Annotated in this window: 234 protein-coding genes, 2 tRNA genes and 8 pseudogenes (1 of these 244 running past the window's edge); 151 read left to right on the forward strand and 93 right to left on the reverse strand. The window is 60.6% G+C overall.

Annotation, left to right across the window (positions count from 1 at the left end):
• The 3 genes from IFT99_RS26085 to IFT99_RS06790 all read left to right on the forward strand — a co-directional run.
• A partial coding sequence (locus IFT99_RS26085) for a hypothetical protein (protein ID WP_206758795.1) occupies window positions 1-272 on the forward strand: 272 nt, incomplete at its 5' end.
• A 694-nt stretch (window positions 273-966) separates the two neighbouring features.
• Window positions 967-1,572: an FMN-dependent NADH-azoreductase gene (locus tag IFT99_RS06785; protein ID WP_192131047.1), complete on the forward strand. Its 606-nt coding sequence runs from the start codon at window positions 967-969 to the stop codon at window positions 1,570-1,572.
• A 413-nt stretch (window positions 1,573-1,985) separates the two neighbouring features.
• Entirely contained in the window at window positions 1,986-3,053 is a 1,068-nt protein-coding gene (locus IFT99_RS06790; protein WP_192131049.1) for an alpha/beta hydrolase family protein, read from the forward strand.
• Window positions 3,054-3,087: 34 nt separating this feature from the next.
• Here the strand turns inward: IFT99_RS06790 and IFT99_RS06795 are convergent, their stop codons facing one another.
• The 5 genes from IFT99_RS06795 to IFT99_RS06815 form a co-directional block, all read right to left on the reverse strand.
• Window positions 3,088-3,987, reverse strand: a complete 900-nt coding sequence (locus IFT99_RS06795; RefSeq protein ID WP_192131051.1) for a TIGR03915 family putative DNA repair protein — start codon at window positions 3,985-3,987, stop codon at window positions 3,088-3,090.
• Window positions 3,984-5,204, reverse strand: coding sequence for a putative DNA modification/repair radical SAM protein (locus IFT99_RS06800; RefSeq protein WP_065991445.1), 1,221 nt, complete (start codon window positions 5,202-5,204; stop codon window positions 3,984-3,986). Before IFT99_RS06800 ends, IFT99_RS06795 begins: the two co-directional genes overlap by 4 nt.
• A gap of 82 nt (window positions 5,205-5,286) precedes the next feature.
• Entirely contained in the window at window positions 5,287-5,931 is a 645-nt protein-coding gene (locus IFT99_RS06805; RefSeq protein ID WP_065991446.1) for an HAD family hydrolase, read from the reverse strand.
• A gap of 232 nt (window positions 5,932-6,163) precedes the next feature.
• Window positions 6,164-7,117, reverse strand: coding sequence for a 2-hydroxyacid dehydrogenase (locus IFT99_RS06810; protein ID WP_192131053.1), 954 nt, complete (start codon window positions 7,115-7,117; stop codon window positions 6,164-6,166).
• Between the two features lie 14 nt (window positions 7,118-7,131).
• Window positions 7,132-7,674 carry a cysteine hydrolase family protein gene (locus tag IFT99_RS06815; protein WP_065991448.1) on the reverse strand — a complete coding sequence of 181 codons (543 nt, stop codon included), beginning with the start codon at window positions 7,672-7,674 and terminating at the stop codon, window positions 7,132-7,134.
• Between the two features lie 1,510 nt (window positions 7,675-9,184).
• Between IFT99_RS06815 and IFT99_RS06820 the strand changes: the two genes are divergently transcribed.
• The 11 genes from IFT99_RS06820 (at window position 9,185) to IFT99_RS06870 (ending at window position 22,004) form a co-directional block, all read left to right on the forward strand.
• Window positions 9,185-10,306, forward strand: coding sequence for a DUF1615 domain-containing protein (locus tag IFT99_RS06820; protein WP_192131056.1), 1,122 nt, complete (start codon window positions 9,185-9,187; stop codon window positions 10,304-10,306).
• Between the two features lie 156 nt (window positions 10,307-10,462).
• The gene (locus IFT99_RS06825; RefSeq protein WP_065991732.1) at window positions 10,463-10,942 is read left to right on the forward strand and encodes a hypothetical protein; all 480 of its coding nucleotides are present in this window, start codon (window positions 10,463-10,465) and stop codon (window positions 10,940-10,942) included.
• Between the two features lie 266 nt (window positions 10,943-11,208).
• The gene (locus tag IFT99_RS06830; protein ID WP_065991450.1) at window positions 11,209-12,060 is read left to right on the forward strand and encodes an STAS domain-containing protein; all 852 of its coding nucleotides are present in this window, start codon (window positions 11,209-11,211) and stop codon (window positions 12,058-12,060) included.
• Between the two features lie 4 nt (window positions 12,061-12,064).
• A complete protein-coding gene (locus tag IFT99_RS06835) occupies window positions 12,065-12,427 on the forward strand; it encodes an STAS domain-containing protein (RefSeq protein WP_037010489.1) in 363 nt (120 codons plus the stop codon).
• Window positions 12,424-12,828, forward strand: coding sequence for an anti-sigma regulatory factor (locus tag IFT99_RS06840; RefSeq protein ID WP_065991451.1), 405 nt, complete (start codon window positions 12,424-12,426; stop codon window positions 12,826-12,828). Before IFT99_RS06835 ends, IFT99_RS06840 begins: the two co-directional genes overlap by 4 nt.
• Window positions 12,819-13,844 (forward strand): ATP-binding protein, encoded by a 1,026-nt coding sequence (locus IFT99_RS06845; RefSeq protein WP_192131058.1) that lies wholly within the window; start codon window positions 12,819-12,821, stop codon window positions 13,842-13,844. Before IFT99_RS06840 ends, IFT99_RS06845 begins: the two co-directional genes overlap by 10 nt.
• Window positions 13,837-14,736: a sensor histidine kinase gene (locus IFT99_RS06850; RefSeq protein WP_192131060.1), complete on the forward strand. Its 900-nt coding sequence runs from the start codon at window positions 13,837-13,839 to the stop codon at window positions 14,734-14,736. The genes IFT99_RS06845 and IFT99_RS06850 overlap by 8 nt, the downstream gene beginning before the upstream one ends.
• On the forward strand, window positions 14,726-16,666 hold the full coding sequence (locus IFT99_RS06855) for a response regulator (protein WP_192131062.1): 1,941 nt from the start codon (window positions 14,726-14,728) through the stop codon (window positions 16,664-16,666). Before IFT99_RS06850 ends, IFT99_RS06855 begins: the two co-directional genes overlap by 11 nt.
• Before the next feature lie 158 nt (window positions 16,667-16,824).
• Window positions 16,825-19,065 carry an ATP-binding protein gene (locus tag IFT99_RS06860; RefSeq protein WP_192131064.1) on the forward strand — a complete coding sequence of 747 codons (2,241 nt, stop codon included), beginning with the start codon at window positions 16,825-16,827 and terminating at the stop codon, window positions 19,063-19,065.
• A gap of 33 nt (window positions 19,066-19,098) precedes the next feature.
• Window positions 19,099-19,560, forward strand: coding sequence for a response regulator (locus tag IFT99_RS06865; RefSeq protein ID WP_065991454.1), 462 nt, complete (start codon window positions 19,099-19,101; stop codon window positions 19,558-19,560).
• 68 nt (window positions 19,561-19,628) lie between these two features.
• Complete coding sequence (locus IFT99_RS06870) at window positions 19,629-22,004, forward strand: hybrid sensor histidine kinase/response regulator (RefSeq protein WP_065991455.1); 2,376 nt, start codon at window positions 19,629-19,631, stop codon at window positions 22,002-22,004.
• A gap of 427 nt (window positions 22,005-22,431) precedes the next feature.
• Here IFT99_RS06870 and IFT99_RS06875 read toward each other — a convergent pair whose 3' ends face one another.
• The 5 genes from IFT99_RS06875 to pdxR all read right to left on the reverse strand — a co-directional run bounded on the left by IFT99_RS06875 (window position 22,432) and on the right by pdxR (window position 28,666).
• Window positions 22,432-22,773, reverse strand: a complete 342-nt coding sequence (locus IFT99_RS06875; RefSeq protein WP_065991456.1) for an FKBP-type peptidyl-prolyl cis-trans isomerase — start codon at window positions 22,771-22,773, stop codon at window positions 22,432-22,434.
• Window positions 22,774-22,848: 75 nt separating this feature from the next.
• A complete protein-coding gene (locus IFT99_RS06880) occupies window positions 22,849-23,427 on the reverse strand; it encodes a DUF1349 domain-containing protein (protein WP_197985909.1) in 579 nt (192 codons plus the stop codon).
• A gap of 207 nt (window positions 23,428-23,634) precedes the next feature.
• Window positions 23,635-25,218 carry an aldehyde dehydrogenase (NADP(+)) gene (locus tag IFT99_RS06885; RefSeq protein WP_192131069.1) on the reverse strand — a complete coding sequence of 528 codons (1,584 nt, stop codon included), beginning with the start codon at window positions 25,216-25,218 and terminating at the stop codon, window positions 23,635-23,637.
• A 273-nt stretch (window positions 25,219-25,491) separates the two neighbouring features.
• The gene (locus IFT99_RS06890) at window positions 25,492-26,598 is read right to left on the reverse strand and encodes a Gfo/Idh/MocA family protein (RefSeq protein WP_192131071.1); all 1,107 of its coding nucleotides are present in this window, start codon (window positions 26,596-26,598) and stop codon (window positions 25,492-25,494) included.
• 622 nt (window positions 26,599-27,220) lie between these two features.
• Window positions 27,221-28,666 (reverse strand): MocR-like pyridoxine biosynthesis transcription factor PdxR, encoded by a 1,446-nt coding sequence (gene pdxR / locus IFT99_RS06895; protein WP_192131074.1) that lies wholly within the window; start codon window positions 28,664-28,666, stop codon window positions 27,221-27,223.
• A gap of 215 nt (window positions 28,667-28,881) precedes the next feature.
• Here pdxR and treS point away from each other — a divergent pair, with 215 nt between their 5' ends.
• The 4 genes from treS (at window position 28,882) to mnmH (ending at window position 34,797) form a co-directional block, all read left to right on the forward strand.
• Window positions 28,882-30,951, forward strand: coding sequence for a maltose alpha-D-glucosyltransferase (treS, locus tag IFT99_RS06900; protein ID WP_065991461.1), 2,070 nt, complete (start codon window positions 28,882-28,884; stop codon window positions 30,949-30,951).
• Between the two features lie 316 nt (window positions 30,952-31,267).
• Entirely contained in the window at window positions 31,268-32,416 is a 1,149-nt protein-coding gene (locus tag IFT99_RS06905) for an MFS transporter (RefSeq protein WP_296312103.1), read from the forward strand.
• A gap of 234 nt (window positions 32,417-32,650) precedes the next feature.
• Window positions 32,651-33,685, forward strand: a complete 1,035-nt coding sequence (gene selD, locus IFT99_RS06910) for a selenide, water dikinase SelD (protein WP_192131078.1) — start codon at window positions 32,651-32,653, stop codon at window positions 33,683-33,685.
• On the forward strand, window positions 33,685-34,797 hold the full coding sequence (gene mnmH / locus IFT99_RS06915) for a tRNA 2-selenouridine(34) synthase MnmH (protein WP_192131081.1): 1,113 nt from the start codon (window positions 33,685-33,687) through the stop codon (window positions 34,795-34,797). Before selD ends, mnmH begins: the two co-directional genes overlap by 1 nt.
• Before the next feature lie 707 nt (window positions 34,798-35,504).
• Here the strand turns inward: mnmH and IFT99_RS06920 are convergent.
• The 9 genes from IFT99_RS06920 to IFT99_RS06960 all read right to left on the reverse strand — a co-directional run bounded on the left by IFT99_RS06920 (window position 35,505) and on the right by IFT99_RS06960 (window position 47,310).
• Window positions 35,505-36,560: a permease gene (locus tag IFT99_RS06920; RefSeq protein ID WP_192131082.1), complete on the reverse strand. Its 1,056-nt coding sequence runs from the start codon at window positions 36,558-36,560 to the stop codon at window positions 35,505-35,507.
• Window positions 36,561-36,644: 84 nt separating this feature from the next.
• Window positions 36,645-38,237, reverse strand: a complete 1,593-nt coding sequence (locus tag IFT99_RS06925) for an ABC transporter ATP-binding protein (protein WP_192131085.1) — start codon at window positions 38,235-38,237, stop codon at window positions 36,645-36,647.
• An 8-nt stretch (window positions 38,238-38,245) separates the two neighbouring features.
• Window positions 38,246-39,268: an ABC transporter permease gene (locus IFT99_RS06930; protein ID WP_192131087.1), complete on the reverse strand. Its 1,023-nt coding sequence runs from the start codon at window positions 39,266-39,268 to the stop codon at window positions 38,246-38,248.
• Window positions 39,268-40,338 carry a microcin C ABC transporter permease YejB gene (locus IFT99_RS06935; RefSeq protein WP_065991468.1) on the reverse strand — a complete coding sequence of 357 codons (1,071 nt, stop codon included), beginning with the start codon at window positions 40,336-40,338 and terminating at the stop codon, window positions 39,268-39,270. Before IFT99_RS06935 ends, IFT99_RS06930 begins: the two co-directional genes overlap by 1 nt.
• A 1-nt stretch (window position 40,339) precedes the next feature.
• On the reverse strand, window positions 40,340-42,280 hold the full coding sequence (locus IFT99_RS06940) for an extracellular solute-binding protein (RefSeq protein WP_192131090.1): 1,941 nt from the start codon (window positions 42,278-42,280) through the stop codon (window positions 40,340-40,342).
• Window positions 42,281-42,339: 59 nt separating this feature from the next.
• Window positions 42,340-45,078: a TonB-dependent receptor gene (locus IFT99_RS06945; RefSeq protein ID WP_192131092.1), complete on the reverse strand. Its 2,739-nt coding sequence runs from the start codon at window positions 45,076-45,078 to the stop codon at window positions 42,340-42,342.
• A 216-nt stretch (window positions 45,079-45,294) separates the two neighbouring features.
• Window positions 45,295-45,696, reverse strand: a complete 402-nt coding sequence (locus IFT99_RS06950; protein WP_065991471.1) for an ExbD/TolR family protein — start codon at window positions 45,694-45,696, stop codon at window positions 45,295-45,297.
• Window positions 45,696-46,403, reverse strand: coding sequence for a MotA/TolQ/ExbB proton channel family protein (locus IFT99_RS06955; RefSeq protein ID WP_141695229.1), 708 nt, complete (start codon window positions 46,401-46,403; stop codon window positions 45,696-45,698). Before IFT99_RS06955 ends, IFT99_RS06950 begins: the two co-directional genes overlap by 1 nt.
• A gap of 52 nt (window positions 46,404-46,455) precedes the next feature.
• On the reverse strand, window positions 46,456-47,310 hold the full coding sequence (locus IFT99_RS06960; RefSeq protein ID WP_192131094.1) for an energy transducer TonB: 855 nt from the start codon (window positions 47,308-47,310) through the stop codon (window positions 46,456-46,458).
• A gap of 1,197 nt (window positions 47,311-48,507) precedes the next feature.
• On the opposite strand from IFT99_RS06960, the gene IFT99_RS06965 reads away from it, so the two are divergent.
• The gene (locus IFT99_RS06965; protein ID WP_192131096.1) at window positions 48,508-49,623 is read left to right on the forward strand and encodes a DUF2817 domain-containing protein; all 1,116 of its coding nucleotides are present in this window, start codon (window positions 48,508-48,510) and stop codon (window positions 49,621-49,623) included.
• A 68-nt stretch (window positions 49,624-49,691) separates the two neighbouring features.
• On the opposite strand, the gene IFT99_RS06970 is transcribed toward IFT99_RS06965, so the two are convergent.
• Window positions 49,692-50,534 carry an NAD-dependent protein deacetylase gene (locus tag IFT99_RS06970; protein ID WP_192131098.1) on the reverse strand — a complete coding sequence of 281 codons (843 nt, stop codon included), beginning with the start codon at window positions 50,532-50,534 and terminating at the stop codon, window positions 49,692-49,694.
• Between the two features lie 260 nt (window positions 50,535-50,794).
• Window positions 50,795-51,619, reverse strand: a complete 825-nt coding sequence (locus IFT99_RS06975) for an HDOD domain-containing protein (protein ID WP_244656922.1) — start codon at window positions 51,617-51,619, stop codon at window positions 50,795-50,797.
• 280 nt (window positions 51,620-51,899) lie between these two features.
• Between IFT99_RS06975 and IFT99_RS06980 the strand changes: the two genes are divergently transcribed.
• Together IFT99_RS06980 and IFT99_RS06985 are read left to right on the forward strand one after the other, a co-directional pair.
• Window positions 51,900-52,919, forward strand: coding sequence for a branched-chain amino acid aminotransferase (locus IFT99_RS06980; RefSeq protein WP_065991476.1), 1,020 nt, complete (start codon window positions 51,900-51,902; stop codon window positions 52,917-52,919).
• A 255-nt stretch (window positions 52,920-53,174) separates the two neighbouring features.
• Window positions 53,175-54,419 (forward strand): serine hydrolase domain-containing protein, encoded by a 1,245-nt coding sequence (locus IFT99_RS06985; protein ID WP_192131103.1) that lies wholly within the window; start codon window positions 53,175-53,177, stop codon window positions 54,417-54,419.
• Window positions 54,420-54,500: 81 nt separating this feature from the next.
• Here IFT99_RS06985 and IFT99_RS06990 read toward each other — a convergent pair whose 3' ends face one another.
• The 4 genes from IFT99_RS06990 to IFT99_RS07005 all read right to left on the reverse strand — a co-directional run bounded on the left by IFT99_RS06990 (window position 54,501) and on the right by IFT99_RS07005 (window position 57,286).
• A complete protein-coding gene (locus IFT99_RS06990; RefSeq protein ID WP_192131106.1) occupies window positions 54,501-55,430 on the reverse strand; it encodes an AEC family transporter in 930 nt (309 codons plus the stop codon).
• A 167-nt stretch (window positions 55,431-55,597) separates the two neighbouring features.
• Window positions 55,598-55,918, reverse strand: coding sequence for an RcnB family protein (locus IFT99_RS06995; protein WP_065991479.1), 321 nt, complete (start codon window positions 55,916-55,918; stop codon window positions 55,598-55,600).
• A gap of 84 nt (window positions 55,919-56,002) precedes the next feature.
• Window positions 56,003-56,311, reverse strand: a complete 309-nt coding sequence (locus IFT99_RS07000) for an RcnB family protein (protein ID WP_065991480.1) — start codon at window positions 56,309-56,311, stop codon at window positions 56,003-56,005.
• Between the two features lie 117 nt (window positions 56,312-56,428).
• Window positions 56,429-57,286, reverse strand: coding sequence for an SDR family oxidoreductase (locus IFT99_RS07005; RefSeq protein WP_192131108.1), 858 nt, complete (start codon window positions 57,284-57,286; stop codon window positions 56,429-56,431).
• A gap of 83 nt (window positions 57,287-57,369) precedes the next feature.
• On the opposite strand from IFT99_RS07005, the gene IFT99_RS07010 reads away from it, so the two are divergent.
• The gene (locus tag IFT99_RS07010) at window positions 57,370-57,783 is read left to right on the forward strand and encodes a winged helix-turn-helix transcriptional regulator (protein WP_192131110.1); all 414 of its coding nucleotides are present in this window, start codon (window positions 57,370-57,372) and stop codon (window positions 57,781-57,783) included.
• A 146-nt stretch (window positions 57,784-57,929) separates the two neighbouring features.
• Here the strand turns inward: IFT99_RS07010 and IFT99_RS07015 are convergent, their stop codons facing one another.
• On the reverse strand, window positions 57,930-59,114 hold the full coding sequence (locus IFT99_RS07015; RefSeq protein ID WP_065991483.1) for an MFS transporter: 1,185 nt from the start codon (window positions 59,112-59,114) through the stop codon (window positions 57,930-57,932).
• 106 nt (window positions 59,115-59,220) lie between these two features.
• On the opposite strand from IFT99_RS07015, the gene IFT99_RS07020 reads away from it, so the two are divergent.
• Entirely contained in the window at window positions 59,221-60,162 is a 942-nt protein-coding gene (locus IFT99_RS07020) for a LysR family transcriptional regulator (RefSeq protein WP_065991736.1), read from the forward strand.
• A 22-nt stretch (window positions 60,163-60,184) separates the two neighbouring features.
• Here the strand turns inward: IFT99_RS07020 and IFT99_RS07025 are convergent, their stop codons facing one another.
• From IFT99_RS07025 to IFT99_RS07055, 8 genes are read right to left on the reverse strand one after another with little or no spacing between them, the layout of a single operon-like run.
• Window positions 60,185-60,652: a GNAT family N-acetyltransferase gene (locus IFT99_RS07025; protein WP_192131112.1), complete on the reverse strand. Its 468-nt coding sequence runs from the start codon at window positions 60,650-60,652 to the stop codon at window positions 60,185-60,187.
• Window positions 60,649-61,305 carry a response regulator gene (locus tag IFT99_RS07030; RefSeq protein ID WP_274605112.1) on the reverse strand — a complete coding sequence of 219 codons (657 nt, stop codon included), beginning with the start codon at window positions 61,303-61,305 and terminating at the stop codon, window positions 60,649-60,651. Before IFT99_RS07030 ends, IFT99_RS07025 begins: the two co-directional genes overlap by 4 nt.
• Before the next feature lie 60 nt (window positions 61,306-61,365).
• Entirely contained in the window at window positions 61,366-62,469 is a 1,104-nt protein-coding gene (locus IFT99_RS07035; protein WP_192131955.1) for a phage integrase Arm DNA-binding domain-containing protein, read from the reverse strand.
• On the reverse strand, window positions 62,450-62,692 hold the full coding sequence (locus IFT99_RS07040; RefSeq protein ID WP_192131116.1) for an excisionase: 243 nt from the start codon (window positions 62,690-62,692) through the stop codon (window positions 62,450-62,452). The genes IFT99_RS07035 and IFT99_RS07040 overlap by 20 nt, the downstream gene beginning before the upstream one ends.
• A gap of 36 nt (window positions 62,693-62,728) precedes the next feature.
• Entirely contained in the window at window positions 62,729-63,052 is a 324-nt protein-coding gene (locus IFT99_RS07045) for a hypothetical protein (protein ID WP_192131117.1), read from the reverse strand.
• 55 nt (window positions 63,053-63,107) lie between these two features.
• On the reverse strand, window positions 63,108-63,545 hold the full coding sequence (locus IFT99_RS07050) for a hypothetical protein (RefSeq protein WP_192131119.1): 438 nt from the start codon (window positions 63,543-63,545) through the stop codon (window positions 63,108-63,110).
• 18 nt (window positions 63,546-63,563) lie between these two features.
• On the reverse strand, window positions 63,564-63,686 hold the full coding sequence (locus IFT99_RS26450) for a hypothetical protein (RefSeq protein ID WP_274605113.1): 123 nt from the start codon (window positions 63,684-63,686) through the stop codon (window positions 63,564-63,566).
• Window positions 63,683-64,057 carry an HNH endonuclease gene (locus IFT99_RS07055; protein ID WP_192131121.1) on the reverse strand — a complete coding sequence of 125 codons (375 nt, stop codon included), beginning with the start codon at window positions 64,055-64,057 and terminating at the stop codon, window positions 63,683-63,685. The genes IFT99_RS26450 and IFT99_RS07055 overlap by 4 nt, the downstream gene beginning before the upstream one ends.
• A gap of 235 nt (window positions 64,058-64,292) precedes the next feature.
• Here IFT99_RS07055 and IFT99_RS07060 point away from each other — a divergent pair, with 235 nt between their 5' ends.
• Both IFT99_RS07060 and IFT99_RS07065 read left to right on the forward strand, forming a co-directional pair.
• Window positions 64,293-65,588 (forward strand): AAA family ATPase, encoded by a 1,296-nt coding sequence (locus IFT99_RS07060; RefSeq protein ID WP_192131123.1) that lies wholly within the window; start codon window positions 64,293-64,295, stop codon window positions 65,586-65,588.
• Entirely contained in the window at window positions 65,585-66,097 is a 513-nt protein-coding gene (locus IFT99_RS07065; protein ID WP_192131125.1) for a hypothetical protein, read from the forward strand. The genes IFT99_RS07060 and IFT99_RS07065 overlap by 4 nt, the downstream gene beginning before the upstream one ends.
• A gap of 21 nt (window positions 66,098-66,118) precedes the next feature.
• Here the strand turns inward: IFT99_RS07065 and IFT99_RS07070 are convergent, their stop codons facing one another.
• Window positions 66,119-67,234: a DNA-methyltransferase gene (locus tag IFT99_RS07070; protein WP_192131127.1), complete on the reverse strand. Its 1,116-nt coding sequence runs from the start codon at window positions 67,232-67,234 to the stop codon at window positions 66,119-66,121.
• A gap of 63 nt (window positions 67,235-67,297) precedes the next feature.
• On the opposite strand from IFT99_RS07070, the gene IFT99_RS07075 reads away from it, so the two are divergent.
• Complete coding sequence (locus tag IFT99_RS07075) at window positions 67,298-67,495, forward strand: hypothetical protein (protein ID WP_133772887.1); 198 nt, start codon at window positions 67,298-67,300, stop codon at window positions 67,493-67,495.
• Between the two features lie 4 nt (window positions 67,496-67,499).
• On the opposite strand, the gene IFT99_RS07080 is transcribed toward IFT99_RS07075, so the two are convergent.
• The gene (locus IFT99_RS07080; protein WP_192131129.1) at window positions 67,500-68,252 is read right to left on the reverse strand and encodes a hypothetical protein; all 753 of its coding nucleotides are present in this window, start codon (window positions 68,250-68,252) and stop codon (window positions 67,500-67,502) included.
• A 99-nt stretch (window positions 68,253-68,351) separates the two neighbouring features.
• Here IFT99_RS07080 and IFT99_RS07085 point away from each other — a divergent pair, with 99 nt between their 5' ends.
• The gene (locus IFT99_RS07085; RefSeq protein WP_192131131.1) at window positions 68,352-68,954 is read left to right on the forward strand and encodes a hypothetical protein; all 603 of its coding nucleotides are present in this window, start codon (window positions 68,352-68,354) and stop codon (window positions 68,952-68,954) included.
• On the opposite strand, the gene IFT99_RS07090 is transcribed toward IFT99_RS07085, so the two are convergent.
• The 6 genes from IFT99_RS07090 to IFT99_RS07115 form a co-directional block, all read right to left on the reverse strand.
• Window positions 68,929-69,204: a LexA family protein gene (locus IFT99_RS07090; protein WP_192131133.1), complete on the reverse strand. Its 276-nt coding sequence runs from the start codon at window positions 69,202-69,204 to the stop codon at window positions 68,929-68,931. The genes IFT99_RS07085 and IFT99_RS07090 overlap by 26 nt on opposite strands.
• Window positions 69,205-69,289: 85 nt before the next feature.
• On the reverse strand, window positions 69,290-70,102 hold the full coding sequence (locus tag IFT99_RS07095; protein ID WP_192131136.1) for a DUF2303 family protein: 813 nt from the start codon (window positions 70,100-70,102) through the stop codon (window positions 69,290-69,292).
• A gap of 29 nt (window positions 70,103-70,131) precedes the next feature.
• On the reverse strand, window positions 70,132-70,479 hold the full coding sequence (locus IFT99_RS07100; protein ID WP_192131138.1) for a hypothetical protein: 348 nt from the start codon (window positions 70,477-70,479) through the stop codon (window positions 70,132-70,134).
• Between the two features lie 78 nt (window positions 70,480-70,557).
• Complete coding sequence (locus IFT99_RS07105) at window positions 70,558-70,752, reverse strand: hypothetical protein (protein ID WP_192131140.1); 195 nt, start codon at window positions 70,750-70,752, stop codon at window positions 70,558-70,560.
• Entirely contained in the window at window positions 70,749-71,084 is a 336-nt protein-coding gene (locus IFT99_RS07110; RefSeq protein ID WP_192131142.1) for a hypothetical protein, read from the reverse strand. Before IFT99_RS07110 ends, IFT99_RS07105 begins: the two co-directional genes overlap by 4 nt.
• A 614-nt stretch (window positions 71,085-71,698) precedes the next feature.
• Window positions 71,699-72,469, reverse strand: coding sequence for a hypothetical protein (locus tag IFT99_RS07115; RefSeq protein ID WP_192131144.1), 771 nt, complete (start codon window positions 72,467-72,469; stop codon window positions 71,699-71,701).
• 304 nt (window positions 72,470-72,773) lie between these two features.
• Between IFT99_RS07115 and trbK the strand changes: the two genes are divergently transcribed.
• Complete coding sequence (gene trbK, locus IFT99_RS26675; protein ID WP_446731122.1) at window positions 72,774-72,935, forward strand: entry exclusion lipoprotein TrbK; 162 nt, start codon at window positions 72,774-72,776, stop codon at window positions 72,933-72,935.
• A gap of 145 nt (window positions 72,936-73,080) precedes the next feature.
• Here trbK and IFT99_RS07125 read toward each other — a convergent pair whose 3' ends face one another.
• The 3 genes from IFT99_RS07125 to IFT99_RS07135 are packed head-to-tail and all read right to left on the reverse strand — an operon-like array spanning window position 73,081 to window position 73,833.
• A complete protein-coding gene (locus IFT99_RS07125; protein WP_192131148.1) occupies window positions 73,081-73,263 on the reverse strand; it encodes a hypothetical protein in 183 nt (60 codons plus the stop codon).
• Window positions 73,264-73,266: 3 nt separating this feature from the next.
• Complete coding sequence (locus IFT99_RS07130; RefSeq protein ID WP_192131150.1) at window positions 73,267-73,572, reverse strand: hypothetical protein; 306 nt, start codon at window positions 73,570-73,572, stop codon at window positions 73,267-73,269.
• Window positions 73,573-73,632: 60 nt separating this feature from the next.
• Window positions 73,633-73,833, reverse strand: a complete 201-nt coding sequence (locus IFT99_RS07135) for a hypothetical protein (protein ID WP_192131152.1) — start codon at window positions 73,831-73,833, stop codon at window positions 73,633-73,635.
• Between the two features lie 477 nt (window positions 73,834-74,310).
• Between IFT99_RS07135 and IFT99_RS07140 the strand changes: the two genes are divergently transcribed.
• On the forward strand, window positions 74,311-74,631 hold the full coding sequence (locus IFT99_RS07140; RefSeq protein ID WP_192131154.1) for a DUF1654 domain-containing protein: 321 nt from the start codon (window positions 74,311-74,313) through the stop codon (window positions 74,629-74,631).
• A gap of 50 nt (window positions 74,632-74,681) precedes the next feature.
• Here the strand turns inward: IFT99_RS07140 and IFT99_RS07145 are convergent, their stop codons facing one another.
• Together IFT99_RS07145 and IFT99_RS07150 are read right to left on the reverse strand one after the other, a co-directional pair.
• Entirely contained in the window at window positions 74,682-75,620 is a 939-nt protein-coding gene (locus IFT99_RS07145) for a hypothetical protein (protein ID WP_192131155.1), read from the reverse strand.
• Between the two features lie 77 nt (window positions 75,621-75,697).
• A complete protein-coding gene (locus tag IFT99_RS07150; protein WP_192131957.1) occupies window positions 75,698-76,549 on the reverse strand; it encodes a S24 family peptidase in 852 nt (283 codons plus the stop codon).
• A 111-nt stretch (window positions 76,550-76,660) separates the two neighbouring features.
• Between IFT99_RS07150 and IFT99_RS07155 the strand changes: the two genes are divergently transcribed.
• From IFT99_RS07155 to IFT99_RS07415, 56 genes and pseudogenes are all read left to right on the forward strand, one after another.
• Complete coding sequence (locus IFT99_RS07155; protein WP_037010812.1) at window positions 76,661-76,897, forward strand: hypothetical protein; 237 nt, start codon at window positions 76,661-76,663, stop codon at window positions 76,895-76,897.
• A 71-nt stretch (window positions 76,898-76,968) separates the two neighbouring features.
• Window positions 76,969-77,391: a phage regulatory CII family protein gene (locus IFT99_RS07160; RefSeq protein ID WP_192131157.1), complete on the forward strand. Its 423-nt coding sequence runs from the start codon at window positions 76,969-76,971 to the stop codon at window positions 77,389-77,391.
• Between the two features lie 131 nt (window positions 77,392-77,522).
• On the forward strand, window positions 77,523-78,215 hold the full coding sequence (locus tag IFT99_RS07165) for a phage antirepressor KilAC domain-containing protein (protein WP_244656923.1): 693 nt from the start codon (window positions 77,523-77,525) through the stop codon (window positions 78,213-78,215).
• 1 nt (window position 78,216) lies between these two features.
• Window positions 78,217-79,179: a phage replication protein gene (locus tag IFT99_RS07170; protein ID WP_192131159.1), complete on the forward strand. Its 963-nt coding sequence runs from the start codon at window positions 78,217-78,219 to the stop codon at window positions 79,177-79,179.
• Window positions 79,166-79,960: a hypothetical protein gene (locus IFT99_RS07175; protein ID WP_192131161.1), complete on the forward strand. Its 795-nt coding sequence runs from the start codon at window positions 79,166-79,168 to the stop codon at window positions 79,958-79,960. Before IFT99_RS07170 ends, IFT99_RS07175 begins: the two co-directional genes overlap by 14 nt.
• Window positions 79,960-80,472 carry a hypothetical protein gene (locus tag IFT99_RS07180; RefSeq protein WP_192131163.1) on the forward strand — a complete coding sequence of 171 codons (513 nt, stop codon included), beginning with the start codon at window positions 79,960-79,962 and terminating at the stop codon, window positions 80,470-80,472. Before IFT99_RS07175 ends, IFT99_RS07180 begins: the two co-directional genes overlap by 1 nt.
• Window positions 80,469-80,693 (forward strand): DUF3310 domain-containing protein, encoded by a 225-nt coding sequence (locus tag IFT99_RS07185; protein ID WP_192131165.1) that lies wholly within the window; start codon window positions 80,469-80,471, stop codon window positions 80,691-80,693. Before IFT99_RS07180 ends, IFT99_RS07185 begins: the two co-directional genes overlap by 4 nt.
• 106 nt (window positions 80,694-80,799) lie before the next feature.
• On the forward strand, window positions 80,800-81,099 hold the full coding sequence (locus IFT99_RS07190; RefSeq protein WP_192131167.1) for a nuclease domain-containing protein: 300 nt from the start codon (window positions 80,800-80,802) through the stop codon (window positions 81,097-81,099).
• Window positions 81,096-81,416, forward strand: coding sequence for a hypothetical protein (locus IFT99_RS07195; RefSeq protein WP_192131169.1), 321 nt, complete (start codon window positions 81,096-81,098; stop codon window positions 81,414-81,416). The genes IFT99_RS07190 and IFT99_RS07195 overlap by 4 nt, the downstream gene beginning before the upstream one ends.
• 109 nt (window positions 81,417-81,525) lie before the next feature.
• Complete coding sequence (locus IFT99_RS07200) at window positions 81,526-81,891, forward strand: endodeoxyribonuclease RusA (RefSeq protein WP_192131171.1); 366 nt, start codon at window positions 81,526-81,528, stop codon at window positions 81,889-81,891.
• Complete coding sequence (locus tag IFT99_RS07205; protein ID WP_192131173.1) at window positions 81,888-83,189, forward strand: tyrosine-type recombinase/integrase; 1,302 nt, start codon at window positions 81,888-81,890, stop codon at window positions 83,187-83,189. The genes IFT99_RS07200 and IFT99_RS07205 overlap by 4 nt, the downstream gene beginning before the upstream one ends.
• The gene (locus IFT99_RS07210; RefSeq protein ID WP_192131175.1) at window positions 83,186-83,500 is read left to right on the forward strand and encodes a hypothetical protein; all 315 of its coding nucleotides are present in this window, start codon (window positions 83,186-83,188) and stop codon (window positions 83,498-83,500) included. Before IFT99_RS07205 ends, IFT99_RS07210 begins: the two co-directional genes overlap by 4 nt.
• Before the next feature lie 3 nt (window positions 83,501-83,503).
• Entirely contained in the window at window positions 83,504-84,067 is a 564-nt protein-coding gene (locus IFT99_RS07215; RefSeq protein WP_192131177.1) for a hypothetical protein, read from the forward strand.
• A 292-nt stretch (window positions 84,068-84,359) separates the two neighbouring features.
• Complete coding sequence (locus IFT99_RS07220; protein ID WP_103697028.1) at window positions 84,360-84,548, forward strand: Com family DNA-binding transcriptional regulator; 189 nt, start codon at window positions 84,360-84,362, stop codon at window positions 84,546-84,548.
• Window positions 84,549-84,552: 4 nt separating this feature from the next.
• Window positions 84,553-85,470, forward strand: a complete 918-nt coding sequence (locus tag IFT99_RS07225) for a lipid II-degrading bacteriocin (RefSeq protein ID WP_146052114.1) — start codon at window positions 84,553-84,555, stop codon at window positions 85,468-85,470.
• 3 nt (window positions 85,471-85,473) lie between these two features.
• Entirely contained in the window at window positions 85,474-85,770 is a 297-nt protein-coding gene (locus IFT99_RS07230) for a hypothetical protein (protein WP_192131179.1), read from the forward strand.
• Between the two features lie 75 nt (window positions 85,771-85,845).
• Window positions 85,846-86,007, forward strand: coding sequence for a hypothetical protein (locus IFT99_RS07235; RefSeq protein WP_192131181.1), 162 nt, complete (start codon window positions 85,846-85,848; stop codon window positions 86,005-86,007).
• Between the two features lie 104 nt (window positions 86,008-86,111).
• The gene (locus IFT99_RS07240) at window positions 86,112-86,438 is read left to right on the forward strand and encodes a phage holin, lambda family (RefSeq protein WP_192131183.1); all 327 of its coding nucleotides are present in this window, start codon (window positions 86,112-86,114) and stop codon (window positions 86,436-86,438) included.
• The gene (locus IFT99_RS07245) at window positions 86,435-86,821 is read left to right on the forward strand and encodes a hypothetical protein (RefSeq protein WP_192131185.1); all 387 of its coding nucleotides are present in this window, start codon (window positions 86,435-86,437) and stop codon (window positions 86,819-86,821) included. The genes IFT99_RS07240 and IFT99_RS07245 overlap by 4 nt, the downstream gene beginning before the upstream one ends.
• On the forward strand, window positions 86,781-86,969 hold the full coding sequence (locus tag IFT99_RS07250; protein WP_192132006.1) for a hypothetical protein: 189 nt from the start codon (window positions 86,781-86,783) through the stop codon (window positions 86,967-86,969). Before IFT99_RS07245 ends, IFT99_RS07250 begins: the two co-directional genes overlap by 41 nt.
• Window positions 86,970-87,384: 415 nt before the next feature.
• The gene (locus tag IFT99_RS07255) at window positions 87,385-87,564 is read left to right on the forward strand and encodes a hypothetical protein (protein WP_192131187.1); all 180 of its coding nucleotides are present in this window, start codon (window positions 87,385-87,387) and stop codon (window positions 87,562-87,564) included.
• Window positions 87,555-87,956: an HNH endonuclease gene (locus IFT99_RS07260; RefSeq protein WP_192131189.1), complete on the forward strand. Its 402-nt coding sequence runs from the start codon at window positions 87,555-87,557 to the stop codon at window positions 87,954-87,956. The genes IFT99_RS07255 and IFT99_RS07260 overlap by 10 nt, the downstream gene beginning before the upstream one ends.
• 161 nt (window positions 87,957-88,117) lie before the next feature.
• The gene (locus IFT99_RS07265; RefSeq protein WP_192131192.1) at window positions 88,118-88,603 is read left to right on the forward strand and encodes a phage terminase small subunit P27 family; all 486 of its coding nucleotides are present in this window, start codon (window positions 88,118-88,120) and stop codon (window positions 88,601-88,603) included.
• Window positions 88,603-90,330 (forward strand): terminase large subunit, encoded by a 1,728-nt coding sequence (locus IFT99_RS07270; protein WP_122537673.1) that lies wholly within the window; start codon window positions 88,603-88,605, stop codon window positions 90,328-90,330. The genes IFT99_RS07265 and IFT99_RS07270 overlap by 1 nt, the downstream gene beginning before the upstream one ends.
• Window positions 90,327-90,491, forward strand: coding sequence for a hypothetical protein (locus IFT99_RS07275; protein WP_192132008.1), 165 nt, complete (start codon window positions 90,327-90,329; stop codon window positions 90,489-90,491). The genes IFT99_RS07270 and IFT99_RS07275 overlap by 4 nt, the downstream gene beginning before the upstream one ends.
• A complete protein-coding gene (locus IFT99_RS07280; RefSeq protein ID WP_192131193.1) occupies window positions 90,484-91,785 on the forward strand; it encodes a phage portal protein in 1,302 nt (433 codons plus the stop codon). The genes IFT99_RS07275 and IFT99_RS07280 overlap by 8 nt, the downstream gene beginning before the upstream one ends.
• A 2-nt stretch (window positions 91,786-91,787) precedes the next feature.
• Window positions 91,788-92,651 carry a head maturation protease, ClpP-related gene (locus IFT99_RS07285; RefSeq protein ID WP_192131195.1) on the forward strand — a complete coding sequence of 288 codons (864 nt, stop codon included), beginning with the start codon at window positions 91,788-91,790 and terminating at the stop codon, window positions 92,649-92,651.
• Window positions 92,652-92,721: 70 nt separating this feature from the next.
• Entirely contained in the window at window positions 92,722-93,918 is a 1,197-nt protein-coding gene (locus IFT99_RS07290; RefSeq protein ID WP_192131197.1) for a phage major capsid protein, read from the forward strand.
• A gap of 214 nt (window positions 93,919-94,132) precedes the next feature.
• Window positions 94,133-94,456, forward strand: a complete 324-nt coding sequence (locus IFT99_RS07295; RefSeq protein WP_192131199.1) for a hypothetical protein — start codon at window positions 94,133-94,135, stop codon at window positions 94,454-94,456.
• Window position 94,457: 1 nt separating this feature from the next.
• The gene (locus tag IFT99_RS07300; protein ID WP_192131201.1) at window positions 94,458-94,799 is read left to right on the forward strand and encodes a head-tail connector protein; all 342 of its coding nucleotides are present in this window, start codon (window positions 94,458-94,460) and stop codon (window positions 94,797-94,799) included.
• Window positions 94,799-95,131, forward strand: a complete 333-nt coding sequence (locus IFT99_RS07305) for a phage head closure protein (protein WP_192131203.1) — start codon at window positions 94,799-94,801, stop codon at window positions 95,129-95,131. Before IFT99_RS07300 ends, IFT99_RS07305 begins: the two co-directional genes overlap by 1 nt.
• Window positions 95,124-95,609 carry an HK97-gp10 family putative phage morphogenesis protein gene (locus IFT99_RS07310; protein ID WP_192131205.1) on the forward strand — a complete coding sequence of 162 codons (486 nt, stop codon included), beginning with the start codon at window positions 95,124-95,126 and terminating at the stop codon, window positions 95,607-95,609. The genes IFT99_RS07305 and IFT99_RS07310 overlap by 8 nt, the downstream gene beginning before the upstream one ends.
• On the forward strand, window positions 95,606-95,974 hold the full coding sequence (gene gp17 / locus IFT99_RS07315; protein ID WP_192131207.1) for a tail completion protein gp17: 369 nt from the start codon (window positions 95,606-95,608) through the stop codon (window positions 95,972-95,974). Before IFT99_RS07310 ends, gp17 begins: the two co-directional genes overlap by 4 nt.
• A 63-nt stretch (window positions 95,975-96,037) precedes the next feature.
• Window positions 96,038-96,529, forward strand: coding sequence for a phage tail tube protein (locus tag IFT99_RS07320; RefSeq protein ID WP_192131208.1), 492 nt, complete (start codon window positions 96,038-96,040; stop codon window positions 96,527-96,529).
• Between the two features lie 9 nt (window positions 96,530-96,538).
• The gene (locus tag IFT99_RS07325) at window positions 96,539-96,964 is read left to right on the forward strand and encodes a phage tail assembly chaperone family protein, TAC (protein ID WP_192131210.1); all 426 of its coding nucleotides are present in this window, start codon (window positions 96,539-96,541) and stop codon (window positions 96,962-96,964) included.
• Window positions 96,961-97,173 (forward strand): phage tail assembly protein T, encoded by a 213-nt coding sequence (locus IFT99_RS26680; RefSeq protein WP_446731123.1) that lies wholly within the window; start codon window positions 96,961-96,963, stop codon window positions 97,171-97,173. The genes IFT99_RS07325 and IFT99_RS26680 overlap by 4 nt, the downstream gene beginning before the upstream one ends.
• 18 nt (window positions 97,174-97,191) lie before the next feature.
• Window positions 97,192-99,717 carry a phage tail tape measure protein gene (locus tag IFT99_RS07330; protein WP_192131212.1) on the forward strand — a complete coding sequence of 842 codons (2,526 nt, stop codon included), beginning with the start codon at window positions 97,192-97,194 and terminating at the stop codon, window positions 99,715-99,717.
• The gene (locus tag IFT99_RS07335) at window positions 99,707-100,045 is read left to right on the forward strand and encodes a phage tail protein (RefSeq protein ID WP_192131214.1); all 339 of its coding nucleotides are present in this window, start codon (window positions 99,707-99,709) and stop codon (window positions 100,043-100,045) included. The genes IFT99_RS07330 and IFT99_RS07335 overlap by 11 nt, the downstream gene beginning before the upstream one ends.
• Window positions 100,046-100,052: 7 nt before the next feature.
• Window positions 100,053-100,802, forward strand: coding sequence for a phage minor tail protein L (locus tag IFT99_RS07340; protein ID WP_192131216.1), 750 nt, complete (start codon window positions 100,053-100,055; stop codon window positions 100,800-100,802).
• A gap of 2 nt (window positions 100,803-100,804) precedes the next feature.
• Complete coding sequence (locus tag IFT99_RS07345; RefSeq protein ID WP_192131218.1) at window positions 100,805-101,560, forward strand: C40 family peptidase; 756 nt, start codon at window positions 100,805-100,807, stop codon at window positions 101,558-101,560.
• Between the two features lie 417 nt (window positions 101,561-101,977).
• Window positions 101,978-102,574, forward strand: coding sequence for a tail assembly protein (locus IFT99_RS07350; RefSeq protein ID WP_192131220.1), 597 nt, complete (start codon window positions 101,978-101,980; stop codon window positions 102,572-102,574).
• 57 nt (window positions 102,575-102,631) lie between these two features.
• A pseudogene (locus IFT99_RS26260) lies at window positions 102,632-105,181 on the forward strand (host specificity protein J); the annotation flags it as partial.
• Between the two features lie 3,315 nt (window positions 105,182-108,496).
• Window positions 108,497-109,240 (forward strand): annotated as a pseudogene (locus IFT99_RS26265) (phage tail tip fiber protein); the annotation flags it as partial.
• Complete coding sequence (locus tag IFT99_RS07360) at window positions 109,237-109,626, forward strand: hypothetical protein (RefSeq protein WP_192131224.1); 390 nt, start codon at window positions 109,237-109,239, stop codon at window positions 109,624-109,626. The pseudogene IFT99_RS26265 and the gene IFT99_RS07360, both read left to right, overlap by 4 nt.
• A complete protein-coding gene (locus tag IFT99_RS07365) occupies window positions 109,604-109,792 on the forward strand; it encodes a hypothetical protein (protein ID WP_192131226.1) in 189 nt (62 codons plus the stop codon). The genes IFT99_RS07360 and IFT99_RS07365 overlap by 23 nt, the downstream gene beginning before the upstream one ends.
• Window positions 109,793-109,809: 17 nt before the next feature.
• Entirely contained in the window at window positions 109,810-110,031 is a 222-nt protein-coding gene (locus IFT99_RS07370; protein WP_192131228.1) for a hypothetical protein, read from the forward strand.
• A gap of 62 nt (window positions 110,032-110,093) precedes the next feature.
• On the forward strand, window positions 110,094-110,519 hold the full coding sequence (locus IFT99_RS07375; RefSeq protein WP_192131229.1) for a cell wall hydrolase: 426 nt from the start codon (window positions 110,094-110,096) through the stop codon (window positions 110,517-110,519).
• Window positions 110,520-110,571: 52 nt separating this feature from the next.
• A complete protein-coding gene (locus IFT99_RS07380; RefSeq protein WP_192131231.1) occupies window positions 110,572-110,787 on the forward strand; it encodes a hypothetical protein in 216 nt (71 codons plus the stop codon).
• Window positions 110,784-112,031, forward strand: coding sequence for an SGNH/GDSL hydrolase family protein (locus IFT99_RS07385; RefSeq protein ID WP_192131233.1), 1,248 nt, complete (start codon window positions 110,784-110,786; stop codon window positions 112,029-112,031). The genes IFT99_RS07380 and IFT99_RS07385 overlap by 4 nt, the downstream gene beginning before the upstream one ends.
• Window positions 112,032-112,646: 615 nt before the next feature.
• Window positions 112,647-113,429 (forward strand): annotated as a pseudogene (locus IFT99_RS26685) (MCP four helix bundle domain-containing protein); the annotation flags it as partial.
• Complete coding sequence (locus IFT99_RS26690) at window positions 113,424-114,287, forward strand: methyl-accepting chemotaxis protein (RefSeq protein WP_446731124.1); 864 nt, start codon at window positions 113,424-113,426, stop codon at window positions 114,285-114,287. The pseudogene IFT99_RS26685 and the gene IFT99_RS26690, both read left to right, overlap by 6 nt.
• 427 nt (window positions 114,288-114,714) lie before the next feature.
• Window positions 114,715-115,041, forward strand: a complete 327-nt coding sequence (locus tag IFT99_RS07395; RefSeq protein ID WP_192131237.1) for a hypothetical protein — start codon at window positions 114,715-114,717, stop codon at window positions 115,039-115,041.
• A 287-nt stretch (window positions 115,042-115,328) separates the two neighbouring features.
• On the forward strand, window positions 115,329-115,625 hold the full coding sequence (locus IFT99_RS07400) for a hypothetical protein (RefSeq protein ID WP_192131239.1): 297 nt from the start codon (window positions 115,329-115,331) through the stop codon (window positions 115,623-115,625).
• A complete protein-coding gene (locus IFT99_RS07405) occupies window positions 115,618-115,968 on the forward strand; it encodes a LexA family protein (RefSeq protein ID WP_244656924.1) in 351 nt (116 codons plus the stop codon). Before IFT99_RS07400 ends, IFT99_RS07405 begins: the two co-directional genes overlap by 8 nt.
• Before the next feature lie 2 nt (window positions 115,969-115,970).
• Window positions 115,971-116,162, forward strand: coding sequence for a hypothetical protein (locus IFT99_RS07410; protein WP_192131241.1), 192 nt, complete (start codon window positions 115,971-115,973; stop codon window positions 116,160-116,162).
• Between the two features lie 331 nt (window positions 116,163-116,493).
• Window positions 116,494-117,891 (forward strand): DUF2971 domain-containing protein, encoded by a 1,398-nt coding sequence (locus tag IFT99_RS07415; protein WP_192131243.1) that lies wholly within the window; start codon window positions 116,494-116,496, stop codon window positions 117,889-117,891.
• Between the two features lie 269 nt (window positions 117,892-118,160).
• Here IFT99_RS07415 and IFT99_RS07420 read toward each other — a convergent pair whose 3' ends face one another.
• From IFT99_RS07420 to IFT99_RS07460, 9 genes are all read right to left on the reverse strand, one after another.
• A complete protein-coding gene (locus IFT99_RS07420; RefSeq protein ID WP_192131244.1) occupies window positions 118,161-118,571 on the reverse strand; it encodes a hypothetical protein in 411 nt (136 codons plus the stop codon).
• 952 nt (window positions 118,572-119,523) lie between these two features.
• Window positions 119,524-122,919, reverse strand: coding sequence for a transporter substrate-binding domain-containing protein (locus IFT99_RS07425; protein WP_192131246.1), 3,396 nt, complete (start codon window positions 122,917-122,919; stop codon window positions 119,524-119,526).
• A gap of 8 nt (window positions 122,920-122,927) precedes the next feature.
• Window positions 122,928-123,554 (reverse strand): response regulator transcription factor, encoded by a 627-nt coding sequence (locus IFT99_RS07430; RefSeq protein ID WP_065991486.1) that lies wholly within the window; start codon window positions 123,552-123,554, stop codon window positions 122,928-122,930.
• A 363-nt stretch (window positions 123,555-123,917) separates the two neighbouring features.
• A complete protein-coding gene (locus tag IFT99_RS07435) occupies window positions 123,918-124,307 on the reverse strand; it encodes a response regulator (protein WP_065991487.1) in 390 nt (129 codons plus the stop codon).
• Window positions 124,308-124,605: 298 nt separating this feature from the next.
• Complete coding sequence (locus IFT99_RS07440) at window positions 124,606-125,937, reverse strand: deoxyguanosinetriphosphate triphosphohydrolase (protein ID WP_192131248.1); 1,332 nt, start codon at window positions 125,935-125,937, stop codon at window positions 124,606-124,608.
• A 95-nt stretch (window positions 125,938-126,032) separates the two neighbouring features.
• Entirely contained in the window at window positions 126,033-127,196 is a 1,164-nt protein-coding gene (locus IFT99_RS07445; protein ID WP_192131250.1) for an EAL domain-containing protein, read from the reverse strand.
• Between the two features lie 142 nt (window positions 127,197-127,338).
• Window positions 127,339-127,680: a hypothetical protein gene (locus tag IFT99_RS07450; RefSeq protein WP_065991490.1), complete on the reverse strand. Its 342-nt coding sequence runs from the start codon at window positions 127,678-127,680 to the stop codon at window positions 127,339-127,341.
• Complete coding sequence (locus IFT99_RS07455; protein WP_065991491.1) at window positions 127,677-128,063, reverse strand: phage holin family protein; 387 nt, start codon at window positions 128,061-128,063, stop codon at window positions 127,677-127,679. Before IFT99_RS07455 ends, IFT99_RS07450 begins: the two co-directional genes overlap by 4 nt.
• Before the next feature lie 5 nt (window positions 128,064-128,068).
• Window positions 128,069-128,383 (reverse strand): DUF883 family protein, encoded by a 315-nt coding sequence (locus tag IFT99_RS07460; RefSeq protein WP_065991492.1) that lies wholly within the window; start codon window positions 128,381-128,383, stop codon window positions 128,069-128,071.
• Between the two features lie 262 nt (window positions 128,384-128,645).
• Here IFT99_RS07460 and IFT99_RS07465 point away from each other — a divergent pair, with 262 nt between their 5' ends.
• Complete coding sequence (locus tag IFT99_RS07465) at window positions 128,646-128,885, forward strand: glutaredoxin family protein (protein ID WP_192131252.1); 240 nt, start codon at window positions 128,646-128,648, stop codon at window positions 128,883-128,885.
• Between the two features lie 59 nt (window positions 128,886-128,944).
• Here IFT99_RS07465 and IFT99_RS07470 read toward each other — a convergent pair whose 3' ends face one another.
• The gene (locus IFT99_RS07470; RefSeq protein WP_065991494.1) at window positions 128,945-129,211 is read right to left on the reverse strand and encodes a hypothetical protein; all 267 of its coding nucleotides are present in this window, start codon (window positions 129,209-129,211) and stop codon (window positions 128,945-128,947) included.
• A gap of 419 nt (window positions 129,212-129,630) precedes the next feature.
• Here IFT99_RS07470 and IFT99_RS07475 point away from each other — a divergent pair, with 419 nt between their 5' ends.
• Window positions 129,631-130,521, forward strand: coding sequence for an RluA family pseudouridine synthase (locus tag IFT99_RS07475; protein WP_192131254.1), 891 nt, complete (start codon window positions 129,631-129,633; stop codon window positions 130,519-130,521).
• Between the two features lie 114 nt (window positions 130,522-130,635).
• Here IFT99_RS07475 and IFT99_RS07480 read toward each other — a convergent pair whose 3' ends face one another.
• Both IFT99_RS07480 and mobA read right to left on the reverse strand, forming a co-directional pair.
• Complete coding sequence (locus tag IFT99_RS07480; protein WP_065991497.1) at window positions 130,636-130,860, reverse strand: YgdI/YgdR family lipoprotein; 225 nt, start codon at window positions 130,858-130,860, stop codon at window positions 130,636-130,638.
• Window positions 130,861-130,944: 84 nt separating this feature from the next.
• Complete coding sequence (gene mobA, locus IFT99_RS07485; RefSeq protein ID WP_192131256.1) at window positions 130,945-131,538, reverse strand: molybdenum cofactor guanylyltransferase MobA; 594 nt, start codon at window positions 131,536-131,538, stop codon at window positions 130,945-130,947.
• Between the two features lie 78 nt (window positions 131,539-131,616).
• On the opposite strand from mobA, the gene moaB reads away from it, so the two are divergent.
• Together moaB and IFT99_RS07495 are read left to right on the forward strand one after the other, a co-directional pair.
• Complete coding sequence (gene moaB / locus IFT99_RS07490; protein ID WP_065991499.1) at window positions 131,617-132,156, forward strand: molybdenum cofactor biosynthesis protein B; 540 nt, start codon at window positions 131,617-131,619, stop codon at window positions 132,154-132,156.
• Between the two features lie 6 nt (window positions 132,157-132,162).
• Window positions 132,163-133,377, forward strand: a complete 1,215-nt coding sequence (locus IFT99_RS07495; protein WP_192131258.1) for a molybdopterin molybdotransferase MoeA — start codon at window positions 132,163-132,165, stop codon at window positions 133,375-133,377.
• A 36-nt stretch (window positions 133,378-133,413) separates the two neighbouring features.
• Here the strand turns inward: IFT99_RS07495 and IFT99_RS07500 are convergent, their stop codons facing one another.
• Window positions 133,414-135,249 (reverse strand): monovalent cation:proton antiporter-2 (CPA2) family protein, encoded by a 1,836-nt coding sequence (locus IFT99_RS07500; RefSeq protein ID WP_192131260.1) that lies wholly within the window; start codon window positions 135,247-135,249, stop codon window positions 133,414-133,416.
• A gap of 256 nt (window positions 135,250-135,505) precedes the next feature.
• Here IFT99_RS07500 and IFT99_RS07505 point away from each other — a divergent pair, with 256 nt between their 5' ends.
• From IFT99_RS07505 to IFT99_RS07515, 3 genes are all read left to right on the forward strand, one after another.
• A complete protein-coding gene (locus IFT99_RS07505; protein ID WP_065991502.1) occupies window positions 135,506-135,694 on the forward strand; it encodes a hypothetical protein in 189 nt (62 codons plus the stop codon).
• Window positions 135,695-135,848: 154 nt separating this feature from the next.
• Entirely contained in the window at window positions 135,849-136,115 is a 267-nt protein-coding gene (locus tag IFT99_RS07510) for a PepSY domain-containing protein (RefSeq protein ID WP_037010913.1), read from the forward strand.
• A 159-nt stretch (window positions 136,116-136,274) separates the two neighbouring features.
• Window positions 136,275-136,706, forward strand: a complete 432-nt coding sequence (locus IFT99_RS07515; protein WP_065991504.1) for a GNAT family N-acetyltransferase — start codon at window positions 136,275-136,277, stop codon at window positions 136,704-136,706.
• Between the two features lie 25 nt (window positions 136,707-136,731).
• On the opposite strand, the gene IFT99_RS07520 is transcribed toward IFT99_RS07515, so the two are convergent.
• Window positions 136,732-137,118, reverse strand: coding sequence for an NAD(P)/FAD-dependent oxidoreductase (locus IFT99_RS07520; RefSeq protein ID WP_274605114.1), 387 nt, complete (start codon window positions 137,116-137,118; stop codon window positions 136,732-136,734).
• Window positions 137,119-137,308: 190 nt separating this feature from the next.
• On the opposite strand from IFT99_RS07520, the gene IFT99_RS07525 reads away from it, so the two are divergent.
• The 5 genes from IFT99_RS07525 to map all read left to right on the forward strand — a co-directional run bounded on the left by IFT99_RS07525 (window position 137,309) and on the right by map (window position 140,670).
• Complete coding sequence (locus IFT99_RS07525; RefSeq protein WP_192131262.1) at window positions 137,309-138,340, forward strand: Ldh family oxidoreductase; 1,032 nt, start codon at window positions 137,309-137,311, stop codon at window positions 138,338-138,340.
• A 160-nt stretch (window positions 138,341-138,500) separates the two neighbouring features.
• A complete protein-coding gene (locus tag IFT99_RS07530; RefSeq protein ID WP_192132010.1) occupies window positions 138,501-138,749 on the forward strand; it encodes a hypothetical protein in 249 nt (82 codons plus the stop codon).
• Between the two features lie 387 nt (window positions 138,750-139,136).
• On the forward strand, window positions 139,137-139,481 hold the full coding sequence (locus IFT99_RS07535; RefSeq protein WP_065991508.1) for a helix-turn-helix domain-containing protein: 345 nt from the start codon (window positions 139,137-139,139) through the stop codon (window positions 139,479-139,481).
• Window positions 139,482-139,588: 107 nt separating this feature from the next.
• Window positions 139,589-139,843, forward strand: a complete 255-nt coding sequence (locus tag IFT99_RS07540) for a ParD-like family protein (protein WP_065991509.1) — start codon at window positions 139,589-139,591, stop codon at window positions 139,841-139,843.
• Window positions 139,840-140,670 (forward strand): type I methionyl aminopeptidase, encoded by an 831-nt coding sequence (map, locus tag IFT99_RS07545; RefSeq protein ID WP_192131264.1) that lies wholly within the window; start codon window positions 139,840-139,842, stop codon window positions 140,668-140,670. The genes IFT99_RS07540 and map overlap by 4 nt, the downstream gene beginning before the upstream one ends.
• A gap of 183 nt (window positions 140,671-140,853) precedes the next feature.
• On the opposite strand, the gene IFT99_RS07550 is transcribed toward map, so the two are convergent.
• Window positions 140,854-141,123 carry a hypothetical protein gene (locus IFT99_RS07550; protein WP_192131266.1) on the reverse strand — a complete coding sequence of 90 codons (270 nt, stop codon included), beginning with the start codon at window positions 141,121-141,123 and terminating at the stop codon, window positions 140,854-140,856.
• Between the two features lie 83 nt (window positions 141,124-141,206).
• Window positions 141,207-141,431: a DUF6555 family protein gene (locus IFT99_RS07555; protein WP_192131268.1), complete on the reverse strand. Its 225-nt coding sequence runs from the start codon at window positions 141,429-141,431 to the stop codon at window positions 141,207-141,209.
• Between the two features lie 482 nt (window positions 141,432-141,913).
• Between IFT99_RS07555 and IFT99_RS07560 the strand changes: the two genes are divergently transcribed.
• A complete protein-coding gene (locus IFT99_RS07560; protein WP_065991512.1) occupies window positions 141,914-142,243 on the forward strand; it encodes a hypothetical protein in 330 nt (109 codons plus the stop codon).
• A gap of 86 nt (window positions 142,244-142,329) precedes the next feature.
• Here the strand turns inward: IFT99_RS07560 and IFT99_RS07565 are convergent, their stop codons facing one another.
• Together IFT99_RS07565 and IFT99_RS07570 are read right to left on the reverse strand one after the other, a co-directional pair.
• A complete protein-coding gene (locus IFT99_RS07565; protein WP_192131270.1) occupies window positions 142,330-143,406 on the reverse strand; it encodes an endonuclease/exonuclease/phosphatase family protein in 1,077 nt (358 codons plus the stop codon).
• A gap of 44 nt (window positions 143,407-143,450) precedes the next feature.
• The gene (locus IFT99_RS07570) at window positions 143,451-143,651 is read right to left on the reverse strand and encodes a DUF1654 domain-containing protein (RefSeq protein ID WP_065991514.1); all 201 of its coding nucleotides are present in this window, start codon (window positions 143,649-143,651) and stop codon (window positions 143,451-143,453) included.
• Between the two features lie 268 nt (window positions 143,652-143,919).
• Here IFT99_RS07570 and IFT99_RS07575 point away from each other — a divergent pair, with 268 nt between their 5' ends.
• Together IFT99_RS07575 and IFT99_RS07580 are read left to right on the forward strand one after the other, a co-directional pair.
• Complete coding sequence (locus tag IFT99_RS07575) at window positions 143,920-144,144, forward strand: YgdI/YgdR family lipoprotein (RefSeq protein ID WP_037010898.1); 225 nt, start codon at window positions 143,920-143,922, stop codon at window positions 144,142-144,144.
• Window positions 144,145-144,281: 137 nt separating this feature from the next.
• Window positions 144,282-146,900 (forward strand): PAS domain-containing protein, encoded by a 2,619-nt coding sequence (locus tag IFT99_RS07580; protein ID WP_192131272.1) that lies wholly within the window; start codon window positions 144,282-144,284, stop codon window positions 146,898-146,900.
• A gap of 66 nt (window positions 146,901-146,966) precedes the next feature.
• Here IFT99_RS07580 and IFT99_RS07585 read toward each other — a convergent pair whose 3' ends face one another.
• Window positions 146,967-147,638 (reverse strand): lipopolysaccharide kinase InaA family protein, encoded by a 672-nt coding sequence (locus IFT99_RS07585; RefSeq protein WP_192131273.1) that lies wholly within the window; start codon window positions 147,636-147,638, stop codon window positions 146,967-146,969.
• A gap of 372 nt (window positions 147,639-148,010) precedes the next feature.
• Between IFT99_RS07585 and IFT99_RS07590 the strand changes: the two genes are divergently transcribed.
• The 10 genes from IFT99_RS07590 (at window position 148,011) to IFT99_RS07635 (ending at window position 156,504) form a co-directional block, all read left to right on the forward strand.
• Entirely contained in the window at window positions 148,011-148,274 is a 264-nt protein-coding gene (locus IFT99_RS07590; RefSeq protein WP_065991519.1) for a DUF1652 domain-containing protein, read from the forward strand.
• A 233-nt stretch (window positions 148,275-148,507) separates the two neighbouring features.
• The gene (locus tag IFT99_RS07595) at window positions 148,508-149,467 is read left to right on the forward strand and encodes a sugar ABC transporter substrate-binding protein (RefSeq protein ID WP_192131274.1); all 960 of its coding nucleotides are present in this window, start codon (window positions 148,508-148,510) and stop codon (window positions 149,465-149,467) included.
• 90 nt (window positions 149,468-149,557) lie between these two features.
• Window positions 149,558-151,108 (forward strand): sugar ABC transporter ATP-binding protein, encoded by a 1,551-nt coding sequence (locus IFT99_RS07600; protein ID WP_192131276.1) that lies wholly within the window; start codon window positions 149,558-149,560, stop codon window positions 151,106-151,108.
• On the forward strand, window positions 151,108-152,103 hold the full coding sequence (locus tag IFT99_RS07605) for an ABC transporter permease (protein ID WP_065991522.1): 996 nt from the start codon (window positions 151,108-151,110) through the stop codon (window positions 152,101-152,103). The genes IFT99_RS07600 and IFT99_RS07605 overlap by 1 nt, the downstream gene beginning before the upstream one ends.
• Before the next feature lies 1 nt (window position 152,104).
• The gene (locus tag IFT99_RS07610) at window positions 152,105-153,127 is read left to right on the forward strand and encodes a LacI family DNA-binding transcriptional regulator (protein ID WP_192131278.1); all 1,023 of its coding nucleotides are present in this window, start codon (window positions 152,105-152,107) and stop codon (window positions 153,125-153,127) included.
• A gap of 59 nt (window positions 153,128-153,186) precedes the next feature.
• Window positions 153,187-154,119 carry a ribokinase gene (rbsK, locus tag IFT99_RS07615; RefSeq protein ID WP_192131280.1) on the forward strand — a complete coding sequence of 311 codons (933 nt, stop codon included), beginning with the start codon at window positions 153,187-153,189 and terminating at the stop codon, window positions 154,117-154,119.
• Complete coding sequence (gene rbsD / locus IFT99_RS07620; protein ID WP_065991525.1) at window positions 154,116-154,520, forward strand: D-ribose pyranase; 405 nt, start codon at window positions 154,116-154,118, stop codon at window positions 154,518-154,520. Before rbsK ends, rbsD begins: the two co-directional genes overlap by 4 nt.
• A gap of 42 nt (window positions 154,521-154,562) precedes the next feature.
• A complete protein-coding gene (locus IFT99_RS07625; RefSeq protein ID WP_192131282.1) occupies window positions 154,563-155,591 on the forward strand; it encodes a nucleoside hydrolase in 1,029 nt (342 codons plus the stop codon).
• Between the two features lie 62 nt (window positions 155,592-155,653).
• Complete coding sequence (locus IFT99_RS07630; protein WP_065991527.1) at window positions 155,654-155,959, forward strand: hypothetical protein; 306 nt, start codon at window positions 155,654-155,656, stop codon at window positions 155,957-155,959.
• A gap of 206 nt (window positions 155,960-156,165) precedes the next feature.
• Complete coding sequence (locus IFT99_RS07635) at window positions 156,166-156,504, forward strand: I78 family peptidase inhibitor (RefSeq protein ID WP_065991528.1); 339 nt, start codon at window positions 156,166-156,168, stop codon at window positions 156,502-156,504.
• Window positions 156,505-156,575: 71 nt separating this feature from the next.
• On the opposite strand, the gene IFT99_RS07640 is transcribed toward IFT99_RS07635, so the two are convergent.
• Both IFT99_RS07640 and IFT99_RS07645 read right to left on the reverse strand, forming a co-directional pair.
• Window positions 156,576-156,788, reverse strand: coding sequence for a cold-shock protein (locus tag IFT99_RS07640; protein WP_065991529.1), 213 nt, complete (start codon window positions 156,786-156,788; stop codon window positions 156,576-156,578).
• Window positions 156,789-157,085: 297 nt separating this feature from the next.
• Entirely contained in the window at window positions 157,086-157,400 is a 315-nt protein-coding gene (locus tag IFT99_RS07645; RefSeq protein WP_065991530.1) for a hypothetical protein, read from the reverse strand.
• Window positions 157,401-157,798: 398 nt separating this feature from the next.
• On the opposite strand from IFT99_RS07645, the gene thrS reads away from it, so the two are divergent.
• The 9 genes from thrS (at window position 157,799) to IFT99_RS07690 (ending at window position 165,272) form a co-directional block, all read left to right on the forward strand.
• Window positions 157,799-159,721, forward strand: a complete 1,923-nt coding sequence (thrS, locus tag IFT99_RS07650; RefSeq protein ID WP_192131284.1) for a threonine--tRNA ligase — start codon at window positions 157,799-157,801, stop codon at window positions 159,719-159,721.
• A complete protein-coding gene (gene infC, locus IFT99_RS07655; protein WP_172613086.1) occupies window positions 159,721-160,272 on the forward strand; it encodes a translation initiation factor IF-3 in 552 nt (183 codons plus the stop codon). The genes thrS and infC overlap by 1 nt, the downstream gene beginning before the upstream one ends.
• 60 nt (window positions 160,273-160,332) lie before the next feature.
• Window positions 160,333-160,527 (forward strand): 50S ribosomal protein L35, encoded by a 195-nt coding sequence (rpmI, locus tag IFT99_RS07660; protein WP_003442181.1) that lies wholly within the window; start codon window positions 160,333-160,335, stop codon window positions 160,525-160,527.
• A 28-nt stretch (window positions 160,528-160,555) separates the two neighbouring features.
• Window positions 160,556-160,912, forward strand: coding sequence for a 50S ribosomal protein L20 (rplT, locus tag IFT99_RS07665; protein ID WP_007905879.1), 357 nt, complete (start codon window positions 160,556-160,558; stop codon window positions 160,910-160,912).
• A gap of 104 nt (window positions 160,913-161,016) precedes the next feature.
• Window positions 161,017-162,033, forward strand: a complete 1,017-nt coding sequence (pheS, locus tag IFT99_RS07670; protein ID WP_065991532.1) for a phenylalanine--tRNA ligase subunit alpha — start codon at window positions 161,017-161,019, stop codon at window positions 162,031-162,033.
• Window positions 162,034-162,065: 32 nt separating this feature from the next.
• Window positions 162,066-164,444 (forward strand): phenylalanine--tRNA ligase subunit beta, encoded by a 2,379-nt coding sequence (gene pheT / locus IFT99_RS07675; RefSeq protein WP_192131286.1) that lies wholly within the window; start codon window positions 162,066-162,068, stop codon window positions 164,442-164,444.
• A gap of 3 nt (window positions 164,445-164,447) precedes the next feature.
• The gene (ihfA, locus tag IFT99_RS07680) at window positions 164,448-164,750 is read left to right on the forward strand and encodes an integration host factor subunit alpha (protein WP_002553164.1); all 303 of its coding nucleotides are present in this window, start codon (window positions 164,448-164,450) and stop codon (window positions 164,748-164,750) included.
• Window positions 164,731-165,084 (forward strand): MerR family transcriptional regulator, encoded by a 354-nt coding sequence (locus tag IFT99_RS07685; RefSeq protein ID WP_065991534.1) that lies wholly within the window; start codon window positions 164,731-164,733, stop codon window positions 165,082-165,084. The genes ihfA and IFT99_RS07685 overlap by 20 nt, the downstream gene beginning before the upstream one ends.
• A gap of 111 nt (window positions 165,085-165,195) precedes the next feature.
• A tRNA-Pro gene (locus IFT99_RS07690) sits at window positions 165,196-165,272 on the forward strand.
• 88 nt (window positions 165,273-165,360) lie between these two features.
• On the opposite strand, the pseudogene IFT99_RS07695 reads toward IFT99_RS07690, so the two are convergent.
• Window positions 165,361-165,846 (reverse strand): annotated as a pseudogene (locus IFT99_RS07695) (tyrosine-type recombinase/integrase); the annotation flags it as partial.
• Between IFT99_RS07695 and IFT99_RS26270 the strand changes: the two are divergent.
• Window positions 165,847-166,340, forward strand: a pseudogene (locus IFT99_RS26270) (SGNH/GDSL hydrolase family protein); the annotation flags it as partial. It lies immediately after the preceding pseudogene.
• Window positions 166,341-166,464: 124 nt separating this feature from the next.
• Here IFT99_RS26270 and IFT99_RS07705 read toward each other — a convergent pair.
• The 3 genes from IFT99_RS07705 to IFT99_RS07715 all read right to left on the reverse strand — a co-directional run bounded on the left by IFT99_RS07705 (window position 166,465) and on the right by IFT99_RS07715 (window position 170,119).
• Window positions 166,465-168,537, reverse strand: coding sequence for a hypothetical protein (locus tag IFT99_RS07705; protein ID WP_192131290.1), 2,073 nt, complete (start codon window positions 168,535-168,537; stop codon window positions 166,465-166,467).
• Window positions 168,538-169,068: 531 nt separating this feature from the next.
• Complete coding sequence (locus IFT99_RS07710) at window positions 169,069-169,650, reverse strand: hypothetical protein (RefSeq protein ID WP_192132012.1); 582 nt, start codon at window positions 169,648-169,650, stop codon at window positions 169,069-169,071.
• Window positions 169,619-170,119, reverse strand: coding sequence for a hypothetical protein (locus IFT99_RS07715; RefSeq protein ID WP_192131292.1), 501 nt, complete (start codon window positions 170,117-170,119; stop codon window positions 169,619-169,621). The genes IFT99_RS07710 and IFT99_RS07715 overlap by 32 nt, the downstream gene beginning before the upstream one ends.
• A 382-nt stretch (window positions 170,120-170,501) precedes the next feature.
• On the opposite strand from IFT99_RS07715, the pseudogene IFT99_RS07720 reads away from it, so the two are divergent.
• The 11 genes and pseudogenes from IFT99_RS07720 to IFT99_RS07760 all read left to right on the forward strand — a co-directional run bounded on the left by IFT99_RS07720 (window position 170,502) and on the right by IFT99_RS07760 (window position 178,171).
• Window positions 170,502-170,920, forward strand: a pseudogene (locus IFT99_RS07720) (hypothetical protein).
• Window positions 170,921-171,681: 761 nt separating this feature from the next.
• Window positions 171,682-171,813, forward strand: a complete 132-nt coding sequence (locus tag IFT99_RS26455; protein ID WP_274605115.1) for a hypothetical protein — start codon at window positions 171,682-171,684, stop codon at window positions 171,811-171,813.
• Complete coding sequence (gene umuC, locus IFT99_RS07725) at window positions 171,800-173,080, forward strand: translesion error-prone DNA polymerase V subunit UmuC (RefSeq protein ID WP_192131294.1); 1,281 nt, start codon at window positions 171,800-171,802, stop codon at window positions 173,078-173,080. Before IFT99_RS26455 ends, umuC begins: the two co-directional genes overlap by 14 nt.
• A 93-nt stretch (window positions 173,081-173,173) precedes the next feature.
• Window positions 173,174-173,521 carry a metalloregulator ArsR/SmtB family transcription factor gene (locus tag IFT99_RS07730; RefSeq protein WP_192131296.1) on the forward strand — a complete coding sequence of 116 codons (348 nt, stop codon included), beginning with the start codon at window positions 173,174-173,176 and terminating at the stop codon, window positions 173,519-173,521.
• 75 nt (window positions 173,522-173,596) lie between these two features.
• Window positions 173,597-174,067, forward strand: coding sequence for an arsenate reductase ArsC (locus IFT99_RS07735; RefSeq protein ID WP_192131299.1), 471 nt, complete (start codon window positions 173,597-173,599; stop codon window positions 174,065-174,067).
• Between the two features lie 11 nt (window positions 174,068-174,078).
• Complete coding sequence (gene arsH, locus IFT99_RS07740; RefSeq protein WP_192131301.1) at window positions 174,079-174,780, forward strand: arsenical resistance protein ArsH; 702 nt, start codon at window positions 174,079-174,081, stop codon at window positions 174,778-174,780.
• 7 nt (window positions 174,781-174,787) lie between these two features.
• A complete protein-coding gene (locus tag IFT99_RS07745; RefSeq protein WP_192131303.1) occupies window positions 174,788-175,381 on the forward strand; it encodes an arsinothricin resistance N-acetyltransferase ArsN1 family B in 594 nt (197 codons plus the stop codon).
• A 101-nt stretch (window positions 175,382-175,482) separates the two neighbouring features.
• A pseudogene (locus IFT99_RS26695) lies at window positions 175,483-176,556 on the forward strand (methyl-accepting chemotaxis protein); the annotation flags it as partial.
• Entirely contained in the window at window positions 176,548-177,411 is an 864-nt protein-coding gene (locus tag IFT99_RS26700) for a methyl-accepting chemotaxis protein (protein ID WP_432213763.1), read from the forward strand. The pseudogene IFT99_RS26695 and the gene IFT99_RS26700, both read left to right, overlap by 9 nt.
• A gap of 173 nt (window positions 177,412-177,584) precedes the next feature.
• Window positions 177,585-177,803: a hypothetical protein gene (locus IFT99_RS07755; protein ID WP_192131307.1), complete on the forward strand. Its 219-nt coding sequence runs from the start codon at window positions 177,585-177,587 to the stop codon at window positions 177,801-177,803.
• Window positions 177,804-177,952: 149 nt separating this feature from the next.
• Complete coding sequence (locus tag IFT99_RS07760) at window positions 177,953-178,171, forward strand: hypothetical protein (protein WP_065991542.1); 219 nt, start codon at window positions 177,953-177,955, stop codon at window positions 178,169-178,171.
• Between the two features lie 80 nt (window positions 178,172-178,251).
• On the opposite strand, the gene pseH is transcribed toward IFT99_RS07760, so the two are convergent.
• Entirely contained in the window at window positions 178,252-178,806 is a 555-nt protein-coding gene (gene pseH / locus IFT99_RS07765; protein ID WP_192131309.1) for a UDP-4-amino-4,6-dideoxy-N-acetyl-beta-L-altrosamine N-acetyltransferase, read from the reverse strand.
• Between the two features lie 167 nt (window positions 178,807-178,973).
• Between pseH and IFT99_RS07770 the strand changes: the two genes are divergently transcribed.
• Window positions 178,974-179,306 (forward strand): DUF883 family protein, encoded by a 333-nt coding sequence (locus IFT99_RS07770; RefSeq protein WP_192131310.1) that lies wholly within the window; start codon window positions 178,974-178,976, stop codon window positions 179,304-179,306.
• 205 nt (window positions 179,307-179,511) lie between these two features.
• A complete protein-coding gene (locus IFT99_RS07775; RefSeq protein ID WP_065991738.1) occupies window positions 179,512-179,715 on the forward strand; it encodes a DUF2934 domain-containing protein in 204 nt (67 codons plus the stop codon).
• 73 nt (window positions 179,716-179,788) lie between these two features.
• On the opposite strand, the gene IFT99_RS07780 is transcribed toward IFT99_RS07775, so the two are convergent.
• Window positions 179,789-181,000 carry an MFS transporter gene (locus IFT99_RS07780; protein ID WP_192131312.1) on the reverse strand — a complete coding sequence of 404 codons (1,212 nt, stop codon included), beginning with the start codon at window positions 180,998-181,000 and terminating at the stop codon, window positions 179,789-179,791.
• Window positions 181,001-181,134: 134 nt separating this feature from the next.
• Entirely contained in the window at window positions 181,135-182,292 is a 1,158-nt protein-coding gene (gene mltA, locus IFT99_RS07785) for a murein transglycosylase A (RefSeq protein ID WP_192131965.1), read from the reverse strand.
• A gap of 294 nt (window positions 182,293-182,586) precedes the next feature.
• Here mltA and IFT99_RS07790 point away from each other — a divergent pair, with 294 nt between their 5' ends.
• From IFT99_RS07790 to IFT99_RS26710, 3 genes and pseudogenes are all read left to right on the forward strand, one after another.
• The gene (locus IFT99_RS07790; protein ID WP_244656947.1) at window positions 182,587-183,273 is read left to right on the forward strand and encodes a hypothetical protein; all 687 of its coding nucleotides are present in this window, start codon (window positions 182,587-182,589) and stop codon (window positions 183,271-183,273) included.
• Between the two features lie 429 nt (window positions 183,274-183,702).
• Window positions 183,703-184,512, forward strand: a pseudogene (locus IFT99_RS26705) (HAMP domain-containing protein); the annotation flags it as partial.
• A 27-nt stretch (window positions 184,513-184,539) separates the two neighbouring features.
• Window positions 184,540-185,385 carry a methyl-accepting chemotaxis protein gene (locus tag IFT99_RS26710; RefSeq protein ID WP_410933827.1) on the forward strand — a complete coding sequence of 282 codons (846 nt, stop codon included), beginning with the start codon at window positions 184,540-184,542 and terminating at the stop codon, window positions 185,383-185,385.
• Between the two features lie 83 nt (window positions 185,386-185,468).
• Here IFT99_RS26710 and IFT99_RS07800 read toward each other — a convergent pair whose 3' ends face one another.
• The 5 genes from IFT99_RS07800 to ppnN form a co-directional block, all read right to left on the reverse strand.
• Complete coding sequence (locus IFT99_RS07800; RefSeq protein ID WP_065991548.1) at window positions 185,469-185,915, reverse strand: CBS domain-containing protein; 447 nt, start codon at window positions 185,913-185,915, stop codon at window positions 185,469-185,471.
• A 160-nt stretch (window positions 185,916-186,075) separates the two neighbouring features.
• Complete coding sequence (locus tag IFT99_RS07805; protein ID WP_141695231.1) at window positions 186,076-186,531, reverse strand: type III secretion system chaperone; 456 nt, start codon at window positions 186,529-186,531, stop codon at window positions 186,076-186,078.
• Window positions 186,532-186,587: 56 nt separating this feature from the next.
• Window positions 186,588-191,522, reverse strand: coding sequence for an AvrE-family type 3 secretion system effector (locus tag IFT99_RS07810; protein ID WP_192131317.1), 4,935 nt, complete (start codon window positions 191,520-191,522; stop codon window positions 186,588-186,590).
• A gap of 81 nt (window positions 191,523-191,603) precedes the next feature.
• On the reverse strand, window positions 191,604-192,197 hold the full coding sequence (locus tag IFT99_RS07815) for a GNAT family N-acetyltransferase (RefSeq protein ID WP_192131319.1): 594 nt from the start codon (window positions 192,195-192,197) through the stop codon (window positions 191,604-191,606).
• 257 nt (window positions 192,198-192,454) lie between these two features.
• Complete coding sequence (gene ppnN / locus IFT99_RS07820) at window positions 192,455-193,828, reverse strand: nucleotide 5'-monophosphate nucleosidase PpnN (protein ID WP_065991552.1); 1,374 nt, start codon at window positions 193,826-193,828, stop codon at window positions 192,455-192,457.
• Between the two features lie 200 nt (window positions 193,829-194,028).
• Between ppnN and IFT99_RS07825 the strand changes: the two genes are divergently transcribed.
• Window positions 194,029-194,556 carry a sterol desaturase family protein gene (locus IFT99_RS07825; RefSeq protein ID WP_192131967.1) on the forward strand — a complete coding sequence of 176 codons (528 nt, stop codon included), beginning with the start codon at window positions 194,029-194,031 and terminating at the stop codon, window positions 194,554-194,556.
• A gap of 131 nt (window positions 194,557-194,687) precedes the next feature.
• Window positions 194,688-195,407, forward strand: coding sequence for a dienelactone hydrolase family protein (locus tag IFT99_RS07830; protein ID WP_192131321.1), 720 nt, complete (start codon window positions 194,688-194,690; stop codon window positions 195,405-195,407).
• A 29-nt stretch (window positions 195,408-195,436) separates the two neighbouring features.
• On the opposite strand, the gene IFT99_RS07835 is transcribed toward IFT99_RS07830, so the two are convergent.
• Window positions 195,437-196,234 (reverse strand): CAP domain-containing protein, encoded by a 798-nt coding sequence (locus IFT99_RS07835; protein ID WP_446731125.1) that lies wholly within the window; start codon window positions 196,232-196,234, stop codon window positions 195,437-195,439.
• A gap of 321 nt (window positions 196,235-196,555) precedes the next feature.
• Between IFT99_RS07835 and IFT99_RS07840 the strand changes: the two genes are divergently transcribed.
• On the forward strand, window positions 196,556-197,092 hold the full coding sequence (locus IFT99_RS07840) for a GNAT family N-acetyltransferase (protein WP_192131325.1): 537 nt from the start codon (window positions 196,556-196,558) through the stop codon (window positions 197,090-197,092).
• Window positions 197,093-198,604: 1,512 nt separating this feature from the next.
• On the opposite strand, the gene IFT99_RS07845 is transcribed toward IFT99_RS07840, so the two are convergent.
• Genes IFT99_RS07845 through IFT99_RS07875 form a run of 7 tightly spaced genes read right to left on the reverse strand, consistent with a single transcriptional unit; the run spans window position 198,605 to window position 205,264 of the window.
• Entirely contained in the window at window positions 198,605-199,657 is a 1,053-nt protein-coding gene (locus IFT99_RS07845) for an ABC transporter substrate-binding protein (protein WP_192131328.1), read from the reverse strand.
• Window positions 199,654-200,850, reverse strand: a complete 1,197-nt coding sequence (locus IFT99_RS07850; protein ID WP_192131330.1) for an NAD(P)/FAD-dependent oxidoreductase — start codon at window positions 200,848-200,850, stop codon at window positions 199,654-199,656. Before IFT99_RS07850 ends, IFT99_RS07845 begins: the two co-directional genes overlap by 4 nt.
• A complete protein-coding gene (locus tag IFT99_RS07855) occupies window positions 200,847-202,247 on the reverse strand; it encodes an FAD/NAD(P)-dependent oxidoreductase (protein WP_192131332.1) in 1,401 nt (466 codons plus the stop codon). The genes IFT99_RS07850 and IFT99_RS07855 overlap by 4 nt, the downstream gene beginning before the upstream one ends.
• Window positions 202,244-202,534, reverse strand: a complete 291-nt coding sequence (locus IFT99_RS07860; RefSeq protein WP_192131334.1) for a (2Fe-2S)-binding protein — start codon at window positions 202,532-202,534, stop codon at window positions 202,244-202,246. Before IFT99_RS07860 ends, IFT99_RS07855 begins: the two co-directional genes overlap by 4 nt.
• A gap of 43 nt (window positions 202,535-202,577) precedes the next feature.
• Window positions 202,578-203,372, reverse strand: a complete 795-nt coding sequence (locus tag IFT99_RS07865) for an ABC transporter permease (protein ID WP_192131336.1) — start codon at window positions 203,370-203,372, stop codon at window positions 202,578-202,580.
• A 3-nt stretch (window positions 203,373-203,375) separates the two neighbouring features.
• Window positions 203,376-204,239 carry an ABC transporter permease gene (locus tag IFT99_RS07870; RefSeq protein WP_192131338.1) on the reverse strand — a complete coding sequence of 288 codons (864 nt, stop codon included), beginning with the start codon at window positions 204,237-204,239 and terminating at the stop codon, window positions 203,376-203,378.
• The gene (locus tag IFT99_RS07875; RefSeq protein WP_192131339.1) at window positions 204,236-205,264 is read right to left on the reverse strand and encodes an ABC transporter ATP-binding protein; all 1,029 of its coding nucleotides are present in this window, start codon (window positions 205,262-205,264) and stop codon (window positions 204,236-204,238) included. The genes IFT99_RS07870 and IFT99_RS07875 overlap by 4 nt, the downstream gene beginning before the upstream one ends.
• Before the next feature lie 246 nt (window positions 205,265-205,510).
• On the opposite strand from IFT99_RS07875, the gene IFT99_RS07880 reads away from it, so the two are divergent.
• Together IFT99_RS07880 and IFT99_RS07885 are read left to right on the forward strand one after the other, a co-directional pair.
• Window positions 205,511-206,347 carry an IclR family transcriptional regulator gene (locus tag IFT99_RS07880; RefSeq protein ID WP_192131341.1) on the forward strand — a complete coding sequence of 279 codons (837 nt, stop codon included), beginning with the start codon at window positions 205,511-205,513 and terminating at the stop codon, window positions 206,345-206,347.
• Between the two features lie 265 nt (window positions 206,348-206,612).
• Entirely contained in the window at window positions 206,613-208,232 is a 1,620-nt protein-coding gene (locus IFT99_RS07885) for a methyl-accepting chemotaxis protein (protein ID WP_192131343.1), read from the forward strand.
• A 481-nt stretch (window positions 208,233-208,713) separates the two neighbouring features.
• On the opposite strand, the gene IFT99_RS07890 is transcribed toward IFT99_RS07885, so the two are convergent.
• The 3 genes from IFT99_RS07890 to IFT99_RS07900 all read right to left on the reverse strand — a co-directional run bounded on the left by IFT99_RS07890 (window position 208,714) and on the right by IFT99_RS07900 (window position 212,538).
• Window positions 208,714-209,709, reverse strand: coding sequence for an IS110 family transposase (locus tag IFT99_RS07890; RefSeq protein WP_192131344.1), 996 nt, complete (start codon window positions 209,707-209,709; stop codon window positions 208,714-208,716).
• 489 nt (window positions 209,710-210,198) lie between these two features.
• Entirely contained in the window at window positions 210,199-211,137 is a 939-nt protein-coding gene (locus IFT99_RS07895; protein ID WP_192131346.1) for a class I SAM-dependent methyltransferase, read from the reverse strand.
• 111 nt (window positions 211,138-211,248) lie between these two features.
• Window positions 211,249-212,538 (reverse strand): MFS transporter, encoded by a 1,290-nt coding sequence (locus IFT99_RS07900; protein WP_446731120.1) that lies wholly within the window; start codon window positions 212,536-212,538, stop codon window positions 211,249-211,251.
• Between the two features lie 202 nt (window positions 212,539-212,740).
• Here IFT99_RS07900 and hemB point away from each other — a divergent pair, with 202 nt between their 5' ends.
• The 4 genes from hemB to IFT99_RS07920 all read left to right on the forward strand — a co-directional run bounded on the left by hemB (window position 212,741) and on the right by IFT99_RS07920 (window position 216,474).
• Window positions 212,741-213,715 (forward strand): porphobilinogen synthase, encoded by a 975-nt coding sequence (hemB, locus tag IFT99_RS07905; protein WP_192131348.1) that lies wholly within the window; start codon window positions 212,741-212,743, stop codon window positions 213,713-213,715.
• A 386-nt stretch (window positions 213,716-214,101) separates the two neighbouring features.
• On the forward strand, window positions 214,102-214,587 hold the full coding sequence (locus tag IFT99_RS07910) for a Dps family protein (protein ID WP_192131350.1): 486 nt from the start codon (window positions 214,102-214,104) through the stop codon (window positions 214,585-214,587).
• A gap of 378 nt (window positions 214,588-214,965) precedes the next feature.
• Window positions 214,966-215,373 carry an SRPBCC family protein gene (locus tag IFT99_RS07915; protein ID WP_065991567.1) on the forward strand — a complete coding sequence of 136 codons (408 nt, stop codon included), beginning with the start codon at window positions 214,966-214,968 and terminating at the stop codon, window positions 215,371-215,373.
• Window positions 215,374-215,787: 414 nt separating this feature from the next.
• On the forward strand, window positions 215,788-216,474 hold the full coding sequence (locus tag IFT99_RS07920) for a RibD family protein (protein ID WP_192131352.1): 687 nt from the start codon (window positions 215,788-215,790) through the stop codon (window positions 216,472-216,474).
• Between the two features lie 114 nt (window positions 216,475-216,588).
• Here IFT99_RS07920 and IFT99_RS07925 read toward each other — a convergent pair.
• Window positions 216,589-216,664 (reverse strand) — tRNA-Asn (locus IFT99_RS07925).
• A 65-nt stretch (window positions 216,665-216,729) separates the two neighbouring features.
• Entirely contained in the window at window positions 216,730-218,787 is a 2,058-nt protein-coding gene (locus tag IFT99_RS07930; protein ID WP_192131354.1) for a TonB-dependent siderophore receptor, read from the reverse strand.
• Window positions 218,788-219,187: 400 nt separating this feature from the next.
• Between IFT99_RS07930 and IFT99_RS07935 the strand changes: the two genes are divergently transcribed.
• The 6 genes from IFT99_RS07935 to IFT99_RS07960 form a co-directional block, all read left to right on the forward strand.
• Window positions 219,188-219,592, forward strand: a complete 405-nt coding sequence (locus IFT99_RS07935) for an antitoxin Xre-like helix-turn-helix domain-containing protein (RefSeq protein ID WP_065991569.1) — start codon at window positions 219,188-219,190, stop codon at window positions 219,590-219,592.
• Entirely contained in the window at window positions 219,586-220,278 is a 693-nt protein-coding gene (locus IFT99_RS07940; RefSeq protein ID WP_192131356.1) for an RES family NAD+ phosphorylase, read from the forward strand. The genes IFT99_RS07935 and IFT99_RS07940 overlap by 7 nt, the downstream gene beginning before the upstream one ends.
• An 86-nt stretch (window positions 220,279-220,364) precedes the next feature.
• Window positions 220,365-220,796, forward strand: a complete 432-nt coding sequence (locus IFT99_RS07945; protein WP_192131358.1) for a DNA methylase — start codon at window positions 220,365-220,367, stop codon at window positions 220,794-220,796.
• Entirely contained in the window at window positions 220,793-221,560 is a 768-nt protein-coding gene (locus IFT99_RS07950; RefSeq protein WP_244656925.1) for a DUF72 domain-containing protein, read from the forward strand. Before IFT99_RS07945 ends, IFT99_RS07950 begins: the two co-directional genes overlap by 4 nt.
• Window positions 221,561-221,723: 163 nt before the next feature.
• Window positions 221,724-222,848 (forward strand): GGDEF domain-containing protein, encoded by a 1,125-nt coding sequence (locus IFT99_RS07955; protein ID WP_192131360.1) that lies wholly within the window; start codon window positions 221,724-221,726, stop codon window positions 222,846-222,848.
• A 142-nt stretch (window positions 222,849-222,990) separates the two neighbouring features.
• Window positions 222,991-223,274: the 5' portion of an NADP-dependent glyceraldehyde-3-phosphate dehydrogenase gene (locus tag IFT99_RS07960; protein ID WP_192131362.1), read on the forward strand. Its footprint extends 1,342 nt past the window's final position; the window shows 284 of its 1,626 coding nt (coding positions 1-284); it begins with the start codon at window positions 222,991-222,993; its stop codon lies beyond the right edge, outside the window.

Consider the following 223,274-nt stretch of genomic DNA (forward strand, 5'->3'; position numbering starts at 1 on the left):
CGCAGGTTTCTTTTTGGTTGGCATACATGCACCTCTTACTCATGTTATGCCCGAACACAAAATTTCTGACACCCCCCCGTAAATTAATCTGTCCCCGGGTTTTTCAAGATCAAGATCAAGATCAAGATCAAGATCAAGATCAAGATCAAGATCAAGATCAAGATCAAGATCAAGATCAAGATCAAGATCAAGGTTCTTTAAAATCAAGAGCGTCTGCCTGGGGGCAGACTGTTTCGCCTTCGGCGAGTTACTTGGAAAAGCACCCCAAGTAACCAAAGGTGCTTGCTCCTGGTTGGGCCCGACTTCGTCGGGTTCCTTCACTCCGGTCTCGCTCCGTGGGCCCGCCGCCATCCGCCATCCATGGCGGGGGGCGGCTCTCGCGGCATCCGTGCCGCTCGGCCCACTGCGCGAGACCTGCGTTCAGCCTGCACCCAAGTCGCGTTCTGCGGCGTCTGGCCTTTTTGTGTATGAAGATCAAGATCAAAAGCAGATCAACAGCTTCCCGGCTGAAGCCGGTCCTACTGACGGCTGCCGGGCTTTTGCTGGCTGACTCCATTCCTCTGTAGGAGCCGGCTTGCTGGCGAACGAGGTGGGTCATCCAAAATTGCATCGGCTAGATAGACGCGTTCGCCCGCAAGTCGGCTCCACAGTGTGAGTTATTGATCGTGCCCACGCTCTGCGCGGGTATGCATCCTGGGACGCTCTGCGTCCATTCCCGGCTAAAGCCGGATCTACTGAATGCGCGCGGTGTTTGTGGGACCGGCTTTAGCCGGGAAGGGGCCGGTGTGAACACTATGAATGTCAGGTTTTTTAGCATTCTTTAAACCAGCATCGATGCTCCATCTTTTGATTGTCCTGTATGTGAGACGATCAAATGCATTTGCACCCTCTAATCACTTATTACCTCTCAAGGTAGGATGACGCCACTTGATCGCCCGGCGGCGATTCTCACCTTGGGAGCACTTTATGAAACTCTTGCACATCGATTCCAGCATCCTCGGCGATCACTCCGCTTCGCGTCAGTTGAGCCGCAGTGTTGTGGAGGCTTTCACCGCTTCTGCCCCGGACACTCAGGTGGTATACCGCGATCTGGCGAATGAGCCACTCAGTCATTTCTCCGGCGCGACGCTGGCTGCTGCCGGGACGCCGGTGGAGGGCCGCGATGCGGCGCAGACGCTGGACGTGGAGACCAACGAAGCGACGCTGGCGGAGTTTCTGTCGGCGGACGTGGTGGTCATCGGTGCGCCGATGTACAACTTCAGCATCCCGAGCCAGTTGAAGGCGTGGATCGACCGGATCTGTGTGGCCGGCCGCACGTTCCGTTACACCGAGGCGGGCCCGGAAGGTCTGTGCAAGGGCAAGAAAGTGATCGTCGTTTCGACCACTGGCGGTCTGCATCAGGGCCTGCCGAGCGGCGTAGGCCATAATGACTTGCTCAAGGTGGTGTTCGGTTTCATCGGCGTCACCGACCTGCAATTCGTTGTGGCCGAAGGCCTGGCTTATGGTGAGGAGCCGCGTGCCGCTGCCATGGCCGCCGCGCAAAAGAACATCAGCGAAACGCTGTTCGCCTGACCCGACCAACCCGCAGGGATACACGCGACCTTCCCGGTCGGTAAACCCTCAGCAGCCGAGGGGGACAGATTGATTTACGGTGAAGCGCTGTAAATAAATCAGTCCCCCTCGGCTGTCCCCCTCGGCTTTTGCGTCCTGTCATTCAGCCCCGCGACAGGCTTTATGAGATCTTTGCGCGTAATCTCGTTGCAGCACCGTAGAATGCCGGCCCAATCGGTCTGTTCTGCGTCAAACGGCGGCCGCTTTCTTTCATTCATCGAGCTTGGCCCGCCTTGTGCACCCTTGATCCTCAAACGTTTCGGAATGTTATCGAACCCCGCGGGTCAGATAGCGACAGACGCCGTTTTTACGGGCCCTCAGGCCTTGAGCGTCTGAATCGGCAGGGATGGATTGATAAGGTGAGGGGCATTGCAATGATGCGTCTTTGTGCAGTGATGATGATCAGCCTGCTGGGCAGCCTGTTTTCGGTGCAGGCCAGCGAGCTGCAGAGCTGGAGCGTGGGCTTTCACGAGCTGACGTTTCTCGATCCGCTGGATTCCCGGCCCATGCACGCCTATGCCTTTTACCCGTCCACCGACGATGAGCACGTCACCCGCATTCAGGGGTATCCGATTGAAGCGTCGGAAGACGCCACCATTGCCATGGGTCGTTTCCCGCTGCTGATGCTGTCCCACGGCAACACCGGCACGCCGCTGGCGCAGCACGACCTCGCGACGTCATTGGCGCGCAAGGGCTTTGTCGTCGTGGCGGTGTTTCATCCGGGCGACAACTACATGGACCACAGCCGTCTTGGCAGCCTGAGCAATCTTTATGGTCGCCCGCTGCAAATCTCCGAAGCCATCAGTGCCGCGCTGATCGACCCGATGCTGTCGCCGTACATCAGCGCGCGTCGGGTGGGGGTGATCGGTTATTCGGCGGGCGGCGAAACGGCGTTAATCCTCGCCGGCGCCCAGCCTGATCTGCAGCGTCTGCGCCATTACTGCACCGAGCGCCCCCAGGACCGTGACGCCTGCAAAACCCAGGGCGAACTGGTGGCAGACCGTGACGACCTGCACGCCCAAGCCGATCCCCGCGTGGGGGCATTGATGCTGATGGCGCCGCTGGGGTTGATGTTCGGTCGGCAGACCTTGGCTGAGGTGCACGTGCCGGTGTTGCTGTACAGCGGCGACGGCGACGAATTGCTCGCCATCGACAAGAACGCTGAAGCATTGGCCCGCAAGCTCCCCGAGGTCTCGGATTTCAAGTTGTTTGCCGGCGCAGGGCACTTTGTGTTCATGGCGCCCTGTGATGACGAGCAACGGGCCACCCAACCGGGCCTGTGTACCGATGCCATCGGCGTCAACCGAGAAAGCATTCACCGCGACCTGAGCACCGAAGCCGTGCGCTTTTTCGGCACTGCGTTGGGTACGCCCCTCGGCACCGCCGGGATGCAGACCGCCGCCCATCGTGAGTTTGATCCCGTCAGCAGCCTCGATCAATAACGCTGCGCGGAAACCTCAGACCGACTCGCGCAGCTTAAGGGGCTTCTGAAGCGGGTGAGGCCCCCGCCGGTTTGCCCCGAATCACTTTGCCGCGCCGCTCGGCAATCTCCCGCGCCTGACCATCACGCTGCCCGCCGGTACGCGCCTCGCTGATCAATGCCGGGATCAACGGCCCCTCTGGCAAGTTCTTCCAGAACCGCGCCGGCAAATGACCCTGCATGACTTTCGGATTGAGCCGCGCCGGATTGAAGATGTGGCTGTAGTAGGTCAGCCACAGATTGCCGTGGGGATCATCGGCGTTGCGTGCCAGGGATTGCCACGCCTCCGGGCATTCAGGCTGATGAATCAGCTGCTTGCCGTCATAGAACACGCCGTCTTTGGGCGTCGCGATCATCCAGCGATGACGGCCCATGCGCCCGATGAAGTGCTCGCTGGCGGTGCGCAGAATGTCATGGGCGGGCTCGTGCCACGCGACGTATTCCGGCAGGCAAGACATCTCCAGCAACGCCGCCTTGGCCGCGACGTCTTCGGCATTGTCGATCACCGGCAGCGCCACGAAGCGCAGGAACGCGTGCAGGTGATGGGCTTCGCGGCTGACCTGTTTCAAGCGCCGGTGCAGTTCGCTGCCCAGTTTGTCGCCGGCCAGCATGGCCGTGCGATCACCGTGACTGACCCGCCAGAGCACTTCGTAGAGCAGCGTCCAGCGCTGGTCGCCGCAGAACTGCGCGGCGTTCTGCAGCAGTTCCAGCAATTCGAGGGGAATGCGCGCGCGAAACGGGCCGGGCTCGTCCGGGTAATCGGCGTCGCTGGCGAAGAGGTCGGCGTCCTGCTGCACGCTCCAGCTCACCTGGTCCGGGTTGATCTGGTGGCTCAGCAGCCAGCGCGCCTGCTGCCGCCAGTTTTCGAATGAGTCGGCGCAATCAAGAATGATCATCCCCACAGCGCCATCTGTTGCGGCTGCGGTTTGTCGCGCAGTTGCTCGCGTAAATCGATGCTCGAGCTCTCGGCCTGACGCGGATGGTAGTCGCTGGTAATGATGAACGGCTTGGCCTTGGCCAGCACACAGCGCAGCCGGGTCAGGTCTTCGTAACGAATGCGACGTTGGCGGCGCAGTTCGACCAGACGTTTGGTGGTGCGAATGCCGATGCCGGGGATTCGCGCGATCATCGCTGGCTCCGCGCGGTTGAGGTCCAGCGGGAAGATGTCGCGATGCTCCAGCGCCCAGGCGAGTTTCGGATCGATGTCCAGGGCCAGATGACCGGGGCCTTGCAGCAGTTCGTTCGCGCTGTAGCCATAGCTGCGCAGCAGGAAATCAGCCTGATACAAGCGGTGCTCGCGCATCAGTGGCGGCGCAGCGTGGGGCACGCTCTTCGGGCTGTTCGGAATCGGGCTGAACGCCGAGTAGTAGACGCGCTTGAGGCGGAAATCGCCGTACAGGGATTCGGCGGTGTGCAGGATGGTGCTGTCATCGGTTTCGTCAGCGCCCACAATCATCTGCGTGCTTTGCCCGGCGGGCGTGAATTTCGGCGCACGCGGCTCGTTGAGCACGGTTTGCTGACCGGTGTAAATGGTCTGCATGGCCTGCTTGATCGAGCCCATTTCCTTTTCCGGTGCCAGGGTTTGCAGGCCCAGCTGGGTGGGCAGCTCGATATTGACGCTGAGGCGATCGGCATAGCGACCGGCTTCTTCGATCAGCGCAGGGTCGGCTTCAGGGATGGTTTTGAGGTGGATATAGCCACGGAATTCATGCTCTTCACGCAGCAGCTTGGCGACGCGGATCAGCTGTTCCATGGTGTAGTCGGCCGAGCGGATGATCCCGGAGCTGAGAAACAGGCCGCTGACGCAATTGCGGCGGTAGAAGTCCATGGTCAGGGTGACCACTTCTTCCGGGCTGAAACGTGCGCGCGGCACGTCGCTGGACCGGCGATTCACGCAGTACTGGCAGTCGTACAGGCAGAAGTTGGTGAGGAGGATTTTCAGCAGCGAGACACAGCGCCCGTCGGGGGTGTAGCTGTGGCAGATGCCCATGCCGGTGCTCGATCCGAGGCCGGATTTGCCTTCGGAACTGCGCTTGGGTGCGGCGCTGCTGGCGCAGGAGGCGTCGTACTTGGCGGCGTCGGCGAGGATGCTCAGCTTGTCGATCAGCTGCATGGATTTTCTCGATACTGTTTTTATGTACAGTATCGAGTTAGCCGGGGATGAACAAGGGCCGATCGGATGGATGGCCGGTCGATCAACTGATGCGCTGTACCAATTCCTTCAATTCGCCGAAATCTTTGACGCGATGAAAGTTGGCGTTGTCCATGAACGCCGAGAAATCCGTGTCGCCATAACCCGCCACTTGGGCGCCGGCGCCGAGTCCTGCTTCAACGCCCGGAATGCTGTCTTCCACCAGCAGACACTGATTGGGCGGCAGGCCCAGCAGTTCGGCGGCGTGTTCGATCAGGATCGGGGACGGTTTCCACGATTGCACTTCATAGGCGCTGACGATCAGGCCGTGGAACACGTCCAGCAGGCCGACCGTACTCAGGCAGGTTTCGATCTTGCTGCGCGGGCCGTTGGACGCCACGCATTTGGGCAGCGAGAGGTTGCGCACGAATTCGACTGCGCCGGGCATTTCTTCGAGGCGTTCCTGCAGCAGCGGCAGGGTGCGCGCGCGGAATTCGGGTTCGATTTCGTCGCTTGGCAGCCATGGATAATCGCGGCACAGGCCTTCTAGGCACAGCGCAAACTGCACGCCACGAAAGCGTTGCAGCACTTCGTCGACGCTCAGCAACACTTGATGCTTGTTGAGAATGTCGCGCAGCAGGCCGGCGGCCAGCCGTTCGCTGTCAACCAGGGTTCCGTCGCAGTCAAAAATGACGCCGGCAATATTCAAACAGGGCTCTCCTTCTCTCTCGATCGGGCTTTCTCGACCGGAATGCGTGTTCAGGTGTCTGGAATGCGGGTAGGGGCAGTTCGACCGGCATTATCCAGAAAAGTTGGCGTCGATGTTCAGTCACTGACTTACGGTACGGCGCACCCCGTCCACGGGGAAGGTGTGCAGGAGGGCTAACCGCCATGGGAGCAGGCCGACGGTTCCATCGTCGGGCCTGCGCGTGAAGCATCGGTTACAGCTCGACCGGGGTGACCAGAGTGCCCTTGTCGAAATGACCACTGACGTTGGCGAACACCAGGTCGGCCATGGCCTGGCGGGTTTCGTAGGTCCCCGAGCCGATGTGCGGCGTGAGCACCACATTGTCCAGCTTCCACAGTTCGGCGGGCACGTTGGGCTCGTCTTCGAACACATCGAGGCCGGCCCCGGCGATTTCCGAGCCCATCAGCGAGGCGACCAGGGCCTTCTCGTCGACGACGCTGCCGCGGGCGACGTTGATCAGGAATGATTTGGGACCGAGGGCTCGAAGCACGTCGGCGTCGATCAGGTGTTGGGTGTCCGGGCCGCCGGGGACGATGACGATCAGGTAGTCCGAGTCCTGGGCCAGGTCCCGAAGGTCACCGTAGTGCCGGTAGGGCACATCGTCGTAGGCGCGGCCACGGCGGAAGTAGGCGATGTTCATTTCGAACGCGGCGGCGCGTTTGGCGATGGTCTTGCCGATCTTCCCCAGGCCGACGATGCCGCAGGTCTTGCCGCACAGGTCATTGCCGAGGGGAAACTTGCCGTTGGGCCACTGGCCGGCCCGCACGAAGCGCTCGGCTTCGCTGATGCGGCGGGACACGCAGAGCATCAGCGCCATGGCGGTTTCGGCGACAGCGTTATTGAGGACCTCGGGCGTGTTGCTCAGCTTGATGCCACGGCGCGCCAGATACTCGGTGTCCACCGCGTCGTAGCCGACGCCGAAGCTGCTGACCACTTCCAGGTTCGGCAGCCGATCGAGAACGGCATTGTCGGTGCCGAACACGCCGCTGGTGACGACGCCGCGCACCTTGGCCCCGTGTTGGCTGGCCCAGGCGTCGATGTCGTGGATGTCGGCGAGTTTGTGCACGCTGTAATCGCGCTCAAGGTGGTGCATCAGCGAGGCATGCATCGGACCCCAGACCAGAATGTCGGCTTTCTTGTCGCTCATTGTTTTCTCCTTCATCAGGCCAGATAAGCTTCGGTATTCAGCACCTCGGCATAGGCAAAGCCCAGGGCGGACATGAACGCGGCGTGGACCTGGGCGGCCGGCACTACATCGCCATTGAACTCCAGGTCACGACTGGCGCAGGCGTCATGAATCACTTTGACGGTGTAGCCGAGGTCCGCCGCCGCTCGGGTGGTGGCGTCGATGCACATGTGGCTCATGGAGCCGATGATCACCAGGTGCTCGATGCCTTTTTCTTCAAGCAGCGCCTGCAGCCCGGTGTCGCGGAACGAATTGGGGAAGTGCTTGAGCACCACCGGCTCGTGCTCAAGGTTCAGGACTTTGGGGTGCAGCCTGGCGCCCTCGGAACCAGGCGTGAAGAAGGGCGCGTCGGCACCGGACTCATGACGGATGAAGACGATCAGATCCCCGGCGTCGCGGGCCGCCTGAACCACCTTGACGGCGTTGTCCGCGGCGGCGTCGGCGCCAACCAGCGGCCATTTACCGCCAGGGAAGTAGTCGTTCTGGATATCAACTACGATGAGCGCTGTGCTGGACATTCGGGCTTCCTTCTTGAGGGGGTGGGTGGTTGAGAGTAATACCTACCCGAGAACTGAACCACTGCCGCTGCACAGACTGAACGCGATACTGGCAGTAGGACCGGCTTCAGCCGGGAACAGGTCAGTGTGCACAACTTCGATTTTGCAGTGTATCGATTGACGCCTTCCCGGCTAAAGCCAGTCCTACAGGTAGGCGGTGTGACAGTGGGACCGGCTTTAGCCGGGAAGAGGTCAGTGTGTACGACATCAATTGTGCGGCGTGACGTCCGACGCCTTCCCGGCTAAAGCCAGTCCTACTAGGTACGCGGTGTGACAGTGGGACCGGCTTCAGCCGGGAACAGGCCGGTGTGCACAACATCGATTTTGCAGTGTAATGATCGACGCCTTCCCGGCTAAAGCCAGTCCTACCAAGTGCGCGGTGGGACAGTAGGACCGGCTTCAGCCGGGAACAGGCCGGTGTGTACGACATCAATTTTGCGGCGTGACGTCCGACGCTTTCCTGGCTGAAGCCAGTCCTACCAGCTGCAAGGTACGCGGTGTGACAGTAGGACCGGCTTCAGCCGGGAAGAGGTCAGTGTGTACGACATCAATTGTGCAGTGTGATGTCTGACGCTTTCCTGGCTGAAGCCAGTCCTACCAGGTACGCGGTGTGACAGTGGGACCGGCTTCAGCCGGGAACAGGCCTGTGTGGACGACATCAATTGTGCAGTGTGATGTCTGACGCCTTCCCGGCTAAAGCCAGTCCTACAGGTAGGCGGTGTGACAGTGGGACCGGCTTCAGCCGGGAACAGGCCTGTGTGGACGACATCAATTTTGCGGCGTGATGTCAGACGCCTTCCCGGCTGAAGCCAGTCCTACCGGGTGCGCGATGTGAATGTAGGGCCGGCTTCAGCCGGGAACAGGCCGGTGTGCACAACATCGATTTTGCAGTGTAATGATTGACGCCTTCCCGGCTAAAGCCAGTCCCACCGGTTGCGCGGTGTGACAGTAGGACCGGCTTCAGCCGGGAACAGGCCTGTGTGGACGACATCAATTTTGCGGCGTGATGTCCGACGCTTTCCTGGCTGAAGCCAGTCCTACCAGGTACGCGGTGTGACAGTGGGACCGGCTTCAGCCGGGAACAGGCCGGTGTGCACGACATCGGTTTTGCAGTGTATCGATTGACGCCTTCCCGGCTGAAGCCAGTCCCACCGGGTACGCGGTGTGAGTGTAGGACCGGCTTCAGCCGGGAACAGGCCTGTGTGTACGACATCAATTTTGCGGCGTGATGTCCGACGCTTTCCTGGCTGAAGCCAGTCCTACCGGGTACGCGGTGTGACAGTGGGACCGGCTTTAGCCGGGAAGAGGCCGGTGTGTACGACATCGATTTTGCAGTGTAATGATTGACGCCTTCCCGGCTGAAGCCAGTCCTAGCGGTTGCGCGGTCCTGCTGGCACACGGCCTGTTTGAATCAGCAGCGCTTCCCGCTGTCCATACCGCGCCACCCCGTTTGAGTAACCACCGAGAAGTCATGACCGTGAATGGAATCAGCCGCCACCTCCATGCCCTAGCCAGCCTGATCCTGCTGACGCTGCTGGTCGGTTGCAGCTCGCAACGCAGCCAGGAACCCGCACCAGAACCCTCGGTGGTACGCAGCGAAATCGTGCGGTTGTTGCCCGCCAATGTGGCCGACCGCCAAGGCTGGGCCCAGGACATTCAACGGGCGTTTGACGTGCAGAAGATCAACCCCAGCGTTGAGAACCTCTGTTCCGTGCTGGCCGTGACCGAGCAGGAATCCAACTTCCAGGTCGACCCTTCCGTCCCCGGCATGGGCAAGATCGCCCAGGACGAAATCGACCGTCGCGCCGGCAAGGCGCACATCCCCAATCTGCTGGTGCGCAGCGCACTGGACATCCGCTCCTCAACCGGCAAGACCTATAACGAACGCCTCAGCGCCGCCCGCACGGAGAAAGACCTGAGCGCGATTTTCGATGACTTCATCGGCATGGTCCCCCTGGGCCGCACACTGTTCGGCAACTTCAACCCGGTCCACACCGCCGGACCCATGCAGGTCAGCATCGAATTTGCCGAGCGGCAGGCCCGGGATTATCCGTATCCGGTCGAGGGCTCCATTCGCCATGAGGTGTTCAGCCGTCGCGGCGGCATGTACTTCGGCATCGCCCATCTGCTGGGTTATCCAGTCAGCTACGATAAACCGCTGTACCGCTTCGCCGACTTCAATGCCGGCTGGTACGCCAGCCGCAATGCAGCGTTCCAGAGCGCACTGGCGCGGGTGTCCGGCAAACGTCTGGCCCTGGATGGCGACTTGATCAGCTACGGTTTCGGCCCGGCGCTGGGGCAGACCGAACTGGCCGTGCGCAGCCTTTACCCGCGGCTGGACATGCGCAACACGACCATCCGCAACCAATTGGAGAAGGGCGAAACACTGGCCTTCGAAGAGACAGAGCTGTACGGGAAGATTTTTGCCATGGCCGACGAGGCCGCCGGCAAACCGCTGCCACGGGCTATTTTGCCGGGCATCATGCTGGAAAGTCCCAAGATCACCCGCAAGCTGACCACGGCCTGGTTTGCGCAGCGGGTCGAAGAGCGGCGGGTTCGCTGCATGGCGCGGGCGTCCGGGTCTTTGAAGTGAGGCTACGATTGCTGAAAGCTTCCCGGCCAAACCCGGTCCCATATTCAATTTGCAGGAGGCATCCTCGTGAGCCGTGACATCGAAACACCGATCATCATTACCAGCAGCAACCCGGCTGCCGAGGAGCAGGCAGCGAGTGATCAGGTCGCCGACGCCATGCTGTTCGGATCACCCAAAGACCGGCTGAATTTTTACCGCAAGGAAATCCAGTACGAGACGGCCATTCTGTCCAACCGCACCAACGCCTACCTGTCCGCGCAATCGTTTCTGGTGATCGCCTTCGCCTCGTCGATGGCCAACCTCAATCCGGAGTGGGGCAAGATGTTCACCCTGGTGGTGCCGCCTTTTCTGACGTTGCTCGGGCTGATCAGCTCCATGCACGCCTGGCCGGGCATTCGCGCGGCGTACGAAATCATCGATCACTGGCATTTCAAGCAGGCTCAGCTGCTCAGCAGCCAGCCGGCCATGGGCCTGGCGTACGACGACTCGCCGCTGTTCAGCGAACACGAGTCCAGCGAGAAGGGCTATCGCAAGTCGCTGATGTTTTCCATGCGCACGCCGTGGCTGTTCACCGTGTTCTGGTTTTTGCTGGGGGCGTTTTCGATCTACGTGCAGGTCGTCGACAGCGTTTTCTAAGTCCGCAAGGACCGCGCCGATAAAGAAACATAGAAAGCGGGGTGATGTTACCTTGACACCTAGTCGCGGCAGGCGTATCTCGTCTGCCCGGTGCACGCCCGCTGCGGCGGCTGCAATCCCAGGGTCAGACAGCTTCTTGGTCCACACCTTGCAACAACCTGCCGCGCAACGTTCTGCGCCGTTTTTTTGACCCTTTCGCGTATTTCACAGGCCTGCTCACGTCGACTAATTCTAATTCTCGACCTGCACTCACTGGAGCCACCCTCATGGCAGCATTGCAACAAATCACCGTAGACGCGCTCAAGCGCTCCGAATCCCAGCTGGCCGTTCAATGGCACGCCGATCTGGAAGCCAGCGGTGCGACGCGCAATCTCAAGCCCGAGGAAATCCGCCAGCAAGTTGCCGACTTCCTGCGCCTGCTGACGTCGACGCTGGAGAAGGGTGGCTCCGCCAACATCACCACCACCGAGTGGGATGACGTTCGCCACTTTCTGGAAAAACTGTCCAGTCAGCGCGCGTTGGCCGGTCAGGATTCCCAGCAGACCGCCAGTTTCATCTTCGCCCTCAAGGGCCCGCTCTTCACCCAACTGCAAAATGCCTTCGCTGATCAGCCGTTGCTGATTGCCGAGCAAGTGCTGCAGATGTCGGAGCTGCTCGATGGTCTGGGCCTGCACACCATCCGCACCTATCAGAAGTCCCGTGAAGCGGTGATCAAGCGTCAGCAGGAAGAACTGCTCGAGCTGTCCACGCCGGTGGTCAAGCTGTGGGACGGCGTTCTGGCGCTGCCGATGATCGGCACGCTGGATTCGCAACGCACCCAGGTGGTCATGGAATCGCTGTTGCAGCGCATAGTCGACACCGGCGCTGAAATCGCCATCATCGACATCACCGGTGTGCCGACGGTCGATACCCTGGTCGCCCAGCATTTGCTCAAAACCGTGACCGCGATCCGCCTGATGGGCGCCGATTGCATCATCAGCGGCGTGCGTCCGCAGATTGCCCAGACCATCGTGCACCTGGGTCTGGACCTGCAAGGCGTCGTGACCAAAGCCAATCTGGCCGATGCCCTCGCACTGGCCCTGCGCCGTCTGGGCGTCACCCTCACCAAGGCGGTATGAGCCCATGGAGCGCATCCCGATTTTGCAGATGGGCGACTTTCTGCTCGTCACCATCCAGGTGGACATGCATGACCAACTGGCCCTGACGCTGCAGGACGACCTGTCCGAACGCATCAGCCGCACCTCGGCCCGCGGCGTGCTGATCGACATCTCCGCGCTGGACATGGTGGATTCGTTCATTGGCCGCATGATCGGCATGATCTCCGGCCTGTCGCGGATCATGGACGCCGAGACCGTGCTGGTCGGCATGCAGCCTGCGGTGGCGATCACCCTGGTCGAACTGGGCATGACCCTGCCCGGCGTCAGCACAGCGCTGAACGTCGAGCGCGGCATGAAACTGCTGCGCGAGCGAGCCTATTCCCAATGACCGTGCGCAGCAGCGGCACTCAACCCATTCGCATCGAGCAGGATGTCGTGCTGGCCCGGCAGACCGCGCGCAAGCTGGCCCAGGAATGCGGCATGCGCCTGATCGACCTGACCAAACTGGTCACAGCGGTCAGCGAGCTGGCGCGCAACACCATGGTCTATGGCGGCGGCGGTGACATGGACTGGGAGATTGTCGAGGACGGCCTGCGCGTCGGCCTGCGTCTTACCTTTCGTGACGAAGGCCCCGGCATCCCTGACCTCAAACTGGCGATGACCGACGGCTGGACCTCGGGCGGCGGCCTGGGGCTTGGCCTGACCGGTGCCAAGCGCCTGGTGGACGATTTCGAGCTGGACACCGCGCCCGGCGCCGGCACCCGCGTGACGATCTGTAAATGGACCTGAACCTGCACAGCCACCTGACCCAGGTCTTGTCCGTGGAGGACGTCAGTCAGGTCGGTCACGCCCGACGCACGACCCAGAAGCTGGCCGAACAGGCAGGCTTCGACGAGGCCGATTGCGGCCGGGTGGCGCTGGTCGTCACTGAACTGGCGAGCAACATCCTCAAGCATGCGCAGAGCGGTGAGCTGCACGTGCGCGCGCTGCCGGGCGACGTTTCGGGGGCAGCGGCAGGCGTTGAGGTGATCGCAATCGACCGGGGCAAGGGGTTCGACGTGCAGAACTGCATGGCCGATGGCTTCTCCACCCGTGGCACCCAGGGCATTGGCCTGGGTTCGGTGCTGCGTCAGGCGCAAGTCTTCGACGTGCACAGCGACCCCCGTGGCAGCGTGCTGCTGGCGCGCTTCTTCCCGCGCAAAAGCGTGGTGAAGGACCTGCGCATGGGCATCGCGCAACATTCGCTGCACGATGACCCGGCCTGCGGCGATGTCTGGGAAGTCGCGATCAAGGGCCAGCAGGTCTCGATCATGATGATCGATGGCCTGGGACACGGCCCGGAAGCCGAAAACGCCGGCATGGCGGGCGCCCGCGCGTTCATTCGCAACCCCTTTGCCGACCCCGGGGTGCTGCTGGATGACTTGCACTTCGACATGCGCGGCAGCCGTGGCGGTGCCGCTGCGCTGGCGCAGTTCGATGGCGCGACGGGCCAGCTGCGCTTCATCGGTATCGGCAATATCGGTGCGTCGCTGATCGGCCAGGACAAAACCCGCGGCATCCCCTCGCACCCCGGCATCGTCGGCCTGCAGTACCGCAAGACTGCGCCGATCGATTACACCGAGTGCACCGGGCAGTTGTTGATCATGTTCAGTGATGGCCTGCAATCGCGTTGGAATCTTCGCGACTATCCAGGTCTGATGTACCGACACCCGGCGGTGATTGCAGCGGTATTGCAGCGTGATTACAGCCGGGGCAGGGACGATGTAACGGTCTTGGTAATGGCTCTGGAGACGCTCGATGACTGACAACAATGCCCGCGAGACCCCTGAGGGCTCAGCCGGGGTCGAAATCGAGACCCGGCGCGAGCTGGAACGCTTGCGCGCTGAAACTGACTCGCTGCGTGCCGAACTCGATGAAACCAATCAGGGCGTGCTTGCGCTGTACGCCGAGCTTGAAGATCAGGCCGACCAGCTGCGCGAGGCGTCGGACCTGAAGAGCCGTTTTCTGTCGTACATGAGCCATGAGTTCCGCACGCCCCTGGGCTCGATCCTCAGCATCGCCAGCCTGCTGTCCGACGAGCTGGACGGTCCGCTGGGTGCGGAACAGCACAAGCAGGTGGCGTTCATCAGCACAGCGGCCCGCGAATTGAGCGACATGGTTGACGACCTTCTGGACCTGGCGAAGATCGAAGCGGGGCGGATCAGCATTTCGCCGGCGTGGTTCGACATGTTCGATCTGTTTTCGGCACTGCGCGGCATGTTCCGGCCCATCGTCGACACCTCCGCCGTGGACCTGATCTTCGAACAGCCGGTGGGCTTGCCACGGCTCTATACCGATGACCAGAAGCTCGCGCAGATCCTGCGCAACTTCATTTCAAATTCCCTGAAATTTACCCAGCGCGGTGAAGTGCGCGTGTCGGCGCGGCTGGAGTCCGAGGACTCGATTCGCTTTGCCGTGACTGACACCGGCATCGGCATCCCCCAGGAACTCCATGGCGCGCTGTTCGAAGACTTCATTCAGGTCGACTCGCCGCTGCAAAAACGCCTGCGCGGGACAGGGTTGGGCCTGTCCCTGTGCAAACGCTTCGCCGAATTGCTCGGTGGCCGCGTCGGTGTGGACAGCGAGCCCGGTGTGGGCTCGACATTCTATGTGGTGATTCCGCTGGCGCTGACTCAGGAGCCTGCCGATGAAGCCTGAAACCCGGCTGCTGATCGTCGATGACAACACCGCGACCCGCTATGCCCTGCGTCGCCGCCTGGAGCGTCAGGGTTTCGTGGTGTCGGAGGCGGGCACCGGCACCGAAGGACTCGCGCTGCTTGAAGAGCGCTTGCCGGACGCGTTGATTCTCGACGTCAACCTGCCCGACATGAGCGGCTTCGACATTGTCCGCCAGCTCCGCGCTGCACCACGGACGGCCCTTTTGCCGGTGGTGCATGTGTCGGCCGCATCGATCCAGACCGGCGATATCGTCACCGGACTGGAAGCGGGCGCCGACGCCTATCTGGTGCACCCGGTGGACCCCGACGTGCTGCTGGCGACACTGCGCACGCTGTTGCGGGTGCGTGACACCGAGCACGCCCTGCGCGACAGCGAAGAACGCTTTCGCGAGATTTTCGCTAACGTCTCGGCGCCGATCGCGGTCATGGACGGCAACCTGAAAGTCCACGAAGCCAACCACGCCTTTGCTCAGTTGCTCGGGCAGGACGCCGGGGACCATTCGGTGCTGCGCAGCTTCAGTGAAGATCAGGGCTCTGCGCTGGATGGGCTTCGTGAGGCGCTGGCGACCGGCGAGCGCTGGATGGGCACCCTGAGCATGCGGGTCAAGGGCGAACTGCGCGAGACCGAATGGCAGGTTTCGCCGTACCGGGTCACCGGCATGAGCCTGGTGTTCATCGAAGACGTGACCGAGCACCGCCGCCGCGAACAGTCGCATTTGCAGCAGCTGGACTCGGTCAACAGTCGGCTCGCCCACGAAGTGGCCGAGCGTGCGCGGACCGAAGAGCAATTGCTGCAGGCGCAGAAAATGGACGCCATCGGCAAGCTCACCGGCGGCATCGCCCACGACTTCAATAACCTGTTGACCGGCATCGTCACCGGCCTTGAGCTGGTCAAGAAGCGCACCGAAGACGGCCGCACGGAAAAGGTTCTGGTCTACGCCGATGCCGCACTGGCCTCGGCAAAAAGCGCGTCGGCGCTGACCCACCGTCTGCTGGCCTTCGCTCGCCAGCAGCCCCTCGACACCCGCGCGTCCGACGTCAATCAGTACGTGCGCTCCCTTGAGGACTTGCTCGGCCGCACCATCGGCAAGGGCATCTCCCTGACCCTTGAGCTGACCTCGCGCAGCGCTGTGGCCATGGTCGACGCAGGCCAGCTGGAAAGCGCCTTGCTCAATCTGGTGATCAATGCCCGTGACGCCATGCCGGCGGGCGGCAATATCTGGATCAGCACCTTCGAAACCTATTCCCAGGGCCATTCGCGCATGGCGGATGGTGCCTACATTGCCCTGACCGTGCGCGATGATGGCGTCGGCATCGAGCACCACCTGATCGACAAGGTGTTCGACCCCTTTTTCACCACCAAGCCCATCGGCCAGGGCACCGGCCTGGGCCTGTCGACGATCTACGGTTTCGCCCGGCAGTCGGGGGGCGACGTGCAGATTCGCAGCGTCGTCGGCCACGGCACCGAAGTGACCCTGATGCTGCCGGCGGCAGACGTACAGAGCGTCGAACCTCAGCAGCCCGCTGCCGTGGCGGCGCCGGGGGCAGGGGAGCATGTGCTGATCGTCGAAGACACGGCGTCGGTGCGCATGTTCGTCAATGAAGTGCTCACCGATGCCGGGTATCGCTGCACCCCGGTGGCGGATGTCACCACGGCACTGTCGTGTCTGGAAAACGACGCCACCATCGACCTGCTGCTGACCGATGTCGGAATGCCTGAGATGAACGGTCGCAAGGTCGCGCAGCGGGGGCGTGTCTGGCGTCCGGACCTGCCGGTGCTGTTCATGACCGGCTATGCGGAGAACGCTCTAAATCGGCAGGATTTCCTGGGCGAACGGATGGATATGGTCCTGAAACCTTTCCACTTGGCGGATTTTTTGTCGAAAGTGCGCGCGATGCTCGATTCCTGACGGGAATGGGTGGGTTTTTTTGGCGTAAACACCCAATTCGGAGTATTTGACCGGGCCGGTTTTTGTTACCGTGAGCGCCATTCCCACCCGTGCCACCCCCCGGGGCACATATTGCCGACGCCGTTTGCCCAAACGCTGAAGGTTGAAGGAGCCAAACCTTGACCCTCACCGACGATTTCCTCCAGAGCGCGATAGAGCAGTGCGCCCAGGAACCGATCCAGATCCCCGGAAGCATTCAGCCCCAGGGTTTTTTGCTGGTCATCAATGAAGCGGCCTCGACGGTCATTCAGGTCAGCGCCAATGTCACTGACTGGCTTGGCCTTGATCCACAGTCGTTGATTGGCGTGGCGCTTTCCAATGTGTTCGCCGAACACGAATTGCTGCTCGAGCGCTTGCGGGCGCTGCCGGATGAAGAGCAAAACCCCTTTCACCTGGGTGAAGTGCGCTTTCTGCAGGGCTCAAGAGCCGGTCAGCCGATGACCATAATGGTGCATCGTCATGATCAGGTGCTGATGGCCGAGTTCGAGCCGGCCGGCGACATGAGCACCGCCTATGGCAATGTGTACCCGCTGATTCGCGGGTTCATCAGCCAGATGAGCGTTGACGAAAGCATTGAAGCGCTGTGCCAGCGTTCGGTGGCCGAGGTCAAGCGCATCACCGGTTTCGGCCGGATTCTTGCCTACCACTTCGACGCCGACGGCAACGGCCTGGTCAACGCCGAAGTGGCTGATCAGGGCTATGAGAGCATGCTTGGCCTGAGCTTCCCGGCGTCCGACATACCGGCCCAGGCTCGAAGGATGTACCTGGCCAACCGGATCCGTGTGATCGAAGACGTCGACTACCAGGCATCGCCGCTGATACCCGCTTACAACCCGCTGACGGGCGCGCCGCTGGACATGACCTTCGCCACGTTGCGCAGCGTATCCCCCGTGCATCTGCAGTACATGCGCAACATGCAGACGATGGCCTCGATGTCGATCTCCATCGTGGTGCGCGGGCAGTTATGGGGCTTGATTTCCTGCCACCACGCCACGCCGCGGCGGGTCAGCTTCCAGACCCGCACGGCGTGTGAGTTGCTGGGCAGCGTCTTGTCCCTGCAGCTCGAGAGCAAGGAAGCCCACGCCGACAACCAGCGCATGCTCAGCCTGCGTCGGCAGATCGTGCAGATGCTCGCGGCGATGGCCGACCTCGACAGCGTGACCGGCGGCCTGCGCGCCATGCCCGACGTGTTGCTGGGTTTTGTCGGTGCGAGCGGGGCGGCGGTGATTTCCGGCGCCAGCGTCGATGTCTACGGCGACACCCCCGAGCGCGAACAGATCGTCAAGCTCGCCGGCTGGTTGAGCGGTCGCGATCCCCACGAGGTCTTCCGCTCCGACAACGTTAGTCGCGACATCCCCGAGCTGCCGGTGCTGGCCAAATCGGTCAGCGGTGTGCTGGCGACGGCGATCTCCGAGCTGCATTCCAACTTCATTATCTGGTTCCGCCCCGAGCAGACCCGTGTCGTGAACTGGGCCGGCAAACTGGAAAAAAGTGTCACCCCGAGCGGGTCGCTGAGCCCACGCCACAGCTTCGCCTTGTGGCAGCAGACGGTGCGTGGGTTTTCCCGGCCCTGGGACGACATGGATTGCGAGGCCGTGGGCGAGCTGCGTGCGGCGGTGCTGGGCATCGTCCTGCGCAAGGCTGAAGAAATGGCTGCCCTGGCCGATGAGTTGAAGAAATCCAATAAAGAGCTCGAAGCATTTTCCTACAGCGTGTCCCACGATTTGCGCGCGCCGTTGCGCCACATTGCCGGCTACGCTGAGTTGTTGAGCGACATTGAAGGCAGCAAGCTGTCCGACCGAGGCGTCCGCTTCCTCGAAAACATCAGTGATTCGGCGCGGTTCGCCGGTACGCTGGTCGACAACCTGCTGAGCTTTTCGCAGATGGGCCGGTCGGCGATGCGCTTTTCCGACGTCGACCTCAATGCCATGGTCGAGTCAATTCGCCGGGAAATGCTGCCCGATTACGAAGGCCGCGCGCTGGAGTGGAAAGTCCTAGAGTCGTTGCCCGTGGTGATCGCCGACGCCGCCTTTCTCCACCTGGCGATGCGCAACCTGCTGTCCAACGCGATCAAGTACACCCGTAAACAGGACCCGGCCGTGATCGAGGTGGGCAGTTACGAGGAAGACGACAGGATCGTGGTCTACATCCGTGACAACGGCGTGGGCTTCGACATGGCCTACGCCAGCAAGCTGTTTGGCGTGTTCCAGCGCTTGCATCGCATGGAGGAATTCGAAGGCACCGGCATTGGCCTGGCCAGTGTCCGCCGGATTATCGAACGCCATGACGGCACCGTGTGGGCCCATAGCCAGCTGGGCCATGGCGCCACTTTTTACTTTGCGCTGCCCAAGCGCGGTTGACCGTAACTCTTTGAGTGTCGAAGGAGACGCCCAGTGCTAAAGCCCATTCTTCTGGTGGAAGACAATCCCAACGACCTCGAGCTCACGCTCGTCGCCCTTGAACGCAGCCAGTTGGCCAATGAAGTGATCGTGCTGCGCGACGGTGCCGAAGCCCTTGATTACCTGCTGCGCCGCAACCACCATCATGATCGTGTGGTCGGCAATCCGGCGGTGATGCTGCTGGACCTGAAACTGCCGAAAGTCGATGGCCTTGAAGTGCTCAAGCTCATTCGCGAAACCGAGGAACTGCGCAGCATTCCCGTGGTGATGCTGACGTCTTCGCGCGAAGAACCCGACCTGGATCGCGCCTATTCGCTGGGTGTGAACGCTTACGTGGTCAAACCGGTCGAATTCAAGGAATTCGTCTCGGCGATCTCGGACCTTGGCGTGTTCTGGGCAGTATTGAACGAGCCACCACCGGGTTCCCTGCGACTCGCACGCCGCCCGGGCTCCTGAATCCGGCTTCTGCTGGCCTGCGTAAACCCGCTTCGCGCAAGCCCTTACTGGAACAATGACTTTTATCCATGTCGTTATCGCAGCTTAAATTGCTTTTGGTCGAAGACAGCTCGCTCGACGCCGAGCTGATTCTGCTCACCTTGGAAAACAGCGGGTTGAAGATCGACGCCACGTTGGTCTACAACCATCAGGACGTTGAGCGCGAGCTGGCCGCCGCGCGTTTTGACCTCATTCTCAGCGACTACCTGTTGCCCGGCTCGTCCGGCGCCGACGTGCTCAACAGCGCGCTGCGCCTGGCGCCGAAGACCCCGTTCATTTTTCTCTCCGGAATTTTCGGCGAGCAGCATGCGGTCGAGATGATGCGCATGGGCGCCATCGATTACGTCCTCAAGCAGAACATGAAAATGCTGCCCAAGGCGGTCATGCGCGCGGTGTCCGAGGTGCAGGAGCGGGAAAAGCGCCTGTACGCGGAGAAGACGCTGCAAGTCGCGGAAGTGCGCGCGCACCTGGCGATCGAAGCGGCCGACATGGGCGTCTGGACCTACGATCCGCGCACCGACACGCTGCTGTGGGACGAGCGCTGCAAAGCGCTTTATGGCGTTGGCGCCGACACCACCGTCAGCCTGGCCCTCATGTTTCTGCTCTGTCACCCGGACGACCGCGATCACTTGCACAGCAAGGTCATGGCCGCGCTGACGGTGGACACCTCATTCCAGATCGAGCACCGGCTGATCACCGACGACGGCGAGGAGCGCTGGGTGTTCTCCAACGGCCGCTCGCTTTTCGAAGATGGCCAGTGCGTGCGCTTTACCGGCGTCATCCAGGACATCACCGAACGCAAGCACGCCACCGAGGCGCTGCATCAACTCAACGACATTCTCGGCGAACGCGTCGTCCAGCGAACCCGCGAGCGTGACCGCACCTGGGAGCTGTCCCGGGAGTTGCTCGGCGTGCTGCATTTCGACATGACGCCGATCGCGCTCAACCCGGCGTGGGAGTCGACCCTCGGCTGGAGCCGCGACGAGGTCGGTCGCCAGCCGTTGAGCGAGCTGATTCACCCGGATGATCTGGCAGCCACGCTGCGCGAAACCGCCAGCATTGCCGAAGGCCATGTCTCGACCCGTTTCGTCAATCGCATGCGCCACGCCGACGGGGGATTCCGCTGGTTGTCGTGGACCATCGTGCCGGACGACGGCCTGATGTACGCCGCGGTCCGCGACATCACCGGCGAGCGCGCCGTGGTGGACGAACTGGCGGCGACCAACAAGCGTCTGCGCGATCAGATCAAAGAGCGCGAACGCGTCGAGGCCGCGTTGCAGCAGATGCAGCGGCTGGAGGTGGTCGGCCAGTTGACGGCCGGCGTCGCCCACGACTTCAACAACCTGCTGACGGTGATCCTGACCAGCGCGAATTTCCTCAGCCGAGACCTGGAAAAAGGCGTATTTACCAAGTCGCCGCAGCGCTTGCAGAACATCCGCGAAGCGGGCGAGCGGGGCGCCAAGCTCACCAGTCAGCTGCTGTCGTTCTCCCGTCGCCAGCGTCTGGAGCCCGTTGCGCTGAACCTCAATGACACCATCGACGGCATGCGCGAGCTGCTCGGTCGTGCCCTGGGCGGCAGCGTCTGGGTGGAAACCGAACTGGCCGAGGACCTGTGGAGTGCGTTGGTGGACCCGACGCAGACCGAGATGATCATCCTCAACCTGGCGATCAACGCCCGGGACGCCATGCCCCAGGGCGGGCAATTGCGCCTGAGCACCTGGAACGAGATGGTCTATCGCCTGCCTCAGCGTCCCGAAGATCCGGAGCCCGGCGCGTATGTGGTGTTGTCGGTAAGCGACTCCGGCTGCGGCATGAGCCCGGAGGTCCTGGCCAAGGCCTTCGAACCCTTCTTCACCACCAAGGCGGTGGGCAAGGGGTCGGGGTTGGGCCTGGCGCAGGTGTTCGGTTTTGCCAAGCAGTCCGGTGGCGGCGTCAGCATCGACACCGCTGAAAACGCCGGGACCACGCTGCGGGTGTATCTCCCGAGCGTTGCCCGCATGGCGGTCCCGGTGGTCAGCGCGTCCGACATGCCCGGCCGCGCCGATGCCGATGACAAGCACCGCACCATTCTCCTGGTCGACGACGACCCGGCCGTACGCTCGGTGACCTCGATGATGCTGGTGTCGCTGGGGTATTCGGTGGTCGAAGCCGACAGCGGCGACGAAGCGCTGAAGAAGCTCGACCCCGGCATCGAACTGCTGCTGACCGACTTCGCCATGCCCAACATGACGGGTGGCGAGCTGGCAGAAATCGTCCGCCGTGACCACCCGGCACTGCCGATCATGTTCATCACCGGCTTCGCCGATATCGACATCCTCGACGTCGACCCGAAACTGATCGTGCAAAAGCCCTACAAGGAAGAAGAGCTGGCCAAGAAACTGGCCCGGGTCTTGATGAAAGCGTAGGTCCGAAATGGTGGGGCCGAAGGCAGGCCCCCACTGAAAGCATTGCGTGCACCCAATCTAACTGTTGGCGACCACACACTGTGGGACCGGCTTCAGCCGGGAAGAGGCCAGTGTGATCACCCTCATTTTGCAGTGTGACGCCTGACGCTTTCCCGGCTGAAGCCGGTCCTACGGGAAGTGGTGCACACCCGCAGGGCTGGGGTGGACTCCGATTTGTGGGACCGGCTTTAGCCGGGAATGCGTCGGTTGCCACACCGTGAGATTGATGGCGTACACGTTGGCCTCTTCCCGGCTGAAGCCGGTCCTACGGGAAGTGGTGCACACCCGCAGGGCTGGGGTGGACTCCAATTTGTGGGACCGGCTTTAGCCGGGAATGCGTCGGTTGCCGTACCTCAAAGCGTCGGATGAATATCGCTCGCAAACCGCCTCAATCATCCCGCGTCAGAACTTCCAGCAATTCAATCTCAAAGATCAGATTCGAATGGGGTTTGATGTGCGCCCCCATCGAGCGCTCGCCGTACGCCAGCGCTGCCGGCACTGACAGCTTGCGTTTGCCACCGACCTTCATGCCCATCAGCCCGATGTCCCAGCCCTTGATCACCCGCCCGGTGCCGATCACGCACTGAAACGGCTTGCCGCGCGCCCAGGAGGAATCAAACACGGTGCCGTCTTCGAGGGTGCCGGTGTATTGGGTGGTGATCAGCGCGCCTTTGACGACGGCCTTGCCGGTGCCTTCCAGCAGATCGAGGATGCTCAGTTCTTCATTCATGTTCAGGTGTCCACAGAGAGAGAGGGGCGGGATGCGGGTCGGCCAGGCGCCTGACTGGCCTGGCCGGCGGATTGGCTAGGTCAAATCGTGCAGGTCTCGCCCGAGAGGTGGGCTCAGCGACCATTCGGAAAACTGTACCCTCAAGCCTTGCCGCTCCGGTGTGCAGCACATAGGGCCTACCGTATAGCGTTCCCCCTCTGGAAAGGGAGCAAGTCTGAGCAGCGGCCAAGTCAGTCCGTCTGTGGAGTATTGCAAGCGCAGCACTCCGCCGGAAACGGTCACCCGAAGCCAGAAATCGGTGGGGTCTCCAGGAAAGCGGCTGGGCGCCCAGTCCGAGGTGCCTCGTGTCAACACGCTGCTGATCATGGGCATTCCATCGTTATATTCGATTCCTGCCTTGAGCCAGGTCTCCTCATCGAGCCTGACCATGATTCCCGCCTGGTCATAGAGCTCACGAAAATCGGCATTCACTCTGACTTGAGCGGTGAAACCTCCAGTGATCTCAAACCCTAGGAAATGTCCGCTGTCTCGAATGAACCCATAATGGGTTTCACGCCAGAAATCGGTCTGGAGGTCAGTGAAAACCTCTAACCTGTGGTCAGTAGAGATTTGGCAGCGGCTCGGCCGGTTCAGCCATTTAGCAGCCTGCCACATTGACGCTTCACCGCTCTGACTGGCCATTTCAATCTGCTTTTTATCCACCAGACTAACCCCTCCATTCATAGCTAAATCCAGCCGTGCCAACGCTCCAGGCGTGTCACAGGGCAAAAAAAACGGAGCGGCCCTCACAGGGCCGCGCCGTTTTCGTGGGTCCAAGGCATCAGACCCAACGCGTCGGACCTGACGAATCAGGCCCCATCATCACGCGATGACGTCAGTGCTCCACTCGCCGTTCACCAGGCGCTTGAGGCCCAGCGGGTTGGCGTTTTGCAGAGCAGCCGGCAGCAGGCTGTCCGGGTAGTTCTGGTAGCAGACCGGGCGCAGGAAACGATCGATGGCCAGGGTGCCCACCGAGGTACCGCGCGCGTCGGAGGTCGCCGGGTAAGGACCGCCGTGAACCATGGCGTCAGACACTTCAACACCGGTCGGGTAGCCGTTGACCAAGATGCGGCCGACTTTCTCTTCCAGCACCGGCACCAGCCACTGGTACTTCTGCAGGTCAGCGGTTTCGCCGATCAGCGTAGCCGTCAATTGGCCGCGAAGGGCGAGCAGTGCGGCTTTCAGTTCAGCGTCGTCCGCCACTTCGATCAGCAGCGTGGTCGGGCCGAACACTTCTTCCTGCAGCAACTCGTCGCCGTTGAGCAACATGCTGACGTCGGCCTTGAAGAGTTGAGCCTGGGCCTGCTTGCCTTCCTGCGGCTTGCCGGCCAGGTGCGTGACGCTTTTGTGCGCCAGCAGTTTTTCCACGCCTCTGCTGTAGCTGCGCAGGCCGCCTTCGTTGAGCATGGTCTGCGGGGCCTGACCGCCCATGTGCTCGATCAGTTGCTCGGTGAAGGCGGTCAGGGCAGGGGAGCGAATGCCGATCACCACGCCCGGGTTGGTGCAGAACTGGCCTGCACCCATGACCACGGAAGCCGCGAGTTCGCCGGCGATGGCAGTGCCACGTGCCGTCAGGGCGCCGGGCAGCAGGACCACCGGGTTGATGCTCGACATCTCGGCGAACACCGGGATCGGCTGTGGACGCTCGGACGCCAGCTTGCACAGGGCGTTGCCGCCGTGCAGAGAGCCGGTGAAACCGACGGCCTGAATGGCCGGGTGCTTGACCAGGCCTTCGCCGACGCCGCTGCCGAAGATCATGTTGAACACGCCTTTTGGCATGCCGGTCTTCTCGGCGGCGCGAACGATGGCGTTACCCACCAGGTCGGCGGTCGCCATGTGGCCGCTGTGGGCTTTCACGACCACCGGGCAACCGGCGGCGAGTGCCGAAGCGGTGTCGCCGCCGGCGGTGGAGAAGGCCAGCGGGAAATTGCTGGCGCCGAACACGGCCACCGGGCCGACGCCGATGCGCTGCTGACGCAGGTCGACACGTGGCAGGGGTTTGCGATCCGGGAGCGCTTGATCGATACGCGCGCCCAGGAAGTCACCGCGGCGCAGGACTTTGGCGAACAGGCGCATCTGGCCGGACGTACGGCCACGCTCGCCCTGGATACGACCGGCCGGCAGCGCGGTTTCCTGGCAAACGAGGGCAACGAAGTCATCGCCCAGGGCGTCGAGTTCGTCAGCGATGGCATCGAGGAACTCAGCGCGCCGGGCCGGGCTCAGTTGACGAAATTCGAGGAAGGCGTCTTTGGCGGCCGAGGCAGCGGCGTCGATTTCCGCGTCGGTGGCCTGATGAAAGGTGTAAGGCAGTGCTTCGCCAGTGGTGGCGTCGAGGCTTTTATGGCTTGCTTCGCCGAGGCCGCTGCGGGCGCCGCCGATGAAGTTCTGACCGAGAACGGTAGGCATCTGCTTCTCCTGTTATTTTTGGGGCGAATCGATCAGGCGTGGCGCCTGATGGGGAATTCGAGATCGTTTGAAGCGTAGGGGCAACGAGCTGAAGTGCTCGTCGCAAAAGTCGACAGTCATCATACAACTGCATTTTTTCAGCCGCAAGGCGCGCGGCAATGAGCGGCCGAGCAAAGCCCGGCCATCAAAATAGCCGGGCTTTGGGTTGTGATCAACGTGCGGCGTGAAGCCATGCCTGATTGACGTGGGGCCACGCGTGATCAATCCGCACGATCATGCATTCGGCTCGTCGGTATTGATGTATTCCGGCACCTTGGCCAGTGGCAGGCGACGAGCTTGCTCGATGCCGATGCCCGGGCGCTCCGGCAGTGGCTCGAGCTTCTGCGGCTGGCCAGTGGTCAGCGCGCGCTCGATGGCCTCGACCACGCGCACATCGCGCCAGCCTTCGTCGCCGTCCGGTTCTGGCTCGCGGTCCTGCAGGATGCAGTCGGAGAAGTACTGGGTTTCGCCGCCGAACTGGTCGACCACCGGGTGGGTGTGCTCAGTGGTCTGGCCGTCGATGATGGCCCGGTAACCAATCGCCACGCCTTCGCCGAAACCGAAGCACGGTGACGCCTCGAACTCGCCCTTGGTGCCGATCAGTTGGAAGCGCTCGGTGGACGGCAGGCTGTAGCTGACGGTGAAGGTCGCCAGGCGTTCTTCGGCAAAGCGCAGCGTGACGTTGACCGTGTCGAATGTGTTGATTTCACGGCCCGGCGTTTTGATGCCGACGGCGTGGACTTCAATCGGCTCGGCGGCAAACAGGTTGCGCACGGCGTTGATCGGGTAGGGGCCCATGTCTGCCACGGGACCGGCGTCGAAGCCACTCTGCATGCGGTGGTTGGCCGGGTCGGTGGTCTGGGCGAAGGTCGCGGTGAACAGGCGCAGGTCGCCGAGGTCGCCGGCGCGTACGCGGTGGACCATTTCGACGGTGCCGGGCTCAAAGTGCAGGCGGTAGGCGACCATCAGTTTGGCGCCCGAGCGTTTGGCGGCTTCGGCGATGGCCAGGCAGTCTTCTTCGTTGGCGGCCATGGGCTTTTCGAGCAGCACGTGGATGCCGGCTTCCAAAGCGGGGACGGCGAATTCGCGGTGGCGAAAGTTGGGGGTTGCCAAGTAGATGGCGTCGATTTCGCCGGATTTCAGCAGGGTGTCGAATTCGTTGTAGTGGTAGCTCTTGAGGTCGTACAGTTCCGCCAGTTTGTCGGCCTTGACCGGGTCGCCGGTGACCAGGGCGGTCATGACGGAGTTGTCGGTCTGTTCGAGTCCGGGCATGAAGGCGCCTTGGGAGATCCAGCCTCCAGCGACCACTGCGTAGCGGATTTTGCCGTTTGCGTCTGGCATGTATAAGCCTCCATTTCTCAGCGGACGGTGTGTCCGGCAGCTGTGTAGTCGGCAGATGTCTGGGGCAGAAGTTCAATCCAATCGCGGCTGGAGCTGCGGTGTGGTTTATGAAGATCAAGGGCGTCGGCCTAACGGCCTCGGGTTTCGCCTTCGGCGAGTTACTTGGAAAAGCACCCCAAGTAACCAAGGGTGCTTGCTCCTGGTTGGGCCCCTCGTTCCTCGGGGTTCCCTCACTCCGGTCTCGCTCCGTGGGCCCGCCGCCATCCGCCATCCATGGCGGGGGGCGGCTCTCGCGGCATCCATGCCGCTCGGCCCACGGAGCGAGACCTGCGTTCAGCCTGCACCCAAGTCGCGATTGGCGGTGACTGAGCCTTTTGCGTAGGAAGATCAATAGCAGATCAAAAGCTTCCCGGCTGAAGCCAGTCCTACGGGGTGTGCGGGGTCTGCTTTTAGTGGGACCGGCTTTAGCCGGGAAGGGGCCGGTGGAGGCGCCATCGATTTTTGATCGACCGGTATGCATCCCGGGACGCTCCGCGTCCTTTGCTATTGAATGCACGCGCTGCTTTAGTAGGACCGGCTTCAGCCGGGAAGGGGCCGGGGTGAGCGCCCTCGACTTACCGGGTTAACCACACCCCCTCAGCAGATCCCGCAACCGGTCCAGCGCGGGGTCGATGTCGAGGAGGTCGATGGCGCCGAATCCCAGCATCAAGCCATCGCGCGGTGTCGCGTCGCTGTAGAAACCGTGGAGGGGGTGGAGGCCCAGGGCCTTGTCCCGCGCGCGTTCGACCAGCAGGTGCAGGTCGATCGCCGGATCGAGGGAGGCTTTGAGCATGACGGCCATGTGGAAGCCCGCCGTGCACGGGATGGTTTCCAGCCAGGGCGACAGGTCGCCGGCGATGCGTGACAGGATGCGCTCGCGGCGCCCGGCGTAGGTGCTGTGGCAGCGGCGGATGTGTTTGTTGAGCAGGCCTTCGCTGATGAATTTGCTCAGGGCCCATTGCGGCAGTGTCGAGGTGTGCCAGTCCGTCAGTTGCTTGGCTTTGATCACCGCTTCGAGGATCGCCGCCGGCAGCACGGCGTAACCCAGGCGCAATTCCGGCAACAGGGTTTTCGAAAAGGTGCCGACGTAGGCGACCACGCCGTGCTCGTCCATGCTCTGCAATGAGTCAGTCGGGCGCCCTTCGTAGCGGAATTCGCTGTCGTAGTCGTCCTCGATGATGATCGCGCCGATTCGCCGCGCCTTTTCCAGCAGGGCGTGGCGGCGGGCCAGGCTCATGGGCATGCCCAGCGGCATCTGGTGGGACGGGGTCACGTAGATGGCGCAGACGTTGTCGGGAATCTGCTCGACGATGATGCCTTCACTGTCGACCGGCACGCTGGCGACTTCGGCGCCTTGGGCAGCAAACAGCAGCCGCGCCGGCGTATAGCCCGGGTCCTCCATCGCCACGCGGCTGCCGGGTTCGATCAGCACGCGGGCGATCAGGTCCAGGGCCTGTTGCGCGCCATTGCACACCACCACGTCATCGGCCCCGCAGCGGACGCCGCGGGCGAAGGCAATGTGCCCGGCAATCGCGGCGCGCAGGGTGGGCAGGCCTTCGGGCTGGCTGTAAAAGCCGCGCTCGGTGGACATCTGCCGCACCGCGTGATGCACGCAGCGCCGCCATTCGTCATGGGGGAATTGGGTTTTTGCTGTCGCGCCGCCGAGAAAGTCGTAGCGCAGGGTGCCCGCGCGGGTAGGGTGGCGCAGGGGCAGGGAGATACGTTCCCATTTCGCCACGATGTGGGCGCTGGCCAGCTGCGAAGGTGCCGGCCGAGGCGCGGTAGAGGCGCTCAAGGCGCGGACGAACGTGCCGCTGCCGACCTTGCCCACCAGGTAGTTTTCGTAGGTGAGTCGGCTGTAGGTGTCGGAGATGGTTTTGCGCGACAACCCCAACTGTGCCGCCAGCAGGCGACTGGGCGGCAATTGCACGCCCGCCGCCAGCCGGCCGGACACGATACTGTCGCGCAGCTGTTCGTAGACTTGATGGGCGAGGTCCTTGCGGCCCTCGATAACGATGTGTAATTCCACGCAAACCCCTGAACAGCGCTGGCGGTGCGGACGCACGCGGGTGGATTTTAGCCAGCGCGGCAGTCCATGGCATAGCAACCGATGCAACGTTTGCGCGCCAGGGTGCTCTTAGAGTTAGGCATAAACCTGGATACCCACAGGCAGGACGGTCCGCACAGCGCTCGCAGCGCCGTTGGCCGCCGCTCCCATCCACTTGAAGATGGAACCCCGAACACATGACCACCCCGGACAAGCAGTACGTGGAATGGCTGGTTGAGCAATCGATGCTCAACGCCGCAAAACAACGCGCAAAATTGTATGGCGGCCAGGGCCGTCTCTGGCAGCGGCCGTACGCCCAGGCCCGTCCAAGGGACGCTTCGGCCATCGGCTCGGTCTGGTTCACCGCCTACCCGGCGTCGATCATTACCCGCGATGGCAGTTCGGTGCTCGAAGCGCTGGGCGATGAGCAGCTCTGGCACGCGCTGTCCGAAATCGGCATCCAGGGCATTCATAACGGTCCGCTGAAAGCTTCCGGCGGTTTGAAAGGCCGCGAGCGCACCCCGAGCATCGACGGCAACTTCGACCGCATCAGCTTCGAAGTGGATTCGGACCTCGGCACCGACGCCCAGTTTCTCAACCTCAGCCGCATCGCCGCCGCGCACAACGCGATCGTCGTGGATGACGTGATCCCGTCCCACACCGGCAAGGGCGCGGATTTCCGCCTGGCGGAGATGGCCTACGAAGAGTACCCGGGCCTCTATCACATGGTGGAGATCAAGGAGGAAGACTGGTCGCTGCTGCCGGACGTTCCGGCCGGCCGCGACGCCGTCAACCTGCTGCCCGCCACCGTCGATGCCCTGCGCGACAAGCACTACATCGTCGGCCAGTTGCAGCGGGTGATCTTCTTCGAGCCCGGTGTGAAAGAAACCGACTGGAGTGCCACCCAGGTGGTGACTGGCGTGGACGGCAAGGACCGGCGCTGGGTTTATCTGCATTACTTCAAGGAAGGCCAGCCGTCGCTGAACTGGCTGGACCCGAGTTTTGCCGCGCAGCAGATGATCATCGGCGACGCCCTGCACGCCATTGACGTTATGGGCGCGCGGGTGTTGCGTCTGGATGCCAACGGTTTCCTTGGCGTCGAGCGCAAGGCCGATGGCACCGCGTGGTCCGAGAGCCATCCGCTGTCGATCACCGGCAATCAGTTGCTCGCCGGGGCGATTCGCAAGGCGGGCGGCTTCAGCTTTCAGGAGCTGAACCTGACCATCGACGACATTGCGTCGATGTCCCACGGCGGTGCCGACTTGTCCTATGACTTCGTCACCCGCCCGGCCTATCAGCATGCGTTGCTGACCGGTCGCACCGAGTTTCTGCGGCTGATGCTGCGTCAGGTGCACGAGTTCGGGATCGACCCCGCATCGCTGATTCACGCGCTGCAGAACCACGACGAGCTGACCCTGGAACTGGTGCACTTCTGGACGCTGCACGCCCACGATCAGTACCTGTATCAGGGCCAGACGTTCCCGGGCAACATCCTGCGCGAGCACATTCGCGAGGAGATGTACGAACGTCTGGCGGGCGAGCACGCGCCGTACAACTTGAAGTTCGTCACCAACGGCGTGTCGTGCACCACGGCGAGCATCATTACCGCGGCGCTGGGCATTCGCGAGCTGGACAGCATGACCGCCGCCGACATCGACAAGATCCAGCACATTCATTTGCTGCTGGTGATGTTCAACGCCATGCAGCCGGGCGTGTTCGCGTTGTCCGGCTGGGACTTGGTGGGCGCGTTGCCGCTGCCGGCCGAGCAGGTGGAGCACTTGATGGGTGACGGCGATACCCGCTGGATCCATCGCGGGGGCTATGACCTGGTCGACATGGACCCGGACTGCGAAGTCTCCGCAGGCGGCATGCCCCGGGCTCGCGCGCTGTACGGCAGCCTCCCTGAGCAGTTGAAGCGCCCGGATTCGTTCGCCTCGCAGCTTAAAAAACTGCTGGCGGTGCGCCGTGCCTACGACATCGCCGCGAGCCGGCAGATTCTGATTCCGGACGTCGAGCACCCGGGGCTGCTGATCATGGTTCACGAACTGCCAGCCGGGAAGGGCACGCAGATCACCGCGCTGAACTTCAGTGCCGAAGCCATCGTCGAGACCCTGCACCTGCCGGGCATCGCGCCGGGCCCGGTGGTGGACATCATCAACGAGCGGGTCGAAGGCGACCTGACCGAAGAAGGTGAATTCACCATTACGCTGGACGCCTACGAAGGCCTGGCGCTGCGTGTGGTCAGCATGGCGGCACCGATGATGTAATCGCGCCTCGTGTGGGACCCGCTTCACCCGGGAAAGCGCCAGTGGTAACGCCCTGGAAATGAGGGTGTACAGACTGGCCTCTTCCCGGCTGAAGCCGGTCCTACGGGAGAGTGGGCACAACCGCAGGGCTGGGGTGGGCTCCAATTTGTGGGACCGGCTTTAGCCGGGAAGGCGACATGTGTTACACCGCAGATTTGACGGTGTACGGGCTTGCCTCTTCCCGGCCGAAGCCGGTGCTATGAAGGAATGCGTTCAGCGAGGGATCGCTTTTTATCCACCGTCTGCCGCTCGCGCAGACCTGTTCAGGTCGTTGCTTGTGTCTATCGCTCAATCCGTTCGTCCCCCTGTCTTCGTGCATCTGTGGAGTTATCGCCTGACGTTCTTGCTGTCCGGCATGTCCCTGGGGGCGTGGGCGCCGTTGGTGCCTTTCGCTCGCGACCGCGCCGGGCTTGAAGAAGCCCAGCTCGGCTTGCTGCTGTTGTGCTTCGGCCTCGGTTCCATGCTGACGATGCCGCTGGCGGGCATGCTGACCACGCGCAAGGGGTGCCGGTTTGTGTCGATGATCGGCGGGACCCTGATCTGCTGCATGTTGCCGCTGCTCGCCACGCTGTCTTCACTGCCGGCGCTGGCAGTGGCCCTCGCCGTGTTCGGCGCCGGGCTGGGCAGTATCGACGTGGCGATGAACGTGCAGGGCCTGATGGTCGAGCGCGATCACGGGCGGCCGATGATGTCGGGGTTTCACGGGTTGTTCAGCCTCGGCGGCATCAGCAGTGCGCTGTTGATGACCTTGCTGCTGTGGCTGGGCGCGTCGCCGTTGCTGGCCGTGGCCGTGGTGGTGGCGCTGATCGGCGGGATGCTGTTGTGGCACGCGCGCTACCTGGTGCCCCACGGCGCGGATGATCCCTCCGCGCCCTTCGCCTGGCCGACCCCCCACGTGGTGATTGTCGGGATCCTCTGCTTCATCGCGCTGCTGGTAGAGGGCGCCATGCTCGACTGGAGCGCGGTGTTCCTGAACCGCATGCACCAGATCGATGTGTCGGTGGCTGGCGGCGCTTACGCGGTGTTCTCCCTGACCATGGCGGCCGGGCGTTTTTCCGGAGACTGGTTAAGGAACCGCTTCGGCGCCGTGAACCTGTTGATCGGCGGCGGGCTGCTGGTGATGGTCGGGTTTGCCATGGCGATCCTGCTGGAACCGTGGCCGTTGTTCCTGCTGGGCTTTGCGCTGATCGGGCTGGGCTTGTCGAACACGTTTCCGGTGTATTGCTCGGTGGTCGGTGCACAGACTGCGATGCCGGCGGGGCTGGCGATCGCGGTGATCACCGGGATCGGCTACTGCGGGATTCTGCTGGGGCCGGCGCTGATTGGTTTCGCTGCCCATGTGGTCGGCCTGCGCGAAGCGCTGTTGTGCGTCGGCGCGCTGATGCTGGCACAGGTGCTCACGGCACGGCGTATGGCGAAGCGCTGAGGCTGGCGCCTTCCCGGCTGAAGCCGGTCCTGCTGACAGCACGCGGTGTTGACGGTAGGACTGGCTTTAGCCGGGAAGGGGCCGGTGTGGACACCCTCGGTTTTGCGGCGTGGCATCCGATGCTTTCCCGGCTGCAGCCGGTCCCACGACAATCGCGTGTCCAACCATCCAGCCACTCTTCAACCCACTGGCGCGTCTGTTAGACTTCGGCGCCTTGAAACTCAGGGGCTTCCCATGACCGACCCGATTCGTCTTACCCAATACAGTCACGGCGCCGGTTGCGGCTGCAAGATCTCGCCCAAGGTGCTGGAAACCATCCTCGCCGGCAGCGGCGCGCAGAACCTCGACCCGCGCCTGTGGGTCGGCAACGCCTCGCGCGACGACGCAGCGGTGTATGCCATCGACGACGAAAAGGGCGTCGTGTCCACCACCGATTTCTTCATGCCCATCGTCGACGACCCGTTTGACTTCGGCCGCATTGCCGCCACCAACGCCATCAGCGACATCTACGCCATGGGCGGCGATCCGTTGATGGCCATCGCCATTCTCGGCTGGCCGGTCAATGTGCTCGCCCCGGAGATTGCCCGCGAAGTCATTCGTGGCGGACGTGCGGTGTGCGACGCGGCGGGCATTCCACTGGCGGGCGGCCACTCCATCGACGCGCCGGAGCCCATCTTCGGCCTCGCCGTGACCGGCCTGGTGGAGAAGCGCTTCATGAAGCGCAACGACACCGCGACCGTGGGCTGCAAGCTGTTCCTGACCAAACCCCTGGGCATCGGCATCCTCACCACCGCCGAGAAAAAAGGCCTGCTGCGCGACGAAGACATCGGCCTGGCCCGTGATGTGATGTGTACGCTGAACAAGCCGGGCAGCCGTTTTTCCCGACTGGCCGGCGTCACCGCGATGACCGACGTCACCGGCTTCGGCTTGCTCGGGCACCTGGTTGAGATGGCCGACGGCAGTCAGGTCACTGCACGGCTGAACGCTGCCGCCGTCCCGCGTCTGGGCAGCGTCGACTTCTATATCGAGCAGGATTGCATCCCCGGCGGCACCCACCGCAATTACGACAGCTATGGCGAGCGCATCGGCCCCCTGACCGAGGCGCAGAAGTTGCTGCTGTGTGACCCGCAAACCAGCGGCGGCCTGTTGATTGCCGTGGAGCCCGCTGAAGAGGCGGCGTTCCTGGCCCTGGCCGGTGAACTGGGCCTGAGCCTTGCGCCGATCGGCGAATTGGTCGAGCGACAGCCGCTCGCGGTCGAGGTGTTCTGATGCGCGACAACAGCGCCGACCTGCGCGAGATCTTCCTCAGCGACGTGCCGATGATGGATGTCCGCGCGCCGGTGGAATTCACCAACGGCGCATTCCCCGGCGTGATCAATCTGCCGCTGATGAACGACGTCGAGCGGCAGAAGGTCGGCACCTGCTACAAGCAGGACGGTCAACAGGCCGCCATCGAGTTGGGCCACACGCTGGTGTCCGGCGACGTGAAGGAGGCGCGAATCGATGCGTGGGCCAGTTTTGCCCGCAACCACCCCGAGGGTTTTTTGTATTGCTTTCGTGGTGGCCTGCGTTCGCAGATCACTCAGCAGTGGCTCAAGAGCGAGGCGGGTATCGAGTACCCCCGGGTCATCGGTGGCTACAAGGCGATGCGCAGCTTTTTGATTGAGGTGACGGATCAGGCCGTGGCCGAGTGCGATTTCGTGCTGATTGGCGGGCTCACTGGCAGTGGCAAGACCGAGGTGCTGCAGCAACTCGACAACGGTCTCGATCTGGAGGGCCATGCCAACCATCGCGGTTCGAGCTTTGGCAAACACGCGACGCCGCAGCCGGGGCAGATCGATTTCGAGAACCTGCTCGCCGTGGATATTCTGAAAAAGCGCGCGCGGCATGTGAATCAGTTCGTGGTCGAGGATGAAGGGCGGATCGTCGGCAGTCGTGCGGTGCCCCTTGAGTTGTACCGGATCATGCAGGACGCGCCGCTGGTGTGGTTGGAGGACAGTTTCGAGAGTCGCGTCGAGCGGATTCTGAAGGATTATGTGACCGATCTGTGTGCGGAGTTCGTTGCGGTGCAGGGCGTTGAAACGGGCTTTGCGGCCTACGCCGAGCGGCTGAAGCAGAGTCTGTCGAGCATCGTTCGGCGGTTGGGCGGTGAGCGTTATCAGCGGCTGGCGGCGATTATGGACAGTGCTTTGGCCGAGCAGGCGCGCAGCGGGGCGGTGGATCTGCACCGGGGCTGGATCAGCGGGATGTTGAGTGAGTATTACGATCCCATGTATGCGTTCCAGCGGGACAGCAAGAATCCCCGGATCGAGTTTTCCGGAGATCAGAGGGCGGTTGTCGAATATCTGAAACAGCGGAGCAGATCAAGGGCGTCGGCCTAACGGCCTCGGGTTTCGCCTTCGGCGAGTTACTTGGAAAAGCACCCCAAGTAACCAAGGGTGCTTGCTCCTGGCTAGGTTCCTCCTTCGTCGGAATACCCTCACTCCGACGACGCTCCGTGGGCCCGCGCCGAACGGACATCCATGTCCTGACGGCGCTCTCGCCGCATCCATGCGGCTCGGCCCACTGCGCGTCGTCTGCGTTCAGCCTGCACCCAAGTCGCGTGTTGCGGTGTCTGGGCTCTTTGCGTTTGAAGATCAAGAGCGAAGGCAAAAGCAAAAGCTTCCCGGCTAAAGCCGGTCCCACTAACAGCAGCGAGTGCATTCAGTGGGAACACCGCCGGCTGTAGGACCGGCTTCAGCCGGGAAGCCCTTGATGTGCTTTTGAGCTGCTTTTGATGTGCTTTTGATCTTCGTATAAAAATGCCCAGACACCGCAACACGCGACTTGGGTGCAGGCCGAACGCAGACGACGCGGAGTGGGCCGAGCGGCATGGATGCCGCGAGAGCGCCGTCAGGACATGGATGTCCGTTCGGCGCGGGCCCACGGAGCTTCGTCGGAGTGAGGGTATTCCGACGAAGGAGGAACCTAGCCAGGAGCAAGCACCCTTGGTTACTTGGGGTGCTTTTCCAAGTAACTCGCCGAAGGCGAAATGCTCTGCCGTTAGGCAGGGCCGCTGTAGATCTTGATCTTGATCTTGATCTAAGCCTTACAAAAGCAAAGCGCCAACAAGCCCACTGATTACCCCGACCAGCATGGTCAGCACCCCCACGATCACCAGCACCTTGGCGTCGAAGGATTTACGCAGCATCAACAGCGACGGCAAGCTCACGCTCGGCAGGGTCATGAGCAACGCCACCGCCGGCGCAGTGCCCAGACCCAACGCCAGCAGCGTCTGTACGATCGGGATTTCGGCCGCCGTCGGGATCACGAACAATGTCCCGACAATCGCCAGCGGCACCAGCCACAACAGGCTGTTGCCCATCGCGCCGTCAACATGAGGGAACAGCCAGACCCGCGCGGCGCCGAGGATCAGCACAGCGATGACGTAGATCGGAATCGTCGTCCAGAACAACTGCCAAATCGTCTTGCCCCAGCGCACCAGCAGGCTGCCTTCCTCTGGCCGCTCGGCATTGGCCACGGCCTCCAGCGCCTGCTCCGGGACGGCTTCCGGGCGGGAAATGCGTTGTGCAACAAGGGACACGCCGATCACCAGCACAAGGCCCGCCACCAGTCGCAGCGCCGTGAAACCCCAGCCCAGCACAAAGCCCATGAACACCAGCGTGGCCGGGTTGAGCACCGGGTTGGCGATCCAGAAGGCCAGCGCCGCGCCCACCGACACGTTCTGCTTGCGCAAGCCCGCTGCCACCGGCGCCGCGCAGCAGCTGCACATCATGCCGGGCAGGGCGAACAGGCCGCCGCGAATGGTCGAGCCGAGACCGGCGCGGCCGAACATTTTCAGCAGCCAGTCCCGGGGAATCAGCACCTGCAACAGCGAGCCGAGGATGACCGCCAGCACGGCGGCTTTCCAGATCGCCAGGAAGTACACCTGGGCGTACGCCAATGCGGCAGCCCATGGTGTGGCCGGGTTGTCGTTGATGATCGAGCCGCCGATGGTGTGGGTGTCGGCGGCGATGAAGGATTTCAGGTAATACGGCGACCACTTCACGTAGTACAAGCCGATGGCGGCCACCAGCAGGAACGCCAGGGGTTTCCACCAGAACGACCAGCCGCGGCGTTCGGAGGTGAGCGGGAGGGCAGTCATGACAGGCACCAGAGCAGGAAATCGTGGGGGCGGGATGATACGCCGTGGCCGGGCATTATAGTAGGTGTCGCAAGGTATGTCGGCTCACGCCCGTCCGCCGAAATCCAGCCCGGAGGCGCGCAGCAGTTCCTGGGTGTAGGGCTGGCGCGGATGACCGAAGATAACCCGCGCCGGCCCTTGCTCGACCACTTTGCCGTCCTTGATCACCAGCACGTCGTGGGCCAATGCATGCACCACCGCCAGGTCGTGGCTGATGAACAGATAACTGAGGCCGTGACGAATCTGCAAATCCCGCAGCAAGGCAATGATCTGTTTTTGCACGGTGCGGTCCAGCGCGGAAGTGGGCTCGTCTAGCAAGATCAGCTCCGGTTCCAGCACCAGCGCCCGGGCTATGGCCACACGCTGTCGCTGACCGCCGGAGAATTCATGGGGGTAACGGTGACGGCTCTCTGGGTCGAGACCGACTTCGCCGAGCACGCGGATCACCGTCTGTTCACGTTGGGCCGGTGTGCCGATGCCATGGGTCAGCAGCCCTTCGGCGATGATCTGCTGCACCGTCATGCGCGGACTCAAGCTGCCGAAAGGATCCTGAAACACCACCTGAATGCGCTTGCGCAACGGCCGCATCAGTTGCTGGCTGCGCAGGCTCAGCTCCTTGTTGGCGAAACGGATGCTGCCTTCGGAATCGATCAGCCGCAGGATCGCCTGGCCCAGGGTCGATTTGCCCGAGCCGGACTCGCCGACGATGCCGAGGGTCTGGCCTTTCAACAGCTCGAAACTCACCCCGTCCACCGCCTTGATGTACTGCCGCTCGCGCCGCAACAACGGCTTGGGCAGGGGAAACCAGACCTTCAGCGCGTCCACCGACAGCAGGGTCTGGGTGTGCTCGCCGGGCACCGGTTCGCCGTCGGGTTCGGCATTGATCAGCAGGCGGCTGTAGGGGTGTTGCGCAGCGGCGAACAGCGTCTGGCAATCCGCCTGCTCGACGATTTCGCCGGCGCGCATCACGCAGACCCGCTGGGCGATGCGCCGGACCAGATTGAGGTCATGGCTGATCAGCAGCAGCGACATGCCCAGCCGTTGTTGCAGGGATTTGAGCAGTTCGAGAATCTTGAGCTGCACCGTCACGTCCAGTGCCGTGGTGGGCTCGTCGGCGATCAGCAGCTCGGGTTCATTGGCCAGCGCCATGGCAATCATCACCCGCTGGCGCTGCCCGCCGGACAGTTGATGGGGCAGGGCCTTGAGCCGCTGCGGCGGGTTCTGGATGCCCACCAGCCCGAGCAGTTCCAGAGTGCGCTCGCGGGCGGCCTTGCCCTTGAGGCCCTTGTGCATGGCGAGGATTTCGCCGATCTGTTTCTCCACAGTGTGCAACGGGTTCAGCGAGGTCATCGGCTCCTGAAAGATCATGGCGATGCGGTTGCCACGCAGCCCCCGCAGCACCTTGTCGCTGGCGTGCAGCAGGTCGACGCCCTTGTAACGAATGCTGCCCTGGGTGCTCACGGACTTGGCCGGCAGCAGCCGCAGGATCGAGTGCGCGGTCACCGACTTGCCCGAACCGGACTCACCGACCAGCGCCAGGCACTCGCCGGGCTGGATGTCGAGGTCGAGGCCGTGCACCACTTCGGCGCCGTTGAAAGCGACGCGCAGGTTGCGGATCTGGATTAGAGGGTCAGTCATGGCAGCGCTCAAGTCCGTGGGTCGAAGGCGTCACGGCAGGCTTCGCCGATGAACACCAGCAGTGTGAGAATCAACGCCAGGGCGCAGAACGCCGTGACGCCCAGCCACGGCGCTTGCAAGTTGCGTTTGGCCTGACCGATGAGTTCGCCTAGGGACGCGCTTTCGGCGGGCATGCCGAAGCCAAGGAAATCCAGCGCGGTGAGGGTGGCGATGGCGCCGGTCACAATGAACGGCAAGTAGGTGAGGGTGCTGGTCATGGCGTTGGGCAGAATGTGTCGCCACATCAGCGCGCCGTCGCTGAGGCCCAGGGCGCGGGCGGCTTTGACGTATTCCAGATTGCGCCCGCGCAGGAACTCGGCGCGGACCACGTCGACCAGCGCCAGCCAGGAAAACAGCGACATGATTCCCAGCAGCCACCCGAAGTCCGGCTCGACGAAGCCCGACAGAATGATCAGCAGGTACAGCACCGGCAGCCCCGACCAGACCTCCTGCAAGCGCTGGCCGATCAAATCCGCCAGCCCGCCGTAATAGCCCTGAATCGCTCCGGCGAACACGCCGATCACCGTGCTGATGGCGGTCAGCGCCAACGCGAAGAGTATCGATACGCGGGTGCCGAACAGCACCCGCGCCATGACGTCCCGCGCCTGGTCGTCGGTGCCCAGCCAGTTGCGCGCGCTGGGCGGGCTGGGGGAGGGCTCGCGCAGTTCGTAATTGACTGTGTCGTAGCTGAAGGGGATCGGCGCGAAGAGCATCCAGCCGCCCTTGTCGACGATCAGTTTGCGCACGTAATCGCTGGAGTAGTCCGGCTCGAAGGGCAGTTCGCCGCCGAAGTCGGTCTCCAGGTACTGGTGCATCGCCGGGAAGTACAGCTCGCCCTGATAGCGCACGATCAGCGGCTTGTCGTTGGCGATCAGTTCGCCGCACAGGCAAATCACCAGCAGCGCCACGAACAGCCACAGCGACCACCAGCCACGCCGGTTGGCCTTGAAGTTGGCGATGCGGCGCTGGTTTTGCGGGGAAAACTCGAACATCAGGCGCTCCTCGCGGAAAAGTCGATGCGCGGGTCGACCAGCGTGTAGCACAGGTCGCCCACCAGCTTGATCAACAGGCCGAACAGGGTGAACAGAAACAGCGTGCCGAAGACCACCGGGTAATCCCGGGACACCGCCGCTTCGTAGCTCATGCGGCCGATGCCATCGAGGCCGAAGATGGTTTCGATCAGCAGCGAGCCGGCGAAGAACACCTCAATCAGCGCCTGGGGAATGCCCGCCACCACCAGCAGCATGGCGTTGCGGAACACATGGCCGTAGAGCACGCGCTGCTCGCTGAGACCCTTGGCCCGTGCGGTGACCACGTACTGGCGACCGATCTCGTTGAGGAAGCTGTTTTTGGTGAGGATGGTCAGGGTGGCGAAGCCGCCTATGACCAGCGCACTGACCGGCAGCACCAGATGCCACAGGTAATCGCGCAGCTTGCCCAGCGGCGAGAGGCTGGCGAAGTCGTCGGAGAACAGCCCTTGGGCCGGAAACCAGCTCCAGTAGCTGCCGCCGGCAAACACCACGATCAGCAGAATGGCGAACAGGAACGCCGGGATGGCGTAGCCGATGATGATCAGCGTGCTGCTCCAGACATCAAAGCGGCTGCCATGGAGCACGGCCTTGCGGATGCCCAGCGGGATCGAGATCAGGTACGTGATCAGCGTCGCCCAGAGCCCGAGGGATAGGGTCACCGGCAGCTTTTGCAGGATCAACCCGGTCACCGTAGCGCCGCGAAAAAAGCTGCTGCCGAAATCCAGCTGCGCGTAATGGGTGAGCATCAGCCACAGGCGCTCGTGCAGCGGTTTGTCGAACCCGTATTGGTGCTTGATCGCTTCGACCAGCTCCGGGTCCAGGCCTTGGGCGCCCCGGCTGATGCCGCCGGTGGCCGCGACCTCGCCACCGCCGCCACCGATGCCGCCCGCCGGGCCCATGCCCTGAACCCGGGCGATGGCTTGCTCGACGGGACCGCCCGGCGCGGCCTGCACGATAAGGAAGTTGACCACCAGAATGCACAGCAGCGTGGGAATGATCAGCAGCAGTCGACGCAGGGTGTAGGCGAGCATGTCACTGGCCCTCCGTTGTTGGTGCAGCACGGCTATTAGCGCTGTTGCTGTGTGCCGCCAGCTGCGCGGCCATCTGCGCATCGGTCAGCGGCACACGGCTGACTTCCCACCAGCTTTCCAGACCGACGTCATAGATCGGTTCGATTGCCGGGCGGCCAAAGCGGTTGGCGAACACCACTGGCGTGCCCTGGGAGTAATAGTTTGGAATCATGTAGAAACCCCAGAGCAGCACCCGATCCAGGGCGCGGGCGTAGTGCAGCATGTCGTTGCGGTTGTTGGCCGCCACCAGGCCATCGATGAGGCGATCGACCGCCGGATTGCGCAGGACCATGGCGTTGGAACTGCCGACCTGCCGCGCGCTTTGCGAGCCGAACAGGTTGTACAGCTCGCGGCCGGGGGAGAGGATCGGATTGCCGTTGCTCGGCAGCGTGACCACGATCATGTCGTAGTCCCGGGCGTTCAGGCGGTTCATGTACTGCGCCGAGTCCACGCGACGAAAATTCAGGGTGATGCCGATCTGCGCCAGCACGCGCTTGTATGGCAGCACCAGCCGCTCGAAACCGCCCTGGCCGTCGAGGAAGGAAAACTCCAGCGGCTGACCGGCGGCGTTCACCAGCCGGTTGTTCTTCGCGTGCCAGCCGGCGTCGGCCAGCAGCTTGAGGGCCTTGAGCTGCTTGTCGCGGATGTAGCCGCTGCCGTCGGTCTTCGGTGCGCGCCAGACCTGATCGAAGACTTCGTCCGGCACCTGCCCGCGCAGGGGCTCGAGAAGGCTCAGCTCCTGGGCGTCGGGCAGCTCGGTGGCGGCCATCTCGCTCTTCGGGAAGTAGGTTTGTTCGCGCACATAGAAGTTGCGCATGATCTGGCCGTTGACCCACTCGAAATCCCAGAGCATCGCCAGGGCCTCACGGACACGCCGGTCCTGGAACATCGGCTTGTCGAGATTGAACACGAAGCCCTGACCGGCCACCGGGCGGCGTTTAGCCAGAATGGTCTTTTGCAGACGGCCGTCCTGCAGGCTCGGCGCGGTGTAGCCGACGACATAGCCAGCCGAGGAGAACTCGCGGTTGTAATCGAAGTTGCCGGCCTGGACCAGTTGGCGGGCCACGTCGACATCGCCGTAGAAGTTCACCGTCAGCGCGTCGAAGTTGTAGAGCCCACGGCTGACCGGCAGGTCTTTGCCCCACCAGTCCTTGACCCGCTCGAAGCTGACACTGCGCCCGGCGTCGACCCGCGAGACCCGATACGGCCCACTGCCCAGTGGCGGTTCGAAGCCGCCGCCCTTGGTGAAGTCGCGGGTTTTCCACCAGTGCTCGGGCAGGATGCGCAGGCTGGCGAGGTCCAGGGCGAGGGTGCGATTGGTGCCGGTTTTGAAATCGAAACGGATCTGCCCCGGCGCTTCGATGACCGCGTCCTTGACGTCAGCGTACAGCGGGCGATAGCTGAAGCTGCCCTGGGTAATTAGCGTCTGCCAGGTGTAGCGCACGTCTTCGGCGGTAACCGGCGTGCCGTCATCGAAACGCGCCTTGGGGTTGAGGTAGAAACGCACCCAGAGGTTATCGGGGTCGCGCTCCATTTTCTCGGCGACCAATCCGTACACCGTGTAGGGCTCGTCCAGTGAGCGATAGGCCAGCGGCGCATACACCCACGTGTCGATCTGGCTCACGGAAATGCCCTGATCGACATAGGGCGTGAGGTAGTTGAACTGGCCGATCTCCTCGGACGCGCGGCTCATGGAACCGCCTTTGGGCGCATCAGGGTCGACGTAATCGAAGTGCTGGAAATCAGCGGCGTATTTCGGCGCTTCGCCATAGACGGTCAGCGCATGCACCGGCGCGGCAGACACTTGGGAGATACCCAGCAGCAGCGAGCCACACAACAGCAACGAGTACAGCAATGCCCCGCCCGGTAAGCGGCGCGGCAGTGGAAAGGGGGTGGCGGACATGCGGACATCCTTGAGTGCAGCCCGACGCGCCGGATCACCTGCGCGTCGGGCGTCAGCGCTTAGAAGTGGTACGTGGCCCGCGCAAAAAGCGTGCGGCCCAGTGGATCGGCGTAACGAGGGTCATAGCCGGACTGGAAGTTGTAGGCCTGGTTGGTGAACGGCGGGTCGCGGTCGAACAGGTTGCGCACGCCGGCATCGACGTCCAGCACCTTCTCGAAGGTGTGGCCCACCGACAGGTCCCATAGCGAGTACGACGGCACGGTAACGTTGGTGCTGCGGTCGTAGTCGTTGTAGCCGCTGGTGAAGCGGTTGGTCAGGGAGGCACGGCTGTCGCCGAGGGTCCAGCTGCCAATCAACACGTGTTTCCAGCGCGCGATCACGCCATCACCCTGGAAGTCGCCGACCTTGTCGGTGTACGGACCGTCGATGATGTTCTGGAAGTCGTAGCGGTTGACGTAGGTCCCGGTCAGCCCCAGGCCAAACTGACCATACGGCGTGTTCGGGAAGCGGTAGTCCAGGGTCACGTCGACCCCGTTGGTCTTGACGATGCCCAGGTTGGAGTTGCCGGTGACGATGTTGGCGATGGAGCCGTCGGCGTTGCGGATGATGCGGTCGCCGTACAGGTCCGACTGGTCGAACACGGTGGATTCAGGAAACGATTGAATCTGGTTGGAGATGTGAATCCACCAGAAATCCAAGCCCATGGAGAGGTTGTTCATCGGCTGATAAACGAAGCCCAGGGTAACGTTGCGGGCTTTCTCCGGGGACAGGCTCGCGTTGCCGCCGCTGCGGTTGAGGAACTGCTGATTGCAGTCACGCTCGGCCTGACCGCCCGGTTGCACGGTACCGCCGGCGCAAAGGGTCGGATCATCGTAGTAGCCCTGGCTGTAGGCCAGGCTCTGCGGGGCGTACAGCTCGTACAGCGACGGCGCACGGAAGCCTTCACTGTACGCGCCGCGCATGACCAGCTCTTTGAACGGCTGGAAGCGGAACGAGTATTTCGGGTTGGTGGTGCTGCCGAAGTCGCTGTATTTGTCGTGGCGCACGGCAGCGGTCAGTTCCAGGCTGTCGATCACGGGGACGTTCAGCTCGGCGTATTCGGCCTTGACGCTGCGATCGCCGGACACGGAACCGGCCGAGTCCAGGCCCAGGCTGTCGATGTCATCGACGAAGTCCTCGTAGTTCTGGTGCAGCTTTTCCTTGCGGTATTCGCCGCCCAGCGCCAGACCGGATTCCCCGGCGCCGAACCAGTTACCGATCTCGCGACTGATACGTCCGTCCACGCCATAAACGCGGCCAACGGCGGTGGAGTATTCGCCGTGGTACGCGGCGTCATCGATGTACTGCTGTCCTGCCGCCGATTGCGCGCCGAACGGGTTGAGCAGTCCGCTGGCCAGGCCCGCCTTGAGGGCGGCGTCGCTGGCGTAACCCGATGTCACGCTGGAAACGACTTTGCTCTGGTTGTAGTTGGCGCCCAGGTTGTAATCCCAGCCGCCGACGGTGCCGTCGAAGGTCAGCAACAGGCGCTGGTTGGTGTTCTGGTCCTTGCTGCCACGGGGGCCCGCGGCGGTCTCACGCCAGGCGGTGTCCACCGGTTGGGTCGGGTCGAGGGCGAAGTTGTTCGGGCCGGGGGTGATGCCGTTGCCCGGGTAGTAGGGCGAAGACGGGTCGATGCTCAGGCCGGTCAACGGCGCCGGGCCGATGCTGGTGGCGTTGTTGTTGCGGGCAAAGAAGTATTCGAGGCTGACGTTGTGGTCTTCGGCCAGCTTGCCGGTGGCGCGACCGAAGAACGAGGTCTTCTCGGTCTGCGGCACCAGGTCGATGTAATCGCGGGTGCTGAACCGGCACAGCCCGTTCACGCTCACCAGACCAGGTCCCGCGCAGTCGGGCGCGAGGGGGTTGGTGCTGTTATTGCCCTGGTAGTAGTTGCCGGGATAAGCGGTGCCGGAGGTCTGGTTGAGGCCGCGGCCCGGGACGTAATCCTTGTCGAACGAACGGTCGTTGGCGTCGAGGTTCTGCTGCTTGTTGTAGTTGAACACGCCCATGACGTTGAAGCGGTCTTCGTCCAGATCGCCGAAACCCCAGCTGGCGCTGACGTCTTTGCTGGCGCCGCCACCGCTGGCGGTCGGGGTGTCGCCGCCGAGGCTCAGGGTGCCGTCGGTCAGGGATTTCTTGGTGATGAAGTTGATCACGCCGCCGATGGCGTCGGTGCCGTACAGGGCCGAGGCACCGTCGCGCAGCACTTCGATGCGGTCGATGGCGGCGAACGGAATCATGTTCAGGTCGATGGCACTGCCGTTGGGCGTGCCGACGCCGGACAAGGCGTTGTTGGCCAGACGACGCCCGTTGAGCAGGATGAGCGTTTTGTTGGCGCCGATGCCGCGCATGTCGGCATAGGAAGCGCCGCCGGTGGAGGCGCCAACCGAGCCTGCGCTGTTCATCATCGACTGGCTGCCGGTGATGCGCTGGACCATCTGTTCGGTGGTGGTCACGCCCTGTTTCTTCAGCTCGTCGGCACGCAGGATGGTCACCGGCACGGCGGTTTCCGCGTCGGCCCGGCGCACGGCCGAACCGGTCACTTCCACCCGTTTGAGCTGGGTGGTCGCCGGCGCAGCAGCCACCGCCGCCGCGGGGACAGCGGCTTCACTGCCAGGTGCGGCATCGGCGGCGCTGTCCGTGCTGTCGGCGCCATAGGCCGGGCTCATGCCGACCGCCAGTGCGCAGATCAGCGCACGGGGGTGGCGTTGTACGGCAACAACAAGGGGCTTGAGGGTAAAACCGGGAAAGCTCATCAGCATGGTAGTTTCCGACTTATTCCAGATGTTATTGAAATGGCCTTGTGAGCCCTCGTTGCTCCGACACGGTGATGGCGGTCGGCAATTTCCTTATTTCAAACAAGCCGCTCCCCTCCGGGCCAAAACCCGGACGGCGGTGAATCGGGAGTAGGGTGCGCAGGGCCGCAGCGGGGTGCGGCGCCTGCTTCAGGTGCAGATCAGGTGCGGGTCATGTGTCGATCATTTGGACGTCATCACTGAAATCCTGGTGATGCCCGAGCGCTCGATCGACGCCATCGCCTTGGCCACCTGGCCGTAGTTGACGTTGGTGTCGGCCTGCAATTGCACGCGCACCTCCGGGTCCTTGGCCTTGACGTCCTTGAGGCTGAGCTCCAGGGATTCCGGCGCGACTTCGGATTTGGCCAGGTAGAACTTGCCGTCCTGATCGACGCTGACCACCACCGGGTCTTTCTTGTCGGCGGCGGCGACTGCGTCGGTTTTCGGCAGGTTGACCTTGATCGCGTTGGTCATCAGCGGCGCGGTGACGATGAACACCACCAGCAGCACGAGCATCACGTCCACCAGGGGCGTGACGTTCATTTCGCTGAGCACTTCATCGCTGTCTTGGGTGGAGAACGACATCAGCTCGCCTCCCGCACAGTCTGGCTGTGCTTGCTGGCGATGGCCTGACGGTTGATGGCGAAGGCGCTGCGCTGGGCGAGGGCGTCGAAGTCGTGGGCGAAGTCATCCATGTCGGCGACGGCGAGCTTGAGACGGCGCAGGAAGAAGTTGTAGATCAGCACTGCCGGGACCGCGACGGCGATGCCGACACCGGTGGCAATCAGGGCGTGACCGATCGGGCCGGCCACGGTTTCCAGGCTCGCCGAACCGCTGGCGCCGATGCTTTGCAGCGCTTCCATGATGCCCCAGACCGTACCGAACAGGCCGATGAACGGCGCCGTGCTGCCGATACTGGCGAGGATGGCCTGGCCGGCTTCCAGGGCGCGGCGTTCTTTCTGGATCTGCTGGCGCAGGTTGCGCTCCAGGCGGTCGGAGCGGTTGATGGTGTGGGCGAGCTGCTGGGTGTTGCGCGGCGTGTCGTCCACCGCCATGGCTTCGAAACCGCTGTTGGCGATCCGCGCCAGTGAGCCCGGGTATTGACTGGAGTGCTCGGCGGCGGTGAGCAGATCCGGCGCTGCCCAGAACGCTTTGGCGAACTGTTTGTTTTGGGTCTTCAAGCGTACGTACTGTGCGGATTTGATCAGCAACAGTCCCCAGCTCAGCACCGAAAACACCACCAGCGCCCAGAGCACGCCGGGGACAATCATCGAAGAGATCGATTCGTTCATGGTTACACCTCACCCGCTATATAAAGAGTTGTTGTTGATGGGCTGACCGGGTTCATTCGGGCAGCTTGAAGTCGATGGTTTGCGTCGCGAAGCCTTCGATCGGGGTGTCGCCGCGCTTGGCCGGAATAAATTTCCAGTTGCGCACCGTTTCCACCGCCGCATCGTCCAGCACCTGCTTGCCGCTGGATTTGGTCACCTCCACCGTGCCGGCGCGGCCGTTGGGCAGCACCTTGATGCGCAGGATCACGCGGCCTTCCATGCCCTTGCGCAGTGCCGCACCGGGGTATTCCGGTGGCGGGTTGCCCAGGCTGGCGAGCCCGGAAATCGCGGCCGATTCCTTGACCGGTGCCGCCGGTGCAGCCGCCGGGGCAGCGGGGGCAGGCGAAGGTGACGGGGCGGCCGGCGCAGGCGGGCTCGGCGCAGCGGGTGCTGGCGGTGCGGGCGGCGTTGGCTTTTTCACCGGTTCGGGTTTCTTCACCGGCTTGGGCTTCTCGACCTTCGGTTTCTCGACGGGCTTCTCCACCGGTTTCGGCGGCGGCTTGACCGCGTCGGGGTCCTCGACCGGTTGCTCCGGTTCGGGAGGCGGCGGAGGCGGTGGTGGCTCGGGCAGAGGCGGCGGGGGTGGCTCAGGTGGCGTTTGGGGCGTTGGCGGTGTCGGGCTGGTCAATTCGACGGTCATCTCGGGCACTTGCGGCGCAACTTCCGGGACGTCGGCTTTAGCGGTCTGCATATACCACCAGAGGGCGCCGTGAATAAGGACCGAGGCGGCAATCAATATCAACACGTGCGTGCGGCTTAGTTCACCCGGGCGCGATGTGTTTTCCTTGAAAGGAATACGCGGCCAGGCCATGGACAGTTCGTCCGGTGCCGGGTCAGGTATGGCTTTCGTTTTTACCGCGTCATTCATTAAAGCTCCCTCGGGTTGTTGAAGGGCAATAAGGGTCCGTTCAAACAAGTTGCCGTGCTTGAAGTTGACGTCCGTGCTGTCGGATGCACGAGGCCTGGGAAAGCAGGTCTTTAAGAGAACTGCCTTTATAAGTGCTGTTGCAGCGTGGGCTATGGAGAAGACATTGAGTTTCCCTGATTTCATGTTGAGTACGAAGACGTACGTCTTTATTTCAGAATGACTACCTAACGATCATCGCTACTGCAACCGCTATGCCAGTGCAGGGCTCTAGCGCGGCATTTATGGCCTGGAGCGGGGCGATGTCGCATTCCTGTAACTTTTTAGCGAATTTCATTTGATCGGACTCCGTTCACGTTATGGAGGCAGGGACAGTTACCTGAATAGGGGGCGAACCTATTCGTTCAGGTTCACCGCGTGGTTGCGCGTTGACCCGTTCCCGTTGAATCAGAAGTGCAATGCACCAAACGTGATTAAGTAGGTGCAAGTTGGTGCGTGAGTGTTCAAGTGATCATTGGGTGTTTCCTGAAAGTGTGACTTATCGGTCAGGGGGTGGAGAATCGTTATCGTTGTCGTGCACTGACTAAAAATGATCAGTGATGCCTTTTAGTGTGTGCAGATCAACAGCGAGCGATCGAGCGGGTAATTCAAAACGTTATGGGAGCAGGCGCACCTGTCCCGAATTGGAACAATAAGAAGTGGCTACTGAATCGCTATAAAAGCGGCAGCCGTTGAAACGAAATAAAGGTAAGGCACTGCAGCGCATTGGCGCTGGGTTTCAGCCGGAGCGCTGAAGGGAGATGGGGCGAACGGCAGGCTCGCTGACGGAGGCGTGCAGCGCATAAGGCAAGGCGCGGTGTGGGCGGATCGGGTGTGAGGGGCGCATGTCTGGCACGAATCGAATTCCTTATCGACGGACGCCAGACTTCTGGTCGGCGTCCTGCACTGTTTCGGACGGGGTAGTGTCCGGTTCCTGCCCGTAGGTGCGGGGTGCGCACCGTTTGGCAGCGTAGACTCGCGGCAGCCTGGGCTGGACGCGAAGCGTTTCGTGGTACTGACGTTCCACAAGAGAAACACTAGAAAGAAGTGTGCCAAAACGTGTCCGGTTGTAACATTTTTGACGCAGTGTCGTTTTTCCGCGGCGTTCGGCCTGTCTGGTACGCGCCTTTCCCCCGGTGCCACTACCTTTGGAGCGCATCAATGAGCCACTTTTTTCCTGATCGTCCGGGTTATCGCCCGCTTCGCGAACGCTTCATGGCGGCAGCCACGGCAGCTGGCGCACGATTGAGCGAATACGTCCACCCGCTGACGGGGCCGTTTGGCGAGACGCTGGCCACGGATGTCGCCTGGCTCGGCGACCCGGGTGCGCAGCGGGTGTTGGTGGCGTTGAGCGGCACCCATGGCGTCGAGGGCTATTACGGTTCCGATTGCCAGAGCCGCTGGCTCGAGGGTTTTGACCCACGCTCGTTGCCCGAGGGCGTGGCGATCCTGATGATTCACCTGATCAACCCCTGGGGCACGGCGTGGATGCGCCGGGTCAATGAGGACAACCTCGATCAGAACCGCAACTACCTCGACTTCAGCCGGTCATTACCGGACAACCGCGACTACGCCGACGTCCACGCTATCTATGCCTGCGATCAGTTGCGCGGGCCCCGGCGGGATCAGGCTGACGCGTTGTTTCAGGCAGCAATCGACGTGCGGGGTTGGGCAGGGCTGATGTCGGTGGTGGAGGCGGGGCAGTACGGATTCCCCGATGGCCTGTTCTTCGGCGGCCGCGAGCCGAGCTGGTCCAATCGCACGCTGCGCAGCATCGTCGGGCAATATTTGCAGGACGCCGAGGTGGTGACCTGTTTTGACCTGCACACCGGCGCCGGTGCTTACGGTCATCCGATGCTGATGAGTATCGTTGAATCAGCCTACCCGGCGCTGGAGGACGCGAAAGCGTTGTTCGGGCCGTGGCTGTTCACCCTGATCACCGGCGCTCATCGGGTCAGCGACACCGGTGTCGCGGCGACCTCCACTGGCTACACCTCGCAGATGCTCCTCGACGTGTTGCCGGGGGTGCATCTGATGCCGTTTGTCATTGAATGCGGCACGTACCCGGGCTCAGACGTACATGGGCATTTGCGTGATGATCACTGGCTGCACCTGCACGGCGACCCGCTGGACGAAACCGGGCGGCGGATCAAGCAGGGGCTGCTGAAGCAGTTCTATCCGGCGGACCCGGACTGGCAGGAAGTGGCGTGGGTCAGGACGCGGCAGGTATGGGACCGGGCGTTGGCGGCGTTGCCGGGGATTCGTGCAACCAGCTAATGGATCGAGCGCGGCGGGAGGACTCCGGTCCTCCAGACAACGCGCTATCTCGCAGCGAACAGTGTCCGTTAACCCACCAGCAGCCGCTGCGCCAGCGCTGGCAACAGCACCTCGCACGACGCTTCTATCTTGAGATCCAGCAGATCATCCGCCCGGGTTTTGCCCAGGTTGATGGCGATCAGCGGTTTGCCCTGATCGCTGACGGCGCGGCACAGGCGAAACGCCGAAAACGCCATCAACGATGAGCCCACGACCAGCAGTCCCTGGGCTTCTTCCACCCGCTGCATGGCCTTGGCTGCAGTAGGCGGCGCGACGTTTTCACCGAAAAACACCACGTCAGGTTTCATTCGCTCGCCGCCGCAATGGGGGCAGTGGGGCACCTGGAAGCGCTCTTCGAACGCCGGGTCGAGCAGGGTATCGCCATCGGGCGCCTGCACCGCATCGACGCCCGCCAGGTAGGGGTTTTGTTCAACGAGGGTCAACTGAATGATGTCGCGCTCGGTGCGCTGGCGGCAGTCCAGGCACAGCACCCAATGCAGGCTGCCGTGCAACTCCACCCCGTCATGGCTGCCGGCCTGATCGTGCAAGGTGTCGACGTTCTGAGTGATCACGCCGCTGATGAGGTCGTGCTGCTGCAAGCGCGCAATCGCCTCGTGGGCGGCATTGGGTTGCGCGGCGCGAACACGGGGCCAGCCGAGCATCGCCCGGGCCCAGTAACGGCGCCGGGCCTCGGGTGCATTGAGGAATTCCTGAAACATCATCGGCTGCCGACCCCGGCGCACGCCTTCGCTGTCGCGGTAATCCGGGATTCCGGAGGAGGTGCTGATCCCGGCGCCGGTCAGGACGACGAACGAGCGGTCGTGCATCCAGTGCAGCAGGGTGTCGACGTGGGTGTCAGGTCCATCAGGCATGCACAGGTCCTCATGATCGGCTGTGCGCTGATACTAGTAGGACCGGCTCCGTGCGGGAAGGGGCCCCAGTGAGCACCTTCAATTCTGCAGCGTGACGCCTGACGTCTTCCCGGCTGAAGCCAGTCCTACAGGTTGACCGCGTTGTGTCAGTCGGACCACTGCAAATCTCCGGTGGCGCCGCGGTCAATTTGTAGGACAGGCTTCAGCCGGGAAGGGGCCGGTGCGAGCACTATCAATCTCGAACCCGGCCCTGACCGTACCTAGCTCAACAACTCCGCAAACGCCTTGTCATCCTCCAGCACCTTCGGCAGGGCGGCGAACAGGGCATCCAGGTCAATCCCGTCCAGCAACGGCCCGTCGACTTCCTGCCTGGCCTGCGCGGTGGCGCCGCCGTGATTCTCCAGCGCGGCAGAAATGGTCAATGCCTGAGCCACGATCCGGGGCTGGGTCGCATCCCCCGGCGCCTGCATGGGCCGCGCCTGATAGGCGATGGCGTTCTGGATGACCTCCGGCAATCCCCAGCGCCGGGCCAGTTCCGCGCCGACTTCCGGGTAGCCAAAGCCCAGCTGCAGCGTTTCGATGGCCGCGCGGCCGGTCGTCCCGGTCTTGGTCACGCTGTTGATGCGCTCGGCAACGGCGGGCGCGCCGGTCTGGATCAGCAGTTCGCCGATGTCGTGCATGACCCCGCAGGTGAAGGCGATTTCCGCATCGGCGCCGGACTGTTTCGCCAGCAAACGGCAGATCCCCGCCACCTGAAAACTCTTCAGCCAGAAGCCCTTCAGATCAAAACTCGGGCCTGCCTTGAACGCGCCGGTCACCGCCGACGCCAGCACCAGCGTGCGCAGAGTGTTGAAGCCCAGGCGCATGGCCGCGTCCTCGATGCTCGACGACTCCCGCGCCCCGCGAAAGCGCGCGGAGTTGGCCAGCCGCAGAATCTTCGCCGCGATCACCGGGTCCTTTTCGATGTTGCCGGCAATGCTGCCCAGGTCCGACGACGGGCTGTCGAACTGTTTGATCAGGTCCTGCGCCACCTTGGGAATGCTGGGAAGACTGCTCAAATCGGCGAACAATTGATCGATACCCATGGGTGCTGCTCCTGTCTCGGACGATTTACACACCATAGGCAACATTGGCGAAACTGCACGGGTCGGCCGGCGGTTTTGCTACAGACGGCACAAACCCCGATGCTTGAGTCGGGCCGCCCAGGATCTTTTTCAGCTCATCTGCCGCGGAGGCGGTTTGCGGGGAGAAAAATCAGTAATATGGCGACACACCGGAACGGGTCGCGTCCTGCTCCGGGCTTTATCGATGAAACGCCAGACGCCGGACACTCCCGGTCGCGCTGGCCTGGACATAGAGGGTGTCATGGGTAACGACAGCATTAACTGGGACAAGCTCGGCTTCGACTACATCAAGACCGACAAACGCTACCTGGCTCACTGGCGCGATGGCGAGTGGGACCAAGGCACCCTGACCGAAGACAACGTGCTGCACATCAGCGAAGGCTCGACCGCGCTGCATTATGGCCAGCAATGCTTCGAAGGCCTCAAGGCCTATCGCGCCAAAGACGGCTCGATCAACCTGTTCCGCCCCGACCAGAACGCCGCGCGCATGCAGCGCAGTTGCAGCCGCCTGCTGATGCCCCACGTGCCGACCGAGCAGTTCATCGAAGCGTGCAAGCAAGTGGTCCGCGCCAACGAGCGTTTCATCCCGCCGTACGGCACCGGCGGCGCGTTGTACCTGCGCCCGTTCGTGATCGGCGTCGGTGACAACATTGGCGTGCGCGCTGCGCCCGAGTTCATCTTCTCGGTGTTTTGCATCCCGGTGGGCCCGTACTTCAAGGGCGGCATGAAGCCCCACAACTTCGTCATCTCCAGCTACGACCGCGCCGCACCACAAGGCACCGGCGCGGCGAAAGTCGGCGGTAACTATGCCGCGAGCATGATGCCCGGCGCCGAGGCCAAGAAAGCCAACTTCGCCGACGCCATCTACCTCGATCCGTTGACCCACACCAAGATCGAAGAAGTCGGCTCTGCCAACTTCTTCGGGATCACCCACGACGACCAGTTCATCACCCCGAAATCGCCGTCCGTGCTGCCAGGCATCACTCGCCTGTCGTTGATCGAACTGGCGCAGAGCCGTCTGGGCCTGAAGGTCACCGAGGGCGAGGTGTTCATCGACAAGCTCGACCTGTTCAAGGAAGCCGGCGCGTGCGGCACCGCGGCGGTGATCACCCCGATCGGCGGCATCAGCTACAAAGACAAACTGCATGTGTTCCACAGCGAAACCGAGGTCGGTCCCGTGACCCAGCGCCTGTACAAAGAGCTGACCGGCATTCAGTCCGGGGACATCGAAGGCCCGGCGGGCTGGATCGTCAAAGTCTGATCCGACGCGTCCTGCACGTCCGAAAGCCACCGCCTTGCGCGGTGGTTTTTTTTTGCCTTCGATTTGGTCAGGTACGTCATCGCAGACGTCAGGGTATGAAACCACTGAACTGATCACCCGGTGCAACGCCGGTGGGTGAGCTAGGGTTCAAGCGCGCGCGTTCTTTTAGTGGGCCCGGCTTTGGCGGGTGATTTAGCCAAAACACCTGCCGGAAATTGACCGACGTCCGTCACCGACGACAAAAAAGGATACCTCATGCACCCACCCGTCTTGTTCCGTCCCGCCGCTTTCAACCGGCCGCTGACCCTGTCCCTCGGCCTGCTCGCCGCCACCCTGGTGTCCAGTGCATGGGCAGACGACTATCCCCACGCCCAGGAACCCATTGGCACGGTCGAGCAGATCTACGACGGCGCCATGCTCCCGGACCTGGCGGTCAGCACCTATCGCAATATCGGCCGACTGTTCCCCACCCACACGATCAAGGCCGGCGATCACCCCTATGCGCTGCCGAAATCGGATCGGCAACTGCCCAACGTGCGCTTCACCGTCGAGGGCAAAAAGTACGACCTCTATGACTTCGTGGCGCTGGACAGTATTACCGCGATGCTGGTGATCAAGGACGGCAAGATCGTCTTCGAAACCTACCAGCGCGGCAACACTGAAAAGACCCGCTGGATGTCGATGTCCATGGCCAAGTCCATCACCTCGACCCTGACGGCGGCGGCGATCAGGGATGGCCTGATCACGGGCCTTGACGCCCAGGTGGTCGACTACGTGCCGGCCCTCAAAGGCAGCGCCTACGACGGGGTGACCGTGCGCAACGTGCTGGTGATGTCGTCGGGGGTGAAGTGGAACGAGACCTACACCGATCCGGCGTCGGACCGGCGGGCGTTGCTCAAGGCGCAGATTTCCCAGCAGCCTCACTCGGCCATGGCGCTGATGGCAAGCCTGTCGCGCGCTGCCGAGTCCGGCACGGTGAACAACTACAGCACCGGTGAAACCCAGGTTCTCGGCGAGATTGTGCGGGGTGCGGTGAAGATGCCGCTGGCCGAGTACCTGTCGAAGAAGATCTGGCAGCCGTTCGGCATGGAAAGCGACGCCACCTGGTGGCTGGACTCGCCTGACGGCGTGGAGATCGGCGGCAGCGGCATCAGCGCCACGCTACGGGATTACGGGCGCTTCGGGCTGTTCTTCATGAACGACGGCAAGATCAACGGCACCTCGATTCTGCCCGACGGCTGGGTCAGGGAAGCGACGCTGCCGACCACCCTCAAGGGCGGCAAAAGCCTGGATTACGGCTACATGTGGTGGACCGCCTGGACCGCGCCCTCCGTCAAAGACGGCGCCTATTCGGCGGTCGGCATCCAGGGCCAGAACATCTACGTCAACCCGGCCAATAACGTCGTGATCGTCACCTTCGGCGCACAGCCCAAGCCGGTGGACAAAGAGCCCATCGACCCGATGGCCTTCTTCGATGCGGTGGTCACGGCGTTGAAGTGACCTTGTATGCATCGCTGGCCCCACCGCGCACGCCTGACCTGCAGGCGCGCGTTTGCCTGCCAAGAGGCGGGCATGGGCACCTCATCCGTTGATGTAATAAATGCACAGCGACAGCGTGACCAGCGAGCCCAGCGTCGAGATCAGGATCGTGCTCGACACCACCGACGCCTCGCGCTTGTAGTACTCGGCCAGCATGAACGGCCCGGTGCCGGTGGGCAGGGCGCTCAACAGCAGGGCAGAGTTGGCCCACAGCGGCGGCAGGTGGAACACCCGATACGCCAGAAACCAGGTGAGCAGGGGGTGAGCGATCAGTTTGATCAGCACCAGCAACGTCGTGCCCTCGCGCGGGCCTTGCTGCTTTTGGGCGAGAAACAGTCCCAGGGAAATCAGCGCGCAGGGTGTCGTCGCAGCCCCCAGCAGGCTGAGGAATGTATCCAGCGCGCCGGGCAATGCCACGCCGGTCGATGCCCAGCAGGCGCCGAGGATGGGCGACACCACCAGCGGGTTTTTCGCCAGCGCCAACAGCACTTTGAGGACGATGCGGTGCACCCGGGCCTCGCTTTGCAGGCCGACTTCGATGCACACCAGGGCGATGCCGAATACCACGCAGACCACCAGCAACGAGGCGATGAGGGCCGGTTCCAGGCCTTCCTGCCCCAGCACCATGACGCACAACGGAATGCCGATGTAGCCGGTGTTGGCATAGGACGCGCTGAGGGCATCAATGCTGGCATCGGCGAAATGGCCGGCCTTGCGGCGCCGCAGCAGTAAGGTCATGACGAACATCGCGAGGGTCGACAGGGTGAAGGTCAGCACGAAGCCCGGGTGCCAGATCTGTGCCCAGGTGGCGTGGGCTGTGGCGGTGAACAGCAGCGCCGGCAAGCACAGCCAGACCACCATTCGATTGATTTCAGACGCGGCGGTCGGTCCGAGGCGGTTGGTGCGGCGACAGAGGTAGCCCACCAGGATGAGCGCGAAGATCGGCAGCAAGACATTCAAAACGGAAGACATCGAACCCGGGCCTATGGCGCAACAAACGAGAGGCGCAGAGTAGAGGGCGCCATCGCCAGGGTGCAACTTTTCTTGTCAGCGAAAAGCAGCGGGGGCGGGCGTTTGGACAGGGTGCTGGCAAAGCGATGCCCGACGGGTGTCGGGCACGGTAACGGGCGTAGCGGTCATTACTTTTTCAGCGGTTTCAGGTTGCCCGGCGCGATGTCGAGGACCTTGCCGTCTTCCATGTTGATCAGCGCGTATTTGTCGCTGATCAACACCCATTGGGTACCTTCCTTTGGTGCGTGCAGGCCCTTGCCTTCCCAGTCCTTGACGCCGACGCGCTCGTCTTTGTACAGGTCATGGGTGGTGTCGCCCACCTTGTACTGCTCATTGGTGTGTTCTGCCTGCACGCTTTTTGTCGCAGGGGTCTGTGCCGCCGCGGCGAAGCTGGCCCCGCCCAAACAAGTAAACACGGCCGCGCAGGCCATCAGTTTCTTCATGTTCATGGGAATTCCTCTAGTCGTTCTTATACGTTCTTCAAGAGATGGTGCGCGCCACGCAAACCCGGCGCGCTGGGTCGCTGCCCCGACTTATTTCTCGATCGGGACAATCTTGGTGATCTGGCCATTGGTGGTCTGCACTTCAACGTATTTGTTGTTGATGCGCACCCATTGACTCATCTTGGCCGGTTCTTCCAGGCCCTTGGCTTTCCAGTCCTTCAGCGCTGCATCCGGGCGCTGAAATTCCTGCGGCGATCGGCTGCCGACTTCGAGCTCCCGCATGTTGTCTCTGGAAGGTTGAATGGTCGGCTCCGTTGCATTGGCGGCCTGCACCGTGAAACTCGCAACGGAAATGCTACCCAGAATCGCCAGACCGGCAATGAGCGATTTGCTGTTCATTCGAAACTCCTTGGCCAGCGCGTGGTGCGCTGTCATTAGTTCCGACCGTGGGCCGCGCAAATCATTCAGTGCAGGTGCTGGCGCGCCGCCCGTTCTGGCGGGCGGCGCTCACGAATATCAAAGGGACAGCGCATCGGCAACGCTGGCCGACAGCGGTGTGGACGGCCGGCCAATCAGACGGCTTAACTGCCGACCGTTGTCGAACAGTGCACCTTTGGCCGCGGCGGCATCGGAGTTGGCGAGCAACTCGGCGACGAATGCCGGCAGCCCCGCGTGCAGCAACGCAGCCTTGTAATCGGCCTCTGGAAGATCGGTGTAGACGACAGGCTTGCCGGATTGCTGCGCAATTTGAGCGGCGAATTCCTTCAGCGTGTAAGACTCGTCGCCGGCCAGTTCGTAGACCTTGCCCGCCTCATCATCAGTCGATGTCAGTACAACGGCCGCCGCCGCTGCATAGTCCGCCCGCGCAGCAGAGCTGATCCGGCCTTCGCCCGCGCTGCCGTAATGCGCGCCGTTCGCCACCGCGTGGGCGACGCCGGCCGTGTAATTTTCGTGGTACCAGCCGTTGCGCAACACCACCGCCGGAACGCCGGACTGCGCCAGCGCCGCCTCGGTCTGCTGATGTTCTTCAGCCAGGCCCAGCGCCGAGGAGTCGGCATGCAGCACGCTGGTGTAGCCCAGCAGTTGGACACCGGCGCGTTGGGCGGCATCGATCACCGCGCGATGCTGAGCCACGCGCTGGCCTACTTCACTGGACGAGATCAGCAGGACCTTCTCGGCGCCTTCGAAGGCGCGGTCGAGCGTGTCCGGCTGCGAATAATCGGCCTGGCGAACCTGCACGCCCTGGGCAGCAAGGTCGGCCACTTTTTCCGGGTCACGGACGGCCGCGACGATCTGCGAGGCAGGCACGGTTTCGAGCAGCTGAGCGATGACGAGGCGGCCAAGCTGGCCTGAGGCACCGGTGATGACGATCATGATGATTCCCGAGAGAAGTGATTGAGCGATCAGCATAGTCACCGTGCTAACCTTTCGTAAGTACGTACGAAAAGGTAAGTGTCATGAGCAATATGTCTCCTTCCTCTGCTGGCACTGTCTCGTTGCTCGAGCGAATCCGTACCGGTGAGGTGCTGGCCCGGGACTGCCCGTCGCGGGAAATCCTCAATCATGTGTGCAGCCGCTGGGGGGTGTTGGTGCTGGTGGTGTTGCTGGACGGCATGCACCGGTTTAGCGAGCTGCGGCGCAAGATCGGCGGGGTCAGCGAAAAGATGCTGTCGCAGACGCTGCAGAGCCTGGAACAGGATGGGTTTGTCGATCGCAAAGCGCTGCCGGTGGTGCCGCCCCACGTCGAATACCGTTTGACCGCGATGGGCGAGGAGGTCGCCTTGCAGATGGACGGGTTAACGTCCTGGATCGAGGAAAATCTGTCGCGCATTCTGGCGGCGCGGGAAGGGAAAGCACCGGCGCTGGAGTGAGCGGTGCTTCTCGTTGCAGAGGCGGGCTGCGGCGCTCAAAAAGCGGCATCCCGACTGTGCGCGTTCTGCTTGGCCAGGCAGCAACCCACCCTCGTTTCGCTGCCAGCCAAACCAACGTGCAGTCGGTCTATAGACCGACCAGACGCTTAACGCTTACGCATCATCAACAGCGCAACCACAATCGCCAGGGCGGCGATCCCGGTCGCGATCCAGCCGAGCGACCCAAGTCCGAAGTGGCCAATGCCCAGGCCACCAAAGATCGCACCCAAACCGATACCGGCGTTAGCCGCCGAGATATTCATGGTCGCCGCCAACGCCTGAGCCTTGGAGCCGGCCTGCATCACACGCACCTGGCACACCGGGAACAGTGCGGTGTACGCAACGCCCCACAGCACCAGCGCGGCGATCAGCCAGATATGATCAGTGGCCAGTGGAATGGCGGCGGCCATGCCGACACTCAGAATCACCAGAAACAGCACCATGGCGCCCAGCGGGCTGCGGTCGACCAACTTTCCGCCCCATTGGTTGCCGATCATGCCGACCGCGCCGAAGCCCATCAGCCACCAGCCCACTTGATTGGTCGGCACGCCGGCCAGGGTCTGGAGGATATCGGCCAGGTAGGTGTAGGCCGTGAACATCGCGGTGAACGCCAGCACGGACAGCAACACGTGGGCGAGAAAGCGCGGCTGTTTGAGAATGTCGGTCTGCTTCTCGCCGTGCTTGGCCGGCGAGGAGGGCAAGGTCGGCATGCACAGCTGCATCAGGATGGCGATGACCAGGGAGATAACGGCCAGCACCCAGAAGCTGCCGCGCCAGCCGAGGGTATCGGCGGCGACGGTGCCCAGCGGTACGCCGAACACCAGGGCGGCGGAAATGCCCAGGTAAACCCGCGACACCGCCTGACCCGACTTGCCGGGTGCTGCCAGTTGCCCGGCGGTTTCGCTGGCCGTGCCCCAGAACACGGGCAGGCCCAGCGCCGGAATAAAGCGCGCGAGGGCCATGACCCAAATGTTGGTGGACAGCGCCGCCAGCACGTTGGAGGCGGCGAACACCAGCAGGATGATGGTGAACAGCTTTTTGCGTTCCACGCCGGCCAGTTTTGCCGTGAGGAACGGCCCGAACAGCATCACGGTAAAGGCGAACAGCGTCACCACTTGGCCGGCCACGGCGATGGAGACACCGAGGTCGTGTGCCATCGCCGGAAGCAGTCCGACGATCAGGAACTCAGTGGTGACGATGATGAAGGCGGCGATCGCCATGATCAGGATCTGTATCCCTGACCGAGACGTGGCATCCGGCGCTGACGCCGTTGCGGAGTGTGAGGGTTGCATAGGTGAAGCTCCAAAAGACGATGCCATAGCCTATTGGAGATCTGTATTCTCATCCGCGACATAAATGACTTACTATCGCGAATCCAATTCAGTAATGGTGTTTGCGTTGTTCTCCTCCGAGCGTCTCAAAGGCATTGACGTATTTGTGGCAGTGGCCGATTTCGGCAGCTTCGCCAATGCCGCACTCAAGCTGAACCTGACAGCCTCGGCGGTCAGCAAAGGCATCGCCCGCCTGGAACAGCGGTTGGGCCAGCGTTTGTTCAACCGCACCACCCGGCGGTTGTCCCTCACCGAAGCCGGTGTGAAGTTCTACGCCACCTGCAGCGGCGTGCTGGCAGACCTCGAAGAAGCCGAGCTGGCCCTCGCCTCGGAGCGGCATGAACCCCATGGCCGGGTGCGGATTGATTTGCCCGCGTCCTACGGGCGCCTCCATGTGTTGCCGCTGATTCTCAATTTCGTCAAAGAGTACCCGCTGCTGCAACCGCATATTTCGTTCTCCGACCGGTTTGTCGATCCGGTGCATGAAGGCATCGATATTGTGGTCAGGATCGGTGGGCGCGACGCCTGGGCCGCGGGGCTGGGGCATCGGTTCATCGGCGCCCAGCGACTGGTCTTCTGTGCCGCGCCGAGTTATATCGCCGAGCACGGTCGGCCGCAGACCGACGCCGATCTCGAGCATCATCACTGCATCGCCTACGGCCAGTCCGACGGGCAGGTCGGACCCTGGTATTTTCGCGGGCGCGTGCCGGGAGATCAGGAGCGTCGGGTCATTCATCCGCGCATTGCCGTGGGCGACGGGGAGGGGGAGGTGTCGGCCACGCTGGAAGGCCATGGCATCGCTCAGTTGCCGACCTGGCTGGTGCAGACCCACCTCAACGAAGGTCGGCTGGTGGAAGTGCTCCCGGAGCTTGCGACCGATGGACTGCCGATGAACCTGGTCTGGCTGAAAGCCCGAGAGGCACTGCCGAAGGTCAGCATTCTGCTCAAGTACCTCAGCGAGCATCTGGCGCCGTACGGCAGCGTCGATTCTGCTGCCGGGCCGGCCTGATCCGGGCGCACACAGCGGCGGGCTATAAATCCTTGCCCATGGTCATCTCGCAGACCGCCATCCCCGAGGTCTCGTAGAGCGTCCGCGCGGCAACGTTGTCCGAAAACACGTTCAACTCCAGACGCCGAATGCCGCGCTCGAGGGCCCAGGCTTCGACGGCGATCAGTGCCTGCCTGCCCAGACCCTGACCTCTGAAGGCCTGATCAATTTCCAGGTCGTAGACGAACAGTCGGGTGGGCAACGGCGGGTTCTCCACAATCCCTATCCAGAGGCTGCCCACCTCAGTGCCATCGGCGTTGCACACGCGGTAGAAGTAATGCCCCTCGGTGTCCAGACCGTCCTCCAACAGTTCATTGAAGTCAGCGTTTGCGCTTGTGCAGGCCAGCGCATCACGCAGCCCGTAGGTCCGCGCAATGTCCCGGGCGTACCCGGCGACCGAACGGGCAGCAAACACCTGAAAATCAGCCGCGTTCATCGCGATCAGCTTCATACCTGCGGCCCTGCCTGTGACGCGGGCGCTTTCCCGCGATAAGCCACCAGCGCCTGCTCCAGCGCGCCCATCGCCGCATTGAGTGCAGACTGCCGCTCGCCGACAATGGCCTCCGGCGCGTCGGCCTCGCAGGCCGCTTCCAGCGCTTCGCAGCCTTGAATGACCGCGGTTGCCGAAATGATGTTCGCGGCGCCGCGCACCTTGTGGCCGATGTCTTTCAGCTGGCTCGGCAGCGTGGTCGCGTTCAGCTCGGCGCGGTCCTGATGCATGCTGGCGATCAGCTGATCCAGTAGTCGCTTATTCATGTCGGCCCTGCCACCGGTCAACGCTTCGATGGTGTGCGGGTCGAACACAGCCTGGGGCGGCAGAGCGGACAGGGACGGGAGCGTGCCCGGCGCAGACGAAGGCCGCAGCGGCATGACCTTGCGCAGGCGGTCGTTCAGCGCGGTCAGGCTGATGGGTTTGAACAGGCAGTCATCCATCCCGGCATCACGGCAGCGTTGCTTTTCCTCCGGCTGCGCATTGGCGGTGTAGCCCAGCACGGTGCAGCGCGGACGCGCCTCGGTTTGCTCCAGCTGACGGATGGCCCGGGTGAGGTCGTAGCCGTTCATGACCGGCATGTTGCAGTCGGGGATGTGCCGGTTGCGTAACATTCTGATTTTTATGGGAAATAAATCTTCCCCAATATCCCCCCAATATTTCCCAAAAACTCCTCAAGCAACATCGATCCACTCCGAGCCGCGTCCGTCTTTGTACATTTCCGTCATTGCCGCGTTCCGGTGTCCCAGTAGCTTCTGAGGATCTCTGCCCTCTGCAGCGTGAAGGCGCGCCGCCAAAGAGCGCATTTCGTGGAAGCTGGGCGGATGCGGTCCCAAATCGATGCCGAGATTGGCTGCTGCTTGGTCACGGGCTTCGGCAAATATCAGCGTGAGTGTGTTCAGCTTGATCGAGCTGCCGGCCTTGGCCCCGCCAGCGCTTCTGGAGTGGTGGACCAGATGTTTGGATACCACCCGGTCTCTGCACAGCTTGATAACGCCGGCCAAATCCAGACCTATAGCTTCCAGCCGCAGAGCGGTGCTCAGCCTGAGACGCGCCCCCGTTTTCGACTGAACCACATGCAGGAAGCCATCGTGATCATCCTTGAAAAGCATTGACCCTATGTCATCCCGGCGCTGACCGGTCAGTAGGGCCAGTTCCATCGCGCGTTTCAGCCAAGGACGATCAGTGGCAGCGTGCATGGCCTTCCAGAGCTCCAAGCTCAGACGTGAGCGCTTGACCTTCGACCTGGCTGGCCTCGTAGCGTCAACCGGGTTTAGATCACACCAGCCCGCCGCGATGGCCTCTGTGAAAACGTCGCGCAGGAGTGAACGCATTGCCTTGGACATCGGCGCTTTGTCGGCCTTGGTGAACGTTGCCAGGAAGCTCGCTATGTCCATTGTCCGGATGCTGCGTATGTACTTATTGCCGAATGCTTCCTTGATCGCCCTAAGCCTGCTCCTGGTAGTGCGCATCGTATGGACGCTCAGACCCTTTTCAGGATAGATCGCGTCATACTCGATCAGCCAGTCGGCAAACTTACGGTCGGCCTCCACCACTGGCTCGGCAATACGCGCGCGCAGTGTGGGTCTCAAAACCTCGGCGTGGTTGGCGGCCACAGCCTCCATCACTGCGGCCTCCTTGTCCTTACCCAGCCCAAACATTCTCCCGCTCACCGGATCGCGATAGGTGTAGTAGGTGGCGCCGTTGCGGCGGTCAGTCTTCCGGTAAAGGTTGGGCGGTAAATCCTTTGATCCTGGGTTACGCGGCCTTGGTGCCATAGCGTGCATTCTCTATCCGGCTGATAAGGCTGCCGCCGGCAATGCGCGCGGGCGGCTTTTCAGGTTCGTTGTAGTGGGCTTCGGCTTCCACATAATAGCTGCGTCCGTGCTTCACCGGCGCGGGTGCGATCCGCCCTTCCCGGGCCCATTTGCGCAGGGTGTTCTGGCTGGGCGGCGTCTTGAACTGATCAGCTGCCCACTCCTCAAGAGTCATTTTCGCCATGTTGGATACCTCCGTCCGGGGTCTATGCGGGTTTGATCAGTCAATTTGGTAGTAGACGTAGCAGTCGACGCCCTGGGCCTTAAGCGAGCGATGCATCGCCTGAACACCTGCGGCTCGACGATTGCCGATCCCGGCAAAGGGCGTGTCGAGGTGAAGGCCGCGTCTGTGCCACCCGCTGCGCTCCTGCAGGTAGCCAGGCAAGCCAGCAACCCACGCATCCCGGGCGCCGGGCATCGGGATGACGACCCGATCACAGTTGGCGCTACCTCCGTCATCCGGCCGGGCCTCGGCAGCCAACTTCCCGGCATCGATCGCGGCGGCGATCTTTGGGCCGAGGGTCGCGATGTATTCTTTTTTCACGGGCAATCTCCCGCCCGCCGTACACCGGCAGGCATGTGGATAGATGGGGAAGGGGTTATTCCGCTGGCGGCGGCAGCAGTTTCTGCGCGTGCTCGACCATGCGGCGCCCGTCGGGCAGCAACATGTGAGGCATAAAGACCTCTTCGAACGTCATCAACTGGCACTCGACTGCTGTCACCTGGGCCTTTACCCAGTCGCGCAGCAGTGAGGACACGGCGATCTGTGCGATATCGGCGGCCTTCTGCTTGTGTTCCGCTGCCGTGGAGCGCATCCGGCTGGTATGCGGGTCTTCCTTGAGCCAGGCCGTGGCGTAACCGCCCCAGTGGCCGGGCAACTGGACGGTGCGGCCGCGGTGCTCGAATTGCACCAGCGTGATCTGCTCGCGGGCCTTGTGCATGATCCCGTAGTTGTCGCAGCCGAAGCGGCCGAGGATCTTCTGGATTTCCGCAAAGGCCTTATCGCCGCTGGTAGCGTTTTCGTAGGGAAGACTCATGCCGCCTCCTTGATCCGATCAGCGCGCGGCGCCGGCATGTACATCCCGTTGCAGCGCCAGACACCCGAAGGCATCAACGGTGCATGGCATCCAGCGGTCAGGGGTGCCGTACTGGGCGGGGAAGAAAACAAGGCGGGTCATAGCGATTCCACCTTCTCGAAATAGAACACCACCGGCGCCAATGTCTCGACGATCAGGCCGTACGCCTTCGCCAGTCGGTAGATGGGGTGATAGAGATTGAGACTTTTTACGTGGCCCACCAGGTAAGTGCGCCATTCCTCCAGAGGCATTTGGGACTTGCTGAGATTGCACGGGACGCAGGCTGGCATCATGTTGTCCAGGTTGTGGTTCTGCGGACGTTCGGCTTTGCCTTCCCAGCGGTGACTTGTTCCGCGCCGGACGGATTGCATGTGGTCGGCGTGCCAACGGTCACCAAGTTCGATGCCGCAATATGCGCAGCGGCCGCCGTATTTCATGCGGACCTGCTCGCGCTCCAGCTTTTTCAAGCGCACAGATGTCTCCTCGCCGCACTCGCAGCAGGCAATAGGGATAGGAAGAATGAACGTGGTGTGAGATTGACCAATGCGTGTAAACCTCCATTTATAGAGGGGGAGGTTGGGGGCAAATGTAGCGAGAGGTGGGTAATAGGGTGCTAGTATTGTGGGTGTTTTCTGTTGGGCTGATCCAGATGCATTCTTTCGGAAGCTGCATCGAATTTTCCGCCAATAACGGTGCTTGGGAGCTGGAATGCACTATTTTAAAAACTTCAAGAACTATTCTTATGCTGAGATTAATCTCTTCTCAAATTTCGCGTTATTGATAGGGAAAAATGGTAGTGGAAAATCTAATCTGATAGAAGGCGTCGAGCTTTTAGCTGCTTTGGCAGAGGGTCGCCCACTACATGAGATGGTGGAGGGACGGGCATATCTTCCAAATGTCTACTCGATTCGAGGTGGAATTCATAGCTGTCTTAAGTTCGGCGAGGATACATTCTCGTTGGGCTTTTCTGGTGTCATTGACTTTTTAGATAAGAAAGAGTCGTTCGATTACTGTATCTCCATATCGATAGATCCTTTCCCGTGTGTAGTCGCTGAGCATTTCATAGTCGGCGGTCGGCGTGTTTTTTTTGCTGAAAGCGAATCTTTGAGTAGAGACGGTTTCTTGAATGTACAGTTTGATAACTTTGCAAGGGGTGGGACTAAGCCTCAAAAGCGCTTATACGGTGATCGATCAGTTCTCTCGCGGTACGAAGAGCTGGTTGGTGGTAACGAAGCAGGGGATAAAAAGAAGAAGCTAAAAGCTGTAGGGGTAGTGGGCGTTATAAGGCGTTATTTGCAATCGTCTTACGTCTTCGATCCTAGCCCTAAGTTGATGAGGGACTACGTCCGTCAAGGTCAGAACATTCTGTTAAAGGATGGTTCTAATATTTCTGCCGTCCTCTATACAATGTCCAAGTCCGAATCGACGCCATCACCACTGGAAAACATCCTCTCGGTGATTCGACAAATACCGGAGGAGCCTTTTTTAGAATTTGGATTTGTTGTTACTAGTCAGCATGATGTGTTGCTCACGCTCAAGTCTGGAAGTTATCCAGTGGATGCAAGGTTGATCTCCGATGGCACACTACGTGCTATGGCGGTGGTGGTGGCGTTGGAGTCAATCCAGGATGGATCACGTGTCGTGATTGAAGAGTTTGATAATGGGTTGCACCCCAGCCGAGCTGAGGTCCTACTTAAGGCTATCAAAGAAGTTGTTGGGAGAAAAAGACTCAATATATTGCTATCAACGCATAATCCAGCGAGCTTGAACTCGTTGGACTCGGAATGGCTAAAGAATGTCCATGTTTGTCATTGGGACGGATTATTAGAAAGCTCTCGTTTAACTAAGCTACTAGATGTGCCGGATGTTGACTCTCTTCTTGAGTCCAACGGAGGGCTGGGAGATTTAGTCACTCGATCAGTTTTTGAGAAACATCTCGCTCCACGCTTTGAAGAAAGCAAAAAGCAGGTTGCCAAGGACTGGTTGAGGCGGTTGAGCGAATGAGTAAAATAATCTTGCTCGATACCAGCTTTATGCTGGAGCTTTTTGCAGTTCCGTTGGATTCAACTCCGGAAAGGCATCATGCAGCAGTTGCGCTTTTTGAAAGTGCTATTGAAAACTCCTACGATATTTACTGTACTCTTGGGGTTTTATACGAAATTGCCAACCACATTGTCGATATAAAAAATATTAAGGTTCAATCGCAGATCGCAGAACAGTTCAAAGGCATGGTGGAGTTGGCATGGGCTGAAAACATACCGTTTACGGTTATACCTAATTCCAGTTCGGCGGAAGTCTTGGCCCAGTTCGCCGCATTGCCTGAGATTTGCAGGAAGTATAACGAGTCATTAAGGCAGCGCTTGAGTTTAATAGACTGCACAATTGTTGAGGTTGCTCAAAAGCTTAGATCTAATTACCGCGATCGGGAACGGCGGTGGCCTGCTCATATCTGGACCTCCCATGGAGAGCTCAAAGCGTTGGAACCCGATCGATTTGATCATGACTTTTTCTGAGCTGCGATTCGATGACTTCGATCAGAGATAAGTTGCGTCTTTAAATACATCCATCTGTGCCGCGCCGTCCATCCGCGCAACGTCGATTCTTGCTTGAGCTAGATCCGCATAGTTCTGGCTCAGTTCGCATAGGATCGACCGTCGACCCTCCTGCATTGAAACCAGCGAGGTGGTACCAGCGCCGCCGAACGGGTCTAACACGACCCCTCCGCGCGGTGCGCCGGCGAGGATGCATGGCCTGATTAGATCGGGCGGGAAGGTGGCGAAGTGGGCGCCCTTGAAACTGTGTGTGGCCACAGTCCATACAGAGCGCTTGTTCCGCTCTGTCGGCATGATCGCGAGGGCCGAGTTCATCGACTCGTTATCCTTGACCCTACCGCGCTGGCGCTCGTCGGCATCGGTGCCGTGACCCCATCCCACGCCGTTGGTCTTGCGTGCCGTCGCTTTCATGTTGCCGTTGCTCTTCGTGCCGCCGTTGGCCCGTTCGCTACCGATCTGCGCCTGGACGTCCTGGGACAACCGCGCGTGGGTGTTCGGGGAGCACGGTTCGAGAATGGCCGCCTGGTCGAAGTAGTACTTCTTCGATTTGCTCAGCAGGAAAACGTATTCGTGCGACTTGGTGCACCGGTCCCGTACGCTCTCAGGCATCGGGTTCGGTTTGTTCCATATGATGTCCTGCCGCAGATACCAGCCATCGTCCTGCAGTGCGAAGGCAAGGCGCCAGGGCATACCCATCAGGTCCTTTGACTTCATTCCCATCTCGCGGCCGCGCACACCGGTACCCGATTTGAATCGCGGGTGTTCGTTGATCTGTCGCGCAGACGTCACGCTGCGGCCGGACATCTGTCCGTCACCTTGAGGCCTGCCTTGCGCTCCCCAACTGCCGGCGTAGCTGTCACCCATGTTCACCCAGATGGTGCCGTCGTCGCGGAGTACTCGACGCACTTCGCGGAACACGGCAACAAGGCGAGCGATGAACTCGGCGGGCGTTTCTTCCAGGCCGATCTGACCCTCGACGCCATAATCGCGCAAGCCGAAGTACGGCGGGCTGGTCACGCAGGTGTGAACTGACTGGTCGGGCAGCGTCCGCATCATATCGATGCAGTCGCCGACCAGAATCTGGTGCTGCTGGCTCATGGTTCGATCTCATGCGATGGGAAAAATGGCCTACGCTTACCGCTCCACAGAAAGGGATACGGCATGTACGAAGATAGAGAGAAGGGTTTGTATCTTGCGCTCAAGGCAGTGCTAAGCGTTGCGCAGAAGAGGGGGTTGAACTTAGATGATCTTACAGAGGCGGTAGCCGATGAGCTGCTGCAGTACAAGTCTTATGATTCGCAGCATGTGCCGACTGCCATCAAGGAGATCGAGCTTGCGGTTGACGCCCTGTTGGTCTGATTGATTAGGCTGCTGCGGCCTGGGCCTTCTGCGCCGTGATCGCCTTGGCGGCATGGTTGATCCTGTACAGGCGCTGCACCAGCCCTTGTGATGGCTCATCTACTCTGTTTTCGTACCACTCATCACCCAGGCAAAGCGCCTCGCTGTTATCGCGCATGAACATCATGGCTTCTTCAGTAAAGGCGATTTCATGCGCTGCATCGAGGGCATCATCCCAGTGCATCCAGCGGTCATCGGTGTGGCTCATGTCCCGCCGCTTCGCCAGGACAAGCTGTCGAAATTCAGGCCACTGGACCGCGTCAACTTGATCAGGATCCTGTAGCCACTCAGGAAGCGATTCGAACATCTCTTCCTCGCACTCTTCACGCAGGGCCTGGGCGATGTTGCGCATCAACACTTCGCGGAATAGGCGCTCGCTGAAACTGCGCTTCTTGCACACCTCACTCAGTTTCGTGTGCAGGTAGTAGGTCACGTCGTCACCAGCCAAAAACTCAATGCCGTAGCCCAGGCCCACGCTGAAGGTCAGGTTGTCGATGTCACCGACTACGGCGATACCGAAGCGCGTCATAAGGATGTCGAAGGCGTAGAAGGTGTTTTTTGCAGCTTTGCAGCGCCAGATCACTGCGACTTTCTGGTCGACGATGCAGGTGTATTCGTGGTCGGCCATGTTTTCTGCGGCGCGGTCTCGATAGTCCTGCTCGGTTTTCTTGCGCTTCGCGATCTCCGCGCGGCGTTGAGTGTCGTATTTGTCGTCCATGGTGATCTCCATGTGTGCGCCACCCTCCGAAAGTTCGGTGGCGAATAGGTTGGTGGTAGGCTATACGTGGGGACCGGGAATCAGCCGTATGAGGGATTTATGAGCTATGAATCATGGAGTTCGCTGTTAAAAATCGTCGGATACGCTGGCGCGTTATTTGTTCTGATCTCCACTGTTGGCCTAGGGGTGGTCAACGAGCAGCTTGATAAGGTCAAAGATGCAAAAATAGATGATCTGGTCTCAGGTAAAAATGCGCTCCTGCAAAGCGCTGAACAGTATAAAAAGCAGGCAGAAGAGAAGCAGAAACAAATCGACGAGCTCAAGGCAAAAGCGGCCAACGCATCGCGCGGTATTACGAAATTCAGGGAGTTCAGCGGAGTTCTAAGGGAGACTAGGGCTGGGTTTAGCGCGGTGAGAACAGGAAATAGTTTCGAAGAGTCTATTTTTCCTACGTTGGAGGAGCTCGCGAACACGCATCGCTGGACTGAGTTAGACTCATTGTGCACGGAGGGCTTAACCAAATCTTCGAATTGGATGACTCTCTTCTTTTTTCGAGGTCTGGCGAGATTGAATCTAGCTCAGCTGGATTTGGCTCGACACGATCTCGAGACTGTTTTAGATAACGTTGGTGATAGTCCCGATTACGCCCAAGCGAATAATTGGCTGCAAGCCATCGCTAATCAACGCGCCGGTCAAAGCTAACCTTAGATGTGCTATCCAATGTGAAGCTGACCGGGCGAATGCTGCGCGCGATGCCGTCAGCCTTCGTGATGGCGCCCTTCTTGATCAGCGCCGCAATGCGCCCGCCTATCGCGTTAACGTTAACCTGCTCAGCCTTGGCAATCTCTGCGATGGTCGGCGAGTAACCATGCTTGCGAATGTAGCTGCGGATGTAGGCGAGAGTTTTTGCCTGCGCCTGTGTCAGTTCACATTTCGGCACCTTGTTCTCCATCCCGCCGGGCCCATGGGCTGCACAAGCAGGGTCATAGTTATGTTTGCGTGACATCGACCGTGCGATGCCACGGTTGCGTTACATGTCAGGCCGAGAAGCTGCCAAGCGCGAGTTTCGCCGCCGCGCCGATCTTGTCCTCCAACACAGACTTGAATTCCTGTGCGATCGCTTCACGCTGCACTTCCTCGCCGACCCAACGCAGTTTCAGAACCGGCACCGGCCCGCTGGTGATGACGGAAATGCGCAGTGTGATGAGCTGCTCGGTCAGGCCTTCGAATGGCACGACGTGGAAGTGCAGCGCCGCCGGCAGTGTTTCTTTGCTGCGCGCCTCGATCTGGTCCATTGCACTTCGGCTGGCGCTGGTGTCACCAACGGTTGTTTCCGATTCGCTGGTGGCTTTGATGGTGATGGTGCGTACTGCCGCGATTGCCTTGGCGATTGGAGTGGCGGTGCCTGCGTCGTCAACCGGCGTCAGGTATTGGTGCCAGTCTTCAATCCAGTCGCTCAACTCTTTCTGGGCAAGGCGCTGACTCGAGATCTGCTGCGCCGCGGTGTAGCCGGCAGTTGCCTTGAGCTTCAACACGGCACGATCATCGGCGTGGCCAGGGTCAGAAGCGGTGCCGAGGTTGAACAACAGAACGCAGCTCATTTCCTCCTGGTTGATGAAGCCACGCGCGCCAGCCGCGGCGCGGTCGGCGACGTAGGTGCTGAAATCGGCCAGGGCGTGTGTGGTGTAGGTGCCGCGAAAGCGGCTACGGCCAGCCTGGTACTTTTCCAGATCCACAATCTTGGTGCCTTCCGGCAGCAGCGCCGTAGGGGTGTCGGTCGGCAGCGCTTTGCCTGTTGCTTCCAGCGCGGTGTCAGTGATGAGTTGAATTGCTTCTTTGCTCAGGGACATTTCACAGATCTCGTGTGGGGAAGGGGTAATCAGGTGCGGGGTTTGATCGGCGCTTCGTCACGACTGAACAGCTGGTCGTGCTTCTCCTGAAACAGCGAGATCTTGCCGCCGGTACCGACATGCATCGGCGTGTCGAGGCTGGTGTTCTCGCTGCGAGTGCCGCGCTTGGTTGGCACCTTGTAATCGAGCTTGTGCTTGATCTTCACCTGGTGGGATTCGCCGATCTGGCTGAAGTCCAAGGTGATGACCAGCTTGCCGGCCTTGCCGTGATCGACGACGCCGGCGGCAACTTCAGAGAGGGCGTGCCCAATCTGGCTGGCGAACGCACCGCCGTTCAGCTCTTCGAGGAATTCGGCGGTATCTGTGGGAGTGGACATGCGTGTTTCTCCGGTGGGGCCGGGAGCCCGCTTGGTGGGAGTTGGTGTTGGTTCTGTCGGCGGCGCTGGTGAACGCGGTTAATCGGTCGACGCATTGCTGGCGCTGGCCTTCTTTTTCTTGGTACGGCTGGTGGTGCCAAACATGCGAACGGCTCCGGTGGCACCGGGCGGTACGTGTTGAATGCGCTTACCGGTGACCAAGTACTCGTCGATCTGAGCGCTAAGCCGTGCGATCGCTTCTTTGTGCGGGTCAGGCTGGGGCGCGAAGTTCACTGCTGATACCCCAACACTACGATTCCGAGAATCACCATGCACAAGACGCCGGTCCATCGCAGCATCAGCCTTGCGAAGTTGCCTACTGTTAGCTGCGCGGCATGGGTGAACTCCGCAACATTCTCAAAGCTCTGTGCGGCCTGGCAGGCGCTGTTGTGGCCCGCGACCTCGGCCCGCTCCACACCCGTCCGCCGATCAACCACACCGAACAGGTTGTTCTGGTGAGGAATCACGACGTAACGCGGTTTCGCAGCGAACTCGGCGCGCGCCTCGGCGGCGCGCTGGCGCAATCCATCGTGGACGGCGCGCATTTGTCTAATGGTCTGGTTCATGTCCTTTCCTCAGATGGTTGCGTTTATTCGTCAGCACTCTGGCCGCCTGACGTAGGCCGATTGGGCGCAGGGGAGAGTGCTGACGGGTAAACGCTGGGTGAAAAAAAGCCCTGACGGTGCAGGGCTTTTTACATCTGCTGGTTCACAACGCCTCCGTACGTGAACCTTGCTTGCCGACGCCGCCTGATGCGGTAGGCCGGGTCAATGTCGTTTACATGGCTGCAAATCCTCCGTTGCTCGCTCACTGGGCAGGCAGTGGCTACCTATAGGATGGATTGATGCAAATGGCAGGTCTGGCGAACCCTAACTGCTTCCCGGCGTTATCACCGCGCTTTCAGCTCTGTGGCCGCGATCAGGTATCCGGGGACGAATGAGCAATTCCCGCTTTTGCGGTTCATCTGCTGATGCAGGGGGCCGCTTTCGCGGTGTGTACTCGTCCGCATCGGGCTACGATCTTCGAGGGCGAGCCCTCAACCTGCCGGATTCGATGCCCCGTGCTGGGCTGGCAGTTAACCGGTATGCACGTTCCGGCAAGATCGCACCCCGATGCGGCCTGGTGCTGGGGAGTACCAGGGCATCGGGCAGTTAACGTCAGGCTGACGCTGGAGCGCTTTTCAATCGTCGAAACCGTATGAAAAGTCGCCTTCTTCGCAGTCGATCAGCAGAACGGCGTTGCCGAAATACAGGGATGCGAGCATTCGTTCCCACTTGGTGCGTACGCTTCGTTTCAGGGAAACCTTTTTATCGTCGAGTTGGGCGCTGTACACCTGGCCGAAGGCGACCTTTGGCTGCCAGCGGTCGCCGGTCTCTCGCTCCCCCTCGATCATCACGTGCAGGTTGTGTTTCAGCGAATAGTCACTGCGGCGTGAAGAGCTGTAGATGTTTTGACCCTCTGGCGCGGGATCGAAGTAGATGTGGACGAATTTTCGGGTGTGAGAGTCGTCCTCTGTAATCCGGATTTCTGGCGCGCTCCAATGGTCTTGGGCCGCTTCTTCTTTGTGGGCGTCTACGAACTCTTCCAGCAGCGCTTTCAGCGAAACCTCCCCGGTGAGCAGACCTTCGCCGGTAAGTACCTCTGTAATTGAGGCATCTGCTTGGGCAAGGATCGCTGCTTCCATGCCTGCGGCTTCCCAGCGCTCGCGCAAAGCCGTGGCGATCATGGCGTTGTAGCGCTGCAACTCGAAAACGTCAGTGACGTTGGCCGGGAACGCTTTCTTTACTGCATCCTTTATCGACTCGCCGATGGTGCCGTAGGAGCGGAATGCGTCGTCGACGACGCTCTTGAACATCTTGTCGATACCGTCATCGATCAACTCGCGAGGGCGATCAGACAACGCATAGGCACTGACGCGTTCGGCCAGTAATTGCTGAAGGGTTTGTTCCATGGGTTGCTCCTTGCGTGTAGGTTGGATTTGAAGCTGCATTGGAATGTCGGTCCGCACCATTTTTCGCAATCGACGTCCGGGCTTCGCCAAAAACTGATTGTTCTGGAGACGCTTTTTTCATGTCCCGCCGACATTCCGACGCAGCCTCTGCCAAAGTGGTTGAGAAATTACTTTGAGCTTTGGGCTGGATCTCGGGCTTGTGTAACGCCTGACTAGTTGGTAAAAAAACCGCTCATTTTCTAAATGGAAGTTCGTTGTGCGCCTTTTTACTTTTTCTGCCTCAATGATTTTTGCAACTCTGCTAATGGTTAATACGGCCCAAGCCAAAGACGATTACGAAGTCAACGACGCGAACTGCACGCCTGAGCACCTCGACTCATTGCCCGCTGATGCGGCACGCCAAAAGCTTGCAGATGCATGTTTCCGAAGTGGGAGCTTCGAAAAGACACCACCGAAAAGCTGGTAAACCTAAGTTCTGCATGGAGGTCGCCCTGAGCGGCCGAGGCCTCCCGAACCTTACGGGTCGGGCGATCTCCGATGCAGCGTGGTCAGCGTTCAAACGTTCCAAGGTATCGGGCAGTTAACGCCAGGCTGACGCTGGCGCTGGTTGTCTATCTGCCGACTGCTTCCAGTTCGGCGTAGCTTGCCTGTAATCGCTCGATCAGGGCCTGTCGCTCTTGCCCGTTCAGGTGCCGGGCTGCGAGGTACAGGCCCTCGGCCAGGTCGCCGTCGAACTTCATTGAGCCCGCTGCGTGCTCCAGCTCGATGGTGATGTGCTTGGATGTCCGCTCCACCGATCAGATGAAGGCGGTGAGCGTCTTGGAGCCGTCGGCGTGTTCAGTGGTCATGTGCATCACCGAGCTGTGGTGCGCTGGGCGTCGGATGACTTGGGCGGCTCTTGCGAATCGCTCCTTGTGCTCATCAGCGCCATCAGGAAGAAGGGTCGTGCACGTGAGAGTGGAGCAATCCTCACCGTTCGGGCCTTCACCGGGATGTGCTATGTCGAAACTGGCAATCATCGCGATGCTGTGCTCTCGCGTAATTGCGATGACCTGCTGCATCAGCGGGCTGATCTGCGCGTCGTAAATATCTTCTTTGTTCACGGTGTCACCTCCGGTTGATTTCCCAATGCAGCCTGTCGCCAAGCTGCATCAGTGAAATTCTTATCCCGGTATCCGCATCGGCTCTTGATCAACAACAGTGATCGAGCCGCGGTCTGTAATCGCCACGCGAGCGGTAAGCCCAGGGTTACGTTCCGCGAGCTGGGGGTGCGGCTTGAACTCCTGAACTCGACCTGTTCTGTTTCCGATACCGACGTAGATCACGTCGCCAACCTCAATTTCGCATCCGCGTTTCGTTGCCATTGCCTTCGCTCCGTTGATTTCCCGTCTGGCCCTGTTGCCAAGGCCAGCCAGTGAAATCTTTCCCATTGCCGCCGGGGTGGCGGGGCGCACTGCTTGCCGGGTCATTCACGCGGTTCTGACGTTTCGTCATCGATCAGCCGTCCAGGGTTCTCCCTGTCGTTGGCAGGCTTTCCTCGTTCACCTGTCTGATCGCCGGTTGCCGGTAGAGGCAATGCGGTCTGTTGATTTGTTACTGCTGGTTTTTAAAGAGCGCCGCAGCTTCCGCCGCTGGCGCCAGGGTTGCTGGCGTTGAAGTAAATTTAGCCTCGAGCTAAACGTTAGTCAATAGCTATGAGCTAAATAATTTAGCTTTAAGTGAAATTATCGCTTCGCCGGTGCTTTTGCCGTGGTCGCTCCATTTGGGGGTTGTGGCGTCCCTTAGCAGGCAGCTAAGATTCGCAAATACTGTACATGCATACAGTTATAAAGGAGAGGATTATGGCCAAGACGCAAAAAACCAAGCCCCAAGAGCGCGTGACAATGTCTAGCCTGGAGCGCTTGAACCTAAGGGTAGCGAGCATGATCAACCACCCAATCGCCCAGGATCAGATGTGGGTAAAAATCCATAGGCTGGAGACCGACGGCGAGAGGGAATGGGACGAGGTGATGGGCGCGATCGCGGAAGTGGACGGGATCGAGATGGTCTTCAACGATGAGGACTGTTCCGTCACGCTGAAGTGGGAGGCGCCATCAGAGGAGGATCCGCGCGTTCAGCTGCGGGACGAATTCGAAGCGGTTGAGGAAGCTGCGCCTTTCTGATAGCTACAAAAAAGCCCGCTGCTTCAGCGGGCTTTAGTAAAGCGGTTAGCTTAGTCTTCGATCAATTTTTCAACTGTGATTGAGACGGGCTCCAGCTTCTTTGTCTTCGCAGACATTTTGTATTTTACGCTGACATCCGCCCTAACCTTGAATTTCCCGGCCAGTGCTTCTGGGTTGACGCCTTCGTCGAAGAGCAGCTTTACGCGTCGATCAATGAGCCCGCGGATTATCGCTGCCCAGCCCTTACTAGCTGAATCCAAATCAGTGGCCCGGATTTCAATATCTACATCGGGATGCCGCTGGTCAGTCTCGTAGGGCTCAAAATCTACGTTGTCTGGGACTTCTTTGACGGTGCTTGCCGGAATGGATAATTTCTCATTTTGATCCATTACCACAGCAGCACCTTCCTCTTTCTTAGCTGGCGCAATGATTTTTACTGCCGCCTGCGCCAGTTTCTTTTTGTCTGTGCCGCCAACCTTTTCGATGACCTTCACAAACTGGTCAGGGGAAATCTGGTACGACTCTGCCCCTATGACAACAAAATTGCTGTCCGTGATGTTGAGTGTGACAGCGGAGGGCTGAGTTTCCTTGGTCGAGATCGCATAGATCGCGCCGGCGGTTACGAGAGCGCCAATTACGCAAGTCACCGCTACAGCATTCTTCAGCACAGGCCGACCTTCACCGGGGAGCTTTCTGTAGACATTGCGACCACCTTCCCTGACCCTATCAAGAAACTTATTCATCTCCTCTTCGTCTTTGAAGAAGAGTTTGACCAGCACGTCCTCGACGAAGGACCCCTGTTGAAATCCTTCTACCAGCAACTCAGCAGACACGATAGCAGTATCGGTAAGCTCGGCTAGCGCTTGAGGCAGAAAGTGAACCGACACCTTATTCAGTGCGCTCAAAGACTCAATGACGTCCTTGACTGCCAGAGGCTGCTCATTGGTGTATTTGACCGAGTGCTCAATGAGCAGAGTGAATTCTGACATCCTGTTCCCTATCCCTATCAGCTTAGGTGCAGCTGGCTTCAAAAGCGCTGCGATCCATGGAAATGCGCTTCCGGTTGTCAGGCTTTACGGGCATTCCAAATGAGTAGCACCTTCGCATGGATCGTCACATCGTCGATCCGCGCGGTTTGGTTCTCGTAGTGCTGGTTATCTGAGATCAGCCTGTAATTCTCTTCGTCCAACCGCATTACGCGCTTGATGTACAGCTGTTGATGCCAAGTCAGCACGTAGATCCCGTCACCGATGAAGTCCTGCACACCTTTGTCGACGATCACTAGGTCTTTATCGTTGATGGTTCCTTCCATGCTCTGGCCCCAGCCACTGATCATGGCAAGTGCAGTCTTTGAGGTGTAGCTGACACCCTTCTCGCGAAGGATCTCTTCTCTCACCACCAGGTTACGCACTACCTCGGTGTAATCCGGCGGCACCTGTCCATGGCCCATCGCTGCCCGGATGTCGTACTGGCGGATAATGATCTCTTCGTTGGTAGGTCGCAGGCTGGAAAAGTTGGCAGGCAGGATGCTCGACGAACTTTCGTCTGGCTCTTCAGCCGCCGCCACGATCCGATCCCGAGCTTCTAACGACAGCCCCTTCACCTTTGCCAGCATTTTCTTGACCAGCTCCGCTGCCGTCGAATTTTGAATCTCGTCGCCGGCTTGGCTGGTTGCTTGAGCTGGAGGAGCAAGTGCCCCCGCGCCAGCTTCTCCAAGTGCGTCGAACCATCCTCTCGGTAGCCCTTCAACCGCTTCGATACGGCGGGCCACGTCATCGCCTAGGTTCTTCGCAGTCTTGTCAGACAGGATCTGGCTCAAATGCGCAGGTGCCATCCCCCAGCGTTCAGCGCAGGCGCCTTTCTTCTGGTTTCCAATGAGGTTGATCAGCTGCTGCTTGCGGATTGCATAGATGTCCATGCGCGCAAGGATGCCAGTGTTTAGCTCAATGCTAAATGTGCTCAAAGCTAAATATTCCTTGCTCTGTTATTAGCCCTAAGCTAAATTTCTCCTATGTTTTAGGAGATCCCTATGAATCACCACCTGCGTGAATGGCTTGCTGCCGCTCCTCCGCCGCGCCGTAAAGAAGTTGCAGCTGCGGCAAACACCACTGTTGGGCACCTCTGGCAGCTCGCCGGCGGTCATCGCAAGGCCTCTGCCGAGCTTGCCGAGCGCTTGCAGGATGCGTCGGGTGGAGAGATCACCATCGCTGGACTTCGTCCTGATTTGCTGTGCCTGGCTCACAAGGTCCTGCTCGGCGCTGCATAGGCGCTAGGTGTGGAAACATTTTGCAACGTGTGGTGGCACGCAGCCACTGAAACAAATTTGAGGGTTTACGAATGGAAGATTTCTTGCGGGCTTGCCACACGACGGTGAAAGAGAGCGGCGCAGAGGAACTGGCTGGGAAGATGTGTCTTGCCCATGTGAGCCTGCTGCAGCGCTCCAACCCGGACAACGCAGCTCACCACCTAACCATCGAGCATCTGTTCGGGGTTCTGCTCCACACCCAGGACATGCGCCCCTTGATGGCGCTCGCTGCCGGGTTCGGCTTTGACTTGGTGGCTAAGGAACAGCCCGCCGCGATCGATGTTCACCAGGCGCTGGGGCACGTAACCCTGGAGATTTCCGAAGTGACTGTCGAGACGCACCGCGCAATGGCTGACGGTCGCGTTGATCAGGTCGAGCGGGCGCGAATCATGCGCGAGATCGCTGAGGCAGAGAAGGCGCTGCACGTTCTCAAGGTCTCGATCAAGGCGGCCTAAATCGCAGGCAATAAAAAAGCCGGTGGCTAGACCGGCTTCTTCAACAACACTTGTGAGGTCCGATTATGCACACCACGAACACCCAGAGCAATAGGGCCACTGATTCGTCAGTTTTCCCAATGAGGCAGAACATGACGCGTCAGTCCATGTCGTCGCGTGAGATATCGGACCTGCTCAATTCTCGTCACGACAAGGTCAAGCAATCTATCGAACGCCTTGTCCAGCGAGGCACGATCGTCCAACCCCCACTGGGGGACGAACAGATCAAAGACTCTTTGGGCCGTCCGCGCACCGAATCCGTTTACCACTTGTGCAAGCGTGACAGCTTCGTAGTCGTGGCCCAGCTCAGCCCTGAATTCACCGCTCGGCTGGTTGACCGCTGGCAGGAGCTGGAAGACCAAGCGGCTGGCGTCCATCGGATACCGGCGGATTATGCAGAGGCCTTGCAGCTGGCGGCGGATCAAGCTCGTGAGAACAGCCGTCTCTTGGGCGTGATTCAACTTCAGGCGCCGAAAGTCGCGGCTATTCAACGTCTTGCAGCCGCAGAGGGCGCGATCTGCATTACTGACGCCGCGAAGCAACTCGGACTCACGCCCTCCAAGCTTTTCGACTGGCTCCAAGCGAACCGCTGGATCTATCGACGCGGTGGTTCCACGCGTTGGATCGCGATGCAGCCCCGAATCCGGTCTGGGTTCCTTAAGCACAAAGTGACAGCCCTCAAGCCCGATACTGAGACTGGCATCGAGCGTGCTGCCTTCCAGCCATTGGTAACCCCCAAAGGCCTGACTCGCCTGGCTGAAATCTTCCAGAGCGAGAAGTTCTGACATGCAGTTCACAGTGACCGTAAACCAGGTGAAGGCTTTGGAATGGGGGCTTAACTCCCAGCAAGCCCTTCTGTTTGCATTCGTCTATGGCTGCCCGAGCTGGGCCAAGCCGGTGAAGACTGATGCCGGTATTTTCTTTGCTCTCAGCAAGGCCAAAATCGTCGAAGAGCTGCCGTTGCTCACCGACAAACCAGACACCGCTTACAGGATGCTGAAGGCCCTGGACGAGGCAGGACTAATTGAGCTCTCCAGCACTTCCAACATCACGTTGTTCCGCCTGACCGAAAAAGGCACCGAGTGGAACAGAAAGCTTGATGGGTCGGAAAAATATCCGACCCAAGAGCGAGCAAAGGGTCGGAAAAATATCCGAGCTACCTCGGACAAATCTCCGAGCAAGGTCGGAAAAAAATCCGAACAAGGGTCGGAAAAATCTCCGACAAATCAGGATACCAATAATCAGGATACCAATCAGGATACCAGTCAGGGTTTGCAACTCGCCCCGGCTGCGCCGTCGCAAGCCGCCACTTTGACTCTGATTTCCAACGAGGCACCTCGCTGCGTAATTCCCGATGACATGCCAGGCCCGAAAGATCAGGCGTGCAAAACTTTCAAGGCTTGGGCGAATTACGCCATGGCCTACCGCAAGCGCCATAACGCATGGCCGGTATGGAACGCCAAAGTTGCCAAGCAGGTGTCGCTGCTGGTCGACCGTCTGGGCATCGATGTTGCTCACCACGTCTCTGCGTTCTTCCTAACCATCAACGATGCCCGCGTCTTGGGGAACATGCACAGCATCGGCGACCTACTGGCCAAGGCCGAGTCCTACCACACGCAGTGGACGACCAATCGCCAGATGAATGCGACCACGGCGCGCCAGATCGAGCAGACCCAAGCGAACATCAACGCCGCGCAACAGGCTGCCGAGAACATCCGCCAAGGAGGTCGCCGTAATGCTTTCCTATGACGAAATCGCCGAACTGTCAGGGGCAATCTGCGCCACCGCTGAGGCGATGGGCCAGACGATCAGCGCCGCCGGTGCCCAAGTCATTGCCGAGGATCTGGCCGGTTATGAGGCTGCGGTGATTATCGCCGCGCTTCGGGCCTGCCGCCGCGAGCCGAGTGGGAAGCTTTGCCTCGGCATGGTGCTGAAGAACTTACACGCCGCCGACGGTCGCCCGGGCAAAGATGAGGCCTGGTCGATAGCCCTTTCGGCGAGTGATGAGTACGAGACCGTCGTACTGACCGCTGAAATCCGCCAAGCCATGTCTGCCTCAACACCGATTCTGCAAGCTGGCGACAAGGTAGGCGCGCGCATGGCCTTCATGAGCGCTTACGAGCGCCTCGTCGCATTTGCCCGCGCCGAAGATCGCCCAGCTAAATGGGAAGTGTCGCTGGGCTATGACTCGGCCCGTCGCATGGTCGCCATTGAGTCCGCCGTACGCTCCCAGCTCATCACCCATGAGACGGGCAGCAAATACCTTGCTGACCTGCGCATTGCGCCCATCACCGAGGAAGGCCAAGCCATTGCGGGTCTGCTCACCGGCACTCAGCCGACTCATGTTGCCCCGCATGTTCGCGCCAAGCTCGACGAAGTCCGTCAGATTCTCAAAGAGAGCAAGCGGGTGAAAGAGCGCGATCGCCTGAAGCAAGCGCAGCGTCGCCGAGTAGATAGCTACCTGCGCAAGCGCCATGCCCGGACCGCTCTAAACGAACTCAAGATTGCCGCCGGCCAGGAGCGTTTCTGATGGCCTTTACCCATTCCCGAATCCAACAGCTCCTTGCCGGCCAGTCCTCCACCGCCCGGAAGATCTTCGAGCACGTGCCCATCCAGCAACCGTGGAGCGCCCACGACATTCACTGCGCGGCTTTGGCAGCCAACGCCACTTCCGTTGCTGTGCACGCGGTGCGGCGCGCGCTTGGCGAGCTGAAAGACGCCGGAATTATCCGCGAGCCAGTGGGCAGCAAATTTCAGCGCGACGCCGTAACCACAAAATTGAGGATTGAAAAGCCCATGTCGAAGCCTGCCATCGGAACCCTCGTTCCGCTCAAAAAGCCAGATATCCAGGCGCTGGATGCGCTGGTGGGTCTTTCCGCAGAAGTCATCAACTTGGCCGACGATATCGGTGCGCGCCTGAAAGCGCTCGCGTCACGCATCGAGGAGGTCGCTCTTTCGGTTGAGGTGGAACGCGATACCAACGCCGAGGCGCTGGGCAAGCTCAAGCAACTCCAGATCTTGCTGCAGGGGATCGCACAGTGAGCGCGCTCAGTACCCAAGTGTCCGGTGACCACTACAAGTCGCTGAAGATTCAGCCCATCGAATTCATCCATGCAAACGACATCCCCTTTGCCGAGGGCAGCGTCATCAAGTACGTGACGCGCTGGCGCGCCAAGGGCGGTATCGCCGATCTCGAAAAGGCCAAGCACTTCATCGAGCTGCTGATCGAACTCGAGAAAAAAGCGCAGGGGCCCGCCGAATGAAGACTTTATATGCACTGATCCGCGTTTTGTGCTGCGCCGTGTTGCTGATGGAGTTCGGCTACTCGCACCAGGTGAGCCCGGTCGAGTTCCAGTTCGGGGGTGGCTTGTGAGGGTCATCAGCAAAAAGCTGCGCGAGTCTGCCCGCGACCAGACCTGCACGTTGCGTCTGGATGGCTGCCAGTACGACCAAGGTGTGGTGCTGGCCCACCTCCCGTGCGGACAGAAGGGTATAGGGATGAAGGGGCCTGACGTAATCGCCTGCTTTGCCTGTGACCATTGCCACTCGGTGATCGACTCACGCATTCGCGGCGAATACACCGGGGCCGATCTTCTGCGCGCCCTGGCCGAAACTCAAATGTACTGGCTTGAGAAGGGCCTGATAACTGTTAAGGGTGCAGCCGCATGAAAACCAAACTGCTTTCCGCTTTCGTGAGTCTTGCGTTCAGTTTTGCCCTGCTGTCTGGGATCTATGAGCTGCACCAATTCGCCTTCTACGTAACGCTGGTGATGAACGTTATCGCCTGGGCACTCCTGCTAGCCGGGCAGGTTAAAGACGAAGTCGCATCGAACATTCGGCGGTATCCATGGATCAGCCTTCCATCCTCAATCCTATCGCTGTATGCGCTGATTTTTACCGGGCACACGGTCCTTGCAGCCTCCAGCTTCATGCTCACATCTCTGTTGCTTGCCGTGTCGTTCGCCAAACAGGCAGCGAAGTCATGACTTGGTCCCAACTGAAAACTCTGCTGAACAATGCCAAGGTTCTGCACGACGGTCGTGGCGGGTTCGCGTTCTCCTCGGTACGCCCGGCCCGCGAACCAGGTGGCAAATCATGAATGAGGTTCTGATTCTTCCTTGGCCGCCGAAGGTTCTGAGCCCAAATGCTCGCACGCACTGGGCCACCAAGAGCAAGGCGGCCAAGGCGTACCGCGCCGCCTGCTTCCTGCTGTGTCGGAAAGCGGGTCTACCGGTTCCCGCCGGCCGTGCGCTGCTGTCCCTCGAATTCATCCCGCCAGACCGCCGCCGCCGCGACGATGACAATTGCATCGCCGCATTCAAGTCTGGGCGTGACGGTGTGGCGCAGGCACTGGGCATTGATGACAGCAGGTTCGTAACCCAGCTCCAGATCAGCGAAGAGACGATCAAGGGCGGCGCGGTGCGCGTGCGGATTACCGACTACATCGAGACATCCGCATGAGCAAGACCCGCGCTGTGAAGCTGAGCGACGCAGAGATCCGCCGGCAGTCGGCCGACGTCGCCGTGCACGACCTGCGCGACCCACGTCACCCGGGCCTGTACCTGCGCTTCGGCAAAGATCGGCAGCGCGGCTCCTGGTATCTGGTCAAGGGCAAGGCTTGGAAGCACCTCGCGCGCTGGCCCGAACTGAGTGCAGCGGCCATCGTTGCGGAGTTGCCTGCGCTGCGTCAGCGCCTGCTTCACGATCCAGAAACCGCAGTAGCGGTGGGGCAGCTCGCGACCTGCGGACAGTTGATTGACTGGTACGGCGAGCGCATGAGCCTGGACCGTTCGCTGTCGGCGAAGCGTAAGGCCGGCGCCAAGTCAGCCATTAAGTGCCACCTGAAGCCCAGGCTGGAGCACATTCCTTTGCGGGACCTAACCGCCGCCGTATTGGACCGGGAGCTGATGTGGCCATGCCAACAAGACCTGTCTCTGTCGTACGTGCACCAGGTGTTCGTATTGCTGGTGGTCGCGTTCCTGCAGGCCTCCAAGCTGGGCCTGATCGATAAAAACCCTATGGCCGAAATGAAGTTCGTGGACTTCACGAAGGCTCGCATCATGCCGAAAGCCGCTCGACTGCGCGGCGGGCACCTGGCGGAAGTGGTGCCCATGCTGGCCGGCCTGTTCGAGAGCCAGCCCGGCGAGGCCATGCTGGCGCTGATGATGCTGTGCCATGGCACTCGTGTCGGTGAAACCCGAATGGCGCGCTGGTCAGACATCTCCATCCCGGACGGCGAGTGGTTCATTCCCGCCGAGAACACTAAGACCCGGACCGAGCACCGCGTTCCGTTAACCGCTCAGGCCAAGGCGCTGCTGACCCGGTACAGGGCCATCCAGCTGGCTCGTGGTTACGAGGGCATTTACCTGTTCCCGTCGCGTCGCGGCCGTGTGCTGAGCGAAGGGCAGGCGAGCGCGGTGTTTACCCGCATCGGCCAGGGCGAGTGGACCAGTCACGACCTGCGCAAGGTGGCCCGCACAGCGTGGACCGACCTCGGCATCGACGGACACATCGGCGAGATGCTGCTCAACCACTCGCTGGGCAAGATCGCGTCCACCTACATCAACACGCAGGCCCGAGCCCAGCGTCTGGCTGCGTTGGAGAAGTGGCACAACTGGTTAGATGAGCGCGGTCTGACCGCGATTCACAACCTGACAGACACCCAATATGAAGATTCGCAAAACCCAGCGCAAGCCACGAGCGGCGAGGGCTGCGAGCCTGTTTCAAACATTGTGAATGGCGAGGTTTCAAAAACATGAAAAAGAGCCATGGCCCTGCCTTCCGCAAAGAATTTAAGCCGCTGATGGAGTGCGGCACCTGTCGCGGCGCCGGCGTCGTCAGCGGTGTTTTCCATCAGCTTGATTGCACTGCCTGTCGCGGATCGGGCTGGGTTTGCCAGGTGACCGGCGAAGCGCTGCCGCTGGAAGACCTAGTGCCGCAACTGAACATGAAGCTGCGCAACGTCACCGCCGAGCTGAACCGGGCGCGACACAGCCAGGGCGGAGCGCACGAACAATACGAACAGAACAACCGCCGCGGTACCGGCGGATCGAACTACACAGGGGACTGAACAATGGGCATTTATAAAGACGTGATGGGCACACTGGTCCGTGTGCTGGCCGCCGACAATATCGACAACAGCACCAAGCAGAGCTGGCAGAAGCTGATCGACGCTGACTTGCGCCAGGGTGGCAGCGGCAGTTCAATCTCGGTCCGTGACAAGTTCGATTACGACTGCTGCCTCTACGCGCTGCTACACCGCCACCTTGATGCGGCCCACTGGGACGTGCTGGTGGCGAAATATTCAACTCATAAGGCCAACAAGGTTGGAGCGATCGGACGTCTCCCCAGCCGCATTGCCTCACCTGCACCGAGGCTGTTTATATATAAAGCGCTCACCGCCTGGGCCATCCCTCAACTAAAAGGCCTTCAGACGGGCAAACGCTCCACCGACATGATCGTGCTGCCGGCCGAATTCTACGACATGAATTCTTGGGATCCGGACGCCAACCCAGAGCGTACCCGTTACCGCTGGAGGGATGGGATCAAGAAGCGCTTGGAGGCGCTGGAAGAGGCTGCGGTGATCCACGCAACGGAGATATTCGACCTCGAAGAAATCTTCATCGACGCCGCTTGACACAGTGGCGGAATGGCCGTAAATTAAACCCATCATGTCGATCTTGCGCGTTATGAGAGAGACAGCTTAAGCCCCGCCATCACGCGGGGCTTTTTATTGCCCGCTAGAAAACGACAAAGCCCCGATCAGATCGGGGCTTTTTCTTTTGCGCGGAAAAGAGAGGGCGACTCCAGAAGGTGCGCTAACACCTCAAGGAGACGCCAGATCGCAGCGTGTACCTGCAAGCCAGCCAAGGCCCTCACTGCTCGCGCGAGCGGGGCGGAGCCTAGCAGAAACCCAAAGGCTTTGCAGAATGTTGAAAGATTGCAGATGTGGAAAGTGCAAAAGACTTCTTGCCCGTATCGGCGAGATGACGGAGCTCCAGATCAAATGTTCCCGATGCGGGACGTTGAATCATGTGAGGGCCAAGAGCCCCGAGCTATCGCCTTTGAGCGACATGGACGCGGACCTCTCCGCAAAAAACATTCGACTCAATAGGTAACAACATGCCAGTAGAAATGCCTGAAATGGTTATATATGCGTATCCAGGACCTCAAACGATCTATTCCACTGATGGCGAGTGGGACAATCTATTCGACGGACTACCAGAATATGTCCGCGAAGTCGAGGCTATTCCGCTCGCTGCACCGGCTCTCACACTTAATGGCGAGGCTGTATGGGCAGCTGCGTCGGCCGCAGACGCTCATAAGATGATGGATGAGATTGCCAAAGGGCTTAGCAGTCAGCCTGTTGACATGGTTCGCACTCAATTAGGCATTCATGCTTATGCGAACTACATCTGGGGCGAAAATGGTCCTGCGGTTGGGAAATTTGGACAGGCGCTTGACGGCTCGCTTGATCTCCAATACGGATACGGTCAATTCCTGGCAGCGAATCTGATCAATATCGACACTATCGGCACTATTTTGGGGCCGCACGCTGTTGATTTCTACGGCATCCCGACCATGCCATTCGCTGCATTGGGGTATTGGATTTTTGGCGGCGGTGCCCCTAGGTACGCGGATGTTCGCTCCCTAGATTTGGCGATTACGGTCGCGGATTTGAATCCAGTTAAGCAAATTTTGAGCGATCCTGCTTATCAGGCTGGTACGTATCAGATTACTGCAGAGCCATTCAGCTATAACACCTTCAACAATGTTTCTGATTTGCCAGTAGCTTTAACTGTCGGGCGGGTCTCTGGTAACCTCACCGGCGCGTTGACGATTAACGCGGATGGGTCTTATTCGTTTTCAGGCTCCTATACCCTGAACGACGACAAATTTGATGCTGATCCGAGCAATCGTCCATGGCTTCAAGAAGCGTTGACGACCTTCCTGATGCAGATGGGTGAAACGTTCGGCCATGCCGATTACGTCATTCATTTCCAAGGCGCTCAATCGGTCAACTTCACTGGAGTGCGCTAAACAATGATGAACAAGGCCTTGGGGCTGGCCTGTGCCGTATGTCTGATGTTGATGTCTGGCTGCGGCGAAAAGGATGCAGGAACCTGTCCTGAATCAGGGACCGAGGCTTTCTTCAAGAAGGCGATTGATGGCTACTACAAGCGGCACAACGAGTCGGACGCAATTGCGCGATACAAGCTCGCGGAGCCTAGTCATTATGACGCTACCACTAACTGGTGGATGGTCCCGTTCGACATCGACGGGCAGAAGCTTCAGGCGCTTATCAGCTGTGATGGCCGGCTCGAGATCACTGGAAGGTGAGTTGAGATCGGCAGTACAAATCCCCAACCCCGGCAAACGCTGGGGTTTTTTTTAGTCTTTTTCTGGAGTTGGGGTATGCAGACCATCAATCAAAAGATTGTACACAGCCAGGCCATGCGCAACGAGCACGCCGGCCAACTGCTGGTGCTGGGAATCCAGCTGGTGCCATCGCCCGAGTACCGGATTGGCGCAGGTGGCAAGGAAGACCTTTACGCTGCTCGCTGCAATCCAGAGTAGCCAATTAGCGGCAGCGACTAGCGTGGTATGACACGCACAATATTTCTAGCCCTGGCCCTCGCCGGGGCTATCTCGTTTCCAGCTCCCCGATGGGAACACACCGGATGAAGACCATGCCAGAAAAGAATCCTGATTTCTGGGGACAGGTGTGGCTTATCCTCAGTACACCGCTTTGGCAAGGCGCAATCATGGCCGCCACCGTCTCGCTCTTGCGTGTTCTGTACGAGGCCAAGGAGGCGAACAAATGGCGCATCGTATTTGAAGCGCTGATCTGCGGTGCGCTCAGCCTGTCGGCCAGCAGCGTAATCGAGTGGATGACCTGGCCTCCAAGTCTGTCGATCACAGCTGGAGGGACTATTGGGTTCATCGGCGTCACTGCAATCAAAGAGCTAATCATCAAGTTCCTCGGTCGCAAGGCGGACTCAGCATGAAGGCATTCGCAACGGCATTCATCATCGTTCTGGTAGCCATCCTCCTCATTGGCCTGCAGCAGTACCGGGTTATTGCGCTGCGGGGCGAGATGTCCGTCGAGACCAAAGCCAAGACAGACGCCTTGGCCGCCAACCTTGAGAGCCAGGCCACGATCACCACGCTGCGCGCGGAAGCTAAGCGGAACGCGGACTACGCCGCGGACCTCACCAAACGCGTTAAGGCCAGCGAAGAAAAGGCCCGAAAGGCCAAGAAGGATTTCGATGATCTTAAGCGCACCAACAAACCTGTTCGTGATTGGGCTGCTCAGCCTTTGCCTGACGGCCTGCGCGGCAAAGCCGCAAGTGGTAACAAAGACCACGGCAATAAGACTGGAAGCCCCTGAGCTGATCCCCTGCGAGCGGGTCAATGCAGATGACACCGATCTGCGTGACAACGGCGACGTGTGGGAACTGAAGGATCAGGCCATCAAGCTGCTCGACACATGTGCCGATCAGGTGGACGCTCAGATCCTGCGCAGCCAGAGCAAATAGGTGAGGAGTTGACGTCATTCACGCTGAAGCTGAGCTCTTAGCGAATCCTCGTAAAGCGTCAGCTGTGAATAGTCTAGTTGGTGATTCGGACCCCACTCACTTACGGGCAAAGCTAAAAGCTCGGTGAGTTGAATCTGAACGGCTTGGAGTGTGGCGATTACCACAGATTCAGGCATCGAGGCAGGTATTAGTGGGATCGAGTGTGATGGCATTACCTGCTGCGCCTAACCAAATGCATAGCAGCATTAAGAATGCATGCTGTGGCTTTAACAACAGCGGTTCGTCGTTTAGCCGTTTCCCATAATCATGCCGGTTGGACACGACCATGGAAGCGCTCTCAGTTGAGTGATGACAATGGCCTGCTCTGGATGCGCCGCCCGGCGCGAGTGGATTAACAAATGGTCGAAGGTGGCATATGAACGAGCAGCTGATCTCCTTGCTGGAAAGAACAGCGACAGCGCAGGAAGCCCAGGCAAAGGCGACGCAGATGATCGCGGATCGTCTCGACCTACTGATTCAGGCGATGGCCGAGGATGAGCCTGAAGACTCTGATGCCCAGCCCCTCAGATACATGGACGGCACGCCATGCCGTTGAGATCGCAGAAGCCGTGCAATGCCCAAGGCTGCAACGTGCTGACCCGCAACCCTCGATACTGTGATGCGCACAAGGACGTGGGCAAGCGGTTCGAAGTCAAGCAGCGTGAGCAGCAGCGCGAGACCAGCAGCCAGCGAGGTTACAGCTACAAGTGGCAGCAGGCCCGCAAGTCCTACTTGGCTAAGCACCCGCTGTGCGCTGAGTGCGAGCGGCGAGGGTTGGTGGTTGAAGCTACCGATCTCGACCACATCGTGCCGCACGGCGGAGACAAAGAGGCGTTCTGGGTTCGCTCTAACTGGCAAGGCCTGTGTCACTCATGCCACAGCCGCAAGACGGCGGCAGAGGACGGCGGCTGGGGCAACGCAAGGGCGTCTCGCACCAAGGCCACCTGAATGAGATCGATTCTCGTGAAATTTCATCGAAATTGATGGAAATGAGAAATATTCCCATTTCTAGGGGTGGGGAGGGTCAAAAGTCTGGGGCCTTCGGCTTCTAGACCGCGCCCTCAGTCGTTTTTTTACACCCGCGAAATTAAAAAATCAGGAGTTGCGCGATGGGAGGCACCGCCACGGTCGCCGGCCGTGGTCGCAAACCCAAGCCAACGGCCAAGAAAGCACTGGCCGGAAATCCGGGCAAGCGTGCGCTGAACACCGCCGAGCCCCAGTTTTCCAAGATCACCCAGATCGACCCCCCGGAGTGGTTCAGCCCTCGGGCGGCCACCATGTGGAACATGATCGTTCCGGAGCTGTTGCGCGAGAACGTTGTTGCAATCACCGATCTGCATAACGTTGAAGCCTTCTGCAGCGCCTATGACAACTGGCGCATGGCGCAGGAGTCGATCAAGGAGTTCGGCATTGTGGTGACCGGGGCTACCGGCGGCCCGATGAAGAATCCAGCGCTGACCGCGGCCAACGAAACGATGCGCCAGATGGTGACGTTCGGATCGATGCTGGGCCTGGACCCGGCAAGCCGCACGCGCTTGATCGGCGGAAACAAAGAAAAGGAAACCAACGAGTTCGCCAAATTACTGAGTAGCTGATGGCCAAATCCGCCCACCCCAACGTCGACAAAGCGATGGCGTGGGGGCGGTCATTGCTTCGCGGGAAGGTACCGGCCTGCCGTTACATTCATCAGGCGGTGCAGCGCCACTTCGACGACGTGGCTGCCAGCCGCAAGCGCGGGTTCCGCTTCAAGTTTGATCCCGCCAAGGCTGAAAAAAAGCTGAAGCTGATGCAGCTGCTGCCGCACACGAAAGGCGAGTGGGCATTCAAGCGTCAGCTGATCAGTCTGGAGCCCTGGCAGTTGTTCGGCCTGGCGGTCACATTTGGCTGGGTCAAGAAGAAAGGCGGTCACCGGCGGTTCCGCGAAAGCTACTGGGAAGTGCCCCGAAAGAACGGGAAGTCCGTAGTCGCCGGCGGCGTTGGTATCAGCATGTTTGTGGCCGACGGCGAGTTCGGCGCCGAGGTCTATGCCGGCGCGACCACCGAGAAACAAGCGTGGGAGGTTTTCCGGCCTGCGAAGCTGATGGTCAGCAAATCGCCCATGCTGATCCAGGCTGCCGGGATCGAGGTCAATGCCTCGAACATGAACATTCCGTCCGACTTCAGCCGCTTCGAGCCGCTCATCGGTGACCCCGGTGACGGTGCTTCACCGAGCTGCGCGATCGTTGACGAATACCACGAGCATCGGACCTCGGCCCAGTACGACACCATGCTGACGGGTATGGGCGCACGGCGTCAGCCGCTGATGTTCATCATCACCACCGCTGGCGCCGATATCGAAGGTCCTTGCTACGACAAGCGCCGCCAGGTCGTAGAGATGCTGGCCGGCACCGTGCCCGACGAGGAGTTGTTTGGCTGGATATGGACTCTCGACGAGGGGGATGACTGGACCGACCCGAAAATGCTGGCGAAGGCCAATCCGAATCACGGCGTTTCGGTGTTCCAGGAGTATTTGGAAAGCCAGCAGGCGAGGGCCATTCGGTCCGCGCGGTTCGCCAACACGTTCAAGACCAAGCATCTCAACCTGTGGGTCAGTGCGAAATCCGGTTTTTTCAACATGGAAAGCTGGAAGGCCTGCGAAGACACGACGCTGACGCTCGAACAATTCGAGGGCCAGGAGTGGATTGCCGGTTTCGACTTGGCGCGCAAGCTGGACATGAACTCAAGGGCGCGCCTGTTTTGGCGGGTCATCGACGGCAAGACCCACTACTACTGCATTGGTCCCAAATTCTGGGTGCCCTACGACACTGCATACAACACCGACAACAAGCGAATGTCGGAGCGCTTCCAGGCCTGGATCAACTCGGGGCATTTGGAAGTCACCGACGGCGCGGAGATCGATTACCGCGAGATCCTCGAGGACACCAAAGAGGCCAATCACCAAGCACCTTTGAGGGAATCGCCGATTGACCCGCACGGAGCAACCGGTCTGAGCCACGACCTGGACGATGAGGGATTCAACCCCATCACCATCACCCAGAACTACACCAACATGTCCGATCCGATGAAAGAGCTCGAGGCGGCGATCGAGTCTGGCCGCTTCCATCATGACGGCAATCCGATCATGACCTGGTGTATCGGCAACGTCATAGGCAAGACCCTGCCGGGCAACGACGACGTAGTGCGTCCGATCAAGCAGGGCGATGACAACAAGATTGACGGGGCGGTGGCGCTGATCATGACGATCGGCCGCGTGCTTGTAGATGCGGCGCAGAACACCACCGAATCATTCATGGACTCAATCCGGAATCCAATAATCGCATGAGCCCGCCATTGATGTTTTTCGTCCTGACGGCGTTGGCAGGTTTCGGCCTGCTCGTCGGAGGGGTTTTTATCCTGTTCGGCATCGGATGGGCGCTCATCGCAGCGGCTGCCTCTATGTTTCTGATTTCCGGCTTCATTCAAAAAGGTCTAGCAGGTGAATAAATCTCTCTCGCTGGTCCTCGGCAGGTCTGCGGCCAAGCCGATCAGGTCGCTCGGCGACTGGACGGGGAAAGCCGTCCGCCTGAGTGACGGTGGGTTCTGGGGCGCGTTCCTGGGCAACCAGTCCAGCTCCGGTAAATCGGTGAATGCCGACAACGTCATGCGCCTTTCTACCGTTTGGGCCTGCGTGCGGATCATTTCCACATCTGTCGCGGGCTTACCGCTGGGAGTATTCCGGCGAAAGGCCGACGGCGATCGCGAGGACGCGCGCGACTTCTCCCTGTACGACGTCATTCACAGCAGCCCCAACGAAGACATGACCGCTTTCCAGTTCTGGCAGGCGGTGGTGTCGTCGATGCTGCTCTGGGGCAACGCGTACTGCGAGATTCACCGATCAGGCGGCCGGGTCATTGCTTTGGATTTCCTCCTGCCATCCCGGGTGGATCTGGATGTCGATGATGACGGGCGGCTGGAGTATTGGTACCGGCCTCGTAAAGGGCCTCGCCGGCAGATCGCACGCGCCGACATGCTGCATATCCCTGCCTTCAGCATCGATGGGCGGGTGGGAATGTCCGCGATCCGGTTCGGCTCCGAGGTCTTCGGTGCGGCGATGTCTGCCGACGACGCTGCGAATGGCACGTTCAAAAATGGGCTGCTCCCAACGGTAGCGTTCAGTGTTGACCGAGTACTCAAGCCTGATCAGCGAGAGGAATTCAGGGAGTACGTCAAAACAGTATCCGGCGCAATGAATGCCGGGAAGTCGCCGGTACTTGAACAGGGCGTGAAGGCTGAAACCATCGGGATCAATCCGGTGGATGCACAGCTGCTTGAGTCGCGCGGACACAGCATCGAGGAGATCTGCCGCTGGTTCGGCGTCCCGCCGTGGATGGTGGGTAAAACGGACGCCGGCAGCAATTGGGGGACTGGTCTTGAGCAGCAGATGATCGCCTTCCTGACCTTCTGCATCAGCTCAATCACGAGCCAGATTCAGCAGTGCGTCAATAAACGCCTGCTCACGCCGGTCGACCGGCGAACTTACTACACCGAGTTTTCGCTGGAGGCCTTCCTGAAAGCCGACAGTGCGGGACGCGCGGAGTGGTACAGCAAGATGACCCAGAACGGGATCATGACCCGTGACGAATGCCGCGTTAAGGAGAACCTCCCACGCCACGGCGGCAACGCTTCGGTGCTCACCGTTCAGACCAACCTTGCGCCAATCGACAAGCTCGGACAGTCCACCGACGGGCAGGCCGCTCAAAACGCTTTGAAAAACTGGCTCGGCCAGGCCCAGGAGTAACCATGCCATTGAATGTAAACGCTCGCAGTTTCAACTGTGAGCTGAGCCCGCGCGCGCTTGATTTGTGGAATCCGGATCTGCGCGCTGCGCTGGAAGCTGGCACTGACACCATCACCATGTACGGCATCATCGGTGAGGATTGGCATGGCGAGGGCGTCACGCTCAAGCGCGTGGATGCGGCGCTTCGGTCGATTGGCGACAAGCCAGTGACGGTCTACATCAACTCCCCGGGCGGCGACATGTTCGAGGGGATCGCAATCTACAACCGGCTGCTCGAGCACTCGCAGGAGGTTACGATCAAGGTTCTCGGCCTTGCGGCCTCGGCGGCGTCTGTCATCGCTATGGCTGGCGCCAAGCGCGAAGTCGCCAAGACAGGTTTCCTGATGATCCACAACTGCTGGACCTACTTTGCCGGCAACCGCCACGCCATCCGTGAGCTTGCGGACACGATGGAAGAGTTCGACCGCGCAATGATCAGCCTGTACGCAGACACGAGCGGCCAAGATGAGTCCGCGGTGGAGAAGATGCTCGACGCGGAAACCTACATGAACGGCTCGAACGCCGTTGAAAAGGGTTTCGCTACCGGCCTGATCTCCGCATCCGAAGTAGAGCAAGCCCCCAGCGAAGAAGGTAGTCAGGCGCACTCGGCCCGCAAGCTCGACGCTGCGCTCGCCAAATCAGGGATGCCGCGCAGCGAGCGCCGCAAGCTCATCTCAGAAATCAAGACCAGCACGTCTAGCGCTGCTGGCGGCGACACGCTTCGCGCTGTCGTGCCGGGCAAGCCTAGCGCTGCCCTTGATGTATCCGCGTTTGAAGAAACCGCAAATCAGGCGTCAGCACTTCGGGGACTCATCCCCGCCTGCTGATCGACTGGCGCTGCAACCCACTAGATAACCGCCCGAGAGGCGGTTTTTTCATTTCTGAAAGGACAAAATCATGGCTGTAGATCTTTCTGCAATTGAAGCTTCCCAGAAGCAAACACAAGCCGACCTGAAAGCTGTTGGCGACCAGATCAAGACTTACGCCGAGCGCACCGAGAAGGAAATCAAAGCCTCCGGTGAAATGCAGGCTGAAACCCGTGGCAAGGTGGACGAGCTGCTGCTGAAGCAGGGCGAGCTTCAGGCTCGCATGCAGGACGCTGAGCAAAAGCTGGTCAATGCCAACAAGCGTCATGAACCGGAAGTTCATCAGTCTGCCGGCCAGCTCGTCGCCGCGAAAATGGCAGAAGAAGGCGTAAACAGCTCTTTCCGCGGCTCCCGCCGTGTGACAGTACCGCGAGCCGCAATCACCTCTGTGCCGACCTCCGGTGGCGCACTGGTGCAGACCGAGCGAGTCGGCATTGTTCTCGCGCCGCAGCGCCGCTTGACCATTCGCGATCTGGTTGCACCTGGCACCACCGACAGCAACGCTATCGAGTACGTGCGTGAAACTGGCTTCACCAACAACGCCGCAATCGTCGGCGAAGGCCTGGCCAAGCCGTACAGCGATCTGAAATTCGAGCTCCAGAACGCCAACGTGCGAACCATCGCACACCTGTTCAAAGGCAGCCGCCAAATCCTAGACGACGCTTCTGCGTTGCAGAGCTACATCGACGCCCGAGCTCGCTACGGCCTGCTGATGGCCGAGGAAGCGCAGCTGCTGTACGGCAACGGCACCGGCAACAACTTAAAGGGGATCATCCCCCAAGCCCAGATCTACGCGCCGCCTGCAGGCGTGCAGGTACAGGCTATCCAGCGCATCGACCGCATTCGTCTGGCGCTCCTGCAGGCGCAGTTGGCCGAGTTCCCGTCCACCGGCATCGTGCTGAACCCGATCGACTGGGCGGCCATCGAGCTGCTCAAGGACGGTGAAGGTCGCTACATCATTGGCAAGCCGCAAGAAGGTACCGCAGCGCGCTTGTGGAACCTGCCGGTCGTTGAAACCCAAGCCATTGTTCAGGACCAGTTCCTGGTAGGCGCGTTTAGCCTGGCTGCGCAGATCTTTGACCGGATGGGTATCGAAGTGCTGGTCTCGACTGAGAACGCCGACGACTTCGAGAAGAACATGGTGACCATCCGCGCTGAAGAGCGCTGCGCCTTCTCTGTGTACCGCCCGGAAGCTTTCGTGACCGGTCCTCTGACCCCAGCCGCTTAACCCTTCCCACAGAGCGCCTCCCGCGGGCGGCCTCACTGATTCAGGAGAGACGAACATGGCACGTGCAAGCGCAAGCGATGCAACCAAGGGGGCTGCTACAGCCGCAACTACGACTTCTGCCCCGTCTGGACAGCAGACTTCAGCAGAAGGCACCACCGCCACGGCCATTGCGCCCGGCGTACAAGTTGGGACCGCGGTAGGGGATAGCGCTTCCGTGGCTGGCGCAGGGACTGGTCCGCTCCAGCCCGCTGATCCGGCCAATGGCATTGGCAACACCGTGCAGGCTGGTCAACCGGCCTCCGGTACCGCAGCAGCCGGCTCGACGATTACCCTCGAAGCTGCTGCAGCGGCCGGTGACCAGTTGCAGACGGATGGCGCTGCTGAGGACCGCAACGAGATCATGATTTACCCGGTGCGTAGCTACCTGGATGGAAAAGAGATTCGCCGTGCTGGTGGCGAAGGTTACAAGTCGCCCAAGCATGACGCGGTGTCGCTGGTCGCTGCCGGCCTGGCTACCGACAAAAAGCCGAAGGCCTGACATGAACGCCATCCCGACCGATCAAGCGATGCAACATCTGCGGGCGGACGAGGATGACCGCGAGTACGTCGAGCTGCTGCTGACCGCTGCCGAGGACAGTGCCTCCCAGTTCATGAATCGGCGGTTTTATGCGGACTTGGATTCGCTGGGGGCTGCTGTGCTCGAAGGATCGGCCGGTCTTGATCCGGTGCTGATGAATGCGTCGATTCGCGCGGCCTGCTTGCTGATCCTGGGTTCCCTCTATGCCAACCGCGAGGATACGGCCAGCGGCGCTGCATTCAGTGAGTTGCCGATGGGCTCGCGGTCGTTGTTGACGCCTTATCGAATCGGCTGGGGGATCTGATGCGTGCAGGCAAACTTCGACACCATGTAATGCTTCAGCGCACTGAGTATTCGCAAGATCCAGTGAGCGGAGACGTCACGCAATCATGGGTGGACGTCGACAAGGTATGGGCCGCAATCGAGCCGCTGTCGGCACGAGAATTCATCGCCGCAGCAGCGGGTCAGTCTGAAGTGACGTCGCGTGTGGTGATTCGTTACCGCTCGGGAATCACATCGGCTATGCGGGTCCTTCACCGCGGCAAGGTCTACAACATTCAGGGCGTGCTTACCGACATGGACAGCGGCCGTGATTACCTGACGCTTCCATGCAGCGAGGGCTTGAGCGATGGTTGATACGGTGCAGTTCAGCCTGACCGGCATAGATTCGCTTGTCGCCAAGCTGGAAGCGGTGTCGTACGACGTGAAGCGCAAGGGCGGTCGTGCGGCGCTGCGCAAGGCCGCCCAGGTCGTTGCCGACAAGGCGAAGGAAGGAGCGCAGAAGCTCGACGATGCGGCGACGGGCCGCTCGATCGCAAAGAACATCGCGCTTCGCTGGAATGGCCGGCTGTTCAAGGCGTCCGGCGATCTCGGCTTCCGCGTTGGCGTGCTTCACGGTGCGAAAATCGCCAAGAAGGGCAACCCCGACGAGGGTGCGGCCGGGCCGACACCGCACTGGCGGTTCTTCGAGTTCGGGACTGCCAAAATGGCGGCAGACCCATTCATGCGTAAGGCCTTGGCCGACAACATCAGCCAGGCGACGAACACGTTCATCACCGAATACGAGAAGGCCATAGACCGGGCCATCCGGCGCGCGGCGAAGGCAGGCAAATGAAATACCCCCCAATTTTCCAAGTTGCCGCTGCGGACCCTGCAGTAACGGCCTTGATCGGGAAAAACCCGGTCAGGCTTTATCTTTTCGGTATGGCGCCGGATAAACCCGCCGGTACCTATTGCGTGTGGCAAGTCATCAACGGCAGCCCCGAAAACTATCTGGCTGGGCGCCCCGATGTGGAGGCTTACGGCCTGCAGGTCGACGTCTACGCATCAACTGCCGCAGGTGCTCGGGCTGCAGGTCAGGCGATCGAGTATGCCATCGAACTGGCTGCGCGGGTGACGAGTTACAACGGCGAGACCCGAGACGCCGAGACAATGCTCTACCGCTACAGCTTCGACGTCGACTGGATCGTCCAGCGATAACCGAATACCCAGAACCGGCCCGCCACGCGCGGGCTTTTTTGTGCCCGACATTTGGAGATCACCATGTCGATTCTGTCCCAAGGAACCCAGATTTACGCGCTGGTGCCGCCATTGTCCGGTACCGGTCCTAAGACCGTGCTCGCTATCGAATGTGCCACGGCGTTCAGCCCGGGCGGGGCTCCGGCTGACCAGATTGAAGACACTTGCCTGGAAGACCAGGAGCGCAGCTACAAGAAGGGTTTGCGCACGCCTGGGCAGGCCTCGCTGACTATCAACGCTGACCCCAACAACGCCAGTCACATCCGGCTTCACCAGCTTTCCGAAGCGAACGGCGATACGACCATCCCGTGGGCGGTTGGCTGGTCCGACGGAAAGTCTGCACCGACGCTGAATGCCGCCGGTGACGATTTCGAACTTCCTGAAGATCGCACCTGGTTCACCTTCAGCGGGTACGTCTCCGACTTCCCGTTCGACTTCGCAGGCAACACCGTCGTGAGCACCGCGGCAACCATTCAGCGTTCCGGCGGCTCCGCCTGGATTCGCAAAACGACATAAGGCGAACCCATGAAACTCACTCTGGAAAGCCTCAAATCGGTCGGCGCTTTCACTGGCCGCCCGGTCGAGAAAGAAATCAAGTGGTCGCAGGGCGATGACGAGTTCACTGCAACGGTGTTCATCCGACCGCTGGGCTACCAGGCCGCGGTCAGCGATGTCACGGCGCTCAACGGCAAGCACGACAGCCTGGCAGGACGAATCGCTGCCAGCGTCTGCGATGAGAACGGCAATGCCGTGTTCACCGTTGGCGATATCACCGGGACGGCTGACCCCGAGCGCGGCGCCCTTGACGGCCGTCTCACCGTAGCGCTGCTCGCCGCCATCTTTGAGGTGAACAACCTGGGAAAGACGACGCCCTCACTGACGGAGAAGAGCTCTGGCACGAACTCGCGACCACGTTCGGCTGCACGATCGCGGAAGCCCAAGAGCGCCTGAGCCTTCGTGAATACAACCGCTGGGCAAAGTACCGGCGGGAACGCGGCTCTCTGAACGTGGGGGCTAGGATCGAGCGCAGCGTTGCACTCCTGACCACTATCTACGCGAATCGGATATCCAAAGATGGCGGCTTCAAGCTTGCCGACTTCTTGCCGCATGAGCGTGCGCGCGAGGTCAGTCTTGAGGAAGCGATGGAGGCATGGGTGTAACACTCCCGGAGATTATGAATGGCCAGTAATTCACTGGGTACGCTCACGCTTGATCTGATTGCGAAAATCGGTGCATTCACTGGCCCGCTAGACAAAGCGAGTCAGGATGCGAAAAAGCGAACGGCTGAGATCTCCAAGTCATTCGACAGTTTGGCAAAGGGCGTGGGTGCCGCGGTCGGCACCATCCCTGCGGCGCTCACCGCCCTTGTCATCCATTCCGCAAGCGTGGCGAAGGAAATCTCAAACCAAGCGGCGATGGCCGGCCTGGGCACGACGGAGTTTCAGAAGTACGCCGCTGGCGCTCAAAGCGTGGGTATCGAGCAGGACAAGCTGGCCGACATTTTCAAAGACACGAACGACAAGCTCGGGGATTTTGCGAATACGGGCGGCGGCGCTCTGAAGGATTTTTTCACTAACATCGCCCCGAAGGTTGGCCTGACGGCCGACAGCTTCAAAAAGCTCAACAGCAAAGACGCGCTGGCGCTGTACGTCACGAGTCTGGAGAAAGCGAACGTCAGCCAGCAGGAAATGACGTTCTACATGGAAGCGATCGCGAGCGATTCCACTGCGCTCGTGCCACTGCTACGCAACGGCGGCAAGGCGTTCGACGAACTGGGAGCCTCTGCCGAGGCGGCCGGCGTCGTCATGGACGAAGGCACCATCGCTGCGGCGAAACAATTCGGGATCGAGATTCAAGGGCTTGAGCAGTATCTGACCTCTGCCAAGACCATGCTCGCCGCCGAGTTTCTTCCGGTCATTGCTCAGTTTGCCAAAGACCTGAACTCATCGGCGAAACAGGCTGGCGGGTTGAAGGGCGTTGTAGGTGACCTCGGCGAAAAGCTGGTTGAATCCACGGCGTTCATCGCCAACGCAGGCGATGGCGTGGTTCGCGTGTTTGACGTGATCGCGAACACGCTGGTCGGCATGTTCGCCACGGCCGTAGGGCACACCGACAATCTGGCGGCGCAGGCCAACACCGCGCTCTCAGTCCTCACGTTTGGTGATACCTCAAAGGAGTTCAAGCAGAACGCGGCAGACTTTGCCAACAGCGCCCAGATTCAATTCGGAGTGGCTGCGCAGGCTGCCGGTAAGATTCACGAAAACCTTGACCGGCCGCTGGTTGGGGATCAGTTCAAGGAGTATGTGGCCAATGCCAAGAAGGCGGCCGCTGAACTCGCCAAGACGACTCCTTCCATCACGCCCGGCACTGGTTCGGGCGTGGACCCGGCAGCGATTGCGGCCGCCGCGGCGGCTGCGAAGAAAGCCGCTTCCGATGCCGCTGCGGCTGCGAAGAAGATTCAGGACTCGTTCGCAGATTCAGAAACGGATCTGCAGCGACAGATCGAGCTGATAAACACGTCTGTGGATGCAAGGAAAAATGCCACCGAGGTTTCGAAGCTGCAGTTCGAGATCGAATCCGGGAAGCTGGTCGGCATCAATGCCCAGCAGCAGAAACGACTGCTTGGGCTTGCTTCTGAGCTGGATGTGAAGAAACAGCTCAAGCAGGCGAACGAGGACGAGGCAAAGGCAGCAGCCTTCGCGGCCACGCTGAACGCCGCCAACCAGACCGCCAAATCCGGCTTTGATCAGGAGATCGCTGCCGTCGGCTTGGGTGACAAGGCGCGCGATCGCCTGAAGCAGGACCTGGCCATTCAGGAGGATTACAACCAGCAGATGGCGGATCTGCAGAAGCAATTGAACACCGGCGATATCAGCCAGGAAACTTTCACCAAGCAAACCGGGCAACTCAAAGACGCACTGGCCAAGCGCCTCGCGATCCAGCAGGACTATTACAAGGGGCTGGATGCGGCCCAGGCTGATTGGGTCAATGGGGCGACTGCCGCCTTGGCAAATTACCTGGACGGCGCGCAGGACATTTCCGAACAGACGCAGACCTTGTTCACCAGTGCCTTCAGCTCTATGGAGGATGCAGTCACGAATTTCGCCCTCACGGGCAAACTCTCGTTTGCTGACTTCGCTAAATCGGTATTGGCGGACATGGCCCGCATCGCTGCCCGGCAGGCTGCCAGCGGCCTACTGGCTGCCGGTGTTTCTGCAGTCGCCGGAATGTTCGCCGGCGGCGCCACGGCAGGCTCCTCCCAGTCAGATTACACGGGCGCTGCTTTCTCAAACTGGGCAAGCACTCAGGCCAAAGGCGGCGCTTGGGCTGATGGAGTACAGATGTTTGCCAAGGGCGGTGCGTTCACGAACGGGCTGGTTTCGTCGCCGACCACCTTCGGGATGGCGGGCGGGAATGTCGGGCTGATGGGCGAGGCCGGCCCGGAAGCGATTCTGCCCCTGTCGCGCACCTCCGACGGGTCGTTGGGCGTCAAGGCGATCGGCGGGGGCGATTCCGCGTCGTCCACTCAGGTGCTGATCCAGCAAACGATCGCTGTCCCTGAGTCCAGCGGCGGAGGTTCCGCTCAAGACATGCAGGCGGTCGGCCAGGCTTACGCGGACACCGCCAAGCGAGGTGCACAGCAGGCAATCGCCGAAGAGCTTCGGCCCGGCGGAGCAATCTGGAGAGTCATAAATGGCCGTTGAAACATTCACCTGGTGCCCGAAGATCGATGCCTCCAGCGCTCCGGAATATAGAACCCGGTCGTCAAAATTCGGCGACGGGTATGAGCAGGTCGCGGGCGACGGGATCAACAACCGCGTTGACAGCTGGTCGCTCACCTTTGTGGTCGGCGAAGCGACAGCGCTGGCCATCAAAGGCTTTCTGGACCGCCACGGCAATTTCAAGTCCTTCCTCTGGACGCCGCCACTTGGCGAGCTCAGCTTTTGGCGCGCGGCCGCCCCGGCCGTAAGTGCTAACGGCGCTGGGCTTTACACCCTGACCACCACTTTCACCCAGTCATTCATGCCTTAGGATTCATATGCCGCTGATCAAAGATATTCAGGTGCTTGAGCCTGGGAGTGAAGTGCTGCTGTTTGAATTGGATGGGTCGGATTACGGAGCGGATGTGTTGCGATTTCACGGTCACGCCATTCCGTATACGGCGGCTGAGCTTGTCGCTGCTGGTGCTGACGCCGATCAACTGCCCGCTAAGGCGATCTGGTGGCAGGGTCAGGAGTATGGCGCGTGGCCGATGCAGATCGATGGCATCGAGGCGACCGGTGATGGTACGGCGGTGCGCCCGACGCTTTCAGTGGGCAACGTCAATGGACGCATTACTGCGTTGTGCCTGGCGTTTGAAGACCTGCTGGAGTTTAAGCTGACGATGCGCCACACACTGGGCACGTATCTCGATGCGCAGAACTTTCCCGGCGGCAACCCCGCCGCGGATCCTACGCAGGAGACCATTGAGGTCTGGTACCTGGACCAAAAGACGTCTGAAAACGGCTCAGGCGTGTCATGGGAACTCGCAAGTCCTGGCGATGTTGGTGGTGAATCTATCGGCCGGCAGATGACGACGCTGTGCCACTGGTGCCTAACTGGCGGGTACCGCGGACCCAACTGCAATTACACCGGGCCATACCGGGACAAGGACGGCAATATTACAGACGACCCGGAGAAGGACGTTTGTGACGCTACGCTGGCGCGGGGGTGCGTGCCAAGGTTCGGCGATGGGAACGCGCTACCGTTTGGTGGCTTTCCGGCCGTTTCTCTGATCGCCAGGAGCTGACCATGTTGAAATACATTCTGAAGGCCGTAGCGGCCCACGCTGCCGCCCAGTACCCGAGGGAGTGTTGCGGGTTGCTGATCAGCATCGGTCGAAAGCAGCAGTACATCCCGTGCGCAAACACTGCCGCCGATCCCAACGAAGAATTCCTGATCGCCCCGGAGGATTATGCCGCCGCCGAGGACCTGGGCGAGGTAATCGGCATCGTCCACTCCCACCCGGACGCCACGAGCAGGCCGTCTCCACGCGATTTGGCGATGTGTGAGGCGACGCAACTGCCGTGGCACATCCTCAGTTGGCCCGAGAGCGACCTGCGAACTATTGTTCCCACCGGCAAGACGCCGCTGTTGGGCCGACCGTTCGTGCATGGCGCTTGGGACTGCTGGCAGGTCTGTGCTGACTGGTACAAGCGCGCATGGGGTCTGGATTTCGAACCTTTCAAGCGTGAGGACGGGTGGTGGGAGCAGGCTGAGAGTCCAAGCCTTTACGAGCTGGCATACGAGGCTGCCGGATTTGAGCGTGTTGGCACTCCGCAGCGCGGCGACATGATTGTGATGGAGGTTGGGCGCACCAAGCACCCGAACCATGCCGGCATATACCTTGGATCAGATCCGAATCTGCCGAACGAAACGACAGCCGTGCACGGCGCTGGACCGTTCCTCCTCCATCACCTGTACGGCAGGCCATCCGAGATCATCATCTTCGGGGGGCCTTGGCATGACCGCACGCGGCTGATACTTCGCCATCGCGATGCGCGGTGATACCCTCAGACCTTTCTTCCTGAGGGGCCATCATGCGAATTTTAGTTGGAGCTTTTGCAGTTGCTCTGCTGTCGGGATGCTCGACCCCATCCGACCTGATGTCGTCACCGCCAAATTTGTCCATCGCGACTTCAAAACCCGCCAAGTCTTATGCCTTGTGCGTCTTTCCTCAGTGGCAGGAGCATAGCTCGACGGCCGTGATGAGCGAGACGGCGAACGGGTACCGAATCGTCAATGGATTTGGGCAACAAACGGACGATTTGCTCGACGTCACAAACACGCCTACGGGCGCTGTCGCAAGGCTTTACCAGCGCATGGCATGGTCTCAGCTCGGCAGATCATCCCTCAGGGATTCGATGCAAAAGTGCCGATGACAAGAGGCCGCCTTTAAGGCGGCCTTTCTTTTACGAGGTAGAAATGAAGGCATCTAACTTGCTGGCACCAGGCTTGGTAAACATCAAGCTTTCCGGCTCATTGGCGGCGAAATTTGGAAGGAACCACCCCAAGCAGATCGATTCTGGTAACACCCGTGAAGTGCTAAAAGCGCTGAGCTGCACCCTGGAAGGGTTCGACCGAGAGGTGAAAAGGTTGGACTCGATGGGAATGCGATTTGCGGTGTTCCGTAATGGCAGAAATGTCGGAGAGTCTGCTTTCGAGCTCGGCGGCACCAGGGAGATAAGGATCGTCCCTGTAGTTGGCGGTAGCAAGCGAGGAGGGGTGCTGCAAACGGTGCTGGGTGTGGTGTTACTGGTTATCTCGTATGTGTTTCCTTTTACGGCACCATACCTTGCCCCGGCAGGTATCGGACTCATTGCAGGAGGAGTCATTCAGATGTTGAGCCCGCAGGCTTCCGGGCTGAAACAGAGCGCTTCGCAAGACAACTTGCCGTCCTATGCCTTCGGCAGCGCCAAGAACACCACCGCCAGTGGGAACCCTGTACCGATCTGCATCGGCGAGCGCCGGTGGGGTGGCGCGATAATCTCTGCGTCGATTCTTGCTGAAGACAAAACCTGATTCTGAACTGAAACACCTGGCCGCCGATTGGCGGTTTTTTTATGCCTGGAGAAAAGCATGGGCGCAGCTGAACAAGTCGACATCCGTGGCGCCAAAGGCGGCAGCAGCACTCCAAAGACGCCAACCGAGGCAACGGACAGCCTGCGTTCCACAAACTTGGCGAAAATCCTGATCGCGGTAGGTGAGGGCGAGTTTGAAGGCGTCCCGACGGCGGCCGACATCTACCTGGACAACACACCTATCAGCGATGCGAGTGGCAACGTCAATTTTCCCAATGTGAAGTGGGAGTGGCGCTCCGGCTCCGTTGAGCAGGACTACATCCCTGGTATTCCGTCAGTTGAGAACGAGACAACCGTCAACGTTGAGCTGCGCAGCGATAGCACCTGGGTCCGCTCAATTACCAATACTCAGCTGTCCGCTGTGCGCGTCCGCCTCGCGTGGCCTGCGCTTCAGCGACAGGACAGTGAGGGGAATGTTGGCGGGTACAGAATTGAGTACGCCGTCGACCTGGCTACGGATGGCGGTGCCTACCAGCAAGTTTTGGCCGAGGCGGTGGACGGCAAGACCACCACCCGGTATGAGCGTTCTCGCCGGATCGATCTGCCCGCCGCCAGTTCAGGTTGGCAGATTCGCGTCCGCCGACTGACTCCGAATCAGAACACCAACCGGATCGCTGACACAATGATCTTGGCCGGCCTGACCGATGTTATCGACGAAAAGCTCCGGTACCCGAATACGGCGCTGTTATTCATCGAGTTCGATGCCGAGCAGTTCAGCAACATTCCGGCGGTGACAATCAAGTGCAAAGGGCGGAAATGGCAGGTTCCGAGCAACTACGATCCCGTCGCGCGCACCTACAGCGGCGTCTGGGATGGGACATTTAAGCAAGCCTGGACTAACAATCCTGCGTGGGTGACGTACGGCATCTGCACTGCCGACCGCTTTGGTCTCGGCAAGCGCATCAAGCCGTTCATGGTCGACAAGTGGGAGCTGTACCGAATCGCTCAGTACTGCGACCAGCTCGTGCCGGATGGTGTGGGCGGCCAGGAGCCGAGATTCCTTTGCGACATGAATCTGCAAGGGAAGCCGGACGCATGGACGCTGTTGCGCGATATCTCTGCCATTTACCGAGGCATGACCTACTGGGCTCAAGGCCAGCTTGTAATGCAGGCGGATATGCCCCGCGCGCAGGATTTCGACTACGTCTTTACCCGCGCCAATGTCATTGATGGGGAGCTGAACTACGGCAGCGCTTCGGCGAAAACACGCTACACGCGCGCGATCGTCAGCTACGACAACCCGGCTAACAACTACGACACCGACGTGACTGCCTACTCCGATTTGGCGCTGCAGCGTCGTTTTGACGATAGACCTACTGAGATCAGTGCTATCGGCTGCACGCGCGCGTCTGAAGCCCAGCGTCGTGGCAAATGGGTGGTAATGAGCAACAACCAGGACAGGACTGTCACGTTCAAGACTGGCATGGAAGGCGCTATCCCCTTGCCCGGCTACATCATCCCGATCGCGGATTCACTGCTGGCTGGGCGCGAGATCGGCGGGCGTATCTCTGCCGCCTCTGGCCGTGTGGTGACACTGGACCGTGATACCTCGGCTAAGGCCGGCGACCGCTTGATTATCAACCTGCCGAGCGGCCATGCGGAGGGCCGCACTGTCCAGTCGGTGAACGGTCGGGACATCACTGTCACCACCTCATATAGCCAAGCCCCGGACGCGCAGCTTCAATGGGCGCTCGACGCCGACGACCTGGCCATCCCGCTGCTTCGAGTGTTGAGCACTAAGCGCACCACCGAAGGCGACTATGAAATCTCAGCCCTACAGTACGAGCCGAGCAAATTCGCTTACATCGATACCGGCGCGCGTCTGGAAGAGCGCCCTATCAGCGTCATCCCAATCACCGTAGTGCCGGCGCCCGCGAGCGTCACGCTGACGTCGCACTCCGCGATCGATCAGGGTATCGCTATCACCACGATGACCATCACCTGGCCGGTCGTGAATGGCGCGGTCGCGTATGACGTGGAGTGGCGCAAGGACAACGGCAACTGGATCAGGGTGCAGCGCACCGGAACCACCAGCGTTGACATCACTGGCATCTACTCGGGCGCCTATCTGGCCCGCGTTCGCGCCGTGAGCGCCTTCGACATCACTTCGATCTGGCGGAGCTCGCAGCAGACGCAGCTGAATGGCAAGGAAGGGTTGCCGCCGGCAGTGACATCGCTGACAACCGAGAGCCTCGTCTTCGGCATCGGCCTGAAATGGACCTTCCCACTAGGAGCAGAAGACACCCAGCGTACCGAGCTCTGGTATGGCGAAGCTCCAGACCTTACCAAAGCAACGAAGCTGGCCGATCTGGCGTACCCGCAGTCCGACTACACCATGCAGGGGCTGCGCGCGGGCCAGGCGTTTTTCTTCTGGGCGCGTCTTGTCGATCGATCCGGCAACATCGGGCCGTGGTACCCGGGTGAAGGCACCGGTGTCATCGGTGAGGCCAGCGCTGACGCCGGCGACATCCTCGAGTACATCACCGGCAAGATCACCGAAACTCAGCTAGGTAAAGACCTGCTTTCGGAGATCGGCAAGATTGGCGGCGAAGGGCCTGGCTCTGTCAACGAGCGAGTGGACCAGGTTCGTGATGAGCTGCAGCAAGCCAGTGATGGCCTGGGCCAACGCATCACTGAGGTGAACAACACCGTCACCGACGTCAAAAACGAGCTGCAGCAGCAGATCGATCATATCGGGGATCTGGCCGACTCGATGCCATACAAGCCGGCCGACACATACACCGCCGGGCAAGGCGTGTTGGGCGATGACGGGATCATCTATCAGGCCACGCAGAACGTTCCGATCAACACGCCGCCGCCGAACACCGCGTACTGGCTGAACGTCGGCCAGGCAGTGCAGACAGCGAACGGCCTCGCCGCGCGCGTTAACACCGCCGAAACCAAGATCACCAGCATCGAGGGCGTGAACACTTCGCAGGCCAGTCAGATCAGCGGACTGCAGACGTCGCTGACCGGCAAGGCCGACTCGTCCGTTGTAAGCAGTCTGTCCAGCCGAGTCACGACCGCTGAAAACAGCATCAGCAGCCAAGGAACGGCCATTACGGGCCTGCAGAACTCGGTCGCTGGGAAAGCCGACGCCTCGACCGTGCAGGCGCTGAGCAACAAGGTCACGCAGCAAGGCACCGACCTGACTGCAGCCGGCAACGCCATCACGACGATCAGCGTCAACCTCGGTAATGCTGGCGGCGAGAACTTGATCTACAACCCGTCGTTTGACGAACCGTGGCCGACAAGCCCCTCGGCGATCGCCAACGAGTGGACCGCTACAGGCAGCGCGACAGGCATCGTTAACACCCTGGTCGCTTCTACATTGGACCCAGCCGGCAAGGCACAACGACACGACGCGAGTTGGGCATCATCTACCAGCTTCATCGATCTGGTTCCAAGCGTCGGGAAATACCCAGCTATTTCGGCGGGTCAGGTCATCGTAATGTCCGCCTATTTCCGAGGTACGGCGGGTTTGGTGGCCCAGCTCTACTTCCAGTTTTTCAATGCTTCCAACGGTCTGATCTCCACCGACGGGGCGAATAGCATTATCGCCACCACCGATTGGCAGCGGATCTCCCGGGTAAGCGTTCCGGCTCCGGCCGGAACCGTTGCAGTGCGCCTGCTTTTCCGCAGCCGTGGTCCTAACACTGGCTCGCTGACAGGATTCATGGAATGGGACAGGGCGCAGTGTGAAATTGGTACCGCTGTCACCGGTTGGAGAGATAATACCAGCGTGTCTGACGCGGCCATCGCTGCTGCCGCTGTGGCCACTACCGCTCTAAGTGGGCGCGTGACCCAGACGGAAACCACTCTGACCAGCGTCAGCGGGCAACTGACGACGTTAAGCAACAACATCGGCAACTCCGGCGGCGATAACCTCCTGCCCAACAGCTCCTTTGAGCAGACGTCCCCTATCGACGCGACCCGGCCTCAATATTGGCGCGGCGACATGGGCGACGGCGCACTGCCCGTGTTCACTTGGGTTGATTCGCCTCTCCCATCCAGCTCCAAAGCACTCCGGGTGTCGAAGCCTTCACTGATCAGCGGCGGTTATATCGGCCCCACCTTCGCTCCCGAAGACGGGCCGCGGCCGAAGGTCGTCCCAGGCAACAGCTACACGCTCAGTGCTTACGCCCGGCTTTCCGGTCCCGGCGCGCGCTTCTCGATGTATATGGTGTTCGTCAATGCTTCCGGGAGCCCTGTAACCGCGCCGCAACTCCCCGAGGTCGCAGTTGGCACGTCGTTCACCCGCCTGAGCATGACTGCGATCGCTCCGGCTGGCGCGGTCGCCCTTCAGATCTACCCGGGTCGGCTGTTCAACCGTTCAGGCGCTGCCGCGACTGATATGTGGATGGAGGTTGATAACGTCCAGCTCCAAGAAGGGGCAATCGTCACAGCCTACTCGGCGTCTATTGAAGGTGTTGCAACGCAGGTCGCCGCAAGCTCGACGGCTATCGCTTCGCTGCAGTCGACGGTGACCCTGCAAGGCCAGTCGCTGACGTCTCAAAGTTCTGACATCACGACTTTAAAGAACAGCATCGGCACCGCGTCCCCATTCGTGGCTGGGTACGCCTGGGAATTCACGAACAACAACCGTAACTGGATCCCGCAGCAAGCGGGGGCGACCTTCACGCCAAGCGCCCTTTACTCGACCCTTTCAGGTTATTCGACGCTGCAAGCGACAAGCTCGTTTGGCAATTTGAACGGTGCTCAAAACCCTTATGTACGGATCCGGTTCCGCCGCAAAAATACCACCCGCATCACTGGGTCTATGTACTGGGCGAACGAGGACGGCGGTTTAGCAGAAGCCAGGAGGGCGAACTTCTCTATCACCGGTAGCGAAGACTGGCAGGATGTTGAGATCGATATGGCTGGCCAGCCTCAGTGGGTCGGCAAGACCGGGATCTATGCCATCCGCATCGACCTGTCCAACAACACTGACACTGCGGCGATCATCGACATCGCCTACATCGCTGTCGGGCGGCGTTCGGCCGCTGCGTCGGCCCAGGCCGTGGACGCACTGACCAGTCGAGTGACTGCCGCAGAAGGCGTCGTAACGAGCATCGCCACGCGAACCACCAACCTCGAATCGTCGGTCAATAACACCGTCAACGGCCTTGCAACGAAAGCCAGCGCCGCTGCATTGGACAGCCTGACCACCCGGGTCTCGACAGTTGAAGGTACGACCACTAGCAGCGCATCGCGCATCACGTCCCTGGAGAGCAGTGTTGGCGCCACGAACGACAAGCTGCTGGCCAACATGGACACGGCGGCAAACGCACTGTGGAACTTCGACGCCAGCCTCGAAGGCTGGCAATTTAACGGGGCCAACTTCGCGTGGGTCGCGCCGAGCTACGCGCGCATCGCTGGTATCAACAACAACCCGTACATGTTCTCGCCTGCTCTGGCGATCAATGGCGGGATCTACGACAAAGTGCGTATGAGGGTCAAGCGCACCGGGGGCAGCCCATCCAGCTGGAACGGCAACTGCTACTACGCCACCACGCAGCACGGCACAGACGGCACCAAGGGCCGCAAGCAGATCGCCAACCCGAACCTGGCTATCGGCCAGACGGCTACCCTGGAATGGGACATGGCAGCTCTGACCGTGGGCGGCAACGACTGGATTTCAAGCACGATAACTCTGATCCGTCTCGATCTGGGGGCCACTTCCACCGACGTGTTCGACATCGAGTGGATCGCCATCGGCCGGGTTGCCCCCGCCGCATCGGCTCAAGCCATGTCGGCACTGACCACGACGGTCACCCAGCAAGGCAATACGCTGACTTCACAAGCTGGCGCGATCACGAACCTGAATTCCGTAGTCGGTAATCAGAGCGCGGCCCTGCAAACCTACGGTCAGGCCATCGCGGACACGAACGGCAACATCAACGCTTCGTACTCCGTAAAGTTGATGACCAACAGTAACGGTCAGAAGGTTGTTGCGGGTTTCGGTTTAGGTTTAGGCAATGAAAGTGGTGTGACCCAGTCGCAATTCATCGTCAGTGCGGATCGGTTCGCTGTATTGAACTCCACACTCAATGGCGGCGCTGTATTCTCACCATTCGCGGTCGAGGGCGGCCAGGTAATCATTGCCGATGCGGTGATAGGGAACGGTAAGATTACTACCGCTAAAATCGCAGACGCTGCCATTACCAACGCCAAGATTGGGGACGCGCAAATAACGTCAGCGAAGATCGGCGTGGCTGAGATAGACACTCTGCGCATTCGAGGCAACTCGGTAACAGTGCCGACTAGCACCCAAAACAACTCGACCACGGCAGGGCAGGGAGTTAATGCGTGGCAGGCAATTGTGGCTGTTGCGGTCGTTATGGATCAGGCGGGCTACATCCAGGCAAACTTCGGATGTACTCAGTTTTTCGGTAACGGTGTGAAACTCTATTCCTTCCGGATGCTGATCAATGGTCAGATAATGTCTGACTTTGGAGGCACGTGGAGCTGGATCAATGGGTTCCCCAATGTGTCCGCATCTATTGCTGTCGGCCCCGGAACATTTGTAATTCAGGTTGATTGGTTCGGGGAGGCCAGCGTGCAGATTTCAAATAAGAACCTGTTTGCGATGGGGACTAAGCGATGATGATGGCTAATAAGACCTTTGCAGCGTTCGACGATAAAGGTGAAATAGTATTCTCAGCATATTGCGCAGAAGAGGTAGCTGCGCTCAACATGCAGATCAATGGCTTCAGCCAATACGTCGAAGTTTCTTACGCTGTACGTGGGGATACCGACTACATCCTTGATGGTGAGGCAGTTCCTCGTCCTAGTATGGGCTCCACCGCAAACGGAAATACCCTCAGCGGTGTGCTTGAAGGCTCAACATTGTTGATCGAGGGCCAGAGCTACACCGCTGACGGCACGGATGTTGAGCTGGAATTCACCCTGCCGGGAGCCCACACTGTAAAGGTGAGCCTGTGGCCTTATCTCGACCAGGAGTTTGTAATTGAAAATTCAGCACAACAGTGATTACGCCCTGCGCCGGGAAGCCGAATATCCTTCGGTTGCGGATCAGTTGGATATGTTGTGGCATGCGATGGATAAAGGAACGGCAGAAAAAATTGAACCGTTCTATTCTTCCATCAAGACAGTTAAAGAAAACTATCCAAAACTCCCAACCCAACCAATAACCTAAATATTCTGGAGTACCAAATGCCATTTATCATCATCAATAGCAGCAACGCTTTCGATCCGAACAACCAAGCCGAATATGCAACCGCTGACGAAGCTGACGCAAAGGCCCGGGAGATTTTGCAAGCCTTCCCCCAGTCCCTAGTCCGGACTGCCCAGCTCATCAACACCTACTCCGCGAAAGTCACCGTCACGTCCAAGGCTGTGCCCGAGACGCCGGAAGCGCCGGACCCTTCCGCCTAGGCCTGACCAGCCACCGCCCAATGCCCGCCATGTGCGGGCTTTTTTACGCCTGGAGAAAAGTGATGACAGTGACTGAAAAAGATCGTGACGTACTCGCGCGCACGCTGTGGGGCGAGGCGCGCGGGGAAGGGCTGGCGGGGATGGTGGCCGTGGCCTGGACGATCCGCAACCGCGTGGACGACGGCAAGGATAAATCGTGGTGGGGCGAGGGTTACGCCGGCGTCTGCCAGAAGCCGTACCAGTTCAGTTGTTGGAACCTGAGCGACCCGAACTATCAGTTTCTGAGCGGCGCGCGCGCGATCCCTTTCCGCGAGCTGGCGCAGTGTCGCATCGCTGCTGACCAGGTGATCGACGGCAAGGTGCCGGATCCCACCGGTGGGGCGACTCACTATTACGCGACCACCATGCCCAAGGCGCCGGACTGGGCGGCGAAGGCAAGGCGGACGCTGAAGCTAGGCAACCACATTTTCTTCCGCAACGTACCTTAATTCCGCCGCTCACCAGGGTGCCCTCGGTACCGATCCAAATTAGGAGATGATGATGCAATCTCAACAATATATTGCCCCGGCGAGCCTGGCGCCGGTAACGCTTGCCGTCAAAGCGAACGGCGGAAGCGTGAAGGTGGAAAAGCAGGTGGGAACCGACTGGGTCGTATCTGATGTGTTCGCGCAGGACGGCGCCTGGCGTCTCGATCTTGGGTATTCGCAAACACGCTTTACGCCAGTTAGCGGCGCGGTATTCGAGATCTCGTCGTGAGTCTGCTCATCAGCACTGCGGTGCGTCGCCGCCGCATCCGTCGCGGTTTGGGCTTGCTAGGTGACAGTTTCAGCGCGAACTGCCACACGGTCGACCCCAAAGCGTACAGCACCGAAGCTTACGGCTACGCTGGCGCGATCGCGGCCAAGACCGGTCTGTTCCCGAACTACTTGGACAATCAGGGAAAGGTTGGCGACCACACTGGGCAGTTTATGGCGCGGCTTCCGGCTTGTCTGACTTCTGCCACTGCCGATTTGTGGATGCTGCTATCGCGCACCAACGACAGCACGACGCCAGGCATGACGCTGGCTGACAGCAAGGCCAACGTGATGAAGGCGATCACCGCATTCCAGAACACGCCCGGCAAGTACCTGATCGTCGGGACCGGCACGCCGCGATTCGGCACCAAGGCGCTGTCCGGCCAGGCGCTGACGGACGCGATCGCCTACAAGGATTGGGTGTTGAATTATGTCAGTCAGTTCGTGCCGGTGGTCAACGTCTGGGATGGGTTCACCGAGGACATGACGGTGGAGGGTCTGCACCCGAACCTGATCGGTGCAGACTTCATCCAGTCGCGGTGCGTGCCAGTGATCAATGCCAACTTCGAATTCTTCGGCGTGCCATTGCCTACGGATGCCGCCGATCTGTACTCGGCAATTCGCCCATTCGGCTGTCTCAACGCCAACCCTCTGATGATCGGCGTGGGCGGTACGCTGCCAGCCGGCGTCAATGCGGTGGCCGGTTCGGTGCTGGCGGACAACTACAAGGCGGCCGGCTCTGGCCTGGCTGGCGTCACCACTCGCTGGTACAAAGAGCAAGGCCAATACGGCGAGGTGCAATGCATTGAACTGAACGGCAGCATGACAGCCGCAGGCGGCTATATTTACCTGCAGCCGAACGCCAACGTCACGCTCGACAGCTTGCTGGCTGGTGACCTGGTCGAGATGGTATCGGCAGTTGAAATCGCCGGGACATCGCGCGCGATACTTGGCTGGGAGGCCGAGCTGATCTTCACGAAGCCGGTGAACGGCGCCTCAACGGCGATCTACTACCGCTCGATGGACAAGTACCAGGAGCCTTTCACCTTGCCAGCTGTGTTCGCGGGAGCTCTTGAGACCCAGCGAGCCACGGTCGACAAATCGGAGACACTGGTGACCGCCCGGATGGGGTTGTATCTGGCGACCGGCGTCAATCTGGAGGGTGTTCGTGTGAAAGCTGGCCAGTTCGGAATCAGGAAGGTGTAGGGGGTTTGTACTCTATCCGGTGAGTCGAATGCGCGGAACAGATCCCGGCAGCAGGAGCCCGCCAGAGGAGGTAGGCGGGCCTGGCGGGCTAGGCCTCGTACTGCTGAAGCCCCTTTGAGAATAGACAAGGGGTCGGGAAAAGCCAGGTTCGGATATCACCAAGCTCGCTGGAGCGGATTGCTACTGACCGAGCGTCGGCGGCATGGTGCCGAACCGTACCGCGGCGCCCCACACAATTACGCGACCGCAGTGCCGAAGCGGGACTGAAGCGCCAAGGCTAAGCGGATGCTGGGTCTAGGTGATACATTTTCTTCTGCGATGTGCCCTGACCCCCTCCTGGTATCGAATACCCGGCCATCGGCAATGGCGGAGAGGCAGGGACAGATTGGTGTGTAGCTTTACGTTCTCTATGGCTTAGGCGAAGAGGTCAACGCAAACTGACTTAAGCAGATCTGCTCAGATTGAATCTGCTATGCCGAGTTCGGGGCGACTCTTTGTACCTCGAGCCATCGGGCGTAAAGTTGAAAGGTATTTCAAGTTCAGCGCCCGTCAGCCGCTATGCTCCTCATAGAACGGAATTTCTGATCCCTTTTGACCTATGAATGAGTACTCTATATGTCTTGGCTGAGAAAGCTGAAGTTGAAGTCCAAGCTGCTAATTGCATTTGGTTTGTGCGCGTTGATCACCCTTGTCGTGGCCGCGCTTGGCCAGTCCGGCATCGCGACTATCTATGGCCAGCTGGAAGATACCGTAACCAACAATCTGTTCTCGATCCAAAAAACTGATGCGATCAAAGGAAACGCCATTGCCACCAACCGTGACTTCTTCAAAGCCATCGTATTGTCTGCTTCGAATGCTGGCGCCGATGATATCAATGCCGTTCTCCAGTCATATCATGAGAATCAGTCCGAAGCTCAAAGCGCATTCCAAATCTACCGCGCCACACCCTTGCAGGCCGACGAAAAAGCAGCGGGCGACGATTTTGAACGCGACTGGCCTGCATACATCTCGGCGGTTGATACCGGCCTTGCTGCACTGAAAAATGGCGATATTGACCAGGCTAGAAAAATTGCCGCATTAAGCGTGACGCCCGCTTACCTAAAAGTCGTATCCGAAATCAAGATTATGGTCGAATCTAACACTCGGCAAGCCGGGGAGGTGATGCAGGCCGGTCAGAGCACCAGCAGTCAAGTGACCTGGGTTCTGATTATTGGTTGTCTCATCGCCATGGTCTGCGCAGGTGCGCTTGGAGTTATTGTCACTGGCATGATAACCAGACCAATCCATCTATCGGTGCAAGGGGCTGCGCGAGTCGCTAAGGGCGATCTGACACAGGCCATAGAAGTTCGAGGCACCGATGAAACGGGCCAACTTCTTCAGTCCCTTTCCAATATGCAGAGCAATCTCAAGGGTACCGTGCAGCAAATTGCAGATGCCTCAAACCAGTTGGCTTCAGCAGCCGAAGAGTTAACTGCCGTTACAGAGGACAGCACTCGTGGACTGGTTCGGCAAAACGATGAAATTCAACAAGCGGCCACTGCAGTTAACGAAATGACGGCTGCGGTGGAAGAAGTGGCACGTAACGCTGTCAGCACATCTCAAATCTCCACTCAAACCGCTGAAGACGCGTCGAAAGGCCAGAAACAGGTGCAGCAGGCTGTGACGGCCATCAATACCGTGACTGAGGAAATTACTGACTCGACGCAGCGGGTAGAAGCGCTGGCCGGACAGATCCACGAAATTACAAAGGTTCTGGACGTCATTCGGGGCATTGCTGAGCAGACAAACCTCCTCGCGCTCAACGCGGCAATTGAGGCAGCGCGCGCGGGCGAGCAAGGTCGTGGTTTCGCAGTAGTGGCCGATGAAGTTCGTGCCTTGGCACACCGCACCCAGACCTCGACTGGCGAGATTGAAGCCATGATCAGCCGGGTTCGTAGCGGCGCCGACGATGCAGTGCAGGCTATGGGGAAAAGCCAAAATCTCGTGAGAAGTACTCAGCAGCTGGCGACTGAGGCCGGCTTGGCTTTGGAAAGGATTAACCAGGGCGTCAGCCAGATCAATGAACGAAACCTCGTGATAGCCAGCGCGGCAGAGGAGCAAGCCCAAGTAGCGCGCGAGGTTGACCGAAATCTCGTAAACATTCAGGACCTTTCCACTCAAACGGCGGCAGGCGCCAATCAAACGAGCGCTTCGAGTCAGGAGCTGTCGAGGCTGGCAATTTCGTTCAACACGTTGGTGGCACAATTCCGACTTTAACTCAGCTCCCAACAGCTCCATGATTTTCCAGCTGTAAAGTCGGCACGTCCTGCTGATGAATGCTTGCGCTCTTGGAGTAGGATTAGGCGGGTCCGAGCTACGTAGCTAGTTCGGTTTTCCAGCGGGCTTGGCGGTGACTAATATCATCGCCCTCGCCGTTGTTTAGGTTCGCTATCCCAAGGCTCCAAGAGCAAGCCCCGGATTGCTTGTCCTTCGATGTATGGCCTAAAATCGAGCGAAACGGCGATCAGCTGGCGACCGGGCCGGAGTTTGAGTCTCGGGTCGCGCCTGACTCTCTGGCGGATCTGTCAAATTTGGGATTGGGACAGTTTGAACTTTCGTCAACTGCTGATTTAGGGGACGTTGACTGGCAGTAATCCTGAGACGGTATGAGCGCCTTCGAACTCAACCGGCAGAGAGGAGCTGTATGGCGTACCGCTTGCTTAATTCGTCATCTGATCCGCTCCGCGTTATACGCGCGTTGCGGTTGGGCCACGATCTTCAATGGGGGCTGGAGTCTGGCCTCGAGCGTATTTGGAACGCGGAAACCGTCGCCGGTCTGAGCCATGCTCATGGCCGCGCGCTTGGTCTCGGCGTAGGGCTCGGGCTGGTGAAAGCCGTCACCCCGCAGCAGTTCAATATATTGGCTGAGGCTTACACTCGAGCTTTCGAAGAGCGCCTCGCAGTATTGACCGGGCAACCCCCGCCTTCATCCATCTCCAGTTCGACCGAAAAAAAGCGCTCGGCCAGCTAGCGGCCCCTTACCTGATGCCTAGAGACGTTCAATTCGCCTTCGGTCGAATTGATTATCTCGACATGAGTCATCGCAGATCGTTGTAGCGCCCGATCGGCGAAGGGTGATATCCATTGATGACCAACTGCTCTGGGACAAGCTCCTTGAGGTAAGGGTTCATCGGCTCGTAGATCGAGCAGCGTCCGCAATGAGGTCACCTGTCGCAAATTGGCTTACACAGTGTTGACCGCATTCGTCCCGCTTAGTTAACTGTACGCATATACAGTGTCACTAAGCGAAGCATTCCCATGTACGTCCTTATTACTCCGCGCCGCCAAATGGGCGTCGCCATATCGAAAGACCAGCTCAGCAAGCTCCCGCCCTTCAAAGGCGACGTGCAGATCGTTGAGTCTCAATGCTCCGCCCTCGGCCGCATTACCCGAGAAGCCTTCATTTTGAACTGCGTCGGGCACGCGCGGGATGCTTTGCCAAGGCTTATCGATGCCAGCGTGACGAGCATGGGTACCCAGGGCCTGATTATTTCCGGCATCGAGCAGATCGAAGAGGCGTTCTACTTCCAGTCGTGGTGGTGCCGCTTTGAATGACTATATATCCCTAGACCACCTGGATATCTCACTGGACCAGCTCCTGAACATCCGCGCGCCGGGCACTTACCTGGTGAAGGTTGAGGGCGAGAGTATGGAGGGGGCTGGCATCTTTTGTGGTGATCTGCTGATAGTCGACAAGGGGATCGATGCCAAGGCCGGGCAGGTCATCATCGGCGTGGTCAACCAACAACCGCTGGTCAAGTACCTCGCCTTTGTGGGTTGCCACGTGGTGCTGCGCTCCGCGAACCGGAAATACCACGACCGCTTCATCATGGAAGGGGACGACTTCGATATCTGGGGCGTGGTTACTCACAGCATCCGTGATCACGCGAGGAATTGAACATGAGCCTTCAGGCACGCGGAAGTGAAGTTCGGCACGACTTGGTCGATATCGCGGCGCGGCTACAGATCGCCCGTGACCACTGGTCAGTCCACGCCGAAGCATTACACCGGATAGGCCTCATCAATGAGGAGGAGTTGCGGGAGATGTTGTTGTACGCCGACGCCGCGTACGGCCATGTTTTGGAGGAGTGATTAGCAATCGTTGGCAGAACGCCAGGGAGGGGTGTAGCTCCCGCTGTGACGCAACAGCGGGATTATGGCTCTCGTCCCACTTTTTGTACCGCCTGTTGCGTTGGAGCGGGTAAAGGAGGGTTGATCCGGGTAAGCAAACCCCCGGAATCACTGCCCTAGTCTACTGGGATCAACGCATTCGGAATTATGTCGCAATCCACTCCGGTTGCCCGAATTATAGGCCTGCAGCCGGTACCAGGAATGAACTTCTGCTCACGCTGGACTCGATGCGGCTCTGTGGCGTTCTGGCTACACTGCGTCTAAATCTTCTCCACCCAAGGGAGTGAAGCGTGTGAAGAATTTGGTCTACCGTTTTCGAAGCTTAGAGCGTCTAGTAGGAACAGGCGACCATCCAGGTGAGCTTGAAAAGCTGGAGATTTTCTTTTCGGCGCCATCGCAGCTGAACGATCCACTGGAAGGTTACAAAGATATTTTCTGGGCTGGAGATTCAATCGTTTGGCAGAACCTTTTTAAACACTACATAACGTGTCTGGTGCAGCATTGTTTTGTGCACTTAATATCCATCGGCAGCGATCAGCCTGGTGATTGCAAGGTGCTTATCCGTAACCATTGCGATGCTCTACCTCCAGGCGTATCTAATTTGATAGAAGCGGTTCAGATTAAGGGTCTGAGTTATAAGGAGGTGCTAGGATATCTAAATACTCTCGCTGACTTCCGCGAGGTTCGTCTTCAGGCATTGATATTCCATTTCAAGGTGCTTCATCGAATTGCTCTGCACACTACTTTTTCAGAGATGGAATCAAGGGGGCTGCTGCCATTTTCGACCAGAGATATTGTTGACAGTCTTTCAAAAGATCTCCAAACATGTGAGGAAACAGCAAAAGGCTATCTCGCAGATCCAATGTACGAATTCGATGAGGCAATATACGAAAAAGCCGACGGACATATGTTGGCTGCAAAGCTAGAGCATGCCTCAGACAAACTACATGAAAACTGGTTTTTCTTGATGGCTGAGTTTCCAGAAGCTTTCTGCAAGTCTCTTGAGGATTTAACCCACCCCAAGTGGTATACCGCATGCTTCATGGACGATTGCACCAACTCCTCAGTTTGGGGTTCCTACGGAGCAAATCACACCGGCATATGCTTAGTTTATGATGCTCCGCTATCTGAGAACGGTAAGCCCACTTTAAAGGTTAGAGTTCCTGTGGGGGAAGGTAGCGGTGGCATGATAAGAGATATCGTGCCCCTTGAATTGCACAAGGTGGACTACGAAAGACAGTTTGCAAAAATAGATTTCTTCAACTCCTTGGGGAGCTTGCCTGTTCCGACGCTGAATAAATTCTGGTATACGGATGGCAAAGGCAATAGAAGTCAGTGTGCTGTGCATTTAGGTAGCGACGAATGGCGTCGGGATTACTGGCAGAGCGTGATCGATACAAACACTACAAAGCTAAAAGACTGGAGCTTTGAACGTGAATATCGTGCAATTCTCCTCCCGTCGGTTCTTGACTTGACGAGTTCGAATGCGCGGAAGTGCAGCTATGAATTCGATAGTCTGACTGGGATAATATTCGGCATAAAAACCCCAGACGCCCAAAAAATAAGGATAATCGAAATTCTAAGAGAGTTGTGTAAGCGGCATGGTCGAAGTGGGTTTGACATCTATCAAGCCAGATACAATCCGTCCGAAAAGAAGATCAGTCACCACAAAGTTGCGGTTGAGATCTAGGCAGGCACCCTTGATATACCACTGGCTTTCGCCGCCTGGTGCGAAATGGTGCTGCGATGATGCGTATTGTGACGGATAGCGGGGTCCGATGTAGGGTGTTGCTGAAGTGTCTAATACTACCTAGGGCTACCTTGAATCTATTGGCCCTAAGCTCGGTTATCTGAGACTTTCTTTTTAGACAGAAAAAAAGCGCACGCCTTGTTCCTCATGGCGTGCGCTTCGGTTTTCACCCTACTGCTGCATTAGTGGTGTGTTGGTTGGAATGCCCTTCAGAGACACCATTTGCCTACTTCGCGGGCGGCTGCTCGAGTCTCAATATGAGCTGAGCCGTCGCCTGATGCCTCGCGCTGGAAGTGGTCAATGTCTTTCGCGGCCGCCTCCAAAGCGCGCAGGTAATATTGCTCGATCCAGCTTTCGTCAAAAATCGTTCGGCCTTTTGGCGTGCCGCGCTCGAATATCCTTTCGGGCGTATTAGGGTCGACCGCGATCGCCTGGGCGTCGACATTGCGCTCACGCAACAGCCGTGTCAGCCGGTCGGCTTCTTTACCGCTCGCACAGCAAACGCGGTCACCGTCTTTCAGGCTTTCCAGAAGCGAGGCGGTGCGCCCCGTGCCGCGCGATGCTTGAAAGTAGCAGCGGGCCATGCCTTTCATGGCTTGGCCGATTCCGAAGTGATCCATGATCTGTCTCCTATCGCTCGTGTTTTTGACCACTGGCCACCGGGAGTTTGCGCGCAGGGATTCTCCCCTCGAAACGCAAACCGATTGGACTAATGTTCATAGAGTTGTGTGCAAGACATACGCCGGGATGGCGCCTGGGTATGGGCAAAATCAGTTCCGAAACTCAACGCGTGCCCCGCGTGGAATGCGGTCTGTAGCCCGGTGGTTTTGAAAAAGTATGGGAACGACAATCACATCCAAGGGGGCGGCCCGCTTGATTTTCCGTAACGGTCTTGAAAACCGCGTCGGTGCTTGTGGCGGTCACCCGTTTTCTAGCTGCTGTAGCGCCATGTGTGAGAAGTTTTCCGCGTAAGACTAAAGTCCAATCCAGGCTTCAGCAGGCCGCCGGCTATGCTCTAGACAACAAGATCACACATTATAAAGGAGGGCAGGATGCCCCAAGTAAATGGACGCAGTCGGAGCCAAATAGCGAGGATTCAGGCAATGGTGGACTGGCATCTTGGGATCGCGGCTGAGTTGGAGCGCTCCGGCAAGTTCGATCAGGCACGCCTTCATCTAATTCGAGCGAACCTGTTGAAGCCTGCCGCGACGACCCCGAATTGACCCAGCAGAGCATGGCCCCGAACATTTGATCGCTGGAATTTGTGGTGGGTCAGGTTGATCGCAGTAGGGGTGTCGATGTGTAATTACGATGCGCAAAACCTCCCCTGGAGGCGGCGTATTTTCGTTTGCAAAATCACAAAAAAGCTCGTGTTTTGCGAAGCTGTTAAGACTCAATTATCCAAGAAAATCAAAGGCTTGCAGGTCCATAGTCCCCAGCATGGGGTGCTAGGGGCCGAGCGTGGACAAAGGTCATTCGGAAGTCGTCGGCTCGCCGCGAAGCGTAACTGCGAAAGGGTAAACCTTGAGGGGCGATGTGCCGCCTGCGAGTTGGCGAAATCAGTTCCGAAACTCAACGGGCGCCCCGCGTGGAATGCGGTCTGTAGCCCAGTGGTTTTAAAAAAGTATGGGAACGCCAATCGCCTCCAAAGGGGCGCCCCGCTTGTTTTTCCATAACGGTCTTGAAATCCGACGCAGCCCTTGTGTGATGGCGTGCGCGACTCCTTCTCAGCCTGCCGCTGCATCGTGGGCGTGGCTGAGGAACAGTCCAATATGGGTCAAATCTTTCCCCAAAACGCAACCGTTCGGACCAATGTTTATTGAGTTTGTAAGAGCCGAAAAGGAGGGTGTTTTTGGAGCGCGTTTTTATGGGTAAAGCTTTGATTACAAAGATATTAAAGGATTCTTTCGGTGCGTCCCAGTCGGCGATCACCAGATCGAAACGCTCTGCACGCCAGCGTTCCAGCGCTTCGGCACCCTGAAGCGCCATGTCGCAGCGGTGCCCGAGGAAGCACAGTTGCTCGAACAGCAACAGACGGTTCGCCGGGTGGTCGTCGACGATCAGAATATGCAGCTGTCCCGAGGCATGGGTGACCGCTTCACGGGCGATGCTTTTCGCCTCCAGCGGCTCCAGGGTGGTGAACTCGAAGGTCATTTCGATGCGCGTGCCATCCCCGGGGCGGCTGCTCAGCGTCAGCTCCCCGCCCATCATTTCGCACAGGCTGCGACAGATCACCAGACCCAGGCCGGCGCCGGTGCGCGCCAGTTGCCCGGATTGATCGACCTGAGAGAAGGGCGCAAACAGCCGCTGCTGGTCCTGCTCGGTGATGCCGATGCCGCTGTCGTGAATCACCACTTGCACGCGCATTTGCTGGGGGCTGCGGCCGGCTTCGGTCTGCAGGGTGATCTTGACCTGACCCATTTCGGTGAACTTGATGGCGTTGCTGATGAGATTGGAGAGGATCTGCTTGAAGCGCAGCGGGTCGATCAGCACATCGGTGTTGGTCCGCGCGTCCAGATCCAGGGCCAGGGTGAGGCTTTTCTGCCGGGCCAGGCCGTCGAACACCCGCACCACGGATTCGACCAGCTGGCGCAGGTTGGCGCGCTCGGGGCTCAGGCTCAGTCGCCCCGACTCGATGCGCGCGATGTCGAGGATATCGCCGATCAGTTCGAGCAAATCCTTCGCCGAGCTGTAGGCCACTTCGATGGCCGGGCGGTCGAGATGGCCGTGGTCGGCACGCTTCAGGGCCAGCTCGAGCATGCCGATGACGGCGTTCATGGGCGTGCGGATCTCATGGCTCATGGTTGCCAGGAAGGTGCTTTTGGCGCGGTTGGCATCGTCCGCCAGGTCCTTGGCCGTCTGCAGTTGCTCGATCAGTTGCCGCCGTTCGCTGATGTCGATCCAGCCGCCGATGATGCCTTGCACTTTGCCGAGGGAATCGCGGAACGGCAGGATCCAGTGGTAGATCGTCAGCTCGCGGCCGCCGATGTGCAGCGAGCGGTCGAGAATCAAGGGCTCGTTGTCGGCCATGACGCGCTTGTAATCCTCGACGTAACCCTGGGCCTCTTCGGTGTTGCTCAGTACGCCGTCCAGAATGCTTTTGCCGATCACGTCCTCGCGCCGCTCGGCAAAGGCGGCGAGGTAGCTTTCGTTGCACATTTTCAGCAGGCCGTCGCGGTCGCGGACATAGATGGGATGAGGCGTGCCGTTGAGCAGCGCGCTCATGAATTCGAACTGATCGTTGAGCGCCCGCTCGGCGCGTTCGCGCTGTTTTATCTGCCGGCGCATCCACGCGTTCCAGGCCAGCGAGCCGAGCAGCAACAGGCTGGCGCCGCCGATGATCTGATAGATCAACAGCTCATAGTCGTGCCACGCGCCGCTGCTCGGCGGCGTATAGGTGCGCCACCGATTGTTGATCGCGGCCAGGTCTTCCGGGGCGATGCTCGACAGCGCCTTGTCGAGAATCGAGGTCAGTTCGGTCGCATTGCGTGACGTGGCCATGGCAATGCGCGCCGGTTCCTGCCCGACGGTCACGCGCATCTGCAACGTGTCGTTCAACGCCCGGGAGGAGAGGAAATAACTGGCGCTGAACAGCGACGTGATGGCGCCCTCGGTACGGCCGTGGGCCAGCAGGTCCAGGGCTTGCGCCGGGTTGTCGACCTCCACCGGATAAATGCCCGGGTGCTGGTCGCGCAGGAAAGGCAGGATCGGGCTGCTGAGGGCCAGCGCCACCCGCTTGCCGTCCAGTTGATCGAGATTGGAGGGCGCCGAGGTTTCCTTGCGGGTGACCAGCACGAACACGTTATCCATGTACGGCCGGCTGAAATTGAAGCGGTTCTGGCGCTCTTCGCTGGGAATCATCGCGCCAATCAGGTCGGCCTGGCCCTGGCTCAACTGGTTGGTCATGTCGTTCATGCTGGCGGCATGGCTGACCTTGAAGGTGAGCCCGGTGCGCAGGCGTATGAGTTCGAGCAGGTCGGCGGTGACGCCGCTGAAATTGCCGGCTGCATCAAAAAACGTCAGCGGCGCGTAAGCCTCGTTGAACACTACGCGAACGGTCGGATGCTGAGCGATCCAGCGTTCTTCCCGTTGATTGAGCTGCAGCTTCTGGTCGGTGAGCATCAGATCGCTACCGGCGCCCCAGCGTTTGGAAATGGCGATGCGCTCTTCCACCGGAATGCCTTTGATGATCCGATTGACGATGTCCAGCAGTATCGGGTTTGAAGCCTGCACGGCGAAGCTGAAACCGTTTGCCTCGTGCTTGCCGAAATTGGCCATCTGCACGTTGTTCAGATAGCCCTTGTTGATCACGTAATGGGTGGAGATGGTGTCGCCCAGAAACACGTCGGCCTGATTGAAGGCCACGGCGTTGATCGCGCTCTGGAAGGAGGGGAAGGTCTGCAGGCGCGCCTTGGGATACAGCGCGGCGATTTCGTCGGGCGGCAGGTAGTGATAAACCATGCTCAGGCGCAAACCGTTGAGGTCGCCGCTCAGGGGCCGGGCCTCGCCGGCGCGGGTCACCAGGACGGGCTGATCCACGGCGTAGGGCGTAGACAGTACGATCCCGCGCGACGCCGCTTCGTAGCCATTGGCGCTGCCCAGCAGATCGATTTCGCCCTTGCTCAGCGCCTGAACCGCCTCGTCGCGGCTGGCGAAACGCAGGACCTTGACCGGCAGGTCGAGCACGCGTCCGAGAATGCCGATGTAGTCGGCGGTAAAGCCTTCGTAGTCGTGCCCGGTCAGGGTCATGTCGAAAGGCGGATAGTCCGGCGCGGAGGTGCCGACCACGAGCTCGCGCTTGTTGCGCACCCATTGCCACTGGGCGCGCTCCAGCGTCACGTCCATGTGCGCAGGGTTGGAGCGGCTCAGCAGCGTGTAGCGTTCCGGCGCCAGGGGTTCTGCCTGGCTATCGAAGCTCAGGCAGACAATCACGGCTGCTATCCAATAGTCCTTTAACGCCTTTGGCATCCTGTCTCTCACACTAGCGAATTACGTTTTGCCATCTCGATAAGTTCTACCAGAGTCTTGGCCTTGAGTTTTTGCATCAATCGGGTTTTGTAAGTGCTGACCGTTTTGTTGCTGAGGAACATGCCTTTGGCGATTTCCTTGTTTGTCCGCCCTTGGGCAAACAGTTGCAACACCATCAGTTCACGGTCATTGACGAGTTTGAAGCGCTCAAGCTCGTTGGGGTCACCCTCTTTTTTGATTGATGCGGCAAGGGCCTGACTGGGAAAGTAATTGTAGCCGGATAATACCGCTTTGACCGAACTGACAAGTTCGCTGAGGTCTTCCTGCTTGCAGACATATCCCGAAGCGCCCGACTGCATGCACCGGATGGCGAACAGGCTCGGCGCCTGAGCAGTGAGTACGAGAATTTTCGAGGGCAGGTTCATGGCGTTGAAGCGGGCGAGGACTTCGAGCCCGTCCAGCTTGGGGATGCTGATGTCCAGGATGATGAGATCGGGCATGCATTCACGGACCATCTGCATGGCGTCGACACCGTTGTCGGTCTCTCCGACCACCTCGTAATTCTCGTTTTCCAGAAGCATACGTATGGCCATTCGTATGACCGGGTGGTCGTCGATAATAAAAATAGAGTTCATGATCAATCCATAACGGGTGGCAAGAAAGCGCGCACCTTATCCCAGATGTTCAGAGGCGCACACGAAGAGATCATGCCCGAAGCGCTATATAGGAATGTTCCTACAGAAATAAGCGTATGTGCGTACGTGGATACACGCAGCGGTCATGAATGTTTAATACGTAACAGCATTTACCATCAATCGATATGCATTTAAGTGCGCGCGTTTATTGCGAATCGGAATAACCCTACATAATCCGGAAACTTTGCCTACCTGCTTAAACATGTCGGTTCAACGATATCAACGGCGCTTTGGCAATAGGCGCTGGGCAGCGGTCTGTATTCTTGCCCGATATATCCAAAAAAGGCTGCCATGCAGGCAACCTTAAGCGGGTGCGGACAGCAGGCTGATCAGCTCGAGGGTGTTAAGCGGCTTACTCAGGCACCCCAGCAGTGGCAGGCCCAGCGCCCTGGCCTCGGACTCAAGGTTCGCCAGCGGATCCGCGTCCAGGCCGCTGAGCAGCACGGCGCGCTGGACCAACCCGCGCTGGTTCGCCGTCTGAATCAGCTCCAGGCCACACATGCCTGGCAGACGCTGGTCACAGAGCAGCAGGTCATAGGGCTCGGCGCTGCGCTCCATGGCGCCGAGTGCTTCGCTGGCATTGAGCGCTGGCGTGACACGGTACAGGCCGTGGTTGTTCAGCAGAATCTGCAAGGCAATCAACTGAAACGGATGATCCTCAACCAACAGGATTCGGAAATCTTTCGTGAACATCGGCGGTTCCAGACGTAGGGGAAATGAGCACCGCCGTTTGAAGGCGGGCCGGCGGCGCGCTCGCAGGGCGGGCGGTGTCTTCGGGAGGTAATGGGTCGGGTTGTCCCAAGGCTCGGAATGGCGCGGATTATTCGGCAGCGATGTATGACCAGCGATAAGGGCATTCCGACGGTTGCGTAGGAAATGTCCGAAGTTGCTGTTGGATTGCCTGAAGCCCCAACGAGAAAAGCCCGAATACCGGTACGTATTCGGGCTTTGGCAAGCGTCCTCGGAAGGGCGCCACGGCTGGCGGGCAGCCCTAGGCGGGGTTGGAGTGGCCGGTCATCTCACGGGCCATTTCGCTGGCGTAGCTGTCGGTCATGCCGGCAATGAAGTCGATGACCCTGAGAAAGGACGTGTGCAACGGCCAGCTCGGGTCGGGCGCGTTATTGCCCAGCAGATCGAGAATGCGCCGGCTCTTGAACGACGGCTCATGCCCGCCGAACTGTTCCAGCGCCGCGCCGCAGAAGGCGTTCAGCAGGATCTCTAGCGTGGTGTAGGCGCCGATTTCGTGCAGCGTCTTGCGCTTGTCCTGGAAGATCTTCTTGCGCGCCATGTCCTTGGCGTTGAGCACGCAGCGCTTGGCCGGCCCGTGCATGTGTTCGACCAGATCACCCTGCAGCGTGCCGGCCAGCAGTGCGTCCTGCTGTTCGACGAACGCGCGGGCGGCGGCGTTGGTCAGATGCTCGATGGCCTTGCCGCGCAGAATCGCCAGCTTGCGACGACGGGAGTCATTGGGGCCCAACTGGCGGTAGGTTTCCGGCAGGTCATCGCCCACCAGGCCCAGCAACAGCGACTCCACTTCGTCGTAGGTGAGCAACTCCATTTCCAGGCCGTCTTCGAGATCGATCAGCGCGTAGCAGATGTCGTCGGCGGCCTCCATCAGGTACACCAGCGGATGCCGGGCCCAGCGTTGATCCTCGATCTGCGGCAGACCGAGCTTGCCGGCGATTTGCTCGAGGATCGGCAGCTCGCTCTGGTAGCAGCCGAATTTGTGTTTCTTGTAGCCCAGCGAGTCGGCGTGACGCGCCGTCCACGGGTATTTCAGGTAGGTGCCGAGGGTCGCGTAGGTCAGCCGCGTGCCGCCCTCGAACTGGTGGTACTCCAGCTGAGTCAACACGCGGAAGCCTTGGGCGTTACCTTCGAAATTGAGAAAGTCATTGCGCTCGACTTCGCTCATCGCGTCGAGCCAGCCGCGGCCGGCGGCCTGTTTGAACCAGTTGCGAATGGCGTCTTCACCGGAGTGGCCGAACGGCGGGTTACCGATGTCGTGGGCCAGACAGGCCGATTGCACGACCATGCCCAGATCGCTGGGGTCACACCAGTCGGGCAGGGCGCTGCGCAGGGTTTCGCCGACGCGCATGCCCAGCGAGCGGCCGACGCAGCTGACCTCCAGCGAATGGGTCAGGCGCGTGTGAATGTGGTCGTTGCTGGTGACCGGGTGAACCTGGGTCTTGCGGCCAAGACGGCGAAAGGCGCCGGAGAAAATGATGCGGTCGTGATCCTTGTGGAACGGACTGCGGCCCAGTTCCTCAGGGCTGTGCAGGGTTTTGCCAAGGCGCTCGCGGGTGAGCAGGGTTTGCCAATCCAAGGCCGGTACTCCGTCGGGTGATTACCGCGCTAGCTTCCCGTTTCGCCCCGCACGCTGCAAGCACAAGATCGCCGATGCGGCGTCAAGAAGCGTCATCAAAACCCTGCTGCGTCGACATCGATAAGCAACAGCCGCTCGCCGTTGTCGAAGAATTGTCCGGCCGTCAGGCAATACTGATTGCTGGTGGCGTCCCGGTAGGTGCTCGACAGTGTCAGGCGCCGCTCGTGCCAGCCCTCGGCGAGCAGGTGATAGAAATAGGGTCGCCACGACCAGTTATGGCCCAGATACCGGGCGTCGGCGGTCCACGCGCCGTTGCGCCATTCCAGATTCGGCGTGAGCTGCGTGCCATGGCGGTCGCACTGGTAAAAGCGCAGCAGCCACGGAAAGTCAGTGACCTGGGGCAAATCACTCAGCGGCGCGTTGCCCTCGGCCCAGCTCTGCAGGCGGGACATCAACTGCGTGAGTTGCCGGCGCAGGGTCATCAGCCGTTCGCGCTCACCGACTTTCTTCATCACGTAACGATCACGCAGGGCCGCGAAGCGGTCGACAAAAGCATCGGCGTCAAAGAAATCCAGCTGCGCCGGGGCGAACAGATAGCCCTGGACGTAGCGCGAGCCGCATTCGAGGGCGAAGTCCAGCTCGGCTTCGGTCTCGACCCCTTCGGCGATGATCCAGCACCCGGTTTTCTCCGCCATCTGCGCGAGGGCCTTGACCACATCGCTGCTCGGGCCGCCCCGCGCTGCGGCCTGAAACAGGCGCATGTCGAGCTTGAGGATGTCGGGCTGCAACGCCAGTACCCGGTCCAGCTGCGAATAGCCGGCGCCGAAATCATCGATGGCAATGCGCGCGCCGGCGTCGCGGTAGCGGGCGACCACCTCGTTCAGGCGCTGGCCATCGCCGCTCAATTCGGTGATTTCGAAAACGATCCGTTCCGCGGGAATGCCGTAGGTCTGCAGCTGCTTCAGGCTGGGCGGCGATTCGTCGGCGCGCAGGCGGCTGATCCAGCGCGGGGAGATGTTCAGGCTCAGGAACCAGTCGCTCGGCGCGTCGTGAAATCGGCTCAGGGCATTGTCGCGAACCTGACGGTCCAGCCGACGCAATTGCACCGCCGGGCGCCGTGGGTCCGTGAACAGCGGGCCGACCGATTGCAGGCTGCCGTCTGCCTGACGCAGACGGCCCAGGGCTTCTACGCCGGCGATGCGCCCGGTCGCGGTGTCGATGAACGGCTGGAAACAGGCGAGCGGTTGCCCATCGAACACGGGGCCTCCTTAGTGGCGGTTGATCGGAGTGGTGTTGGCGACGGATTGGCTGAGTGTTCTCGTCTGACAAGCACCGTCACCTCACCCGATACGCGTATCGGGCAAGGCGGGGTTGCTTAGCAAGAATGCAGCCAGAAGGCTTTTAGCGACGGCGGGACGAGTTCTGCAGGGCCATCTTGATCAATGGCAACACGGTTGCGCTGAACTTGATCAGGCGGGTGACACTGCCGGTCTTTTTGCTGCGCGTGCCCTTGCCGGTGAGGAACCCGAGCAGAGTGACGGCACCGACGCCCCACAGCGGCCCATGCTTGATGCCGAGGGAGCCGGGGAGGTCGGAGGCCATGCCGCGCATGCGTTGCAAAGGGTGCATCAATCGCGAGGATTCCTGACGGATCTCTTGACGGTGCATTTCCATGCGCAGGCGGATCAGCGCCTTGCGCAGCTCGCGACGGTTATGGGTCTGGGGCAATTGAGGTGCACTCATGGCATCAGTCGCTCGCGGTCGTTGGCCAGTTCTTCCAGGGTCGAATGGAAGGGTGAAGACTCATCGAACACAGCCGCCTTCAGCCGCATGGCGCAGAACAATGCTGCCAGGGTGTATAGCCCGCACAGGCCGACGATCCCGTAAAGGCGATAGCTGTCCCAGACGAGAACCAGCAACAGCGCGGACAGGCCGATGAGCAGCAGCAACGCGAAAACCAGCGCCAGACCTGCGAACAGCAACAGCCTGACCGTACGGGCTTTCTGTTCCTGAAGCTCGATGCCGAAGAGCTCGACATGGGTGTGCAGCAGCCCTAGAAAGGCCGCACCCAGCCGTCGTGGCGAAGAGGATTGATCGGTCCCGGTTGGACCTGTCGGCTGCGTCATGGCCGTTAGCGCCGGGTGGCCAGCAGGCCCAGCAGAAAGCCGACGCCAGCTGCGATGCCTACCGATTGCCATGGATTGTTCTGAACATAGTCCTCAGTGACGATGACCGCTTCCTTGCCGCGTGCGCGCAGGGTTTCTTCGGTCAGCTTGAGGGTCTCGCGTGCACGGAGCAGGCTTTCGCGAATCTGCTCACGCAGTTCGTCAGCCTGTTCACCGGCCAGGGAGGCCGTGTGCGCCAGCAGTTTTTCCGTATCGGCAACCAGCGTCTGGAAGTCAGACATCAATATGTCCTGGGCTTTTTCTGCTGTAGGTCGAGCCATGGTTTTCTCCTTAGGGGATGACGATATGGGGTTTCGAGTATGGCGCATTCCTGAAGGTTCATTCCAATCGCGTGAACAGCACTGCCGTTTCGGCCAAGGCGTTTTCTGCGCCGTTCCGGTGCGCCCGCCGAGGGTTGCGCGCCAGTGTGGGCAGGCGCGTGGAGGGAGGTCTGGGCGCATGGGCAGGCTCGACGGTGTTTCAGGGGAGTTCTAGACTGGTTCATCCAAACCCTTGCAATCGCAGCCACAGAGGGGCCGAGCCATGCCATCGGAATGTCAGCTGTTTGGAACGTTGGGGTGTCATCTGTGCGAGGTGGCCGAAGCGGAACTGATGCCGCTGGTTGAGCACGGCTTGATGGTGGAGCTGGTCGACATTGCCGACAGCGAGGCGGACCACGAAACCTACGGCCTGCGAATTCCCGTGCTGAGGCGGGCGGACACCGGTGCCGAACTGGACTGGCCGTTCGACACCGATCAGGTCGTGCTGTTTCTGAGCGACTGACGCCCACGCGATCAGGGCACAGGACCGCGCGTTATCGCTGGCTTCAGAAATGTCGCGTATCAGAGGTATTGCGTGTCGACCACCATGGCTTGAGCGACAGCGGCTTTCTGCTCGTCGGTCATGCCGTCCCAGACGTGGACTTTGGCGTAGTAGCCAAGGCCGGCGACGATGTAAAGGCTCAGGGTGAGCACGATGAACACCGACATGAACGTCCAGCGACCCACGTCGTGGTCTTCGTTGGAAAAGGACTGGGAGTAGTTATCATCGTTCTGCGATGAGGTACCGGTGGAGAGACGTTTGATCCATTGGAAGAATTGAACCAGCATGGGCGTAACCTCAAAAGTTGCGAAAAGAATCTGTGGTGGCAGCACGTCGTGGAGTGGCGCCCGACGCGCGATACAAACGCTGAAAACGAAAAAAGCCCGTCGATGACGGGCTTTCTTTTTATGGGTTCAGGTCTGGCAGGCGTTTTCGATTTCAGTCACGGGGGTGTTCGTGTCCGCTCGGATTCGCGCCTGCGTGCCGATTACGAAACATTTTAGGACAAATCAATTTGCGCATCCAGCACTGCACTGTGGTTGTCAGACAACTGGCGCCGGTTTTCCGTGCGACATAACGTCGCGCGCCGCTGTGGGGCTCGGAATAGAGCCCTCCCGCGAAACCGTCATTTGCCCTGTCGCGTAAAGCGTCGCCGGCATTGATAATGCCGACCCTGTCGCCCTCGTTATTTCAGCCTGAGTCATTTATGTCCGCACCTGTGTTCACCGCCGCCCACCGTCAAGCCAGCACGTTGTATCTGCCGCCCGGACCCTGGTTGACGGTGCTCGACTGCCTGTGCGAGCGCTTCAGTGCCATCAGCCGCGAGCAGTGGCTCGACCGGATCGCGCGGGGCAAGGTGCTGGACGCTGACGGCCGGCCGATCGCCGTGGACCTTGCGTACCGCGAAGGCCTGCGCATCCATTACTTTCGCGAAGTGCCCAATGAGACGCCGATCCCGGTGCACGAGTCGATCCTGTACGCCGACGAGCATCTGGTGGTCGCCGACAAGCCACATTTCCTGCCCGTCACCCCCGCCGGCGAGTACGTCGAGCAGACCCTGCTGCGGCGATTGATCCGTACCCTCGACAATCCTGATCTGGTGCCTTTGCATCGCATTGACCGGCACACGGCGGGGTTGGTGCTGTTCTCGGCCAACAGGCAGACGCGCTCGGCGTATCAGGCGCTGTTTCCAACCCGGCAGATTGAAAAGCGCTACGAAGCGATTGCCCCTGCGCTCCCGGACATGGCATTTCCTCGCGTGCACAAAAGCCGTCTGGTCGATGGCGAACCGTTCTTTCGCATGGAAGAGGGCGACGGGCCGAGCAATACCGAGACGCGCGTGGAAGTCAGCGAGAAAAATGGCGGGCTCTGGCGGTACGCGCTGTATCCGGTGACCGGCAAAAAACATCAACTGCGCGTGCACATGGCGGCCCTGGGTGCCGGCATCTGCAACGACCCGTTCTATCCCGACGTGCTCAAGGATGCCGTGGACGACTACGCCCACCCGCTGAAGCTGCTCGCCCAGGGCTTGCGCTTTGTTGACCCGGTGACCGGGCAGGAGCGGGTGTTCGAAAGCCGGATCACCCTGGACTGGTGAGGCACGGGTTTTTCGCCGTCCCACCCCTATCCGCCAGACAAAAAAAGACCCGCTCGATTGGCGGGTCTTTTGCTTTCAGCGGCGGGCTATTAACCCCTCGCGATCAAGCCGGGATCACAGTTCCTTAACGGTACGAACCTGATCCTTGTTGATGCGGGTTTCTTTACCGTCCAGCTGCTTGAACTCATAGAAGCCCGAATCTTCGTCGTACTTCGGCTCGTCGGTTGCCTGGATTTCACGGCCGTCGTTCAGCGTGATCACGGTTGGCGAAGAGCAACCGGCCAGGGAGGCGAGGCTCAGTGCAAGCAGGAAGGCGGCAGGAAGAGTCCGTTGTTTCATTGCTGTGTCTCCGGGGTATTTTGTTTAGTGATGTGTCTGACGCAGAGTGTAACGGCAAAGTTCCATGAAACCTGCCCGCTGCGCTCAGTGCGTGATCTCGGTCAATAGATCCGGCGTGTTGAGGTTGGCCAGACGCGGGTCGTCGGCTTCGCACTGCAAGGCAACGGCGTGCAACTCTGCCAGGGTCCGGCGTGGGCTGCGCTGGCCCTGTCGCCAATGCTGCTCGAACACGTTCGCGTGTTGGGAGGGGATGCAGCATAACAGCGGCTCCCACTGCTCGCCCTGGCGGACCATCACCGGCACGCCGGGGTTATCGGCTGCGGTCTGGCGCAGGCCCTCGAGAAGCGCGCGATCCAGCAGCGGCATGTCACAGGGGATGACCAGCAGGTAGTCATGTTTTGCCACGGCAAGGCCGCCGCGAATGCCTGCGTAAGGGCCGGGAAAGTCCTGTTGCTCGTCCTCCACCAGTTGGTCGGCGTAGCGCGCGTAGTGCTCGCGGTTGCGGTTGCACGACACGATCACATCGTCCGTGAGGGGGCGCACCAGATCGTGCAAATGTTCGATAAAAGGCTTGTCGCGCCAGGCGATCAGGCCTTTGTCTCGTCCGCCCATGCGGCGACCCTGGCCGCCGGCGAGCAGCAGGATAGAGCAGGGCGGGAGGGCATCGGAAGGGGTCATGTTCAGCTCGGTTGGCGCGGAAAAAAACAGGTGCTGTGATATAACACCGCCCTGTTTCCTCTACAACCGGACCTCGCCATGAAAGCCAAGGCAGACTCGCCTTTCGTACCCCTGAACATTGCTGTTCTGACGGTCAGTGACACCCGTACTTTTGAAACCGATACCTCCGGCCAGATGTTCGTCGATCGCCTGACCACCGCCGGTCACGGCCTGATCGAGCGCGTGCTGCTCAAGGATGACCTTTACAAGATCCGCGCCCAGGTGGCGACCTGGATCGCCGATGATGAAGTGCAAGTCGTGCTGATCACCGGCGGCACCGGGTTCACCGGCCGCGACAGCACCCCGGAAGCCGTGGCCTGCCTGCTGGACAAGCAAGTGGACGGTTTTGGCGAGCTGTTCCGCCAGATTTCCCTGCCCGACATCGGCACTTCGACCATCCAGTCCCGCGCCCTTGCCGGGCTGGCCAACGGCACGCTGGTCTGCTGCCTGCCGGGCTCGACCAATGCTGTGCGCACGGGCTGGGACGGCATCCTCGCCGACCAGTTGAACAACAGCTTCCGCCCGTGCAATTTCGTGCCGCATCTGAAAAAGGCCGAACCCTGTGCGACCCGCGGGTGAGCCTTTATGAGCACACCTGAAAAGAGTCGCCTGATGCCGGTCGAAGAGGCCATGCAGCGATTGATGGACCTCGCCGCCGCCGCGCCGATCACCGAGCGTGAAAGCGTGGCGCTGGCCGATGCCTTGGGACGCGTGCTGGCCGAGGATCTGGTCTCGACGCTGGATTTGCCGCCCTGGCCCAACAGCGCCATGGACGGTTACGCGATGCGCGTCGCGGACTGGACCGGCGAGCCGTTGCCGGTGAGCCAGCGGATCTTCGCCGGGCACGCGCCCGAGCCACTGCAACCCGGGACCTGTGCGCGGATCTTCACCGGCGCTCCGGTTCCTGAAGGGGCTGATTGCGTCGAGATGCAGGAGAACGCCGAAGTCCAGGCGGATGAGACGGTGCGCTTTCTCGAACCCTTGAGCGCCGGTCAAAACATTCGCCCCAAAGGGCAGGAGACCACGGTCGGCGACATGGTGCTGGATGCCGGCACCGTCATGAACCCGATTGAACTGGGCCTGGCTGCGAGCATGGGTTTCGGTCACGTGCAGGTCATGCGCCGCGCCCGGGTCGCTGTGCTGTCCACAGGCGATGAGTTGATCGAGCCGGGGCAGCCTTTGGGACCAGGGCAGATCTACAACAGCAATCGCGTGCTGCTGTGCAGCTGGCTGAAGCGGCTGGGCTGCGAGGTGGTCGACGCGGGCATCCTTCCCGACAACCTCGAGAAAACCCGCGCGGCGCTGGGCAGCCTGAACAACGTCGACCTGATCCTCTCCACGGGCGGCGTGTCCGTCGGCGAAGCCGATTTCCTTGGCCACGCGCTGCGTGAAGAAGGCGAGATCGCCCTGTGGAAACTGGCCATCAAACCCGGCAAGCCGCTGACCTTCGGCCACTTCCGTGGGGTGCCGGTGATCGGCCTTCCGGGCAATCCCGCCTCGACGCTGGTGACTTTCGCGCTGCTTGCCCGTCCTTACCTGCTCAGACGCTTGGGCGTGCAGGCCGTCAAGCCGCTGCAGTTTCAGGTGCCGGCTGCATTCACCTGGACCAAACCGGGCAACCGGCGCGAGTACCTGCGCGGACGCCTTGAACAGGGCCGGCTGGTTGCCTACCGCAATCAGAGTTCGGGTGTGCTGCGCAGCGCCGCCTGGGCCGACGGGCTGATCGAGATTGTGGAAGGCACAACGGTGGCGGAGGGTGACTTGCTCAACTTCATTCCGCTGAGCGAAGTCATGGGCTGAAGAGGTGAGCCTTCTTCAGAAGGCTCACCCGTGGAGCTACTGTTTTTTAGCCTTCAACGCAGGCTGCGCGTCACTCGCTTCCTCGTCCATCCGGTCGGATTCAAACAGCTCGGACAGTTCGGTCCGCGCCTCAAGCGCGCTTTGCATGACCTTCGCGGCATCGTCGTAAATCAGGTGCTGGCGATTCAGCACTTGTTCGTCGTGACGCTTGAATCGATCAATCCGCGCCGCCGCCTGGGCTTCACTCAGGCCCAGCCCGATCAGGGTGCGGCGGGTCATCTCCAGGCTTGAATAGAACGTCTCCCGCACCGCCTCGGCGTCCAGATCCAGCAGGCGGTGAACGTGCTGACGGTTACGGGCCCGGGCAATGATCTTCATGTGCGGGTACAGCCTGCGCACCAGCTCGGCGGTCTTGATGTTGGTGTCCGGGTCGTCGGTGGCGATGACGAAGTATTCGGCCTGATCCACCTTCGCGGCGCGGAGGATTTCCGGGCGCAGGGGGTCGCCGTAGAACACCGGTACATTACCGAAACTGCGGGTGAACTCGATGGTTTCCACCGACGTGTCCAGCGCGATGAACGGGATATTCTGGGCGCGCAGGATACGCGCAACGATCTGCCCCATCCGGCCCATGCCGGCAATGACCACACGCGGGTTGTCGGATTCGATTTCCTTGTACTCGGCCGGTACTTCCCTGACTACCGGCCTGGGCTTGAGCCAGCGCGACATGACCAGCAGCAACAGCGGCGTCAGCGCCATCGACAGGGTGATCGTCAGCACCAGCGTGTCGTACAGCGCGGCATCGAACAGGCCCTGATCGCGGCCGATCTTGAACACCACGAAAGCGAACTCACCGCCCACGGCCAGGACCAGCCCGAGGCGCAGCGCGCTTTGCTTGCCCAGGCCGCCCGCCAGACGACCGACGAAAAACAGCAGCGGCAATTTCAGGCCGATCAGCAGCAGCGTCAGGCCCAGCACGGTGAACGGCGAATTGATCAGCAGGCCGATGTTGGCGCCCATGCCGACGCTGATGAAGAACAGCCCCAGCAACAGACCCTTGAACGGCTCGATCTGCGCTTCCAGCTCATGGCGGTATTCGGAATCAGCCAGCAGCAGGCCAGCAAGAAACGCCCCCAGCGCCATGGACACGCCCACCAGATCCATCAGCCACGCCGTGCCGATCACCACCAGCAACGCGGTCGCGGTGGAGACTTCCTGCAGTTTGGTTTTGGCGACGATGCGGAACACCGGACGCAACAGGTAACGACCGCCGACCACGACAATGGCGATACCGCCGAGCACTTGCAGGCCGTGACGCAGGGAATCGCCGGAACCGGCATCGTGTGAACCGCCCGCCAGCATCGGTACCAGCGCAATCAGCGGGATGGCCGCGATGTCCTGGAACAGCAGAATGGCGAAGGCCAGGCGACCGTGGGGCGCATTGAGCTCCTTGCGTTCGGCCAGGCTCTGCAAGCCAAAGGCGGTCGACGACAGCGCCAGCCCCAGGCCGAGCACCACGGCGCTGTTGAGCGGCTGATTGAAGCCCAGCAAGGCGACCGCGCCAATGACCACCCCCGTGAGCAGCACCTGTGCCATGCCGACACCGAATACCGATTTGCGCATGGTCCACAGGCGCCGCGGCGACAACTCCAGGCCGATGATGAACAACAGCAGCACCACGCCAAGCTCGGAGATGTGGGCGACGCTTTGCGGATCGCCGATTAGACCGAGGCAAGACGGGCCGATGATCACGCCCGCGATCAGGTAGCCAATCACGGCGCCCAGTTGCAGGCGTTTGGCCAGAGGAACCGTGAGAACGGCGGCGAGCAGGAACACGACTGCGGCCTGCAACAGGCTGCCTTCATGGGGCATTGGGAACTCCTTGTTGAATGAGTGCGGAGGAAGAATTCTGCGTCGTTGGCAGACCCGTCCTACCGCCCTTAAACGCTTAAGCGACTGAAAGTGCGCGCATTAAACCACGTGAAAGTGACGGGCATCAGCGGCCGAGACGCTTCGTCGCAGCCTCGACGCTGCCCTGATGCGGGCGTGTCAGCATCGATGCGAGCAGGTACCATGTCCGCACATGTGTACTGCGCCCACATCTCGACCGGTTTTCAGGAATCCCGCAATGACCAACAAACAGCGTCTGATTTACTCAATCATCATCGCCCTCAGCGTTCTGGCCATCATGCTTGGCCTTTCCCATCTGCAGAACACCGGCGTGCTCAGCGAAAAGACCTTTCAATACATCGCGATCTTTGTCGCCGTCGTCGTGGTGGTGCTCAACGGCGTGCTGCGGCGCAAGGTCAAGCGCTGATCGGATCTGATCGGTGCCTCGCTGACGCGGCCTTCGTGGCGGCATTTATTCGGCAGCATCAAGCGGTTACAAAACCCCGGATGAACTATTTTTCGGGTCAGGAACTCCAAAAAATCGCATTCAAAAAGCCCGCAAAGGGAAATGGAGTTCAATCATGATCAAGAAACTTACCGCTGCCGTTCTTGCCACCGCTGCCCTGACCACCGCACAGTTCGCCCTGGCGGACAAGCCGGGCGCTGGCTGGATCACCATCGAAAAAGCGATCGAAAAAGCCAAGTCGGCGGGTTACACCGAGATCTACAAGATCGAAGCCGACGACAATGGCTACTGGGAAGGCGAAGGCCGCAAAGCTGACAGCCTGACGTACGAATTCCGCATCGACGGCACCTCCGGTAATGTCCTGCGCGATCAGAAAGACTGATCGACTCTGCGCCTGAGCGCGTGTGGGAGCCCTCGGGCTTCCACATCCATCCTCACTGAATCTGTTGCCACTTCTTCGCTTTAATCCCTCGCAGCTTTACTCCCCCTCGCATATCCGACAACCTTGCACTTCCCCATTTACGTCAGCAGGAAGCGATGCATGAGTGTCCGGATCGAATTCAAGTCCAATCCCTCCGAAGAAGAACGCCTGCAGATCCTCGAGCCACTGAGGGCCTATAACGCTGCCATGGCGGGCGACGGCAAATCCGAGAAATTTGCCCTGTTTGTCCGCGACGAACAGACCGATGCCGTGCTCGGTGGTCTGCATGGCCGAATCCTCTACAGCTGGCTGTTCATTGAACTGCTCGTGGTGCCTGAACAGGCGAGGGGCCAGCGCATGGGCAGCCAGTTGATGGCGATGGCCGAGGACCTCGCCCGCGAACGGGGCTGCGTCGGCGTGTGGCTCGACACCTTCGATTTCCAGGCACCCGAGTTCTATCGCAAGCACGGCTATGAGCAGTTTGGCCAGCTGGATGATTATCCGCCCGGGCACCAGCGGCTGTTCTTCCAGAAGCGCTTGCAGGCGGAGTAATCAGCGCTGTGCAGCGCGCGGCGGTTTACGCGAACCGCTTGGGGCTGTAAGGCGCCGGATCGGTAAACGGCGTGGCGCCGGTCATCATTTCCGCCAGCAGTCGGCCTGTGACCGGGCCGAGGGTCAGACCATGGTGGGCGTGCCCGAAGTTGAACCACAGCCCTGTGTGCGACGCCGCCGGCCCGATGACCGGGCGCATGTCCGGCAAACACGGTCGGCGACCCAGCCAGGGTTCATCGTCCAGCCGCTCGCCTAACGTATAGAGCCTTCGGGCGATGGCTTCGCGGCGGCGCAGCGGGATCTCGTTGATGGGCGCGTCTGGTGCGGCGAACTCGACGCCGGTGGTGAGGCGAATCCCGCGCGCCATGGGCGCAAGCACACAATGCCGGCGCCGAGGACGACGGTGTGGCAATTCACGATCTGGCTATCAGCGGTCAGCGAATCCATCGAGCGGTCCTCGTTCGGTTGAGGTCAGGGCGGCCATTGCGCGAGGCACGCAGTTTACCCGCTTGAGGCCGCGCAGTACTCTGCAGAACGAGCGTCTCCAGGCGCCTGCCTTCTCTGTTTCGCTTCCACGTCCAATAATCACAACGGAGCTTCAGATGCCTTCAACCCACGACAGCCAGACCACCCGGACGATTTCCTTTGCCGATCTGACCGAGCTGCTGCGCCAGATTTTCGTGCGCCATGGCACCTCGCCCGAGGTGGCGCAAGTGCTGGCCGCCAACTGCGCGGCCGCCGAGCGCGATGGCTCCCACAGCCATGGCGTCTTCCGCATCAAGGGATATCTGTCGTCGCTGGCTGCGGGTTGGGTCGACGGCCGGGCGGAACCGAAGGTCGAGGACGTCGGCGCAGCGTTTGTGCGCGTCGATGCCATGGGCGGTTTTGCCCAGCCGGCGATGCAGGCGGCCAAGGCCTTGGTCATGGACAAGGCACGAAGCGCAGGGATTGCCATTCTGGCCATTCGCAACTCTCATCACTTTGCCGCGCTGTGGCCGGACGTCGAGCCGTTCGCCCAGGAGGGGCTGGTGGCGTTGAGCGTGGTCAACAGCATGACCTGTGTGGTGCCCCACGATGGGCAAAAGCCTTTGTTTGGCACCAATCCTATTGCCTTCGCCGCGCCCCGCGCCGACGGTCAGCCCATCGTTTTTGATATGGCGACCAGTGCCATCGCCCATGGTGACGTGCAGATTGCCGCCAGAGAGGGACGCATGCTCCCGCCCGGGATGGGCGTCGATCGCAATGGTCAGCCGACCGAAGACCCGAAAGCCATTCTCGACGGCGGCGCGTTGCTTCCCTTCGGCGGTTACAAGGGATCGGCGCTGTCGATGATGGTGGAGCTGTTGTCCGCCGCGCTCACCGGCGGCCATTTCTCCTTCGAGTTTGATATGTCGAAGTCTCCCGGGGCGCAAACCCCCTGGACCGGTCAGGTGATCATCGTTATCGATCCGGACAAGGGCAGCGGTCAGGCATTTGCCGAGCGCAGCGAAGAGCTGGTCCGGCAGATGCACGGCGTTGGCCAGCAGCGGATGCCGGGTGATCGCCGCTATCGCCAGCGGGAGCGTTCGTTGAAAGACGGGATTGTGTTGTCCGCAGAAGATCTTGATCGGCTGGAAGCGCTCGCCCGGGTTTAAGCGCCTGGTTACGGATCCAGTGCCTGAGAGGGTGGCAAGTCGCTCGGACGTCCACACTGCCGGGGGTTATCCGAGTGACCATTCGTCGCGACAGGACTTGCGTTCGAGGGGCGTTGAAAATACTGTATGTTTAAACAGTATCGAGAAGAAGAGAGCAGCCATGCAAACCAATCAAGCCAATACCCGTCAGGACTTCACCGCCCCGAAAAACGAATCGTCGTTCAGCAGCGTATGGGGCAACGAGATGCAGCGTGAGGATTTTCTAGCCCTGGCATCCGGACTTCGCCAGTTCAGCGCCAATCAGGCCGACCTTGCGTTTGTGCCAGCCAGCAGTGGCTTCGCATCGGGATATGCCACGGGCAACGCCAGCGGCTGCGCGGCTGAACAGGCTCAGCTCGCAGGGGAGTGATGTAAGGGGTTGCTCCCGGCAAGACGACAGGGGCTGATTCAGGGTTTGAATCGCACCAGGACCGGGACGGGTATTTGACCGGACACCGTTTCATCTGCGTCAGGCTGGCGCATTTTACCGGTGCGAATCACCGCCAGGGCAATCAATGTGCCTACGGCGGACAGCGCCAACCAACCCAGTAAGAAAGAAATCATTGTCTGGTTCTCCGAACTACAGAAATCGGGCGGCCATTCGAAAAGAATAGCGGTACATCAGAACCTATCGGCCACGAAGGGGATTCCTTGAGCCGTCAATTCGGAAGATTGACCAAATGAGCCCAAGGGCGCAACTCCCTCGGACCAATGGGGTCTTGCTCTTTGAACATAGTCAACTTCAGGACCCTCGTTTATGAAAGATCTCGGCTCACGTCTGAAAGAAGAACGCAAACGGCTCGGGCTGTCGCAACAGGACTTCGGCTCCATCGGAGGCGTAGAGGCCAACGCACAAGGTAAATACGAGAGCGGTGAACGCATCCCACGCTCGGATTACCTCGCGGCCCTGGGCAAAAAAGGCATCGACGTCATGTACGTGCTGTCGGGCGAGCGTACCCCCATTGCCACCGACACACTGAACGAAGCGGAGCGGGCGGTCATTACTCATTACCGGGCGCTCAGCGAAGACGACCGCGAGGCGATTTCGCAGCTGGCCACGTCGCTCTCCGAGTGCGCGACCGAGTTTTCCGGCTCTGCGTAAAAGGTCGTGCTCTGCATAGGGTCGCGTTCTGCGTAGCAGATGACCAAGGCCGGTTGCGATGAAATATATGGAACGTATATGCTCCGTATATTCTTCGAGAGGTCGCTATGGGACTGGTCAAAATTTCCGAACAGATGCACGCCAACATTCGTTGCGCCAGCGCGGCCTTGAGTCGCTCGATCAATGCTCAGGCCGAGCACTGGATGCGGGTGGGCATGCTCGCCGAGCTGCACCCCGGTCTGAATTACAGCGAGATCTGCCAGTTGCTGATTCGCGCTGAAACGTCCGGCGGCGCCGTGTTGAGCCTTCAGGCCAGCGACCTTGTACCGGATCTGGCACCGGCCAGGGCGGTGTCCCAGTGAGCATCAGCATCAAGACCGAAGCCGACCTGGTCGGGCTGCGTGTGGCGGGGCGTCTGGCGGCAGACGTACTGGCGATGATCGCACAGCACGTCAAGCCGGGCATCAGCACTGAAGCGCTGGATGACATCTGTAACGCGTACATCGTCAACGAGCTGAAAGTGATCCCCGCCAACGTCGGCTATCACGGGTTCACCAAAACCACCTGCATCTCGCCCAACACGGTCGTCTGCCACGGTATTCCTTCGGCGGAAGATGTGCTCAAAGACGGCGACATCGTCAACATCGACGTCGCCGTCATCAAAGATGGCTGGTACGGCGATACCAGCCGTATGTACTACGTCGGCGAGGTCAGTCCGCTCGCCCGCCGTCTGGTCGAAACCACCTACGAAGCCACGCTGGCGGGGATACACGCGGTGAAGCCCGGCGCGACCCTGGGCGACATTGGCAACGCCATCCAGACTGTGGCCTACCGCGAAGGCTTCAGCGTGGTGCGCGAATACTGCGGACATGGCATCGGTCGCAAGTACCACGAAGAACCTCAAGTGTTGCACTACGGCGCGGCGGGCAAGGGGCTGAAACTCAAGACCGGCATGGTCTTCACCATTGAGCCCATGATCAATGCCGGCAAGCCGGGCACCTACGTGCTGGAGGATGGCTGGACCGTGCTCACCCGCGACCAGTCGTTGTCGGCGCAGTGGGAACACATGGTGGCGGTGACCGAGACGGGGTTCGAGCTGCTAACCCCTTGGCCAGATGGCACCGGTGACTACCCGGCGGTCTTAGCGCAGGCGTTGAGCCAGAGGCTGGGGAGAGGGCTGGACGCATGAAGTCACAATACGGGGCGTGACGAAAACGAGACTCAGCTTGTAGGCTCCTTCTCGTTCCCCTGTGGTGCTGCGTCCTGACAGGCTTACGATGTTCAGTGCAGGCAGCACCAGGGGAGAACACCACTTTATGGATTACCTGAAAAAACCGGCCTTGGCCGGTTTTTTTATTGCACGCGCACGCGCTTAGTGCCGGGACTGGCCCACCTCCAGTTGCTTGGCCGCCTCGACACCCGAAGAACTGAGTTTGATGGGGTACTTCAGAGACCGATCCCCCTCACTGACGCGATGGACGCAGCCGTCGTGGATCAAGCCCGCCGTCTGCAAATGCTCCAGAGTGTCCGCGACTGCGTTCTCCCCCCTGTAGTTGTCCAGTACTTCTTTGCCCAGGCCTGCCGGGTGGGCGTGCAGCAATCGGGTCAGGACTTCCTGTTTCAACGCGTTGTCGATGGTCATGTTTACCTCGCTTTGCTGGTGTGATGAGCGCTGCTAGTAAATTCCGACCGCGTGAATCAGGGTTTGTTTGCAGTTTTCCTCGATCAGGTGCGTTTCCATCGCACCTGCGTGACGCCCAAGCCTTCCGCGCAAAGCAGCGCCAGTTTCACCGGGCCTGCGCAAATGTGCCCCTCGACTGCGCCCACCCCGGCGTGCAAGGTCGCAAAATGCAGCGCCTCACTTTCGCAGAGAGGGTTGCCGTGATGATTGAAGTGCCGCGGCTCACCTTGAAAGCGGTAATGAATTACAAAATCCTTGTAGTCACTCATTGTCCTGGCCTGTAGGGGGGCGTGCAGTGACGCCGGGTGAATAAGGGCTTCCTTGATGTACTGGACAGCCTGCGCGTCGACTGCATCGGCATTGCTGTCATTTCATTTCGAGATCGATACAGGCTGATCAACTCTCAATGGGCCTCGGACCGTAATGCATCTCTACCCGAGACGGGCCGTCCGCAACCGGGTTGCGAGGCGACCAGCCGACGCAGAATTGCACACCTTCCTGAGCGTTTAACATCCCTCTCCGATGGGCGGCCATGTGCCATATCGATATGGATATTGCCCCTATATCCAGACGAATTGAACGGATGAATAGGGCGTTTTCGAGGGGGCTGCCGGGGATCGGATCAGCCCGATACAGTGACCGCTGGCAGCGCCGGAAATGTTTTGTGCGAAAGAGGCATATTGATGGCCCGCGCCGGCTGCCATTTCTGGAAAAATCCTTTTTTATCAATTAATTCCGGGATGAAATGTGTATGCGCAGTGTGGGCTTGGCCGTGGTGGCGGCTTTTCTGGCAGCGGTGTCCGTCACCGCGCACGCCAAGGACCTCAGCAAGAACGACCTGCAGGTCTGCAAATGGGGAGCGGGGGTCGCGGGGGCGGCGCAGCAGTCCAAACTCTCTGGGACAACCCTCTACAGCGCGCGCAAAAAGCTGCAGAGCCGCAAGTTCGCCAAACCGTGGATGAGCAAGATGGCGTTGGGCATCACGGAGCAGACTTACAAAAGCCCCTCGAAGCTGAAGCCCGCCGCTGTGAAGCAGACCTACTACGAGGGCTGCATTCAGCACGACCTGGCGCGTAAATGAGTCGGGAAGTCAGCCCGTTCTGGCCAGTATCGCCTGCCACTGTGTGGCAGGCGAGTTGAGTGGGGATCAGCGTGCGCCGTTGCGGATCAATGGCAATTGCCTGCCAAGTGATAATGCTGCGCTTCTGCCGCCGCCGGGCTGTTGAACTCCACCCGGTTCTTCTCGGCGATCGCGTTGTACGAAGGGCAGTCCGGGCGGTGGTAAACCATGGTCTTCCTGTTGCCGCGAATCGCCAGCGTCAGGTTGGCCGGGCTGCCACCGGCACTCGCAGCGGGTTTCATCGGATTGCCCGCAGGGGGGCGGGCTTGCGCGGTGACGGCAGACGCGCTGGCTGCGCCGTTGCCGCCGCTCAGGTTGGCGCTGAGGAAAATCGGCGCGTGGTCGGAGACGCTGTCACGGCCCTTGGCGTGGGTCAGGCCGAGGAATTTCGGGTAATCGAACACTTCGACCTTGTTCACCCGGATCGCCGACTGCTTGCTGATGAAGATGTTGTCGTAGAGGTTGGCGAATTTGCCATCCTTGGTCGACAGCGTGCTGGCGCCTTCCAGTACCAGCGGCCTGGCGCTGGTGTCGAGTTTGTCCCACGCAGGCGAGTTGGGTGGGGTGTTGAAGTCGCCCATCAGCATGATCTGGTTGTTGCCGGGGTAGGTTTCCTGCAACCAGGTCCAGTAGTTGGACAGCGCGACGATTTCCGAAGCGCGGTACGCCTGGTTCTTGCCGTAGAGGATGTGCACGGTGGCCACGACAAAGGTCTTGCCGTCCTTGAGCGAGCGGAATTGTGCGGAGTAGGGCTCGCGCTCGAAGGTGTCGCTGCGGTCCAGGTAGCTTACGGCACCGTCTTCGTACGCAACGGCATCGTCTCGCCACACGAATCCGTACATTTCCTTGTAGGACGAGCGGCCCACGGCATGGGAGGCCATCGAACTCCAGTGCTTGCCGGTCTGCCGGGTCAGCTCCTTGGCCAGCGCGTCCAGCGCGTCTTCACTCATCAATTCCTGAACGGCGAGAAAGTCGACCTTCCGGGCGACCTTGGCGATGCCCTCGAAGTCCTTGTTCGGGCGCACGCTCAAGTGCTCCAGGTTCCAGGTGCCAATGTTGACGTCAGCGTAAGCGGTTTGCAGGAAGGTAAAAGCCAAAAGCAGAGCAGCACAAAATCTGAGCATGTTATCCAACTGGGTCGTTCATCGAGGTGGGTTCGGGTTGCAGGTCAATCTTCCTTGGGCACCGTCCAGAAAATCTGCACGCCGCCGTCGTCTCGCCAGGCCAGGGTCACGTTGTCGTTCTCGTCGATCTCTTCCAGCAACTGTTTCCAGTCGTCTTCGAGTTCGTCCGGGAGCCTGAAAATCAGCGCCGCTCGGGCCTTCTGCGCACTCTGCGAGTTGATGATCTTCTGGACCCGCACGGCCATGCGCTCGTAGTGCCCTGGCGATGCTGCCGTTGATACGTCGGTGTCAGACACGAAGTGACCCTCCTGCTTGCTGTATGCGCATACAGTATTTGAGTGTCAGACGTTTCGCAACAGCGGATCGGACAAAAACCTGCTTTCGCCCAAGTTGCTGATTTTTCGGCTGATTGTGCAGATGGCGAACCAAACTCGATCACGTTGATCTGATCTGCTAGATGACGATTGATCGCTTGCGCGCACCACGCCCGAGCCACACCCCTCAGGAGACTTTATGAAAATCCAATCATTGCTGATGCCCGTCGCGTTCGCCTGCTGTGCAGCGTTGGCCGGCTGCTCAACGTCGACTGTCGTTACTCTGCAGAACGGTACGCAGTACGTGACCAAGGACGCGCCGAAAACCAAGAGCAAAGACGGTTTTTATGAGTTCGAAGACATCTCCGGTAAAACCATCCGCGTGCGCGCTGACGAGGTGGCTACCGTCAAAGAAGAGGATTGAGTCGCGTCAGGGCCCGGCTGCTACGGCTACCGGGCCATGTGTGTGCAAACTCATCCCGATCTGAATGGAACGCCATTGCATCGCCGTCGCTCTAAGCGATGCAATCTGCTCACGATATTTCCTGTCAGGCCCTAATTATGGATAGCCCACCCAACACCGGGTTCAGCGCAGCCCCCCTGCGCTTTCTAGCCAACGGCGGTGCGGTCGGTGATCTGCTTCAGTCCCCCTTGATGGATGGCTCGCCCCTTGGCGTGCCCGCCGACTGGCCCGACGGTCTAAAAACCCTGATGGGCACGATCCTTCCCGTGCAGGCGCAGATCGTGCTTTTCTGGGGGCCCGAATTTGTCGCGCTCTACAACGATGCCTATGCACCGAGCATCGGTTCGAAGCATCCCCGCGCCCTTGGTCGGCCTGCGATCGAGAACTGGCGCGAACTGTGGGACGACCTTGAGCCACTGTTGCGCGGTGTGCGGGAAACCGGGCAAACGTTTGCTGCCAAGGACCGTGCGTTCTACATCGAACGGCATGGCTACGGCGAGACCGTCTACTTCGACGTCTCCTACTCTGCGGTGCACCAGAACGACGGATCCGTCGGCGGTGTGCTCTGCGTTGTCACCGAAACCACCGAGCGTGTGCATTTCGAGCGTCGTCAGGCGCTGCTGCTTGAACTGGGCCAGGCGCTGCCCTCCATTCGCGACCCCGAGCAGATCAAGGCAGACGTGATCCGGCGTATCGGTCAAGAGCTGGGCGCCGCCCGCGTCCATATTGCGGAAACGGACGAGGAGAGGGGCGATTTCGTCATTCTCCGTGAGTACCGTGAGGGTGAGGTGGCGGCCCGATCAGGGCTGATCTCCGTGAGTCATGACACCTGTTCTGCGTTGCACCAAGGCATTACCGTGCAAGCGCTGGTGAAGGGCGACGCCGTTCGCGCCAACCCTGACGCCCCTGCCTCTCAATCGACCGTCACAACGAGTCTGGCCGTGCACGTCCCGTTGATGCGCCATGACACATTGGCCGGCGTGTTTACCGTTGAGTTCGAAGGGCAGCGGGTCTGTAGTCCCCACGACATCCACCTCATCGAGGAAACAGCCAAGCTGGGCTGGCAGTGGATCAACCACACGCGGGCTGAAGCGGCGCTGCACGCCAGTTCCGCGCAACTGGCCGGGATGTTCGAGCAGGCGGGTGCCGGCATTGCCTTGTGTGATCACCGAGGCGTGTTCCAGCAGGTCAATGATCGCTACTGCGACATCATGGGTCTGCAGCGCCGGGCGATCGCCGGCCGTTCGATCCTTGAATTGCAGAAGGATCTGGCAGCCGGCGCGCAGCCGATGTTCTACGAGAACTTTCTGACCGCCGAAGCGCCCTTCGAACTGACCCAGCACCATGTGCGGGCGAACGGCTCTGTGGTCTGGGTGCAGACCCACGTCACGCCGCTGCTCGATGCCCAGCAGCAGGTCAGCGGGCTGCTGTTCGTGTGCGTGGACATCTCGGCGCGTGTCGGCGCGGAACATCAACTGATCGAACTCAACGAAAGCCTTGAACAGCGCGTCGCTACCATGGTGTCCGAGCGCGAAGCGGCCATTGCGCTGCTGCACGAGTCGCGCAAGATCGAGATGGTCGGCCAGTTGGGCGGCGGCATCGCCCACGACTTCAATAACCTGCTGACGCCTATCATGACGTCGCTGGAGTTGCTGAGGCGCCAGCCGGTCAGCAATGATCGCTCCCATCGGCTGATTGACGCGGCGCTGCAAGCGGCGGATCGCGCGCGGATTCTGGTGGGCCGTCTGCTGACCTTTGCCCGCCGGCAGACGCTCAAACCCCAAGTCGTGGCCTTGGACAGTCTGGTCAACGACATGCGTGACCTTATCCAGCGCTCGCTCGGCCCGACCATCGAAGTGATTGTCGAGATTCCTGCAGATCTGCCCAACATTCTCATTGACCCCCATCAGCTTGAACTGGGGGTGCTCAACCTCGCGGTCAACGCCCGTGACGCGATTGCCGAACGCGGCTACCTGAAAATCAGTGCGCGACCTGAAGTGGTGGCCGACAGTCCGGGGCTGGGTCCGGCGCCCGCACAGGGTTGCTACGTCAGGCTGACGGTCTCGGATAACGGCAGCGGCATGAGCGAGGAAGTCCTGCAACGCTGCGTTGAGCCTTTCTACTCAACCAAGGGCGTCGGCAAGGGCACCGGCCTCGGGTTGTCGATGGTGCAGGGGCTGGCCCTGCAATCCGGCGGTGGTTTTGATGTTCAGTCCGCGCCGGGTCTCGGCACGCGGGTTGACATCTGGCTGCCGGTTTCCAGTGCGCAGGTGCTGACACCGGCAGAAGGCGAGGGCGACTCAGCGCCTGGCGCGGACCACCCTTTTCACGTGCTGGTGGTGGACGATGAGGAACTGGTCCGCTACACCGTTGCGCTGCAACTGCGTGACCTGGGCTATCAGGTGACCGAAGCGGCGTCGCCGTCCGCCGCCGAGCACATGGTCAGCGCCGGCTTGCGGCCGGACGTTCTCATCACTGATCAACTGATGGCCGAAAAAAGCGGCACACAGCTCGCCGTGAGCCTGCGCGAGGTCTTGCCTGCGCTGCCGGTGCTCGTGGTCACGGGTTACACCCGCGAATCGGCAACGCAGATTGCCGGTTTCGACGTGCTGGCCAAGCCGTTCACCCGCGCTGACATCGCGTCGAAAGTGGCGCAGGTGATCAACGAGCGCACAGCCCCGGCATGGATCAGCGAGCAGGCGGGTTACGTCCCTTGACGGGCCAGGCTCCTCACGCCCGATGCTGCTGCGCGTGAACGGGCCTGCCTGCCATTGCTGCCGCGCTTAAATGGCTCGGCCGATGGCTTGCTCGTAGCACGACAGGAAGTACTGCCACTGGGACTCGTCCCAGAACGAATGCCTTCTGAGCTGGGGGATGTCGTGACGCGCGGCGCCCAGGGCAGTGATCCGGCCGTGGGATTTTTCCAGATCCAGCAGCGCCAGCTCGAAGTCAAAGCGCGTGTCGGTGACGGTCGCCTTGATGAAGATGTGTTTGGAGCGCATGCAGCCGTGCTGCCACTTGCCCAGGTGCATCTTCGCCAGCGTTTCAGCCAGACGCTTGAAGAGACGCTGATGTTGCTCGACGCTCAAGGTGCTCGCGCCGCCCTGGGCATACCAGGTGTCGAGGTCGATGAAGCCGCCCAGGTCCTTGGTCACCAGGACGCCCTGCCATACACCGGCAACTTTGCGTGCGCCGTAGAACACAGGTCGTGGCGCGTTAACGCCCAGTTCCTCGAGCTTGGTCAGCGCGATGCCTTCACGCAGTGCAGTGGGGCGGCCGGTGGGGTAGCGCAGGCTGCGAAACAGGTGGCCGGTCTGGCGTTTGACGTAAAGCGTCTTGCCATCGTGCACCACGCGTTGCACACCGCTGGTGCCGTTGCGGCGCACATTCGGCGGCTCGACCCAAGGCCCCGAAGTGCCCCACCAGAACTCAAACTCGTTGTTTGCCCGACCCATCATGTGCTCCAAATACGGTAGAAATCTTTCTTGTGCAGCGACTGCCATCTTGCAGCGCGAGCCCCTCTGGCCGCCGCGGGCGTGATTAGTTCACTGCCGCTCAAGGAGATTGGCGAATGGCCATTTTAAAGGCGCCCAGCTTACTGGCTTGTCGCATGGCTCACCTCCTCAAACCCGCGCCATTTACGCCATCCAGCAGGCCGTATGTGCAGCACCGGTCTGATTGGGGTCACAGCGTCAACCTCGTCGAACCCTCCATGGACGAAGACCTTTTGATTTGGGTCATGCCCGTTCGTCCCATTCTTGAGAAACTCTTGGAATTGCTGCCCCTGTGCGATATCCACCGTGCATAACCAAATAAGGAAATTTGCCATGATGTCCACACTTGAACTCTGCCATATCGTCGAATCAGGCTTTCTGCCTGCAAAATGTAAATGCACCATCGATGCCCAGGATCAAATAATGGTGCAAATCTTTGATCGGGAAAGGGGCCACGCAGATTTGCTCGCGGCGGGTATCCCGGTCAGTTCGCTCAACTCCAGCCGTGCCATTGCCAACCTGATTGCCAGGTTGAAGGATGACCTGAAACTGCATTCGGCCGGCCGCCGCGCAACCGTCTATCAGGAACGCGCGTAGCTATTCAATTTCCTTTCTATCCTCCGATTCGGGTGCAGGCCATCAGCACTGCAACGATGATCGGAGGCGCGGGGCCATGCTGGTCCATCCCCAGATTCCCTTGCTTTGCAGAGTTGACAAAACCCTAAACGATTCCCATAGTTTCGCTCACGCAAACGTTTGCGATTCCGTCGATCCTTCCCTTGACGCGTAAACGCTGCCGATAACAACAATCATAATGTCGGAGTGATTCCATGAAGCTGCCTTTCGCTGCACGTCTTCTTGCTGTTGCCATGCTCACCGCTTCCGCTGCAACCCTGCCTCTCTCATCCGCCTTTGCCGACGACGCGAAAAAGCCCACCGTCGCGCTGGTGATGAAGTCCCTCGCCAACGAATTCTTTCTGACCATGGAAGACGGCGCCAAGGTCTATCAGAAAGAGCATTCCGCTGACTTCGACCTGATTTCCAACGGGATCAAGAACGAGTCCGACACGGCGGCGCAGATCGACATCGTCAACCAGATGATCGTCAAGAAAGTCGACGCGCTGGTCATCGCCCCGGCCGATTCCAAGGCTTTGGCGTCGGTCCTGAAAAAGGCCATGGATGCGGGCATCAAAGTCGTCAACATCGACAACCAGCTCGACGCTGATGTGCTGAAAAGCAAGAGCATGGAAGTGCCTTTCGTAGGCCCGAACAACCGCAAGGGCGCCAAGCTGGTGGGTGACTACCTGGCCAAGCAGCTGGCAGCGGGTGATGAAGTCGGCATCATCGAAGGCGTGCCGACCACCACCAATGCGCAGCAACGCACCGCGGGCTTCAAGGACGCGATGGACGCTGCGCAGATGAAGATCGTCTCCACTCAGTCCGGTAACTGGGAAATCGACAAGGGCAACGCCGTCGCGTCCGCCATGCTCAACGAATACCCGAATCTGAAAGCGCTGCTGGCCGGTAACGACAGCATGGCGCTGGGCGCTGTCTCCGCCGTTCGTGCGGCAGGCAAGGCGGGCAAGGTTCAAGTCGTCGGCTACGACAACATCAACGCCATCAAGCCGATGCTGAAGGACGGCCGCATTCTGGCCACCGCTGACCAGTTCGCTGCGCGTCAGGCCGTGTTCGGTATCGATACCGCCCTGAAGATGGTCAAGGGCGAGAAGCTCGAGATCACCAACGGCGTGATCGAAACCCCGGTCGAGCTGGTCACCAAGCCGCAATAAGCCGCTCTGGTTTTCACCCGGCACTGTTCACCTCAGCAGTTTTCCAAATATGTACCGCCTGCCCGTGAGGGCAGGCGCGTGGAGATCGTTATGTCAGCGTCTGCTCAGGCCGCTGTTCTATCTGTCAGTGGTATTGGCAAAACCTACGCCCAACCCGTACTCGGCGACATCGACCTGACGCTGATGCGCGGGGAAGTGCTGGCCTTGACCGGCGAAAACGGCGCCGGCAAAAGCACCCTGTCGAAAATCATCGGCGGTCTGGTCACCCCGACCACCGGCCAGATGCAATTTCAGGGGCAGCCCTACCAGCCTGCCAGTCGCACCCAGGCCGAAAAGCTTGGCGTGCGCATGGTCATGCAAGAACTCAATCTGTTGCCGACGCTGTCGGTGGCGGAAAACCTGTTTCTCGACAATCTGCCCAGCCGCGCAGGATTCATCAATCGCCGCAAGCTGCGCGAGGACGCGATCAAGGCCATGGCCCAGGTCGGCCTCGAGGCCATCGACCCGGACACACTGGTCAGCGAACTGGGGATCGGCCATCAGCAGATGGTCGAAATCGCCCGCAACCTGATCGGCGACTGCCACGTGCTGATCCTCGACGAGCCGACAGCAATGCTGACGGCGCGCGAGGTGGAAATGCTCTTCGAGCAGATCACCCGCCTGCAGGACCGTGGCGTTTCCATCATTTACATCTCCCACCGCCTGGAAGAACTGGCCCGCGTTGCCCAGCGTATCGCTGTGCTGCGTGACGGCAAGCTGGTGTGCGTCGATTCCATGGCCAATTACAACAGCGAGCAGTTGGTCACGCTGATGGTCGGCCGCGAATTGGGCGAGCACATTGACCTGGGCGAGCGAAAAATCGGCGCGGTGGCGCTGTCGGTCAAAGGCTTGAATCGCTCCGACAAGGTCCGCGACGTGTCCTTTGATGTCCGGGCTGGGGAGATCTTTGGGATCTCCGGTCTGATCGGCGCCGGGCGTACCGAGTTGCTGCGGCTGATTTATGGCGCCGACGTGGCAGACAGCGGCAGCATCGAGGTCGGCAGTCCGTTGCGCAGTGTGCAGATCAAATCGCCAGTGGACGCCGTGGGTCATGGCATTGCCTTGATCACCGAAGACCGCAAAGGCGAGGGCCTGCTGCTGTCGCAATCGATCAGCGCCAACATCGCGCTGGGCAACATGGACGCCATTTCCAGTGCCGGCGTGGTCAACGGTAATTCGGAGATCGCTCTGGCTCAGCGCCAGGTGGGAGCCATGCGCATCCGCAGTTCCAGCCCCACGCAACTGGTGTCGGAGTTGTCGGGGGGCAATCAGCAGAAGGTGGTGATCGGCCGCTGGCTGGAGCGTAACTGCCAGGTGATGTTATTCGACGAGCCCACCCGCGGCATCGACGTCGGCGCCAAATTCGACATCTACGCGCTGCTGGGTGAACTGACCCGTCAGGGCAGGGCGCTGGTGGTGGTTTCCAGCGATCTGCGCGAGCTGATGCTGATCTGCGACCGCATCGGCGTGCTGTCCGCCGGGCGCCTGATCGACACCTTCGAGCGCGACACCTGGACCCAGGACGAACTGCTTGCCGCTGCCTTCGCGGGCTATCAAAAACGTAATGCGCTGCTGTCTGAAGCCGCGCCCAGGATCGACTGATGAAAACTTCTACTACTCCTGCCGCGCTGCCGTCTCCGGGCAAGCGCAGCGGCAACTACTTCGGCCTGGGCACTTACCTGGGGCTGGCAGGCGCCTTGCTGGCGATGATCGTGTTGTTCTCGTTGCTCAGCGATCATTTTCTGTCGTACGAAACCTTTAGCACCCTGGCCAACCAGATTCCCGACCTGATGGTGCTGGCAGTCGGCATGACGTTCATCCTGATCATCGGCGGCATCGACCTGTCGGTGGGTTCGGTGCTGGCGCTGGCGGCGTCGGCGGTCAGTGTCGCCATGCTCGGCTGGGGCTGGGGCGTGTTTCCATCGGCGTTGCTGGGCATCGCCTGTGCAACGGCGGCCGGTACGCTGACCGGCTCGATCACCGTGGCGTGGCGCATACCCTCCTTCATCGTTTCCCTCGGCGTGCTGGAAATGGCACGGGGCGTCGCGTATCAGCTGACCGATTCACGCACTGCGTACATCGGTGATTCATTTGCATGGCTCTCCAACCCGTTCGCCTTCGGCATTTCGCCGTCGTTCGTCATCGCCCTGATCGTCATCTTCGCGGCCCAGGCGGTGCTGACGCGCACCGTGTTCGGCCGCTACCTGATCGGCATCGGCACCAACGAAGAAGCTGTGCGTCTGGCGGGCATCAACCCCAAGCCGTACAAGATCCTGGTGTTCTCGCTGATGGGGCTGCTGGCGGGCGTCGCCGCGCTGTTCCAGATTTCACGCCTGGAAGCCGCCGACCCCAACGCCGGCTCAGGCCTTGAGCTGCAAGTGATTGCGGCGGTGGTCATCGGCGGTACCAGCCTGATGGGTGGGCGCGGCTCGGTGATCAGCACCTTCTTCGGCGTGCTGATCATTTCGGTACTGGCGGCAGGGCTGGCGCAGATCGGCGCGACCGAGCCAACCAAACGCATCATCACCGGCGCGGTCATCGTCGTCGCCGTGGTCCTCGACACCTACCGCAGCAATCGCGCGCGGCGGCGCGGCTGACATGGCAACCATCAAGGACGTAGCGGCGATTGCCGGGATTTCCTACACCACGGTGTCCCATGTCCTTAACCGCACCCGACCGGTCAGCGAAGCCGTGCGCAAGAAGGTCGAGGCCGCCATCGTGCAGCTCGACTACGTGCCCAGCGCCGTTGCGCGGTCGCTGAAGGCCAAGGCCACGGCGACCATCGGTCTGTTGATTCCCAACGGCATCAACCCGTATTTCGCCGAGCTGGCTCGGGGCATCGAGGATTACTGCGAGCGTAACGGCTTCTGCGTGATCCTCTGCAATTCCGATGACAACCCCGACAAGCAGCGCAGCTACCTGCGCGTGCTCCTGGAGAAACGTGTCGACGGCCTGATCGTGTCGTCGGTGGGCGGCGGTGACAGCGTCCTTGAGGGTTTGGCGGCGGTGCGCACACCGCTGGTCATCGTCGACCGCGACCTGGACGGCGTCACGGCTGATCTGGTGCGCATCGATCACGAGCTCGGCGCTTATCTGGCGACGTCCCATTTGCTGTCCCTCGGCCACCGGCACATCGCCTGTATTTGCGGCCCGGTCCAGACCAGCGTGGCGAAGATGCGGCTGGCGGGGTATTACCGTGCAATGCAGGAAGCCGCGGTCGACGTCCCGGAAAGCTGGGTGGTGGAAAGCGATTTCACTGGCCACAGTGGCTATTGCGCAGCGGTCAAACTGCTGGAGCAGGATCCGCCGACGGCGATTTTTGCGGCCAACGACATGGTCGGCATCGGTGTGTTGCGCGCCGCTGCCGAACGTAACGTACGGGTCCCGGTGGATCTGTCGGTCATTGGCTTCGACGACATCCAGATGAGCCAATACGTTTACCCGGCCCTGACCACCGTCGGCCAATCCATTCTGCAACTGGGCGAGCGCGCGGCCGAAGTGCTGCTGCGGCGGATCTCGGCGCGGGGCGAAACCCCTGTCGAACACCTGATCGTTGCACCGAGCATTGTGCTGCGCGAATCCACCGCGCCTCCACCTCGGGCATTCACCCAGCTTCGTTGAGCCGGGCGCGTTGCCCGGTCCAAAACAGTGTTCTGAAAGCGTTCTGAAGAGTAAACGTCATGCAAGCAAAAGTAGTGATAGTGGGCAGCCTGAACATGGACCTGGTGACGCGCGCGCCGCGTTTGCCGCGCGCCGGAGAAACCCTGGCGGGGCAGTCGTTCGTCACCGTGCCGGGCGGCAAGGGTGCCAATCAGGCCGTTGCGGCGGCGCGACTGGGCGCCAGTGTCGCCATGGTCGGCTGCGTCGGCGATGACGCTTACGGCGAACAACTTCGCTCCGCGCTGCTGGCCGAAGGCATCGACTGTCAGGCAGTGACCCGCATCGCCGGAGAGTCCACCGGCGTCGCGTTGATCGTCGTCGATGACAGCAGCCAGAATGCCATCGTCATCGTTGCCGGTGGCAATGGCCACGTCACCGCCTCCGTGGTGGACAGCTTCGATGCCTTGCTGTCCCAGGCCGAAGTCATCATCTGCCAGCTTGAAGTGCCGCTGGACACCGTCGGCCACGTCCTCAAGCGCGGCCACGAACTGGGCAAGACCGTCATCCTCAACCCCGCACCGGCCACGGGTCCGCTGCCGGCCGAATGGTTCGCCTGGATCGACTACCTGATCCCCAATGAAAGCGAAGCCAGCGCATTGACCGGTCTGCCCGTGGACAGCACCGCCAGCGCAGACGCCGCCGCCTCGGCGTTGCTCGCGGCGGGCGTCAGCAAAGTCATCGTCACGCTGGGCGAGCAGGGCGCCTTGTTTGCCGGCAAATTGCGCTCCGAGCACTTCCCGGCGCCCAAGGTCCAGCCCGTTGACACCACGGCGGCAGGCGATACCTTTGTCGGCGGTTTTGCAGCGGCGCTGGCCGATGGCAAGTCTGAATCTGAAGCCATTCGCTTCGGTCAGGTCGCGGCGGCGCTGTCCGTGACCCGGTCCGGCGCGCAGCCTTCCATTCCTACTTTTGCCGAGGTTCAGGCCTCTGCAGCACAAGGGCATTCATCATGAAAAAAACGCCACTGCTTAACATCGCCTTGTCCCGCGCCATCGCGTCCCTCGGGCACGGCGACATTCTGATGATCGTCGATGCGGGGATGCCCGTGCCCGCGGGCGTCGAACTCATTGATCTGGCGCTGACCCACGGTGTGCCTGACTTCGTCAGCGTGCTCAACGTGGTGCTGACTGAAATGCAGGTCGAGAGTCATGTCCTTGCCGAAGAGATGCTGTCGAAACAGCCGCCCGCCTTGGCCACCGTCACTGCGTTGCACGCCTCGGGCGAGCTGGGCGAGCGACGCTTGATGAGTCATGACGCGCTGAAACACCTCAGCCGTGGCGCGCGGGCTATCATCCGCACCGGCGAATGCCAGCCGTATACCAACATCGCGCTGGTAGCGGGTGTGGTTTTTTAACGCTCATCTTTCCGATTGAGCAGTCAGGAACAAGGAGTTCCCATGAAGACGCATCATCATTTTTTCACCGGACTGATCAGGAGTGCCGCGCTGTTGGCCATTTTATCTGCCACGTCGGTGCATGCCGCCGAAAAGCGCGACGTGATCATCGACACTGACCCGGGCGCTGACGACGTTGTCGCCTTGCTGCTCGCGCTGGCGTCGCCGCAAGAACTCAATGTCATGGCGATCACCACCGTGGCGGGCAACGTGCGCATCGACAAGACCTCGCGCAATGCCCGGCTGGCACGGGAATGGGCCGGTCGCGAAGAGGTGCCGGTGTACGCCGGTGCAGGCCGGCCGCTGGTCCGCACGCCGATCTACGCCGAGAACATCCACGGCAAGGAAGGCCTGCCGGGCGTAGAAGTGCATGAGCCGAAGCAGCTGCTGGCTGAAGGCAATGCCGTGCAATACCTCGTCGACACCCTGAAGAAAGCTGCGCCCCGCAGCATCACCATCGCCATGCTCGGGCCACAGACCAACTTGGCGCTCGCGCTGATTCAGGCGCCGGAGATTACACAGGGCATCAAGGAAGTCGTGGTCATGGGCGGCGCCCATTTCAACGGCGGCAATATTACCCCGGTGGCCGAGTTCAATATCTACGCCGACCCCGATGCGGCGAAGGTGGTGCTGGCCAGCGGTGTGAAGCTGACCTACGTACCGCTGGACGTCACCCACAAGATCCTTACCAGCGAAGCGCGGCTCAAGCAGATCGATGGCCTGAACAATAAGGCCGGCAAGCTGGTCAGCGACATTCTCAACGAGTACGTCAAGGCTGACATGGTGCATTACGGCCTGCCCGGCGGGCCGGTACACGATGCGAGCGTGATCGCCTGGCTGATCAAGCCGGAGCTGTTCAGCGGCCGGCAAGTCAATCTGGTGATCGACAACCGTGAAGGCGTCACCCACGGCCAGACCATTGCCGACTGGTACGACACCCTCGCGCAGAACAAAAATGTGTTCTGGGTGGAAAATGGCGATGCCCAGGGCTTTTTTGACCTGCTGACCCAGCGCCTCGGTCTTTTGAAGTAAATCAGCCGTGCTGCGCCGCGTGGCATCCCGCTGCGTGGCGCAGAGCAACCAGAGTGCACACCGTGTCTATCGATCTCAATAACCCCGTTTCCTTTACCCACGACGCGGTCCGGCAAATGATCGCGGCGGCGCGGGATGGCGTGCACAATCAGTTGCGCGTCAGTCGCGACGGCCATGCCTGGATCTCCAGCGACGCGGTGGGCGGCGTGGACATCGGCGGACTGCTGTTTCGCCTGGAAACCTGGGCTGCCGGGTCAGGGTGCGTCGGCCCGGTAGCGGCCAGCGATGCGGTCTGGGTGACGCAGATCTACAACGCCCTTCGCGATAACTGGGCCAACCCCACCACGGACTACGTCGACGTCTATTGAGTCGCGCGCGTCCTGTGCAGCGCGTCCTGCGGGCACGGCTTTAACGTTTTGTCACGATTGATTGCGCCCGGCAGACGATGCCTGGGGCAGACTCCTGCGCTGCCTGCGACGGGGCGCGCTTGTATGGCCTGGCCCGGACGCGGCGAAACGAAGCCGCTCGACCGCTGTCGCAGAGGTTCAGCTTTGAATAAATGTTAGGAGGTTGTATGCCCTGGAAATACGCATCATCAGGTCTGGTGCTCGCTGCAGCGCTGCTGGCCGGTTGCAGCAGCACGTCGGAGTCTTCGAGCCAGCCTGAGGACAGCGCTGCCAGTTCCCCGGTCAGTTCCGCTGGTGGCTATGCCCGTTGTGATGCGGCAGCGGTGCAGTTCGCCGTCGGCAAGCCAGCTTCAGCGGCATTGCTGGATCAGGCGAAGGCCAAGGCTGGCGCGCAGACAGCCAGAGTGCTCGGGCCCAACGACATCGTGACACTGGAATACCGCTCGGACCGTCTGAACCTGAACACCGATGATTCCGGGAAGGTCAACCGCGTCAATTGCGGGTAACGTCACCGCAAGATGAAATCGCAGGCATAAAAAAACCCCGTCAGTGACGGGGTTTTTTCAGATCGCTGGGATTACTCCGCGCGAACCTGAGCAGCTTGCATGCCCTTTTGGCCTTTCTCAGCCACGAAGGAAACAGTCTGGCCTTCTTTCAAGCTTTTGAAACCGTCGGATTCAATGGCTTTGAAATGTACAAAAAGGTCGTCGCCGCCACCCTGTGGGGTGATGAAGCCGAAGCCTTTTTCATCGTTGAACCATTTTACGGTGCCGGATTGGCGATTAGACATGGTGTATCTCCAGGAACATAATTTTCAGTAGTGCTGTGTTGCTCAGGCCAACTGGGCACACGAGCGCTATCATAGTCGAATTGTGTGAATGCTGGACTTTTTCAATTAGAACTTTGCGTCAACATCTTCGATATAACGCCCCAAATGGGCACTTCGAGCCTTTTCAGCCCCATTGGCACGTGTGGCCGTCAACCCTTCCATTGGCCCTGAAACCCGCTGAATTCGCGGCCTTCAGGGCATCGCCCCACGGGCGTTCCTTTACGCCCCGGTCGGGGGCATCAAGGAAATGTAAATTTTTTATTTTTTGCCGCTCAGGCAGTTTTTACTCACTGCAGCCTGCAGGCGAGAGGTCATATCGGTACTGGGAGGCGTCGTTTTGTCATTCAGCGACGCGATCTCTTTGTCCGAGAAGTTCTGGTTGATCTGCTGAGCGCCGCACTCGCAGTGCGCTTTGACTGCACTGGCGTCCATCGACGGATTGCTCTGGGTGGCTGCGGTGGTGCATTCATTCATGTAGCTGGTCTTGGTCTTCGCGTCCATCGCGGCATGAGCGCTGAGGGGCAGGGTCAGGGCCAGCGGGGCGAGGAGGGCGGCAACGCGTAGAAGCTTCATGGTGGATTCCTTTATGTCGGTTTTGTCGTTGGGCCGTTGAGGTTTCAGGCCTTGAACGTGTACTACCGATAATCTGAGGCTTTCAATGCGCACCAGTTCCGTGGACCTGGCAACGCCCGATGCGGTTGCCGTCAGGCATAAGCCGCCCTCTACCGTTTAGCTGACCCTGCCGTCACCCTGTGATAGCATGCGCGCCTGCAGATTAGCTCGCGTCTCGAGGGGCCCCGTTGCCCTGCTGCAAGTCTGTCGATTTCGTAAGTTCCAGTCACTCTGGTTCGGTCTTCAGGTTGGCCTTCGGGCTCCTGCCACTGTGAGGCAGGCATACCACCGAATCGCGTACTGGCTCTATCCCACCCACGTGACCTTTGGTAGGGGTCACCACTAGGAGAGGAGGCGCCATGCCAACTATTACTCTTCCCGACGGCAGTCAACGTTCTTTCGATCACCCGGTATCCGTTGCCGAGGTCGCAGCCTCCATTGGCGCAGGCCTGGCCAAAGCCACCGTGGCCGGCAAGGTCAATGGTCAACTGGTTGATGCCAGCGACATCATCGATACCGATGCGAGCCTGCAAATCATCACCCCCAAAGATCAGGAAGGCCTGGAGATCATTCGTCACTCCTGCGCGCATTTGGTGGGCCATGCCGTCAAGCAGCTCTATCCGACTGCCAGGATGGTCATCGGCCCGGTCATCGATGATGGCTTCTATTACGACATTGCCTACGAGCGTCCTTTCACCCCGGACGACATGGCGGCGATCGAGCAGCGCATGCAGCAGCTCATCGAAAAGGATTACGACGTCATCAAGAAGGTCACGCCGCGCGCGGAAGTGATCGAGGTGTTCACGTCCCGCGGCGAAGACTACAAGCTGCGTCTGGTCGAAGACATGCCCAACGAGCAGGCGATGGGCCTGTATTACCACGAAGAATACGTCGACATGTGCCGCGGTCCGCACGTGCCGAACACGCGTTTTCTGAAGTCATTCAAGTTGACCAAATTGTCCGGCGCCTACTGGCGCGGCGATGCCAAGAACGAGCAGTTGCAGCGCGTTTATGGCACGGCGTGGGCCGACAAGAAGCAGCTGGCTGCTTACATTCAGCGCATCGAAGAAGCCGAAAAACGCGATCATCGCAAGATCGGCAAGCGCCTGGGTCTGTTCCATACCCAGGAAGAAGCGCCGGGCATGGTCTTCTGGCACCCGAACGGCTGGACGCTCTACCAGGTTCTCGAACAGTACATGCGCAAGACCCAGCGCGAGAACGGCTACCTCGAGATCAAGACGCCTCAGGTTGTCGACCGCTCGCTGTGGGAGAAGTCCGGCCACTGGGCCAACTACGCCGAGAACATGTTCACCACCGAGTCGGAAAACCGCGACTACGCCATCAAGCCGATGAACTGCCCGTGCCACGTACAGGTATTCAATCAGGGCCTGAAAAGCTACCGCGAGTTGCCGCTGCGTCTGGCCGAATTCGGCGCTTGCCACCGCAACGAGCCCTCGGGCGCGCTGCACGGCATCATGCGCGTGCGGGCGTTCACTCAGGACGACGCGCACATCTTCTGCACCGAAGAGCAGATGCAGGCTGAATCCGCCGCGTTCATCAAGCTGACCATGGCCGTTTACGCCGATTTCGGTTTCAAAGACATCGAAATGAAGCTCTCGACCCGTCCGGAGAAGCGTGTCGGTTCCGATGAATTGTGGGATCGCGCCGAGTCCGCACTGGCTGCAGCCCTTGACAGCGCTGGTCTGCCGTACGATCTGCAGCCGGGCGAGGGCGCGTTCTACGGTCCGAAGATTGAATTTTCTCTCAAGGATTGCTTGGGTCGCGTCTGGCAATGCGGTACTCTGCAGCTCGATTTCAACCTGCCGATCCGTCTGGGCGCCGAATTCGTGTCGGAAGACAACGGTCGCAAGCACCCGGTCATGTTGCACCGCGCAATCCTTGGCTCCTTCGAGCGCTTCATCGGAATCCTGATCGAGCATTACGAAGGCGCTTTCCCGGCGTGGCTTGCTCCAACTCAAGCAGTGATCATGAATATCACTGATAAACAGGCTGATTTTGCCCTTGAGGTGGAAAAAACATTGGCGCAAAGCGGATTCCGTGCCAAGTCCGACTTGAGAAATGAAAAGATCGGCTTTAAAATCCGCGAGCATACGTTGCTCAAAATTCCGTATCTCCTGGTGATTGGGGATCGGGAGGTTGAAACACAAACTGTCGCTGTGCGTACACGTGAAGGCGCAGACCTTGGCTCGATGCCGGTCGCCCAGTTCTCGGAGTTCCTTGCACAAGCGGTTTCCCGGCGTGGTCGCCAAGATTCGGAGTAATTATTATTAAGCGTGAAATGAGACAAGATAAACGAGCTGCACCGAAAGCCCCGATCAACGAGAATATCTCGGCACGTGAGGTTCGTTTAATTGGGGCTGAGGGTGAGCAGCTTGGGATTGTGTCAATTGAAGACGCGCTTCTTAAGGCTGAAGAGGCCAAACTGGATCTGGTGGAAATTTCCGCCGATGCAGTACCCCCTGTTTGCAAACTGATGGACTACGGCAAATCGATCTTCGAGAAGAAGAAACAGGTTGCTGCCGCCAAGAAGAATCAGAAGCAGATCCAGGTTAAAGAAATCAAGTTTCGTCCAGGGACGGAGGAAGGGGATTACCAGGTAAAACTACGCAACCTGGTACGTTTCCTGAGTGACGGGGACAGGGCCAAGATTTCCTTGAGATTTCGCGGTCGTGAGATGGCCCACCAGGAGCTGGGGATGGAGCTGTTGAAGCGGGTTGAAGCTGACCTGCTCGAATACGGCTCGGTCGAACAGCATCCTAAGATGGAAGGACGCCAGCTGATCATGGTCATCGCCCCGAAAAAGAAGAAATAACCACCAGGGCACGGCAGGCCTTGCGGTTATGTTTATCAACTGAATGCGGAGTATCCGAACATGCCAAAGATGAAGACTAAAAGTGGTGCAGCTAAACGGTTTTTGAAGACCGCGAATGGCATCAAGCACAAGCACGCTTTCAAGAGCCACATCCTGACCAAAATGTCGACAAAGCGTAAGCGTCAATTGCGTGGAAGCAGCTTGCTGCATCCGTCCGACGTGGCAAAAGTCAAGCGCATGCTGCGCCTTTGCTAATTTTGATCAAGAACAGAGGAATTAACTCATGGCTCGTGTAAAGCGTGGCGTCATTGCCCGTAAGCGTCACAAAAAAATTCTGAAACTTGCTAAAGGCTACTACGGCGCGCGTTCACGCGTATTCCGTGTTGCCAAGCAAGCGGTAATCAAGGCTGGCCAATACGCCTACCGTGACCGTCGTCAGAAAAAACGTCAGTTCCGCGCTCTGTGGATCGCTCGTATCAACGCTGGTGCGCGTATCAACGGTCTGTCCTACAGCCGTTTCATCGCTGGCCTGAAAAAAGCGTCGATCGAGATCGACCGCAAGGTTCTGGCTGATCTGGCAGTGAACGAAAAAGCGGCGTTTGCTGCGATTGTCGAGAAAGCTAAAGCCACTTTGGCCTAAGTCCCCGGCAATCACCGGACCCCGTTCGGGGTTCGGTGTTAAACGTCATAAATAGGGGAAGAGCCTTGTAAGCTCTTCCCCTATTTTGTATCTGGAGTCTGTACATGGAAAACCTGGACGCGCTGGTCTCTCAAGCACTTGAGGCCGTGCAAAGCGCTGAAGATATCAATGCCCTGGAGCAAATCCGGGTTCTGTACCTTGGCAAGAAGGGCGAATTGACTCAGGTGATGAAGACCCTGGGGAATCTGCCTGCTGATGAGCGTCCAAAAGTCGGCGCGCTGATCAACGAAGCCAAAGAGCGTGTCACAGAGGTTCTCAATGCGCGCAAGGCGTCGTTCGAGGAGGCTGATCTTGCGGCCAAGCTCGCGGCCGAATCCATTGACGTGACCCTGCCTGGCCGTGGCCAGACCACTGGCGGTCTGCATCCGGTTACCCGCACTCTGGAACGAATCGAGCAGTTCTTCACCCACATTGGCTACGGCATTGCCGAAGGCCCTGAGGTCGAAGACGATTATCACAACTTCGAAGCGCTCAACATCCCAGGCCATCACCCGGCCCGGTCGATGCACGACACCTTCTATTTCAATGCGAACATGCTGCTGCGCACCCATACCTCGCCGGTTCAGGTCCGCACCATGGAATCGCAGAAGCCTCCGATCCGCATCGTCTGCCCCGGCCGTGTGTATCGCAGTGACTCCGATATCACCCATTCCCCGATGTTCCATCAGGTCGAAGGCCTGCTGGTCGACCGCGATATCAACTTCGCCGACCTGAAAGGCACCATCGAGGAATTCCTGCGCGTGTTCTTTGAAAAAGAGCTGGCAGTGCGTTTCCGTCCCTCGTATTTCCCGTTCACCGAGCCTTCGGCTGAAGTCGACATGGAATGCGTGATGTGCAGCGGCAAAGGCTGCCGCGTCTGCAAACAGACCGGCTGGCTTGAAGTCATGGGCTGCGGCATGGTCCACCCGAACGTGCTGCGCATGTCGGGCATCGATCCGGAAGAATTCCAGGGCTTCGCCTTTGGCATGGGCGTAGAGCGTCTGGCGATGCTGCGTTATGGCGTCAACGACTTGCGCCTGTTCTTCGACAACGACTTGCGGTTCCTCGCGCAATTTCGCTAGGTCGCCCGTAACGAATTCTTTAGGAGAGCAGGATGAAATTCAGTGAACAATGGCTGCGCGGCTGGGTTAGCCCGCAAGTATCCCGCGACGAGCTGGTTGCTCGTCTGTCCATGGCCGGCCTTGAAGTAGACAGCGTCACCCCGGCAGCGGGCGTTTTCAGCGGTGTTGTGGTGGGCGAGGTGCTGAGTACCGAGCAGCACCCGGACGCGGACAAGCTGCGCGTTTGCCAGGTGAGCAATGGTGCCGAGACTTTTCAGGTTGTGTGTGGCGCGCCAAACGTGCGCCCCGGTCTGAAGATCCCGTTTGCCATGATCGGCGCCGCATTGCCGGGCGACTTCAAAATCAAGAAAGCCAAGCTGCGGGGTGTCGAGTCCAACGGCATGTTGTGCTCACAAGCCGAGTTGCAGGTGGGCGAGGGCAATGACGGCCTCATGGAGCTGCCGGCCGATGCGCCGGTGGGCCAGGATGTGCGCGTTTATCTGGAGCTGGACGACGCGAGCATCGAAGTCGATCTGACGCCCAACCGTGGCGACTGCCTGTCGGTCGCGGGTCTGGCCCGTGAAGTGGGTGCGCTCTACGACGCAGTCGTCACGCGTCCGCAGGTTGCAGTGGTTCCCGCCGTGCACGATGAATTGCGTCCGGTGGACGTGATCGCGTCTGCGGCATGCCCACGTTACCTGGGCCGTGTGATTCGTAATGTCGACCTGTCACGGCCTACGCCGTTGTGGATGGTTGAGCGCCTGCGTCGCTCGGATGTCCGCAGCATCGACGCAGTAGTCGACATCACCAACTATGTGATGCTTGAGCTGGGCCAGCCACTGCATGCGTTCGACCTTGCCGAAATCAATGGCGGCATTCGCGTGCGCATGGCGGAGGAGGGCGAGAAGCTCGTGCTTCTGGATGGTCAGGAAGTCAGCCTGCGCGCTGATACCCTGGTCATTGCCGACCACCAGCGTGCCCTGGCTATCGCCGGTGTCATGGGTGGCGAGCACAGCGGCGTGTCGGCGACGACCCGCGATATCTTCCTTGAAAGCGCCTTTTTCGATCAGATTGCCGTTGCCGGCAAGGCGCGTTCGTATGGTCTGCACACCGACGCGTCCCATCGCTATGAACGCGGCGTTGACTGGCAACTGGCCCGCGAAGCCATGGAGCGTGCCACTGGCCTGCTCCTGGAAATCACCGGTGGTGAAGCCGGTCCGGCCATCGAGACCGTCAGTGACCAGCACTTGCCTTCGGTTGAGCCGATCATTCTGCGTGCCGAGCGTATCGAGCAGATGCTGGGCATGAAGATGGACGCCGCGGAAATCGAGCGGCTGCTGACCGCGCTCGGTCTCACCGTCGCGCCTCACGCCAGCGAGCAATGGCGCGTCGAAGTGCCAAGTCATCGCTTTGATATCACCCTCGAAGTCGATCTGATCGAGGAACTGGCTCGCCTTCACGGTTACAACCGTTTGCCGGTTCGTTACCCGCAGGCCCGTCTGGCCCCGCAACCGCGTGCCGAAGCCCAGAGTGATCTGCCGGCCTTGCGTCGTCTGTTGGTAGCTCGCGGTTATCAGGAAGCAATCACCTACAGCTTCATCGATCAGAAATGGTTCGAGCTGTTCACCCCGGGCGTTGAGCCGCTGTTGCTGGCCAATCCGATCTCGGCTGACATGTCGGCGATGCGTTCGTCCCTGTGGCCGGGTCTGGTGAAGTCGCTGCAACATAACCTCAATCGCCAGCAGGATCGCGTGCGTCTGTTCGAGAGCGGCCTGCGATTCGTCGGTCAACTGGAAGGCCTGAAGCAAGAGCCCATGCTGGCCGGGGTGATCTGTGGCAGCCGTCTTCCGGAAGGCTGGGCGCAGGGCCGCGATGTCGTCGACTTCTTCGACGTCAAGGCTGACGTCGAGGCAGTACTGGGCTTCGCCGGTGCGCAGGATGATTTCCGTTTCGTACCCGGAAGCCATCCCGCGTTGCACCCGGGTCAGACCGCGCGTATCGAGCGTGACGGGCGAGAAGTCGGCTACATCGGCGCGCTGCACCCGGAACTGTCGAAGACCCTGGGGCTTGATCGTCCGGTGTTCGTTTTCGAACTGGTGCTGGCTGAGGTTGCCGTTGGCCGCCTGCCAAAATTCCACGAGCTTTCACGCTTCCCGGAAGTGCGTCGCGACCTGGCGCTGCTGGCCGCCCGCGAAGTTTCGGCGACCGCCGTGCTGGACGTTATTCGTGAAAATGCAGGGGAATGGCTCACAGACCTCAGGCTGTTTGATGTTTACCAGGGTAAAGGCATTGATCCGCTTAGAAAAAGCCTTGCAGTCGGCTTGACCTGGCAACATCCATCGCGCACTCTTACCGACGATGAGGTAAACGCTTCGACGCAGCAAATTCTCACCTCGCTAGAGGCAAGGTTAAACGCCACGTTAAGGATGTAGCGTATGGGGGCTCTGACGAAAGCTGAGATGGCCGAACGTCTGTACGAAGAGCTAGGCCTGAACAAACGAGAAGCCAAGGAACTGGTCGAGCTGTTCTTTGAGGAAATCAGGCACGCTCTGGAAGATAACGAGCAGGTCAAGTTGTCCGGATTCGGCAATTTTGATCTGCGCGATAAACGCCAGCGACCGGGCCGGAACCCCAAGACAGGGGAAGAAATCCCGATTACCGCTCGCCGTGTGGTCACCTTTCGCCCAGGGCAGAAACTGAAGGCCCGAGTTGAGGCTTATGCTGGAACCAAGTCATAACGACGAGCTACCGCCTATCCCCGGCAAACGCTACTTCACCATTGGTGAAGTCAGCGAGCTCTGCGCGGTCAAACCGCACGTTCTGCGTTATTGGGAGCAGGAGTTTCCTCAACTCAACCCGGTCAAGCGCCGCGGAAACCGCCGGTATTATCAGCGACAGGACGTGCTGATGATCCGCCAGATCCGCGCGTTGCTTTACGATCAGGGCTTCACCATTGGCGGCGCGCGTTTGCGCATGTCCAGCGATGAGGTCAAGGATGATTCGCTGCAGTACAAGCAGCTGATCAAGCAGATGATTGTGGAGCTGGAAGATGTCTTGGTCGTGCTGCGTTAGCAATTTCGCGCGGTGAGCCGAAATACTTCCATCATTCAAAAGCTTAGGGTATATTCCTCGACGCTTTCGCAAGAACCCGCAACACAGAAGCAGCAGTGAGTAACGCCTAGTCGGGGCGTAGCGCAGTCCGGTAGCGCACTAGCATGGGGTGCTAGGGGTCGAGTGTTCGAATCACTCCGTCCCGACCATATTTTGTAAAGGGAATCAGCCACTTACCGGTTTGATTCCCTTTTTCATTTCTGGCTTGCGCAAAACCCGCGCAAAACTGGCGCAAAACTATCCGGCGATTTCGCTGATATCGAGGTCCGGAATGGCCTCAGACCAGATCACCTCGGCGTGCTCCTTCTGGTAGTTTTTGGTCATCTCCTCGCTGGCGTGCCCGGCGATCTTCTGCCCATCTTTCCCGGCTTTCTTGTACAGGTGCAGTGACAATGCCCTGACTTCGTGGAAGCCTGGCATCTCCTCTTCCTTCCACCCCTTGTAACAATCCGCCGCCTCCCTGGCGTCCTTAAATGCGCGCGTCAGGTAACGCTCCTCAACCTTGGTCCAGTGCTCTTTGGTCTCAGCCTGCTTTTGCCTCTTCCGATCAGGTCTGCGATGAATCAGGAATGGGGAAACGACGTTGTCACGGCAATGGCTGATCACGCGCTGCAGCTCGGGCGTTACCCTGAACCTGATCCACGCCGCGTCACTGGCCTTTGAAGTCTTTTGCTGCACCACGTAGAGATAGCTGTCCTTCACATCTCCGCACTTCATCGCGAGGTTACCTTGGTCGCCGGATCAGTGTTGGCGGACAACTACAAAGCAACAGGCTCGGGCCAGAGCGTTATAACCACCCGCTCGTACAAAGAACCAGCCGCGCTTGGCGAGGCTCAATGCATTGAGTTGGCTGGCTCCATGGTCGCCGTCGGCGGTTACATTTATCCGCCGCCGGCGGCGAACGTGACGCTGTCGAATCTTCCGGCAGCTGAAGTGATCGAGATGGTTTCAGCGCCGGAAATTATCGGCAACAGTAGGGGCATCTCCGGTTGGGAGGCTGCGCTGATATCACCAAGTCGGTGGCGGGTACGCCTACCACTATCTATTACCGCTCGATGAACAAGTACCTGTAGCCATTCACTCTGCCAGCGAACTGGAAAGGTGTGCTGGAAACGCTGAGACGGTCGTCACCTCGCGCATGGGGCTGTCATCTGGCCGCTGGGATCGCTCAGGACTCAAGGGTCAAGATGGTGCAGTCCGGCATCCGAACGGTGTGACCGCGCCTCTGGTCAGAGGCAGTTGCATCGCTGCTGACCTCCTAATCAGCGGCAAGGTGTCGGACTCATCAGCTTATGACGCAGCCAGAACAGCGGCACTGGCGTGCGAGCAAGCCACGACTCTTTACTTGACGGGCACTGATGTGGAGGGTTCCAACAGCAGAAGGGTGCCGACATCGTTTTGAGCGCTCACGGGATACTTCGAGATGAGCTTGTCGTCATCCAACTTCAGCAATGTCTGCGAAGAGGAGCCAACGCCCAGGTAGATGCACTCCAGTGGTTTGCTGAGGGCGCCAGCCATGAGCCCATCAAGGTCACTCTGCAGGAGAGTTTCGATCAGTCCTGGACCGGCCAAAGGCGACGCTGTTTTCAATTCCGCGTGATAGATCGCTTGGCGCTGGGCCAGTATCAGGCAGTCGCGACCGTTGGATGTGGCACGAAGGAACGCTAGCTCACTTGCGATTAACGGGTCTCGATCCTCATCGAAGTCTACGACATTGGTGACGCCGGTCACGACAAGGTTTCGCGCTGAATAGGTCATCGTAATAGTGCCCAGACTCACGAAGAAAACGAAAGGCAATGCCAGTAGGCCTGAAATTGAAGATGTTGAACGCTTGCGTATCGAGCGAAGTATGAGGTCGGTCAGAATGGCACCAACAACCAAGGCAGGCCACAGCACCATCATCAGGCAATAAATATGAGATCGGCCTTGGTAATACGTAAATAACCCAAGACCCATCAGCGCCGCGCAAAACAGCACATCATAAACGTGGCTCTTAACGTGACGACGCCATGCTGATACGGCTGCCACTGCCGCCGCGGCGTACGCTACCAAAACGAGCTGCCAAGGATGAGGCGTGAGCGGCATGGGCAGCATCATAAACCCTGACCCGTAAAATAGTTTCTGGTACGACATGGCTTCTTGAATCCCGAGCGGCCCACCCGCTTTTAGTCTCAGGATCGCCACCAGTAGGCCGAAAGTAAGGATGGCAAAACACGCGAACGCGAGTGCTGGCCCCAATAGTCGCCACTTAAGCGGTTGAATAAAAAACGGCTTCACCAGCAGCGTGGCGCCGATAGCAATCAGCACCGGAATGCCGGAATCAAAATTCCAAAACACGGCGACCCCTGATGTGACTCCCAACGCCGCCAGCTTTGTGCGCGTCGGCTTCAGGCAATAGCTGGAGAAAAGGAATAACGCTAGGGAAGGGCAAATGAAGCGAATCGGGTAGTACTGGACGTATATCTCTTGCTTGATGTCGTTAAGGTACAAAAACAGACCAGTCGATATCAAAAGGCACAGGAATGTCATGGCCCGAAGTAGGGGATTGCGAACGTGAAGATGTAGCACGGCGGCAAGGCACGAAAGAGCGATCACCTGTAGGGCAATGAACAGCGTGCTGACGGTGAAAACGCTGATGTCTATGAGTTTGAAGATCGGCGCAATTAGCTCCGGAAATAAACCATATTGAGAAGGTAGGTCGTGTAGAAGGGTCTTCCCTGCGACAACTTGGGTGAGCGCATAGGTGGCAGCGTCGTAGCTGACCGACCATTGGCTTGCGAGCGTCACCATTCGGTCTGACGCGAGCCGGTAAGGAACCACTTGAAAGATTATCGCAGCGGCGATGGCCGCCCCGATGGTCCATCCCATGTGAGAACGGCGTGCTGCATTGCCTTTGAGGCTGATTAACAACGCAGCGGCTGTAAGTAGCGCCGCGAGTAATAACATAATCAACCTGTCGGCGTTCACCAAGCTGGCAGGGAAGAACATTACTCCCGCGAAATCGGAAGTGACAAAAGGCGCTACCAATAGAACGCAAGCTGCCGTGGCCAGTATGGTGTGGCCGAAAAGGCCTGGGTCGAATCCACGGAACGCCTTCCCAGTGATGACCAAGGCGATGGGGGCAAGCGCGGCTAAGAGGATAAACACTGATCTCTCAACGGGCTCAGGATTTAGCTGCGAGGGTGTTGGAAGACGTACTTCCGCAAACACGGGTATCTCGGCATTCATCCCTGTATGCAAGTAGTTGAAGAGATAGCTCAGCGCCAAGGCCGCAAGCACCAGACATGCGATGAAGAAGATCAGCCCGAGGGCCTGGGCGCGGATAACGTCATGTCTTGGCTGCGAGGCAGCATCATTTGTCATTGTTGAAATCGGCCTGATCGAGAGTTGGGTGAAGAAAAGGCTGCGATTCAATCACAGCCAGCGTTGAGCGCGCTATCGACGCAGCCCATTTCGCCGAGCGATCTCATATCGCTAAACCCTCATCCCGGGATCAGCAGGCTCCATCAAAATAATCACGCGCACGGTCGCCATTGGCTAGCAACAAGCGGTGATGCGTAGAGCATTGATCGGTAATTGAACGTCGGCAGAACGCGAGATACCTGGGACTGTAGTTGGTAGCCTGCATCGCGCAGGACTCGCATGTGAAGATGGCGCAATCCGGCAGCAGCAAGCTCAGACCTACGGTTCTCGGCGTCCTTGAATGCCGTTAGTAACAGCCCGGCTGGTTTGAAGGTGTTGCGTTGCAGGGGATCGTCCCTGCTCTGTGAATGCCTCGATAATCGCCCTGGGAGAAGTGATTGCATCCGGCAAGCATCGACATCGCAATCACCAAAAACGCTACTCGCCTTAGATCCATCGCCGTTCCCTCTGTCAATTTGATGCGCATTGTAACCGATGCGAGATACGCCAGCATCGTGCCGCGTTCATCCGTCGGCAGCCATGCTATGTAGTATCGACCAGCAGACCAGTGCTCCTTTTGGCTGTACGCATATACAGCATCAACAATCGAAGCATGTTCTGATCACTCCACGCCGCCAGATGGGCGTTGCCTTCCCGAGAGATCAGCTCAGCAAGATCCCTCCGCTTAAAGGCGACGTGCAGATCGTGGAATCTCAGTGCCCTGCGCCTGGTCGCATTACCCCAAGACGCATTCATCTTGAACAGCGTCAGCCACGCGCGGGATGCTCTGCCCCGGCTGCTGGATGCCAACGTCACGAGCATGGGTACGCAAGGCCCGATGATCTCGACACGAGTCGTCATCGCAATGTTGTAGCGTTTGATCGGCCAGAGGTCGTAGCCATTGATGACCAACTGTTTGGGCGCAAGCGTCTTGAGGTATGGTCTATCGCGCCAATGGCCCTCGGGAGCCGTCGACTCGCCGCCAAACGAAGCCGCGATAGTGCAAACCTTGAGGGGCGGAGCGCCCCCTGCGAGTTGGCGAAATCTGTCCCGAATACCACCGGTATCGTTGCTCAGTATTCGAGGCTGACGCTCAGTATTTCGTATGGAGGTGCTGTGCGTCATCTCGCTTCATGGCGCTGATGCGACCGAGCGTCCAGAAGGAAATTCCGAAGAAGAGCAGCGAAATCAGTACGCCGCCGCTCATGATGTAAAAACCCGGCCGAAAGCTACGGACGTTGGCTGCGACGGCGCTGTAGTCCGGAAACCAACGCGAATAGATCAGGGTGACGTCCTCGTCCACTCCGCAGTTTTCCCTCTCGCCGCATCCAGTCTCCAGGTATTGCCCTTCGTGAGGTCGGTTATCTTGGTCCGCGTAACGGTAGTGGACGATGTCAGCAAGTCGGTTTCTCGGGATTTCCTCCAGCTGCGTCACCGTGCCGGTCACTTGGGCCCCATTCCACTGAAGGGCTGCATAGGTGAAACCTTCATGTCTCGCCATCGCGGCAAATGCTAATAAAACACAGCATGCGATAGTTAGCAGGACGACCCGGTTGTACAGATGGTCTATTTCTGCCTCACGTGGATTAAACATCCAATGTTCCATGGCTTACGGGGGAATGTGTACCTATCGGCGAGGTACACAAGAACTTTATGGTCATGGCCAGCCAGGGCCAGGCCGCTTCTCTTCTGCTTCATGGCCCGCGCAGTCCACCTGAACCGCCAGCAAGTTGGAAACTGGGGCCAGCCCGTTGCCCCGACTGCTTGCAATGGTTCAGAGGGCGATGTACCCCATACAGAGAGTTGGCACTTAACGGACACCCCCTTTTCGATGCGCGGACGGGCAGGGGGGATCGCACCTTATATGAGCAGTAAGAGAAATATAGCATTAGGCCATCTATGGGCGATTTAAGTGTGTACAATGCGCGGCGCTCAGTTCCAGCTCTGGCTGAGCATTATTTATATAGGGAATTCAGATGTACGCTCTTCGCAACTTGTCAGCCGCCGCTTTGTTAGTTTTGACTGCTGGCTGCGCCTCCGGTTTGGATCGCACACAAGAAGCTGAACTGGCTGGCTATCGTGCCAACCATCTTGACGTTCAAGAAAAAAGTCCAGGCTTGGCCGCAGGGCTGGGCCTCCTGCCTGGCGGTGGATCGTTCTACGGGCGCGCCTACGGCTACGGTGTTGTCAACCTGTTGCTGTGCCATTGTCCATTATCTGGGATCCTGTCAGTGGCTATGACGCAGCTGAGTCCATCAACTATCAGGCATCAAAAGCTCACGTAGCCAGCTTGAAGCGCCGGGACATGGATCGTCTTGACGCCAAGCTTTCAGCTAACGAGATTGATCTGAAAACCTACACCCTGGAAAAGCGAAAAGTCGACAATCTGTACTAATCATCCTGAACAGGGGGAGAGTCTGCTGTGATGAGCTGAACTTCAGGCTCGGTACTCATCGTGGACGAAATTGCCTTATCCTTTCCCAGCGGCAGGCTATTTGTTCTGCCGAGCTGGGTATAGCCTCCCCGATGAAAGCGCCGAGGCTTGTCGAAACGATATTGCAGTAAAACCTCGACGAGCTCGTCGACATGAGTTGCATGAGCCGGTTGAATGCATTCATCTTGCTGTGAATGAAGGCACCCCGTGTGCCTTCAATAACATCCTGGCTGATTCGGCGGTGTGCCGTTGCAAGGAATGGTTCCGGCTCTGTGTATGCCCCGATAATCGCCCTGGCTAAAGTGGTTACACCCCGACAGCGTAGCGACTGCAATGACCAGTAAAGCCAGCATCCCAGATTTCATCGTGTTCTCCCTATACGTGTAAGTTTGACTTGCATCTGCAACCCCTGATTCCTCACATTTCCCACTTCCGTCACACTTCGAACCCAGCGAATTGTTCCGCCGGCGTGCCGCACATCGCCATACCCTCAACACGAGCCGCCGGCGCAACGTCGTAAGCTTGATCAGCCAAAACTCGTGTCCATTAACGACCAACTGCTCTGGCGCAAGCTCCTCGGGGTAGTGATCCATCATCTCGTCGATCGAGTAGCGTCCGCGCCTGCGGTCACCCGTCGAAATTCCCTGCGCAGAACATTGACCTCCGGCGGGCTAAAACGTTAACTGTATATACATACAGTTTCTCACGGCAAGGCTTGCATCATGAGCGTCACTATTCTCGGCCCACTCTCGGCCTGCGGCGAAAAGCTGCGTTTCAACGCGTATCACGTACCGGCCGAGCGGGTGATCTGGGCCGTGGCGAAATACAGCGTTCGCGATCATGACCAAGCCTGAGCCCGTCTTTGCGCTGATCGACTGCAACAGCTTTTATGCCAGTTGCGAGCGTGTCTTTCGGCCTGACCTCGCCAAAACGCCCATCGTGGTGCTATCGAATAACGACGGCTGCGTGATTGCCCGAAGCTATGACGCAAAGCCCTTCGTGAAAATGGGTGCGCCTTACTTTCAGATCAAGGACCAGTTGCGCCGAGACGGTGTGATCGCGTTCAGCAGCAATTACGCGCTGTATGGCGACATGAGCGAGCGGGTCATGAGCATCATCGAATCGATGGTCCCCGCGCTGGAGGTGTACAGCATCGACGAGGCCTTCGCTGACCTGTCTGGCATCCCCGGCGACCTGACGGCGTTCGGCAGGCAGATTCGGGCGACGATCTACAAGCGTACCGGCATTCCGGTGGGCGTGGGCATAGCCCGCACCAAAACACTGGCAAAGCTCGCCAATCACACGGCAAAACGCTTGCTGGCGAAGACCGGCGGGGTGGTCGATATCTGCGATCCGTTCAACCGTGACTGGACGTTGCGTAACACGGACGTCGGCGAGGTGTGGGGCGTGGGCAAGCGTATGAAGGCCCATCTTGACGTCATGGGAATCAAGACCGCGATGGATCTGGCGAAGGCCGATCTCTGGACGCTGCGGCAGAAATTCAGCGTTGTGTTCGAGAAGACTGCGCGCGAGTTGTCCGGCACTCCATGCCTGGAGTTGGGGGAGGCCGATCCGCCGAAGCAGGAGATCTGCTGCAGCCGAATGTTTGGCAGCCGTTTGACAACGATTGAGCCCATCAGAGAAGCCGTCGCCACCTACACCCAGCGCGCTGCGGAAAAGCTCCGGGCACAGAACTCGCTGTGCAAGAGAATCCGGGTCAGCATTCGTACGGGGATGTTCAATCCTGAGGAGGCCAAATACGCCAACGGGGCCATGGTCGAATTGCCGTATCCCACCAACGACGTGCGCTTGATGACGAAAGCGGCAACGGAAGCGGTCAACCGGCTATTCCGGGCAGGCTTCAAATACAGCAAGGCCGAAGTCCTTTTGATGGATCTGCGCAAGCCCGGCGAATTTACCGACGACCTGTTTGCCCATTCGCAGCCCGTGGAAGCCGAGAAGGTGATGAACGTGCTGGACGAGATCAATGCCAAGTGGGGGCGGGGAACGTTACGCGCGGCAAGTGTGCCATCTGCCCATGAGTGGGCCATGCGGCGGGATCTGATGAGTCAGAGCTTCACGACGAAAATCGGCCAGCTGTGGATCGTGAGGTGCAATTAGGATCTACGCGGCCGAAGTCTGTCGCAACCGCAGACTTGCGTTGAATATATGGATATCCGTATATTCGGTTACTTGCATACGACAGTGTCCACGATGATCACTCCACCCGACGTATTTAAAAGCCTGGCCGATGAGACACGCGCCCGCGCCACCCTCCTGATCGCCAGCCAAGGCGAACTCTGCGTGTGCGAACTCATGTTCGCTCTTGAAGACAGCCAGCCGAAGATCAGCCGGCACCTTGCCCAGCTGCGCAGCAGCGGAGTATTGCTGGATCGCCGCCAAGGGCAGTGGGTTTATTACCGCCTGAATCCGCACCTTCCCGCGTGGGTGAGAGAGATGTTGCTGATAACACTGAATGCCAACACCGAGTGGCTGCGCCACAGCGCGCACCGCTTGCTGAGCATGGAGGGGCGGCCCATTCGGGATGTTTCCTGTTGCTGATGATTCGCCGTTCACCCTCGGTGCCTGGGCAGGACGCCCGCATCATTTCATCGCAGAAGTGGGAGGAAAAAATCCATGCGAGTACTCTTCATGTGCACGGCTAATAGCTGCCGTAGCATCCTTTCGGAAGCCATGTTCAATCACCTTGCGCCGCCAGGCTTTGAGGCAGTCAGTTCCGGAAGCTTTCCGAAAGGGCAGGTGTTGCCGCGCAGCCTCACCACGCTTCAGCAAGCCGGTATCGCCACAGACGGCTTGAGCAGCAAGGGCAACGAAGCCTTCGAGGGCAACCTCCCAGATATCGTCATTACCGTCTGTGACAAAGCGGCGAACGAGAGCTGCCCGGTGTATTTTGGCCCGGCGCTCAAGTCCCACTGGGGCCTGGAAGATCCATCCGACGTGAAGGGGGATGACGCGACAGTTGAGGCGGCTTTCCGCGCAACGCTCGCCCGGATCGAGGAACGCTGCAGAGCGTTTATCACGCTTCCTTTCAGCACCCTCAGTCGCGATGAGCTCAAGCGCGAGCTTGATCGTATCGGCGGTCTTTGACAGGAGGACATATGCAAGAGCAAGTCCCCAACCTCGACCGCTCACTCTTCGACGGCATGCAGGCCGCGTCCCGCCTGAGTGACGACAAACCACGCATCCTCCTGCTTTACGGGTCGACCCGGGAGCGCTCGTTCAGCCGTCTGTTGACGGAGGAAGCTGCTCGTCTGCTGGAGTATCTCGGTGCAGAGACGCGTTTGTTTAATCCCTCTGGATTGCCTCTGCCGGATGACGCTACGGTGGATCATCCCAAGGTCGAGGAACTGCGCGAACTGGTGCTGTGGTCTGAGGGCCAGGTCTGGTGTTCACCCGAGCGGCACGGTGCGATGTCGGCTGTGTTCAAGGCTCAGATCGACTGGATTCCACTCGAACTCGGAGCCGTTCGCCCCACGCAGGGTAAAACCCTGGCGGTCATGCAGGTGTGTGGCGGCTCACAGTCCTTCAATGTCGTTAATCAGCTGCGCGTACTGGGGCGCTGGATGCGGATGGTCACCATCCCCAATCAGTCCTCGGTGCCGAAGGCCTACATGGAGTTCGACGAGGCCGGCCGGATGAAGCCTTCCGCGTATTACGACCGTGTCGTTGACGTGATGGAAGAGCTGGTCAAGTTCACCGTCCTTTTGCGTGACCGCCAGGTTGAGCTGGTGGACCGCTATTCTGAACGCAAGGAAACGGCGGAACAGCTCATGGCTCGCGTGAATCAGCGCTCGATTTGAGGTCCTGATGACGATTGAAACTGAAATTGAAATCCGAACGGCGCGACTGGAAGATGCGGCATCGATCCAGGCTATCTATGCACCGGTGGTAGCCGGGACTGCGATCTCGTTCGAAGATACGCCGCCCGGCGTCGAAGAGATGCAGCTGCGCATGGCCGCAACGTTGCAAACCTACCCCTATCTGGTTGCGGTTCGGGATGGCCGCGTGGTCGGGTACGCCTATGCCAGCCAGCACAGGGCCCGCGCAGCTTATCGTTGGGCGGTCGATGTTACGGTCTACATCGGCGAGCGCGAACGTAGAACCGGCGTGGGCCTTGCGCTGTATGAAGCGTTGCTGCCGATTCTGGCCCGCCAGGGCTTCCGTTCCGCCTATGCCGGTATATCTCAGCCTAATCCCGGCAGCGTTGCGCTGCATGAACTGCTCGGTTTCCGGCACATCGGCACTTACCCGAATGTCGGTTATAAACTCGGTCGATGGCACGACGTTGGCTATTGGCACCGTGAGCTGAGCACGAGCCCATCCCCGCCAGGCGAAATCAGCCCGTACCCGGAACTGAAGATCTGCTTGTCCGCTATGGGTCGCACTTGGATCGATAGGTAAATTCGAACTCAATCATCAGTTTTAACGATGATCCTTTTGATTAACTTTTCAACTAAGGAGTCGATAACAGAGCATTACGAAAAAATCAAAGGTTAAAGGCGATGAAATCCAACTGGTTGGATAATTTGAAAGTAGGCAAGAAGCTCGGCTTGGGCTTCGGTGCCATTCTGCTGGGCGTTCTGGTGGTGACCGGGATTGGTTATGGCAGCGCGGACCTGCTGATCAAGCGACTGGAGAAAGCAGCCAGGGTCGCTGAAGTGAAAGCCGATATGCTCGACGTCAAAGTGGCGTCGCAAGCTTATGCCGCCAGCCCCAGTGCCAGCGCTGCAGAGGCTTATAGCGCAGCCCTTGCGGCATTGAACGGCACCATCGATAAAACCTTGCAGATCCTGACCGTCCCCAAAAACGTGGAGATGCTCAAGGCGATCGATAATCAGGCAGCAGACCTCAAGAAAACCTTCGATCAGTTGGTCAGCAACAACCAGAAGATCGATGAGGCGATGAAGCCGTTGATCAAGGTTTCCGATGAAGTGAGCGCGACCTTCGAGAGCCTGCTGCAGAAGACGCTGGACGATGCTTCGAACTCGCCAGACCAGGCCGGTATCGACCATGTGAAAGTTGCAGGCGACCTGCGCAATGGTATGACCAACTTCCGCCTGGTATTCCGTCGTTACTTGAGCATTCCTACCGCAGACAATCGCCAGGCCACTTTCGCGACAGCCGACGCGCTGCTTAGCCAGGTGGCTGCGGCCCGAAGCCAGCTCCCCGCGCAGTCAAATGCAGCAGTCGATACCTCGCTTGTTGCGCTTCGCCAGTACAAAGAGAACATGGCGACCATCTCGCAGATGCTGCAACAAAATGACCAGATACGCGACGCGTTACAAAAGCTGACAACCGACACCCTTAAGAGGGTCGATGACTTGATGGCCTCCCAGGTGGTTGCAGCAAACAATGAAAAGAGCAATGCGATCATCCAGTTGTTCAGTGTCGCGTTAGTGGTGCTGTTACTGGGTGTTCTCGCCGCGGCACTGATCACTCGCCAGATCACTCGTCCACTGAACGACAGCGTCATCGCTGCCCGTCGCATCGCCGATGGCGACCTGACCTACGACATTGGCACAGACCGTAAGGACGAACTGGGCCTGCTGCAAAACACCATGCAGCACATGACGTCTTCCTTGCGTGAACTGATTGGCGGTATCGGAAAGGGTGTTACCCAGATCGCAACCGCTGCCGAAGAATTGTCGGCCGCGACCGAACAGACCAGCGCTGGCGTCACTCAGCAGAAACTGGAAGTGGATCAGGTGGCAACGGCCATGAATGAAATGGCTTCAACCGTGCAGGAGGTTGCGCAAAACACCGAGGACGCTTCGCGTGCAGCCCGGCAAGCCACCGAGCGCGCGGTCCATGGCAGCACCGTCGTGCAGCATGCAACGAGGGAAATCAGTCAGCTGTCTGGAGAAGTCGGGCAGTTGGGCGTGGCGATGCAGCGCTTGACCCATGACAGCGACAAGATCGGCAGTGTCATCGATGTGATCAAAGCCGTTGCCGAGCAGACCAATCTGCTCGCACTCAACGCCGCCATCGAAGCGGCACGTGCCGGCGAACAGGGTCGCGGTTTTGCGGTGGTGGCCGACGAGGTCCGGTCACTGGCCCAGCGCACCCAAAGCTCGACCACTGAAATCGAAGCGCTGATCCAGGCCCTCCAGCACGGCACCGTGGAGGCGTCGAGCTTGATGGACGCCAGCATGCGGCGGACAGAGGGCACCGTCGAGCTGGCGCGTCAGGCCGAGCAAGCGCTCGTAGAGATTACGCATTCCATTGGCACGATTGAGCAGATGAGCCAGCAAATCTCGGCCGCGGCTGAGGAGCAGAGCGCGGTGACCGACGAAATCAATCGCAGCGTCATCAGTGTGCGTGACGTCGCCGACCAGTCCGCCACCGCGACGGAGCAGAGCGCTGCCTCGACATTGGAACTGGCACGCCTGGGCAACACCCTGCAGAACATGGTGGCTCGCTTCAAGGTCTGACACCACCGGTGTCGGCTGTACAAAAGAAACCGCTTCGGCGGTTTTTTTGTGCGCAGTATTCAGTGCATCGTTCAGTGTTCACGCGCCATTCATCTTCCACCGGGCACTAATCCTTCCTGATGCACCTCTGTCCTGTAAGCGCAGATTTCCTGCGACTCGTACTGGAGGTCATCATGGGTATCGAAGACAACGGGCCGGATAACGCGTATCAGGGTCCTGCCGAGCCGGGCAGCGAAGAAGAGATTTATCCCGACACCCACGCGGATACCGAGTCAGCCCGGCAGGGTGAAGGCGCGGCAAGCGAAGCCCGAAACAAGGGGCTGGATGACATGGAGATTCCTGACAATCCTCCCGTCGATGAAGACGAAGCGTCCTCTTCGGGCAACCGCTAAACCTGCCCGGTTTCATCAGACCCCACCATTGTGTGGGGTTTTTCTTACAGCTCGAACGGTCTGTTACACAAAATAGCCACTCGTCGGAACGCGCGCACTATCAAGGGGTTGGGCACTCCATTCATTAATCAAAAAATAAGGTGCCCCGGATGAGACCTCAGATCCACGACATTCCCAACGCACTCGACCTGATCAGCGAGCTGGATCAGGCGACCGAGCAGATGATGTCTATCCCCGTCGAGCACATCGGCGGCGTGCAATGGGAAGAGGCTTTCGTCCGGCAGCAGAGCGCCTTTAGAAAATGGCGCGATTATTTGTACTGCAAAGCCGATGAGCGCCCGGCGGTTCGGCTGTTGAACATCGCCTGATCTGCATCTGCGAAGACCTGATCTGCAAACAGTACCGCCCGCATCAGACTCAGCATGGGCGCGCACCTCTGCACGCTGCGCTAACGACGCCCCGCAATTCGTTCCACCGCGGCCAGCACCCTGGGCCGCTGCGTCTGCCACTCACGTTTGGTGATACCCAGCAGCACCGCGCCGATCCGCTTGCCATCGCGCACGATGTGCTCCCGCCTTACTCCCTCAACCACGAAGCCGAATTTCTGATGCATCTTGATCACCGCCGGGTTGATCTCGAGCACTTCGCAGTTGAGTTTCTCCAGCCCTGCGGCACCGAACGCGTGATCGAGCAACCATAACTCCACCTGACTGCCAAGGCCTTTGCCCTGCAGCGTGGTGTCGAGGTAGAAGGCCCACTCTGCCGTGCCGTGGGTACGGTTGATGGCACTCAGCGACACAACCCCCACCGGTGCGGCTTCAAGCACAACGACAAAGACCTGCTGCCGGGAGCTTGAGCGCAGTGCCTCAAGCCAGTTCAGGTGCTCGGCTTCGCTGATTTCATGGTCCGTGTACATGAACTTGCGCACGTCGGGCTGATTGCGCAGTTGCCGCACACGGGCTTGCTGCTCGACGGGCAGCTCAAGGATCGGCACTACTTTCATGGATTCCCTTTTGAACGCGTCATACGGCTGTTGAGTCCCTGTCCGGTCTGCGCGGCCAGCGGTGCTTGATCACGTGCCGCGCCGCATGGAGGGGTTTTTTCAAACTGGCTGGAACGAATCGATTGGCGTTTCAGTCAACCTTTCTCACACCCAGGAGGCAAAATATTATGGCAAGCGATATCACTGAAAAACTGCGTGACGATCTTTATCAGAAAACCCGTTCCGAGCTGAACACTTTTCTCGACGAGACCAATGCCTTGCTGGCGGCAGGGGATGCCTTGAATGAGGACCGCACTACTCAGGCCCGTGAGCGGCTGAAGGATTTTCTGGCCCGCGGTACCAGTGCGGTCACCGAGATCGAAATGGACGCCCAACCTGCGCTGACCCGTGCGGTGGGTAACGCGAAATCCTACGTCACCACCCATCCGTGGGCGGCCGTCGGTGTTGCAGCGGGCCTGGGCCTGGTGGCCAGCCTGTTGCTCAAACGCAACAGGGATTGAGGGGGGCATCGTGGTTCGCCGTCGATTTCCGGTGGATCCGTTAAGTCCGACCAGCGGCCGGCTTGCGTTCGCCGGCGCGTGCACGCCCGTCATTTACCCTCGTTATCGGCTGGTACTGTTCATGGCGGGTACCGTAGCTGACGATGGATTCGGCACCGCTCTGGCGCCGGCCAATGTCTTGCGAAAGCATAAATGGGGGATACGCATGAATGTCGACGAAGAAACTGTTCGTCAGTTGGCCCAGTTGATCTGGGAGACCGAAGGCAAGCCTGAAGGGCAGGAGTCCCGTCACTGGGAAATGGCCACACGCCTGGCGGAGTCCGCTGCCATGGCGCCGGTCCGCACTTCAAGCAAGCACAAGGTCGATACGTTGTTCCCGTCGCCCGATGAGGCTGACCCCAACGCGTGACAGGTCGAGAGCTCGCCCAGGCGCAGTGCCGGGGCGAAGCTCGGATCGACCTCGTATCGAACAGCTACCCGCTTCAGACCGACCCTGAGGCTTGCCGTGCAAAACGGCGATCCGCCTGCCGCGCATCCATCAGCGCCCAATACCACATGCCCAGACCGCCCAGCGTCAATGCCGCTGCGGCATAGCCCGTGGCCGGCAGACCGTAGCCCGCCGCAATGACCACGCCGCCCACCAACGGGCCGATGGCGTTGGCGACGTTGAACGCGCTTTGCACCAGCGCACCCGCCAGGGATTGCGCATGGGGCGCAACGTCCATCAGGCGTGTCTGCAGGATCGCCGCCAGGCCGACGCCGCAACCGATGAAAAACACCAGCGGAATGAGCAGCCAGAGGTTTTCGGTCGCCGACGGGTACAACGCCAGCACCAGCGCAGTGAAGCCCAGCGAGACGCCAGCGGCGAGCATCGTGGCGCGGTCGGCGGCCCAGCCACAAACCAGGTTGCCCACCGTCGTGCCCAGACCGAACACCGCCATCACCACCGGAATCATGAAAGCCGAAGCGTGGGTGACCTCGATCAGCGTGGCCGCCAGATAGGTGTACACGCAGAAGATCCCGCCGAAGCCGATGCCGGCGATGCCCAGTGTCAGCCACACCTGCCGCGAGCGCAGTGCGTTAAGTTCGCGCAAAGGGCTGGCGTCGGTATCCGCAGGGGAAGCGGGCGCAAGGCAGCGAATCAGCACCGCGGTGATCGCGGCGAGGCCGGCGACGATGGCCATGCCCCAGCGCCAGCCGATGGTCTGGCCGATCCAGGTGGCGAACGGCACGCCGATGATGGTGGCGATGGTCAGCCCCATGAAAACGCGGGAGACCGCTTGAGCACGGCGATTCTTCGGCACCAAGGACGCGGCCAGCAGCATCGCCACGCCAAAGTAGGCGCCATGGGGGAAACCGCTGAGAAAGCGGAAAAACACCAGCCATGGCAGCGACGGCGCGACGGCGCTCAACGCGTTGGCGATTCCGATGAAAGCGGCGAGGGCCACCAGCAAGGCCCGGCGGGGCAGTCTGACGCCCAGGACCATGATCACTGGCGAGCCGATGACCACGCCCAGGGCGTAAGCACTGATGGCATGCCCGGCCAGCGGCTGGGTGACCTGAAAGTCACCGGCAATGAACGGCAGCAGGGTCATTGAGGCGAATTCGGTCGTGCCGATGGCGAAGGCGCCCATGGCGAGGGCGAACAGCAGCCAGCCCATGTTGAAATCATGCGGGGTGTGGGAGGTATTCATGGGAGATCGAGAAGGGTTTCCGGGAAGAAGCATGCTGTGATACTTGAAACCGATTTCAGTTCAACCCGGGAATGACTCAACCCTGAAGTGACGCCGGCTGACGCGGGTGGCGCATAGTCGGCGGTTCAGTTCGATCAGTCTTTGGGTTTGGTGTCGGGCAGGGCGGCGCCCTTGGGCCACAGCATCCAGATCTGGCCTTGCTGTTTCATGTTGCCGGCCAGTTCGCCCGCCGCATCACCGGTACCCCAGAACATGTCGGCGCGGACTTCGCCGGCAATGGCGCCGCCGGTGTCCTGCGCCGCGACCGGGCGTACCAGCGGCGTGCCGTCGGGGCGGGTCGAGGACAGCCACAACAGGCTGCCGAGGGGGATCACCTTGCGATCGATCGCCACGCTGTAGCCGGCGGTCAGCGGCACATTCAGCGAACCGCGCGGGCCTTCGGTGCTGTCCGGGCGCAGGGTGAAGAACACGTAGCTCGGGTTGCTGCCCAGCAGTTCATTGACGCGTTCGGGGTGCGCAATCGCCCAGTCGCGGATGCGGCCCATGGACACTTCGTCCTTGGTCAACTGGCCTTGCTCCACCAGCCAGCGGCCAATCGGCTTGTACGGGTAGCCGTTCTGATCGGCGTAGGCGATGCGCAGCTGGCGGCCGCTTTCCAGCTGAACCCGACCCGATCCCTGGATCTGCAGGAACTGCAGGTCGATGGGGTTTTCCAGCCAGGCCAGCACGGGGGCACTGGCGCCTTTGGTGCCAATGGTGGCGGCGTCGTCGTAGGGACGCAGCACTCGTCCATCCAGGCGCCCGCGCAGGCGCTTGCCCTTGAGCTCGGGATAGATACTGTCGAGATTGACGATGATCAGGTCATCGGGCACGCCATACACCGCCACCGGGTGCGCGTCATTGCGCTGCTCGCTGCCTTTATAGATCGGCTCGTAATAGCCGGTGATCAGCCCGTTGGCGCCGTGCTCGGAGGAGCGCAGGCTGTAGACCTGCAGCTGATTCTTGAGAAAGTCGCGCACGGCGGCCGGGTTTTGCGGCACTTGGGCGGCGAGGGCGCACGTGCCACCCCAGACCGGGTCCTTGGCCAGGCGTTTGCACGCCGAAAACCAACTGTTGTAACCCGCCATCAGGTCGGTGTCGTTCACCGCCGGCAGTTTGTCCCACTCGACGCTGACGTAGGTCGTCGCTTCGGAGGGCTTGGTCTTCGGCGCGCCGCCGTCGCAGGCAGCGAGCAGGGCGATCAGTGGGGCGAGGCAGAATACGAAACGGCGCCAGTGCAGGCTTGTGGTCATCACGCGGGGTGTTTCCTGAAAATCATGCGAAGGCGGCTAGCTTGGTGAAAGCGAAGGGCTGCGTCAAATGGATGAGGGAATCATTTGCATGAAAGCTCACATGGCGGCCCAATCGCCCTGGACGCGCTGCGAATTTGCCGCCGATATTGCACTTTTTCGCCGTGGGCCGTTCTGACCATGGCCAGGACGCGGCGATAGACGCGGCGTCTCGTTCGTTAAAGCTTGGGATTGATGCTCGCCGTGTTTTCTGTTTTATCCGTTTGCCGACGCCTGCGCCCGCTGTTTGCCCTGTGCATGCTTGGGCTCGGTTCTGCCGGGTGTACGCGCCAGGACGGCCAGGATGTCGCCACGCAGTTCAGCGAGACGCGGCCCCAGGAGTTCTTCCAGACCAGCGTAGACCGCATGGCGACGCTGGCGATGGCCGACAACCTCGACAGCCTTTACCTGCTGATGAACAAACTCTACCTGCGCAACCCTGGGGAGTGGCGCAAGTCCGGCTTCGTCGATGCCGCGGCGGCCGAACGCAACGTGCGGCAGGCCATCGAGCAGAAGAAGCCGTTGCCGCAGTTGGGCACGCGACGTGACCTGGCAGCGCTGAGCTACGCCCTGAGCCCTGAATTCCTTGGCGATCGCGTCGGCGCATTCATTTATGCCATCGGCAGCATGCTGGTCACGGCCCACGGCGGGCGCCTCGAATTCTTCATGACCGACCAGATCAACCCGACGTTCGTCAACAATGCTGCGCGCAATATCGAAAAGGCCACCTGGCTGCTGAGCCAGCGGCAGAACGCCAATGGCGAGCTGCTGTTGTTCTCCAACGAGATTTCGGAGGAGGGCAGCAACCTCAGTTTCGCCACCGAGTTCGGCAAGATTGTGGCGCGCCTGGACCTGCTCACCCAGATGCTCGACGAGCGATATAGACGCATCGGTTTGAATTACGCCCAGAGCCTGCTGTTCCTGAATTTCCTTCCGGTGCAATGACGCCCCGCTGTGCCGGAAAAAACCTTTGCGCTATCCCTCATCCTTGTCGGCTTGCGGTCGATAGCTCCTCAGGAGTCCGCAAAAAACAACTATAAAATTCATGGCATGGGGTCGACGATGTTCAAAACAGTGCAGGCGCGCTATACGGTCATATTTGTGACCTTGATTGTGGTCATCGCAGTGATCACCGAGCAGGGCATCGTACATTTCGTCACGCCCAAGGTGCGAGAGACCCAGGAAAAAGTGGTGCTGAGCCAGGTGGACCAGATCGGCACGCGAATCCTGTCGGACCTGGCGCGCGTAGAGGCTCAGTCCCGGGCGATCACCCAGGCGGTTCCGCTGCTGGACAGTGATGGCATCGACATTGTGCTGCCAGGCCTGGTCGATCAGTACGGCGATCAGAAAGTCTTCGGCGGCGGCGTCTGGCCGATGCCGGACAAGCGCACCCCGGGGCGCAACAAACACAGCTCGTTTTTCCACCGTGACGGCAGTGGCCAGCTGGTGGTGAGCACGTTCTGGAACTCCGACCCTGCGCCCAACTACTGGGAACAGCCATGGCACCGCGCCGGGCAGAACGCACCCAAGGGCAAATGCGCCTGGGCGGCGGCCTATCAGGACGAAGCCAGCCCGCAACCGCGCACCAACTGCGCGATGGGCATCTACAAAGATGGCGCGCTCTACGGCGTTTCGACCATCGACGTCACCCTGGGCTTTTTCAACGGCCTGATCCAGGACAAGGAAAAAGACATTCAGGGTCAGGTGATGATCGTCGAGCGCGACGGCAAGATCCTGACCAACCAGAGCCGCATTCCCGGCGAAATCATCCTCAAGAACGTCGCAGGCTTCAGCGGCGAGTCGATGTTCGCCAAGGCCATTCAGGACGGTCTGGGCAAGGTCTCTGGCGACGCTGTGTATTCCCGGGAATACATCGACCCGCAACTGGGTGACCTGACCTTCTTCCTGCGCCCTGTGGTGGGCACGCCGTGGATGATCGCCACCTCGTTGCCAACCGCCATGCTCACCGCCAGCAGCACCGAAGTGCTGAAGACCCTGGGCTGGTTGCAGATTCCCCTGGTCATTCTGTTGCTGGTGGTGCTGGGCTTTGCCTTCCATCGCTTGCTGGCACGGCTGACCGTTCTGCGCACCAACATCGACGCGCTGTCTTCGGGTGAGGCCGACCTGACCCGTCGCATTCCGATCAAGGGCGAGGATGAACTGGACGCTGTCGGCCACTCGGTCAACAAGTTCATCGCCTTCCAGCAAGCGATGATTGTCGAGGTGCGCAGCGGCACCGAGCAGATCTCTGCCGGGCTGGTGCAGTTGCAGGATCAGTCGCGCAACATCAACCAGATCCTCAACCGCCACGCCTCGGAAACCGATCAGGCGGTGACCGCGATCAACGAGATGAGCGCCACCGCCGACAGCGTCGCCGAGAACGCTACGCAGACGGCGAGCTTTACTCAATCGGCCAACGATGCCGCGCAGCGCTCCCGGGACGTCGTCGACGAAGCGTCGGTCAGCGTGCGGGCGCTGGTGGCCGAGGTCGAAGAAGCGACGAAGTACGTTCAGGAAATGCAGGTCGATGCCAAACGCATCACCGATGTGCTCGGTGTCATCGGCGGCATCGCCCAGCAAACCAACCTGCTGGCGCTGAACGCGGCCATCGAAGCGGCGCGGGCGGGTGAGCAGGGCCGAGGCTTTGCGGTGGTGGCCGACGAAGTGCGGGCGCTGGCCGGTCGTACCCAGCAGAGCACATCGGAGATCAACGAGATGCTCGCGCGGCTGGAACAGGGCGTGAGCACTGCGGTGGGCGCGATGGAGAAAACCAAGGTCAGTTGCCAGTCGACGGCCGACCGTACGTCCCGCGTCAACGAAGGCCTGGACGGGATGGCCGGTTCGGTGCTGCGCATCCATGACCTGAGCGCGCACATTGCAACGGCGGCAGAGGAGCAGAGCGCGGTGACCGAGGAGATCAACCAGAACATGATCGCCATTCGGCACATGGTCGGTGAACTGGTGGGCTGTGGTCAGCAGACCGACACCAGCGTCGAGGCGCTGATGGCGTCCAACGAGCGGCTGGTGGCGATGATCGATCGCTTCAAGGTTCGCTAACCGGCGATCCATTCACTCGCGCAAAGCAAAGCCGGAGCCCAAAAAGCGCCGGCTTTTTTGTGGGGCGCAGAAGGTGTCTGGGCTCAGTAACTTTCGCCGCGAATGTATTCCTGCATTTTCTCGATCAGCCTGGCCTGTTCGGCAATGGCCGCCTTGACCAGGTCGCCGATGGACAGCAAACCGATCAGTCGGCCTTCGTCCACCACCGGCAAATGGCGCAGCCGGCGGTCGGTCATGATGTTCATGCAGTGCTCGACCGTGTGCTGCGAGCCCACGGTCTGTACGTCGTGGGTCATGATGTCGCTGACCGGGGTCCCGGCCGAAGCACGGCCCTTGAGCTCCATCTTGCGGGCGTAATCCCGCTCGCTGACGATGCCGACCACCTTGCCATCGCGCACCACCGGGACAGCACCGATGTTCTTTTCGGACATCAGCTTGATCGCCTCGAGGACCATCTCCCCGGGCCCGACGGTGTGGACGTCAGCGTGGTGCGGGTCTTTCAACTTCAGTAGTTCGGCTACGGTCGTCATGCTGGCCTCTCCGGCGCGTTTCTTGTGAGCACGGCCCATCCGGCCGTGCATAGAGAATCGTCGAGAGATGGCATTCCGGCAAGTTTGAAAGCGCCATGCCCGGCCCTGAAAGCGTCACCGCCCCGATTTCCCGTGGCCGCGTCGGTGGGCTGGCGCGAGGTCAGCCGATCCGCCGCGACAGGCCGCCCTGTCCCTGCGCGTGCATCGGTGCTTTTGCCGGCGATGCCGCGCGCTGCTGCAGCAGACCGGCAACGTCACGGGTCTGCAGCACGAACCCTTGCACCCAGTCCACGAAGGTCATCTCGTCCAGTGCCTTGAGCGGCAGTTGCGTGCACAGGCGAACCGCCTGTTGCTCATCCAGGGCCAGCCAGCAGCCACTCATGGCGCCGCTGTCGAAGTTGAGCCTCATCAGCCGCTCATACAGGCTCGGGTCGGGGCGCAGCGACAGTTTGCAATGCAGAATCGCGACGTCTCCCGCCGTCGGCACCTCGATGATCACCACTTCGCGGCCCTCATCGAACAGCGCGCACACGCCGTTTTCGAGTTGCAAGGCGGTGCCCAGTCGTTTGCCCAGTGCCTGAATGCAGGCGTCTGCGTGTGTCGTTGTGTTCATCATTTGCGGTGTCCTGTACGGGGGGGCGATTCGATCAATAGAGGAGCGGGCGCGGCGGCCTAGCGCGGCCGGAAAGCGCCATTGCCAGCCTGGCCCAGCTCGTGGGCGGGCTGCGAGTCGCCACGGTCGGCGATGGCGCCGTCGGCCGTGGCCTTTTTCGGGTTCCTCTGGTCAGGGCCGTAGTCGAAGGTGACTTCACCCATGAGGCGTTCGATGCTCAGCGCGCTGCCGCTCTTGAAGCTGACAAAGGGGAACGGCGTGCCGAACGCGTCTTCTTTCGCGGCGGTCTTGAAGACCGCGATGCTCTTGATGCGCAGATTGTTCTTGTCGCCGAGTATGTCCTTGAGCACCGCGTCGGTCAGCCGTCCACTCAATGCGCCGTCCTCGATGCGCTCTTTGACGTCGTCGCGGACCTCAAGCTTGATTTCGGCGCGAGTGGTGCCCTTGCTGTCCTTCATCGCATCGAGCAGGCCTTTGAGCTGCGGGTCGGCGCTCATCATTTCGTGAATCCGCTCGGCGTTGCCCGGGTTGCAGTCACGGCCGAGCATCTGTTTGACGCGGTCGATCTGCCGCTTGGAGGGCGCGGCCTGATCCAGCCGGTTGACGTTGTTGTGTTTGACCACCATGTCCATCAGCGACATCAGGCTGGAGCCCTGGCTGGCAGCGGTGTTCTGCCGGTCGAGCTGGCGCAGGCTCTGGCGCGCGGCGTATTGCGCGTCGTTCTCGTCTGACGTGGTCTTCAGGTATTTGTCCTTGAGGTCCTGCAGCACCTTCTCAGGAGGCTTGCCGGCGGGCGACGGATTCTTGCTCATGCCGGGGAAGGCCTTCTCCAGTGTGTCACCCAGGGTTTTGACGTCTGCGGTTCGCAGCGGCAGGGCGTTCTTGAAGCGCACGTCGTAGCTCTTGCCGGTCTTGTTGTCGAACGCCAGTGTCGCGCTGACGCCCAAGGGGGCGCCGCCGGCCACGAACAGGTTGCTGGGGCGCGACGTAAAGACGGTGCTGAACATCCGCGCGTAGCCGGTCACCGAGCCTTTTTCGAGGAACCGCGCGCGGTTGCTGCTATAGACGTCGGCGTGCAGGCCGTCGCTGCCGTGGCCCTCGGTCCGTTCCCGTTCGGCGCTGAGCAATGACACGGTTCCCAGCAGGCCGGCGCCGAAGCGCATGAAGCCGGCAACGGGTTCGGCATCGGTGCGGCCCTTGTTGGTCCGGGATTCAAGGTTGACCCCGGCATCCAGGTCGAACGCGTGCTTGCCCGTGGTGCGCACTTCCTTCTCGACGCCGCGATCCATCAACGCCATGGGTTTAAGGCCTCCCTGCGCCGGGCGCTTGCTGCTGGCCAGTTGCGTCTGCATCAGGTCAATCATGAAATCATCGATTTCGTCGTCGCGAATGAAAAAGCTCAGCGCCGTGCTGTTGGCATACTTGTACTTGGCGTCCAGGCTGCCGCCGAACCAGCCGCCGTTGGTCTGGAGGTTGGCGTGGCTGTCGCCGGGCGTGGTTTTGGTGTCACTTTTGCCGCCACCAAAACCGAGGCTTCCTGTGCCGCTGATTGCGCCTTCGCGACTCATCGACACCTTCAGGCCGCGGTCGAATCGGGTGAAGGTCAGGCCGTAGGTCCGCTCTGGATCGATATTGCCGCGAAAACCGAGGAACGCGGGCTCGGCCGGCCCCGCGACGCCGCCGGTGACGCCGCCGCCGTAATTGCGGTTCAGCTTGAGGCTTTCTCGAGGCTCCAGATTCTGGAGCGCCTCGGTCAGGGCGAGCATGACAGCGGCGTTATTCGGGCCGGCAGGGGTCTGCAGCCCTTGCAGCACGTTGCGCTTGAGCGGGTGGTTGTCCTTGCGCAAGTGCTTGAGCAGGTTCTTGGTGGCGTCGTAACTGGCTTCGAGGGAGGCATGGTCACGGAAGCCGGCATCGGTGTAGCGCTTCACCGGGCTGCCTTCGTAGGCGTCGTTGTGCAAGGTGGCCAGCGCTGTGGCGATGGTGTCGAAATCCTTCGCCCCCGGTTTCTTCACTTCATTGGCGAACCCGTCGAGGGCGGCGCTGATGTCGTTGAGCACCTTGACGTCCAGCGCCAGGCGAGCGCGCAGCAGGGCCTGGTTATCGCCTTGGGTGCGAGAGCCATCCAGCGGCGATTGGGTGTTGCGCCGCTCCAGCGTGAAATGCGCGTTCTTCAGCTTGGTGAGCAGCTGCCCCAGTTCGTGAGCGTTGTCGATGCCGCTGTCACGAAGGACGCTGGCCACTTGCGGCAGCATGTCATTGTTGCGCGGCTTGCCCTGGAAGGCCGGATTGATCGCGCCATTTTTCAGCAACGCGCCTTCGTCCTGGGCCAGTTCGCGCAGCGTCTTCTGCAGGTCTTCGGTGACGCTGGTCTGGAACCAGTTGAACAGCTCCGCCAGCTCGCTCGATTCAGGTGACAGGCGAGGCGCCAGCTCATTGATACGCGCAGCCATGGGTCGCGGCGGTGTGCCGGTCGCCGCGCCGGTCGCCGCAGCCGCGCGGGTGCTCAGCTCGCGCAGCAGCGCGGTTTCTTCGGTGTAGATCGGCTTCAGGCCTTCGCGGCCTTTCCAGGCGTGCTGGAGGCTGTCGGCAGGCACTTTCACCGCGCCGGTCAGCGAAAGATGGGAGGTAAGGTAATTCTGCCGGAGGGAGGCAGGGGCGTACTGCTTGGCCTTCATGCTCTCGATGTTGTTACTGCCCATCACGTTGACGGTGACCTTGGCCGAGCCTCTGCGCAGGGTTTCCGGTTCGGCCGCCGCCAGCCGATTGAAGGCCGCGTGATCATTGCTCGGGCGCGCCGGTGCGGGTGCGGCGGCTTCCCACCCGGTTGCGGTTTTGACGAATTCTCCGGCGCTGGTGGTGGCCAGCAAACGTCCATCGTGATTGGGGCGCAGGTCCTGAAGAACGGTCCCCGGTGGGGTGGTCGGGCCCTGAACCGCTTGCCAGGTCCGCTGAGGATTGAGCCTTCGAGCGTTGGCCTCGTCGCCGCTCAGCTGGAACACTGCGCCGCCGCGCAGGGCGAACCAGTGCTTGCCGCCGGTGCTGATCGCCTGGATATCGCCCGTGCCGGGTGGCTGTGGCAGCACCGCGCGTTCACCGTTCTGGTCGTGGAGGCGCAGTTTGCCGCCGCTCAGGGTCATGAAGTTCTGATCGTTCTGCACGGCCAGTTTGTCGGCGACCACACCCTCGGCGCCGCGCAGGGCGGTGCCCTTGGCTTCAGTCCCGCGACCTTGCAGGGGCAGGTCGGCGCCGCGCCCCATTTCATGGGCGGCGGCCTGGGGCGCCACTTTCAGCTGTTTGAGCTTGCCATCCTTGTCGATGAGGTAAGCGAAGCCGTCCTGGCCAGCCTGCAGCGCTTTGATGTCCTTTTCGCTGGTCTTCTTCCATTCGTCGGTGCGCGGGTCTTGCACCAACAGCGTCTTTTCGATGGTTTCTTTCAATTCTTCAACGGGCGGGTTGTGCACTAACCGCTTGTCGAGAGGACGGACGTATTCGCCGCGCGGTGCCTGGACCCGCGATGAGCGCTTCTGCTCGTAGAGGGCGATTTTGCCGCGCGGCAGCTGAATCTGCGTGGCGGCGTCAGGGGTCAGGACGGGCAAGCCGTGCTGACGATCCATGACCAGCGGCGCCATGACCCAGCCAGGCACGAAGTCCTGTTTTGCCTGATCCCACGATGCGCTGTGCTCTACGCCTTGCTGGTCCTTGACGGTGGCGTGCAGCAGGTTTTTTTCGTCATGAAAAAAGCCGCTGACGGTGTGGTGACCAAAGGCCGTCTGCAGGGCGGGCGAGGGGCGCACTTTCTGCAGTGTGAGCTCATTCACGAGGAGGTTGTTTTGTTGCGCTTCAGCGGTCGGCAAATGCGCCTCCAGGAGTTCGCCCGAGGCTGTCGTCGCCAGCAGACGATCACCGATGAGCGCCACGGATTTGGCTTTCATGGCCGCGTCGTTATCCGTGCCGGTGGGGGTAATGAGCGGGAACGCATCATGGCGGTCGGCGCCAAGCCCGTTGCGCAGTTGGAGTAACTGGTTGCCTGAGGCGTTTTCGCTGAGCGCCATCAGTGCACCGGCGGTGGAGCGTCCGAGGGCCGTGACCTTTTCTGTGAAATCCAGCGGCTTGGTCAGGTCACTCAGCTCGTACACCTTGCCTTCGTCGTTGAGCCCGAACAGGTTGCCGCCGCCAATGTTGTGCAAGGTTTTCAGCGTTGCTCCCTGGGTGTTCTCCTGCCATTGGCCCCCATGCAACGCGTACAACTTATTTTCGTGAGTACGCCAGGCGGTGTTGTTCGCGTCCTTGTGCACGCCGGTGATCTGCGCGCGATGGGCATCGGTGGGCATCGCCATTTTCTTGCCGTCGCTGGCGGAGGCGACGCGGTTCTCACTGCTCTTGAACAGTGAAATGGCGATATCGCTGGCATGGGCGTGGAGCAGCCGGTTCTGGCTGTCGACCATCAGGTATTCGGCTTTCTGCGCGTCCTGATTGAGCGGCGCAAGGTCCTGATAACGCTGATCGTGTTTGCTCAGAATGCCTTCGAGCAACCGCTCGGTGGGGTTGGGCTGGTCGGTGCCGCCAAAGGTCAGTCGTTGATTGTGCAGCGCCATGCTCAGCCGGGGTGTCAGGGCGTTGGCTGGTGGCTGGGCTGCCGTCGGAGCGCTGGGTGTCGGGCCGGTTGGCGGCACGGGCGCGTTCGCTTGTGGCGTGGCTGATGCAGCTGCCGTTGTTGAAGCCGGCGCCGCATGGGGGGCGAGCGCGGTCTGCGGGGTGTTTGCAGCGGCCGTGCTGCGGGGAATTGACGAGGCATCCCCCGGTCGGGCCTTGAACAGACCGCCTGCGAAGTGGCGGCTTTTCTGCAGCGTTGACCGGCTGGCAGTGGCCATGCGCGCCAGCACGTTTTTGCGCTGCGTGGGGCCGGTTCCGGTTCCGGGTGCTGCAGCTGGGTTCAGGTGGGTGGTGCCGACACTGGTGGTATGACCACGGAACACTGGAGGTAAAGCCATGCTGACGCCGTCCATGCAAGTGAGTGCTTGGCGGGGTGAGTGGCGTCAGGGCGGAGGGTGGTTCCCGATTTTCTGAAAAGATCAGGCAGGCCCGTCAGAGGGCTTGCGCCGGGGGCGGGAGATGACCGATTCGATGTTCTTGCGGCCGATCAGCAACGGGCTCTTGGCTTTGCGCGAGGCCGGCATGTCGGCCAGCCATTTGTACATCACCAGGCAGTCCACCAGCCCGAGCCGGGCATGGCGGTAAGCGCGAGGCAGACGGCCGACGGTCTCAAACCCGAGTTTCTGCCAGAGCGCAACGGCGACTTCATTGGTGGCCACCACGGAGTTGAACTGCATGGCCGAGAAGCCGCTGTCCAGCGCCAGTTGCTGGGAGTGCTCGCACATCAGGCGCGCGACGCCACGACCCCGCGCGGCCGGGGTGACCATGTAGCCGCAGTTGCTGACATGGCTGCCGGGGCCTGCCGCGTTGGCCTTGAGGTAATAGCTGCCGAGCAGCACGCCGTCTTCTTCGGCGATCAGCGTGTGCAGCGGGTATTCCAGCCACAGGTGCCGGGCCTGCTCGCAGGTCAGGTCGGGGGCGTAGGCGTAGGTTTCCTGGGCCCGGACCACGGCCTGAAAGGTGGGCCAGAAGACCTCGAAATCATCGGTGGTCATGGGGCGGATGTGGATCATGGGTGGGTTCCGGAATTTCGGGGAGATGCAGGTGTGGAAATAAGTCTTCCAGGCACAACGGTGTTCTGCAGCGAACAGAATACCTGTGGGAGCGACCGGGGTGGCGCTCCACCTTGCTGGCGAAGGCGGCTACACAGCCGCCAGAGATGAGTTGGCTGAGCGGGCCTCTTCGCGAGCAAGCTCGCTCCCACAGGAACTGCGTTTATTCCAGACAGCGTGGCAGATCGCCGGATGTCAGAGAGCTCGCGTCAGCTGAGTCAGGACACCACTCGATAACACGGCACATACGCCGCGCCGCCCGGCAGTTTCATCCGGTGCTGCTCGACGAAGGCCTGCAACAGCTTGTCCAGGGGCTGCATCACCTCGGCGTCACCGTGGATTTCATACGGGCCGTGTTCTTCGATCAGGCGAATGCCCTTGTCCTTGACGTTGCCCGCCACGATCCCGGAGAACGCCCGGCGCAGGTTCGCGGCCAGTTCGTGGGGCGGCAGGTCGCGGCGCAGCTGCAGGCTGGCCATGTTGGCGTGCGTCGGGTCGAATGGACGCTGGAAGCTCTCTTCGATCTTCAGCAGCCAGTTGAAGTGGAACGCGTCGGCACGGTCGCGGCGGAACTGGCGCACGGAAGCCAGGCCAAGGGTCATCTGCCGTGCCACTTCCGACGGGTTGTCGATGATGATCTGGTAATGCTTGTGCGCTTCTTCGCCCAGGGTGGCGCTGACGAACGCGTGCAGCTGCTCCAGGTACGGCGCGGTACTTTTCGGGCCGGTCAGGATGACCGGGAACGGCAGGTCCTGGTTGTCCGGGTGCATGAGGATGCCGAGCAGGTAGAGGAACTCCTCCGCCGTGCCTGCGCCCCCCGGGAAAATGATGATGCCGTGTCCGACCCGGACGAAGGCTTCCAGGCGCTTCTCGATGTCCGGCAGGATCACCAGCTCATTGACGATCGGGTTCGGCGCTTCGGCCGCGATAATGCCCGGCTCGGTCAGGCCCAGGTAACGGCCGCCGGTGATGCGCTGCTTGGCGTGGGCAATGGTCGCGCCTTTCATCGGGCCTTTCATCACGCCAGGGCCGCAACCGGTGCAGATGTCCAGTTTGCGCAGGCCCAGCTCATGGCCGACTTTCTTGGTGTATTTGTATTCTTCGGTGTTGATCGAGTGGCCGCCCCAGCACACCACCATCTTCGGTTCGACGCCGGGGCGCAGGGTGCGGGCATTGCGCAGCAGGTGGAATACGTAATCGGTGATGCCCTGGGAGCTGCTCAGGTCGATGCGCTGGCTGTCGAGCTCGCTCTCGGTGTAGACGATGTCGCGCAGGGCGCTGAAGAGCATTTCCCGGGTGCTGGCAATCATCTCGCCGTCGACGAAGGCGTCGGCCGGGGCGTTCAGCAGTTCGAGGCGCACGCCACGGTCTTGCTGGTGGATGCGCACTTCGAAGTCCTGGTAAGCCTCCAGGATGGTTTTGGCGTTATCGACATGGGCGCCGGTGTTGAGGATGGCCAGGGCGCACTGGCGGAACAGGGTGTAAATGCTGCCGGAGCCTGCGGCGCTGAGCTGCTGGACTTCACGTTGCGACAGTGTTTCCAGGCTGCCCTTGGGGCTGACCGAAGCGTTGATGACGTGTCTTGGAGCCATTCTTGATTCCTTGAAAGCGGTGCCGGCCGCCGCGAGGGGGCAGGGCACGAATACAGTAAGCGTTCGAGACGCTCACCCATGGGGCCATTTTTTACATCGGTTGGTCAGGAAAGCAAACGTTGTGAGCGCGAATCTGGAAATTTCCCGTGACCCCGGTATGCTGCTCCTCGACGCCCAGACCCATCGGCCCTCCCGACGCTATGATCTTCAACTTCATCATTTTTCTCCTGACCCTTGTCGCCATGGAAGGGGTCGGCTTCCTCGCCCACAAGTACGTGATGCACGGCTGGGGCTGGTTCCTGCACAAGTCCCACCACGAAGAACAGCTCGGCGCGTTCGAAACCAACGACCTCTATCTGCTGGCCCTGGCCCTGGTGGCGATCGCGCTGATCGTTGCCGGCAACAGCGGCCATGACCCGCTGCAATGGGTGGGCGCCGGCGTCGCGGCGTTCGGTCTGCTCTACGTGTTTATTCACGATGGCATGGTCCATCGTCATTGGCCTGCGCGACCACGGCCGCGCAGCCGCTACCTCAAACGCCTCTACCACGCGCATCTCATGCATCACGCGGTGAAAGGCCGACGCAACAGCGTGTCCTTCGGCTTCCTTTATGCGCCCTCGGCGGCGACGCTGAAACACCAGCTGCGCGATCATCGTTCTGCCCCCCGTGACGAGCGTTGTCGAGACAGCGCCGGCGCGGCCATGGGCACGGATCTGCAGAACGGCTGAACGGACTCCACGCCGGACCGGTCATTAGTTTCACGTGCGTCACGCTGTTGCGCGTCGTGTTGCTGTCGTAGCACTGACGGTCAGTCGTCTCACGCTGTTAATCAACGCGAATTCCTTCTCCGGAGAACCCCATGACTCAAGCATCGACACAGGCAACGGGCAAGACCGTCACCTTCAAACGCCCCGACGGCAAAGAGTTGAGTGGCTACCTGGCCAGCCCGGCCAAGACCGACGGCGCACCGGCCGTGGTGGTGATTCAGGAATGGTGGGGCCTGAACGACCAGATCCGTGGCGTGGCCGATCGGCTTGCCGCCTCGGGCTATCTGGCGCTGGTGCCTGATCTGTACCGTGGCGAAATGACGGTCGAGGAAGAAGAAGCCCATCACCTGATGGACAAACTCGACTTCGCCGACGCCGCCACCCAGGACATCCGCGGCGCCGTGCAATACCTCAAGGGCCACAGCCAGAAAGTCGGCGTCACCGGCTTTTGCATGGGCGGCGCGCTGACCCTGTTGGCGCTGAACTTCATCCCCGAACTGTCTGCCGGCGTGGTGTTCTACGGCATGCCGCCGCTGGAATTCCTCGACCCTGCGGCGATCAAGGTGCCGGTACTGGCGCATTGGGGCACCCAGGATGAGTTCTTCCCGGCGGACGGCGTCGATCAGCTCGAAGCCAAACTCAGCGAAGGCGGCGTGGACCTGGAATTCCACCGCTACCTGGCCCACCACGCCTTTGCCAACGAAGAAGCCGTAGGACCTGGCCGGATTCCGGGCACGCAATACGACCCGGTGTGGGCGCAGCTGGCCATGGACCGCACGCTGACGTTCTTCGGCCGCACGCTGTGGGGTTGAAGAGAGCGGCGCTTGAGTAGCTGCTAGCGCTACTGCACCCCGAACAGCGCCGTCCAGTAAATACCGGCGTCGCTTTTCGGGTCGGTGGCGTACGCAGCGCCCAGGTCATGAAACTGCGGGTTCATGAGGTTGGCGCAATGGCCGGGGCTGGCAAGCCAGCCTTCAACCACCTTGCGCGCGTTGTCCTGGCCGGCGGCAATGTTCTCGCCGATCTGCTGGCCGATGTACCCGGCCAGCTCCGCACGGTCCCCCGGCGTCCCGCCATTGCGACCCTTGTGATCGAAATAATTGTTGTTGGCCATGGAACGCGAGTGGCTCTCGGCTGCGCTCATCAGGGTGTCGTTCCACACCAGCGGCGCCGCGGCGGAAAACGACTGGGCGCCACATTGCTGCGGCTGCTTGCGCGCTTCATTGATCAGCCCCAGCAGTTTCTGGCCCTCGGCCTGCGCATTACCCAACCCGCCCGCCAGCAGCGGACGTGCCAGCACGATGCGCCAGTCGCGGTCGTTGCGGCTGACGCCGATGTCGACGAACTGCGGATTGAGCACCACCTGACAAAAACTTTCCTGAATGGCGGCCATCGCCGCTTGCGCGTCGCGCGGGCCCGAAAGTGTGATCGCCTGGACGCTGACCATCGGATACGACGCCCGGGCCAGCATCGGCTGCAGGTCCACCGTGCCACTGGCCGGCAGGTTCAGGCGCGGGTCGCTGTTGAGTGGCGGCAGCTCGGTCGACGCCACATTGGCGCAAGGCTGGGCCTGGCTGCGGTAGGTATTGATTGACTGGATCAGCTGCGTTTCTTCGCCGGCCACGGCCGTCCCTGCCATCAGCAGCGCCAGGGGCACAACAGCGAGACACTGGATGAATGATCTGAAACGCATGGAAATCTCCCTCGAACTGACGCGCCCACGGTGCGCGATTTTACCTGTCGCGATTAGTCTGAGCTGCACAAACCGTGGAGGTTGCAGCGATGAGCAGGGTTTTTGCAATAGCCGGCGTGAAAACCCGGTGTTTCGCCGCATGCTGCACGCCGATGCGTGACTGAACGGGCGCGAAGGAAGAGGGCGTTTGTTTATTCCGGGCCCGGGCGGTAGTCGTCACACCGGCTGAGCCACATAATCAGCGCTCGACCCTGCGGTGCGACCTCGATGACCACGACCATTCAGCGACTGACCCCGGAATATGCCTCGGCGTATCGAGCCCTGATGCTTGAAGCGTACGCCCTCCATCCTGATGCGTTTACCTCCGACGTCGCCGAGCGCGAAGCCTTGCCGATCAGTTGGTGGGAAAAGCGGCTTGTGGTCGGGCCTGACGCGAAAGAGGTGGTGTTTGGCGCCGTTGAATCAGGCAGTTTGCTGGGGGTTGCCGGCCTGTCCCTGGAAACCAGAAGGAAAGCCCGCCACAAATCCACGCTGTTCGGGATGTACGTTCCCCACGCCCATCGCGGCAAAGGCATTGGCCACGACCTGATCAGCAGCGTGTTGGCCTACGCCCGGAGCCAGCCACCGCTGTTGCTGGTCCAGTTGACCGTCACCGACGGCAATCGCGGCGCGCAGGGTTTATACGAACGGATGGGCTTTGTCCCGTTTGGGGTGGAGCCGTATGCGGTGGCGGTGGGAGAGCAGTATGTGTCGAAGGTGCACATGTGGTGCGATTTGCGGCGTTCCGGATCTGAGATCGGCTGAAGCCGGTCCCACTGTTGGATCGCGGTCGGTTAGTGGGACTGGCTTTAGCCGGGAATATGCCAGTGTGTGCGCCATCCAATTTGCGGTATGGCCTCCGACGCTTTCCCGGCTGAAGCCGGTCCCACAGTTGGATCGCGGTCGGTTAGTGGGACTGGCTTTAGCCGGGAAGAAGCCAGTGTGTGCGCCATCCAATTTGCGGCGCGGCCTCCGACGCCTTCCCGGCTGAAGCCGGTCCCACTGTTGGATCGCGGTCTGTCAGGGGGACTGGCTTTAGCCGGGAAGAGGCCAGTGCGTACGCCATCCATTTTGCGGTATGGCCTCCGACGCCTTCCCGGCTAAAGCCGGTCCTACTGTTGGATCGCGGTCGGTTAGTGGAACTGGCTTTAGCCGGGAAGAGGCCAGTGTGTGCGCCATCCAATTTGCGGTGTGGCCTCCGACGCTTTCCCGGCTGAAGCCGGTCCCACAGTTGGATCGCGGTCTGTCAGTGGGACTGGCTTTAGCCGGGAATGGGCCAGTGCGTGCGACATCCAATTTGCGGTATGGCCTCCGACGCCTTCCCGGCTGAAGCCGGTCCCACTGTTGGATCGCGGTCGGTTAGTGGGACCGGCTTTAGCCGGGAAGAGGCCGGTGTGCATACCCACAATTTTGCAGTGCGCCTACCAACGCCTTCCCGGCTGAAGCCGGTCCTACTGTTGGATCGCGGTCGGTTAGTGGGACTGGCTTTAGCCGGGAAGAGGCCAGTGTGTGCGCCATCCATTTTGCGGTATGGCCTACCGACGCTTTCCCGGCTGAAGCCGGTCCCACTGTTGGATCGCGGTCGGTTAGTGGGACTGGCTTTAGCCGGGAATGGGCCAGTGTGTGCGCCATCCAATTTGCGGTGTGGCCTCCGATGTCTTCCCGGCTGAAGCCCGTCCCACAGTTGGATCGCGGTCGGTTAGTGGGACTGGCTTTAGCCGGGAAGAGGCCAGTGTGTGCGCCATCCAGTTTGCGGTATGGCCTCCGACGCCTTCTCGGCTGAAGCCGGTCCTACTGTTGGATCACGGTCGGTTAGTAGGACTGGCTTTAGCCGGGAAGAGGCCAGTGTGTGCGCCATCCATTTTGCGGTATGGCCTACCGACGCTTTGCCGGCTGAAGCCGGTCCCACTATTGGATCGCGGTCGGTTAGTGGGACTGGCTTTAGCCGGGAAGAGGCCAGTGTGTGCGCCATCCAATTTGTGGCGCGGCCTCCGAAGCTTTCCCGGCTAAAGCCGGTCCTACTGTTGGATCGCGGTCGGTTAGTGGGACTGGCTTTAGCCGGGAAGAGGCCAGTGTGTACGACTTCCAATTCGCGGTATGGCTTCCGACGCTTTCCCGGCTGACGCCGGTCACACTGTTGGATCGCGGTCGGTTAGTGGGACCGGCTTTAGCCGGGAAGAGGCCAGTATGTGCGCCATCCATTTTGCGGTATGGCCTACCGACGCTTTCCCGGCTAAAGCCGGTCCTACATATGCATCGCGGCCCTGCTTTAACCACCTAGCGCTCGATCGTGCGGCTCCAGCGGGCGTTCCATTCCGGGCGGACCTGGTTGACCTGATCCCAGTCGATGGTCACGGCGGTTTCCAGGTATTTGTTCATGGCTTCGACCTGGCCACGGGTCTTGTCCGTGGTCGGGGTTTTCGGGTTGGACGGGATCTGGTCGCCCATTTCCAGGGCCGGCGCCTGGGCTTCCGGGGTCAGCAGGAAGGCCGCGAGTTTCTGCGCCAGTTCCGGCTGGTCGTTGTTGGCGATGGTGCATTCGGCCACGTTCAACACCACACCGCCTTCCTTCGGCGGCGCGTATTCCACCGGCACGCCCTTGAGCTTGAGCGCGGTGACCTGGGTCGGCGTCAGCGGGAACAGCGCCGCCTCGCCGGTCTGCACCATCTCCGAAATCTTCGCGGAACTGGCGATGTACTCCAGCACGTTCGGCCCCACCGTCTTTGGCCACGCCTTGAAACCCGGCTCGACGTTGGTTTCGTTGCCGCCCTGCAACCGGTTGAACATCAGAAAACCGTGCAGCCCGAACGTAGAAGAGGCCAGCGACTGGAACACCAGCTTCTCCTTGTACTTAGGGTCCGCCATGTCGGCCCAGGACGTCGGCGCGCTCCAGCCATTGTCCTTGAACATCTTGGTGTTGTACGCCAGCCCCGTGACACCGAGGCTGACGGCCACCGCTTCTTCCTTGATCTTGCCCTTGGCCGGGATGTCCGCCAGGCTCGCGCTCGGATTCAGCTTGCCGCACAGACCCATGGAGATGGCGCGGTACATGATGCCGTCGTCGAGGAACATCACGTGCATCTGCGGATTGTCCTTGCTGGCCTGAACCTTGGCGAGGATGTCCGAGGACGTGCCCGGCACGATCACCACCTTGACGTTGTTCGCCTTCTCGAATGCCGGCAGCACGTTGTCGGCGTACAAGCGCTCCATGGTGCCGCCGTTCATGCCCAGGTACAGCGTCGGTTCGGCCTGTACGGGCATCGAAGCAACAAACACGGCAAACGGCAGGCAAGACAAGCCAGTCAGGGCAACACGTTTCATATGAGTCATGGGTTCGACCTTCCTCTGAGCAATGGAATGACGTGATCGGTGCCGGACGGCACGACGATGGCAGGCGATGAAATGTGCGGTTGCGATTGAAAGCGTGTGATCGAGAACGGCGTCAGGTCGATGTTCGACGCCCCGGCACAGACCATTTGCGCCAGCGCCTCGCCCGCCGCCGGACCGATCTGAAAGCCCGATCCCGCAAAGCCGAAGCCGTGCAGTAAACCGGGTTGCGTGGAACTGGCACCCAGGACCGGTTCGCGGTCGGGCAGATAACCTTCGGTGCCGCTCCAGGTGCGAATGGCCTGGGCACCGGCCAGCGGCGGGTACAGTTCAACGGCGTTGCGCAGGATCTCCAGAATCGCTGCCTGACCGGGGCGCGCGGTGGCCGGGTCCAGCGGAAAACCCTGACCGCCGCCCAGCACGCAATTGCCCCGCGCCACCTGCCGCGCATAAATCCCGCCGCCCTCGACGCCGGTGCTGACGTCCATGAACATCGGCAGCGGTTCGGTCACCAGCATCGCCGGGTGGCCCGCACGCATCGGCACCGGTTCGCCGAACTGCTGGGCCAGTTGAGCCGCCCAGGCGCCGGCGCAATTGAGCAGCCAAGGTCCACGAAAGCACTGATCATCGGCGGTCCGCACGACAAACGCCTGACCGTCATGGCTGACCTCGCTGACGTGGGCTTGCTCGAACGTCTGCGCACCGGCGCGGCGCGCAGCAAAGGCAAACGCCGGAGAAACGAGGCGCGGATTGGCATGGCCGTCCTCAGCACACAGCGAGGCGCCCACCGCCACATCCCCGGCCCAGGGAAAGCGGGCGCGCAACTGGGCGTGGTCGAGCAACTGCAGCTGCATCCCGAATCCCCGGGACGCCTCTTCATAGGCGACCAGCGCGGCCATGTCCTTGTCACTGCGGGCCAGCTTGAGATGGCCCGAGCGCACGTATTCGCCGTCGGTGCCGATGAACGCGCGCAGGTCACCCCAGATTTCATGGGCGCGCCGGGACAGGGGCAGTTGCGACAGCGGACGGCCCTGACGGCGCACGCCGCCGTAGTTCACGCCGCTTGAGTGAGAGCCGAAAAAGTCCCTTTCCAGCAGCGCCACGCGTTTGCCGCTCAGGGCGAGAAACAGCGCCGCCGAGGCGCCGACAATCCCTCCTCCAATCACCACCGCATCCACCTCGACGGGCTGGGTCATTGTTCTGCCTCCACGCCAAACGGCAGCGGTTTGATCGGTGCCTGCCCACGCAATCGACCAACGCAGGCAACCTCGCGGCCCGACGCATGAGCGACGATTTCCGCCGCGGCCAGTCCACACATGCGCCCCTGACAGCGGCCCATGCCGACCCGGCACATGGCCTTGACCCGGTTGATTTCCCAATGTCCCTCGGCCACGGTCTGGCGGATCTCGCCGGCGCTGACTTCCTCGCAACGGCAGACGATCAGGCTGTCCGGCGCCTTGGCCGCCCAGTCTTCGGGGAACGGGAATGCGGTTTCCAGCCCCTGGCGAAACCGCTGGATGGCTTCCAGTTGGCGCTGTAATTCGATGCTGCGGGCGCGGTCGATGCGGTAGCCGAGGTCGCCGAGCAAGGTCAGGGCCGCCAGTTCGCCGGCCATTTCGGCGGCGTCGGCGCCCATGATGCCCGCGCCATCACCGGCCAGATAAACCCCCTCGAAGCTGCTGCGTCCGGCGGCGTCGCGGGTCGGCAGCCAGGCACGGTTCAACGCGCTCCAGGCGAAGTCGCAGCCGAGCAGATCGGCCAGCTGGGTTTCGCTGCGCAAAGCATGGGCGAACGCGACGGCGTCACAGGCGAGGTCTTTGCGTTGATTGCCCCGCTGCCAACTGACCCCGCTGACCCGTCGCTCGCCCTGAATGCCCTGCAGATGAACGCCTTGTTGCACCGGGACACCGTGGGCCGTCAGCCAGGCGCGGTAATAAAGCCCTTTCGCCAGCGTCGACGGTTGCCCGAGCAACGCGGGCAGGGCGCGGGTCTGGGCGGAGAAGGGCGAGCTGTCGAGCACCGCCGCCACCGTCGCCCCGGCTTTGGCGTATTGATACGCCACCAGATACAACAGCGGCCCGCTGCCGGCGAAGACCACCCGCTGACCGATGGCGCAGCCCTGAAACTTCAGCGCGATCTGCGCCGCCCCGAGGCTGTAGACGCCGGGCAATGTCCAGCCCGGTACCGGCAGGATGCGGTCAGTGGCCCCGGTGGCCACGATCAGATGCTTGAACGGCACCTGCGCCGCGCGGCCATTGTGCAGGGTATCGAGGGTGCGCGATTCGGCGTTCCACACCAACGTCTCGGGACGGTAGTCGATCTCAGCCTGCAACTGATCGATGGTGGTGTGAACCGACTCGGCCTTGCCCGCTTCGAAACCGTACAGCGCCTTCGCCGACCGTTTGAAATGCTCCGGCTGGCGTCGATAGACCTGACCGCCGCCGCGCAGACTTTCATCCAGCAGGCAAGGGCGCAGACCGTGGGCAAGCAGCGTCTGCGCCGCGCGAATTCCCGCCGGGCCGGCGCCGACGATGACCGTGCTCGCACCCGAGGTCGCTGGCGCGTTGACGGCTCCATTTTTCGCCTCGTTCATAGGCTGCGCCCCGGCTCGCGGGTCACGCCGACATTGGCTTCGAGCAGCGTTGAGCAGGCCCGCACCCGGCGGCCGTCGCCCAGTTTCACCCAGCAGTCCTGGCACGCGCCCATCAGGCAGAAACCGGCCCGGGGTTCGCCGCTGAAGTCGCTGCCGCGCAATGAGTCTTCTGCCGTCAGCACCGCCGTGAGCAAGGTATCGCCCTGCAAGCCGCTGGCCGGCTGACCGTCGAGGGTGAAGGGCAGCACGGCGCGGTCGCGTTCGGCCAGTCGTTTCAGCAAGGCCATGGCGTGCGCTCCATCGGGCAAAGGTGGGTAAACCGAACAGTCATCAATGCCTCCCCACCAGTACACGGTCCAGCCCATACACCCGATCGAGAATGATCATGGTCGCCGCCGTCAGGGCGATCACCAGCGCAGACACCGCCGCCATCATCGGATCGATGGATTCGGTGGCGTACACGTACATGCGCACCGGCAGGGTCTGGGTCGAGGGCGAGGTGACGAAGATCGACAGCGTCACTTCGTCGAAGCTGTTGATGAACGCCAGCAGCCAGCCACCGGCCACGCCGGGCAGGATCATCGGCAGGGTGATCAGGCGGAACAGCGTGAAGCGGCTGGCACCCAGGGATTCAGCCGCCTGCTCAGCGCTGCGGTCCATGCCGATGGAGGCGGCAATCACCAGGCGCAGCACGTACGGCGTGATCACCACCACGTGGGCGAACATCAGCCAGACGAAACTGCCGTTCACGCCCATCAGCGCGAACAGGCGCAGCATCGCCACCCCCAGCACCAGATGGGGAATGATGATCGGCGACAGGAACAGGCCGTTGAGAAAACCCCGGCCAGGAAAGCGGTAGCGGGTGATCGCCAGTGCCGCCGGCACGGCGATCAACGTCGCCAGGGTGGCCGCGACCACCGCCAGGATCAGGCTGTTGTAGAAGGACTGAATGAAGTCGGCGCGCTCGAACACCGCCCTGAACCAGCGCAGGGAAAACCCGTGCCACGGCAGGCTCAATGTGTTTTCCGGGGTGAAGGCCACCAGGCACACCACCACCAGCGGCGCCAGCATGAACACCACCACCAGGGCATGAAACGACAGGGCCAGAGGACCGTTCTTGGACATCGCTCATTCCCCCAGGGATTTTTTATAGCGGCCTTCGACCAGCCGGTTCCACGACAGCATGACCAACAGGTTGATCAGCAGCAGTGCCACGGCGATCGCTGCACCCATCGGCCAGTTGAGTTCCGAGAGGTATTGGTCGTAGACGACGGTGGCGACCATCTTCAGGCGCCTCCCGCCGAGCAGGCCGGGGATGGCGAACGAACTGGCGGACAGGCCGAAGACGATCAACGTCCCCGACAGCACACCCGGCATCACTTGCGGTAGCACCACCATCCTCATCACTTGCGCTTGGGTGGCGCCGAGGGACAGCGCGGCCTGTTCGGCGGAGGCGTCGAGTTTCTGCAGCGAGGTCCACACCGGGATGATTATGAACGGCAGCATCACGTGGACCAGCGCCAGAATCACCGCGAACGGCGTGTACAGTATTTTGATCGGACGCCCGCCGAGGGCCTGGATCGCCTGATTGATCAGACCGTCGGCGCCCAGCAGCAGGCTCCAGCCAAACGCCCGCACCACCACCGAAATCAGCAGCGGCGTGAGGATCAGGATCAGGAAAATCGACCGCCACGGGGTGCCCATGCGGCTGAGGATGTAGGCCTCGGGCACGCCGATCACCACGCACAGCAGGGTCACCAGCGCGCTGATCCAGAAGGTGCGCAGGAAGATCTCGTAGAAGTACGAATCGGTGAGCAGATTGGTGTACTGGGCCAGCGTCCACTCACCGCCCTTGACCCCGACTTCGTAGTCGAACACGTTGAACGACAGCACCAGCGTCAGCAGCAACGGCAGCACCAGCAGGCCGAAGAACAGCGCCAGTGCCGGCGCCGACAGCAGGTACCCGCGTCCGGTGTCGCGCAGCACACTCATGCCGGCACCTCGTCGACGCTCAACACCCGCAGCAGGTCCGACGGCCAGTCCAGGCCCACCGCGAAGCCTTCGTTCATCGGCGCGTCGCCATCGTTGCGGCGCACCACAGTGATTTCGCCGATGGGCGTTTCGATGCGGTACAGCCACTGGCTGCCGAGGAAGTAGCGCATGACCACACGGCCTTGCAGGCGACCGCTCCCCGCAGGCACCGGGTCGATCTTCTCCGGGCGCAGGCTCAGCACCAGCTCGCCGTCGCCAGGCTCATGGCGCACCTGGGCCGCGCCGCTGGCATCGCGATCGCCGCGCAGCAGATTGGCCTTGCCGACGAAGCCGGAGATGAAACGCGTACGGGGGTGTTCGTAGAGGTGGTAGGGCTCGTCGATCTGGGTGATGCGCCCGGCCTGCATCACCACGACGCGATCGCTGATGGACAGCGCTTCGGCCTGGTCGTGGGTGACCATCAGGGTGGTGATGCCGACTTCGCGCTGGATGCGGCGGATCTCGAACTGCATCTCTTCGCGCAGGTTGGCGTCGAGGTTGGACAGCGGTTCGTCCAGCAGCAACACCGGCGGCTCGATCACCAGCGCCCGGGCCAAAGCCACCCGCTGACGCTGGCCGCCGGACAGCTCGCGAGGGTAACGCTCGGCATGGGGCGTGAGGCGCACCAGTTCCAGCACCCGGGAGACGCGGCGCTCGATGTCGGCGGCGGAGACTTTGCGCATTTTCAGGCCGAAGGCGACGTTGTCGCGCACGGTCATGTGCGGGAACAGCGCATAGGACTGAAACACCACGCCCAGCCCGCGACTGGCCGGCTTGGCGTGGGTGATGTCGCGGCCGTCCAGCAGGATGCGGCCGGCGCTCACATCAACGAAGCCGGCGATCATTTGCAGGGTGGTGGTTTTGCCGCAGCCGGAGGGGCCGAGCAGGGAGACGAATTCGCCTTGCTCCACGGAAAGGTCAGTGGCCACGACGGCATCGATGGGGCCGTAGCGCTTGCACAGTGCCTGGAGTTGAAGAAAAGCCATGGCTGCGTTCCACCTTTTTTCGTGCACACCGAAGGCGTGCGTTTTTTATGGGCAGATGCGAAGAGAAGTGCTGCGTGTGGCCGTGGACGCTGGCGCTCGATCGGTGTCGGCTGCCGCTGTTATTCAAATCGCCCTGTGGACCGATCCTAGGCCCAAGACTAGGATGCGCTCAACGAGTAATTTCATTGAGTGAGTAGTTTTTGCGGATTCATTCATTCAGCGAGTAGAAATGAGGATCGTGGCGTAATGGATTCCACTGAGCGGAAGAGCGCTGAGAAAGAAACAGGGGTTGGAGCGGTCTCTCGCCTGTTTGCCGTGCTGCGGGCGCTGGGCAATTGTCCCGATGGCAGTGAACGGGTCACACAACTGGCGCAGCAGGTGGGTCTGTCTCAACCGACCACCCACCGTTTGCTGCGCAGCCTGATGGACGAGGGCATGGTCGAGCAGGACCTGCGCAGCAAGCGTTACCGCCTGAGCCTGGAATTTTTCGCCCTTGCCGCGCGCGCCGGGCAGTCCGGCAACCTGCGCGACGTGGTGCGGCCGAGTTTGCTGCGCCTGTCGGCCTCGTTGGGGGACTCGTTGTTTCTGCTGGCCCGCAGTGGTTTCGATGCGGTGTGTCTGGACCGCAGCGAAGGGCCGTACCCGATCCGCACCTTCACCGGCGACATCGGCGGTCGGGTGGCACTGGGCGTGGGGCAGGGCAGTCTGGCGATCCTGGCGTTTCTGCCGGAAGAAGAACGCGAGACCGTCATCCGCTACAACTTGCCGCGCCTGCGGGATTTCCACCTCTACGACGAAGTGATGCTGCGCTCGGAAATCGACACAGTGCGGCGGACCGGCTACGCCGCGCGCAACACCGGCGTGCTGGAAGGCATGGCGGGTCTGGCGGTGCCGATTCTCGACCGCGATGGCCGGGCCGTGGCGGCGTTGAGCGTGGCCACCCTCAGCGACCGCCTCAGTGCAGACCGCATGCCCACGGTGGTGGACATGCTCAAGCGCGAGGCGACGGCGATCAGCCAGAAGATCAATCCCTTCGATCCGGTGCTGCGCCGCCCCTCTCAGGTGTTCGGTCAGCGAGAATGACTGCCGCTGCCGACACATTCATCTGAATGCCTTTCAGTACATTTAGATAGCCGTTTGATTGGGCTGCAGGCCTTGCTCTTGTGGCTTCTCAGCCGTTCGTCGGATCTGCCGGGCCGGCCTTCAAGAAGCCCTGCGCAGGGTCGAAGCACTCTGTGCAGGCGCCTCGTTTTCGGACCGCTCCGACGCGATGGCACAGGGATGTGGCAAGCCGCAAAAACTCCGGGTGATCCTCGGAGCAGGTTGTCCTCCCTTTTGAGATCCTCCTATGTCGAAATCCCTGAGATTGCAGATCCTCGCGCTGCTCAGCGGCAGCCTCGTGCTGGTCGTGCTGATTGCCCTGGCGTGTTTCCAGTTCCTGTCCAGCAACGTCCACGCCTATCGCGGTCTGCTTGAGGGGCCGTTGCACGCCTCGCAACTGGTCGATCAGGCCAACCTGCAGTTCAAGGTTCAGGTGCAGGAATGGAAGAACGTGCTGCTGCGCGGCAAACAGCCGGCCGACCGCGACAAGTTCTGGGCGCAGTTCGAAGACCAGGAACGCCAGGTGCAGGACACCCTCGGCAGCCTGAGTGCAATGGACGGGCTGGACCCCGCGACCAAAACCCAGGTCGACGCGCTGCGCAACGAGCACCGCACCCTCGGCGTGGCCTACCGCAAAGGCCGTGACGCTTACATTGCCTCCGGTGGCGATCCGGTTGCCGGTGACATGGCCGTCAAAGGCGTTGACCGTGCCGCCAGTGAGCAGATGACCGGCCTGGTGGTTGGCCTGCGCAAGCAAAGTGACGAGCAGTCGACGATCCTCAGCAGCACCGCCGACCGGACCATCCTTATCGGCACGCTGGTCATGCTCGCCTCGGCGTTGCTAGTCGGCGTGCTCACCCTGTGGATGGTCAACCGCAACATCGTCGGCCCGATCCGCATGTTGATCGAATACGTCGCGCAACTGAGTCAGGGCAAGTTCAGCGACCGCGTCAGCATCACCCGCCAGGATGAGCTGGGGCGTCTGGCCGTTGCGGCGAACACGCTGCGGGATTTCCTTGCCGACACCTTTACCCGCCTCAAGCGCAGTACCACCGACCTGGACAGTGCCGGCGGCGAGCTGAAAGCCATTGCCGCGCTGATGGCCCAGGGCACCCACGAGCAGTTCGAGCGCACCGATCAGGTGGCAACGGCGATGACCGAAATGTCCGCCACCGCCCAGGAAGTCGCCCGCCACGCGGCTCAAGCCGCCCAGGCCGCTGACGAAGCGGATCGCAGTTCCCAGGAAGGCAGCAAGGTGATGGGCGCGACCATCACAGCGATCACCCAGATGCGCACCGAGATCAGCAACACCGCCAACGTCATTCGCCGTCTGGAAACCGACAGCGGGCGCATCGGCAAGGTGCTGGAAGTGATTCGCGGCATCGCCGAGCAGACCAATCTGCTGGCGCTGAACGCGGCCATCGAAGCAGCCCGTGCCGGCGATGCCGGGCGCGGTTTTGCGGTGGTTGCCGACGAAGTGCGCACGCTGGCCCAGCGCACCGCGGCCTCGACGGCGGAAATCAACCAGATCATCAGCTCGGTGCAGACCGGCGCCGTCGATGCTGCCCAAGCCATTGAAAGCGGGCAGGCCCGCAGCCAGGAAAGCGTCGATCAGGTGGCGCTGGCAGGCTCCTCGCTGGAACGCATTACCAGTGCCGTGGAAGCCATCCGTGACATGAACCGCCAGATTGCGACGGCTGCGGAAGAGCAGACGTCCGTGGCCGAAGACATCTCCCGCAACCTGACGGAAATCACCGCGATTGCCACCACCAACCAGGACAACGTCCAGCGCACGCAAACCGCGAGTCAGGATCTCCATGTGTTGTCGGTGGGGTTGAATGACGTGATCTCGCGGTTGAGTGCCTAGAACTCGGATGTTCATAAGCCGGTCCCACTGACGCACTGCGATCACTCAGTGATGATCGTTCCCACGCTCCGCGTGGGCATGCAGACCTAGACGCTCCGCGTCCTTGTAGACCGCGCTGTGTCAGTGGGACCGGCTTTAGCCGGGAAGGCGTCGGGCGTCACATCGCAGAATTGATGGCGTACAAACGGGCCTCTTCCCGGCTGAAGCCAGTCCCACTAACACAGCGCGGTCACCTGGTAGGACCGTTTTTAGCCGGGAAGACGTCGGGCGTCACACCGCAGAATTGATGGTGTACTTAAGGGCCTCTTCCCGGCTAAAGCCAGTCCTACTGACGCACTGCGATCACTCAGTGGGACCGGCTTTAGCCGGGAAGGCGTCGGGCGTCACACCGCAGAATTGATGGTGTACTCAAGGGCCTCTTCCAGGCTAAAGCCGGTCCCACTGACACCCCCCGATCACCTTGTAGATACTCTGTTCCAGATCAAGCTTTTTGCAGATGTTTTTCGCTGAAAAGCTTGGCCGTATTGAAGTCTTCGCCGCTGCGCATGCAAGCCCACAAACCTGTCAGGTATTTACGCATCACCGCGCAGACCGCTTGCATCTTACGCTTGCCTCGGCCCACCAGTGCCTCGTAAAACCCCTTCACATAGGGATCGCAGCGGATCGCAGTCAGCGCTGGCATGTACATTGAACAGCGTAAGTATGCGTTGCCGCATTTGCTGAGCCTGCCAGGCTTGTCGATGCTCGTTCCAGACTGAGTCAGCCGCACATCCAGCCCTGCATGACGGCTTACCTGGCCTGACTTCAATGTCGTTGGCAGGGTCGCCATTTCGGCAAGCGCGGCCAGCGTGGAGACCTCTCCCATGCCGGGGGCTGCCAGCATATTATCGAACTGACCTTGCAGCACCGGGCAACTGGCAACTAAATCAAGTCCAGCTTTCCTGAAGCGTTCAATACGCTTGTCAAAGGCTGCGATGGCCTCTTCCTCATCTTCGATCAGCAGCGCCTCAGACGTGTCAGTTGCCTTCAAAGCGTGCAACTCATTTTTCGCTTGGGTGCGGTGCCCGACCAGGCGATTGATGTGCCGGCCGATAGCCCGCAGCTCAAGCTGAGCGGCGGTTGGCGGGGTCCACAGGCGAGGCGTCATGCGCTCGCCATATTCGGCAAGCAACTGGGCATCGATTGCATCCGTCTTGCTGTGCTGAAGTTTCAGCCTGGCAAAATTGCGGGAGCTTTTCGGGTTTATCACCGAGACTGGCAAACCGGCCGCACTCAGCTCTATCGCCAGATCCAGGTAATAAATACCGGTGGCTTCCATGACAACGCTGAGCGGTTTGAGGGCCAGAAGCTTCTTGACGGCAGCCTTGCGGCCTTTAGGTGTTTGAGTGATTTCCCAGGCGCCGGCTGATCGGCCTTTATCGCGCCATCCCATGGCCGTCGTGCGTGAACCGACATCAAGACCGACGTGAACAGCCATGCTTTCATCTCCAGAAAAACTAGGTAATGATGGCTCTGGTTCCCCTGACCTCGAACTTCATGCCGCTGCGACCTTGTAATGCGAAGTCCGATTCGTCGGCTTCTCGATACTCTACGTGGTGGGCAATGAGGCGGGGGGACCCCTCTACAAACAAGGTCAGGCGCAAGGCCTGCCTTAGGGACCGATCGGTCTCCCCCAGAACACATCTGTTTGGTGACGCACTCAGGAGATTAACGATCTCTCCGTGGGTGTGTTGAGAACATACAAGGACCGGCTTCAGCCGGGAAAGCGTCGGGCGTCACACCGCAGAATTGATAGCGTACAAACGGGCCTCTTCCCGGCTAAAGCCGGTCCCACTGACACAGCGCGGTCACTTGGTAGGACCGGTTTTAGCCGGGAAGACGTCGGGCGTCATACCGCAGAATTGATGTCGCACTCAAGGGCCCATTCCCGGCTGAAGCCTGTCCTACCAAGCCGCGCACGTTGCGGTTAGCCCTGGCGAAACACCAACGCTTTCAACCCACCCCCTTCCTCGGCATCGGCGAATTCAGGCGGGTTTTCCAACCGCTCGACAAACCGCAACCCCGGCGCTTCCCGGGTCACGCCTTCGATGAGAAAGTCCGCGCCCAGCAGCGGGTCGTTCATGCACGCCAGCACCGTGCCGTCCGGGGTCAACAGTTCCGGCAGTTTGCGCAGCACCCGCTGATAATCCTTGGTCAGCAAAAAGCTGCCTTTCTGAAACGACGGCGGGTCGATGATCACCAGATCATAGGGCCCCGTGCTTTTTACCTTGCCCCAGGACTTGAACAGCTCGTGGCCGAGAAAAGTGACCTTGCTCAGGTCATGGCCATTCAAGCGATGGTTGTCGCGGCCGCGACTCAGCGCAGCCCGGGACATGTCCAGATTGACCACACACTCCGCGCCACCCTCGATCGCTGCCACCGAAAACCCGCAGGTGTAGGCAAACAGATTCAGCACCCGCTTGCCCGCTGCATTGGCCCGCACCCAGTCGCGGCCGTAGCGCATGTCGAGGAACAGCCCGGTGTTCTGTTTTTTGCCGAAATCCACGAGATAACGCAGGCCGCCCTCGGTCAGCGTCCATTCCTCCAGCACCTCGCCCAACAGCGCCTCGGTGTGGCTGTCCGGCAGATAGCGGTGCTGCAACAACAGCGTATGGGCGCTGGATTGCTGCCACGTCGGTGACTCGATCAGCCTGGACAGCCGCTGCTTCAGGGCTTCCAGCTCATCGGCGCCTGGCGCCTTGAACAGCGACACCAGCACCACGCCCTGCATACAGTCGACGGTCAGTTGCTCGAGCCCCGGCCAGCGTCGGCCACGGCCGTGAAACAGGCGGCGAGTCTCGGCGGGCGGGGCGGCGAGGGCGGTCTGGAGGTGGGAGTCGAGCAGGTCGAGGGCGTCGGCATTCATCGGTGGGCGGCAGGTCGGAAGTGGGAAAGGGGCGGCATTCTAAACCCATTTCCCGGCGAACGACGGCGCCATGCCGTCGAACGTCGTTCCCCCGACCTTCAACTCCGTGGATCAGGTAGCCGGCGCGCCCTCCGGTTGATCATGAACCACGGCTTCGCCGGTTTCCGGCACCGCCAGCCACAGCAGCACGAACGCCACGGCCGCAATCGCCGCCAATGTCAGAAACGCCGCGCTGTAGCCCGCCTCGCGGACGACCAGTCCGGCCAGGCCGTTGCTCAGCGCTGCGCCCAGGCCAAACACTGTCGAGATCGCCCCCAGGCTGACGTTGAAGCGCCCGGTGCCGCGTGTCAGGTCCTTGACCACCAGCGGCAGCAGCGCGCCAAACGCCCCGGCGCCGATGCCGTCGAGCAACTGCACGCCCACCAGCCAGTACGGGTTGTCCGACATCACATACAACACGCCCCGCAGCGGCAGAAAAATGAAGCCGGCGAGCAACAAGGGTTTGCGCCCCCAGACGTCGGCCTTCGCCCCCACCAGCCAGGCCACTGGCACCATCACCAACTGCGCGGCGACGATGCAGGCGGAGGTCAGCGGCGTGGCGAGGTTGACGTCGATCTGCGAAAGCTTCTGACTCACCAGCGGCAGCATGGCCGCATTGGCCAGGTGAAACAGCCCGCAGCAGATGGCGAACACCAGCAACGGTCGGTTGTGCAGCAATACCGCCCAGCCGCTGGGCTGGTCCTTACCCTGATCATGGTTGGGGTCAAAGCCGCGGGCGACGTCGTGGTCAATCGCCGAGGCATCGACAAATGAGACGGCGACGATGCTCGCCAGCGCCATGAACGCCATGAGGTAAAACACCGCAATCGGCCCAAACATCCATGAAAAAATGCCGGCCAGCAGGGCGGCGCAGGCGTTGCCGGCGTGGTTCCAGGTTTCGTTGCGTCCGGTCCGGCGGGTGAAGGCTTTCGGCCCGGTGATGCCCAGGGAGATGGCGGCGATGGCGGGGGCGAACACCGAGCCTGCGATGGCGCTGATGCTCTGGGTGATCGCCACCCAGGTGAACGAGTGAATGAACGGCAACACCAGACACCCGGCGGTCACCAGCAAGGCCGCCACGATCACCACCATCCGCTTGCTGCGGGTGCGGTCAATCAGCGCACCCGCCGGGGTTTGTGTGACCAGCGCGGCGATGCCGGCGAGGGTCATGACCAGTCCGATACTTGCCGGATCCCACTTGTGCACGGCCAGCAGGTAGATCGCGAGGTAGGGCCCGAGCCCATCGCGCACATCCGCCAGAAAGAAGTTAATACCGTCCAGAGAACGGTTGTTGCGCTGATCGGAAGGGTTGCTCAAGGTTGGCCTCACTCTGGCGATGCGCAGGCGGAACGGCTGCGGCATTGCTAAATGACCTGCCGCCGTTGCGTTGGTTCTCCACGCCGTTTCTGCACGCTGTTTCTGAACACTGTTGCGGCCGACGTAACGGACTTTCTTGTCACGGCGTTTGAATCAAGGGCGGCGCAGGCATAAGCTTCGCGCCATTGATAGTGCCGGACCTCTCGGGCCCGGCAATCTTCCGGATATTTTTAGCCCAGGAACCGCCATGTCCAGTCTGTTTCCCGCTGCCCGTCCACGCCGTCTGCGCAGCAACGAGAGCTTGCGCTCGCTGTTTCAGGAGAACGAATTCACCCTGAACGATCTGGTGCTGCCGATCTTCGTCGAAGAAGAAATCGACGACTTCGTGCCGATCAACAGCATGCCTGGGGTGCAGCGCATTCCCGAGTCGAAGCTGGCGCAGGAAGTCGAGCGCTACGCCCGTGCGGGCATCAAGTCGGTGATGACCTTCGGCGTGTCCCATCACCTGGACGCCACCGGCAGCGACACCTGGCAGGAAAACGGCCTGGTCTCGCGGATCTCGCGGACCATCAAGGCCGCCGTGCCGGAAATGATCGTGATGTCCGACACCTGCTTCTGCGAGTACACCGACCACGGCCACTGCGGCGTGATGCATGGCGGCCATGTCGATAACGACGCGACCATTGAAAACCTCGGCAAGCAGGCCGTCATGGCGGCGCGTGCCGGTGCTGACGTGATTGCTCCCTCGGCGGCCATGGACGGCCAGGTGAAAGCGATTCGTGCTGCCCTCGACGCCGCCGGTTTCACCCAGACGCCGATCATGGCGTACTCGACCAAGTTCGCCTCGGCGTTGTATGGCCCGTTCCGCGAAGCCGGCGGCTCGGCGCTCAAGGGCGACCGCAAAACCTATCAGATGAACCCGATGAACCGTCGTGAAGCCCTGCGCGAATCGCTGCTGGACGAGGCCGAAGGCGCCGATGCGCTGATGGTCAAGCCGGCCGGTGCGTACCTGGACATCATCCGCGACATCCGCGAAGCCTCGAACCTTCCCCTGGCGGCTTATCAGGTCAGCGGCGAGTACGCGATGATCAAGTTCGGCGCCCAGGCCGGCGCCATCGACGAACACCGCGTCGTGCGCGAAACCCTCGGCGCGATCAAACGCGCGGGCGCGGATTTGATCTTCACGTACTTCGCGATGGACCTGGCGCTCAGCGGGATCTGATTTCCACTCACTAAGATGTTTTGGGGGAGCAGACCGCGGTTTCAAAACATGCCGCAGACCTGTGGCAGTGACCGGGGTGGCGCTCCACCTTACTCACGAAGTCGGACTGTCATTCCCCAGAGAAAGTGGCCGGCAGTCCTGGCCTCTTCGTGAGCAAGCTCACTCCCACCATTCCAACGAACCGGCCGAAACCCGGGGCGATCCACGATTTTGTGGGCGTGAGCTTGTTCGCGAATGGCTGCTGTTGTTTCAACGCCGATTGTCGTTGGGCGACGGCGTTTCATAGGCCGTGTCGATGGCAGCGATTGGCAGCGGTGATTTCAGTTAACAGGGCGTGCTCTCTAGAATCGACCCCTCAGCAATCAACAGACCTTAGGGAGCAACACATGGCTATTGAAATCGGAATCAACGAGCAAGACCGTGCAGAGATCGTTCAAGGACTGTCCCGGCTGCTCTCCGACACCTACGTGCTGTACCTGAAAACCCACAACTTCCACTGGAACGTCACCGGCCCGATGTTCCGCACGCTGCACCTGCTGTTCGAGGAGCAGTACACCGAACTGGCGACCGCAGTGGACTCCATTGCCGAACGCATCAGAGCCCTGGGCTTCCCGGCACCGGGCACCTATTCCACCTACGCGCGGCTGTCGTTGATCAAGGAAGAACCGGGCGTGCCCGCTGCGACCGACATGATCCAGCAACTGGTTGAAGGGCAGGAAGCGGTGGTACGCACCGCCCGCGAACTGTTCCCGTTGCTGGAGAAGGTCAGTGACGAACCCACTGCCGACCTGCTGACCCAGCGCATGCAAGTCCACGAAAAAGCCGCCTGGATGCTGCGCTCGCTGCTGGAAGGTGACGGTTTCGTTGCCTGACACCTTCATCTCGGCGTGAGACCTATTCCCGGCTAAAGCCGGTCCCACTAAGGCATCGCGGTCACTTGTAGGACCGGCTTCCGCCGGGAAGCTGTTGATTCATTCTTTTGATCTTCCTGCGCAACAAGACCAGGCACCGCCAATCGTGACTGGGGTGCAGGCGTGACCGGACGAACCCCGAGAAACGAGGGGCCACGCCAGGCGCAAGCAGATCATCATCGCCGGTAGGGTGACTGATGTTTGCGGCGCTCACCCTCCCGAAACAGCAGCAATCGTGACAAGATTGCTCGCGGTTACCGCATATATAGAGAGGGCGCGGTCCCGCCACGCGATCCAGCGCTGGCTGATCGGCCGCTGCCCGTAATTCTGGAGAACATCATGGCTCAAGCATCTGCATCCATTCGCATCCCGGTGTCGGCCGAAAAGGTCTGGGCACTCACCGGTGGCTTCCACTCGCTGCACGAGTGGCTGCCGTTCATCAAGAGCAGCGAAGCAAAGGAGGGCGGACGCGTCCGTCACCTGACCACCGACGATGGTGCTGAAATCACCGAGCGCCTGCAGACCTACGACAATTCGGCTCGCACGTACAGCTACTCCATCGACAAAGGACCGTTTCCGATCAAGGACTATCTGGCGACGTTCAAAGTCAAAGAGGATGGCGATGAGGGGGCGTGGGTGGAATGGTCAGGCGTGTTCACCGCCGACGGTGTGACCGATGCGGACGTCGAGGAATTATTCAAGGGGATTTACGTGGGTGGGCTTGAAGCGCTGCAGGCCAATTTCTAAGTCATTGAACAGGTCTGCCGCCGATAATCGCGGGACCGCCAGGCCATTGCGGCTTGGCATTTGGGTGCCTTGCTTGAATCGTCGTGCGTCGGGCTGTCAGGCCCTCAGTGATGCTCTGACACCGTCGCTGCATTGATCAGGTCGTACAAGGCGAACGCGCGGTTGACCAGGAAAACGGTCACGGCGGTGAGGGCAAGGGCATTGATGATGTGCAGGGTCATGGTGGCAAGTCCGTGTCGGGTCTGGGATGACGCGATGTTACGCGAGCCCTGCCGAAGCTGAAGACAATAGCCTTCATGGTCTACATCACCGGCAATGATGGGCATCCGTTGCGAAGGCCAAGTCGAGTGACGGGGTGAACTATTGCCGCGGGATCCTGGTCGGCTCTACACACTTATCAGCCTGGAGCCTGCCATGCAGCCTTATGTCATTTGCCACATGATGTCCTCCCTCGACGGCCACGCCCTTACCGATGGCTGGGATCGCACGTTCAAGAAAGACGCCGGAGATTTATACGAAAAGCTCGCCCAGACGTTCGAGTTTGACGCCTGGATCTGCGGGCGCGTGACGATGCAGGAAATCGCCCACGACGAGGGCTATCCAAAGGGCCTCGCCAAAGGCCCCATCGAGCGCAGTCATTACTTCGCTGATCGCAGCGCCAAGGCCTATGCCGTGTCCATCGACCCCCAGGGCAAGGTGGGCTGGAAAAAGAATCAGGCGCTGGATTCCCACGTCGTCGAAGTCCTGACCGAAGGGGCGTCGGATGACTACCTGGCGTACCTGCAGTCGATTCAGGTCTCTTACATTTTTGCCGGGAAGACCGAGATCGACCTGCAGCAGGTGGTGCAGATCCTGTCGAGCGAGCTGGGCTGCAAGCGCCTGATTGTCGAGGGCGGCCCCCATGTCAGTGGCTCGTTCGTCAGCGCCGGGCTGGTCGATGAAGTCAGTGTGCTGATTCTGCCGCTGATCGACGGGCGAGGCGAGCATCCGGCGTCGTTCGAGGTGCCGACCGAGGCGTGGAAACAACCAACGCATTTGAAGTTGACGTCGGCGGATGTGCAGGACGGCGGCGCGGTGTGGCTGCGCTACACCAAGGCCTGACGATAAGGGCGCAGCGGGGCTGATGCAGTCCCGCTTCAGGCTGGGAGCGCCCGGGAAAAGCGATCGGAAACGAAAAAGGCCAGCTAAGCGCTGGCCTTTTCGTTTGCTTCTGTCTGGCTCCACGACCTGGACTCGAACCAGGGACCCAGTGATTAACAGTCACTTGCTCTACCAACTGAGCTATCGCGGAATGCGCGCTATCTTACTGATTGGAAAAGGGAAGTCAAGCGACCGTGATAAAAAATTTCGGGTTGGTCAGTACCGCCACGTCAACGATGCCGTCAGGTTGCGCGGCGCGCCGTAGTTGCTCGCCGTGCCGCTGTAGAGCGAGGTCAGGTATTTGCGGTCGGTGACGTTGTTGAAGTTCAGCGCCGTGCTCCAGTTGCTGTCGATGTCGTAGCTGGTCATCAGGTCGACCAGCGCGTAGGCGTTCTGGCGGATGACGCTGTAGTGATCGTTCTGAATCCCGCTCTGCCAGCTCACCCGAGTGCCGATCCTGGCTTGGGGCAGGCTTGGCAACCGGTAGCTGGCCATGCCACGAAAGGCGTGGGTCGGCACGTAGCGGCGTGCCTTGTCGCCGTCATCGTTTTCGATGTGCACGTAGGTGTAACCCGCCAGCAGGTCGAGGCCCGGCAGCGCTTCACCCGACGCTTCCAGCTCGATGCCGTGGCTCTTGTAATCGTCGGTGAAATAGCGGAACTGCGAGCCCACCTCGATGAAGTCCGCCGACTGGACGTTGCTCTGTTTGGTCTTGAACACCGCAGCCGTCAGGTTCAGGCGATCGTCCATCACGCTGCCCTTGACGCCGGCTTCCAGGCTCTTGCCTTTCAGCGGCGCCAGCACTTTCCCGTCAACGCCGACCGTGCCGTACTGCGGATTGAAGATTTGAGTCCAGCTGGTGTAGACGCTCCACTGCGGGGTCAGGTCGTACACCAGACCGGTGTAGGGCGTGACCTTGCCGTGCTCGCGCTGGGAGTGATCGGTGCCATAGCTCTCCCCCGTGCCGTCGACGCTGAGCATGCGCGCACCGGCGATCCAGTGCAGGTCATCCGCCAGGCTGAAGCGCGCACCGGCGAACAGGCTCTTCTGGCGGTCCTCGAAGTTCTGCGTGTTGGTGATGTCACTGGTGTAGTCAAACTGCGGCGAAGGGGTATTGCCGGCGAGAATGCCGGCGAACGAGGTGTCGAAGTAGGTGCCCCCGCCAGCATCGTATTCACGGGCTTTCTGGTGCGTGCGGCCGTAGGCGGCGCCGAAGGTCAACTCATGGTCGCGGCCGAACAGGCTGAAGGGCCCGGAGACTTTGGCTTCCCCCAGCAGCTGATGCGCCTTGCTGGAGGTATCAGCGGCGAACACCGAGGCGTCGTCATCGGTTACGCTCGACACGTACAGCATGTTGGTGTCCTGGTATTCCGTAATACCGGTGCCGGTGACCGTGGCGTTCCAGCCGTTGCCGAAGTCATGCTTCCATTCTGCAAACGCGCGCTGGGTGTGCATGTTCCAGTAGGTCCACGGTTGGCCCACATTGGACGAGCGGCTGCTGTAGTGGATCGGGTTATTGTTGATGTCAACCAGCGGCAGGTTGCCCCAGGTGCTGCCGTTGGAATCGCTGTTGTGCTGGGTAAAACCCACGGTCAGGGTGTCGGCGTCGGACAGGTCGAATGCCAGCAGGCCGGCGGCGACGTTTTTCTCGTGGCTGTAGCGGTCCATCCACGAGTTGCCCTTGTCGTGGGCATAGATGAAGCGGCCGCGCACATTGCCGCTGTCGGTCAACGGCCCCGACACGTCGACGTCGATGCGTCGGTTGTCCCACGAGCCCACGCTGGTGTCGATCTGCGCCTGGAAATCACGGGTGGGCCGTTTGCGGATGAAGTTGACCGTGGCCGACGGATTGCCGGTGCCGCTCATCAACCCGTTGGCGCCGTGGAGCACGTCGATCTGCTCGAACTCGGCCATGTCCAGATCACCGATCATGATCGTCTGGGCGAAGGGCATGCCCATGCCGTCGTACTCGAAACTGCCGATGTCGAACCCGCGGGAGGTGAATTCGGTGCGATCGCTTTCGCTTTGCTCGACAGTCACCGACGGCGCCGAGCGCAGGGCATCCTTCACCCCGTTCATTTTGAAATCGTTCATCTGCGCGCGGGTGATGGTGGTGATCGCCTGTGGCGTCTGCTTGTTGGTCAGCCCCAGCTTGGTGGTGCTCGAAGACGGCTTGCCCTGATAGCCCACGCTTTGCCCGTCGTCCTGGGGAACGGTGTCCTGGATTTGCATCGCCGGCAAAGTGAGGTCGTCTGCTGCGTTGGCGGCAGACATGGCGGTGACGACACCAGCCAGAAGAAAGGAGGCGGGGAGGCGAGGGATCACAATGGGCGTTCCTGAGAGGGCGGTGAGGAGCGCGATTCTGAATCAAGATGCGAATCATTACCAGATGTGACTAATGTCATTTTCACATTTTTTTCACGGGATTGAAGGCTCTGGGACGAGCGTTTTGGGGGCGTGTGTTTCAGTCCCGGCTAAAGCCGGTCCTACTCGGGATCGCGTTCATTCAGGGAGGCGGTGATGGCCTCAAATGTAGGACCGGCTTTAGCCGGGAAAGCGTCGGATGTCGCGCTATAAGTCCATGCTGCTGCAACTTGACATTGCGTCCGTGGATGCAGATCGATTAAGGTTGCGTCTACAGAAAAGACATCTGCCGTGACCAAGAGGTAATTCCATGACCATCGCCATTCCAGCGCGGCAACTGTCGAAGTCCGAGTGCGTGGTGGGTTTGCGGGCGGCGTTGCGGGTTCTGGACAAATGGAAGGCCAACAGCGAGCAGGCCTGTCAGATTCTGCGCATTTCCCGAAGCACCTATACCCGCGCCCGCCAGGACGACGCACAGTGGTCGGTGGCGCTGGATCAGGACCAGATGCAGCGCGTCAGCTTCGTGCTGAACATCCATGCAGCCCTGCGAACCCTGTTCGACAACCCCGACAACGCCTACGGTTTCCCGTCGATGGAAAACCACAACGAGTTTTTCAACGGCAGAAAGCCACTGGACGTCATGGCCCAGGGCGATATGATCTCGCTCTACGAAACTTTCCGACGCATCGACACGCTCCGGGGCGCCCAATGGTGACGCCGGACGCGCTTCCCGCGCTCGCCGGTGAGGCGCAGCAGGGCTATCGCCTGGTCAATTCCAAATTCCCGCCGATCGATCTGTTCAGCGACGTCGCCGACGCCGCCGAGTTCGAGACCCTGTACCGGATTCAGGCGCTCACCAACCCGCGCCTGCAGAACGAAGTCGGCCGCATCGAGCTGATTCCCCTGGCCGAAATCCCTTTCGGCATTCCCGGTTGTTCCTACGCGGTCGCGCCGTTCACCCACGTCAATCCTGCGGGCTCGCGCTTCAGCAGCGGCGAGTTCGGCGCGCTGTACCTGGCCGATACGGTCGACACGGCCATCGCGGAGGTGCGTCATCATCAACAGCTGTACTGGTCACGGGTTGCGGCGCTGAAGTACGAGCGTTTTGTGTTCCGCTGCCTGAGTTGCAGTTTCACCGAGGCGGGCTGCGTTGACGCCACCGTCATCCCGTTCTCCGACCCCATTTACGCACCCGACGACTACGCGCAATCCCGTGTGCTGGGCAAGGCCGCGAGGCAGGCCGGGATTGCCGGGCTGCGGTACCAATCGGTGCGCTCGCCGGGCAATCATTGCTGGGCACTCCTGACTCCGCGGCACGTCACGTCCATCGTGCAGAGCGCCCACTACGAAATGATCTGGAGTGGTGAGGTCATCGGCATCAACCAGCTATCCAACGCCTGAGGGCTGTCGATCCAGACAGCGCCCAAAAGATCGAACTCATCCGCCCCCTGAGAAGTCACTCCAGCAATGGAAATCGAGGAGCGGCCATGGGCAAGCACATCACGGCGCAGGAATTGGGTATCGACCTTGTGCAGGGCGGTGAACAGGCGCTGTTCAAATGGTTGCTGGCCAGTTTCCTGATGGGCAAGCGGATTCGGGCGCAGGCGGCGGTGCAGACCTACCACGTCATCGTCGACAGGCACGGGTGCCACACCCCGCGAAAGCTGGCAGCCTGCACCCACCGGGAACGGGTGAGGATGCTGGGCGAGGGCGGTTACGCGCGTTACGACGAATCCACCGCCGTGCGCCTGCTGGCACTGGCGAACAAGCTGACGGATGAATATGGCGGTGCGGTCAGTGCAATGGCCGCCGCCAGCGCTGACCGTCACGACTTCGAAAAGCGCCTGCTGGCGTTCGACGGCATCGGCCCGAAGACCGCAGAGATCTTCATGGGCGAAGCCTTGGAGATGCTGTTTTGAACAATGCCGTTTTGGACGGCGCTCTTTCGAAGGAGCCTGGCAGAATCTTCGTGGGCTGCGCCGGCTGGAGTCTGGGCCGCGAGCATGGGCCGGCGTTTCCGGGGGACGGCACCCACTTGCAACGCTACGCCCGGCACTTCAATACCGCTGAAATCAACAGCTCGTTCTACCGGCCCCATCGTCCGCAGACCTATGCGCGCTGGGCTGAATCGGTGCCGGCGGATTTCCGCTTTTCGGTGAAAATCCCCAAGCTCATTTCCCATGAACACCGCTTGCAGGGCTGCGCACCGGCACTGGATGAATTCCTCGGGCAATGCGGTGAACTGGGCGAGCGGTTGGGGTGCCTGCTGCTGCAACTGCCGCCGTCGCTAGCGTTCGAGCCAGGCGTGGCAGAGGTGTTTTTCACCGGGTTGCGCGAGCGCTTTGCGGGGCAGGTGGTCATTGAGCCGCGCCATGAAACCTGGGTGCAGGCCGAATCGCTGTTGACTCACTGGCGCATTACGCAAGCAACGGTCGACCCGTCGAGGCTCAGCAACGACAGTCAGCCGGCAGGTTGGCCGGGGTTGCGCTACTGGCGACTGCACGGGGCGCCGCGCCTCTATTACAGCGCCTATGAACAAGATTATCTGGCGCGTCTGGCCGTAGCGCTGAAGGCCGAGGCCCAAGGCGGCGCGCCGACGTGGTGTATTTTTGACAACACTGCCAGTGGCGCCGCTACAGGCAACGCGCTGAGGCTGATCGAGCTGCTCGGTCCGCAGTCATGAATCTCGCCCGTAACCCCCATCCCAGAGGGGTTGGAGCCCTGACCGGCAACGATCGGCGACGCTGCTTTTCGTTAGGTGTGAGTTAATTGGCGCGCGAGTTGTTAAGCGTCATAGCACGATGCCACAATCGGCCCGTTTCCAGTGCCAGGGTCGGGCGAACTCGATGTACCTCCATGATTCTCAACCGGCGCGTGAGGCCCTGATACGGGCCCAAGTGCGCAACGATCGATTGCAGCTGCTCCTGCGCCAGAGTTTTTTCTCGGTGTTCGGCAGCGCGCTGGCGGCTGTGATCCTCTCGTGGATCTGCTGGGAGCGCCTGGAACACTCGCTTATTGTCTGGTGGCTAGGGCTGCTGGGCGCGTCGACCGTCTTGCGCCTGGTGATGTTGGCCATTTATTTCCGGATGCCGGAAACCGCCCGGACCCCTGAGCGCTGGGAAAGCACTTACTGGATCACGCTGGTGTTGTCGGCCGGTATCTGGGGCGGTGGCGCGCTGGCGCTGATGCAGGCCGGGGATCTTCTGATCCAGACGCTGGTGCTGCTGTTCGCCGTGGGCATGTCAGTGAGTGCGGTGTCTTGCTACTCGGCGTACCGCTCGATGACCCTGGTGGCGATTGCGCTGGTGCTGCTGCCGTGCACGATCTGGCTGTTGGTTCAGCCCCAGACCGCGCAGCAGGGGATGGCGGCTGCGTCGCTGATCTTTGCCGGCTTTGTGGTCAGCGCGACGCGCAAACTGTCTCAGGCCATGGAGAAGGCCTTTCGCCTGAGCCGTGAAATGGAACACGCCCATCGTATCGCCGCCCACGCCGCGCAGACAGACGAGCTCACTGGACTGCAAAACCGCCGTGCCTTCTTCCATCGGGCCGAAGCCGTGTACGAGACCTGCAAGCAGGCCGATCTGCCGCTCTGCGCCCTGATGCTGGACATCGACCATTTCAAACGCATAAACGACGGCCACGGCCATCAGGCAGGTGACGAGGTCTTGCGGCAGATCGGCAGGGTCATCCGCCAATCCGTGCGCGACGCAGATGTCAGCGGCCGCCTGGGCGGAGAGGAATTCGCGCTGCTGTTGGCCAACACGCCGATCGACGCGGCGCAGATCATTGCCGAGAGACTGCGCTCGGCCATCGCCGAAATCATCTGCCAGCACGACGAAGGGGTGACCGCGAGTCTCGGCGTCGCCGAGTGGGACCACGACGATCAGGATTTACATGGGCTACTGGCCCTCGCAGACAAGGCGCTGTTCCGGGCCAAAGCATCCGGTCGCAACCAGACCGCGGTGGCCTGAACGCCAACTCTGGCACGGGTGGCAGACGGTTTTCGTGTCACCCGGACGTGACATTTATCTCGACGCTTTTCATTCGGCGGCGGCTGTGGCGTAGTGTGTCCAGCCTGTTTGGCACGATGACCGACTGGAAGAGGTAAATGAGATGACCCTGCAAAACCGCCTGGACAACCTGTACCCGCGCGCCGACGAGATCCCTGAGCAGTTTCGCGCAGGCCCCGCCATCGAGCAGCGCGATTACCTGGTCAATGGCGAACTGCATCAATGGCACGGGCCGTTGGCGCCGGTGTTGAGCCCGGTCTCGCTGAAGACCGACGCGGGCCTGGAATCCGTAGTGCTGGGTAGCACGCCGCTGATGGACGCCGACACCGCAATGACCGCGCTGGACGCCGCCGTCAACGCCTACGATCGCGGTCAGGGCACTTGGCC

It is taken from the genome of Pseudomonas sp. CFBP 8772, assembly GCF_014841665.1.
Classification (GTDB): Bacteria; Pseudomonadota; Gammaproteobacteria; order Pseudomonadales; family Pseudomonadaceae; genus Aquipseudomonas; species Aquipseudomonas graminis_B.

Bases quoted from the DNA above. Each gene is read 5' to 3' on its own strand.
- IFT99_RS06785 (WP_192131047.1), top strand. From the start codon at position 967: ATGAAACTCTTGCACATCGATTCCAGCATCCTCGGCGATCACTCCGCT.
- IFT99_RS06790 (WP_192131049.1), top strand. From the start codon at position 1,986: ATGATGCGTCTTTGTGCAGTGATGATGATCAGCCTGCTGGGCAGCCTG.
- IFT99_RS06795 (WP_192131051.1), bottom strand. From the start codon at position 3,987: ATGATCATTCTTGATTGCGCCGACTCATTCGAAAACTGGCGGCAGCAG.
- IFT99_RS06800 (WP_065991445.1), bottom strand. From the start codon at position 5,204: ATGCAGCTGATCGACAAGCTGAGCATCCTCGCCGACGCCGCCAAGTAC.
- IFT99_RS06810 (WP_192131053.1), bottom strand. From the start codon at position 7,117: ATGAGCGACAAGAAAGCCGACATTCTGGTCTGGGGTCCGATGCATGCC.
- IFT99_RS06815 (WP_065991448.1), bottom strand. From the start codon at position 7,674: ATGTCCAGCACAGCGCTCATCGTAGTTGATATCCAGAACGACTACTTC.
- IFT99_RS06820 (WP_192131056.1), top strand. From the start codon at position 9,185: ATGACCGTGAATGGAATCAGCCGCCACCTCCATGCCCTAGCCAGCCTG.
- IFT99_RS06825 (WP_065991732.1), top strand. From the start codon at position 10,463: ATGCTGTTCGGATCACCCAAAGACCGGCTGAATTTTTACCGCAAGGAA.
- IFT99_RS06830 (WP_065991450.1), top strand. From the start codon at position 11,209: ATGGCAGCATTGCAACAAATCACCGTAGACGCGCTCAAGCGCTCCGAA.
- IFT99_RS06835 (WP_037010489.1), top strand. From the start codon at position 12,065: ATGGAGCGCATCCCGATTTTGCAGATGGGCGACTTTCTGCTCGTCACC.
- IFT99_RS06840 (WP_065991451.1), top strand. From the start codon at position 12,424: ATGACCGTGCGCAGCAGCGGCACTCAACCCATTCGCATCGAGCAGGAT.
- IFT99_RS06845 (WP_192131058.1), top strand. From the start codon at position 12,819: ATGGACCTGAACCTGCACAGCCACCTGACCCAGGTCTTGTCCGTGGAG.
- IFT99_RS06850 (WP_192131060.1), top strand. From the start codon at position 13,837: ATGACTGACAACAATGCCCGCGAGACCCCTGAGGGCTCAGCCGGGGTC.
- IFT99_RS06855 (WP_192131062.1), top strand. From the start codon at position 14,726: ATGAAGCCTGAAACCCGGCTGCTGATCGTCGATGACAACACCGCGACC.
- IFT99_RS06870 (WP_065991455.1), top strand. From the start codon at position 19,629: ATGTCGTTATCGCAGCTTAAATTGCTTTTGGTCGAAGACAGCTCGCTC.
- IFT99_RS06875 (WP_065991456.1), bottom strand. From the start codon at position 22,773: ATGAATGAAGAACTGAGCATCCTCGATCTGCTGGAAGGCACCGGCAAG.
- IFT99_RS06880 (WP_197985909.1), bottom strand. From the start codon at position 23,427: ATGTGGCAGGCTGCTAAATGGCTGAACCGGCCGAGCCGCTGCCAAATC.
- IFT99_RS06885 (WP_192131069.1), bottom strand. From the start codon at position 25,218: ATGCCTACCGTTCTCGGTCAGAACTTCATCGGCGGCGCCCGCAGCGGC.
- IFT99_RS06890 (WP_192131071.1), bottom strand. From the start codon at position 26,598: ATGCCAGACGCAAACGGCAAAATCCGCTACGCAGTGGTCGCTGGAGGC.
- treS (WP_065991461.1), top strand. From the start codon at position 28,882: ATGACCACCCCGGACAAGCAGTACGTGGAATGGCTGGTTGAGCAATCG.
- selD (WP_192131078.1), top strand. From the start codon at position 32,651: ATGACCGACCCGATTCGTCTTACCCAATACAGTCACGGCGCCGGTTGC.
- mnmH (WP_192131081.1), top strand. From the start codon at position 33,685: ATGCGCGACAACAGCGCCGACCTGCGCGAGATCTTCCTCAGCGACGTG.
- IFT99_RS06920 (WP_192131082.1), bottom strand. From the start codon at position 36,560: ATGACTGCCCTCCCGCTCACCTCCGAACGCCGCGGCTGGTCGTTCTGG.
- IFT99_RS06925 (WP_192131085.1), bottom strand. From the start codon at position 38,237: ATGACTGACCCTCTAATCCAGATCCGCAACCTGCGCGTCGCTTTCAAC.
- IFT99_RS06930 (WP_192131087.1), bottom strand. From the start codon at position 39,268: ATGTTCGAGTTTTCCCCGCAAAACCAGCGCCGCATCGCCAACTTCAAG.
- IFT99_RS06935 (WP_065991468.1), bottom strand. From the start codon at position 40,338: ATGCTCGCCTACACCCTGCGTCGACTGCTGCTGATCATTCCCACGCTG.
- IFT99_RS06940 (WP_192131090.1), bottom strand. From the start codon at position 42,280: ATGTCCGCCACCCCCTTTCCACTGCCGCGCCGCTTACCGGGCGGGGCA.
- IFT99_RS06945 (WP_192131092.1), bottom strand. From the start codon at position 45,078: ATGCTGATGAGCTTTCCCGGTTTTACCCTCAAGCCCCTTGTTGTTGCC.
- IFT99_RS06950 (WP_065991471.1), bottom strand. From the start codon at position 45,696: ATGTCGTTCTCCACCCAAGACAGCGATGAAGTGCTCAGCGAAATGAAC.
- IFT99_RS06955 (WP_141695229.1), bottom strand. From the start codon at position 46,403: ATGAACGAATCGATCTCTTCGATGATTGTCCCCGGCGTGCTCTGGGCG.
- IFT99_RS06960 (WP_192131094.1), bottom strand. From the start codon at position 47,310: ATGAATGACGCGGTAAAAACGAAAGCCATACCTGACCCGGCACCGGAC.
- IFT99_RS06965 (WP_192131096.1), top strand. From the start codon at position 48,508: ATGAGCCACTTTTTTCCTGATCGTCCGGGTTATCGCCCGCTTCGCGAA.
- IFT99_RS06970 (WP_192131098.1), bottom strand. From the start codon at position 50,534: ATGCCTGATGGACCTGACACCCACGTCGACACCCTGCTGCACTGGATG.
- IFT99_RS06975 (WP_244656922.1), bottom strand. From the start codon at position 51,619: ATGGGTATCGATCAATTGTTCGCCGATTTGAGCAGTCTTCCCAGCATT.
- IFT99_RS06980 (WP_065991476.1), top strand. From the start codon at position 51,900: ATGGGTAACGACAGCATTAACTGGGACAAGCTCGGCTTCGACTACATC.
- IFT99_RS06985 (WP_192131103.1), top strand. From the start codon at position 53,175: ATGCACCCACCCGTCTTGTTCCGTCCCGCCGCTTTCAACCGGCCGCTG.
- IFT99_RS06990 (WP_192131106.1), bottom strand. From the start codon at position 55,430: ATGTCTTCCGTTTTGAATGTCTTGCTGCCGATCTTCGCGCTCATCCTG.
- IFT99_RS06995 (WP_065991479.1), bottom strand. From the start codon at position 55,918: ATGAACATGAAGAAACTGATGGCCTGCGCGGCCGTGTTTACTTGTTTG.
- IFT99_RS07000 (WP_065991480.1), bottom strand. From the start codon at position 56,311: ATGAACAGCAAATCGCTCATTGCCGGTCTGGCGATTCTGGGTAGCATT.
- IFT99_RS07005 (WP_192131108.1), bottom strand. From the start codon at position 57,286: ATGATCGTCATCACCGGTGCCTCAGGCCAGCTTGGCCGCCTCGTCATC.
- IFT99_RS07010 (WP_192131110.1), top strand. From the start codon at position 57,370: ATGAGCAATATGTCTCCTTCCTCTGCTGGCACTGTCTCGTTGCTCGAG.
- IFT99_RS07015 (WP_065991483.1), bottom strand. From the start codon at position 59,114: ATGCAACCCTCACACTCCGCAACGGCGTCAGCGCCGGATGCCACGTCT.
- IFT99_RS07025 (WP_192131112.1), bottom strand. From the start codon at position 60,652: ATGAAGCTGATCGCGATGAACGCGGCTGATTTTCAGGTGTTTGCTGCC.
- IFT99_RS07030 (WP_274605112.1), bottom strand. From the start codon at position 61,305: ATGTTACGCAACCGGCACATCCCCGACTGCAACATGCCGGTCATGAAC.
- IFT99_RS07035 (WP_192131955.1), bottom strand. From the start codon at position 62,469: ATGGCACCAAGGCCGCGTAACCCAGGATCAAAGGATTTACCGCCCAAC.
- IFT99_RS07040 (WP_192131116.1), bottom strand. From the start codon at position 62,692: ATGGCGAAAATGACTCTTGAGGAGTGGGCAGCTGATCAGTTCAAGACG.
- IFT99_RS07050 (WP_192131119.1), bottom strand. From the start codon at position 63,545: ATGAGTCTTCCCTACGAAAACGCTACCAGCGGCGATAAGGCCTTTGCG.
- IFT99_RS26450 (WP_274605113.1), bottom strand. From the start codon at position 63,686: ATGACCCGCCTTGTTTTCTTCCCCGCCCAGTACGGCACCCCTGACCGC.
- IFT99_RS07060 (WP_192131123.1), top strand. From the start codon at position 64,293: ATGCACTATTTTAAAAACTTCAAGAACTATTCTTATGCTGAGATTAAT.
- IFT99_RS07065 (WP_192131125.1), top strand. From the start codon at position 65,585: ATGAGTAAAATAATCTTGCTCGATACCAGCTTTATGCTGGAGCTTTTT.
- IFT99_RS07070 (WP_192131127.1), bottom strand. From the start codon at position 67,234: ATGAGCCAGCAGCACCAGATTCTGGTCGGCGACTGCATCGATATGATG.
- IFT99_RS07075 (WP_133772887.1), top strand. From the start codon at position 67,298: ATGTACGAAGATAGAGAGAAGGGTTTGTATCTTGCGCTCAAGGCAGTG.
- IFT99_RS07080 (WP_192131129.1), bottom strand. From the start codon at position 68,252: ATGGACGACAAATACGACACTCAACGCCGCGCGGAGATCGCGAAGCGC.
- IFT99_RS07085 (WP_192131131.1), top strand. From the start codon at position 68,352: ATGAGCTATGAATCATGGAGTTCGCTGTTAAAAATCGTCGGATACGCT.
- IFT99_RS07090 (WP_192131133.1), bottom strand. From the start codon at position 69,204: ATGGAGAACAAGGTGCCGAAATGTGAACTGACACAGGCGCAGGCAAAA.
- IFT99_RS07095 (WP_192131136.1), bottom strand. From the start codon at position 70,102: ATGTCCCTGAGCAAAGAAGCAATTCAACTCATCACTGACACCGCGCTG.
- IFT99_RS07100 (WP_192131138.1), bottom strand. From the start codon at position 70,479: ATGTCCACTCCCACAGATACCGCCGAATTCCTCGAAGAGCTGAACGGC.
- IFT99_RS07110 (WP_192131142.1), bottom strand. From the start codon at position 71,084: ATGAACCAGACCATTAGACAAATGCGCGCCGTCCACGATGGATTGCGC.
- IFT99_RS07115 (WP_192131144.1), bottom strand. From the start codon at position 72,469: ATGGAACAAACCCTTCAGCAATTACTGGCCGAACGCGTCAGTGCCTAT.
- trbK (WP_446731122.1), top strand. From the start codon at position 72,774: ATGGTTAATACGGCCCAAGCCAAAGACGATTACGAAGTCAACGACGCG.
- IFT99_RS07135 (WP_192131152.1), bottom strand. From the start codon at position 73,833: ATGGCAACGAAACGCGGATGCGAAATTGAGGTTGGCGACGTGATCTAC.
- IFT99_RS07140 (WP_192131154.1), top strand. From the start codon at position 74,311: ATGGCCAAGACGCAAAAAACCAAGCCCCAAGAGCGCGTGACAATGTCT.
- IFT99_RS07145 (WP_192131155.1), bottom strand. From the start codon at position 75,620: ATGTCAGAATTCACTCTGCTCATTGAGCACTCGGTCAAATACACCAAT.
- IFT99_RS07150 (WP_192131957.1), bottom strand. From the start codon at position 76,549: ATGGACATCTATGCAATCCGCAAGCAGCAGCTGATCAACCTCATTGGA.
- IFT99_RS07155 (WP_037010812.1), top strand. From the start codon at position 76,661: ATGAATCACCACCTGCGTGAATGGCTTGCTGCCGCTCCTCCGCCGCGC.
- IFT99_RS07160 (WP_192131157.1), top strand. From the start codon at position 76,969: ATGGAAGATTTCTTGCGGGCTTGCCACACGACGGTGAAAGAGAGCGGC.
- IFT99_RS07165 (WP_244656923.1), top strand. From the start codon at position 77,523: ATGACGCGTCAGTCCATGTCGTCGCGTGAGATATCGGACCTGCTCAAT.
- IFT99_RS07170 (WP_192131159.1), top strand. From the start codon at position 78,217: ATGCAGTTCACAGTGACCGTAAACCAGGTGAAGGCTTTGGAATGGGGG.
- IFT99_RS07175 (WP_192131161.1), top strand. From the start codon at position 79,166: ATGCTTTCCTATGACGAAATCGCCGAACTGTCAGGGGCAATCTGCGCC.
- IFT99_RS07180 (WP_192131163.1), top strand. From the start codon at position 79,960: ATGGCCTTTACCCATTCCCGAATCCAACAGCTCCTTGCCGGCCAGTCC.
- IFT99_RS07195 (WP_192131169.1), top strand. From the start codon at position 81,096: ATGAAAACCAAACTGCTTTCCGCTTTCGTGAGTCTTGCGTTCAGTTTT.
- IFT99_RS07200 (WP_192131171.1), top strand. From the start codon at position 81,526: ATGAATGAGGTTCTGATTCTTCCTTGGCCGCCGAAGGTTCTGAGCCCA.
- IFT99_RS07205 (WP_192131173.1), top strand. From the start codon at position 81,888: ATGAGCAAGACCCGCGCTGTGAAGCTGAGCGACGCAGAGATCCGCCGG.
- IFT99_RS07210 (WP_192131175.1), top strand. From the start codon at position 83,186: ATGAAAAAGAGCCATGGCCCTGCCTTCCGCAAAGAATTTAAGCCGCTG.
- IFT99_RS07215 (WP_192131177.1), top strand. From the start codon at position 83,504: ATGGGCATTTATAAAGACGTGATGGGCACACTGGTCCGTGTGCTGGCC.
- IFT99_RS07220 (WP_103697028.1), top strand. From the start codon at position 84,360: ATGTTGAAAGATTGCAGATGTGGAAAGTGCAAAAGACTTCTTGCCCGT.
- IFT99_RS07225 (WP_146052114.1), top strand. From the start codon at position 84,553: ATGCCAGTAGAAATGCCTGAAATGGTTATATATGCGTATCCAGGACCT.
- IFT99_RS07230 (WP_192131179.1), top strand. From the start codon at position 85,474: ATGATGAACAAGGCCTTGGGGCTGGCCTGTGCCGTATGTCTGATGTTG.
- IFT99_RS07235 (WP_192131181.1), top strand. From the start codon at position 85,846: ATGCAGACCATCAATCAAAAGATTGTACACAGCCAGGCCATGCGCAAC.
- IFT99_RS07240 (WP_192131183.1), top strand. From the start codon at position 86,112: ATGAAGACCATGCCAGAAAAGAATCCTGATTTCTGGGGACAGGTGTGG.
- IFT99_RS07245 (WP_192131185.1), top strand. From the start codon at position 86,435: ATGAAGGCATTCGCAACGGCATTCATCATCGTTCTGGTAGCCATCCTC.
- IFT99_RS07255 (WP_192131187.1), top strand. From the start codon at position 87,385: ATGAACGAGCAGCTGATCTCCTTGCTGGAAAGAACAGCGACAGCGCAG.
- IFT99_RS07260 (WP_192131189.1), top strand. From the start codon at position 87,555: ATGCCGTTGAGATCGCAGAAGCCGTGCAATGCCCAAGGCTGCAACGTG.
- IFT99_RS07265 (WP_192131192.1), top strand. From the start codon at position 88,118: ATGGGAGGCACCGCCACGGTCGCCGGCCGTGGTCGCAAACCCAAGCCA.
- IFT99_RS07270 (WP_122537673.1), top strand. From the start codon at position 88,603: ATGGCCAAATCCGCCCACCCCAACGTCGACAAAGCGATGGCGTGGGGG.
- IFT99_RS07275 (WP_192132008.1), top strand. From the start codon at position 90,327: ATGAGCCCGCCATTGATGTTTTTCGTCCTGACGGCGTTGGCAGGTTTC.
- IFT99_RS07285 (WP_192131195.1), top strand. From the start codon at position 91,788: ATGCCATTGAATGTAAACGCTCGCAGTTTCAACTGTGAGCTGAGCCCG.
- IFT99_RS07290 (WP_192131197.1), top strand. From the start codon at position 92,722: ATGGCTGTAGATCTTTCTGCAATTGAAGCTTCCCAGAAGCAAACACAA.
- IFT99_RS07300 (WP_192131201.1), top strand. From the start codon at position 94,458: ATGAACGCCATCCCGACCGATCAAGCGATGCAACATCTGCGGGCGGAC.
- IFT99_RS07305 (WP_192131203.1), top strand. From the start codon at position 94,799: ATGCGTGCAGGCAAACTTCGACACCATGTAATGCTTCAGCGCACTGAG.
- IFT99_RS07310 (WP_192131205.1), top strand. From the start codon at position 95,124: ATGGTTGATACGGTGCAGTTCAGCCTGACCGGCATAGATTCGCTTGTC.
- gp17 (WP_192131207.1), top strand. From the start codon at position 95,606: ATGAAATACCCCCCAATTTTCCAAGTTGCCGCTGCGGACCCTGCAGTA.
- IFT99_RS07320 (WP_192131208.1), top strand. From the start codon at position 96,038: ATGTCGATTCTGTCCCAAGGAACCCAGATTTACGCGCTGGTGCCGCCA.
- IFT99_RS07325 (WP_192131210.1), top strand. From the start codon at position 96,539: ATGAAACTCACTCTGGAAAGCCTCAAATCGGTCGGCGCTTTCACTGGC.
- IFT99_RS07330 (WP_192131212.1), top strand. From the start codon at position 97,192: ATGGCCAGTAATTCACTGGGTACGCTCACGCTTGATCTGATTGCGAAA.
- IFT99_RS07335 (WP_192131214.1), top strand. From the start codon at position 99,707: ATGGCCGTTGAAACATTCACCTGGTGCCCGAAGATCGATGCCTCCAGC.
- IFT99_RS07340 (WP_192131216.1), top strand. From the start codon at position 100,053: ATGCCGCTGATCAAAGATATTCAGGTGCTTGAGCCTGGGAGTGAAGTG.
- IFT99_RS07345 (WP_192131218.1), top strand. From the start codon at position 100,805: ATGTTGAAATACATTCTGAAGGCCGTAGCGGCCCACGCTGCCGCCCAG.
- IFT99_RS07350 (WP_192131220.1), top strand. From the start codon at position 101,978: ATGAAGGCATCTAACTTGCTGGCACCAGGCTTGGTAAACATCAAGCTT.
- IFT99_RS07360 (WP_192131224.1), top strand. From the start codon at position 109,237: ATGATGATGGCTAATAAGACCTTTGCAGCGTTCGACGATAAAGGTGAA.
- IFT99_RS07370 (WP_192131228.1), top strand. From the start codon at position 109,810: ATGCCATTTATCATCATCAATAGCAGCAACGCTTTCGATCCGAACAAC.
- IFT99_RS07375 (WP_192131229.1), top strand. From the start codon at position 110,094: ATGACAGTGACTGAAAAAGATCGTGACGTACTCGCGCGCACGCTGTGG.
- IFT99_RS07380 (WP_192131231.1), top strand. From the start codon at position 110,572: ATGCAATCTCAACAATATATTGCCCCGGCGAGCCTGGCGCCGGTAACG.
- IFT99_RS26690 (WP_446731124.1), top strand. From the start codon at position 113,424: ATGCAGAGCAATCTCAAGGGTACCGTGCAGCAAATTGCAGATGCCTCA.
- IFT99_RS07395 (WP_192131237.1), top strand. From the start codon at position 114,715: ATGGCGTACCGCTTGCTTAATTCGTCATCTGATCCGCTCCGCGTTATA.
- IFT99_RS07400 (WP_192131239.1), top strand. From the start codon at position 115,329: ATGTACGTCCTTATTACTCCGCGCCGCCAAATGGGCGTCGCCATATCG.
- IFT99_RS07410 (WP_192131241.1), top strand. From the start codon at position 115,971: ATGAGCCTTCAGGCACGCGGAAGTGAAGTTCGGCACGACTTGGTCGAT.
- IFT99_RS07420 (WP_192131244.1), bottom strand. From the start codon at position 118,571: ATGGATCACTTCGGAATCGGCCAAGCCATGAAAGGCATGGCCCGCTGC.
- IFT99_RS07425 (WP_192131246.1), bottom strand. From the start codon at position 122,919: ATGCCAAAGGCGTTAAAGGACTATTGGATAGCAGCCGTGATTGTCTGC.
- IFT99_RS07430 (WP_065991486.1), bottom strand. From the start codon at position 123,554: ATGAACTCTATTTTTATTATCGACGACCACCCGGTCATACGAATGGCC.
- IFT99_RS07435 (WP_065991487.1), bottom strand. From the start codon at position 124,307: ATGTTCACGAAAGATTTCCGAATCCTGTTGGTTGAGGATCATCCGTTT.
- IFT99_RS07450 (WP_065991490.1), bottom strand. From the start codon at position 127,680: ATGAGTGCACCTCAATTGCCCCAGACCCATAACCGTCGCGAGCTGCGC.
- IFT99_RS07455 (WP_065991491.1), bottom strand. From the start codon at position 128,063: ATGACGCAGCCGACAGGTCCAACCGGGACCGATCAATCCTCTTCGCCA.
- IFT99_RS07460 (WP_065991492.1), bottom strand. From the start codon at position 128,383: ATGGCTCGACCTACAGCAGAAAAAGCCCAGGACATATTGATGTCTGAC.
- IFT99_RS07465 (WP_192131252.1), top strand. From the start codon at position 128,646: ATGCCATCGGAATGTCAGCTGTTTGGAACGTTGGGGTGTCATCTGTGC.
- IFT99_RS07470 (WP_065991494.1), bottom strand. From the start codon at position 129,211: ATGCTGGTTCAATTCTTCCAATGGATCAAACGTCTCTCCACCGGTACC.
- IFT99_RS07475 (WP_192131254.1), top strand. From the start codon at position 129,631: ATGTCCGCACCTGTGTTCACCGCCGCCCACCGTCAAGCCAGCACGTTG.
- IFT99_RS07480 (WP_065991497.1), bottom strand. From the start codon at position 130,860: ATGAAACAACGGACTCTTCCTGCCGCCTTCCTGCTTGCACTGAGCCTC.
- mobA (WP_192131256.1), bottom strand. From the start codon at position 131,538: ATGACCCCTTCCGATGCCCTCCCGCCCTGCTCTATCCTGCTGCTCGCC.
- moaB (WP_065991499.1), top strand. From the start codon at position 131,617: ATGAAAGCCAAGGCAGACTCGCCTTTCGTACCCCTGAACATTGCTGTT.
- IFT99_RS07495 (WP_192131258.1), top strand. From the start codon at position 132,163: ATGAGCACACCTGAAAAGAGTCGCCTGATGCCGGTCGAAGAGGCCATG.
- IFT99_RS07500 (WP_192131260.1), bottom strand. From the start codon at position 135,249: ATGCCCCATGAAGGCAGCCTGTTGCAGGCCGCAGTCGTGTTCCTGCTC.
- IFT99_RS07505 (WP_065991502.1), top strand. From the start codon at position 135,506: ATGACCAACAAACAGCGTCTGATTTACTCAATCATCATCGCCCTCAGC.
- IFT99_RS07510 (WP_037010913.1), top strand. From the start codon at position 135,849: ATGATCAAGAAACTTACCGCTGCCGTTCTTGCCACCGCTGCCCTGACC.
- IFT99_RS07515 (WP_065991504.1), top strand. From the start codon at position 136,275: ATGAGTGTCCGGATCGAATTCAAGTCCAATCCCTCCGAAGAAGAACGC.
- IFT99_RS07525 (WP_192131262.1), top strand. From the start codon at position 137,309: ATGCCTTCAACCCACGACAGCCAGACCACCCGGACGATTTCCTTTGCC.
- IFT99_RS07530 (WP_192132010.1), top strand. From the start codon at position 138,501: ATGCAAACCAATCAAGCCAATACCCGTCAGGACTTCACCGCCCCGAAA.
- IFT99_RS07535 (WP_065991508.1), top strand. From the start codon at position 139,137: ATGAAAGATCTCGGCTCACGTCTGAAAGAAGAACGCAAACGGCTCGGG.
- IFT99_RS07540 (WP_065991509.1), top strand. From the start codon at position 139,589: ATGGGACTGGTCAAAATTTCCGAACAGATGCACGCCAACATTCGTTGC.
- IFT99_RS07550 (WP_192131266.1), bottom strand. From the start codon at position 141,123: ATGACCATCGACAACGCGTTGAAACAGGAAGTCCTGACCCGATTGCTG.
- IFT99_RS07555 (WP_192131268.1), bottom strand. From the start codon at position 141,431: ATGAGTGACTACAAGGATTTTGTAATTCATTACCGCTTTCAAGGTGAG.
- IFT99_RS07560 (WP_065991512.1), top strand. From the start codon at position 141,914: ATGCGCAGTGTGGGCTTGGCCGTGGTGGCGGCTTTTCTGGCAGCGGTG.
- IFT99_RS07565 (WP_192131270.1), bottom strand. From the start codon at position 143,406: ATGCTCAGATTTTGTGCTGCTCTGCTTTTGGCTTTTACCTTCCTGCAA.
- IFT99_RS07570 (WP_065991514.1), bottom strand. From the start codon at position 143,651: ATGGCCGTGCGGGTCCAGAAGATCATCAACTCGCAGAGTGCGCAGAAG.
- IFT99_RS07575 (WP_037010898.1), top strand. From the start codon at position 143,920: ATGAAAATCCAATCATTGCTGATGCCCGTCGCGTTCGCCTGCTGTGCA.
- IFT99_RS07580 (WP_192131272.1), top strand. From the start codon at position 144,282: ATGGATAGCCCACCCAACACCGGGTTCAGCGCAGCCCCCCTGCGCTTT.
- IFT99_RS07585 (WP_192131273.1), bottom strand. From the start codon at position 147,638: ATGGGTCGGGCAAACAACGAGTTTGAGTTCTGGTGGGGCACTTCGGGG.
- IFT99_RS07590 (WP_065991519.1), top strand. From the start codon at position 148,011: ATGATGTCCACACTTGAACTCTGCCATATCGTCGAATCAGGCTTTCTG.
- IFT99_RS07595 (WP_192131274.1), top strand. From the start codon at position 148,508: ATGAAGCTGCCTTTCGCTGCACGTCTTCTTGCTGTTGCCATGCTCACC.
- IFT99_RS07600 (WP_192131276.1), top strand. From the start codon at position 149,558: ATGTCAGCGTCTGCTCAGGCCGCTGTTCTATCTGTCAGTGGTATTGGC.
- IFT99_RS07605 (WP_065991522.1), top strand. From the start codon at position 151,108: ATGAAAACTTCTACTACTCCTGCCGCGCTGCCGTCTCCGGGCAAGCGC.
- IFT99_RS07610 (WP_192131278.1), top strand. From the start codon at position 152,105: ATGGCAACCATCAAGGACGTAGCGGCGATTGCCGGGATTTCCTACACC.
- rbsK (WP_192131280.1), top strand. From the start codon at position 153,187: ATGCAAGCAAAAGTAGTGATAGTGGGCAGCCTGAACATGGACCTGGTG.
- rbsD (WP_065991525.1), top strand. From the start codon at position 154,116: ATGAAAAAAACGCCACTGCTTAACATCGCCTTGTCCCGCGCCATCGCG.
- IFT99_RS07625 (WP_192131282.1), top strand. From the start codon at position 154,563: ATGAAGACGCATCATCATTTTTTCACCGGACTGATCAGGAGTGCCGCG.
- IFT99_RS07635 (WP_065991528.1), top strand. From the start codon at position 156,166: ATGCCCTGGAAATACGCATCATCAGGTCTGGTGCTCGCTGCAGCGCTG.
- IFT99_RS07640 (WP_065991529.1), bottom strand. From the start codon at position 156,788: ATGTCTAATCGCCAATCCGGCACCGTAAAATGGTTCAACGATGAAAAA.
- IFT99_RS07645 (WP_065991530.1), bottom strand. From the start codon at position 157,400: ATGAAGCTTCTACGCGTTGCCGCCCTCCTCGCCCCGCTGGCCCTGACC.
- thrS (WP_192131284.1), top strand. From the start codon at position 157,799: ATGCCAACTATTACTCTTCCCGACGGCAGTCAACGTTCTTTCGATCAC.
- rpmI (WP_003442181.1), top strand. From the start codon at position 160,333: ATGCCAAAGATGAAGACTAAAAGTGGTGCAGCTAAACGGTTTTTGAAG.
- rplT (WP_007905879.1), top strand. From the start codon at position 160,556: ATGGCTCGTGTAAAGCGTGGCGTCATTGCCCGTAAGCGTCACAAAAAA.
- pheS (WP_065991532.1), top strand. From the start codon at position 161,017: ATGGAAAACCTGGACGCGCTGGTCTCTCAAGCACTTGAGGCCGTGCAA.
- pheT (WP_192131286.1), top strand. From the start codon at position 162,066: ATGAAATTCAGTGAACAATGGCTGCGCGGCTGGGTTAGCCCGCAAGTA.
- ihfA (WP_002553164.1), top strand. From the start codon at position 164,448: ATGGGGGCTCTGACGAAAGCTGAGATGGCCGAACGTCTGTACGAAGAG.
- IFT99_RS07685 (WP_065991534.1), top strand. From the start codon at position 164,731: ATGCTGGAACCAAGTCATAACGACGAGCTACCGCCTATCCCCGGCAAA.
- IFT99_RS07710 (WP_192132012.1), bottom strand. From the start codon at position 169,650: ATGACGCACAGCACCTCCATACGAAATACTGAGCGTCAGCCTCGAATA.
- IFT99_RS07715 (WP_192131292.1), bottom strand. From the start codon at position 170,119: ATGTTTAATCCACGTGAGGCAGAAATAGACCATCTGTACAACCGGGTC.
- IFT99_RS26455 (WP_274605115.1), top strand. From the start codon at position 171,682: ATGAGCGTCACTATTCTCGGCCCACTCTCGGCCTGCGGCGAAAAGCTG.
- umuC (WP_192131294.1), top strand. From the start codon at position 171,800: ATGACCAAGCCTGAGCCCGTCTTTGCGCTGATCGACTGCAACAGCTTT.
- IFT99_RS07730 (WP_192131296.1), top strand. From the start codon at position 173,174: ATGATCACTCCACCCGACGTATTTAAAAGCCTGGCCGATGAGACACGC.
- IFT99_RS07735 (WP_192131299.1), top strand. From the start codon at position 173,597: ATGCGAGTACTCTTCATGTGCACGGCTAATAGCTGCCGTAGCATCCTT.
- arsH (WP_192131301.1), top strand. From the start codon at position 174,079: ATGCAAGAGCAAGTCCCCAACCTCGACCGCTCACTCTTCGACGGCATG.
- IFT99_RS07745 (WP_192131303.1), top strand. From the start codon at position 174,788: ATGACGATTGAAACTGAAATTGAAATCCGAACGGCGCGACTGGAAGAT.
- IFT99_RS26700 (WP_432213763.1), top strand. From the start codon at position 176,548: ATGACGTCTTCCTTGCGTGAACTGATTGGCGGTATCGGAAAGGGTGTT.
- IFT99_RS07755 (WP_192131307.1), top strand. From the start codon at position 177,585: ATGGGTATCGAAGACAACGGGCCGGATAACGCGTATCAGGGTCCTGCC.
- IFT99_RS07760 (WP_065991542.1), top strand. From the start codon at position 177,953: ATGAGACCTCAGATCCACGACATTCCCAACGCACTCGACCTGATCAGC.
- pseH (WP_192131309.1), bottom strand. From the start codon at position 178,806: ATGAAAGTAGTGCCGATCCTTGAGCTGCCCGTCGAGCAGCAAGCCCGT.
- IFT99_RS07770 (WP_192131310.1), top strand. From the start codon at position 178,974: ATGGCAAGCGATATCACTGAAAAACTGCGTGACGATCTTTATCAGAAA.
- IFT99_RS07775 (WP_065991738.1), top strand. From the start codon at position 179,512: ATGAATGTCGACGAAGAAACTGTTCGTCAGTTGGCCCAGTTGATCTGG.
- IFT99_RS07780 (WP_192131312.1), bottom strand. From the start codon at position 181,000: ATGAATACCTCCCACACCCCGCATGATTTCAACATGGGCTGGCTGCTG.
- mltA (WP_192131965.1), bottom strand. From the start codon at position 182,292: ATGACCACAAGCCTGCACTGGCGCCGTTTCGTATTCTGCCTCGCCCCA.
- IFT99_RS07790 (WP_244656947.1), top strand. From the start codon at position 182,587: ATGCTTGGGCTCGGTTCTGCCGGGTGTACGCGCCAGGACGGCCAGGAT.
- IFT99_RS26710 (WP_410933827.1), top strand. From the start codon at position 184,540: ATGATTGTCGAGGTGCGCAGCGGCACCGAGCAGATCTCTGCCGGGCTG.
- IFT99_RS07800 (WP_065991548.1), bottom strand. From the start codon at position 185,915: ATGACGACCGTAGCCGAACTACTGAAGTTGAAAGACCCGCACCACGCT.
- IFT99_RS07805 (WP_141695231.1), bottom strand. From the start codon at position 186,531: ATGATGAACACAACGACACACGCAGACGCCTGCATTCAGGCACTGGGC.
- IFT99_RS07810 (WP_192131317.1), bottom strand. From the start codon at position 191,522: ATGGCTTTACCTCCAGTGTTCCGTGGTCATACCACCAGTGTCGGCACC.
- IFT99_RS07815 (WP_192131319.1), bottom strand. From the start codon at position 192,197: ATGATCCACATCCGCCCCATGACCACCGATGATTTCGAGGTCTTCTGG.
- ppnN (WP_065991552.1), bottom strand. From the start codon at position 193,828: ATGGCTCCAAGACACGTCATCAACGCTTCGGTCAGCCCCAAGGGCAGC.
- IFT99_RS07825 (WP_192131967.1), top strand. From the start codon at position 194,029: ATGATCTTCAACTTCATCATTTTTCTCCTGACCCTTGTCGCCATGGAA.
- IFT99_RS07830 (WP_192131321.1), top strand. From the start codon at position 194,688: ATGACTCAAGCATCGACACAGGCAACGGGCAAGACCGTCACCTTCAAA.
- IFT99_RS07835 (WP_446731125.1), bottom strand. From the start codon at position 196,234: ATGGCAGGGACGGCCGTGGCCGGCGAAGAAACGCAGCTGATCCAGTCA.
- IFT99_RS07840 (WP_192131325.1), top strand. From the start codon at position 196,556: ATGACCACGACCATTCAGCGACTGACCCCGGAATATGCCTCGGCGTAT.
- IFT99_RS07845 (WP_192131328.1), bottom strand. From the start codon at position 199,657: ATGACTCATATGAAACGTGTTGCCCTGACTGGCTTGTCTTGCCTGCCG.
- IFT99_RS07850 (WP_192131330.1), bottom strand. From the start codon at position 200,850: ATGACCCAGCCCGTCGAGGTGGATGCGGTGGTGATTGGAGGAGGGATT.
- IFT99_RS07855 (WP_192131332.1), bottom strand. From the start codon at position 202,247: ATGAACGAGGCGAAAAATGGAGCCGTCAACGCGCCAGCGACCTCGGGT.
- IFT99_RS07860 (WP_192131334.1), bottom strand. From the start codon at position 202,534: ATGGCCTTGCTGAAACGACTGGCCGAACGCGACCGCGCCGTGCTGCCC.
- IFT99_RS07865 (WP_192131336.1), bottom strand. From the start codon at position 203,372: ATGTCCAAGAACGGTCCTCTGGCCCTGTCGTTTCATGCCCTGGTGGTG.
- IFT99_RS07870 (WP_192131338.1), bottom strand. From the start codon at position 204,239: ATGAGTGTGCTGCGCGACACCGGACGCGGGTACCTGCTGTCGGCGCCG.
- IFT99_RS07875 (WP_192131339.1), bottom strand. From the start codon at position 205,264: ATGGCTTTTCTTCAACTCCAGGCACTGTGCAAGCGCTACGGCCCCATC.
- IFT99_RS07880 (WP_192131341.1), top strand. From the start codon at position 205,511: ATGGATTCCACTGAGCGGAAGAGCGCTGAGAAAGAAACAGGGGTTGGA.
- IFT99_RS07885 (WP_192131343.1), top strand. From the start codon at position 206,613: ATGTCGAAATCCCTGAGATTGCAGATCCTCGCGCTGCTCAGCGGCAGC.
- IFT99_RS07890 (WP_192131344.1), bottom strand. From the start codon at position 209,709: ATGGCTGTTCACGTCGGTCTTGATGTCGGTTCACGCACGACGGCCATG.
- IFT99_RS07895 (WP_192131346.1), bottom strand. From the start codon at position 211,137: ATGAATGCCGACGCCCTCGACCTGCTCGACTCCCACCTCCAGACCGCC.
- IFT99_RS07900 (WP_446731120.1), bottom strand. From the start codon at position 212,538: ATGCCGCAGCCGTTCCGCCTGCGCATCGCCAGAGTGAGGCCAACCTTG.
- hemB (WP_192131348.1), top strand. From the start codon at position 212,741: ATGTCCAGTCTGTTTCCCGCTGCCCGTCCACGCCGTCTGCGCAGCAAC.
- IFT99_RS07910 (WP_192131350.1), top strand. From the start codon at position 214,102: ATGGCTATTGAAATCGGAATCAACGAGCAAGACCGTGCAGAGATCGTT.
- IFT99_RS07915 (WP_065991567.1), top strand. From the start codon at position 214,966: ATGGCTCAAGCATCTGCATCCATTCGCATCCCGGTGTCGGCCGAAAAG.
- IFT99_RS07920 (WP_192131352.1), top strand. From the start codon at position 215,788: ATGCAGCCTTATGTCATTTGCCACATGATGTCCTCCCTCGACGGCCAC.
- IFT99_RS07930 (WP_192131354.1), bottom strand. From the start codon at position 218,787: ATGTCTGCCGCCAACGCAGCAGACGACCTCACTTTGCCGGCGATGCAA.
- IFT99_RS07935 (WP_065991569.1), top strand. From the start codon at position 219,188: ATGACCATCGCCATTCCAGCGCGGCAACTGTCGAAGTCCGAGTGCGTG.
- IFT99_RS07940 (WP_192131356.1), top strand. From the start codon at position 219,586: ATGGTGACGCCGGACGCGCTTCCCGCGCTCGCCGGTGAGGCGCAGCAG.
- IFT99_RS07945 (WP_192131358.1), top strand. From the start codon at position 220,365: ATGGGCAAGCACATCACGGCGCAGGAATTGGGTATCGACCTTGTGCAG.
- IFT99_RS07955 (WP_192131360.1), top strand. From the start codon at position 221,724: ATGTACCTCCATGATTCTCAACCGGCGCGTGAGGCCCTGATACGGGCC.